The 230,686-nt window shown below is 55.0% G+C and carries 206 protein-coding genes, 1 tRNA gene, 1 pseudogene and 1 riboswitch (2 of these 209 running past the window's edge); of the genes and pseudogenes, 124 read left to right on the forward strand and 84 right to left on the reverse strand.

Going from position 1 to position 230,686, the window contains the following annotated elements; genetic code table 11:
• From NR302_RS01270 to pgi, 4 genes are all read right to left on the reverse strand, one after another.
• Positions 1-419: the 5' portion of a capsule biosynthesis GfcC family protein gene (locus tag NR302_RS01270; protein ID WP_258144343.1), read on the reverse strand. 319 nt of this gene lie to the left of the window's left edge; only the first 419 of its 738 coding nucleotides appear in the window; its start codon is at positions 417-419; its stop codon lies beyond the left edge, outside the window.
• The gene (locus tag NR302_RS01275; RefSeq protein WP_258144345.1) at positions 416-1,063 is read right to left on the reverse strand and encodes a YjbF family lipoprotein; all 648 of its coding nucleotides are present in this window, start codon (positions 1,061-1,063) and stop codon (positions 416-418) included. Before NR302_RS01275 ends, NR302_RS01270 begins: the two co-directional genes overlap by 4 nt.
• A gap of 73 nt (positions 1,064-1,136) precedes the next feature.
• Complete coding sequence (gene yjbE / locus NR302_RS01280) at positions 1,137-1,385, reverse strand: exopolysaccharide production protein YjbE (RefSeq protein WP_258144346.1); 249 nt, start codon at positions 1,383-1,385, stop codon at positions 1,137-1,139.
• 523 nt (positions 1,386-1,908) lie between these two features.
• Positions 1,909-3,555, reverse strand: coding sequence for a glucose-6-phosphate isomerase (pgi, locus tag NR302_RS01285; RefSeq protein ID WP_258144347.1), 1,647 nt, complete (start codon positions 3,553-3,555; stop codon positions 1,909-1,911).
• A gap of 89 nt (positions 3,556-3,644) precedes the next feature.
• Here pgi and NR302_RS01290 point away from each other — a divergent pair, with 89 nt between their 5' ends.
• From NR302_RS01290 to panS, 4 genes are all read left to right on the forward strand, one after another.
• Positions 3,645-3,779 carry a hypothetical protein gene (locus NR302_RS01290; protein ID WP_256698111.1) on the forward strand — a complete coding sequence of 45 codons (135 nt, stop codon included), beginning with the start codon at positions 3,645-3,647 and terminating at the stop codon, positions 3,777-3,779.
• Positions 3,780-3,928: 149 nt separating this feature from the next.
• A riboswitch (Lysine riboswitch) is annotated at positions 3,929-4,123 on the forward strand.
• A 112-nt stretch (positions 4,124-4,235) separates the two neighbouring features.
• The gene (lysC, locus tag NR302_RS01295) at positions 4,236-5,591 is read left to right on the forward strand and encodes a lysine-sensitive aspartokinase 3 (RefSeq protein WP_008109853.1); all 1,356 of its coding nucleotides are present in this window, start codon (positions 4,236-4,238) and stop codon (positions 5,589-5,591) included.
• A gap of 264 nt (positions 5,592-5,855) precedes the next feature.
• Entirely contained in the window at positions 5,856-6,548 is a 693-nt protein-coding gene (gene aqpZ, locus NR302_RS01300; RefSeq protein WP_008109855.1) for an aquaporin Z, read from the forward strand.
• A 174-nt stretch (positions 6,549-6,722) separates the two neighbouring features.
• Positions 6,723-7,646, forward strand: coding sequence for a ketopantoate/pantoate/pantothenate transporter PanS (panS, locus tag NR302_RS01305; RefSeq protein ID WP_008109856.1), 924 nt, complete (start codon positions 6,723-6,725; stop codon positions 7,644-7,646).
• A 63-nt stretch (positions 7,647-7,709) separates the two neighbouring features.
• Here the strand turns inward: panS and NR302_RS01310 are convergent, their stop codons facing one another.
• A complete protein-coding gene (locus NR302_RS01310) occupies positions 7,710-8,303 on the reverse strand; it encodes a YhgN family NAAT transporter (protein ID WP_008109858.1) in 594 nt (197 codons plus the stop codon).
• Between the two features lie 196 nt (positions 8,304-8,499).
• On the opposite strand from NR302_RS01310, the gene asd reads away from it, so the two are divergent.
• From asd to glgP, 6 genes are all read left to right on the forward strand, one after another.
• Positions 8,500-9,609 (forward strand): aspartate-semialdehyde dehydrogenase, encoded by a 1,110-nt coding sequence (asd, locus tag NR302_RS01315; RefSeq protein ID WP_258144349.1) that lies wholly within the window; start codon positions 8,500-8,502, stop codon positions 9,607-9,609.
• A 357-nt stretch (positions 9,610-9,966) separates the two neighbouring features.
• Complete coding sequence (gene glgB, locus NR302_RS01320; protein WP_258144350.1) at positions 9,967-12,153, forward strand: 1,4-alpha-glucan branching enzyme; 2,187 nt, start codon at positions 9,967-9,969, stop codon at positions 12,151-12,153.
• Positions 12,153-14,132: a glycogen debranching protein GlgX gene (gene glgX, locus NR302_RS01325; RefSeq protein ID WP_258144351.1), complete on the forward strand. Its 1,980-nt coding sequence runs from the start codon at positions 12,153-12,155 to the stop codon at positions 14,130-14,132. Before glgB ends, glgX begins: the two co-directional genes overlap by 1 nt.
• Positions 14,133-14,142: 10 nt before the next feature.
• Positions 14,143-15,438 (forward strand): glucose-1-phosphate adenylyltransferase, encoded by a 1,296-nt coding sequence (gene glgC / locus NR302_RS01330; RefSeq protein WP_008109866.1) that lies wholly within the window; start codon positions 14,143-14,145, stop codon positions 15,436-15,438.
• A gap of 65 nt (positions 15,439-15,503) precedes the next feature.
• The gene (gene glgA, locus NR302_RS01335) at positions 15,504-16,937 is read left to right on the forward strand and encodes a glycogen synthase GlgA (protein ID WP_008109867.1); all 1,434 of its coding nucleotides are present in this window, start codon (positions 15,504-15,506) and stop codon (positions 16,935-16,937) included.
• A 21-nt stretch (positions 16,938-16,958) separates the two neighbouring features.
• Complete coding sequence (gene glgP, locus NR302_RS01340) at positions 16,959-19,406, forward strand: glycogen phosphorylase (RefSeq protein WP_061718409.1); 2,448 nt, start codon at positions 16,959-16,961, stop codon at positions 19,404-19,406.
• A gap of 97 nt (positions 19,407-19,503) precedes the next feature.
• Here glgP and NR302_RS01345 read toward each other — a convergent pair whose 3' ends face one another.
• The gene (locus NR302_RS01345) at positions 19,504-20,061 is read right to left on the reverse strand and encodes a DcrB family lipoprotein (RefSeq protein ID WP_061718408.1); all 558 of its coding nucleotides are present in this window, start codon (positions 20,059-20,061) and stop codon (positions 19,504-19,506) included.
• Positions 20,062-20,177: 116 nt separating this feature from the next.
• Positions 20,178-20,843: a 7-cyano-7-deazaguanine/7-aminomethyl-7-deazaguanine transporter gene (locus NR302_RS01350; protein WP_008109874.1), complete on the reverse strand. Its 666-nt coding sequence runs from the start codon at positions 20,841-20,843 to the stop codon at positions 20,178-20,180.
• Positions 20,844-21,036: 193 nt separating this feature from the next.
• Between NR302_RS01350 and tusA the strand changes: the two genes are divergently transcribed.
• On the forward strand, positions 21,037-21,282 hold the full coding sequence (gene tusA / locus NR302_RS01355) for a sulfurtransferase TusA (RefSeq protein WP_036649974.1): 246 nt from the start codon (positions 21,037-21,039) through the stop codon (positions 21,280-21,282).
• On the opposite strand, the gene NR302_RS01360 is transcribed toward tusA, so the two are convergent.
• On the reverse strand, positions 21,279-23,555 hold the full coding sequence (locus tag NR302_RS01360) for a zinc/cadmium/mercury/lead-transporting ATPase (protein WP_258144353.1): 2,277 nt from the start codon (positions 23,553-23,555) through the stop codon (positions 21,279-21,281). The two genes, tusA and NR302_RS01360, sit on opposite strands and share 4 nt — an antisense overlap.
• 92 nt (positions 23,556-23,647) lie before the next feature.
• Positions 23,648-24,277 carry a lysoplasmalogenase gene (locus NR302_RS01365; RefSeq protein ID WP_154194833.1) on the reverse strand — a complete coding sequence of 210 codons (630 nt, stop codon included), beginning with the start codon at positions 24,275-24,277 and terminating at the stop codon, positions 23,648-23,650.
• Positions 24,278-24,441: 164 nt separating this feature from the next.
• Here NR302_RS01365 and NR302_RS01370 point away from each other — a divergent pair, with 164 nt between their 5' ends.
• The gene (locus NR302_RS01370; protein WP_061718406.1) at positions 24,442-24,798 is read left to right on the forward strand and encodes a DUF2500 domain-containing protein; all 357 of its coding nucleotides are present in this window, start codon (positions 24,442-24,444) and stop codon (positions 24,796-24,798) included.
• A 69-nt stretch (positions 24,799-24,867) separates the two neighbouring features.
• On the opposite strand, the gene NR302_RS01375 is transcribed toward NR302_RS01370, so the two are convergent.
• Together NR302_RS01375 and rsmD are read right to left on the reverse strand one after the other, a co-directional pair.
• Positions 24,868-25,137: a DUF1145 family protein gene (locus NR302_RS01375; protein ID WP_258144354.1), complete on the reverse strand. Its 270-nt coding sequence runs from the start codon at positions 25,135-25,137 to the stop codon at positions 24,868-24,870.
• Positions 25,127-25,723, reverse strand: coding sequence for a 16S rRNA (guanine(966)-N(2))-methyltransferase (gene rsmD / locus NR302_RS01380; RefSeq protein ID WP_008109884.1), 597 nt, complete (start codon positions 25,721-25,723; stop codon positions 25,127-25,129). The genes NR302_RS01375 and rsmD overlap by 11 nt, the downstream gene beginning before the upstream one ends.
• A 232-nt stretch (positions 25,724-25,955) precedes the next feature.
• Between rsmD and ftsY the strand changes: the two genes are divergently transcribed.
• The 4 genes from ftsY (at position 25,956) to rpoH (ending at position 30,145) form a co-directional block, all read left to right on the forward strand.
• On the forward strand, positions 25,956-27,401 hold the full coding sequence (ftsY, locus tag NR302_RS01385; RefSeq protein ID WP_258144355.1) for a signal recognition particle-docking protein FtsY: 1,446 nt from the start codon (positions 25,956-25,958) through the stop codon (positions 27,399-27,401).
• A gap of 5 nt (positions 27,402-27,406) precedes the next feature.
• Positions 27,407-28,075, forward strand: coding sequence for a cell division ATP-binding protein FtsE (gene ftsE, locus NR302_RS01390; RefSeq protein ID WP_008109888.1), 669 nt, complete (start codon positions 27,407-27,409; stop codon positions 28,073-28,075).
• A complete protein-coding gene (gene ftsX, locus NR302_RS01395) occupies positions 28,065-29,048 on the forward strand; it encodes a permease-like cell division protein FtsX (protein ID WP_008109891.1) in 984 nt (327 codons plus the stop codon). Before ftsE ends, ftsX begins: the two co-directional genes overlap by 11 nt.
• Before the next feature lie 239 nt (positions 29,049-29,287).
• The gene (rpoH, locus tag NR302_RS01400; RefSeq protein WP_008109892.1) at positions 29,288-30,145 is read left to right on the forward strand and encodes an RNA polymerase sigma factor RpoH; all 858 of its coding nucleotides are present in this window, start codon (positions 29,288-29,290) and stop codon (positions 30,143-30,145) included.
• A 110-nt stretch (positions 30,146-30,255) separates the two neighbouring features.
• On the opposite strand, the gene panM is transcribed toward rpoH, so the two are convergent.
• Positions 30,256-30,642: an aspartate 1-decarboxylase autocleavage activator PanM gene (gene panM, locus NR302_RS01405; protein ID WP_258144356.1), complete on the reverse strand. Its 387-nt coding sequence runs from the start codon at positions 30,640-30,642 to the stop codon at positions 30,256-30,258.
• 402 nt (positions 30,643-31,044) lie between these two features.
• Between panM and NR302_RS01410 the strand changes: the two genes are divergently transcribed.
• The 10 genes from NR302_RS01410 (at position 31,045) to ugpQ (ending at position 41,065) form a co-directional block, all read left to right on the forward strand.
• The gene (locus NR302_RS01410) at positions 31,045-32,172 is read left to right on the forward strand and encodes a branched-chain amino acid ABC transporter substrate-binding protein (protein ID WP_258144357.1); all 1,128 of its coding nucleotides are present in this window, start codon (positions 31,045-31,047) and stop codon (positions 32,170-32,172) included.
• Positions 32,173-32,238: 66 nt separating this feature from the next.
• Complete coding sequence (gene livH, locus NR302_RS01415) at positions 32,239-33,165, forward strand: high-affinity branched-chain amino acid ABC transporter permease LivH (protein ID WP_008109897.1); 927 nt, start codon at positions 32,239-32,241, stop codon at positions 33,163-33,165.
• Positions 33,162-34,433: a high-affinity branched-chain amino acid ABC transporter permease LivM gene (locus NR302_RS01420; protein WP_061718402.1), complete on the forward strand. Its 1,272-nt coding sequence runs from the start codon at positions 33,162-33,164 to the stop codon at positions 34,431-34,433. The genes livH and NR302_RS01420 overlap by 4 nt, the downstream gene beginning before the upstream one ends.
• Positions 34,430-35,197 (forward strand): high-affinity branched-chain amino acid ABC transporter ATP-binding protein LivG, encoded by a 768-nt coding sequence (gene livG, locus NR302_RS01425; RefSeq protein WP_008109900.1) that lies wholly within the window; start codon positions 34,430-34,432, stop codon positions 35,195-35,197. The genes NR302_RS01420 and livG overlap by 4 nt, the downstream gene beginning before the upstream one ends.
• A gap of 1 nt (position 35,198) precedes the next feature.
• Positions 35,199-35,912, forward strand: coding sequence for a high-affinity branched-chain amino acid ABC transporter ATP-binding protein LivF (gene livF, locus NR302_RS01430; protein WP_008109901.1), 714 nt, complete (start codon positions 35,199-35,201; stop codon positions 35,910-35,912).
• A gap of 230 nt (positions 35,913-36,142) precedes the next feature.
• On the forward strand, positions 36,143-37,459 hold the full coding sequence (gene ugpB, locus NR302_RS01435) for a sn-glycerol-3-phosphate ABC transporter substrate-binding protein UgpB (RefSeq protein WP_154154769.1): 1,317 nt from the start codon (positions 36,143-36,145) through the stop codon (positions 37,457-37,459).
• 62 nt (positions 37,460-37,521) lie between these two features.
• On the forward strand, positions 37,522-38,409 hold the full coding sequence (gene ugpA / locus NR302_RS01440) for a sn-glycerol-3-phosphate ABC transporter permease UgpA (protein ID WP_008109906.1): 888 nt from the start codon (positions 37,522-37,524) through the stop codon (positions 38,407-38,409).
• Positions 38,406-39,251, forward strand: a complete 846-nt coding sequence (ugpE, locus tag NR302_RS01445; RefSeq protein ID WP_008109907.1) for a sn-glycerol-3-phosphate ABC transporter permease UgpE — start codon at positions 38,406-38,408, stop codon at positions 39,249-39,251. Before ugpA ends, ugpE begins: the two co-directional genes overlap by 4 nt.
• Positions 39,252-40,325, forward strand: coding sequence for a sn-glycerol-3-phosphate import ATP-binding protein UgpC (locus tag NR302_RS01450; protein WP_008109908.1), 1,074 nt, complete (start codon positions 39,252-39,254; stop codon positions 40,323-40,325).
• The gene (gene ugpQ / locus NR302_RS01455; protein WP_154182462.1) at positions 40,322-41,065 is read left to right on the forward strand and encodes a glycerophosphodiester phosphodiesterase; all 744 of its coding nucleotides are present in this window, start codon (positions 40,322-40,324) and stop codon (positions 41,063-41,065) included. The genes NR302_RS01450 and ugpQ overlap by 4 nt, the downstream gene beginning before the upstream one ends.
• Here ugpQ and NR302_RS01460 read toward each other — a convergent pair.
• Entirely contained in the window at positions 41,062-41,340 is a 279-nt protein-coding gene (locus NR302_RS01460; RefSeq protein WP_008109910.1) for a DUF2756 domain-containing protein, read from the reverse strand. The genes ugpQ and NR302_RS01460 overlap by 4 nt on opposite strands.
• Before the next feature lie 329 nt (positions 41,341-41,669).
• Here NR302_RS01460 and ggt point away from each other — a divergent pair, with 329 nt between their 5' ends.
• Positions 41,670-43,421: a gamma-glutamyltransferase gene (gene ggt / locus NR302_RS01465; RefSeq protein ID WP_258144358.1), complete on the forward strand. Its 1,752-nt coding sequence runs from the start codon at positions 41,670-41,672 to the stop codon at positions 43,419-43,421.
• A gap of 80 nt (positions 43,422-43,501) precedes the next feature.
• On the opposite strand, the gene NR302_RS01470 is transcribed toward ggt, so the two are convergent.
• Both NR302_RS01470 and NR302_RS01475 read right to left on the reverse strand, forming a co-directional pair.
• Complete coding sequence (locus tag NR302_RS01470) at positions 43,502-43,993, reverse strand: GNAT family N-acetyltransferase (protein ID WP_258144359.1); 492 nt, start codon at positions 43,991-43,993, stop codon at positions 43,502-43,504.
• 228 nt (positions 43,994-44,221) lie between these two features.
• Positions 44,222-45,793, reverse strand: a complete 1,572-nt coding sequence (locus NR302_RS01475) for an AbgT family transporter (protein WP_258144360.1) — start codon at positions 45,791-45,793, stop codon at positions 44,222-44,224.
• Between the two features lie 242 nt (positions 45,794-46,035).
• Between NR302_RS01475 and gntR the strand changes: the two genes are divergently transcribed.
• From gntR to gntU, 3 genes are all read left to right on the forward strand, one after another.
• On the forward strand, positions 46,036-47,031 hold the full coding sequence (gene gntR, locus NR302_RS01480; protein WP_154194851.1) for a gluconate operon transcriptional repressor GntR: 996 nt from the start codon (positions 46,036-46,038) through the stop codon (positions 47,029-47,031).
• Positions 47,032-47,173: 142 nt separating this feature from the next.
• A complete protein-coding gene (gene gntK, locus NR302_RS01485) occupies positions 47,174-47,710 on the forward strand; it encodes a gluconokinase (protein ID WP_008109916.1) in 537 nt (178 codons plus the stop codon).
• Between the two features lie 2 nt (positions 47,711-47,712).
• Positions 47,713-49,053, forward strand: a complete 1,341-nt coding sequence (gntU, locus tag NR302_RS01490; protein ID WP_258144361.1) for a gluconate transporter — start codon at positions 47,713-47,715, stop codon at positions 49,051-49,053.
• A gap of 85 nt (positions 49,054-49,138) precedes the next feature.
• Here gntU and NR302_RS01495 read toward each other — a convergent pair whose 3' ends face one another.
• From NR302_RS01495 to NR302_RS01520, 6 genes are all read right to left on the reverse strand, one after another.
• Positions 49,139-50,764: a Na/Pi cotransporter family protein gene (locus tag NR302_RS01495; protein ID WP_008109921.1), complete on the reverse strand. Its 1,626-nt coding sequence runs from the start codon at positions 50,762-50,764 to the stop codon at positions 49,139-49,141.
• A 108-nt stretch (positions 50,765-50,872) separates the two neighbouring features.
• The gene (locus NR302_RS01500; RefSeq protein WP_258144362.1) at positions 50,873-51,865 is read right to left on the reverse strand and encodes an ABC transporter ATP-binding protein; all 993 of its coding nucleotides are present in this window, start codon (positions 51,863-51,865) and stop codon (positions 50,873-50,875) included.
• Positions 51,866-51,867: 2 nt separating this feature from the next.
• The gene (locus tag NR302_RS01505; RefSeq protein ID WP_179451819.1) at positions 51,868-52,653 is read right to left on the reverse strand and encodes an ABC transporter permease; all 786 of its coding nucleotides are present in this window, start codon (positions 52,651-52,653) and stop codon (positions 51,868-51,870) included.
• Positions 52,654-52,663: 10 nt separating this feature from the next.
• The gene (locus NR302_RS01510) at positions 52,664-53,509 is read right to left on the reverse strand and encodes an ABC transporter permease subunit (RefSeq protein ID WP_154182474.1); all 846 of its coding nucleotides are present in this window, start codon (positions 53,507-53,509) and stop codon (positions 52,664-52,666) included.
• Positions 53,509-54,318, reverse strand: a complete 810-nt coding sequence (locus NR302_RS01515; protein ID WP_154154744.1) for an alkaline phosphatase family protein — start codon at positions 54,316-54,318, stop codon at positions 53,509-53,511. The genes NR302_RS01510 and NR302_RS01515 overlap by 1 nt, the downstream gene beginning before the upstream one ends.
• A gap of 10 nt (positions 54,319-54,328) precedes the next feature.
• Positions 54,329-55,390: an ABC transporter substrate-binding protein gene (locus NR302_RS01520; RefSeq protein WP_008109931.1), complete on the reverse strand. Its 1,062-nt coding sequence runs from the start codon at positions 55,388-55,390 to the stop codon at positions 54,329-54,331.
• A 224-nt stretch (positions 55,391-55,614) separates the two neighbouring features.
• Between NR302_RS01520 and NR302_RS01525 the strand changes: the two genes are divergently transcribed.
• The 4 genes from NR302_RS01525 (at position 55,615) to ubiA (ending at position 58,295) form a co-directional block, all read left to right on the forward strand.
• Positions 55,615-56,313, forward strand: a complete 699-nt coding sequence (locus NR302_RS01525) for a UTRA domain-containing protein (RefSeq protein ID WP_008109933.1) — start codon at positions 55,615-55,617, stop codon at positions 56,311-56,313.
• 69 nt (positions 56,314-56,382) lie between these two features.
• Complete coding sequence (psiE, locus tag NR302_RS01530; protein ID WP_008109934.1) at positions 56,383-56,793, forward strand: phosphate-starvation-inducible protein PsiE; 411 nt, start codon at positions 56,383-56,385, stop codon at positions 56,791-56,793.
• Positions 56,794-56,885: 92 nt separating this feature from the next.
• On the forward strand, positions 56,886-57,404 hold the full coding sequence (ubiC, locus tag NR302_RS01535; RefSeq protein ID WP_061718382.1) for a chorismate lyase: 519 nt from the start codon (positions 56,886-56,888) through the stop codon (positions 57,402-57,404).
• A gap of 6 nt (positions 57,405-57,410) precedes the next feature.
• Positions 57,411-58,295, forward strand: a complete 885-nt coding sequence (gene ubiA / locus NR302_RS01540) for a 4-hydroxybenzoate octaprenyltransferase (RefSeq protein ID WP_008109936.1) — start codon at positions 57,411-57,413, stop codon at positions 58,293-58,295.
• Positions 58,296-58,764: 469 nt separating this feature from the next.
• Here the strand turns inward: ubiA and plsB are convergent, their stop codons facing one another.
• The gene (gene plsB, locus NR302_RS01545; RefSeq protein ID WP_258144363.1) at positions 58,765-61,188 is read right to left on the reverse strand and encodes a glycerol-3-phosphate 1-O-acyltransferase PlsB; all 2,424 of its coding nucleotides are present in this window, start codon (positions 61,186-61,188) and stop codon (positions 58,765-58,767) included.
• A 127-nt stretch (positions 61,189-61,315) separates the two neighbouring features.
• On the opposite strand from plsB, the gene NR302_RS01550 reads away from it, so the two are divergent.
• From NR302_RS01550 to NR302_RS01565, 4 genes are all read left to right on the forward strand, one after another.
• Complete coding sequence (locus tag NR302_RS01550) at positions 61,316-61,684, forward strand: diacylglycerol kinase (protein ID WP_154182481.1); 369 nt, start codon at positions 61,316-61,318, stop codon at positions 61,682-61,684.
• Positions 61,685-61,789: 105 nt separating this feature from the next.
• The gene (gene lexA, locus NR302_RS01555; RefSeq protein WP_008109941.1) at positions 61,790-62,404 is read left to right on the forward strand and encodes a transcriptional repressor LexA; all 615 of its coding nucleotides are present in this window, start codon (positions 61,790-61,792) and stop codon (positions 62,402-62,404) included.
• A 137-nt stretch (positions 62,405-62,541) separates the two neighbouring features.
• Entirely contained in the window at positions 62,542-63,864 is a 1,323-nt protein-coding gene (gene dinF / locus NR302_RS01560; RefSeq protein WP_258144364.1) for an MATE family efflux transporter DinF, read from the forward strand.
• Between the two features lie 164 nt (positions 63,865-64,028).
• On the forward strand, positions 64,029-64,241 hold the full coding sequence (locus NR302_RS01565; protein WP_008109944.1) for a CsbD family protein: 213 nt from the start codon (positions 64,029-64,031) through the stop codon (positions 64,239-64,241).
• Between the two features lie 75 nt (positions 64,242-64,316).
• Here the strand turns inward: NR302_RS01565 and zur are convergent, their stop codons facing one another.
• Positions 64,317-64,835: a zinc uptake transcriptional repressor Zur gene (zur, locus tag NR302_RS01570; protein ID WP_008109945.1), complete on the reverse strand. Its 519-nt coding sequence runs from the start codon at positions 64,833-64,835 to the stop codon at positions 64,317-64,319.
• 451 nt (positions 64,836-65,286) lie between these two features.
• On the opposite strand from zur, the gene traF reads away from it, so the two are divergent.
• From traF to pspG, 3 genes are all read left to right on the forward strand, one after another.
• Positions 65,287-66,537 (forward strand): conjugal transfer protein TraF, encoded by a 1,251-nt coding sequence (gene traF / locus NR302_RS01575; protein WP_258144365.1) that lies wholly within the window; start codon positions 65,287-65,289, stop codon positions 66,535-66,537.
• A 97-nt stretch (positions 66,538-66,634) separates the two neighbouring features.
• Positions 66,635-67,633 carry a tRNA dihydrouridine(20/20a) synthase DusA gene (gene dusA / locus NR302_RS01580; RefSeq protein ID WP_179451824.1) on the forward strand — a complete coding sequence of 333 codons (999 nt, stop codon included), beginning with the start codon at positions 66,635-66,637 and terminating at the stop codon, positions 67,631-67,633.
• Positions 67,634-67,889: 256 nt separating this feature from the next.
• Positions 67,890-68,123 (forward strand): envelope stress response protein PspG, encoded by a 234-nt coding sequence (pspG, locus tag NR302_RS01585; protein ID WP_154154880.1) that lies wholly within the window; start codon positions 67,890-67,892, stop codon positions 68,121-68,123.
• 194 nt (positions 68,124-68,317) lie between these two features.
• On the opposite strand, the gene NR302_RS01590 is transcribed toward pspG, so the two are convergent.
• Positions 68,318-69,301 (reverse strand): quinone oxidoreductase, encoded by a 984-nt coding sequence (locus NR302_RS01590; RefSeq protein ID WP_258144367.1) that lies wholly within the window; start codon positions 69,299-69,301, stop codon positions 68,318-68,320.
• A 73-nt stretch (positions 69,302-69,374) separates the two neighbouring features.
• Here NR302_RS01590 and dnaB point away from each other — a divergent pair, with 73 nt between their 5' ends.
• From dnaB to NR302_RS01625, 7 genes are all read left to right on the forward strand, one after another.
• Complete coding sequence (gene dnaB / locus NR302_RS01595) at positions 69,375-70,781, forward strand: replicative DNA helicase (RefSeq protein WP_036649986.1); 1,407 nt, start codon at positions 69,375-69,377, stop codon at positions 70,779-70,781.
• 128 nt (positions 70,782-70,909) lie between these two features.
• Positions 70,910-71,401: an Lrp/AsnC family transcriptional regulator gene (locus NR302_RS01600; RefSeq protein ID WP_008109951.1), complete on the forward strand. Its 492-nt coding sequence runs from the start codon at positions 70,910-70,912 to the stop codon at positions 71,399-71,401.
• Between the two features lie 228 nt (positions 71,402-71,629).
• Positions 71,630-72,244 carry a YitT family protein gene (locus tag NR302_RS01605; RefSeq protein ID WP_008109953.1) on the forward strand — a complete coding sequence of 205 codons (615 nt, stop codon included), beginning with the start codon at positions 71,630-71,632 and terminating at the stop codon, positions 72,242-72,244.
• Between the two features lie 48 nt (positions 72,245-72,292).
• A complete protein-coding gene (locus NR302_RS01610) occupies positions 72,293-73,486 on the forward strand; it encodes an amino acid aminotransferase (protein WP_258144368.1) in 1,194 nt (397 codons plus the stop codon).
• Between the two features lie 183 nt (positions 73,487-73,669).
• Positions 73,670-75,205 (forward strand): catalase, encoded by a 1,536-nt coding sequence (locus tag NR302_RS01615; RefSeq protein WP_258144369.1) that lies wholly within the window; start codon positions 73,670-73,672, stop codon positions 75,203-75,205.
• 108 nt (positions 75,206-75,313) lie between these two features.
• On the forward strand, positions 75,314-75,730 hold the full coding sequence (locus tag NR302_RS01620; protein ID WP_154154718.1) for a secondary thiamine-phosphate synthase enzyme YjbQ: 417 nt from the start codon (positions 75,314-75,316) through the stop codon (positions 75,728-75,730).
• Between the two features lie 3 nt (positions 75,731-75,733).
• On the forward strand, positions 75,734-76,084 hold the full coding sequence (locus NR302_RS01625) for an MmcQ/YjbR family DNA-binding protein (RefSeq protein WP_154154715.1): 351 nt from the start codon (positions 75,734-75,736) through the stop codon (positions 76,082-76,084).
• A gap of 6 nt (positions 76,085-76,090) precedes the next feature.
• On the opposite strand, the gene NR302_RS01630 is transcribed toward NR302_RS01625, so the two are convergent.
• Together NR302_RS01630 and uvrA are read right to left on the reverse strand one after the other, a co-directional pair.
• Positions 76,091-77,155, reverse strand: coding sequence for an NAD(P)-dependent alcohol dehydrogenase (locus tag NR302_RS01630; protein ID WP_061718370.1), 1,065 nt, complete (start codon positions 77,153-77,155; stop codon positions 76,091-76,093).
• A gap of 210 nt (positions 77,156-77,365) precedes the next feature.
• Positions 77,366-80,194: an excinuclease ABC subunit UvrA gene (gene uvrA / locus NR302_RS01635; RefSeq protein ID WP_008109963.1), complete on the reverse strand. Its 2,829-nt coding sequence runs from the start codon at positions 80,192-80,194 to the stop codon at positions 77,366-77,368.
• 222 nt (positions 80,195-80,416) lie between these two features.
• Here uvrA and ssb1 point away from each other — a divergent pair, with 222 nt between their 5' ends.
• A complete protein-coding gene (gene ssb1, locus NR302_RS01640; RefSeq protein ID WP_008109965.1) occupies positions 80,417-80,971 on the forward strand; it encodes a single-stranded DNA-binding protein SSB1 in 555 nt (184 codons plus the stop codon).
• A 72-nt stretch (positions 80,972-81,043) separates the two neighbouring features.
• Here ssb1 and NR302_RS01645 read toward each other — a convergent pair whose 3' ends face one another.
• From NR302_RS01645 to NR302_RS01655, 3 genes are all read right to left on the reverse strand, one after another.
• Positions 81,044-81,505, reverse strand: coding sequence for an RES family NAD+ phosphorylase (locus NR302_RS01645; RefSeq protein ID WP_256698156.1), 462 nt, complete (start codon positions 81,503-81,505; stop codon positions 81,044-81,046).
• Positions 81,502-81,945 carry an antitoxin Xre-like helix-turn-helix domain-containing protein gene (locus NR302_RS01650; protein WP_258144370.1) on the reverse strand — a complete coding sequence of 148 codons (444 nt, stop codon included), beginning with the start codon at positions 81,943-81,945 and terminating at the stop codon, positions 81,502-81,504. Before NR302_RS01650 ends, NR302_RS01645 begins: the two co-directional genes overlap by 4 nt.
• A gap of 72 nt (positions 81,946-82,017) precedes the next feature.
• On the reverse strand, positions 82,018-82,545 hold the full coding sequence (locus NR302_RS01655; RefSeq protein WP_258144371.1) for an isochorismatase family protein: 528 nt from the start codon (positions 82,543-82,545) through the stop codon (positions 82,018-82,020).
• Positions 82,546-82,668: 123 nt separating this feature from the next.
• Between NR302_RS01655 and NR302_RS01660 the strand changes: the two genes are divergently transcribed.
• Together NR302_RS01660 and NR302_RS01665 are read left to right on the forward strand one after the other, a co-directional pair.
• Complete coding sequence (locus NR302_RS01660; protein ID WP_258144373.1) at positions 82,669-83,499, forward strand: AraC family transcriptional regulator; 831 nt, start codon at positions 82,669-82,671, stop codon at positions 83,497-83,499.
• 72 nt (positions 83,500-83,571) lie between these two features.
• Positions 83,572-84,525 (forward strand): DMT family transporter, encoded by a 954-nt coding sequence (locus tag NR302_RS01665; protein WP_258144374.1) that lies wholly within the window; start codon positions 83,572-83,574, stop codon positions 84,523-84,525.
• A gap of 932 nt (positions 84,526-85,457) precedes the next feature.
• On the opposite strand, the gene NR302_RS01670 is transcribed toward NR302_RS01665, so the two are convergent.
• Entirely contained in the window at positions 85,458-85,853 is a 396-nt protein-coding gene (locus NR302_RS01670; RefSeq protein ID WP_008109970.1) for an IS3 family transposase, read from the reverse strand.
• A 526-nt stretch (positions 85,854-86,379) separates the two neighbouring features.
• On the opposite strand from NR302_RS01670, the gene NR302_RS01675 reads away from it, so the two are divergent.
• Both NR302_RS01675 and NR302_RS01680 read left to right on the forward strand, forming a co-directional pair.
• On the forward strand, positions 86,380-87,636 hold the full coding sequence (locus NR302_RS01675) for a polysaccharide biosynthesis C-terminal domain-containing protein (RefSeq protein WP_008109971.1): 1,257 nt from the start codon (positions 86,380-86,382) through the stop codon (positions 87,634-87,636).
• 8 nt (positions 87,637-87,644) lie between these two features.
• Positions 87,645-88,595, forward strand: a complete 951-nt coding sequence (locus NR302_RS01680; RefSeq protein WP_008109972.1) for an ATP-grasp fold amidoligase family protein — start codon at positions 87,645-87,647, stop codon at positions 88,593-88,595.
• Positions 88,596-88,651: 56 nt separating this feature from the next.
• Here the strand turns inward: NR302_RS01680 and NR302_RS01685 are convergent, their stop codons facing one another.
• The gene (locus NR302_RS01685; RefSeq protein ID WP_008109973.1) at positions 88,652-88,933 is read right to left on the reverse strand and encodes a YjcB family protein; all 282 of its coding nucleotides are present in this window, start codon (positions 88,931-88,933) and stop codon (positions 88,652-88,654) included.
• Positions 88,934-89,187: 254 nt separating this feature from the next.
• Positions 89,188-89,619 (reverse strand): superoxide response transcriptional regulator SoxS, encoded by a 432-nt coding sequence (soxS, locus tag NR302_RS01690; RefSeq protein ID WP_036649992.1) that lies wholly within the window; start codon positions 89,617-89,619, stop codon positions 89,188-89,190.
• Between the two features lie 98 nt (positions 89,620-89,717).
• On the opposite strand from soxS, the gene soxR reads away from it, so the two are divergent.
• From soxR to NR302_RS01710, 4 genes are all read left to right on the forward strand, one after another.
• Positions 89,718-90,194, forward strand: coding sequence for a redox-sensitive transcriptional activator SoxR (soxR, locus tag NR302_RS01695; protein ID WP_008109977.1), 477 nt, complete (start codon positions 89,718-89,720; stop codon positions 90,192-90,194).
• A 43-nt stretch (positions 90,195-90,237) separates the two neighbouring features.
• Positions 90,238-90,903 carry a glutathione S-transferase family protein gene (locus tag NR302_RS01700; protein WP_258144375.1) on the forward strand — a complete coding sequence of 222 codons (666 nt, stop codon included), beginning with the start codon at positions 90,238-90,240 and terminating at the stop codon, positions 90,901-90,903.
• Between the two features lie 258 nt (positions 90,904-91,161).
• Entirely contained in the window at positions 91,162-92,511 is a 1,350-nt protein-coding gene (locus NR302_RS01705; RefSeq protein ID WP_061718363.1) for an NCS2 family permease, read from the forward strand.
• Positions 92,512-92,650: 139 nt separating this feature from the next.
• Positions 92,651-94,300 carry a Na+/H+ antiporter gene (locus NR302_RS01710; protein ID WP_008109982.1) on the forward strand — a complete coding sequence of 550 codons (1,650 nt, stop codon included), beginning with the start codon at positions 92,651-92,653 and terminating at the stop codon, positions 94,298-94,300.
• 69 nt (positions 94,301-94,369) lie between these two features.
• Here the strand turns inward: NR302_RS01710 and NR302_RS01715 are convergent, their stop codons facing one another.
• Positions 94,370-95,272 (reverse strand): LysR family transcriptional regulator, encoded by a 903-nt coding sequence (locus NR302_RS01715; RefSeq protein WP_258144376.1) that lies wholly within the window; start codon positions 95,270-95,272, stop codon positions 94,370-94,372.
• A gap of 104 nt (positions 95,273-95,376) precedes the next feature.
• Here NR302_RS01715 and NR302_RS01720 point away from each other — a divergent pair, with 104 nt between their 5' ends.
• From NR302_RS01720 to NR302_RS01735, 4 genes are all read left to right on the forward strand, one after another.
• Positions 95,377-95,799 carry a CidA/LrgA family protein gene (locus NR302_RS01720; protein ID WP_008109984.1) on the forward strand — a complete coding sequence of 141 codons (423 nt, stop codon included), beginning with the start codon at positions 95,377-95,379 and terminating at the stop codon, positions 95,797-95,799.
• On the forward strand, positions 95,792-96,487 hold the full coding sequence (locus NR302_RS01725; protein ID WP_258144377.1) for an LrgB family protein: 696 nt from the start codon (positions 95,792-95,794) through the stop codon (positions 96,485-96,487). Before NR302_RS01720 ends, NR302_RS01725 begins: the two co-directional genes overlap by 8 nt.
• Before the next feature lie 86 nt (positions 96,488-96,573).
• Positions 96,574-97,119 carry a YfaZ family protein gene (locus NR302_RS01730; protein ID WP_258144378.1) on the forward strand — a complete coding sequence of 182 codons (546 nt, stop codon included), beginning with the start codon at positions 96,574-96,576 and terminating at the stop codon, positions 97,117-97,119.
• A gap of 137 nt (positions 97,120-97,256) precedes the next feature.
• Entirely contained in the window at positions 97,257-97,802 is a 546-nt protein-coding gene (locus NR302_RS01735; protein ID WP_008109987.1) for a YfaZ family outer membrane protein, read from the forward strand.
• Between the two features lie 76 nt (positions 97,803-97,878).
• Here NR302_RS01735 and actP read toward each other — a convergent pair whose 3' ends face one another.
• The 3 genes from actP to acs all read right to left on the reverse strand — a co-directional run bounded on the left by actP (position 97,879) and on the right by acs (position 101,956).
• Positions 97,879-99,531, reverse strand: a complete 1,653-nt coding sequence (gene actP, locus NR302_RS01740) for a cation/acetate symporter ActP (protein ID WP_008109988.1) — start codon at positions 99,529-99,531, stop codon at positions 97,879-97,881.
• Entirely contained in the window at positions 99,528-99,854 is a 327-nt protein-coding gene (locus tag NR302_RS01745) for a DUF485 domain-containing protein (RefSeq protein ID WP_008109989.1), read from the reverse strand. The genes actP and NR302_RS01745 overlap by 4 nt, the downstream gene beginning before the upstream one ends.
• A gap of 146 nt (positions 99,855-100,000) precedes the next feature.
• The gene (gene acs, locus NR302_RS01750; protein WP_258144379.1) at positions 100,001-101,956 is read right to left on the reverse strand and encodes an acetate--CoA ligase; all 1,956 of its coding nucleotides are present in this window, start codon (positions 101,954-101,956) and stop codon (positions 100,001-100,003) included.
• A gap of 581 nt (positions 101,957-102,537) precedes the next feature.
• Between acs and gltP the strand changes: the two genes are divergently transcribed.
• From gltP to NR302_RS01780, 6 genes are all read left to right on the forward strand, one after another.
• On the forward strand, positions 102,538-103,839 hold the full coding sequence (gene gltP / locus NR302_RS01755) for a glutamate/aspartate:proton symporter GltP (RefSeq protein WP_061718358.1): 1,302 nt from the start codon (positions 102,538-102,540) through the stop codon (positions 103,837-103,839).
• A 201-nt stretch (positions 103,840-104,040) separates the two neighbouring features.
• On the forward strand, positions 104,041-104,217 hold the full coding sequence (locus NR302_RS01760; protein WP_073980697.1) for a type II toxin-antitoxin system HicA family toxin: 177 nt from the start codon (positions 104,041-104,043) through the stop codon (positions 104,215-104,217).
• A 117-nt stretch (positions 104,218-104,334) separates the two neighbouring features.
• Entirely contained in the window at positions 104,335-104,739 is a 405-nt protein-coding gene (locus NR302_RS01765; RefSeq protein ID WP_154154690.1) for a type II toxin-antitoxin system HicB family antitoxin, read from the forward strand.
• 139 nt (positions 104,740-104,878) lie between these two features.
• Positions 104,879-105,790: an N-acetylmuramic acid 6-phosphate etherase gene (gene murQ, locus NR302_RS01770; RefSeq protein ID WP_154154687.1), complete on the forward strand. Its 912-nt coding sequence runs from the start codon at positions 104,879-104,881 to the stop codon at positions 105,788-105,790.
• Entirely contained in the window at positions 105,790-107,220 is a 1,431-nt protein-coding gene (gene murP, locus NR302_RS01775; protein ID WP_154154877.1) for a PTS N-acetylmuramic acid transporter subunit IIBC, read from the forward strand. Before murQ ends, murP begins: the two co-directional genes overlap by 1 nt.
• 532 nt (positions 107,221-107,752) lie before the next feature.
• Complete coding sequence (locus tag NR302_RS01780) at positions 107,753-113,821, forward strand: autotransporter outer membrane beta-barrel domain-containing protein (protein WP_258144380.1); 6,069 nt, start codon at positions 107,753-107,755, stop codon at positions 113,819-113,821.
• Between the two features lie 225 nt (positions 113,822-114,046).
• Here the strand turns inward: NR302_RS01780 and NR302_RS01785 are convergent, their stop codons facing one another.
• Entirely contained in the window at positions 114,047-118,621 is a 4,575-nt protein-coding gene (locus tag NR302_RS01785; protein WP_258144381.1) for an Ig-like domain-containing protein, read from the reverse strand.
• A 428-nt stretch (positions 118,622-119,049) separates the two neighbouring features.
• On the opposite strand from NR302_RS01785, the gene NR302_RS01790 reads away from it, so the two are divergent.
• On the forward strand, positions 119,050-120,594 hold the full coding sequence (locus NR302_RS01790; RefSeq protein WP_258144383.1) for a PAS domain-containing methyl-accepting chemotaxis protein: 1,545 nt from the start codon (positions 119,050-119,052) through the stop codon (positions 120,592-120,594).
• On the opposite strand, the gene NR302_RS01795 is transcribed toward NR302_RS01790, so the two are convergent.
• Positions 120,591-121,541, reverse strand: coding sequence for an AraC family transcriptional regulator (locus tag NR302_RS01795; protein ID WP_154154675.1), 951 nt, complete (start codon positions 121,539-121,541; stop codon positions 120,591-120,593). The two genes, NR302_RS01790 and NR302_RS01795, sit on opposite strands and share 4 nt — an antisense overlap.
• Before the next feature lie 103 nt (positions 121,542-121,644).
• Between NR302_RS01795 and NR302_RS01800 the strand changes: the two genes are divergently transcribed.
• The 4 genes from NR302_RS01800 (at position 121,645) to NR302_RS01815 (ending at position 126,375) form a co-directional block, all read left to right on the forward strand.
• A complete protein-coding gene (locus NR302_RS01800; protein ID WP_154193263.1) occupies positions 121,645-122,832 on the forward strand; it encodes an MFS transporter in 1,188 nt (395 codons plus the stop codon).
• A 302-nt stretch (positions 122,833-123,134) separates the two neighbouring features.
• On the forward strand, positions 123,135-123,344 hold the full coding sequence (locus tag NR302_RS01805; protein WP_008105630.1) for a DUF1471 domain-containing protein: 210 nt from the start codon (positions 123,135-123,137) through the stop codon (positions 123,342-123,344).
• 215 nt (positions 123,345-123,559) lie between these two features.
• Complete coding sequence (locus NR302_RS01810; protein WP_258144384.1) at positions 123,560-124,612, forward strand: YncE family protein; 1,053 nt, start codon at positions 123,560-123,562, stop codon at positions 124,610-124,612.
• A gap of 122 nt (positions 124,613-124,734) precedes the next feature.
• Positions 124,735-126,375, forward strand: a complete 1,641-nt coding sequence (locus tag NR302_RS01815) for a dihydroxyacetone kinase subunit DhaK (RefSeq protein ID WP_154154666.1) — start codon at positions 124,735-124,737, stop codon at positions 126,373-126,375.
• 73 nt (positions 126,376-126,448) lie between these two features.
• On the opposite strand, the gene sbmA is transcribed toward NR302_RS01815, so the two are convergent.
• Complete coding sequence (gene sbmA / locus NR302_RS01820) at positions 126,449-127,684, reverse strand: peptide antibiotic transporter SbmA (RefSeq protein WP_008105623.1); 1,236 nt, start codon at positions 127,682-127,684, stop codon at positions 126,449-126,451.
• A gap of 296 nt (positions 127,685-127,980) precedes the next feature.
• On the opposite strand from sbmA, the gene NR302_RS01825 reads away from it, so the two are divergent.
• The 3 genes from NR302_RS01825 to NR302_RS01835 are packed head-to-tail and all read left to right on the forward strand — an operon-like array spanning position 127,981 to position 131,833.
• Positions 127,981-128,715, forward strand: a complete 735-nt coding sequence (locus NR302_RS01825; RefSeq protein ID WP_258144385.1) for a gluconate 2-dehydrogenase subunit 3 family protein — start codon at positions 127,981-127,983, stop codon at positions 128,713-128,715.
• A 2-nt stretch (positions 128,716-128,717) separates the two neighbouring features.
• Positions 128,718-130,502 (forward strand): GMC family oxidoreductase, encoded by a 1,785-nt coding sequence (locus tag NR302_RS01830; protein WP_008105620.1) that lies wholly within the window; start codon positions 128,718-128,720, stop codon positions 130,500-130,502.
• A gap of 11 nt (positions 130,503-130,513) precedes the next feature.
• Positions 130,514-131,833 carry a cytochrome c gene (locus NR302_RS01835; RefSeq protein WP_258144386.1) on the forward strand — a complete coding sequence of 440 codons (1,320 nt, stop codon included), beginning with the start codon at positions 130,514-130,516 and terminating at the stop codon, positions 131,831-131,833.
• A 223-nt stretch (positions 131,834-132,056) separates the two neighbouring features.
• Here the strand turns inward: NR302_RS01835 and NR302_RS01840 are convergent, their stop codons facing one another.
• The 5 genes from NR302_RS01840 to NR302_RS01860 form a co-directional block, all read right to left on the reverse strand.
• A complete protein-coding gene (locus NR302_RS01840) occupies positions 132,057-132,740 on the reverse strand; it encodes a hypothetical protein (RefSeq protein ID WP_258144387.1) in 684 nt (227 codons plus the stop codon).
• Between the two features lie 191 nt (positions 132,741-132,931).
• Entirely contained in the window at positions 132,932-134,341 is a 1,410-nt protein-coding gene (locus NR302_RS01845) for an MFS transporter (RefSeq protein ID WP_258144388.1), read from the reverse strand.
• A 190-nt stretch (positions 134,342-134,531) separates the two neighbouring features.
• Positions 134,532-136,052, reverse strand: a complete 1,521-nt coding sequence (gene abgT, locus NR302_RS01850) for a p-aminobenzoyl-glutamate transporter (protein WP_154182518.1) — start codon at positions 136,050-136,052, stop codon at positions 134,532-134,534.
• A 166-nt stretch (positions 136,053-136,218) separates the two neighbouring features.
• On the reverse strand, positions 136,219-137,661 hold the full coding sequence (locus NR302_RS01855; RefSeq protein ID WP_258144390.1) for a M20 family metallopeptidase: 1,443 nt from the start codon (positions 137,659-137,661) through the stop codon (positions 136,219-136,221).
• Positions 137,658-138,971: an amidohydrolase gene (locus tag NR302_RS01860; RefSeq protein ID WP_258144391.1), complete on the reverse strand. Its 1,314-nt coding sequence runs from the start codon at positions 138,969-138,971 to the stop codon at positions 137,658-137,660. The genes NR302_RS01855 and NR302_RS01860 overlap by 4 nt, the downstream gene beginning before the upstream one ends.
• 113 nt (positions 138,972-139,084) lie before the next feature.
• Between NR302_RS01860 and NR302_RS01865 the strand changes: the two genes are divergently transcribed.
• Together NR302_RS01865 and yjdN are read left to right on the forward strand one after the other, a co-directional pair.
• Positions 139,085-139,987, forward strand: coding sequence for a LysR family transcriptional regulator (locus NR302_RS01865; RefSeq protein ID WP_258144392.1), 903 nt, complete (start codon positions 139,085-139,087; stop codon positions 139,985-139,987).
• Positions 139,988-140,065: 78 nt separating this feature from the next.
• Positions 140,066-140,497, forward strand: a complete 432-nt coding sequence (gene yjdN, locus NR302_RS01870) for a VOC family metalloprotein YjdN (protein ID WP_008105604.1) — start codon at positions 140,066-140,068, stop codon at positions 140,495-140,497.
• Between the two features lie 186 nt (positions 140,498-140,683).
• On the opposite strand, the gene NR302_RS01875 is transcribed toward yjdN, so the two are convergent.
• The 3 genes from NR302_RS01875 to NR302_RS01885 all read right to left on the reverse strand — a co-directional run bounded on the left by NR302_RS01875 (position 140,684) and on the right by NR302_RS01885 (position 143,900).
• Positions 140,684-141,550: a nucleoside-specific channel-forming protein Tsx gene (locus NR302_RS01875; protein WP_036620733.1), complete on the reverse strand. Its 867-nt coding sequence runs from the start codon at positions 141,548-141,550 to the stop codon at positions 140,684-140,686.
• Between the two features lie 335 nt (positions 141,551-141,885).
• A complete protein-coding gene (locus NR302_RS01880; protein WP_008105600.1) occupies positions 141,886-143,244 on the reverse strand; it encodes a HAMP domain-containing sensor histidine kinase in 1,359 nt (452 codons plus the stop codon).
• Entirely contained in the window at positions 143,241-143,900 is a 660-nt protein-coding gene (locus tag NR302_RS01885) for a response regulator transcription factor (RefSeq protein WP_008105599.1), read from the reverse strand. The genes NR302_RS01880 and NR302_RS01885 overlap by 4 nt, the downstream gene beginning before the upstream one ends.
• A gap of 165 nt (positions 143,901-144,065) precedes the next feature.
• Between NR302_RS01885 and NR302_RS01890 the strand changes: the two genes are divergently transcribed.
• From NR302_RS01890 to NR302_RS01900, 3 genes are all read left to right on the forward strand, one after another.
• Positions 144,066-144,431 (forward strand): helix-turn-helix domain-containing protein, encoded by a 366-nt coding sequence (locus tag NR302_RS01890; RefSeq protein WP_008105596.1) that lies wholly within the window; start codon positions 144,066-144,068, stop codon positions 144,429-144,431.
• A 107-nt stretch (positions 144,432-144,538) separates the two neighbouring features.
• The gene (locus NR302_RS01895; RefSeq protein WP_258144394.1) at positions 144,539-145,429 is read left to right on the forward strand and encodes a LysR family transcriptional regulator; all 891 of its coding nucleotides are present in this window, start codon (positions 144,539-144,541) and stop codon (positions 145,427-145,429) included.
• Positions 145,430-145,541: 112 nt separating this feature from the next.
• A complete protein-coding gene (locus NR302_RS01900) occupies positions 145,542-146,753 on the forward strand; it encodes an MFS transporter (protein ID WP_258144395.1) in 1,212 nt (403 codons plus the stop codon).
• 136 nt (positions 146,754-146,889) lie between these two features.
• Here NR302_RS01900 and NR302_RS01905 read toward each other — a convergent pair whose 3' ends face one another.
• Entirely contained in the window at positions 146,890-149,280 is a 2,391-nt protein-coding gene (locus tag NR302_RS01905; RefSeq protein ID WP_154182534.1) for a glucose/quinate/shikimate family membrane-bound PQQ-dependent dehydrogenase, read from the reverse strand.
• A gap of 284 nt (positions 149,281-149,564) precedes the next feature.
• Positions 149,565-150,164, reverse strand: a complete 600-nt coding sequence (locus NR302_RS01910; RefSeq protein ID WP_154154634.1) for a hypothetical protein — start codon at positions 150,162-150,164, stop codon at positions 149,565-149,567.
• Between the two features lie 409 nt (positions 150,165-150,573).
• On the opposite strand from NR302_RS01910, the gene NR302_RS01915 reads away from it, so the two are divergent.
• A complete protein-coding gene (locus NR302_RS01915) occupies positions 150,574-151,812 on the forward strand; it encodes an MFS transporter (protein WP_008105588.1) in 1,239 nt (412 codons plus the stop codon).
• Between the two features lie 116 nt (positions 151,813-151,928).
• Here the strand turns inward: NR302_RS01915 and NR302_RS01920 are convergent, their stop codons facing one another.
• Entirely contained in the window at positions 151,929-153,089 is a 1,161-nt protein-coding gene (locus tag NR302_RS01920) for a Gfo/Idh/MocA family protein (RefSeq protein WP_258144396.1), read from the reverse strand.
• A gap of 267 nt (positions 153,090-153,356) precedes the next feature.
• Between NR302_RS01920 and NR302_RS01925 the strand changes: the two genes are divergently transcribed.
• Together NR302_RS01925 and NR302_RS01930 are read left to right on the forward strand one after the other, a co-directional pair.
• The gene (locus NR302_RS01925; protein WP_258144397.1) at positions 153,357-154,235 is read left to right on the forward strand and encodes a BadF/BadG/BcrA/BcrD ATPase family protein; all 879 of its coding nucleotides are present in this window, start codon (positions 153,357-153,359) and stop codon (positions 154,233-154,235) included.
• A gap of 18 nt (positions 154,236-154,253) precedes the next feature.
• On the forward strand, positions 154,254-155,375 hold the full coding sequence (locus NR302_RS01930; RefSeq protein ID WP_258144399.1) for an ROK family transcriptional regulator: 1,122 nt from the start codon (positions 154,254-154,256) through the stop codon (positions 155,373-155,375).
• A 112-nt stretch (positions 155,376-155,487) separates the two neighbouring features.
• Here the strand turns inward: NR302_RS01930 and NR302_RS01935 are convergent, their stop codons facing one another.
• Both NR302_RS01935 and NR302_RS01940 read right to left on the reverse strand, forming a co-directional pair.
• A complete protein-coding gene (locus tag NR302_RS01935) occupies positions 155,488-156,579 on the reverse strand; it encodes an ABC transporter ATP-binding protein (protein ID WP_258144400.1) in 1,092 nt (363 codons plus the stop codon).
• A 13-nt stretch (positions 156,580-156,592) separates the two neighbouring features.
• Positions 156,593-157,192, reverse strand: coding sequence for a GNAT family N-acetyltransferase (locus tag NR302_RS01940; RefSeq protein ID WP_258144401.1), 600 nt, complete (start codon positions 157,190-157,192; stop codon positions 156,593-156,595).
• Positions 157,193-157,720: 528 nt separating this feature from the next.
• Between NR302_RS01940 and NR302_RS01945 the strand changes: the two genes are divergently transcribed.
• The 4 genes from NR302_RS01945 to NR302_RS01960 all read left to right on the forward strand — a co-directional run bounded on the left by NR302_RS01945 (position 157,721) and on the right by NR302_RS01960 (position 162,310).
• A complete protein-coding gene (locus NR302_RS01945; RefSeq protein ID WP_008105576.1) occupies positions 157,721-159,064 on the forward strand; it encodes an ABC transporter substrate-binding protein in 1,344 nt (447 codons plus the stop codon).
• Between the two features lie 59 nt (positions 159,065-159,123).
• Positions 159,124-159,996, forward strand: a complete 873-nt coding sequence (locus NR302_RS01950) for a carbohydrate ABC transporter permease (RefSeq protein ID WP_061718332.1) — start codon at positions 159,124-159,126, stop codon at positions 159,994-159,996.
• The gene (locus NR302_RS01955) at positions 159,996-160,811 is read left to right on the forward strand and encodes a carbohydrate ABC transporter permease (RefSeq protein WP_061723466.1); all 816 of its coding nucleotides are present in this window, start codon (positions 159,996-159,998) and stop codon (positions 160,809-160,811) included. Before NR302_RS01950 ends, NR302_RS01955 begins: the two co-directional genes overlap by 1 nt.
• A gap of 170 nt (positions 160,812-160,981) precedes the next feature.
• The gene (locus tag NR302_RS01960) at positions 160,982-162,310 is read left to right on the forward strand and encodes a glycoside hydrolase family 28 protein (RefSeq protein ID WP_258144402.1); all 1,329 of its coding nucleotides are present in this window, start codon (positions 160,982-160,984) and stop codon (positions 162,308-162,310) included.
• A 26-nt stretch (positions 162,311-162,336) separates the two neighbouring features.
• Here the strand turns inward: NR302_RS01960 and NR302_RS01965 are convergent, their stop codons facing one another.
• Positions 162,337-163,407, reverse strand: a complete 1,071-nt coding sequence (locus NR302_RS01965; RefSeq protein ID WP_154182548.1) for a tartrate dehydrogenase — start codon at positions 163,405-163,407, stop codon at positions 162,337-162,339.
• 85 nt (positions 163,408-163,492) lie between these two features.
• Here NR302_RS01965 and NR302_RS01970 point away from each other — a divergent pair, with 85 nt between their 5' ends.
• The 4 genes from NR302_RS01970 (at position 163,493) to NR302_RS01985 (ending at position 167,943) form a co-directional block, all read left to right on the forward strand.
• The gene (locus tag NR302_RS01970) at positions 163,493-164,398 is read left to right on the forward strand and encodes a LysR family transcriptional regulator (protein ID WP_179452016.1); all 906 of its coding nucleotides are present in this window, start codon (positions 163,493-163,495) and stop codon (positions 164,396-164,398) included.
• Positions 164,399-164,652: 254 nt separating this feature from the next.
• Positions 164,653-166,074, forward strand: coding sequence for a sodium:solute symporter family protein (locus tag NR302_RS01975; RefSeq protein ID WP_258144403.1), 1,422 nt, complete (start codon positions 164,653-164,655; stop codon positions 166,072-166,074).
• A gap of 1 nt (position 166,075) precedes the next feature.
• A complete protein-coding gene (locus tag NR302_RS01980; protein ID WP_258144404.1) occupies positions 166,076-167,263 on the forward strand; it encodes an exo-alpha-sialidase in 1,188 nt (395 codons plus the stop codon).
• A complete protein-coding gene (locus tag NR302_RS01985) occupies positions 167,260-167,943 on the forward strand; it encodes an SDR family NAD(P)-dependent oxidoreductase (protein WP_258144405.1) in 684 nt (227 codons plus the stop codon). The genes NR302_RS01980 and NR302_RS01985 overlap by 4 nt, the downstream gene beginning before the upstream one ends.
• A 47-nt stretch (positions 167,944-167,990) precedes the next feature.
• Here the strand turns inward: NR302_RS01985 and NR302_RS01990 are convergent, their stop codons facing one another.
• Positions 167,991-169,943 (reverse strand): sigma-54-dependent Fis family transcriptional regulator, encoded by a 1,953-nt coding sequence (locus NR302_RS01990; RefSeq protein ID WP_258144406.1) that lies wholly within the window; start codon positions 169,941-169,943, stop codon positions 167,991-167,993.
• Between the two features lie 197 nt (positions 169,944-170,140).
• Between NR302_RS01990 and NR302_RS01995 the strand changes: the two genes are divergently transcribed.
• From NR302_RS01995 to NR302_RS02015, 5 genes are all read left to right on the forward strand, one after another.
• The gene (locus NR302_RS01995) at positions 170,141-171,160 is read left to right on the forward strand and encodes a Gfo/Idh/MocA family oxidoreductase (RefSeq protein WP_258144407.1); all 1,020 of its coding nucleotides are present in this window, start codon (positions 170,141-170,143) and stop codon (positions 171,158-171,160) included.
• A complete protein-coding gene (locus NR302_RS02000) occupies positions 171,160-171,939 on the forward strand; it encodes a TIM barrel protein (protein WP_258144408.1) in 780 nt (259 codons plus the stop codon). Before NR302_RS01995 ends, NR302_RS02000 begins: the two co-directional genes overlap by 1 nt.
• An 85-nt stretch (positions 171,940-172,024) precedes the next feature.
• A complete protein-coding gene (locus tag NR302_RS02005) occupies positions 172,025-172,939 on the forward strand; it encodes a substrate-binding domain-containing protein (RefSeq protein ID WP_008105550.1) in 915 nt (304 codons plus the stop codon).
• 198 nt (positions 172,940-173,137) lie between these two features.
• On the forward strand, positions 173,138-174,106 hold the full coding sequence (locus NR302_RS02010) for a glycosyltransferase family 8 protein (protein WP_258144410.1): 969 nt from the start codon (positions 173,138-173,140) through the stop codon (positions 174,104-174,106).
• Positions 174,107-175,354, forward strand: a complete 1,248-nt coding sequence (locus NR302_RS02015; RefSeq protein WP_258144411.1) for an O-antigen ligase — start codon at positions 174,107-174,109, stop codon at positions 175,352-175,354. It begins immediately after the preceding gene.
• A 44-nt stretch (positions 175,355-175,398) separates the two neighbouring features.
• Here the strand turns inward: NR302_RS02015 and NR302_RS02020 are convergent, their stop codons facing one another.
• Positions 175,399-176,430 carry a glycosyltransferase family 2 protein gene (locus NR302_RS02020; RefSeq protein ID WP_258144412.1) on the reverse strand — a complete coding sequence of 344 codons (1,032 nt, stop codon included), beginning with the start codon at positions 176,428-176,430 and terminating at the stop codon, positions 175,399-175,401.
• A 136-nt stretch (positions 176,431-176,566) separates the two neighbouring features.
• On the opposite strand from NR302_RS02020, the gene NR302_RS02025 reads away from it, so the two are divergent.
• On the forward strand, positions 176,567-178,018 hold the full coding sequence (locus NR302_RS02025) for a methyl-accepting chemotaxis protein (protein WP_258144413.1): 1,452 nt from the start codon (positions 176,567-176,569) through the stop codon (positions 178,016-178,018).
• Between the two features lie 98 nt (positions 178,019-178,116).
• Here NR302_RS02025 and NR302_RS02030 read toward each other — a convergent pair whose 3' ends face one another.
• The 5 genes from NR302_RS02030 to NR302_RS02050 all read right to left on the reverse strand — a co-directional run bounded on the left by NR302_RS02030 (position 178,117) and on the right by NR302_RS02050 (position 182,424).
• Complete coding sequence (locus NR302_RS02030; protein WP_179451863.1) at positions 178,117-178,407, reverse strand: DUF1330 domain-containing protein; 291 nt, start codon at positions 178,405-178,407, stop codon at positions 178,117-178,119.
• Positions 178,407-179,288, reverse strand: coding sequence for a glutathione-dependent disulfide-bond oxidoreductase (gene yghU / locus NR302_RS02035; protein ID WP_008106935.1), 882 nt, complete (start codon positions 179,286-179,288; stop codon positions 178,407-178,409). Before yghU ends, NR302_RS02030 begins: the two co-directional genes overlap by 1 nt.
• Before the next feature lie 101 nt (positions 179,289-179,389).
• On the reverse strand, positions 179,390-180,409 hold the full coding sequence (locus NR302_RS02040; protein ID WP_154154584.1) for a LacI family DNA-binding transcriptional regulator: 1,020 nt from the start codon (positions 180,407-180,409) through the stop codon (positions 179,390-179,392).
• A gap of 79 nt (positions 180,410-180,488) precedes the next feature.
• Positions 180,489-181,370, reverse strand: coding sequence for a sugar phosphate isomerase/epimerase family protein (locus NR302_RS02045; RefSeq protein ID WP_007888450.1), 882 nt, complete (start codon positions 181,368-181,370; stop codon positions 180,489-180,491).
• A gap of 16 nt (positions 181,371-181,386) precedes the next feature.
• Positions 181,387-182,424 (reverse strand): Gfo/Idh/MocA family protein, encoded by a 1,038-nt coding sequence (locus NR302_RS02050; RefSeq protein WP_258144414.1) that lies wholly within the window; start codon positions 182,422-182,424, stop codon positions 181,387-181,389.
• A gap of 321 nt (positions 182,425-182,745) precedes the next feature.
• On the opposite strand from NR302_RS02050, the gene NR302_RS02055 reads away from it, so the two are divergent.
• From NR302_RS02055 to NR302_RS02065, 3 genes are all read left to right on the forward strand, one after another.
• On the forward strand, positions 182,746-183,774 hold the full coding sequence (locus tag NR302_RS02055) for a LacI family DNA-binding transcriptional regulator (protein WP_258144415.1): 1,029 nt from the start codon (positions 182,746-182,748) through the stop codon (positions 183,772-183,774).
• Between the two features lie 228 nt (positions 183,775-184,002).
• Positions 184,003-184,926: a sugar phosphate isomerase/epimerase gene (locus NR302_RS02060; protein ID WP_258144416.1), complete on the forward strand. Its 924-nt coding sequence runs from the start codon at positions 184,003-184,005 to the stop codon at positions 184,924-184,926.
• A 10-nt stretch (positions 184,927-184,936) separates the two neighbouring features.
• Entirely contained in the window at positions 184,937-186,106 is a 1,170-nt protein-coding gene (locus NR302_RS02065; RefSeq protein WP_258144417.1) for a Gfo/Idh/MocA family protein, read from the forward strand.
• A gap of 95 nt (positions 186,107-186,201) precedes the next feature.
• Here the strand turns inward: NR302_RS02065 and NR302_RS02070 are convergent, their stop codons facing one another.
• The 6 genes from NR302_RS02070 to nac all read right to left on the reverse strand — a co-directional run bounded on the left by NR302_RS02070 (position 186,202) and on the right by nac (position 190,742).
• Positions 186,202-186,939, reverse strand: coding sequence for an amino acid ABC transporter ATP-binding protein (locus NR302_RS02070; protein WP_008106948.1), 738 nt, complete (start codon positions 186,937-186,939; stop codon positions 186,202-186,204).
• Positions 186,940-186,948: 9 nt separating this feature from the next.
• A complete protein-coding gene (locus tag NR302_RS02075) occupies positions 186,949-187,704 on the reverse strand; it encodes an amino acid ABC transporter permease (protein WP_258144418.1) in 756 nt (251 codons plus the stop codon).
• A 5-nt stretch (positions 187,705-187,709) separates the two neighbouring features.
• Positions 187,710-188,405, reverse strand: coding sequence for an amino acid ABC transporter permease (locus NR302_RS02080; RefSeq protein ID WP_258144419.1), 696 nt, complete (start codon positions 188,403-188,405; stop codon positions 187,710-187,712).
• A gap of 22 nt (positions 188,406-188,427) precedes the next feature.
• Positions 188,428-189,180 carry an SDR family oxidoreductase gene (locus tag NR302_RS02085; RefSeq protein ID WP_258144420.1) on the reverse strand — a complete coding sequence of 251 codons (753 nt, stop codon included), beginning with the start codon at positions 189,178-189,180 and terminating at the stop codon, positions 188,428-188,430.
• Between the two features lie 112 nt (positions 189,181-189,292).
• The gene (locus NR302_RS02090) at positions 189,293-189,709 is read right to left on the reverse strand and encodes a biotin/lipoyl-containing protein (protein ID WP_258144421.1); all 417 of its coding nucleotides are present in this window, start codon (positions 189,707-189,709) and stop codon (positions 189,293-189,295) included.
• 109 nt (positions 189,710-189,818) lie between these two features.
• Positions 189,819-190,742 carry a nitrogen assimilation transcriptional regulator NAC gene (gene nac, locus NR302_RS02095; protein ID WP_049851333.1) on the reverse strand — a complete coding sequence of 308 codons (924 nt, stop codon included), beginning with the start codon at positions 190,740-190,742 and terminating at the stop codon, positions 189,819-189,821.
• A gap of 486 nt (positions 190,743-191,228) precedes the next feature.
• Here nac and NR302_RS02100 point away from each other — a divergent pair, with 486 nt between their 5' ends.
• Positions 191,229-192,431: a pyridoxal phosphate-dependent aminotransferase gene (locus NR302_RS02100; protein ID WP_258144422.1), complete on the forward strand. Its 1,203-nt coding sequence runs from the start codon at positions 191,229-191,231 to the stop codon at positions 192,429-192,431.
• Positions 192,432-192,859: 428 nt separating this feature from the next.
• Here NR302_RS02100 and NR302_RS02105 read toward each other — a convergent pair whose 3' ends face one another.
• Genes NR302_RS02105 through NR302_RS02120 form a run of 4 tightly spaced genes read right to left on the reverse strand, consistent with a single transcriptional unit; the run spans position 192,860 to position 196,186 of the window.
• Positions 192,860-193,630, reverse strand: a complete 771-nt coding sequence (locus NR302_RS02105) for a 5-oxoprolinase subunit PxpA (protein WP_258144423.1) — start codon at positions 193,628-193,630, stop codon at positions 192,860-192,862.
• A gap of 20 nt (positions 193,631-193,650) precedes the next feature.
• The gene (locus tag NR302_RS02110) at positions 193,651-194,637 is read right to left on the reverse strand and encodes a biotin-dependent carboxyltransferase family protein (protein ID WP_258144424.1); all 987 of its coding nucleotides are present in this window, start codon (positions 194,635-194,637) and stop codon (positions 193,651-193,653) included.
• The gene (pxpB, locus tag NR302_RS02115) at positions 194,634-195,344 is read right to left on the reverse strand and encodes a 5-oxoprolinase subunit PxpB (protein WP_258144426.1); all 711 of its coding nucleotides are present in this window, start codon (positions 195,342-195,344) and stop codon (positions 194,634-194,636) included. The genes NR302_RS02110 and pxpB overlap by 4 nt, the downstream gene beginning before the upstream one ends.
• Positions 195,345-195,346: 2 nt before the next feature.
• Entirely contained in the window at positions 195,347-196,186 is an 840-nt protein-coding gene (locus tag NR302_RS02120; protein WP_061718305.1) for a transporter substrate-binding domain-containing protein, read from the reverse strand.
• Positions 196,187-196,456: 270 nt separating this feature from the next.
• On the opposite strand from NR302_RS02120, the gene NR302_RS02125 reads away from it, so the two are divergent.
• The gene (locus NR302_RS02125; protein ID WP_258144427.1) at positions 196,457-197,377 is read left to right on the forward strand and encodes a DMT family transporter; all 921 of its coding nucleotides are present in this window, start codon (positions 196,457-196,459) and stop codon (positions 197,375-197,377) included.
• Between the two features lie 57 nt (positions 197,378-197,434).
• Here the strand turns inward: NR302_RS02125 and NR302_RS02130 are convergent, their stop codons facing one another.
• Positions 197,435-198,130: an RraA family protein gene (locus tag NR302_RS02130; protein WP_154154552.1), complete on the reverse strand. Its 696-nt coding sequence runs from the start codon at positions 198,128-198,130 to the stop codon at positions 197,435-197,437.
• A gap of 455 nt (positions 198,131-198,585) precedes the next feature.
• On the opposite strand from NR302_RS02130, the pseudogene NR302_RS02135 reads away from it, so the two are divergent.
• Both NR302_RS02135 and NR302_RS02140 read left to right on the forward strand, forming a co-directional pair.
• Positions 198,586-198,714 (forward strand): annotated as a pseudogene (locus NR302_RS02135) (diaminopimelate decarboxylase); the annotation flags it as partial.
• On the forward strand, positions 198,701-199,000 hold the full coding sequence (locus tag NR302_RS02140) for a helix-turn-helix domain-containing protein (protein ID WP_176970147.1): 300 nt from the start codon (positions 198,701-198,703) through the stop codon (positions 198,998-199,000). The pseudogene NR302_RS02135 and the gene NR302_RS02140, both read left to right, overlap by 14 nt.
• A gap of 283 nt (positions 199,001-199,283) precedes the next feature.
• Here NR302_RS02140 and NR302_RS02145 read toward each other — a convergent pair whose 3' ends face one another.
• A complete protein-coding gene (locus NR302_RS02145) occupies positions 199,284-199,910 on the reverse strand; it encodes a response regulator (RefSeq protein ID WP_258144429.1) in 627 nt (208 codons plus the stop codon).
• Positions 199,911-200,219: 309 nt separating this feature from the next.
• Entirely contained in the window at positions 200,220-200,846 is a 627-nt protein-coding gene (evgA, locus tag NR302_RS02150) for an acid-sensing system DNA-binding response regulator EvgA (protein ID WP_258144430.1), read from the reverse strand.
• A 259-nt stretch (positions 200,847-201,105) separates the two neighbouring features.
• Between evgA and NR302_RS02155 the strand changes: the two genes are divergently transcribed.
• The 12 genes from NR302_RS02155 (at position 201,106) to NR302_RS02210 (ending at position 213,929) form a co-directional block, all read left to right on the forward strand.
• A complete protein-coding gene (locus NR302_RS02155; RefSeq protein WP_258144431.1) occupies positions 201,106-201,624 on the forward strand; it encodes a fimbrial protein in 519 nt (172 codons plus the stop codon).
• Positions 201,625-201,930: 306 nt separating this feature from the next.
• The gene (locus NR302_RS02160; protein WP_374990634.1) at positions 201,931-204,459 is read left to right on the forward strand and encodes an outer membrane usher protein; all 2,529 of its coding nucleotides are present in this window, start codon (positions 201,931-201,933) and stop codon (positions 204,457-204,459) included.
• Positions 204,460-204,515: 56 nt separating this feature from the next.
• Entirely contained in the window at positions 204,516-205,259 is a 744-nt protein-coding gene (locus tag NR302_RS02165) for a fimbria/pilus periplasmic chaperone (RefSeq protein ID WP_374990635.1), read from the forward strand.
• 36 nt (positions 205,260-205,295) lie between these two features.
• A complete protein-coding gene (locus tag NR302_RS02170) occupies positions 205,296-205,844 on the forward strand; it encodes a fimbrial protein (RefSeq protein WP_258144432.1) in 549 nt (182 codons plus the stop codon).
• A 55-nt stretch (positions 205,845-205,899) separates the two neighbouring features.
• Positions 205,900-206,334, forward strand: coding sequence for a fimbrial protein (locus NR302_RS02175; RefSeq protein WP_258144433.1), 435 nt, complete (start codon positions 205,900-205,902; stop codon positions 206,332-206,334).
• Positions 206,335-206,344: 10 nt separating this feature from the next.
• The gene (locus NR302_RS02180) at positions 206,345-206,833 is read left to right on the forward strand and encodes a fimbrial protein (RefSeq protein WP_258144435.1); all 489 of its coding nucleotides are present in this window, start codon (positions 206,345-206,347) and stop codon (positions 206,831-206,833) included.
• Positions 206,830-207,363 carry a fimbrial protein gene (locus NR302_RS02185; protein WP_258144437.1) on the forward strand — a complete coding sequence of 178 codons (534 nt, stop codon included), beginning with the start codon at positions 206,830-206,832 and terminating at the stop codon, positions 207,361-207,363. The genes NR302_RS02180 and NR302_RS02185 overlap by 4 nt, the downstream gene beginning before the upstream one ends.
• An 8-nt stretch (positions 207,364-207,371) precedes the next feature.
• Positions 207,372-208,208, forward strand: coding sequence for a hypothetical protein (locus tag NR302_RS02190; protein ID WP_258144438.1), 837 nt, complete (start codon positions 207,372-207,374; stop codon positions 208,206-208,208).
• The gene (locus NR302_RS02195; protein ID WP_258144439.1) at positions 208,195-208,602 is read left to right on the forward strand and encodes a hypothetical protein; all 408 of its coding nucleotides are present in this window, start codon (positions 208,195-208,197) and stop codon (positions 208,600-208,602) included. The genes NR302_RS02190 and NR302_RS02195 overlap by 14 nt, the downstream gene beginning before the upstream one ends.
• Entirely contained in the window at positions 208,599-209,561 is a 963-nt protein-coding gene (locus NR302_RS02200) for an FKBP-type peptidyl-prolyl cis-trans isomerase N-terminal domain-containing protein (protein ID WP_258144440.1), read from the forward strand. Before NR302_RS02195 ends, NR302_RS02200 begins: the two co-directional genes overlap by 4 nt.
• A gap of 151 nt (positions 209,562-209,712) precedes the next feature.
• Complete coding sequence (locus NR302_RS02205; RefSeq protein WP_258144441.1) at positions 209,713-210,339, forward strand: response regulator transcription factor; 627 nt, start codon at positions 209,713-209,715, stop codon at positions 210,337-210,339.
• 2 nt (positions 210,340-210,341) lie between these two features.
• Positions 210,342-213,929: a response regulator gene (locus NR302_RS02210; RefSeq protein ID WP_258144442.1), complete on the forward strand. Its 3,588-nt coding sequence runs from the start codon at positions 210,342-210,344 to the stop codon at positions 213,927-213,929.
• Between the two features lie 41 nt (positions 213,930-213,970).
• Here NR302_RS02210 and NR302_RS02215 read toward each other — a convergent pair whose 3' ends face one another.
• The 6 genes from NR302_RS02215 to aspA all read right to left on the reverse strand — a co-directional run bounded on the left by NR302_RS02215 (position 213,971) and on the right by aspA (position 219,983).
• Positions 213,971-214,246 carry a hypothetical protein gene (locus NR302_RS02215; protein ID WP_258144443.1) on the reverse strand — a complete coding sequence of 92 codons (276 nt, stop codon included), beginning with the start codon at positions 214,244-214,246 and terminating at the stop codon, positions 213,971-213,973.
• A 268-nt stretch (positions 214,247-214,514) separates the two neighbouring features.
• A tRNA-Phe gene (locus NR302_RS02220) sits at positions 214,515-214,590 on the reverse strand.
• A gap of 108 nt (positions 214,591-214,698) precedes the next feature.
• Positions 214,699-215,277: a transcriptional regulator gene (locus tag NR302_RS02225; RefSeq protein WP_154154550.1), complete on the reverse strand. Its 579-nt coding sequence runs from the start codon at positions 215,275-215,277 to the stop codon at positions 214,699-214,701.
• A 66-nt stretch (positions 215,278-215,343) separates the two neighbouring features.
• A complete protein-coding gene (locus NR302_RS02230; RefSeq protein ID WP_258144444.1) occupies positions 215,344-217,044 on the reverse strand; it encodes a protein-disulfide reductase DsbD in 1,701 nt (566 codons plus the stop codon).
• A gap of 83 nt (positions 217,045-217,127) precedes the next feature.
• Entirely contained in the window at positions 217,128-218,429 is a 1,302-nt protein-coding gene (locus tag NR302_RS02235; RefSeq protein ID WP_154154544.1) for an anaerobic C4-dicarboxylate transporter, read from the reverse strand.
• Between the two features lie 117 nt (positions 218,430-218,546).
• Entirely contained in the window at positions 218,547-219,983 is a 1,437-nt protein-coding gene (gene aspA / locus NR302_RS02240; protein ID WP_008104424.1) for an aspartate ammonia-lyase, read from the reverse strand.
• A gap of 375 nt (positions 219,984-220,358) precedes the next feature.
• Here aspA and NR302_RS02245 point away from each other — a divergent pair, with 375 nt between their 5' ends.
• The 4 genes from NR302_RS02245 to NR302_RS02260 all read left to right on the forward strand — a co-directional run bounded on the left by NR302_RS02245 (position 220,359) and on the right by NR302_RS02260 (position 223,542).
• Positions 220,359-220,811, forward strand: coding sequence for an FxsA family protein (locus NR302_RS02245; RefSeq protein ID WP_179451878.1), 453 nt, complete (start codon positions 220,359-220,361; stop codon positions 220,809-220,811).
• Between the two features lie 193 nt (positions 220,812-221,004).
• Positions 221,005-221,298 (forward strand): co-chaperone GroES, encoded by a 294-nt coding sequence (locus NR302_RS02250; protein WP_008104420.1) that lies wholly within the window; start codon positions 221,005-221,007, stop codon positions 221,296-221,298.
• A 46-nt stretch (positions 221,299-221,344) separates the two neighbouring features.
• Positions 221,345-222,997 carry a chaperonin GroEL gene (groL, locus tag NR302_RS02255; RefSeq protein WP_256698241.1) on the forward strand — a complete coding sequence of 551 codons (1,653 nt, stop codon included), beginning with the start codon at positions 221,345-221,347 and terminating at the stop codon, positions 222,995-222,997.
• Between the two features lie 197 nt (positions 222,998-223,194).
• Positions 223,195-223,542 carry a DUF4156 domain-containing protein gene (locus tag NR302_RS02260; protein WP_008104416.1) on the forward strand — a complete coding sequence of 116 codons (348 nt, stop codon included), beginning with the start codon at positions 223,195-223,197 and terminating at the stop codon, positions 223,540-223,542.
• A 37-nt stretch (positions 223,543-223,579) separates the two neighbouring features.
• On the opposite strand, the gene epmB is transcribed toward NR302_RS02260, so the two are convergent.
• Complete coding sequence (gene epmB / locus NR302_RS02265; protein ID WP_258144445.1) at positions 223,580-224,608, reverse strand: EF-P beta-lysylation protein EpmB; 1,029 nt, start codon at positions 224,606-224,608, stop codon at positions 223,580-223,582.
• Positions 224,609-224,650: 42 nt separating this feature from the next.
• Here epmB and efp point away from each other — a divergent pair, with 42 nt between their 5' ends.
• A complete protein-coding gene (efp, locus tag NR302_RS02270) occupies positions 224,651-225,217 on the forward strand; it encodes an elongation factor P (RefSeq protein ID WP_008104410.1) in 567 nt (188 codons plus the stop codon).
• Positions 225,218-225,362: 145 nt separating this feature from the next.
• A complete protein-coding gene (locus NR302_RS02275) occupies positions 225,363-225,497 on the forward strand; it encodes an entericidin A/B family lipoprotein (RefSeq protein ID WP_008104408.1) in 135 nt (44 codons plus the stop codon).
• Positions 225,498-225,536: 39 nt separating this feature from the next.
• On the opposite strand, the gene NR302_RS02280 is transcribed toward NR302_RS02275, so the two are convergent.
• Complete coding sequence (locus NR302_RS02280) at positions 225,537-226,061, reverse strand: lipocalin family protein (RefSeq protein WP_154154535.1); 525 nt, start codon at positions 226,059-226,061, stop codon at positions 225,537-225,539.
• A gap of 136 nt (positions 226,062-226,197) precedes the next feature.
• Here NR302_RS02280 and epmA point away from each other — a divergent pair, with 136 nt between their 5' ends.
• Positions 226,198-227,175, forward strand: coding sequence for an elongation factor P--(R)-beta-lysine ligase (gene epmA / locus NR302_RS02285; protein WP_008104404.1), 978 nt, complete (start codon positions 226,198-226,200; stop codon positions 227,173-227,175).
• 23 nt (positions 227,176-227,198) lie between these two features.
• Here the strand turns inward: epmA and degS are convergent, their stop codons facing one another.
• The 3 genes from degS to zapG form a co-directional block, all read right to left on the reverse strand.
• Positions 227,199-228,278, reverse strand: a complete 1,080-nt coding sequence (gene degS / locus NR302_RS02290) for an outer membrane-stress sensor serine endopeptidase DegS (RefSeq protein ID WP_008104403.1) — start codon at positions 228,276-228,278, stop codon at positions 227,199-227,201.
• A gap of 86 nt (positions 228,279-228,364) precedes the next feature.
• Entirely contained in the window at positions 228,365-229,735 is a 1,371-nt protein-coding gene (gene degQ / locus NR302_RS02295) for a serine endoprotease DegQ (RefSeq protein WP_008104400.1), read from the reverse strand.
• Positions 229,736-229,839: 104 nt separating this feature from the next.
• On the reverse strand, positions 229,840-230,244 hold the full coding sequence (gene zapG, locus NR302_RS02300; RefSeq protein WP_008104398.1) for a Z-ring associated protein ZapG: 405 nt from the start codon (positions 230,242-230,244) through the stop codon (positions 229,840-229,842).
• A 190-nt stretch (positions 230,245-230,434) separates the two neighbouring features.
• Here zapG and zapE point away from each other — a divergent pair, with 190 nt between their 5' ends.
• Positions 230,435-230,686, forward strand: the 5' end (the start) of a protein-coding gene (gene zapE, locus NR302_RS02305) for a cell division protein ZapE (RefSeq protein ID WP_258144446.1). The gene runs 876 nt beyond the window's last position; only the first 252 of its 1,128 coding nucleotides appear in the window; the start codon lies at positions 230,435-230,437; its stop codon lies off the right edge, out of view.

A 230,686-nucleotide genomic window follows, 5' to 3' on the forward strand; every position in this document is an offset into this window, starting at 1 on the left:
GTGTAGAGGTCATAGGTGCCTTGCAGCGTGCGGTTGTCCTGTGGACGCAGGCGCACGGCGTCGGGATCGAGCGAGGTGAACTGGCGGCCTGTTACCTGCACTGCGCCAAGCTGGTGGATAACCGAGCCGATGGTTGCGGCCAGAGACTCGCCGCTGTCGGCTTGCCAGGCACGCAGATCGGCCAGCAGCTGTTTCTGCTGTTGCTGTGCTACGGCAGTTGCGCCGCGCTCGGCAATCACCGTGCCCGGCCACCAACTGCGCAGTTCAGGATGGGTGAGTAATTGACTGAGATTCTGCGCATCGTTGATTTGCAGAGTGTTTTTTCCCTGTAAATCGTGCACGGTGACTTGCGCCGCCGCCAGTGCGTGGCCAGCCGTGAGCAGCGTTAACGCTGCCAGCATTGGAGTTATTTTTTTCATGATTTCGCCGGCTTCAGAATAGTGGTTTCAACTGGGAAGGCATCGGCGGCCAGCATCTGGTTGGCCTGCAGCACCGTGCCATCGCGGTTATCGATCCAGAAGGTGTTCTGCCACTGCGCGCCCAGGCTTTCCATGCGCACGGTTTCATGCCAGACGCGGCACGGCACGCGTTCACCGGCGATATCCAGCACCGTATCGTCACCGCGCTCGAAACGTGAAACGGCGGTGGCGGCACGCACTTTGTCTTGCTCGCGCCACTGCACCACGCGCGTCCAGCTGGCACCGTTTTGCAGATGCAGCGCATCGGCGAGCGGATCCTGTGCCAGGTTGCTGACGTCAGCGAGGTTGCTCGGTAAACCCAGGGTTTTGATCAGGCGGCCATGCTGCATCACCAGCATCGCTTTATCCTGGGTGATCCACTTCTGTTGGCCGTTTTCGTTGTAACCGAGCACCACGAAGATGCGCGGACCTTCATTGATGCGGGCATAGAGGCTGGCGTAGGGCAGGTTAGCAACCTGTTCGTCGGTGACCGTGACATCATCCGGGCCGTTCACGGCCAGCATCACGGTTTGTTCGAGGCCTTTTTGCGTTTGTGTGCAGGCCTGCAACAACAGGCAAAGAAGTAGCAAAGAGAGTCGGCGCACTGTGTATCCCTGTCTAAATAAGCCAAGCAAAAAATAACCACACGGGTGTGTGGTTATGCTTAAAGGTGCTACATCAACGAGTGGTGCTCGTTGTGGTGGTTGTTGTTGTACCGGTATTTGCACCGTCACCGCCGCCAGAAGCAGCAATGCCGAGACCCACTAACGCACCGAGCGCGCCGATACCCACAGCGGTAGACGCGCCAGTTGAGATTGCTCCCGCCTGCGCGCCTGCTGCAGCACCAGCTTCTTCCGGCGCGGCAATCGCAGCGGAAGAAAAGGCAACGTAAAGTAAGGCTGCTCCGGCAACCATCAGTTTTTTCATAACAACGTTTCCTGCATTTATATGAATCAATGAATGTAGGATTTACCCAGATTTCGGGCGCGTTCAGTATAGGGCAACAAATTACCAGAGTTCAGCATGAGTAAAAGAGGGCAGAAACCAGGGACGTTTCTGGTGATAAATAAGGCGAATTGGCGTTAGCTGCTTTTTTTAAATGCCTTTTTTTGGGCTAATAGAATAAGTGAACGCCTGGGGATTTCCCGGCAGAATTTTTCACTTTTGCACTAATTATTGGTACGGAATGGGAATAATCGGAATTTGCTCAGAAGGGTTAAATAAAAATCATATATCTATCATATGGATAAACTTAATGTTGGGTTTAATTAGGTCCATTTTAAAGCGGAGTAAGCTGCGTCAGATTGAGGTGAATTACGAATTTCCTTACGCCATTTTAAGAATTTTCTAACCCTGTTTAATGCGGTAAATAATAATATTGCGAGTGAGATGACCTGGTTGACATAAAAAAGGCGGCAATTACGCCGCCTTCTGCAAATTAGCCGGGAAATTAACGCCAGGATTTATAGCGATTAATTAAGCCATTGGTGGAGCTATCGTGGCTGCTAATTTCAGCGTCATTTTCCAGCTCTGGCAGAATACGGTTTGCCAGCTGTTTACCCAACTCAACGCCCCATTGGTCAAAGGTGAAGATGTTGAGAATCGCGCCCTGAGTGAAGATCTTGTGCTCATACAGCGCAATCAGTGAACCGAGGCTGAACGGGGTGATTTCACGCAGCAGGATGGAGTTGGTTGGACGATTACCTTCGAACACCTTAAACGGCACGATGTGCGCGACAGATTCGGCAGATTTACCGGCATCGGTAAACTCTTTCTCTACTACATCGCGTGACTTACCAAATGCCAGCGCTTCGGTCTGCGCAAAGAAGTTCGACAGCAGCTTCGGATGGTGATCGGTCAGCACGTTGTGGCTCAGCGCCGGTGCGATGAAGTCGCATGGAATCAGTTTGGTGCCCTGATGAATCAGCTGGTAGAACGCGTGCTGGCCGTTGGTGCCTGGCTCACCCCAGATGATTGGGCCGGTCTGGTAATCCACCGGATTGCCTTCACGGTCAACGTATTTACCGTTGGATTCCATGTTGCCCTGCTGGAAGTAAGCAGCAAAGCGATGCATGTACTGGTCGTACGGCAGAATCGCTTCGGTTTCGGCACCAAAGAAGTTGTTGTACCAGATACCGATCAGCGCCAGCAGCACCGGCAGGTTCTGCTCGGCAGGCGTGTTGGCGAAGTGCTTATCCATCGCATGCGCGCCGCTCAACAGCTGCTCAAAGTTCTCAAAGCCGATGGAGAGAATGATCGACAAGCCGATCGCCGACCACAGTGAATAGCGGCCGCCAACCCAATCCCAGAACTCGAACATGTTGTCGGTATCGATACCGAATTCACCCACCGCTTTACCGTTGGTCGACAGCGCAGCGAAGTGTTTCGCCACGTGCTGCTGATCGCCGGCGGTTTTCAGGAACCAGTCACGCGCGCTGTGGGCGTTGGTCATGGTTTCTTGGGTGGTGAAGGTTTTTGATGCCACGAGGAACAGCGTGGTTTCCGGGCTGAGATCTTTCAGCGTTTCGGCGATGTGCGTGCCATCGACGTTAGAAACAAAGTGCATGTTGAGGTGGTTTTTGTACGGACGCAGCGCTTCGGTCACCATGAATGGGCCGAGGTCTGAACCACCAATACCAATGTTCACCACGTCGGTGATGGCTTTACCGGTATAGCCTTTCCAGTCGCCGCTGATGATGCGTTCAGAGAAGCCTTTCATCTTCGCCAGCACCGCGTTGACTTCCGGCATCACATCTTTGCCGTCCACCACAATTGGCGTGTTGCTGCGGTTACGCAGCGCAACGTGCAGTACTGCGCGCTCTTCGGTGCGGTTGATCTTCTCGCCAGAGAACATCGATTTGATGGCGCCTGCCAGATCGGTCTCTTTAGCCAGCGCCTGTAATTTTTCGAGGGTTTCCTCGGTGATGCGGTTTTTTGAGAAATCCACCAGCATCTGGTCATCGAAAGTGGCAGAGAATTTCGCAAAACGATCGGCATCTTGCGCAAACAGGTCGGCGATTTGCACCGATTTCATCTGTTCAAAATGCTGCTGCAGCGTTTTCCAGGCAGCGGTTTGTGTCGGATTGATATTTTTCATGGCAACACTCTAGTTGAAATAAGAACCGTCATTCCATCCGGGGCATCCTGCTGGCCCGGCATCCATAGCACTCTTGCACGGGGAAGAGTATGACCACAGTTACCAATGAAGGGAAAAAATTTGTGACCGTGGCCGCACTGTTTCAGGTAAATCCGGCAGCGATTGTCGGTGCTGCGCCAGGAGAATTCCCTGTGCCGCATCAGAAAAAAGCCGCTTTTGTCTGATTCGGACACTACTTTAGGCCGCGGTTGGCGGGCGCGTTTGTTCAACGATGCGTTTACCGAAGTGTAAAAGTGAGAAATCCTCAAAGTGCAGGGATGGACAGGGGGGAAAATAATCAGTAATTTATGCGCGCTACTTACACCTCCGGGTGTAAGCCAGAAGAGGCGCGTCGCCCAGGCAGTGTGTTTGAGGATCCGTATCCGCAGATAACACATCAGGGGGTGTGACGCCGAGGTGGGGCAACACGCGGGGTGTTGCACTGTCGGCTGCAGGGGCTGAATCCTCTGGGTTGTCACCAGAATCGTCCACAGTCGGACGGTTCGCAAGGTGAAGCGCTTTTGGTGACTTGTCTACTACTGATCTTGTCTGCCCAATTCTGCTCTTCTCTTGTGCCTAGGCTGCTACTATGTCTTCCGCCCCAAAACGGAAGAAAGATAACCTGACACGGGGTTCGTAATATGTCCCAAACTCTTATCGTGGCTAAATTTGGCGGCACCAGCGTTGCCGATTTTGATGCTATGAACCGCAGCGCAGATGTTGTGCTGTCGGATGCCAATACGCGTTTAGTGGTGCTCTCTGCCTCCGCTGGCGTCACCAATCTGCTGGTTTCCCTTGCTGAAGGCCAGGAACAAGCGCAGCGCGCTTACCTGCTGGATGAAATCCGCCGTATTCAATACGCCATCATCGATCGTCTGCAATCGCCGGATGTGATCCGCGAAGAGATTGATCGCATGCTTGAAAACATCACCATGCTGTCTGAAGCCACCTCGCTGGCGACCTCACATGCGCTGACTGACGAGCTGGTGAGCCACGGTGAGCTAATGTCGACGCTGCTGTTCGTGGAGATTCTGCGCGAGCGTCAGGTCAACAGCGAATGGTTTGACGTGCGTAAAGTGATGCGCACCAGCGATCGTTTTGGTCGTGCAGAACCGGAAGTGGCGACGCTGAAAGAGCTGGCCGCAACGCAGCTGCAGCCGCGTATTGCGGAAGCGCTGGTGGTGACGCAGGGCTTTATCGGTAGCGAAATCAAAGGCCGCACTACCACGCTCGGTCGGGGCGGCAGCGACTATACCGCTGCGCTGCTGGGCGAAGCGCTGCAGGCTGCACGTATCGATATCTGGACCGATGTGGCCGGTATCTACACCACCGATCCGCGCGTGGTGTCCACCGCTAAACGCATCGAAGAAATTACCTTTGAAGAAGCGGCGGAAATGGCGATCTTTGGTGCCAAAGTGCTGCATCCAGCAACTCTGCTGCCAGCCGTACGCAGCGATATCCCGGTATTTGTCGGTTCGAGCAAAGATCCGGCGGCGGGCGGTACGCGCGTCTGCAATGAAACCAAAAATCCACCGCTGTTCCGTGCGCTGGCGCTGCGTCGTAAGCAGACGCTGGTAACGTTGCACAGCCTGAATATGCTGCATGCACACGGCTTCCTTGCTGAGGTGTTTAACATCCTGGCGCGCCACAGCATCTCCGTCGATCTGGTGACCACCTCAGAAGTGAGTGTGGCGCTGACGCTGGACAGCACCGGTTCTACCACCACTGGCGACAGCTTGCTGACTCAGGCGCTGTTGACCGAGCTCTCTTCACTGTGCCGTGTTGAAGTGGAAGAGAACCTGGCGCTGGTGGCGATCATCGGCAACAACCTGTCAAAAGCCTGCGGCGTGGGTAAAGAAGTGTTCGGCGCACTTGAGCCGTTCAACCTGCGCATGATTTGCTACGGTGCCAGCAGTTATAACCTTTGCTTCCTGGTTCCAACCCCAGACGCGGAAGAAGTGGTACGCGCGCTGCACAAGAATCTTTTTGGTTCTTAAGGCAAATTTTTAGCGATATAAATCAAGCCGGACATGGTCCGGCTTTTTTATTTATTAATTTATCTAAACAATCATTTAAGCCTAGCGGCAACCTCTCTTCCGAGCCAGACATTTCTGAAGAAGCCCATTATAACCAGCGAGATACGTCTTGTTTTCGCTGGAATTGCCTATAAATCACACTAATCTCTCATTCAGTGGTTGCGCTTTAATCGCCAAAAACGATAATCCCGCCGCTAAAACATTAAATTATTTGAGGGAATAGATATGAAAAGACTAGTGGCTGAAACTCTCGGCACCTTTGTGCTGGTTTTGGGCGGTTGCGGTAGCGCGGTTTTGGCTGCGGCATTTCCACAATTGGGCATTGGCTTCGCTGGTGTCGCGCTGGCATTTGGTTTGACGGTGTTGGTGATGGCATTTGCCGTCGGCCACATTTCAGGTGGCCATTTTAACCCGGCGGTCACCATCGGCCTGACAGTTGGCGGACGTTTCCCGGCAGCGCAGGTTGTGCCTTACATCATCGCGCAGCTGGTTGGTGCGATTGCGGCGGCTGGCGTGCTGTATCTGATCGCCAGCGGTAAAGCCGGTTTCGATGCAGCGGCCAGCGGCTTCGCGTCGAACGGTTACGGTGAGCATTCGCCGGGCGGCTTTAGCCTGCAGGCGGGCATGATCTCTGAGCTGGTGCTGACCGCGGTGTTCCTGATTGTGATCATGGGCGCGACCGATAAACGTGCTCCGGCCGGTTTCGCGCCGATTGCTATCGGCCTGGCGCTGACGCTGATCCATCTGGTGAGCATTCCTGTGACCAACACCTCGGTTAACCCGGCGCGCAGTACCGGTGTGGCGATCTTCCAGGGTGGCTGGGCATTGGAACAGCTGTGGATGTTCTGGTTGTTACCGATTATCGGTGCCGCGATTGGTGGTGCGATCTACCGCTTTGTACTGGAAAAAGCAGAGTAACTTCGCCGTATTTCTGCGGATCGGCAGCAGCCGATCCGCATTTTCCTCCGCAAGCGACTTCCCGCCTTACGTCAAGATAATGAAATGTTATGATCCCGCGTCCGTCGCTGTGGTCGTTCCCTGCGCGACATTTCATCTGTGGCAATATAAAAAAATTCCTAAGGAAGTCTGGTTATGCTCGGCAAACTTACCCGCCTGTTCCCACTTTGGGCCGTGCTGCTCTCGGTCGCTGCTTATTATTCACCTACCACCTTTCTCGGCATTGGGCCGTGGGTGACCTATCTGCTGATGCTGATTATGTTCGGCATGGGCGTGACGCTAAATATCGATGATTTCAAACGTGTGCTGGTGCGTCCGGCGCCGGTGATCGCCGGTACCTTCCTGCACTATCTGGTGATGCCGCTGGCCGCGTGGGGTCTGGCAAAGCTATTCCAGATGCCACCTGATCTGGCAGCAGGCATGATTCTGGTCGGCAGCGTGGCGAGCGGTACCGCTTCTAACGTGATGATTTATCTGGCGAAGGGCGATGTAGCGTTGTCGGTGACCATCTCATCCGTGTCGGCGCTGGTGGGGGTTTTCGCCACGCCGCTGCTGACACGCTTCTACGTCGATACGCACATTCAGGTGGATGTGGTCGGCATGCTGCTCAGCATCGTGAAAATCGTGGTGATTCCGATTAGCCTCGGCCTGATTATCCATCACTCAATGAACAGCGTGGTGCGCCGCGTTGAGCCGTATCTGCCGGCGTTTTCGATGGTGTGTATTCTGCTGATCATCAGTGCGGTGGTAGCAGGCAGCCAGGGCTTTATCGGTTCTGTCGGCTTGATGGTGATTGTGGCGGTGATCCTGCACAACGCGATTGGTCTGCTGGGCGGTTATTGGGGTGGCAAGCTGTTTGGCTTCGATGAATCGACCTGCCGCACGCTGGCGCTGGAAGTGGGTATGCAGAACTCAGGTCTGGCGGCCACGCTGGGCAAACTCTACTTCTCGCCGTTGGCTGCACTGCCGGGCGCGCTGTTCTCGGTGTGGCACAACCTGTCAGGTTCGCTGCTGGCCGGTTACTGGTCGGGTAAACCGATCGACAAGAAGCAGAAGTAATTGCGGTTTCCGTAAACAGCGGTCGCCATGAATGGCGACCCTACAAAACGCACCTATCTGCTGTTACAACTTCAGATACGTACGAATCCCATCCAGAAACATCTGCGTCGCCAGCATAATCAAAATCAATCCCATCAGGCGCTCCAGCGCGTTAACGCCTTTGTCGCCCAGCAGGCGTAAAAACAGCCCCGACATCAGCAAAATCACCACCGTCACGCCCCACGCGATCAGCAGCGCGCCGACCAGATGCGTCATTTGGTTGGGATATTGATGCGACAACAGCATCAGCGTCGCCAGCAGTGACGGACCGGCCACCAGCGGGATCGCCAGCGGCACGAGAAATGGCTCTTCCCCGGCGGGTAAGCCGCTGGAGCTGCTCTCCTCCGAAGGGAAAATCATGCGAATGGCGATCAGGAACAGAATGATGCCGCCGGAGATCGACACGGTTTCGGTGCGCAGATTGAGAAACGCCAGAATGCGTTCACCGGCAAATAAAAACAGCAGCATCAGAATCAACGCGATCAGCATTTCACGCATCAGCACCACGCGGCGGCGTTTGGGTTCCAGATGCTTCAATACCGACATAAAGATCGGCAGGTTGCCCAGCGGGTCCATAATCAACAGCAGCAATATGGTCGCGGATATCATTTCAGTCATGTTGGGTTAGCCATTATTAGTTGTACTGCTGAAAAAGTTAACGCAATCGAATTAATTCACTTGCCAGAAGTGCTGCATTTTGTAGAGTTGACGGTCATAGGTAAACCTGATTATTACGCAGACTGGCACGATTATCCGGCCAGTCTTTTCCTCGCACCACACGGCCTCTTTCGAGAGCACCCGAGACGGACAGAAAATGAAGAATGTAGGTTTTATTGGTTGGCGTGGCATGGTCGGCTCAGTGCTGATGTCACGCATGAGCGAAGAACGTGATTTTGATGCCATCAATCCGGTCTTCTTCTCTACGTCACAGCTTGGTCAGGCGGCACCGACATTCGGCGGTAAGTCGACCGGTGCGTTGCAGGATGCTTTTGATATCGAGGCGCTGAAGGCGCTGGATATTATTATCACCTGCCAGGGCGGTGATTACACCAGTGAAGTCTATCCTAAGCTGCGTGAAAGCGGCTGGCAGGGTTACTGGATTGATGCGGCTTCCACGCTGCGCATGAAAGATGACGCCATCATCATTCTCGATCCGGTTAACCATAACGTGATTCGTCAGGGCCTCGACAATGGCATCAAAACCTTTGTTGGCGGTAACTGCACCGTCAGCCTGATGCTGATGTCGCTGGGCGGCCTGTTTGCCAACGATCTGGTTGAGTGGGCGTCGGTTGCCACTTATCAGGCGGCATCGGGCGGCGGCGCACGTCACATGCGTGAACTGCTGACACAAATGGGCATGCTGCACGATCACGTGGCGAAATCGCTGCAGGATCCGGCGTCGGCGATTCTGGATATCGAACGCAGCGTGACCGATTTCACCCGTTCTGGCACCTTACCAACCGACAACTTCGGCGTGCCGCTGGCGGGCAGCCTGATTCCGTGGATCGACAAGCAGCTGGATAACGGCCAAAGCCGCGAAGAGTGGAAAGGCCAGGCGGAAACCAACAAAATTCTGCGCACCAGCAATGTGATTCCGGTTGATGGCCTGTGCGTGCGCGTTGGTGCGCTGCGCTGCCACAGCCAGGCATTCACCCTGAAGCTGAAGAAAGATCTGCCGCTGAGCGAAATCGAACAGCTGCTGGCTTCACATAACGAGTGGGTAAAAGTGGTACCAAACGATCGCGAAATCACCATGCGCGAACTGACGCCAGCCGCCGTCACTGGCACCTTAACTACGCCAGTGGGCCGCCTGCGCAAACTGAACATGGGACCGGAATACCTTTCCGCCTTCACCGTGGGCGATCAGTTACTGTGGGGTGCAGCTGAACCGCTGCGTCGCATGCTGCGTCTGCTGATCGACTAAGCGCAGCGGCAAACCAGACAGGCCGGGGTTTCCCGGCCTTTTTTTAGTTATCCAGGCTGCAAAAATTCATCCAAATTGCGCCTGACAAGTGATCCGCTTCCCCTTTTTGCTCGCCCGATAAGAATTTTTCACGATCCTCCCTGGCTTCTGCCAGCCTCAAGCTATGATTTAACAGAGATGTGCCGGTTGTTAACTGTTTTCGTTTTTTCGAACTAAATGGTTGTTGTACACGGTGATGATCTTTCCCACGGACGGTTGTGTCCTCGCGGTGTACCTATGGCTCAATGAAAAGCAGCGCACCCGAGGCGATAATCCTGCCGACTCTGGTCGCCTGCGCAAAATCATAGGAAGAAAGTCATGTCAGAGCTTCCCGATCGCCAGGCGATCAATGCCCTTTTTGCCGGGAATTATGCCGATCCCTTTTCACTACTGGGAATGCACCAAACTGCCCAAGGCCTTGAAGTGCGTGCGCTACTGCCCGATGCCTCCGATGTTTGGGTAATTGAAACCAATACTGGACGCAAATGCGCCCAGCTAACCTGCATCGACTCACGCGGTTTCTTCTGTGGCGTGATTCCGCGCCGTAAAAATCTGTTTGGCTATCAGCTGGCGGTGAATTGGCATGGCCAGCAAAACCTGATTGACGATGCCTATCGCTTCGGCCCGCTGCTCGAGGAGATGGATGCATGGTTATTGGGCGAAGGCACCCATCTGCGTCCGTACGAAACCCTTGGCGCACATGGCACCACCATTGATGGCGTGCACGGCACGCGCTTTGCCGTTTGGGCGCCTAACGCGCGTCGCGTATCGGTGGTAGGCGAGTTCAACTTCTGGGATGGCCGACGTCATCCGATGCGTTTCCGCCGTGAACTCGGCGTCTGGGAACTGTTCGTGCCGGGCGCGGTGAATGGCCAGCTGTATAAGTTTGAAATCGTGGATAATTCCGGTCAGATGCGCATCAAAGCCGATCCCTTCGCCTTTGAAGCGCAAATGCGTCCACAAACCGCCTCGATGATCTGCGGGCTGCCGCCAAAAACCGAGATGCAGCCACGGCGCAAAGCCGCCAATGCCTTTGACCAACCGATTTCAATCTATGAAGTGCACCTCGGTTCATGGCGACGTCATACCGATAATAACTTCTGGCTCAGCTACAAAGAGCTGGCGGAGCAGCTCATTCCCTACGTCAAAGAGATGGGCTTCACCCACATCGAACTGATGCCGATTAACGAACATCCGTTTGACGGCAGTTGGGGCTATCAACCGCTCGGCATGTATGCGCCGACGCGCCGTTTCGGGACGCGCGATGAGTTCCGCCACTTTATTGCCGCCGCGCATGATGCCGGCATTAACGTGCTGCTCGATTGGGTGCCTGGCCACTTCCCAAGTGATGATTTCGGCCTGGCGAAGTTCGATGGCACTGAACTCTACGAACACAGCGATCCGCGCGAAGGTTTTCATCAGGACTGGAACACGCTGATCTACAACTTTGGTCGCCGTGAAGTCAGCAATTATCTCTCCGGCAACGCCTTGTACTGGATGGAGCGCTTTGGCATTGATGGGCTGCGCGTCGATGCGGTGGCGTCAATGATCTACCGCGACTACAGCCGCGCCGAAGGCGAATGGGTGCCAAACCACTTTGGTGGACGCGAAAACCTCGAAGCGATTTCCTTCCTGCGTCATACCAACCGCATTCTGGGTCGCGCCGCGCCCGGCAGCGTCACGGTGGCTGAAGAGTCTACCGATTATCCTGGCGTCACACGTCCTTCGGAAGATGGCGGCCTCGGTTTCTGGTTTAAATGGAATCTGGGCTGGATGCACGACACGCTGGATTACATGAAACTCGATCCGGTGCATCGTCGCTACCATCATCAGCTGATGACCTTCGGCATGCTCTACAACTACACCGAAAACTTTGTGCTGCCGCTTTCGCACGACGAAGTGGTGCACGGCAAGCGTTCGATCCTCGATCGCATGCCAGGCGATGCCTGGCAAAAGTTCGCCAACCTGCGCGCCTATTACGGCTGGATGTGGGGCTTCCCCGGTAAGAAGCTGCAGTTTATGGGCAACGAGTTTGCCCAGGGACGCGAGTGGAACCACGATGCCAGCCTCGACTGGCATTTGCTGGAAGGTGAGGATAACTGGCATAACGGCGTGCATCGTCTGGTGCGCGATCTCAACCACACCTATCGCCATTTTGCGCCGCTGCATCAGCTTGATTTTGATGGGCAAGGTTTTGAGTGGCTGGTGGTCGATGACCATGAAAATTCGGTATTTGTGTTTGTGCGCCGCGATCGCGAGGGCAATGAAATCATCGTGGTCAGCAACTTTACGCCGGTAGCGCGTCCGCACTATCGCTTTGGCGTCAATCAGCGTGGCGGCTGGCGCGAGATCATGAATACCGATCAGCACGATTATCACGGCAGTGACACGCGCAACCACGGCGTAGTGCACACCGATGAGATTGAAAGCCACGGTCGGCCGCAGTCGCTGAGTTTGACCTTACCGCCGCTGGCAACCCTTTGGCTGGTGCGGGAGAGCGACTGATGCTGGAGCAGGGGCAGCCGGAACCGTTAGGTGCGCACTATGATGGGCACGGCGTTAATTTCACGCTGTTCTCCCAGCATGCCGAACGCGTCGAACTCTGCCTGTTCGACGCGCACGGTGCTGAGCGCCGTTTCGCGCTGCCCGCGCGCAGCGGTGATATCTGGCACGGCTATTTCCCTGCGCTGAAGCCCGGCCAGCGTTATGGCTATCGCGTACACGGCCCGTGGGCACCGCAGCAGGGACATCGCTTCAATCCCGCCAAGCTTTTGGTCGATCCCTGTGCCAAGGCGGTAACGGATGAAGTGGCGGACGACGCGCGTTTCAACGGCGGCGAACGTGAGCCGGACGGTGTGGATAACGCTGCCATCGTGCCGAAATCGCTGGTGATCGCCGAAGATTTTGACTGGGAAGGCGATCGCACGCCGCGCACGCCGTGGGGCAATACGGTGATTTATGAAGCGCATGTGCGCGGCTTAACCCAGCAGCATCCGGAAATTCCGGAAAGGCTGCGTGGCACTTATGCGGCGCTGGGTCATCCTGCTATGGTGAAGTACCTGCGCCATCTCGGCATCACCGCGCTTGAGCTGTTGCCGATTGCTCAGTTCACCAGCGAGCCGCGCCTGCGCCGCTTAGGGTTGAGTAATTACTGGGGCTACAACCCGTTTGCCTTGTGGGCGGTGGATGCGCGTTACGCTTCGGGCGAAAACGGTTTATCGCCGCTGCAGGAGTTTCAGCATGCGGTCAAAGCGCTGCACGCGGCGGGCATCGAAGTGATTCTCGATGTGGTATTCAACCACACCGCCGAGCTGGAAGAGATCGGGCCAACGATTTCGCTGCGCGGCGTGGATAACGCCAGCTATTACTGGCTGGATGGCAACGGCGAATACCAAAACTGGACCGGCTGCGGCAACACGCTGAACCTCAGCCATCCGCAGGTGATGGCGTGGGCGCTGGAAGCACTGCGCTACTGGGTGCGCGTTTGCCATGTTGATGGTTTCCGCTTTGACCTCGCCAGCGTGTTGGGTCGCACGCCGGAATTTCATCAGGATGCGCCGCTGTTTGCCGCCATCAAAGCCTGTCCATTGCTGTCGCAGGTGAAGCTGATTGCCGAGCCGTGGGACATCGGTCCCGGCGGCTATCAGGTCGGCAACTTTCCGCCGGACTTCGCCGAGTGGAACGACCATTTTCGCGATGCGGCGCGCCGTTACTGGCTGCATGGTCAACTGAATAATGGCGATTTTGCCCGCCGTTTTGCCGCATCCAGCGACGTTTTCCAGCGTGAGGCGCGTCTGCCGCACGCCAGCATCAATCTGATCACCGCTCACGACGGCTTCACGCTGCGCGATGTGGTGAGCTTCAACAACAAACACAATCAGGCCAACGGCGAAGACAATCGCGACGGCAGCAGCAGCAACTTCAGCCATAACCACGGCAAAGAGGGACTGCAGGTCAATTTCGATATTGTTGAACGGCGGCGGCGTAGTGTTCATGGATTGCTGACCACGCTGCTGCTGGCGCAGGGCACGCCAATGTTGCTGGCGGGTGACGAACGCGGTCACAGCCAGCACGGTAACAACAACGCCTATTGCCAGGACAATCCGCTGACCTGGTTGAACTGGCAACAGGATGATTTTGGCCTGGTCGACTTCACTGCTGCGTTAATCCGCCTGCGCCAGCGCATTCCCGCGTTGACGCAGGATCGCTGGTGGCAGGAGGGCGATGGCAGCGTGCAGTGGTGCAATGCCAGCGGCACACCACTGGAAGCCGAGCAGTGGGAACAGGGGACGCACAGAATGCAGATCCTGCTCTCCGGCCGCTGGTTAATAACAATAAACGCCACGGAATCGGTGAGTGATATCGCCTTACCAGACGGAGAGTGGCGTGCCATTCCTCCTTTCGCCGGGGAAGATAACCCCATCCTGACAACTGTCTGGCACGGTCCCGCACACGGTGTGTGTGTGTTCCTAAAGCAATCATAAGGAGTCAGACATGGTGAAATTAGATAGAACAGATCATCTGATGCTGGCGCGCCAGCTCCCTACACAAACGGTTGCCCTGATCCTTGCTGGCGGGCGCGGTACGCGCCTGAAAGATCTCACCGCGAAACGCGCCAAACCTGCCGTGCACTTCGGTGGCAAGTTCCGCATCATCGACTTTGCGCTGTCCAACTGCATCAACTCGGGCATTCGGCGCATCGGCGTGATCACCCAATATCAGTCACATACGCTGGTGCAGCACATCCAGCGCGGCTGGTCGCTGTTCAACGAAGAGATGAACGAGTTTGTCGATCTGCTGCCGGCGCAGCAGCGTGCCGCTACCGAACACTGGTATCGCGGCACGGCCGATGCGGTGACGCAAAACCTCGACATTATTCGCCGCTACAACGCGCAGTACATCGTGATACTCGCCGGGGATCACATCTACAAAATGGATTACTCGCGCATGTTGCTGGATCACGTCGATCGCGGCGCGAAATGCACCATCGCCTGCTTGCCGGTGCCATTGGCTGAAGCCACGGCGTTTGGGGTGATGGCGGTGGATGCGGAAAACAACGTGGTCGATTTTGTCGAAAAACCGCCGAAGCCGCCGTCAATGCCGGGTGACGACAGCCGAGCGTTGGCCAGCATGGGCATTTACGTGTTCAACGCCGATTACCTATATCAGCTGCTGGAAGAGGATCTGCAAGTGGCCGACTCCAGCCACGATTTCGGCAAAGATCTGCTGCCGAAAATCGTCGCTAGCGGTGAGGCGTATGCGCACTCCTTCACGCTCTCCTGCGTGCAGGTTGACGAAAACGCCGAGCCGTACTGGCGCGACGTCGGGACGCTGGAAGCTTACTGGCGCGCCAATCTCGATTTGGCGTCGGTCACGCCCGAGCTGGATATGTACGATCACAGCTGGCCGATTCGCACCCACATGGAGCCGCTGCCGCCGGCGAAATTTGTTCAGGATCGATCCGGCAGCCACGGCATGACGATGAATTCGCTGGTTTCGGGCGGCTGCATCATCTCCGGTTCGGTGGTGGTGAATTCGGTGCTGTTCCCGCGCATTCGCATCAACTCGTTTTGCAACATTGATTCCGCAGTGCTGCTGCCTGATGTGGTGGTTGGCCGATCGTGTCGTCTGCGTCGCTGCGTGATCGATCGCGCCTGCGAGCTGCCAGAAGGCATGGTCATTGGCGAAAACCCCGATGAAGACAGCCGTCGTTTCTACCGTTCAGAAGAGGGCATCGTACTGGTGACGCGCGCCATGCTGGCCAAATTGGCTGGCGCAGCAGGGAACTAGGTCACGAACAAGCACACAGGCAATCGCCGCGGGGAACGCGAGCGGTCACATAATAGGGGTTCAGGATGCAGGTTTTACATGTCTGTTCAGAGCTTTTCCCGCTGTTGAAAACCGGCGGACTGGCTGATGTCGTCGGTGCATTACCACAGGCGCAAATAGCCGATGGTACGGATGCGCGGGTGTTGATTCCCGCCTATCCGGATCTGCGTAAAGGAATTCCTGATACTGAGGTCCTGGCGGAGTTGCAAACTTTTGCTGGGCCGGTACGCTTACTTTTTGGACATTTTAACGGCGTTGGTATTTATTTAATCGATGCGCCGGGATTGTATGAACGTCCCGGCAGCCCGTATCACGATACCTCGCAGTTTGCTTACGTGGATAACTATCTGCGTTTTGCGCTGCTGGGCTGGATGGGCGCCGAGATTGCCAGCGGGTTAGATACGGATTGGCAGCCAGACATCGTGCACGCGCATGACTGGCATGCAGGCTTAACCTGCGCCTATATCGCCGCGCGCGGTCGTCCGGCGAAAACGGTATTTACCGTGCATAACCTGGCGTATCAAGGGCTGTTTTCTGCGCGTCATCTGGATGAGATCCAGATTCCGCGCGCCTTCTTCGACATGCATGGACTGGAGTTCTTCGGGCAAATTTCCTACCTCAAGGCGGGCCTGTTTTATGCCGATCATATTACGGCGGTCAGCCCGACTTACGCGCTGGAGATCACCCGACCGGAATTTGGTTACGGCATGGAAGCGCTGCTCGAGCAGCGACTGCGTGAAGGGCGGCTGAGCGGGATTTTGAACGGCGTCGATCCGGGCATTTGGGACCCGGCGCACGATCTGCTGCTCACCGCGCGCTACGACAGCGAAACGCTGGAGAGCAAAGCGGAGAACAAGCGCCAGCTTCAGATTGCCATGGGCCTGAAGGTGGATGATAAAGCGCCGGTGTTCTGCGTTATCAGCCGTCTGACCAAACAGAAAGGTTTGGATCTGGTGCTGGAAGCGCTGCCGGGTTTGCTGGCGCAGGGCGGACAACTGGTGCTGCTCGGCCAGGGCGATGCCGAGTTGCAGCAAGGTTTCCTTGCGGCGGCGGCGGAGCATCCGGGCCGCGTTGGCGTGCAGATTGGTTATCACGAAGCCTTCTCGCATCGCATTGTCGGCGGCGCGGATGTGATTATGGTGCCGAGCCGTTTTGAGCCGTGCGGCTTAACTCAGCTGTACGGTTTGAAATATGGCACGCTGCCGCTGGTGCGCCGCACTGGCGGACTGGCGGATACGGTGCAAGACAGCTCGCTTGAGAACCTGGCGGATGGCGTCGCCAGCGGTTTCACTTTTGAAGACAGTAATGCCTGGTCGCTGCTGCGGGCGATTCGGCGCGCATTTGTTCTGTGGTCTCGTCCTGCACTCTGGCGCTACGTTCAGCGGCAGGCGATGGGGATGGATTTTAGTTGGCAGGTGGCAGCACAAGCCTACCGCGATCTTTATCAACGTTTGCTGTAATGAGAGATTGGGATACTTGATATGAATGCACCTTTCACCTATGCCTCACCCACGCTGACGGTTGATGCGCTGAAGCACTCAATCGCCTATAAGCTGATGTTTACTATTGGTAAAGATCCATCGATTGCGAATAAGCATGAGTGGCTTAACGCCGCTTTGCTGGCGGTGCGTGATCGCATGGTGGAACGCTGGTTGCGCTCCAGCCGCGCGCAGCTCTCGCAGGATGTGCGACAGGTTTATTATCTGTCGATGGAATTCCTGATGGGGCGCACGCTCGGCAACGCGTTGCTGGCGATGGGCATTTATGAGGATCTCAATCAGGCGCTGGAGGAGATGGGCCTCGACCTTAGCGAGCTGATGGAAGAGGAGAACGATCCAGGCCTCGGCAACGGCGGTTTGGGACGTTTAGCGGCCTGCTTCCTCGATTCGCTCGCCACGCTCGGTTTGCCGGGGCGCGGCTACGGCATCCGTTACGATTACGGCATGTTTAAGCAGAACATCGTTGATGGGCAACAGCGCGAATCGCCGGATTACTGGCTGGAATACGGCAATCCGTGGGAGTTTCAGCGCTTTAACACGCGCTACAAAGTGCGCTTCGGTGGCCGCTTGCAGCACGAAGGCGCGCGGGTACGCTGGGTGGAAACCGAGGAGATCGTGGCGATGGCTTACGATCAAATCATTCCCGGTTTTGATACCGATGCCACCAACACGCTGCGTCTGTGGGGCGCGCAGGCCAGTAACGAAATTAATCTCGGTAAGTTCAATCAGGGCGATTACTTTGCTGCGGTAGAAGATAAAAATCACTCGGAAAACGTGTCACGCGTGCTCTATCCCGATGACTCCACCTATTCGGGGCGCGAGCTGCGTCTGCGTCAGGAGTATTTCCTCGTCTCCTCGACGGTGCAGGATATTCTTAACCGTCACTGGCAGATGCATGAAACCTGGGACAATCTGCCAGACAAAATTGCCATCCACCTTAACGATACGCATCCGGTGCTGGCAATTCCGGAACTGATGCGTCTGCTGATCGACGAGCAGAAATTCAGCTGGGACGATGCCTTTGAAGTGACCTGTCAGGTGTTCTCCTACACCAACCACACGCTGATGACCGAAGCGCTGGAAACCTGGCCGGTGGATATGATCGGCAAGATCCTGCCGCGTCATCTCAGCATCATCTTTGAAATCAACGACTACTTCCTCAAAACTATCCAGGAATACTATCCAGATGATTGGGATTTGATGTCGCGTATCTCAATCATCGACGAAAACGATGGCCGCCGCATCCGCATGGCGTGGCTGGCGGTAGTGGTGAGCCACAAGGTAAACGGCGTGTCGGAGCTGCACTCCAACTTGATGGTGCAATCGCTGTTCGCTGACTTCGCGCGTCTGTTCCCTGGCCGTTTCTGCAATAAAACCAACGGCGTGACGCCACGTCGCTGGCTGGCGCTGGCCAATCCGGCGCTCTCCGACGTGCTGGATGAGGCGATTGGCCGCAACTGGCGAACCGATCTCGGCCAGCTCAACGAACTGTCCACGCAGGTCGATTATCCGGCCTTTATCGAACAGATCGCCGATGCCAAGTTCGCCAACAAGAAACGCCTGGCGGATTGGGTGGCGAAGAACATGGATATCGTGCTTGATCCGCATGCGCTGTTCGATGTGCAGATTAAGCGCATCCACGAATACAAACGTCAGCTGCTGAACGTGCTGCATGTGATTACGCGCTACAACCGCATCAAGGCCGATCCCAGCGCCGAATGGGTGCCGCGCGTCAATATCTTCGCCGGTAAAGCGGCATCGGCCTATTACGTGGCAAAACACATCATTCACCTGATCAACGATGTCGCCAATGTGATCAACAACGATCCGCAGGTGAAGAACAAGCTGAAGGTGGTGTTCATTCCGAACTATGGCGTGAGCCTGGCGCAGATCATCATTCCGGCGGCGGATCTCTCCGAGCAGATTTCAACGGCGGGAACTGAAGCGTCTGGCACCAGTAACATGAAGTTTGCGCTGAACGGCGCGTTAACTATCGGCACGCTGGATGGCGCAAACGTTGAGATGCTGGAGCATGTCGGCAAGGAGAATATCTTTATCTTCGGCAACACCACGCCGCAGGTCGAGAAGCTGCGCACCGACGGTTACAACCCGCGTAAGTATTACGAGGACGATCCCGAGCTGCATCAGGCGCTGACGCAAATTGCCAGCGGCGTGTTCAGCCCGCAGGAGCCAGGGCGCTACCGTAATCTGTTTGATGCGCTGGTGAACTTCGGCGATCACTATCAGCTGCTGGCGGATTACCGTAGCTATGTGGATACACAGGACAAGGTGGACAAGCTTTATCGTCAGCCGGATAAGTGGCAACGCAGCGCGGCGTTGAATATCGCCAATATGGGTTATTTCTCGTCGGACCGCACCATTCAAGAGTATGCGGATGAGATCTGGCACATTTCGCCAGTGAGACTGTAAGGCGGGGATTGCAAACCAGGTCGCCATGAATGGCGACCCTACGAAAACCGCATTGAGCCATTTGTAGGGTCGCCATTCATGGCGACCGTTTTAAGGCTTACTTCAATGTGATGCTTTTGACGATGCCATCAGCATCGCTCTGCGCTTGCTGCTGGTTATCCGCTGGCAAGGTAATCTGCAGCGTCAGCAGTTTGCCGTCCACTTTTGCCAGAATCACCGAAGACCATGAGGTCTGATTGTTGGCAGAAATCACTGTATCCAGCTGCTGTGCCGGCTGGTCTTTCAGCGTTACCGCTTTGTTAGACACCACCTGCAACTGTGGGTCGCGACCGCGCTGCTGCTGTTCCAGACGCTGTGCCAGCGCATCAAGCGCTTCGTTAGTTGGATCGCCCGCAATCACGATAATCGCGCGCTGACCGGTTTCGTCGGCATAGACGTGCATGTTGGTGGATTCAGAGCCGAGCTTGCCGCTCTTGTCAGACATGCCCGCAGGCAGTGAGAAGCTCAGTTTGCCGTCCATCAGGTTAACCGTCTGGGCCGACTGGCTGGCGCTCGCACCGTTGCTGTTTGCTGCCGCATCATCTTTCTTCTGGTCACATGCCGCCAGGCCGATAACCAACAGGCCAATACCCACATATTTCACTACGTTACGCATTCTTTTCCCTTTTACATGATTCCAGTCAGGCGTTATCAAAACGGAATCGGCGGTTAAAAGCAACCGCCGGAGTGTCAGGAAATCTTAGCGTGTGGTGGCGTTTCGTCTATATGCAATTAACCGAAATTGATCTGCTGCTGCGCGGAACGTTCGGCTAAGCGCTTCAGCATGGCATTCAACAGCACGCCGTAAGCTGGGAGGAAGAAGATCATGCAGATCAGCACTTTGAAGCTGTAATCCACCAGTGCGATTTCGACCCAATGTGCCGCCATAAACGGGTCTGGACTCTTGTAGAAGGCGATGAAAAAGAAGGCCAGCGTATCGCTGATATTACCGAGGAACATCGCTGCCGCTGGGGCAATCCACCACTGCGATAAACGGCGCAAACGGTTAAAAACGTGGACGTCGAGAATCTGTCCCAGCGCATAAGCCATAAAGCTGGCGCAGGCGATACGCGCAACAAACAGATTTACCTCTTCCAGTGATGCCCAACCTTGCCATTCGCCCTGATAGAACACGCAGGAAACGATGTAGGAGATCACCAGCGCAGGAATCATCACCGCCAGAATAATGCGACGAGCCAGCGGCGCGCCAAAGATGCGCACGGTCAGATCGGTAGCGAGGAAAATAAACGGAAAGCTAAACGCGCCCCATGTGGTGTGGAAGCCGAAGATGGAAACCGGCAGCTGTACCAGATAGTTACTGGACGTGATCACCAGCAGATGGAAAAGCGATAGCCAAAACAGCGCATGCATGCGCTGACGTGCAGAGAAGTTGATCATTGTAAGCCTTTTTAGTGATGGGGTGAGGGAACCCAGGTTCGCGCGTTGGCACGATGGTAAATAAAAAATCGGCGGCATCTTAACGCGTTGCGCAATTTATGCAATGGTTAATTTTAACGCAATCGTTATCGCCTTGCGTTGGCTCATTCGCGCGCTAGAATGAGCGCCCATCACTAACAACTGACAGAGAATCATGAGCGATCCCTTTTCTGCGCCAGACCATCAGCTTGATGCCCTTGGCCTGCGCTGCCCGGAGCCGGTAATGATGGTGCGTAAAACTGTGCGCAGCATGCAGGCCGGTGAAACCTTGCTGATCATTGCTGACGATCCCGCCACCACGCGCGATATCCCCGGTTTCTGCCGCTTTATGGAGCATGAGTTGCTGGCACAGCAGACCGAAAGCCTGCCGTACCAGTTTCTGATTAAAAAAGGCGCTTAACGCTGACGCAGCAAGCGCAGCGCGTTGGCAGTCACCAGTGCGGTGGCACCAGAATCCGCTAAGACCGCCAGCCACAAACCGGTGAAGCCGAGCAGCGTGGTGACCAGAAAAATCGCCTTTAATCCCAACGCCAGCGCCACGTTCTGACGAATGATGGCGCGCGTGCGCCGTGCCAGCACAATTGTGCGCGGTAGAATCGCCAGCTGGTTTTGCGTTAATGCCACATCCGCCGCTTCCAGCGCCACATCGGTGCCGCTGCCCATCGCAATGCCAATGGTGGCGGCTTTCATGGCGGGCGCATCGTTAATGCCATCACCAACCATCGCCAGTGATTGCTGTGCGCCCAGCGTTCTTATCGCTTCAACTTTATCAGCGGGTAGCAAACCCGCGCGATAATCGATGTTGAGTTCAGCCGCAATGGCGGCGGCCGCGCGTGGATTGTCGCCGGTCAGCATCACGATATTCACACCAAGCTGCTGCAGCTCAGCCAGCGCGCTGATCGCTTCGCTACGTAGCTGGTCCTGCAACGCTAACGCGCCCAGCACCTGCTGTTCTTGTAACAGCAGCACCACGGTTTGGCCCTGCGCTTCCAATTCAGCAATCTGCTGTTGCTGTGCGTCATCGAGATGGCCGACTTCGCGCGGCGCGAGCAGCTGATAGGTTACGCCTGCGATCGCGGCACGAATGCCGCTGCCGGCCAGCGTTTGCTGCTGTGCAGCGTGCGGAATGGTGAGCGCGCGACGTTCGGCTTCGCTGACAATCGCTCGCGCCAGCGGATGGGTGGAACCTTGTTCAACGGCGGCAGCGATACTCAGCAGATTGTCTTCCGCCATCCCGCCAAAGGGCTGGATGTGGCTGATCTGCGGTTTACCGGCGGTCAGCGTGCCGGTTTTGTCGAACGCCATCATACTCACGCGACTGAGACGCTCCAGCGCCGCGCCGCCTTTGATCAGCGCGCCCTGACGGGCGGCAGCGGCCAGGCCGGAGGTGATGGCGGCAGGCGTGGAGATCACCAGCGCACACGGGCAACCAATCAATAGCAGCGTTAGCCCTTTATAAATCCACGGCAACCATTCGCCAAAGCCGAGCAGCGGCGGCAGCACCATCACCAGCAGCGCCAGCAGCATTATGGCGGGCGTATAAATGCGGCTGAAGCGATCGATAAAACGCTCAACCGGCGCACGATGGGTTTCGGCTTCCTCAATCAGTTGCAGAATGCGGTCAATGGCACTTTGGCCGGGCTGGGAAATGACTTTCAACGTCACCAGACGATCAAGACTGGTGGCACCGGCCATGATCTGTTCGCCAGGCTCACGCGCCACCGGCAGCGATTCGCCAGTTAGCGCACTTTCATCAAAGCTGGCGCTGGCCTGCAGCAGTTCGCCATCGGCGGGTAAACGCCCGCCGGCCGCTACCTCAATCACATCGCCGGGTTGCAGCGCCTCAAGTGCGACCTGTTCGCGCACATTCCCGTTAATACGCGTTGCGGTATCCGGGCGCAGCGCCATCAACGCCGTCACGCCTTTGCGCGCGCGTGCCGCCGCGTAAGCTTCGAGGCGTTCTCCCAGTTGGAACAGCAGCAGCACCATCGCGGCTTCGGCGTGCGCACCAATCACCAGCGCACCGGCGGCGGCAATGGTCATCAACATCTCAATGCTGAACGGCGAACCGCTTCGCAGCAGTTTCCACGCGCTGCGGGCAATCGGTGCTAAACCAATCAACGTGGTGGCGATAAACAGGCGATCGCCCCAAAGCGGCGAAAACTGGCTCAGCAGCCAGCTGCTGAGCATCAGTGCGCCAAGCAGCAGCAAACCGGCGTTTTCCTGCCAGCGGCTTTCAGGTTGTGGAGGCGATGAGGAATCGCTGGCGCTCAGCGTGAAGCCAGCATTTTTCACCACTTGCTCGATGGTGGCGCGGATATCCTGGTCGGCATCGACTACCAGTTTTTCACTGGCAAAAATCACGCGAGCTTGTTGTACCTGCGGTACCCGTTGCACGGCAGTTTCAATTTTGCGCGCGCAGCTGGGGCAATCCATGCCCGCAATCTGCCAGCGGTATTGGTGTGAGGTGAGGGCGGGCCTGTCGCTTTCGGCGTCGCTTTCGCCGCCGGGCGATCCGCTGTCGCTGTCACAGTAGCCGCAATCGCTGTCTGGCGTGACGGGCTGCGCCGCGGAGATTTTTAATGTTGCGGGTTTTATGCTGCGAATTGAGCACAGCGGCTGCGGCTGACGGTGAGATTTGCCACAGCGGCAAGGGTGAGCATGTTGATGCATATAACCTCCGGAATCAGGGGCGGGCTGATGCCCGCGCCCTAATGCTACACTCTGGAGTGGACTCCAGAGTCAAGCGGAAGGTGAGGTTATCTTCAGTAGAGCCACAGTGAACGCGCAATCATGAAGTGACCGGCGAAGTAGCAGGCGGCAACGATGGCGCTATCGGCGCTGAAACGGCGGCGATAATGCGAGATAAACCAGACAATATTGGCTAATAGCAGTAACGCGGCACCAACCAGCAGCGAGAAGCTGAAGTCAGTTGGACGGAAGAAGTAGTTCTCCGCCGCCATCCAGTTCATCACCAGCGTCATGCCGATTAAGGTGCAGATCGGCCAGCGCAGATCTTCCAGCTTGGTCCACAGAATCCCGATAACAATCACACCAATAATCAGGAAGGTGAGAGGAATCGGCCAGAAGAAACTCATGGTCATGTGCGCGGCAAAACTGATGGTGTATAGCAGATGCGACAGGAAGAACGCGCCCAGCGCATAAAGCATTTGTTGACGCGGCAACAGCATTAACGCGTCACCCACCAGCGTGGCGACCAGACCGGCCAGAATCAAATAATCGGTGGTGTTGAAGGTTGGAGCTTGCCACGCCCAGGCAACGAGCAACAGCAAGGTGACAGGTTTAAATAGCCAGCGTTGCCATTGCGGACCGCGGTATGAAGCATCGACGTAGAGCCAGCCGGAAAAAAGTACGGCAAGGAAAGACCAAAGCATTTTTTCTCCCTTTTCTGGACGAAATGTCCGCCAGTTTGATGAATTTTCCCAAAATCACCCTCTCAGTGTAAGTTACCGCCGCCGAATGTGACAATCAGCCGACTCTGGTTGTATGCTTTGTCGTCTTTACCCGTTCCGAATTAACGCAAAGCACGAGATAAATCATGAGCAAACCACCGCTAATCTTTTTCATCGTACTGGCCATTATTGCCGTTTTGGCGACCCGTCAGTTTATTAAACAGCGCCGCGAAACGGCGGTGAACGATGCCTCGCCGGTGCGCTCGCTGAGCGTGGAAGTGAAAACTAAACGCGAATTTCCGTCGCCCAATCGCCGTTCACGCCAGCGCGAAGAGATTGTGGCGGAAGATATGAAGTATGAAGCCTGGTTCCATCCGCTGAACGGTGCCAGCGATATTAAAGTGACGGTGAACGCGAACGAGTATCACCAGATCGATAAGGGCGCGAAGGGCGAGTTGAAGATGAAGGGCACGCGTTTTGTAAGTTTTACCCCGAGCCCGTAGGGTCGCCATTCATGGCGACCTGGCCACAAACCGCACAATCATGGCGACCTGGTCACAAACCGCACGAAACTACATCTTCGGATAATGCTTTTTCTGCCACGCCAGCAGCTCAAACACGCCAAAGAAGAAGATCTTCGTCTGGGTTACGCCGCTCAGTTTCGGCGCGTCCTTCGGCTGGGTCGCGCGCAGCAACACCAGCTGCAGGCCGTGCATAATCACCATAAAGAACAGTGCCACGTGCACGAAATAGCGCAGCGGCGTTGGGAAAGGTTGCACCAGATTGAGCAGTAAAAAGGCCCAGACGCAAATCATCAGCAAACGTCCCAAATTAAGCCACATCGTGCGTCTCCTGTTGACGTTGATAAAGGCGATAAGCCACCTGACCGGCAATCTTCTCGCGGTACAAATCCCAATTCGCGGGTGCTACGGGCGTGCCGTTTTCCACTTCACTCTCGACATAAATCAGCGCTTCAGCCGCTAACCAGCCATTCTGCTCCAGCAGCGTCAACGTTTCCTGTAACAACCCTTTACGGAACGGCGGATCGACAAACACCACGTCAAACGGCTCGCCCGGCTGACTCAGCCACTGCAGCGTGTTGGTTTGCACCACCTTGGCCTGGGTGGCGCGCAGCGTTTGCAGGTTCTGTGACAGCTGTTGTGCCACTGAACGCTCCAGCTCCAGCAGCGTGGCTGAAGCCGCATAACGAGACAGCGCTTCCAGCCCTAACGCGCCGCTGCCGGCGAAACAATCGAGGCAGCGCGCTTCCTGGATATCCGGTGCCAGCCAGTTGAACAGGGTTTCACGTACGCGATCGGTGGTGGGGCGCAGACCTGCGCTATCCGGCACCGGTAATTTACGGCCGCGCCACTGACCGCCAATGATGCGGATCTGGCCAGCGCTGCTGCTGCGGGGGGATTTACTCATTTCGCTCACAACTCGTCATAATTTGTTGCGTAGTTTAACGGGCGTAGCGGGCAGAAGAAACGTTAAAAAAGGGTGCTGTGGTGCGCTGGCTGGAAAGTGTTAGACTACTGAGTTGGTATAGTGCGCGTAATTACCTGATTTTTACGCCGCTCACCCGCTTAAAATTGAATATTTTATCCCCTGGGAACAAGCGTGCTACCGGGAATAAGCCATCGAGGAGTAGGGTCACACAATGGCAAAAGAGAAAAAACGCGGCTTTTTTTCCTGGTTAGGCTTTGGCAAAGAAGAAGAGACGCAACAACCTGCTGAAGAGCAGCAGCAAACCACCGAGGTGGTGGCTGAGCCTGCCGTTGAAGAGAGTGCGCTCGATCGCGCCGAAGCGCAGGCTGTCGAAACCGTCGCCGTCACCGAGCAGGTGGCGGAACAGCAGCAGGTTGAACCGGAACTGATTGAAGAGCCGGTTATCGAGCCGCATGAACCTGAGCCGGTTACCGCAATCGTTGGAGAAGTGCTGCCGGAAGAGATAACGCCGCCGGATGTGGCACCAATCGAAGAAGAGCCGCAGCTGGAAGAGCTGGCGCTTGATGAGCCAGAACTGGATGAAGAAGCGCCTTTAACTGATGAAGAACTGGAAGCGCTGGCGTTAGCGGAAACCTATGCGGAAGATGCCGAGCTAGCCGAGGCTACGCAGGATACCGTGAGCGATCTGCCACTGGCTGCTGCGCCGATGATTGCGCAGGAGCAGGAGCGTCCTACCAAAGAGGGCTTTTTCGCCCGTCTGAAACGCAGCCTGGTCAAAACCCGTGAAAACCTCGGTTCGGGCTTTATCAGCCTGTTCCGCGGTAAGAAAATCGATGACGATCTGTTTGAAGAGCTGGAAGAGCAGCTGCTGATTGCCGACGTTGGCGTTGAAACCACGCGCCGCATCATCACCAATCTGACACAACAGGCCAATCGCAAGCAGTTGCGCGATGCCGAAGCGCTGTATGGCCTGCTGAAAGCTGAAATGTCCGGCATTTTGGAAAAAGTGGATCAGCCGCTGGAAGTGGGGGGCAAAACGCCCTTCGTCATTCTGATGGTTGGCGTCAACGGCGTGGGTAAAACAACCACCATCGGTAAGCTGGCGCGTCAGTATCAGGCGCAGGGCAAATCGGTGATGCTGGCAGCGGGTGATACCTTCCGTGCCGCAGCCGTTGAGCAGCTGCAGGTTTGGGGCCAGCGCAACAACATTCCTGTGGTGGCGCAGCATACCGGCGCAGATTCTGCCTCGGTGATTTTTGACGCCATTCAGGCCGCCAAGTCACGCAATGTGGATGTACTGATCGCCGATACCGCCGGTCGCCTGCAGAACAAATCGCACCTGATGGAAGAGCTGAAGAAAATTACCCGCGTGATGAAGAAGCTGGATGAAGATGCGCCGCATGAAGTGATGCTGACGCTCGACGCCAGCACCGGGCAAAACGCCATCAGCCAGGCCAAACTGTTCCATGAAGCGGTGGGCCTGACCGGCATCACCCTGACGAAACTGGATGGAACCGCGAAAGGCGGCGTGATCTTCTCGGTTGCCGATCAGTTCGGCATTCCGATTCGTTATATCGGTGTTGGGGAAGGCATCGAGGATTTACGGCCATTTAAGGCCGCAGACTTTATTGAGGCACTGTTTGCCCGAGAGGAATGATTGGGATGATTCGCTTTGAAGAGGTCAGTAAAGCTTACCTGGGAGGACGTCAGGCGCTGCAGGGAGTGGATTTCCATCTGCGTCCCGGCGAAATGGCGTTCCTGACCGGCCATTCCGGCGCGGGGAAAAGTACCTTACTGAAGCTGATTTGTGGCATTGAGCGCCCGAGCGCCGGGCAGATCTGGTTTAGCGGCCACGATATTTCGCGTCTGCGTCACAGCGAAGTGCCTTTCCTGCGACGTCAGATCGGCATGATTTTCCAGGATCACCATTTGTTGATGGATCGTTCGGTCTACGACAACGTAGCGATTCCGCTGATCATTTCCGGGGCCAGCGGCGAAGATATTCGTCGTCGTGTGTCAGCAGCGCTGGATAAAGTCGGCCTGCTCGACAAAGCGAAAAGCTATCCGATTCAGCTCTCTGGCGGTGAACAGCAGCGCGTCGGCATTGCCCGCGCGGTGGTGAACAAGCCTGCGGTGCTGCTGGCGGATGAACCCACCGGTAACCTCGACAACGCGCTGTCGGAAGACATCCTGCGCCTGTTCGAAGAGTTCAACCGCGTTGGCGTCACGGTGTTAATGGCAACGCACGATGTCGGGCTGATTGCACGCCGGAATTACCGCGTGATGACGCTTAATCAGGGACGTCTGCACGGAGGCCACGATGGTCAATAAACGCAACAAGCGCGCACCTGCGCCGAAAGCGAAGCAGCCTTCCAAAAGTAAGGCGCTAAAAGGCGGCTGGCAGGAGCAGTGGCGCTATGCGCTGCGTGGCACGCTGTCGGATATGTGGCGTCAGCCGCTGGCGACGCTGCTGACGGTAATGGTGATCGCTATTTCCCTGACGCTGCCGAGTGTGTGCTACATGGTATGGAAGAACGTCAGCCAGGCGGCGACGCAGTGGTATCCCGCGCCGCAGTTAACGGTTTATCTGGATAAAGCGCTGGATGATACCGCAGCGGAGAACGTCACCGCGCAGCTCAAGCAGCTCGATGGCGTGGATAACGTCAATTACCTGACCCGTGAAGAAGCGCTGAATGAGTTCCGCAACTGGTCTGGTTTTGGTGGTTCGATGGACATGCTGGAGCAGAATCCGCTGCCGGCGGTGGCTATCATCACGCCAAAACTCAATTTCCAGAATTCGGACACCATGGCGAATCTGCGCGATCGCGTTGCGAAAGTGCAGGGCGTTGATGAAGTGCGCATGGATGACAGCTGGTTCGCGCGTTTAGCGGCGTTAACCGGGCTGGTGGGGCAGATTGCCTCAATGATTGGCCTGCTGATGGTGGTCGCGGTGTTCCTGGTGATCGGTAACAGTGTGCGGCTCAGCATCTTTGCACGGCGCGATACCATTAACGTGCAGAAGCTGATTGGTGCTACCGACGGCTTTATCCTGCGTCCCTTCCTGTACGGCGGTGCGCTGTTAGGCTTTGGTGGCGCGGTGCTGTCGCTGCTGCTCTCCGAAGTGCTGGTGTTGCGCCTGCAATCGGTGGTGGCGCAAGTGGCAACGGTGTTCGGTACCACCTTTGTGCTTGAAGGTTTTTCCTGGGATGAAGGGCTGCTGCTACTGCTGATCGCCGCCATCATCGGCTGGATTGCCGCCTGGCTGGCAACGGTACAACATTTACGCCGTTTTACGCCGCAGTAACCAAAAGCAACGTTTTTTGATATACTCTTCCTCTGCTGCCGACGACCTGGGAGCAGAGGAATTCTCCTATTTCCCCCGCCGTCATCTGTGTGTAAAATATTCACTGCTATAATTGAACTTGTGGATAACTTTGTCGTCCAAGTAGCACAGATTGCTTCTGGTTTTCTCGTGACGTTGACATAATGTAGCGTCTGCGCAAAATACCGTGCAGCAAGTCCATTGAATTTGTGAGGGTTTGAATGACCAAAGAAATGCAAACTTTAGCGATTGCTCCTCTGGGTAACCTGGAATCTTACGTCCGGGCTGCCAACAACTGGCCGGTGCTGACGGCAGAAGAGGAAAAAGCATTGGCTGAGCGGCTGCATTACCAGGGCGATCTGGATGCAGCTAAGACGCTGATCCTGTCTCACCTGCGCTTTGTTGTTCATATTGCTCGTAACTACTCCGGTTACGGCTTGCCGCAGGCAGACCTGATTCAGGAAGGTAACATCGGCCTGATGAAGGCGGTGCGTCGCTTCAATCCTGAAGTCGGCGTGCGTCTGGTGTCGTTTGCCGTGCACTGGATTAAAGCAGAGATTCACGAATACGTGCTGCGTAACTGGCGTATTGTGAAAGTCGCGACCACCAAAGCTCAGCGTAAGCTGTTCTTTAACCTGCGTAAAAGCAAACAGCGTCTCGGTTGGTTCAACCAGGACGAAGTTGAAATGGTCGCACGCGAGCTGGGCGTGAGCAGCAAAGACGTGCTGGAAATGGAATCGCGCATGGCCGCGCAGGATATGACTTTCGACATGTCTTCAGATGATGAAGCAGGCGAAGGCAAATCAATGGCGCCAGTGCTGTATCTGCAGGATAAAACCTCTGACTTTGCCGATGGCATCGAAGAGGACAACTGGGATGCACATGCGGCTGACAAGCTGAGCGATGCGATGCTGAGCCTCGACGAGCGTAGTCAGGACATTATCCGTGCCCGCTGGCTGGACGATGACAACAAAACCACGCTGCAGGAGCTGGCCGACAAATACGGCGTCTCTGCAGAGCGCGTGCGTCAGTTGGAAAAGAACGCCATGAAGAAACTGCGTGTGGCGATTGAAGCCTGATAGCGATCGGGTGGAAAAATGGGGCGACTTTTAAGTCGCCCTTTTTATTGCCTGGTCGCCATGAATGGCGACCCTACGATAAACCGTGCTGCCGATCGCTCCAACATATGTCATTTCACCCAACCATCAGCCTGCGCACGAAAACCACATGCCTGCATAAACGCCGCGCGCACGCCCTGAACGGCGTCGCCGTCATCGGCAATCCACCAATGCGCTAACGCGCTGTTCTGCGCCATCGTCTCTTCCAGCAAGTATTGACCCACACCACGTCGACGTGTGACTTCACGCACGTTGAGATGGGTGATTTTCCCCTGCGTGCCGCTGATGGTCAGCTGCAGCGCCGCCAGTAATCTGTCGTTAAAACGCGCCGCATACAGACGCTGCGTGTCGCTGAGTTGCGCTTCCAGTTGCACAATATCGATTTCCGGCCAGACTTTAGCTAAATCGATCCGATCCTGAGCGGTTAACGATGCTAAGCGCTGGATTGTCAGCTTCATACCTAATACCTGTACTAGTGCAAAGGCGATAGTGTAGCGAATTTAGACAGTCAGAGCGCTGTCACTTTTTTCTGATGAAAATAGGTCAAATGCCAGCCAGTTTGCCAGGATTGTGGAGTAAGCCATCAACGATAGCCGAAAAAGCCAGCATAACGCGCTGGTATCCTGCTGAAAAATCGGCCATAACAACCAGACGATTCTGCTGATCCACTCAGCCAATTCTGAATATGTCAGTTGATTTACAGAAGAAAGTTCCTGTTTAATAACCTGAAAAATAAAGCCTTATTACCTATAAATGCCAGAAAAGCGCGCTAACCCATTATTGCAGAATGAGTTTTCCTCTTTGACTGGCAGAAAATAAACAATCACAACAAACACGACACAACAGATGGGGAAGTTCGCATGAAAATGAGTAAAGGACGCGCATTACTGGCGGGCTGCGTTGCCCTGGCGATGAGCCATGCGGCGCTGGCAAAAGACATCAAAATTGCCATTGTAGGCGCATCAACCGGTCCGGTCGCTCAGTACGGTGACATGCAGTTTACCGGTGCCGCGCAAGCGATTAAGGACATCAACGCCAAAGGCGGCGTTAACGGTGACAAACTGGTTGGCGTGGAATATGACGATGCCTGTGACCCGAAACAAGCGGTTGCGGTTGCCAACAAAGTGGTTAACGACGGCATTAAATACGTTATCGGCCACCTGTGCTCCTCCTCTACTCAGCCTGCTTCAGACATCTATAACGACGAAGGCGTGCTGATGATCACCCCAGCCGCGACCGCGCCAGAACTGACGGCGCGTGGCTATGCTGACGTGCTGCGTACTACCGGTCTGGATTCCGATCAGGGCCCAACGGCGGCGACCTACATCCTCGACCACATCAAACCAAAACGTATCGCTGTGGTGCATGACAAGCAGCAATATGGTCAGGGTCTGGCGGAATCCGTGCAGAAAACCTTGAAAGCTAAAGGCGGCAACGTAGTGCTGTTTGAAGGTATCACCGCCGGTGATAAAGACTTCTCCACGCTGATTGCGCGCCTGAAGAAAGAGAACGTCGATTTCGTTTACTACGGCGGTTACTACCCGGAGCTGGGTCAGATTCTGCGTCAGGCAAAATCCGCTGGCCTGAATGCCGGCTTCATGGGCCCGGAAGGCGTGGGCAACGCTTCTCTGTCTAACATCGCAGGTGATTCTTCTGAAGGCCTGTTTGTAACGCTGCCGAAGCGCTACGACCAGCTGCCAGAGAACAAAGCGATTGTTGATGCGATCAAAGCCAATACCGCGTCGAATCGCAAAGATCCTACTGGTCCGTTCGTCTGGACAACCTACGCGGCGATTCAGTCGCTGGTGGCTGGTATCGAGCGCAGCAAGAGCGATGAGCCCGATGCGATTGCTAAGAACCTGAAAGCAGGTGCTGCCGTTCCAACCGTGATGGGCAATCTGAACTGGGATGAAAAAGGCGATCTGAAAGGCTTCGAATTTGGTGTCTTCAAATGGCACAAAGACGGCTCTTCTACCGCAGTTAAGTAATCCCCCAAAATTCCCTTTCCCGCGCGCGGGAGAGGGAATTATTCAGCTCCAGAGCAGGTCCTCACTATGTCCGAGCAGTTTCTCTATTTCATTCAGCAGATGTTCAACGGGGTTACCCTCGGGAGCACCTACGCGCTGATCGCCATCGGTTACACCATGGTTTACGGCATTATCGGCATGATCAACTTCGCCCACGGCGAGGTGTACATGATCGGTAGCTATGTCTCCTTTATCGTGATTGCCGCCCTGATGATGATGGGCATCGATACCTCGTGGCTGATGATCGCCGCCGGTTTCGTGATGGCGGTGATCATCTCCAGCGCCTATGGCTGGAGCATCGAACGCGTGGCGTACAAGCCGGTGCGATCGTCCAAGCGCCTGATCGCGCTGATCTCAGCGATCGGTATGTCGATCTTCCTGCAGAACTACGTCAGCCTGACGCAAGGCTCGCGCGATCTCGCGCTGCCAAGCCTGATCACCGGTCAGTGGACGCTGGGCGAGAGCAACGGCTTTGCTGCTACGCTCTCCACCATGCAACTGGTGATTTGGGTGGTGACTTTCCTGTCGATGCTGGCGCTGACGCTGTTTATCCGTTATTCGCGCATGGGCCGCGCCTGCCGCGCCTGCGCAGAAGACCTGAAAATGGCCAGCCTGCTGGGCATCAACACCGACCGCGTTATCTCTCTCACCTTTATCATTGGTGCGGCGATGGCGGCGGTGGCGGGCGTATTGCTCGGTCAATTCTATGGCTCGATTAACCCGTTCATCGGCTTTATGGCCGGGATGAAAGCCTTCACCGCCGCAGTTTTGGGCGGCATCGGCAGCATTCCAGGCGCGATGATTGGTGGCCTGGTGCTGGGCATTGCGGAAGCGCTGACCTCGGCATATCTCTCGACAGAATATAAAGATGTGGTCTCCTTCGCGCTGCTGATTGTGGTGCTGCTGGTGATGCCAACCGGGATTCTTGGTCGTCCGGAGGTGGAGAAAGTATGAAACGCCTCGGTTTGGTCAACGCCGTGATCTCCACGGTGATGTTGCTGATTCTCGCCACCTTCTTTATGGGCGTGCGCCTCGATCTGGACGGCACCAAACTGGTGGTCGCCAACGCGGGCGCGGTGCGCTGGAACTGGATTTTCATTGGTTGTGCGGTGGTGTTTGTCTTCCAGCTGCTGCGTCCGCTGGTGCAGGGTAAATTCAAACGCAGCGGCAAAGGTTTTGTCCTGCCGGGTTTTGATGGATCGACGCCAAAGCAGAAGCTGTTGATGGCGCTGGTGATAGCCGCCGCCGTCATTTGGCCGTTTCTGGTCTCGCGCGGCAGCGTGGATATCGCCACGCTGACGCTGATCTACGTGATGCTCGGGCTCGGGCTGAACGTGGTGGTGGGTTTGTCAGGTCTGCTGGTGCTGGGCTACGGCGGTTTCTACGCCATCGGCGCGTACACCTTCGCGTTGCTGAATCACTATTACGGCTTTGGTTTCTGGGAAAGCCTGCCGCTGGCTGGTTTAGTCGCCGGTGCTTTTGGTTTGCTGCTCGGCTTCCCGGTGCTGCGCCTGCGCGGTGACTATCTGGCGATCGTCACGCTCGGTTTCGGTGAAATCGTGCGTATCCTGCTGCTGAACAACACCGCGATCACCGGCGGACCGAACGGCATTGCGCAGATTCCCAAGCCAAGCCTGTTTGGTCTGGAGTTTGGTCGTCGCGTCAGTGAAGGCGGCTGGAGCACTTTCCATGACTTCTTCGGCCTGAAATACGATCCCAGCGACCGCGTGATTTTCCTTTATCTGGTGGCGCTGCTGCTGGTGGTGCTGACGCTATTTGTTATCAACCGCTTGCTGCGTATGCCGTTAGGTCGTGCGTGGGAAGCGCTGCGTGAAGATGAGATCGCCTGCCGTTCGCTCGGCCTGAGCCCGACGCGCATCAAGCTGACTGCTTTCACCATCAGCGCCGTGTTCGCCGGCTTCGCTGGCACGCTGTTCGCGGCGCGTCAAGGCTTCGTCAGCCCGGAATCCTTCACCTTCGTCGAATCGGCCTTTGTGCTGGCGATTGTGGTGTTGGGCGGCATGGGCTCGCAGCTGGCGGTGATCCTCGCGGCGATTCTGCTGGTGGTATCGCGCGAGCTGATGCGTGATTTGAACGAGTACAGCATGCTGGTGCTCGGCGGTTTGATGGTGCTGATGATGATCTGGCGTCCACAAGGTCTGCTGCCGATGAAGCGTCCGCATCTGAAGTTGAAAAGCAGTAAACAAGGAGAGCAGGCATGAGTCAGCCTTTATTAGCCGTTGAAGGCCTGATGATGCGCTTCGGCGGCCTGTTAGCCGTCAACAATGTGGCGCTTGAGCTGCATCCACAGGAAATTGTTTCGCTGATCGGCCCGAACGGTGCCGGTAAAACCACGGTGTTCAACTGCCTGACCGGTTTCTACAAACCGACCGGCGGCACCATCAAACTGCGCGATCAGCAGCTGCAAGGTTTGCCAGGCCAGAAGATTGCGCGCATGGGCATCGTGCGGACTTTCCAGCACGTGCGTCTGTTCCGTGAAATGACGGTGATTGAAAACCTGCTGGTGGCTCAGCATCAGCATCTGAAAAGCGGCGTGTTCTCCGGCCTATTCAAAACCCCGGCTTTCCGTCGCGGTGAGAGCGAAGCGCTGGATCGCGCAGCAACCTGGCTGGACCGCATCGGTCTGCTGGATCTGGCGAACCGTCAGGCGGGTAACCTCGCGTATGGTCAGCAGCGTCGTCTGGAGATTGCGCGCTGCATGGTGACGCGCCCGGAAATCCTGATGCTGGATGAACCGGCGGCCGGTCTTAACCCGCGTGAAACGCACGAACTCGATGAGCTGATCGCCGAACTGCGCGGTGAGCACAAGGTTTCCGTGCTGCTGATTGAACACGATATGAAGCTGGTGATGGGCATTTCTGACCGCATTTACGTGGTGAATCAGGGAACGCCGCTGGCTAACGGCACGCCGGAACAGGTGCGTAACAATCCGGATGTGATCCGTGCTTATTTAGGTGAGGCGTAACATGGCAAACCCGATTTTAACTTTGCAGAATGTCAGCGCCCATTACGGTCCGATTCAGGCGCTGCACAACATTAATCTGCACATCAATCAGGGTGAAATCGTCACGCTGATTGGTGCCAACGGCGCGGGTAAAACCACGCTGCTCGGCACCTTGTGCGGCGAACCGCGCGCCACCAGCGGCAATATCACCTTTGATGGTAAAGAGATCACTGACTGGCAAACCGCGAAAATCATGCGTGAAGCGATTGCGATTGTGCCGGAAGGCCGTCGCGTGTTTTCGCGCATGACGGTGGAAGAGAACCTGGCGATGGGCGGCTTCTTCGCCACACGTCAGCAGTATCTGGAGCGTATCGATCGCGTTTATCAGCTGTTTTCTCGCCTGGCAGAACGTAAAGCGCAGCGCGCGGGCACCATGTCCGGCGGTGAGCAGCAGATGCTGGCGATTGGTCGCGCGTTGATGAGCCAGCCGCGTTTGCTGCTGCTGGATGAGCCGTCGCTGGGTTTGGCGCCAATTATCATTCAGCAGATCTTCGACACCATTGAGCAGTTGCGTAAAGAGGGCATGACCATCTTCCTCGTCGAGCAGAACGCCAACCAGGCGCTGAAGCTGGCGGATCGGGGTTATGTGCTCGAAAACGGTCATGTAGTGCTGGAGGATAGCGGCGAAGCGTTGCTTTCCAACGAAGCGGTTAGAAGCGCGTACCTCGGCGCGTAACCGGCGGTCGGCATGAATGCCGACCCTACAAAATCGCGTAGGGTCGCCATTTATGGCGACCTTTACCTTAGCAGCTCAATTGCCCCGTCCTAAACCCCAATCGAACAAAACCTATCTGTCACATCCCCGTCATAAACCTGTTATTAATCCGTCATTTCCCCGTGTCATGTTACGTCGCGAACTAAAAAATGCGCGAATTCGCGCGTACTTAACAGCACAGGAAAAACCTTATGTCCGCTTTTACGCTTCGTCCCCGCCTGATGAGTGTACTGCTCGGTCTGGCGCTCAGCGGTAATGCGCTGGCTGCAACTGAGATCCCTTTCTGGCACTCAATGGAAGGCGAGTTAGGCAAAGAAGTTGATTCTCTGGCACAACGTTTTAACCAGGCTCATCCCGATTACAAAATCGTTCCGACTTACAAAGGCAACTACGAGCAGAGCTTAGCGGCGGGCATCGCGGCGGTGCGCTCCGGTAAAGCGCCTGCGCTGCTGCAGGTGTATGAAGTCGGTACGGCGACCATGATGGCGTCAAAAGCTATCGTCCCGGTCAACCAGGTGTTTAAAGACGCTGGCGTGCAGATGGATCCGAAGCAGTTCGTGCCAGCCGTTGCCGGTTACTACAGCGACAGCAAAGGCCAGCTGATCTCTCAGCCGTTCAACAGCTCCACGCCGGTGCTGTACTACAACAAAGACGCGTTCAAGAAAGCCGGTTTGAACCCGGATCAGCCACCGAAAACCTGGCAGGAGCTGGCAAAAGATGCTGAAGCGCTGCGTAAAGCGGGCCTGACCTGTGGTTACGCCAGCGGCTGGCAGGGCTGGATTCAGATTGAAAACTTCAGCGCCTGGCATGCGCTGCCGGTCGCCACCAAAAACAACGGCTTTGACGGCACCGATGCGGTGCTGGAATTCAACAAGCCGGTACAGGTGCGCCACATCGAAATGCTGGAAGCGATGAACAAGAAGGGTGATTTCACCTACTTCGGTCGCAAAGATGAATCTACCGCCAAGTTCTATAACGGCGATTGCGGCATCACCACCGCGTCTTCCGGTTCGCTGGCAGACATCAAACACTACGCCAAATTCAACTTCGGCGTTGGCATGATGCCGTACGATGAAACCGTACCAAACGCACCGCAGAACGCCATCATTGGCGGCGCGAGCCTGTGGGTGATGAAAGGCAAAGACGCCAACACCTACAAAGGCGCGGCGGAGTTCATGAAGTTCCTCGCCCAGCCGGAAATCGCTGCTGAATGGCACCAGAAAACCGGTTATCTGCCGATCACCACCGCCGCGTACGAGCTGACCAAGCAACAGGGCTTCTATGACAAGAACCCAGGCGCAGACATCGCCACGCGTCAGATGCTGAACAAAGATCCGCTGCCGTTCACCAAAGGCATGCGTCTGGGCAACATGCCGCAGATTCGTACCATCGTGGACGAAGAGCTGGAAGGCGTGTGGACCGGCAAACAGGCGCCGCAAGCTGCGCTGGATAACGCTGTGAAACGCGGTAACGAACTGCTGCGCCGTTTTGAGCAGCAAGTGAAGTAACGCTGTTATCTCGGGGCCGGCGCCTGCGTTCGCCCCGATTTTCTTCTTTGATTGAGCCTGCTATGTCCTCATCGCGCCCGGTATTTCGCTCCCGTTTTCTGCCCTATTTGCTGCTGCTGCCGCAACTGGTGATAACGGCCATCTTCTTCTTGTGGCCAGCCGGTGAAGCCTTGTGGTATTCGCTGCAAAGCATTGATCCTTTTGGCATCTCCAGCACCTTCGTTGGGCTGGCGAACTTTAAACGCCTGTTCAGCGACGAATACTATCTGGCCTCCTTCTGGACCACCATTGAGTTCAGTGCGCTGGTGACGATTTGCGGCATGACCTTTTCCCTGCTGCTGGCGGCGCTGGTCGATTACGTTATTCGCCTGCGCAAGCTCTACCAAACCTTGCTGCTGCTGCCGTACGCGGTGGCGCCGGTGGTGGCGGCGGTGCTGTGGATGTTCCTGTTCAATCCGGGCCTCGGTTTGTTCAGCCATTTGCTGAACCAAATGGGCTACAACTGGAACTACGCGCAAAACAGCGGTCAGGCGATGTTCCTGATTGTATTGGCGTCGATCTGGCAGCAAATGAGCTACAACTTCCTGTTTTTCTTCGCCGCGCTGCAGTCGATTCCCAAATCGCTGGTGGAAGCGGCAGCGATCGATGGTGCCGGTCCGGTGCGTCGCTTCTTCAATTTGTCCCTGCCGCTGATCACGCCGGTGAGTTTTTTCCTGTTGGTGGTCAATCTGGTCTACGCCTTCTTCGATACCTTCCCGGTAATCGATGCCGCCACCGGCGGTGGTCCGGTGCAGGCCACCACCACGCTGATCTACAAAATTTATCGCGAAGGCTTCACCGGGCTGGATCTCTCTTCCTCCGCCGCGCAATCGGTGGTGCTGATGCTGCTGGTGATTGGCCTGACTATCCTGCAATTCCGCTTTGTCGAGCGTAAGGTGCAATACCAATGATTGAAAATCGACGCGGGCTGGACATCTTCAGCCATACCTTACTGGTGCTGGGCGTGCTGACCATTCTGTTCCCGCTCTACATCGCTTTTGTCGCGGCGACGCTGGATAACGAAGCGGTGTATCAGGTGCCAATGACGCTGCTGCCGGGCACGCATTTGTGGGAAAACATCTCGCGCATCTGGACGCACGGCGTGAATGGCAGCGGTCCGGCGTTTGGCATGATGATGCTCAACAGCCTGCTGATGGCGCTCGGCATCACCATCGGTAAAATCAGCGTCTCGATGCTCTCCGCCTTCGCGCTGGTGTGGTTCCGCTTCCCGCTGCGCTCGCTGTTTTTCTGGTTGATTTTCATCACCCTGATGCTGCCGGTAGAAGTGCGTATTTTCCCCACGGTGGAAGTGATCTCGACGCTGAATATGCTCGACAGCTACAGCGGCTTAACGCTGCCGCTGATGGCCTCGGCTACCGCCACTTTCCTGTTCCGTCAGTTCTTTATGTCGCTGCCGGACGAGCTAATTGAAGCGGCACGTATCGACGGTGCCAGCCCAATGCGCTTCTTCTGGGACATCGTGTTACCGCTGTCCAAAACCAATCTCGCCGCGCTCTTCGTGATCACCTTTATCTACGGCTGGAACCAATATCTGTGGCCGCTGCTGATCATCAACGATGCCAGCCTCAGCACCGCCGTCGCGGGAGTGAAAAGCATGATCAACAGCAGCGGCGGCCCGACGCAGTGGAATGAAGTGATGGCGGCAATGTTATTAACCCTGATTCCACCGGTGGTGGTGGTACTCGTGATGCAACGTGCGTTTGTGCGTGGCCTGGTAGAGAGTGATAAATAAATGGCAGGCGTAACCCTTCAGACCGTTACCAAATCGTATGACGGCAAAAATCAGATCATTCAGCCACTGAATATCACCATTAACGATGGCGAATTTATGGTGATGGTCGGCCCTTCCGGCTGCGGTAAATCGACGCTGCTGCGCATGGTGGCGGGCCTTGAGCGCGTATCGTCGGGCGATATCTATATCGACGACAAACGCGTCACCAACATGGAACCGAAAGATCGCGGCATCGCCATGGTATTCCAGAACTACGCGCTCTATCCGCATATGACGGTGGGCGAAAACATGGCGTATGGCCTGAAAATTCGCGGCATGGGCAAAGTGCAGATCGATCAACGCGTAATGGAAGCGGCACGCAGCCTCGAACTGGATCATCTGCTGCATCGCCGCCCGCGAGAGCTGTCGGGCGGACAGCGTCAGCGTGTGGCGATGGGGCGCGCTATCGTGCGTGAACCGGCGGTCTTCCTGTTTGATGAGCCGCTGTCGAATCTGGATGCGCGTTTGCGCGTGCAGATGCGCCTTGAGCTGCAACAGCTGCATCGCCGCCTGAAAACCACCAGCATTTACGTGACGCACGATCAGGTGGAAGCGATGACGCTGGCGCAGCGCGTAATGGTGATGAACAAAGGCGTGGTCGAGCAGGTGGGCACGCCGGTGGAAGTGTACGAGCGTCCGGCCAGCCAGTTTGTTGCCTCGTTTATCGGCGCGCCCGCCATGAATTTACTGCCGGGACAAATCAGCAGCGACGGCACGCGTTTCACGCTGGATGCGCTCAACAGCTTGCTGCTGGGCGAGAGCAAAGCCAAATGGGCCAATCGCCCGCTGACGCTCGGCATTCGTCCCGAGCACATCAAACTCAGCAGCCGCGACGCGGGCGGCATTCCGCTGGTGGTAGAGACGCTGGAGATGCTCGGCGCGGATAATCTGGCTCACGGCCGCATCGGTAATGCACGCATGGTGGTACGTTTGCCGCACAGCGAGCGCCCGCAGGCGGGCAGCACCTTGTGGCTGCATCTGCCGTCAGATGCGTTACACTTCTTCGATTCAACCTATGGAAAGCGTCTGGAATGAGTCAACATAACTGGCCTTATCCGCACATTGTCGCGCATCGCGGCGGCGGCAAACTGGCTCCGGAAAATACCCTCGCGGCGATTGATGTCGGCGCGCAGTACGGTCACACCATGATCGAATTTGATGCCAAGCTGTCGGAAGATAAGCAGATTTTCCTGCTGCACGACGACACGCTGGATCGCACCAGCAACGGTTGGGGCGTGGCGGGCGCGCTGTCGTGGCATAAGCTGTCACAGCTGGATGCCGGCGGCTGGTTTAGCCGCGATTACGAAGGCGAACCGCTGGCGCTGCTGAGTGAAGTGGCCGAACGTTGTCGCCAGCATCAGATGATGGCGAATATCGAGATCAAACCCACCACTGGCCAGGATGTGGAAACCGGCCGCAATGTGGCGCTGGCGGCACGCGAAATGTGGCAAGGACAAACCGCGCCGCTGCTCTCCTCGTTCTCTTACGCCGCGCTGGAAGCGGCAATGGAAGCGGTGCCGGAACTGCCACGCGGTTTGCTGCTGGATGAATGGCACGACGATTGGCAGGCGCTGACTTCGCGTCTGGATTGCGTGTCGATCCATCTGAACCACAAATTACTCGACGCCGAACGCACCGCGCAGCTAAAAGCGGCCGGTCTGCATATTCTGGTGTATACCGTGAACCAGCCCGCGCGGGCGCGCGAGCTGTTAGACTGGGGCGTCGATGCTATCTGCACCGATCGCATCGATATTATCGGTCCCGACTTCCGCTAGTTCTGCTGCTGATTCTGGCCCGGCTGCGACTGAATCACGCGCTGCTGGGCGCTATCCCGCTGTTCCTGCACCTTGCGCTGTACATCCTGACTTTGCTGCTGCTGACTCTGTAGCAACTTGAGCTTCTGCTGTTGCTGCTGACTCTGCATCTGCGACTGCATCCGCTGCTGGCTCGGGTTATAGCCGGGTTTGTTCGGGTCGTTGGTGCTGTTCAACGTATTTGCCATGCTGCTTAACGGCAGCAATGCTGCGATCACAATTAGCCATTTGTTCATGGTCTTCCTCCATTCATGCAGCCTGCTGTGTGCTGATGCTGCCAATGTGGCAACACGCGCTGCAGCCATAAGTTTATGCGATATCACAAACCTATGATCCAGGAGTGCGCCGAATTTAGCTTACTGCTACGCTTTTTACCGTGTTTGCAAACACTTGCATCAATAAATAACAAATGGATACCCAAAATAATTCAAGGCGCAGGAAGGCGGCAAACGAGAGAGTCCCGATGAGCTTACACAAGTAAGTGATTCGGGTGAACGAGAGCAGCCAACGCATCTGCACCTTGAAGTATGAAGGGTATAAATAACTTTAAAAGGGTGGTGGCAGGATGAGGATACAGGGCAACATGCGGCAGTTCGGCTGGGCATTATTGATGAGTTTTACCGTGGTGCAGGGCGCACAAGCCGCGCCCGCCAACGCGCCGCCGGTTTCGTATGGCGTTGATAGCGATACCTTTCACCCGGTAAAAGCCAAACATGGCATGGTGGCCTCGGTGGATGCGATGGCAACGGAAGTTGGCGTTGATATTCTCAAGCAGGGCGGTAACGCGGTGGATGCGGCTGTAGCGGTGGGTTTCGCGCTGGCGGTGACGCATCCGCAGGCCGGTAACCTCGGCGGCGGGGGCTTTATGCTGCTGCGTACCGCATCCGGACGCACCACCGCTATCGACTTCCGCGAAATGGCACCGGCGCGCGCCTCACGCGATATGTTTCTCGATAAGCAGGGCAATGCTGATAGTAAGTTGTCACTCACTTCTCACTTAGCCTCAGGCACGCCGGGCACCGTGGCCGGTTTTGCGCTGGCGGCACAGAAATACGGTACCTTGCCGCTGAGCAAATTACTGGCGCCCGCCATTAAACTGGCGCGCGACGGCATCGTGGTGAACGATGCGCTGGCCGACGATCTCGCCACCTACGGCAAAGAGACGCTGATCAATCACGACAACAGCCGCGCGATTTTCTACAAAGCCGACGGTAAGCCGTACCAGAAGGGCGAACGTCTGGTGCAGAAAAACCTCGCACATAGCCTGCAGCTGATTGCCCAGCAAGGTCCGGATGCGTTCTATAAGGGCAAGATCGCTGATGAAATTGCCGGTGAAATGGCGCAGCACGGCGGCCTGATCGGCAAGCCGGATCTGGCGGCTTATCGCGCGGTAGAACGCAAACCGGTGAGCGGCACCTATCGCGGCTACGAAGTGTTCTCCATGCCGCCGCCATCGTCCGGCGGGATTCACATCGTGCAGATCCTCAATATCCTGGAAAACTTCGACCTCGCGAAATTTGGCTTTGGCAGCGCCGATGCCATGCAGGTGATGGCGGAAGCGGAAAAATACGCGTATGCCGACCGTTCGGAATACCTGGGTGATCCTGACTTCGTTAAAGTGCCGCAGCAGGCGCTGACCAGCAAAGCCTACGCCAAAACCCTGGCGCAGCAGATTGACGTCAACAAAGCGCGTCCATCCAGCGAGATCAAACCAGGCAAACTGGCGCCGTATGAAAGCAATCAAACCACGCACTTCTCGGTGGTGGATAAAGATGGCAACGCGGTGGCGGTGACCTACACGCTGAATACCTACTTCGGCAGCGGCATTGTTGCCGGACAAAGCGGCATCTTGATGAACAATGAAATGGATGATTTCTCAGCCAAACCGGGCACGCCCAACGTCTACGGCTTAGTCGGCGGCGAGGCGAATGCGGTGCAACCGGCCAAACGTCCTCTATCATCGATGTCGCCCACGATCGTGGCAAAAGACGGTAAAACCTGGCTGGTGACCGGCAGCCCAGGCGGCAGCCGCATTATCACCACCGTGCTGCAAATGGTGGTGAACAGCATCGATTTTGGTATGAACGTTGCGGAAGCGACCAACGCACCGCGCTTCCATCATCAATGGTTGCCCGATCAGCTGCGCGTGGAAAAAGGCTTCAGCCCGGATACGCTGCGCCTGCTGGAAGCCAAAGGTCAGCATGTGAAAGTGATGCCGGCAATGGGCAGCACGCAGAGCATTATGATTGGGCCGGATGGCACGCGCTATGGCGCATCGGATCCGCGCTCGGTGGATGATTTGAGTGCAGGTTATTAATCATTAATGCGCAATAAATTGCGCCGCTACGGCATGTGCACGCATTTGTAGCGGCGCGATTTATCGCGCGCTTTCAAGGGCTATTTCAAGCGCGCCATATAGTGCGTATCCACCATTTCGCCGTCGCGCATCGCGTGTCGACGCGCGGTGCCTTCAATCTCAAAGCCAAACTGCTGATACAAGCCAAGCGCTTTGTGGTTATCGGCGAATACCGTCAGCTCAATGCGCGTCACCTGCAGCCAGTTGTCGCACAAATCAATCATCGCTGACATCAGCGCTTTACCGACGCCGCGCCGCTGAAAGGCAGAATCGACGCCCATGCCAAACGTCGCCGCATGGCGACGGCGCGCCACCGACAGCACTTCAAGAGTGAGTTGTCCGGCAATCTGATCGTCAATACACGCCACTAGCATCTGCACACCCGGACGCGGATTGCTGAGGCGCTCCTGCCACAGCGTCGGGGATTGAAACGGCAGATGTAGCGTGCTGGCCTGCGGTTCAGGCTGGCTGTACATGCGCGTTAAAGCGGCGGCATCTTCGGGAATGGCGTGACGAATGACGATCTGACTCATAGAGCGCTCCTTGTGCAAAATGGAATAAATCCCCTTTAACATCAAGGAATTCACATCGTTCGTCAACGCAAAATAATCCGCAAAAACACTTTACAGACGCGAATGATAATGATTATTATTGTCATGCGAGCTCGGAAACGTCTCCTGACAACCGGGTAAGCACGACATTGCTCACATTGCTTCCAAGTATTATTTAGCCAGCTCGGGTGCTGGCTTTTTTTTTGCCTTTTACAGGGTGTACCAGGTTGCTGCACCGGGCCCGACCGGCAGGTTGAAGACAAACACCCACAGTACAAACAGCAGCGTCCAGCCAATCATAAACACCACCGAATACGGCAACATCATCGCCACCAGCGTTCCGATGCCCATATCGCGACGATAGCGCGCCGCCACCGCCATAATCAGACCAAAGTAACTCATCATTGGCGTAATCACGTTGGTTACCGAATCACCAATGCGATAAGCCGCCTGAATCACTTCCGGCGCAAAGCCGACCAGCATTAACATCGGTACGAAAATCGGGGCGGTAACCGCCCATTGCGCCGAGGCGGAGCCAATCATCAGGTTGATAAAGCCGCAGATCATGATGAAGCAGACAAACAGCAGCGGCGCGCCCATATCCAGTGACGCCAGCAGCGTTGCACCTTTCACCGCCACCACGGTGCCGAAGTTGCTCCAGTTAAAGAACGCCACGAACTGTGCTGCAAAGAACACCAGCACGATGTACATGCCCATGCTGCTCATGCTGGCGGACATGGCATTGATCACGTCGCGATCGTTGCGCATATTGCCAATCATTCGGCCATACACCATGCCGGGAATGGCGAAGAAGACAAAGATAAACACCACAATGCCTTTCAGGAATGGCGAGCCCGCCAGCGTGCCGGTTTTTGGGTTGAGCAACACGCCATAGCCTGGAATCACGGTCAGAATCAGCAGCAGCGTAACGCCGAGTACCGCCCAACCCGCGCCTTTCAGCGCGCGACGTTCTTCTGCCGACAGCGCGCCCATATCGCCACGCACTGCCTCACCTTCGCTGTCCTGATACTTGCCCAGTTTGGGTTCGACGATGCTGTTGGTAATCCAGGTGCCAAGAATGGAAATAACGAAGGTACTGACAAACATGAAGTACCAGTTCACTTCCGGACCAACATGGTAGTTAGGATCGATAATCTGTGCGGCGCTTTGGGTAATGCCAGAAAGCAGCGGGTCAATGGTGCCGAGCAGTAAATTGGCGCTATAGCCACCGGAAACACCGGCAAACGCCGCCGCCAGGCCCGCTAATGGGTGACGGCCCAATGAGTGGAAAATCATCGCGGCTAACGGAATCAGCACCACATAGCCCAACTCAGAAGCGGTATTGGATACGATACCGGCGAAGACGATGGTGAAGGTGATGAGCTTTTTCGGTGCGTTAAACACCAGCGCGCGCATCGCCGCCGAGAGCAGCCCTGAATGCTCGGCAATCCCTACGCCGAGCAGGGCCACCAGCACGGTGCCGAGCGGCGCAAAGCCGGTGAAGTTGGTGACCAGATGGCTGACGATGCGTTGCAAACCATCGGCACTCATCAGGCTAACCACGTGAATCACACCATCCGGTGCACGGCCTGCCGCACCAACCGGGCGCGGATCGATCACGCTGACGCCGAATGCGGCGGCAATTGCGGAGGCGACGATGATGAATAATGCAAACAACGCGAAGAGCGTAATCGGATGCGGTAATAAGTTTCCTAGCCACTCAACGGTATTGAGAAAACGCTCAATCGGGCGTTTGGCTGGTGTAGAAGAATGGTCCGTCATAATGATCCTTGTTTTGTCATTTAGTCTAATGTGCAGGACTGCCGATGCTCTTTGTTCTCTTCCTGGTTAGCTACAAGACCATTCTCGGAAGTAACGAGAAGCCTGGTGCGCATGAATGTGCACCCTACAAAACCCCCGCCGTATAACCGTAAGGTCGCCATTAATGGCGACCGATTTCCCGCAAAACCTTAACCTGACAAAAAATGATAAACTCGGGTTATCTCTGATCTCAGGCGCATACGATGAAGAAGAAAAGACCGGTATTACAGGACGTTGCCGATCGCGTCGGCATCACAAAAATGACCGTCAGCCGCTACCTGCGCAACCCGGATCAGGTCTCGGTGGCGCTGCGCGATAAGATCGCCGTGGCGCTGGATGAGCTCGGTTACATCCCCAATCGCGCGCCCGATATGCTCTCTAACGCCACCAGCCGCGCTATCGGCGTGCTGCTACCTTCGCTGACTAACCAGGTTTTCGCCGACGTTTTGCGCGGGATCGAAGCCGTTACCGACGAAGCGGGTTATCAAACGCTGGTGGCGCACTTTGGCTATAACGCGCAGAAAGAGGAGTTGCAGCTGCGCTCGCTGCTCGGCTGGAACATCGATGGCGTGATCCTCACCGAACGCACCCATACGCCAGGCACGCTGCGCATGCTGGAAGTGGCGGGCATTCCGGTGATTGAGATGATGGATTCAGTAACGCCGTGCCTCGATATGGCGGTGGGCTTCGATAACGTCGAAGCCGCGCGCCAGATGACGCATGCTATTCTGAAAAAAGGCCATCGCCACACCGTCTATCTCGGCGCGCGCCTTGATGAACGTACCTTGCAGAAGCAGCAGGGCTACGAGAAGGCGATGCGCGAAGCGGGGCTCACGCCACACAGCGTGATGATGGAGGATGCGTCCTCGTTCAGCGCCGGCGCGCAACTGCTGTGCGAAGCGCAAAAGCGTTATCCCGAAACCGACAGCCTGTTTTGTACCAACGATGACCTGGCGGTGGGCGCGATGTTTGAGTGTCAGCGTCAGGGATTGCGCGTGCCGGAGCAGATGGCGATTGCCGGATTCCACGGCCACGACATCACGCAAGTGGTGAATCCGCGCCTCGCCACGGTGTTAACGCCGCGCGAGCGTATGGGACGCGAATCGGCAGCGATGCTGCTGGCGCGTATTGGCGGCGATCGCACGATGACACAACCGCTAGATGTTGGCTTTGAAATCTCCGAAGGTGACAGCATCTGATTTTGGCGATTTTTTGAGTCAGTTCACACTTTCGTGCTTTTCCGCCTGAGAAGGGTTGCCAGCCTTTCAGTGGGCTCTGACAATGGCAACTCGATTTGTTATCGGTAACATTGGGCAGAATTCACTGCCGGAGCGCAAAACAATGACTACGCCATCTCCATCGCACCACGTCTTTATCCTGATGGGCGTTTCCGGCAGCGGAAAATCTGCCGTCGCCAATCAGGTCTCTCATCAGTTAAACACTGCGTTCCTCGATGGGGATTTCCTCCATCCGCGCAGCAACATCATGAAAATGGCCGACGGTCATCCGCTGGACGACACAGATCGCCAGCCGTGGCTGCAGGCGCTGAATGATGCGGCATTTGCTATGCAGCGCACGCAGGAGATCTCCATCATCGTCTGTTCAGCGCTGAAAAAGTCCTATCGCGACATCCTGCGTCAGGGCAACGAGAACCTGAAATTTATCTATCTGCAGGGCGACTTCGAAACCATCGAATCCCGCCTGAAAGCGCGTAAAGGCCACTTCTTCAAACCGCAGATGCTGGTGACGCAGTTCGCCACGCTGCAGGAACCCGGCGCGGATGAGCCCGATGTACTGGTGGTTGATATCAATCATTCACTGGATGAGGTAGTTGCGGCCACGGTTGCGACCATTGAGGGTGCAATCAACAAGGGTTAGTCATGAGTACCGCAACGCTAGTGTTAACCGCAGCAGGCTCTGTCCTGCTGCTGCTGTTTTTGGTGATGAAAGCGCGTATGCACGCCTTTGTTGCCCTGATGTTAGTCTCTATTGGTGCCGGTCTGTTTTCTGGCATGCCGCTCGATAAAATCGCTGAAACCATGGAAAAAGGCATGGGCGGAACGCTCGGCTTTCTCGCCATTGTGGTGGCGTTGGGCGCGATGTTCGGCAAGATCCTGCATGAAACCGGCGCTGTTGATCAGATCGCCATCCGCATGTTGAAAACCTTTGGGGAAAGCCGTGCGCACTATGCGATGGGCGTTGCCGGGTTGATCTGTGCATTGCCGCTGTTCTTTGAAGTGGCGGTGGTGTTGCTGATCAGCATTGCGTTCGCCGTAGCGCGTCGCACTAAAGGCAATTTAGTGAAGCTGGTGATCCCGCTGTTTGCCGGCGTTGCGGCTTCTGCCGCGTTTCTGCTGCCGGGACCCGCACCGATGCTGCTGGCTGCGCAGATGCACGCCGATTTTGGCTGGATGATTCTGCTGGGCCTGTGCGCGGCGATTCCGGGCATGCTGATTGCCGGTCCGCTGTTTGGCAGCTTTATCGCGCGTCACGTTAGCTTTAGCGCGCCACCGGAAGATCATCAGCCGGAAGTGGAAGAGGGCAAACTGCCGTCGTTTGGCTTTAGCCTGGCGCTGATTCTGTTCCCGCTGCTGTTGGTGGGCCTGAAAACCATCGGTGCACGCTTCACCACGCCGGGCTCTAATCTGTATGAGTGGCTGGAGTTTATCGGCCATCCGTTCACCGCGATTCTGCTGGCCTGTCTGGTGGCGATTTATGGCCTGGCGTATCGTCAGGGCATGGATAAAGAGAAGGTGATGCAGGTGTGCGGCAGCGCGCTGCAACCGGCGGGCATTATTCTGCTGGTGATTGGTGCGGGCGGCGTGTTTAAGCAGGTGCTGGTGGATTCGGGCGTTGGCCCGGTGTTAGGACATGCGTTAACCGGCGCAGGCATGCCGATTGCTCTGGCGTGTTTCATCCTTTCTGGCGCAATTCGCGTGATTCAGGGTTCGGCCACCGTGGCGTGTTTAACTACCGTTGGTTTAGTGATGCCGGTGATTGAACCGCTCCACTACAGCGGCGCGCAGCTGGCTGCGCTGTCGATCTGTATCGGCGGCGGCTCGATCATTATCAGTCACGTGAATGATGCCGGTTTCTGGCTGTTTGGCCGCTTTACCGGCGCCACCGAAGCCGAAACGCTGAAGACATGGACGCTGATGGAAACCATTCTGGGCACCACCGGCGCGATTGTTGGCATGATTGCGTTTAGTTTGTTGTCGTGATGTAAAACCAGCGCAATAAATTGCGCCGCTACGGACCATTACGCGTATTTGTAGCGGCGCGATTTATCGCGCGATTCTGACCTTCTTAATCCTCTTCCCGCTCATCATCCGGCTGATCCAAAACCGTGTACGCCACGGCGCAGAACAGCGAATTCAAACGCTTCATATCGCCCAGCAATCCAAGATGCAGCGAGCTGGTTTCGATGCTTTGCACGTTCTGCAGATGCAAACGCTCAACATGCGCGTGCGAGAAACGGCGAATCAGGATGCGGAAGCGATGCTTGGAGCGGCGTAGGCGCTTAGCGCTGGTGACATCGTGCGACAGAAACACCGACAAACTCAGCCGCAGGTTATACAGCACCTGCTCCTGCAAGGTTTGCAACTCCTCTAATCCCTCCGCAGAGAAGGCACGGCGCGCGGTCAGCGACTTATCCGCCACGTCGGCACACATGCGTTCGATGATGTCGCCCGCCTGTTCCAGATTGAGCGCCATCTCAATGATCTCCGCCCAGCGGCGTGAATCATCCTCCGGCAAGTCCTCTTTTGGCATGCGCGCCAGATAGAGTTTGATCGCGGTGTAGAGCACATCAACATCATCATCCAGCCGCCGCACCGCGCGCTCTTCGCGCAGGTCGCCGTGCACCACTTTATTGAATGACTCAATCATCTGCTCGACCACATCGCCGATGCGCAGCGTCTCGCGTGAGGCATTAGCCAGCGCTAACGCGGGTGTATCGAGTGCGCTGCTGTCGAGGTGTTTGGGTTTCAGATGCGTTTCGTTTTCAGGATCATCGGCGATCATACGGCGGCACAGGCGCGCCATCGGATCGGCGAACGGCACCATGACTAAGCAGCGGATCAGGTTGTAAAACACGTGGAAGAAGATCACCAACTCTTCATCGTTGACCGGCATTTTATCCAGCACGTCGGCGACTACATTGACGAATGGCAAAATGGCGATACTGCCAATCAGCTTAAACAGCAGGCTGCCGAGCGCGACACGTTTGCCCGCCGCGTTAGAGCCGCTGGCGTTGATCATCGCCAGCAAACCGCTGCCGAGGTTGGCACCAATCACCAAACAGAGCGCCACTTTGAAGGAGATCACGCCGGTGGCGGTCAGCGTGGCGGTAATCAGTACCGCTGCGAGGCTGGAGTAGCTGATGATGGCGAACACCGCGCCAATCAGCGCATCGAGCATCACGTCGCCGGTCAGCGTTGAGAACAGCACCTGAACGCCCGCCGCCTGAGTGATCGGTTTGGCGGCCGCTACAATCAGCTGCAGCGCCAGCAGAATCAGTCCGAGCCCAATACTGGCGCGTCCCAGCTGCCCAACACGCGTTTGCTTGCGGCTGAGGAAAAACACCACGCCAAAGAAGATAAACAGCGGCGACAGCCATGACAGATCGAAGGTCAGGATACGCGCCATGATCGCGGTCCCGACATCCGCGCCCAATACCACTACCAGCGCGGGTGTAAGGCTTACCAGATTCTGGGCAACAAAGGAGGTAACCAGCAGCGTGGTGGCGTTACTGCTCTGCACCAGCGCCGTGACGCCAATGCCGGCAAGAAACGCCATCGGTTTTTTTTCGACGCTGCGGCTAAGTACGCGACGCAGATCGGCACCGTAAACGCGCATGATGCCGGTTCGCACAATGTGTGTGCCCCACACCAGCAGCGCAACGGCAGAGAGAAGATTAAGCAGAGTTAACACGTATAGAGGCTCCTCATCCGTCAGGCTCAAACAGCACCGATTGCCAGCCTGACGGTGAGCACAACCGGTAAAACCTTCGCCGCGTTGTGTCGCCTTTTTTCGTTTAAATTAAGCAACCTGGCGCAACGTCGACATCTCTAACTGTAGCCCAATCTGCATGCCAGCGGGATGCAAATCTGCCACGCTGCGGTTGAGTACATCAACTGAGAGCTCCACGTTTTGCGCGCGCACCCGATAGCGAATCACGTTACCAAGCAAGCTGTGGCTGAGGATGGTGGCGGGAATGCCAGCCTGCGGCGCGCATAGCTGGATCGACTCGGGGCGAATCGCTACCTGGCCACTGAAAGCCTGTCCGGTCAGCTGCGTTGCCTGTTCCGCGCTCAGCAGGTTGTAGTTGCCAATAAAGCCAGCAGCAAACAGATCGGCCGGTTGGGTATAGAGCATTTCCGCGTTGCCGTTCTGCACGATCTTGCCCCGGTTCATCAACACGATGCGATCGGACATGGTCAGCGCCTCTTCCTGATCGTGGGTGACAAACAGGGTGGTAAGTTTCAGCTCGCGCTGAATATTGCGGATTTGCTCGCGCAGATGGCGACGAATGCGCGCATCCAGCGCCGACAGCGGCTCATCCAGCAGCAGCAAGCGTGGACGCGTCACCAGCGAACGCGCCAGCGCCACGCGCTGACACTGTCCGCCAGAGAGCTGATGCGGATAACGCCGCGCGAACTCGGTGAGTTCCACCAGCGCCAGCACCTCCATCACGCGTTTTTGAATCTCGCCGCTCGCCAGTTTCTGCATCTTCAGGCCAAACGCCACGTTCTTCTCAACCGTCATATTGGGGAACAGCGCGTAACTCTGAAACACCATGCCGATAGTGCGCTTCTGCGGCGGCAGCGGCACGATATCCTGACCTTGCAGCAATACTTTGCCGGTATCGACTTCGGTCAATCCGGCGATGCAGCGCAGCAGCGTGGATTTGCCGCAGCCGCTGGGGCCGAGCAGCGTGACAAATTCGCCTTCTTCGGCGCTGAAATCGATGTTTTCAAAAATAGCGGTTGGGCCGTAGCTTTTATTCAGCTGGGTGACGCTCAAATAACTCATGGTCAGCCTCGTTCAGGATTGAGGGCATTCGCCAGCCAGGTGACCAGCAGGACGACGGCAAAATAGGAGATCACCAGCGCGCTGGTGAAGTGGCCGCTGCCGTTGCGCATGTTAAACAGATAAACCTGCAAGGTTTCATAGCGGGTACCGACCAGCATATTGGCGAAGACAAACTCGCCAATCAGAAAGGAGAAGGAGAGCAGCACCGCGATAAACACGCCTTTGCGCAGGTTCGGCAGCACTACAAACAGCGCTGCTTGCCAAGTGCTGGCGCCGAGCAGCTGAGCGGCATCAATCAGCTCTTTCAAATTGATGGCCTGCATATTGTTGGAGATGGCGCGATAGATAAACGGCAAGGCGATAGTGAAGTAGCAGCCGATCAAAATCCAGGGTGTGCCGGTCAGCATTAGCGGCGACGACGAATAGAGCTGCAGCAGGCCGACCGACGAAACTACCGGCGGCACGGCGAATGGCATCAGGATCAGCACGTTCATCACCGCATCCAGTTTCGGATAGTAGTAAGCGATCACAAACATGGCAGGCAGCACCAGCACCAGCGAGAACAGCAGCGCACCGAAGCAAACCAGCAGAGAATGGCCAAGTGCGGTTAGGAAACGTGGATCGCTCCATAGCGCTGTGAGCCACTTCAGTGTAAAGCCCTGCGGCAGGATGGTATCGCTCCAGCTGGTGGAGATGCCGTACAGCAGCGTCGCCAGCAGCGGCGCGGCTAAAATACACAGCAAAAGCCAGACAATCAGGCGATGGTAAATTTTTTCCGCGCGCGACAAGGTTGGCTCCTCAGGAAGGTTTGGCGTTGAGATAGCTGCGGCGCACCAGATACTGCTGCACCACGGTAATCAGCGCCATAATCAACACCAGCAGCATCGCCAGCGCGCCGCCAGTATTGGGGTCAAGTGAGATATCGCCAGATACCAGCGCAGCAATGCGCACCGGCACCACGTTAAAGTTGCCGGTGGTGAGCGCGTAAATGGTGGCGTACGCGCCGAGCGCGTTCGCCAGCAAAATCACGAAGGTTCCGAGCAGCGCCGGGAACAGAATCGGCAAACCGATGTGCCACCAATAGCGCCAGCGGCCTGCACCCAGCAGCGCGGCGGACTCTTGCCAATCCTGACGCAGGCCATCAAACGCCGGATAGAGCAGCAAAATGCCGAGCGGGATTTGGAACCAGGTGTAAACCAGCACCATGCCGTCACGCGAGAACAGTTTGAAGCCTTCCAGCACGCCGTAATGGCGCAGCAGCAGCGTCAGACAACCGTTCAAACCGAGCAGAATGACAAAGGCAAACGCCAGCGGCACGCCGGCGAAGTTGCTGGTCATGTTGGTAAATGACATCAAAAAGCGCTGAAAACGGCCGCTTCCAAGGCGATGCAGCGAATATCCGGCAACCAGCGAGATCAGCAGGCCGTAGATGCTCGACCAGATGGATATATCCAGCGACAGGCGAAATGCCTGCAAATAGAACGGCGAGGTGAGGATGTCGCTGTAATTATCGAAGCCCCAGCGCTCATTCATGTCGCTCCAGAAGCTGTTGATGGCAATCCACAACAGCGGCGCGAGCTGGAATGCCACCCAAAACAGCGCAAACGGCAGCAGCAATAGCGCAGCGAGCGTTTTGCCCTTCATTACTGCGGCTCCGCCAGTAACGCATGACAAACCGGTTTGTCATGTTCGACGCCGAGCAAGGTGCACACGATGCCGCACAGTTCGGTTTGCTGCGGCTGGAGATCCGGCTGCAGAGAGAAGCCTTTGCCAAACACGAACAGCGGCACCTGCGTCTCTTCCGGCAAAATGCCGCCGTGCGAGCGGTCATCGTTCATGCCATGATCGGCGGTAACAATCACCTGATATCCGGCCGCCAGCCAGCCCGGCATCCATTGCGACAGGTAACCATCTGCCATGCGCGCGCGGTTGCGATACTGCGGCGATGACAAGCTGTGCTTGTGTCCGGCATCGTCAATGTTCATCGGGTGAATCAGCAGGAAGTCAGGATCGTGCCGCAAACGCAGGCTTTCTGCGTCTTCGAACAGGTGGGAATCCGGATAACCGTCATCCCAGTAAAAGTGGCCATACTGAATCGGCAGATCGGGCGCGACCGTGTGGCGGTCGCGCGCCGCGTTGAACGGGGATTGGTTGTAGAGCTCACTCACCCAGTGATAGGCGGCCGCAGCGGTGGTGAGACCGGCGGCACGCGCGTAATGGAAGATGCTGCGCTGATTACTCAAGCGGCTGACGCCGTTATGAATAATGCCGCTGCGCACCGGTGGAATGCCGGTGAGAATGCATTCGTACAGCGGGCGCGACAGCGAAGGCAGTTCGCAGGTCAGCGTGTAATATTGGCCGTTGCCCTGCGCGCATTCGGCAAACAGATAGCCCATTGCGTGTTGCGCCACCTGATTACTCAGCCCATCCAACACCACCAGGATCGTTTTCATCCCTCGCTCCTTACTGCTTCATGTTGATGATGACGTTCTCTTGCCACAGACGCGGCAGCATTTTCGAGGTTTTATCCCACGCAGCCTGGTCTTTGATTGGACGAGCATTTTTATACTCAGACTGCGGCAGCAGCTTGGCCTGCACGTCGGCTGGCAGTTTCAGGTGCTCGGCACGAATCGGACGCGCATAGCCTTTCGCCAGGTTGATCTGACCTTCATCAGACAAGATGTATTCACGCGCCAGCTTGGCGGCGTTCGGATGTTTGGCGTATTTGTTGATAATGGTGCTGTAGCCAGACGTCACGGAACCATCAGATGGAATCACCACTTCGTAACGGTTTTTGTCGATCTGATCGCGGTAGTTCAGGCCGTTAAAGTCCCACACTACAGCCACCTGAATTTCGCCTTTCTCAATGTTGGCAATCACCGGATCGGTCACGCCAAGGCGGCCTTCTTTCGCCAGATCGCCGAAGAAGCTCAACGCCGGTTTCACATTCTTCTCGTCACCGCCCAACGCGTAGCTGGCCGCTAACACGCCGTTCGCTGCTTGAGCCGCAGTGCCGACGTCACCGATAGTGACCACATACTTACCTTTCTTCAGATCGGCCCAGCTATGCGGCACATCTTTAACCTGCTGCTTATCCACCAGGAACGCGATGGTGCCGGTATAAGCCAGCATCCAGTTGCCATCCTGATCTTTTGCCCAGCTAGGGATTTGATCCCAATGCGTTGGTTTATAGGGTTGCGCCACGCCTTTAGCCACGGCAATCGGACCGAAAGCCGCGCCCACATCACCGATATCGGCGCTGGCGTTCTCTTTCTCTGCATCAAATTTTGCCAGTTCCTGCGCCGAAGACATGTCGGTGTCGCTGTGCTTCAGACCATATTTGCTGTTGAGGTCACTCCAGGTATCTTTCCAGTTGGCCCAGCTATCTGGCATGCCGACGCTGTTAACCTGGCCTTCGGCGCGCGCGGCTTTTTCTAACGCGGCGAGGTCATTATCTGCGGCTTGCGCGGCAGGCAGCGCAAGCAGTACGGCACTGGCTACTACAGAGGCGATAAACGCTTTCATCTCGATTGCTCCCGGTATATGTTGTGGGACTTCTTGGTCTAGTCCAGCAAGAACCGAGCCAATGTAGCCCGAGTAGATGAAGGTTTTATGACCATGGTGGTGAAATGTGGTGTGGCGCGACGATCCACATGCGGTTACAGCGCGCTAAAGCGTGGGTTGTACTCTGTCACATTGTAGTCATCGAACTGTCATAGTGCAGATTTGCCCCAAAATGAGGCTGAAAAATGTTGTCGAAAACGGCGGATGTGATTGCGGCAGGGCTGCGGGAACGCATTGAAAACGGTGAATTTGCCAGCGGTCGTTTGCCTGCCGAACGCAGCTTAAGCGAACAATATTCCACCACGCGCATCACGCTGCGTGAGGCGCTGGGTTTGCTGGAAGCGCAGGGTATTATCTACCGGGAATTGCGTCGCGGCTGGTTTCTCGCACCGCCGCGGCTGGTCTATAACCCGTCACATCACAGCCATTTTCATGCCATGGCCGCTGAGCAAGGGCGCATTGCCAGCACCGAAGTGCTGGAGGCGCGGGAAGTACCGGCACAACTGGCGATCGCGCGTCATCTGCAACTGCTTGAAGGCGATAAGGTTTACCGCATTCGCCGCCTGCGTCGTATTGACGGTCGCGCCGTGTTGTATGTCGAGCATTACCTCAATCCCGCTTTTTTTCCGGGATTGCTGGACGAAGACCTGACGCGTTCACTGACCGATCTGTATGACCAGCGCTATGGCATTCGCTACGGCGGCGCGCGTTTTACCATTTTGCCGGGACCGCTGCCGGTGCGTGCCGCGCCCGCGCTCAACGTGGCGAGCGGTACGCCTGGCTTGTTGATTACCCGCATCAACCGCGATCAGCATAAGCGCGTGATTGATTGCGACTGTGAGTTCTGGCGCTACGACGCGCTGTGCGTGGATGTCGAAGTATAAATATTGTGATTTTGATCACACTACAGCATGATAGCGCCAGTGAGTAATTGAGAGCGAGAGGCGCAAAAAATGACAATAAAAACAGGGGTTGGGCAGTACATTTCCCTGGCACTGCAGTGGGTGCTGAATATTGGTTTGATCATCCTGGCCATTATTCTGGTGGTGTTTCTCGGTAAAGAAACCATCCATCTGGCCAATGTGCTGTTTAGCACTGGCGAGCAGACGTCGTCCTATCTGCTGATTGAAGGCATCGTTATCTATTTCCTCTACTTCGAATTTATCGCCTTGATTGTGAAGTACTTTCAGTCTGGCTATCACTTCCCGCTGCGCTACTTCATCTATATCGGCATCACGGCGATTATTCGCCTGATCATCGTCGACCATAAAAATCCGTTTGATACGCTCTACTATTCAGCGGCGATTTTGATTCTGGTGGTGACGCTGTGGCTGGCCAACAGTAACCGCCTGAAGCGCGAGTAATAAATCCTGTTTTTAGCGCGTGGCACAACCAGCAGTGCCACGCATTCTCCTCTGCGTTAAACTAGGGCAACTTTTTTTCCGGAGATGTCCTGATGTCGCATGACGCGCTGCGCCAGTTACGCGCATTGCACTGGCTGCCAGCCTCTTCCCCGCAGCTTTCTGCCCCGCTACTTGACTGGTTAATGGAAGAAGACTCCATGACGCGCCGCTTCGAGCAGCATTGTCAGCAAGTGACCGTAGAACTGATCCGCGAAGCGTTTATTGGCGCCGATGAGATAACGGATGAGGCGGAGTTTCTGCCCGCCGATCAGCGCTTTTGGCTGCGCGAAATAGTGCTGTGCGGTGATGGTGAACCCTGGCTGATTGGCCGCACGGTGGTGCCAGAAAGCACGCTGAATGGCCCCGAGCAGATGTTGCAACAGCTCGGTACGCGCCCGCTTGGCCGCTATTTGTTCTCATCATCTACTCTGAGCCGCGATTTTATCGATCCTGGTCAGGTTGGCGAGTTATGGGGACGCCGTTCTCGCCTGCGCTTGTCGGGCAAACCGCTACTGTTAACTGAACTGTTTTTACCGGCGTCGCCGCTCTATCGCGCGCTGGATCAAGGATAAACCACTGTGCAAAACACCTTACCCATGACCAAATGGCAGGCTTACTGCCGCCTGATGCGTATCGATAAACCCATCGGCACCGTGCTACTGCTGTGGCCAACTCTGTGGGCATTGTGGCTCTCCGGCATGGCGATTCCACCGCTGCCGGTGCTGCTGGTGTTTGTGCTCGGCGTTATCGTGATGCGTGCTGCAGGCTGCGTCATCAATGACTACGCTGACCGCAAAATCGATGGTCACGTTAAGCGCACGGCGTCACGTCCGCTGGCCAGCGGCGCGGTATCTGAGAAAGAGGCCAAGCTGCTGTTCGCCGGTCTCGGCTTGCTGGCGTTTATGCTGGTGCTGACCATGAACACCATGACCATTTTGCTATCATTTGGCGGCCTGGCGCTGGCGTGGGTTTATCCGTTTATGAAGCGCTACACGCATCTGCCGCAGGTGGTGCTCGGCGCGGCATTTGGCTGGGCGATTCCGATGGGATGGGCGGCAGTTAGTGAGTCCTTACCTTTGGTCTGCTGGTTGGTGTTCCTGGCGAATATCTGCTGGACGGTGGCCTACGACACGCAGTACGCGATGGTTGATCGTGATGACGATTTAAAGATTGGCGTAAAATCGACAGCGATTCTGTTTGGTCGTTACGACAAACTGATTATCGGTTTACTGCAGCTGGCTACGCTTGGCCTGATGGCGCTGGTGGGCATGATGCTCAATCTGAATGGCGCATTTTACTGGTCGCTGCTGCTGGCTGCTGGTTTGTTTGTGCATCAGCAGAAGCTGATTGCCCAGCGCGAGCGCGATCCCTGCTTCCAGGCGTTTCTGAATAACAATTATGTGGGTATGGTGCTGTTTCTCGGCATTCTGCTCAGCACCGTGCCGTTCGCGGATTTGCTGTAAACAAAAATGGCGCACCGAGGCGCAATACTGTTCAGTTAAGCGCAGAGCGACTTTCGTTCGCCATGTGCTGAGGCAGTTGCAGTAACTTCGTGCGGCGACCGAGCAGAGAGCGCCTGGCCGCGCCCTCTGCACTCCCGGGCCTTGCGCCAGCCCAGCTCGCCGCTGCGCGGTGCCTTCACTCGTTCACGATTCCTGACGGACCGGTGGCGATTCGCTCCTGCTCAGCGCCACCTCTCGCCGCATCCATGCGGCTCGCCCTGGAATCCCTCACTCGTTCAGCGAGTTGGGATGTCGCCTCAACACCCGCGCTGCACCATCAAGGCATAATTTTGACTCGCCATCGCTACAAGTCTCGTAGGGTCGCCATTCATGGCGACCAGAATTAGTCATCAGGCAGGAGGGATCGTGGGAGAATAGCGAGGACTTAGCGGGCGCACCGAAGTGCGCCTTTGTGTTTTCATGTCGCCTACTAATCGTGGGTGACCGCACTCTCAATCGTCAGACGGACATCGCTGGTTACCAGCTCCGCCAGCATCTGCCACATCATATGGCTGCGTTCCGCATCGGCATCGCCTTTGTCACTGATATAACCTTCATCACGCAGCGTAAGTACCAGCGCAGTGAACACCGCTTTATCAAAGAACTCTGGCGCGTTGATGCCGTGCAGCACAGAAAGACGCTGAGCCAGCGTGCGGCTCTCTTTCTCCAGCGTGCCACGGTTGATGGCCGGTTTCGCGCTGAGGATAGCGAAGGTAATCGCGAAGCGCTGTAGCGTCTCACGAATACCCGCCGCCAACAGTTGCAGCGAACGGTGACGTGCTGGCGTCATTTTCAGCTGACCATCCTGCAACGTAATCAGCCCCTGACGTGCCATCTCTGAACAGAGTGCGTTGAGCAGCGCAGGTAATTCCGCCTTGTCCCAGCGCAGGAACAGTTCGCTCTTCAGCATCGGATACACCAGGCTAACCTGGCGCAGCAGCTCAGCTTCGCTAATTTCACGGTGTTGCTGCACGATGGCGGCAATCAGCGACGGCATCACCAACATGTGATGGATGTTGTTGCGATAGTAGGTCATCAGCACCGCCTGCTCGCGCGGCAAAATGATGATGTCGCCAATACTGTCTTGCTCGGTCTCGAACTTGTTCATGCCCATCGCGTGATCAAGCAGCGCTTCGGCGCTCATATCGGGCACCGTGGCTTCCGGCGAATATGGCACGTTGCGTAGGAGTTGCGTATAGCACTCTAACTGCTCAATCAGCTGTTCGCGGGTCAGTGAACGTTGACGTGACGCCAGCAGCGCAGTCACGCACAGGTTCATGGCGTTTGCTGCACCGGCTTCGTTAATGCGCACCATCAGCTTAGCCGCAATGTCATTCACGGCCGGCGTCATCCACGCAGGACGTTGCGGTTCGATAGGATCAATCGCATCGCGCCATTCCGGCACGTTTTTGTTCAGGTAGTTCATCAACGGCAGCGGTTCGCCGAAGTTAACGTAGCCCTGACCCAGATTGCGCAGCTTACGCAAGCCGCGCACCATCTGCAGGAAGCTCTCTTTCTCTTTGGCAGCGCCACGCAGCTCTTTGGCGTACGTGCCCACTTCCATCACGTGCTCGTAGCCGATGTAAATCGGCACGAAGGTGATCGGGCGACTGCCGCCACGCAGCATCGCCTGCAGCGTCATCGACAGGGTGCCGGTTTTCGGGTCCAGCAAACGGCCAGTACGCGAACGTCCGCCTTCCACAAAGTATTCAACGGAGTAACCACGGCTAAATAGCTCGCCGAGATATTCACGGAACACGGTGGAGTAGAGTTTGTTGCCCTTAAAGGTGCGACGAATAAAGAACGCGCCCAAGCGACGGAAAATCGGGCCGGCAGGCCAGAAGTTCAGGTTGATACCCGCAGCAATGTGCGGTGGCACCAGGCCTTGATGATAAAGCACGTAGGAGAGCAGCAGATAATCCATGTGGCTGCGGTGGCAAGGCACATAGACAATCTCATGGCCATCCTGCGCCAGCTGACGCACGCGCTCACCGCCATGCACGTTGATGCCCTGATACAGGCGGCTCCACAGCCAGCCCATCACGCGGTCAGTGACTTTAATCGCTTCGTAAGAGAAGTTGGCCGCCACTTCTTCCATCATTTCGATGGCGTTCTGCTGGGCTTTCTCATGCGAAATCTTTTTGCTGCGCGCTTCATCTTCTACCGCTTTTTCAATCGCTTTGGACTGTAAAAGCTTGTTGAAGAGATCCTGACGTGCAGGCAGACGCGGGCCGACCGCAGCCAGACGTTGGCGAGCAAAGTGAATACGCGCCACGCGAGCCAGCTTCTGTGCAATCGACTTATCGGTACCGTGTTCGGTCGCCATCTGGCGTAGCGAAACGGTTTGCGAGAAGCGGACAAAGCTGTCGCGGCCGTGCCACAAAATGGCGAAGAACTTCTGCACACCATTCAGCACGCGCAGATGCGGCGTGGATTCACCGGATGTTTCACGTCCCGGCGCGCGACCAAACATCACCGCGACCGGCAGCATTTGCACGTCGAGTTGCGGGTTACTGCGGTGCAAATCCAGATAATCGTGGAACAGCTTCACCGATTCGGGATTGGCCACGAAATAGGGAATCACGCGAGGACCATCGTGAATAAACACGTGGCGCGGCAGCAGGGTGCCATCGATCTCCAGCGGAGCCAGCGGATCGGGCAGATCATGTTTCAGGCATTGAGCACGCAGCGTGAGCAAGTCAGCCTTTGAATCATAAGGCAAAACATACATCACCGGACGTGTCGGATCGATCCCGTGTTCAGAGACGGGATCGGTCGGAATGACCTTACTTTTTACCAAAATAGAGAGTGGTAAATTCAATAATTTGTAATAGAGTTTACGCCAACCTGACATAGACAACTTTAAGCCTCTTGTTAGCAAAGCGCGGCAAGCATACCAGAAAGCGCAGCGAAGGTCTGTGGCTCTGCCGCCTCATACTGCCCACACATTGACGTCAAAATAGATCAAGGGTTCCATAGACATGGCAAATAACGTCACCGGTTTAGTAAGAATAGTGAAAGCAGCCGGTTATTCCTGGCAGGGCCTGCGTGCCGCATGGCAGCACGAAGCCGCATTTCGGCAGGAAGCTGTCGCCGCGCTGGTGGCAATTCTCGTGGCCTGCTGGCTGGATGTAGATACCCTTTCCCGCATCTTGATGATTGGCTCGGTAGTGTTGGTTATCATCGTTGAGATCCTTAATAGCGCTATCGAGGCGGTGGTCGACCGCATCGGGCAGGAACAACATCCGCTCGCGGGCCGCGCCAAAGATATGGGATCGGCTGCCGTATTGCTGACTATCTTACTGGCTCTGTTCGTCTGGATCGCGCTGCTCTGGACGCATTTGAGATAGGGATTCCAGATTCATCAAACCGCTGATTTTTCCCTCTGTTACGGTTTTCATTTCGCGAATACCTGTATATACTCACAGCGACTGTATAAACAACCAGGGGGCGGGATGAAAGCGTTAACTGCACGGCAGCAACAGGTCTATGACCTGATTCGCGACCATATTAACCAGACGGGCATGCCGCCAACGCGTGCGGAAATTGCTGCGCAACTGGGTTTTCGCTCGCCCAATGCTGCTGAAGAGCATCTGAAAGCGCTGGCGCGTAAAGGCGTAATTGAAATTGTTTCCGGCGCATCGCGCGGGATTCGTTTGCTAATGGAAGAAGAACCGAGCGAAGGGCTGCCGCTGATTGGCCGCGTCGCTGCCGGTGAACCCCTGCTGGCGCAGGAACATATTGAAGCCCACTATCAGGTGGATGCTAATCTGTTCAAACCAAGTGCCGATTTCCTGCTGCGTGTAAGCGGTATGTCGATGAAAGATATCGGCATTATGGATGGCGATCTGTTAGCGGTGCATAAAACGCAGGAAGTGCGTAACGGCCAGGTTGTCGTGGCGCGCATTGATGATGAAGTCACTGTGAAACGCTGGAAAAAGCAGGGCGCGATTGTTCATCTGCTGCCGGAAAACACCGATTTCCAACCGATTGTTGTTGATACCCGTGAGCAGTCACTAACTGTTGAAGGTTTAGCTGTCGGGATTGTACGCAACGGCGAGTGGCTCTGATCAGTTTCTGATCCTCCCCAACTGCGGCGGTGTGAATTTTGCGCTGACCGCAGTCTGCTGTTTTACTTCTCTGTGACTCTTTCTGCGGCTCACGCTGGCGCCATTACGCTGATTACCGCACACAACGGAATGGGCTGATGCAGCTGTTTTCCTCTTCAGATAAAACACTCTGGCGGCTAGCGCTGCCGATGATCCTGTCAAATATCACCGTCCCGTTACTGGGCGTGGTGGATACCGCTGTTATTGGCCATCTCGATAGCCCGATTTATCTCGGTGGCGTTGCCGTGGGTACAACGGCAACCAGCTTCATCTTTATGCTTCTGCTGTTCCTGCGCATGAGCACCACCGGATTGACCGCTCAGGCATTTGGTGCCAATGACAAAACCGCGCTGGCGCGCGCCTTAACGCAACCGCTACTGATTGCGCTGGTTTTTGGCGTGCTGTTTATGGTGCTGCGAACGCCGGTAAGCAGCCTGGCGGCAGCCTTGATGGGCGGCAGCCCGGAAGTGCAGCAGCAGGCGAAAATCTTTATTGAGATTCGCTGGCTGAGTGCGCCCGCAACCTTAGCCAATTTGGTGATTCTTGGCTGGCTGCTGGGCGTGCAGTATGCGCGGGCACCGATGGTGTTACTGATCATCGGCAATCTGGTGAATATCCTGCTTGATCTGCTGTTCGTCCTCAAACTGCATTGGGGTGTGGCTGGCGCGGCGGCGGCTACCGCGCTGGCAGAATATGTCACGCTGGGCGTGGGTTTGTGGATGGTAGCGCGCGTGCTGAAAATGCGCGGTATCCACTTTACTCTGCTTAAAAGTAGCTGGCGCGGCGATGCGGCGCGGCTATTCCGCCTCAATCGCGACATTATGCTGCGTTCTTTAATGCTACAAATCTGCTTCGCGTCGCTCACTATCCTTGGCGCACGAATTGGCCCGGATGTGGTGGCGGTCAATGCGGTGCTGTTGATGTTCCTCACTTTTACCGCATACGCGCTGGATGGTTTTGCCTACGCGGTTGAAGCCTGTTCAGGTGAAGCTGTTGGGGCCAAAGATCGCAGTCGGCTGTTGCTGGTTTGGCATGCGGCTTGTCGTCAGGCTTGCTTTGTTGCAGCGATCTTTGCGCTGATTTATGCATTCACCGGTCCGCAGATTGTGGCGATGCTGACGTCACTGGAAGCGCTACGAGAGATGGCCGACAGATATCTGATTTGGCAGGTGATTCTGCCGCTGGTTGGCGTGTGGTGTTATCTGCTGGATGGGATGTTTATCGGCGCGACGCGCGGTCGTGAGATGCGTAACAGCATGGTGATGGCGGCAATCGGCTACGGTGTATCGCTGCTCACATTGCCGTGGCTCGGCAATCACGGTTTATGGCTGGCAGTGACGGTGTTCCTGGCGCTACGCGGACTGACGCTGTGGCTGATCTGGCGCGGTCACTGGCAACGTGATAGCTGGTTCAACGCCTGAATAAGCGAAGCGTAACCTACAGATTAATCTGTAATTCTCTGCAAACTGCGAAACGGCCACTACAATTACCTTATACGGCGCACATGAGTAGCGCGTTGTGTGGGTATATCGCCATATAGATAGGTGATGTATCTATCTCACTCAGGATGAAGTGGAGGATTGTTATGAACAAAGACGAAGCGAGCGGAAACTGGAAGCAGTTTAAAGGGAAATTTAAAGAGAAGTGGGGCAAGCTTACGGATGACGACATGACGGTGATCGAAGGTAAACGCGATCAGTTGGTCGGTAAAATCCAGGAGCGCTACGGTTATGCGAAAGACCAGGCCGAGCAAGAAGTTAAGGACTGGGAAAGCACCAATAAAGATTACCGCTGGTAATCGCCCCTTAATGAATATGCTCCTACCCGCCAATCATTTAGCGTAGTGATTGGCCCGGCACAAGGATGTGCCTCTCTATTTTCTTACCCGTTTTTTCCCCTCAACCTGATGGTCATGCTCGCAGCTTTCATGATGCGTGCAAGCCGCCACTTCTGCGCAGTTCTCACACAGGCCATGCGCCTCAATTACAGTATGACGCAGAGAAAATCCCGCCTGATCCGCTAACGAAGCAATGGTCTTTTCCACACCATGAGCATGTTTTTCAGTCACTGCCGCGCAACCGTCACACACCAACATCACTGAAGTATGTGCCGGCTCATCAAAATGATGACAAACCACATAACTGTTATTCGACTCAACGCGATGAATAAATCCCTGTTCCAGCAGGAAATCCAGCGCGCGATAAATGGTGGGCGGTTTAGCTTGCGGTTCACTGACACGCAGCTGATCCAGCAAATCGTAAGCGCTTATCGAACCATTCTGCTCTGCCATCAAGCGCAGCACTTCGGCGCGCTGAGTGGTGAGGCGCACGCCGCGATCAAGGCAAAGTGATTCAGCCTGGGTAAGAAGTTGTTCTGGCGTGAGGTTTGACATAAGCATTCTCCGGGTTGCAGGTGATGTTATTTTATCACACAAATTTTTACGCTGCTGTGATTGCTTATTTTACTTAAATTCCTACAGAAAATTCCCACCAATCAATCGATTACCCTTCCTGTTTTTCGATCAATTTTGTTGCAATCAACATTCCTGAAAAATGCGTACCGGCAGACAGCGCAACGGCTGCACGGATTTTGCTTTGCAACTCACTGGGTTAGCGTCTATGGTTCAAAAGGTCTTAAGTAATTTCTGGTATCAATTTACTCACTGTTAATTTTTCTGCATAAAAACACAGCGGAATGGTGCTTACGCATCCAATTCTGCGAATAGCAGTGCTATTTCCTTTTAATTCACAGCAATGAAGCGTTAGCCAGGGTTCAGAATAGCGGCTAACTAAACTTTCAGTCGGTGAGTGATTCAGCGACATTTCAAAGGTGATGGCAGGCTCATGGTGAAGACAATATTCAGGCACAAAAAAGTAGCTTATCTTGTTGGTTTGAATGCAGTATTTCTTTCTTCCTCAGCTCTGGCAGCAGGTACATGGTATGACGCGCGTAACGACGCAATGGGCGGTACCGGCGTAGCCTCTTCCACCTGGAGTTCCGCAGTGCTGGCTAACCCAGCATTGATGACCAAAGCGCAACCTGAAGATAACGTCAGCATCATTTTTCCTTCAGCCGGTGCACAGGTTACTGATAAAGACAAATTGATCGACCGCGTCGATGACATCACTGATACCGTTGATCGTTATCAGGACGTAATCGATAACCTGACCTTTGCCGATTACCTTAATGGTTACCCGCAGTTGAAGGCCGCAGCAGGTGATATGGCTAATCAGCTCAGCGATCTGCGCGGCAATAAAGCCAACGCAACGGCGGGCGTAGCCCTGGCCGTCACCGTTCCAAATGAAACCTTACCTTTTGCCTTTATCACTAAGGCGTACGGTACTGCGCACGTGCGCGCCAACGTAGCGGATAGCGATATTGCCTACCTGCGCGCTGTTGCCGATGGGTCGAGAATTCCTGTTCCAGGTGATGAAGATAACTTGCGCTCCAGCGCCAATGGGCTGGCGGCTTTGGTCACCGATTATGGTGTGTCAGTCGCGCATGAATTCTCGATTGCCGGCCATCCGGTTTCTGTCGGCGTGACGCCAAAGCTGCAGAAAACCTGGCTGTATAACTACACCGCGAGTATCTACAACTACGACAAGAGCGACATCAACAACAGCCGCTATCGCAGCAGCGATACCGGTTTCAACGTGGATGCTGGCGTTGCAACGGATTTCGGTGAGAACTGGACTTTCGGTGTGACCGGGCAAAACCTGATCTCGCGCGATATCGACACCAAAGAGGTGAACGGCTACCGCGATACTTACCAAATTCGTCCACTGGTTACTACCGGGCTTTCCTGGAATAACGGGCCGTTCACGCTGGCCGGTGATGTTGATCTGACTGAAACCAAGCGCTTCAAATCGGAAGACAGCAGCCAGTATGCTGGCGTAGGTGCGGAGTATCGTGTGCTGGATTGGCTGGCGCTGCGCGCCGGTTATCGTGCCGACCTGAAGTCGAACGATACTGACGTGTTCACCGCTGGTTTGGGTGTGTCACCGTTCAGCAATACCGTTCATCTCGATCTGGCCGGTTCTGTGGGTAAAGACAACACCGTGGGTGCGATGCTGCAGCTCGGATTTAACTTCTAATTCCCCGTCTGATAACGGGCGGCTGTGCCGCCCGTTTTGCTGTGATATGATTGCGCAGTTTCTCATCACTTAACTTACTGCGGATTTACTGCGTTTCATGACCGATACTTTCTCCTCGCAACGTTTTTCCATCGCCCCAATGCTCGACTGGACCGATCGTCACTGTCGTTATTTCCACCGTCAGCTGAGCGGCGACACGCTGCTATACACCGAAATGGTGACGACCGGCGCGATCATCCACGGTAAAGGCGACTATCTGGCTTACAGCGAGGAAGAGCATCCGCTGGCGCTGCAGCTGGGTGGTAGCGATCCCGCCGCGCTGGCGCAGTGCGCAAAGCTGGCAGAAGAGCGTGGCTACGATGAGATCAACCTCAACGTGGGTTGTCCGTCCGATCGCGTACAGAACGGCCGTTTTGGAGCTTGCCTGATGGGCGATGCGGCGCTGGTTGCCGACTGCATTAAAGCGATGCGCGATGTGGTGAGCATTCCGGTGACGGTTAAAACCCGTATCGGCATTGATGAGCAGGACAGCTACGAATTCCTGTGTGATTTTATTGGCACCGTGGCGCAACAGGGCGGCTGCGATACTTTTATTATCCACGCGCGCAAAGCCTGGCTTTCCGGTTTGAGTCCGAAAGAGAATCGCGAGATCCCGCCGCTCGATTATCCACGCGTCTATCAATTGAAGCGCGACTTCCCGGCGTTGACCATGGCGATTAATGGCGGCATCAAAACCCTGGAAGAAGCTAAACTGCATCTGCAGCATATGGATGGCGTGATGATGGGGCGCGAAGCCTATCAGAATCCGGGTATTCTGGCGCAGATTGATCGCGAACTGTTTGGCCGCGATACGCCGCGTGTCGATCCGGTGGCAGTGGTGCGCTCAATGTATCCGTACATTGAAGCTGAATTATCTAAAGGCATGTATCTCGGCCATGTTACACGTCATATGCTTGGCCTGTTCCAGGGTATTCCCGGTGCGCGCCAGTGGCGTCGTTACTTAAGTGAAAACGCCCATAAACCCGGTGCCGATGTGCGCGTGCTGGAAGCGGCGTTAGCGTTGGTAGCGGATAAGATCCCGCAGGAAGTGATGTAATCATCGTCAGGCAAGCCGGAGCGTTCCGGCTTTTGTAGGGTGCGCATTCATGCGCACATCAAGGCCAGCAGAATGGTTTTTTCTGCGCCATAAATTAGTTTTTTTCATCATCCTTTCAAGCCTTCACTCATCCCTTATCCAACATATTCAGACAGTTAGCCAAATTTATAAGTTGGCACGTATCTTGTAATGTTCCTGATGTTACTCACACAGGAGAGCCTTAGTGGAAATTCTATTTGTTATCGGCTTTTTTCTGATGCTGCTGTTCACCGGCGTTTCGCTGCTGGGCGTGATTGCGGCATTAGTGGTGGCAACCGCTTTGATGTTCTTTGGCGGATTGCTGGCAATTGTTATCAAAGTGTTGCCATGGCTGGTGCTGGCAGTGGCTGTTGTATGGCTTTATCGCGCATTTACCACGCCTTCAGGTGAGGCTAAATTGCGCAGGCTGAAAAGAAAAATCAGTGACTTAGATAGAAGGGATTGGCGCTAATTGCGGTGAGGATCACAGACTCGGAAATTGCTTAGAATAATTCCGCATTTAAACATATTTTTTACTTATGTTTTCTGTCAGGATGATTGGCGTTGTTTCAAACGAATTCATCGCCGCTGTCCCTACACCAGCGCGAACTATAAAAAAGAAAGAAAAAGGGGCTTCCTACGGGAAGCCCCGTTTGCATTTAGCGATCAGGGGATCAACAGGCTGGAACCCTGAGTTGCGCGGCTCTCCAGCACCTGATGCGCGCGCACCGCGTCACGCAAGGCAAATTTCTGCTGCTCGGGCACGTTAAGCTGAATTGCCCGGCTGGCGATCAATGAGAACAATTCATTGCTGGCGGCATCCAGTTCTTCGCGGTTAGTGATGTAGCCGAACAGCGAAGGGCGAGTGACGAACAGCGAGCCTTTCTTATTGAGAATGCCAAGATCAACGCCGGTTACCGGACCCGATGCATTACCAAAGCTGACCATTAATCCGTGGCGACGCAGGCTATCCAGCGAAGGTTCCCAGGTATCTTTTCCCACCGAGTCATACACTACGGCCACTTTCTCGCCGTTGGTCAATTCGCTGACGTGCTTCGCAATATCCTCTTCGCGATAGTTGATCGTCGCCCAGGCGCCGGCATCTTTGGCAATCTTCGCTTTCTCTGCTGAACCTACAGTGCCAATCAGATGTGCGCCGAGCGCTTTGGCCCATTGGCAGGCGATCAAACCCACGCCACCGGCTGCGGCATGGAACAGGAAGATTTCATCGGCTTTCACTTTATAGGTTTGGCGCAGCAGATACTGCACGGTTAAACCCTTGAGGAAAGAGGCCGCGCCTTGCTCAAACGAGATGCTATCCGGCAGGATCACCAGACGATCTTCCGCCACATTGTGCACTTCGCTATACGCACCGAGCGCGGCCTGGCAATAGACCACGCGGTCGCCCGCCTTAAAACGCGTCACCGCCGATCCGACGCGCTTCACCACGCCGGCCGCTTCGGTGCCTAAGCCGGAAGGGAAGCTGCTTTGCGGATACAAACCGCTGCGCACGTAGGTATCAATGTAGTTAATGCCAATCGCCTTGTTTTCCACCTGCACTTCGTGCTCGGCGGGATCGGCTAATTCGAAATCGACCCATTGCAGCACATCTGGGCCGCCGTGTTGGTTGAACTGAATACGCTTTGCCATTCTGACTCCTGTGATTGTTCATCCTGGGACGTTATACTTGCGCGTCCCTTTCACGATCGGTAATGCATTCACTATGGCAGGAAATAAACCCACCAACAAATCGAACGAACCCCGCGATCGGCAGCTGGAAGGCGTGAAAATGCCGCCGCATTCCATAGAAGCGGAGCAGTCGGTGCTCGGTGGGTTGATGCTGGATAATCAGCGCTGGGACAACGTTTCTGAACGCGTCGTCGCCAATGATTTCTTCAACCGCTCGCACCGTATGATCTTCACGGAAATGCAGCGTTTGCTGGAAGCTGGCCAGCCGATCGACCTGATTACACTCTCTGAATCGCTGGAAACGCTGGGCGAATTAGAGATGGCTGGCGGCTTCGCCTATCTTGCCGAGCTGGCTAAAAATACGCCAAGTGCGGCGAACATCGGTGCTTATGCCGATATCGTGCGCGAACGTGCGGTGGTGCGCGAGATGATCTCGGTGGCGAACCAAATCGCCGATGCCGGTTACGATCCGCAAGGACGGAGCAGTGAAGATCTGCTCGACTTCGCCGAATCCAACGTTTTCAAAATTGCTGAACAGCGCGCCAATAAAGATCAGGGCCCGCAGAACATCGAGCAGATCCTTGAAGCCACGGTTTCGCGTATTGAGTCGCTGGTCTCAACGCCGCACGACGGCGTTACCGGCGTCGATACCGGCTATCAGGATTTGAACAAAAAAACCGCCGGTTTACAGGGCTCGGATCTGATTATCGTCGCGGCGCGTCCTTCAATGGGCAAAACCACCTTCGCCATGAATTTGTGCGAAAACGCCGCGATGTTGCAGGACAAGCCGGTGCTGATTTTTAGTCTGGAAATGCCCAGCGAACAGTTGATGATGCGTATGCTGGCGTCGCTGTCGCGCGTGGATCAGACGCGTATTCGTACCGGTCAGTTGGAAGATGAAGATTGGGCGCGCATTTCCGCCACCATGGGGATTTTGCTCGAGAAGAAGAACATGTTTATTGATGACTCTTCTGGCCTGACGCCAACTGAAGTGCGTTCACGCGCGCGCCGCATTTTCCGCGAAAACGGCGGATTGAGCCTGATCATGATCGACTACCTGCAGCTGATGCGCGTGCCTGCGCTGTCCGACAACCGTACGCTGGAGATCGCCGAGATCTCGCGCTCGCTCAAAGCGCTGGCGAAAGAGCTGAATGTGCCGGTGGTGGCGCTGTCGCAGCTGAACCGCTCACTGGAACAACGTGCGGATAAGCGTCCGGTGAACTCGGATCTGCGTGAATCAGGCTCGATCGAGCAGGATGCCGACTTGATCATGTTCATCTATCGTGACGAGGTGTATCACGAAAACAGCGATCTTAAAGGCATCGCCGAGATCATCCTCGGTAAGCAGCGTAACGGCCCGATCGGTACGGTACGTTTGACCTTTAATGGCCAATGGTCGCGTTTTGATAACTACGCTGGCCCGCAATACGACGACGAATAACCCTTTCAACCCGGATGCATGCACGTTTTGTGCATGCATTTCACGTCATCAGAAAATAGTGTTGGACAACCCCGGCTTTAATCAGGTTATCTGTACCAAAGCGCCCCTTATTTCGCTGTGGAAACAGAATGACTCAGGTAGACGATCACGACCTTAAGATATTGACATTATTACAATCTAACGGACGCCTCACCAACCAGGAACTCAGTGATTTAGTCGGACTTTCGGCATCGCAATGTTCACGCCGCCGCATCAATCTTGAGCAGGCCAATCTCATTCTCGGCTATCACGCGCGCCTCTCGCCCGATGCGGTAGGCCTTGGCATGGTGGGATTGATTGAAGTGCGATTGAAAAATCATACGCCCGATTATGAAGAGAGTTTTCATCGCATGGTGGAAGAAGAAGCAGCCATCGTCGATGCCTTTAAAACCACTGGCGATGCAGATTATCTGCTGAAAGTGGCGGTGGCCGATCTGGCTTCTCTGAGCGCGCTAATCAGCCAGCTAGTGGCTGGTCATCAAAGCGTGGCGCATGTGAAAACGTCCGTGGTATTGAGCCGTTTAAAAGAGAACGGTTTGATGATGATCCCGCAGCACAAAACGCGCCAAAAAAGTGCGTGATGTGCTAATCTGGTGCAATTATTGCCTTAATAATGCAAAAAACGCGCACCAGAAAACAGATTTGTGCATGGGTTGATGGTTTGAGTCTCAATTGATGCACAAAAACCTGCAATAAAGCGCCTTAGTTATCAATTGGATAATCACTGGCACCCATCGGCGGCGCGCATACGTCGCCGATGTGGTGCGTTTTTTGCATTTGAACCGCATCATTTGCAATGAGATTAACCCATGGATAACGTTGTTCAACCCACCAAAGTTCCCCATTCGCTGATTGAAGATGCGCTGGCGATCGTGCTTGGTACGCTGATGGTCTCTTTCGGCGTCATCATGCTGAAACAGGCTGGCGCGCTCACCGGCAGTTCGGCGGGTATTGCCTTCTTAATCAGCTATTTGTCGCCGCTTTCCTTTGGTAGCGCCTTTTTCCTGATCAACCTGCCATTTTACTGGCTGGCCGTGCGCCGCATGGGCTGGGAATTTACCCTGAAAACCTTCTGCGCTGTTGGACTGGTGTCGCTGTTCACCCATCTGCATCCGCTGTTTGTGCATTTTTCTGCGCTAAATCCGTTTTATGCGACACTGTTCGGTAACGTGGTGATGGGCATTGGGTTTATAGTGTTGTTCCGTCACAAAGCCAGCCTCGGCGGCATCAATATTTTGGCGCTCTGGCTGCAGGACCGCATCGGTCTGCGTGCCGGAAAACTGCAAATGGCGGTTGATACCTGCGTGGTATTAGCGTCACTGTTTGTGGTGTCGTTACCGATGTTGTTTGCTTCAATCGCGGGCGCGGTGATCCTCAATCTCATCATCGCAATGAATCATCGTCCCGGCCGTTACATGGTTTGATGACGCATCTTTACCTCTTATTTCTGACCAATCATGGAGATCTGCACCGTGTTTCAAAACGTTGATGCCTATGCCGGCGATCCGATTCTGTCGTTGATGGAAACCTTCAAACAAGATCCGCGCGATAACAAAGTAAACCTGAGCATCGGTCTCTATTACAACGAAGCGGGCATCATTCCTCAGCTGCAGGCGGTTGCCGCAGCAGAAGAGCGCCTACAGGCGCAGCCGCATCAGGCATCGCTGTATCTGCCGATGGAAGGTCTGAACGCTTACCGTAACGCCATTGCACCATTACTGTTCGGTAAAGAACATCCGATGCTGCAAGCGGGCCGTATTGCATCCATCCAGACCTTAGGTGGCTCAGGTGCGCTGAAAGTCGGTGCTGATTTCCTCAAGCGTTACTTCCCTGCTTCAAACGTGTGGGTGAGCGATCCTACGTGGGAAAACCATATCGCGATCTTCAACGGTGCGGGCTTCGATGTAGAGACTTATCCTTGGTATGACGCAGAAACCAACGGCGTGAAGTTTGATGCGTTCATCGCCAAGCTGAAAACCTTGCCGAAACAATCCATCGTTCTGCTGCATCCGTGCTGCCACAACCCAACCGGCGCCGATCTGACCAACGCGCAGTGGGACGAGACTACCGAAGTGCTGAAAGCGCAGGAGCTGATTCCGTTCCTCGATATCGCTTATCAAGGCTTTGGTGCGGGCATGGAAGCGGATGCTTATGCGATTCGCGCCATTGCGGCTGCCGGCTTGCCAGCGCTGGTGAGCAACTCGTTCTCCAAGATCTTTTCGCTGTACGGCGAGCGTGTTGGCGGCTTGTCCATTGTCTGCGACAGCGCGGAAGAGTCTGCTCGTGTGCTGGGTCAGCTGAAAGCGACTGTGCGTCGCAACTATTCCAGCCCGCCAAACTTTGGTGCGCAGGTGGTTTCCTGCGTGCTGAACGACGAAGCGCTGCTGAATAACTGGCTGGCAGAAGTGGAAGCGATGCGTCTGCGCATTATCGAAATGCGCCAGGCGCTGGTGAATGTGTTGAGCACCAAGCTGCCGGGTCAAAACTTTGATTACCTGCTGAAACAGCGCGGTATGTTCAGCTACACCGGCCTGAGCGCGCAGCAGGTTGATCGTCTGCGCGATGAGTTCGGCGTCTACCTGATTGCCAGCGGCCGCATGTGCGTTGCCGGTCTGAACAGCCGTAACGTCAACCAGGTTGCTGAGGCGTTTGCCGCAGTAATGTAAACCATGATTTGATGATTAAAAAACCGTCGGCGCAAGCTGGCGGTTTTTTTTTAACTTATTTGTTAAGGATAATCGAGACTGGTCTTGTTAGGAGTTAACTCCTTGAATGTAAAGATTCTCCAGCCTAAAAAAGGCTGCGCGCGACATCATAATCGCGAATCTTATGCACAAGGAAGCATGCTCATGACCCTTAAAACCCGTTCTTACCTCATCAAACCTACAGCTATTGCACTTGCGTTAGCTTTCTCTGTTCCGGCTTATAGCACCGAACTCACGCGCGATAACGGCGCGCCGGTGGGTGATAACCAGAATTCACAAACCGCAGGCGAGCATGGTGCGGTGCTGCTGCAAGATGTACAGCTGATCCAAAAGCTGCAACGCTTTGACCGTGAACGCATTCCAGAGCGCGTGGTTCATGCACGCGGTACCGGCGCACACGGCGAGTTCCGCGCCAGCAAGGACATCAGTGACTTAACCATTGCCGAAGTGTTCAAACCGGGCAGCGTGACGCCGGTATTTGTGCGCTTCTCCTCCGTAGTGCACAGCAAACATTCTCCAGAAACGCTGCGCGATCCGCGCGGTTTTGCCACCAAGTTTTACACCAGCCAGGGCAACTGGGATTTAGTCGGCAATAACCTGCCGGTGTTCTTCATTCGCGACGCGATTAAATTCCCGGACATGGTGCACGCATTTAAGCCTGATCCACGTACCAACCTTGGCAACGACGCCCGCACTTTTGATTTCTTCTCACATGTACCAGAAGCCACGCACGGCCTGACCATGTTGTTCTCCAACATGGGTACGCCAGCAAACTATCGTCAGATGGATGGCAACAGCGTGCACGCCTATAAGTTTGTCAACGCAAAAGGCGAAGTGCACTATGTGAAATTCCACTGGAAAACCCTGCAGGGCGAGAAAAACCTCGATCCAGGCGAAGTGGCGGCAATTCAAAGCGGCACCTTCAGCCACATGACCGAGGATTTAGTGGCATCGATCAACAACAAAGCCTTCCCGAAATGGGATCTCTATATTCAAACCATTAAAGCCAGCGATCTGGATAAATTCGATTTCAACCCGCTGGACGCCACCAAAATCTGGCCGGGTATCGCTGAAGTGAAAGTGGGCCAGATGGAACTGAACCGCAACGTGGATAACTTCTTCCAGGAAACCGAGCAGGTAGCGATGGCGCCATCGAATCTGGTGCCGGGCATTGAGCCATCAGAAGACCGTCTGCTGCAGGGCCGTTTGTTCTCCTACGCCGATACCCAGATGCACCGCTTGGGCGCCAATGGCCTGACGCTGCCGGTCAACGCGCCGCGCGTGCCGGTGAGTAACGGGAATCAGGATGGCGCGATGAACAGCGGTAAAGCTGACGATCATGGCGTCAACTATCAGCCAAGCCGTATCTATCCGCGCGAAGAGCTGCAGAGCGCCCGTTACAGCCACAGCCCGCTGAGCGGCACTACGCAACAGGCGATGATCGCTAAAACGCAGAACTTTAAGCAGGCGGGCGATCTGTATCGTTCCTTTAACGACAAAGAGAAAACCGATCTGATCAATTCTCTGGGCGGCGCGCTGAAAGGTGTGGATGTGCAGAGCCGCGCCATTATGCTGTCGTACTTCTATAAGGCCGATAAAGAGTACGGCGAGCGTCTGGCTGCTATCACCAAAGATGATGTGGGCAGCATCAAAACCATGGCCGCTAAGCTGAGCGACTAACCTTCAGGCGGCAGACTTCACGCTCTGCCGCTTTTTCCTCTCTTCAGGGTTTACCTTTCGCCGACATGCTGCACACTTAAACGGTGTGATTACTTATAGGATTCTGGCATGTGGCATCAACAAACGCTTACGCTTGGCGCTAAAGCGCGCGGCTTTCATCTGATTACCGACGAGATTGTCGGCCAGCTTCACGGCTTATCCGATGTGCGCGTCGGCCAATTGCATCTCCTGCTGCAACACACATCGGCGTCGTTAACGCTGAATGAGAATTGCGATCCCACTGTGCGCAGCGATATGGAGCAGCATTTTTTACGCCATGTTCCGGAAAATGCGCCTTATCAGCACGACTACGAAGGGGCCGACGACATGCCCGCACACATCAAATCGTCGCTACTCGGCGTTTCGCTCCTGATTCCGGTCAACCGTGGTCGTCTGATGTTAGGCACATGGCAGGGAATCTGGTTGGGTGAACATCGGGTGCAGGGCGGTGCGCGGCGTATCGTGGCGACCTTACAAGGGGAATAAAACATGAACACATCGGATTTACTGACGTACTGCATGAGCAAGCCGGGCGCGGAACAAAGCTTTAAAGAGTGCTGGCAGGCGACGCAGATTAAAAGTGAAGGCGTGCTGTTTGCCATGCTTTATGAGGTAAAAGGGCGTCCGGCTTTGTCGCTGAAAGCAACGCCTGCACTAGCGGAATTATTACGTGAGGAGCATAACGATGTGTTTCCCAGCGAGTACTTAAACAAGTCGCACTGGAGCACGTTGTGGCTGGATGGTTCGCTGAAGGATTCGCAGATTTATTATCTGGTGGATGCTTCCTGGCAACAGGCTGACGCCACGCGTGAAGCGGGCGTCAACCATGATGACCACTGAGGCGAATTAAGCCGCAGATTCCTCGCGCAGGGTATTGATATCAATCACGAAGCGGTATTTCACGTCGCTTTTCAGCATACGTTCGTAGGCTTCGTTGATTTGATTCATCGCGATCAGTTCGATATCTGAAGTGATACCGTGCTCGCCGCAGAAATCCAGCATCTCCTGGGTTTCCGCGATGCCGCCAATCAGTGAACCGGCGATGCTACGACGTTTGAAGATCAGGTTGAAGACCTGCGGTGCCGGGTGATCGTGCTCCGGTGCGCCGACCAGCGTCATGTTGCCATCACGCTTCAGCAGGGCGATGAACGGGTTGAGATCGTGTTGCGCCGCAACGGTGTTCAGGATGAAGTCAAAGCTGTTGGTGTGCGCTGCCATTTGATCGGCATCTTTCGAAATCACCACTTCATCCGCGCCGAGGCGTTTACCATCTTCAATTTTTGACGGTGACGTGGTGAACAGCACCACATGTGCGCCCATCGCATGAGCCAGTTTCACGCCCATGTGACCAAGGCCGCCCAAACCAACGATACCGACTTTTTTACCCGGGCCAACATTCCAGTGGCGCAGCGGCGAGTAAGTGGTTATACCAGCACACAGCAGCGGCGCAACACCCGCCAGATCGAGATTCTCTGGAACGCGCAGCACGAAGCTTTCATCTACCACCATGCTGGTGGAGTAACCGCCGTAGGTGATGGCTTTGGTTTCGCGATCTTCGCCGTTGTAGGTGCCAACAAAGCCATTTTCGCAATACTGCTCCAGCCCTTCCTGACAGCTTGGACAGCTGCGGCAGGAATCAACCATACAACCAACGCCCACCAAATCACCCACTTTGTAGTTGTGAGTGTGCGCGCCAACGGCAGTGACGCGACCCACGATTTCATGACCCGGCACTACAGGGAAAATGGTGTTGCGCCATTCGTTGCGCGCGGTATGCAGGTCAGAGTGGCAGACGCCGCAGTACAACACTTCAATCTGCACATCATGAGCGCGCAGTTCGCGTGGCTTAAAGTCGAACGGGGCGAGTTTTGCTTTCGCGTCCTGTGCGGCATAGGCATGCGTAATATTCATGGTGTCTCCAGTAGGATGTGTCGTGAGTTTTATGCGGGATCCCGTAAGGGATAAAAGGCGCGTGAATCACGCCAAAAGGAACGCTGTAAGGATAGTCAGCAGGATGGAATGCGTATATGCCTGAAGTTGTCTGATTCTTGCCTGTTCCTGCATTTCGTTGCGGAATTCGGCAGAAAAAATCAGGCCCGCAATGGCGGGCCTGGGAGAAAATTACTTCTTCAACATTGGCTTAAGGAAACGTGCCGTGTGTGATTTTTCACACTCCGCCACCGTTTCTGGCGTACCGGACACCAGGATTTCACCCCCGCCGCTGCCGCCTTCCGGGCCAAGATCGACAATCCAGTCTGCGGTTTTCACCACGTCGAGGTTGTGCTCAATCACCACGATGGTGTTGCCCTGATCGCGTAGCTGATGCAGCACTTCCAGCAGTTGCTGAATATCCGCAAAGTGCAGACCGGTGGTCGGCTCATCAAGGATATAGAGCGTCTGGCCGGTGCCACGTTTAGACAGCTCACGCGCCAACTTAACGCGCTGCGCTTCACCGCCCGAGAGCGTGGTCGCCGACTGACCGAGGCGGATGTACGACAGGCCAACATCGATCAGCGTTTGCAGCTTACGCGCCAGCGCCGGCACCGCATCAAAGAACTCGCGTGCTTCTTCGATGGTCATATCCAGCACTTCGTGGATGCTCTTGCCTTTGTATTTGATCTCCAGCGTTTCGCGGTTATAGCGTTTGCCTTTGCACTGATCGCACGGCACGTAGATGTCCGGCAGAAAGTGCATTTCTACCTTGATCACGCCATCGCCCTGACAGGCTTCGCAGCGTCCGCCGCGCACGTTGAAGCTGAAGCGGCCCGGATTGTAGCCGCGTGAACGCGCTTCCGGTACACCGGCGAACAGCTCACGTACCGGCGTGAAAATGCCAGTGTAAGTCGCGGGATTCGAACGCGGCGTACGGCCAATCGGGCTTTGATCGATATCGATCACTTTATCGAAATGTTCCAGACCGGCGATCTCACGATACGGCGCGGCTTCGATGGTGGTCGCGCCATTGAGCTGGCGCTGCGCAATTGGGAACAACGTATCGTTGATCAGCGTTGATTTACCCGAGCCGGACACGCCAGTGATGCAGGTAAACAAGCCGACCGGAATCGTTAGCGTGACATCTTTGAGGTTGTTACCGCGCGCACCGGTCAGTTTCAGCACTTTAGCGGGATCGCCTTTGACGCGCTGTTTAGGGATCGCTATTTCACGTTTACCGCTGAGGAACTGGCCGGTCAGGGAATTTTCATTCGCCATGATCGCGTGCACATCGCCTTCGGCAACCACCTGACCACCGTGCACGCCAGCGCCCGGACCGATATCGATCACGTGGTCAGCGGCACGAATCGCATCTTCATCGTGCTCCACCACAATCACCGTGTTACCGAGATCGCGCAGGTGAATCAGCGTGCCGAGCAGGCGTTCGTTATCGCGCTGATGCAGGCCGATGGACGGTTCATCCAGCACGTACATCACGCCAACCAAACCGGCACCAATCTGGCTGGCCAGACGAATACGCTGCGCTTCACCGCCGGAGAGCGTTTCCGCCGAGCGTGACATCGATAGGTAATTCAGGCCGACGTTAACCAGGAAGCTCAGGCGATCGCCAATCTCCTTCAGGATTTTTTCTGCGATCTGCGCACGCTGACCACTCAGCTTCATGTTGGCGAAGAAATCCATCGCATGGCCGATGCTCATTTCTGAGATGGTCGGCAGGTTGGTGTCTTCGACAAAAACATGGCGCGCTTCACGACGCAGACGCGTGCCTTCACAGCTGGCACAGGCGCGGTTGCTGATAAATTTCGCCAGCTCTTCACGCACCGCGTTGGATTCCGTCTCTTTATAACGGCGCTCCATGTTGTGCAGCACGCCTTCAAACGGATGGCGGCGCACCGAAGTGTCACCGCGATCGTTGATGTATTTGAATTCGATATTCTCTTTGCCGGAACCGTACAGAATCACATTGCGCGCGTTGTCGCTCAGGCTGTTGAACGGAGCTTCGACATCGAATTGCAGATGCTCAGCCAGCGAGCGCAGCATCTGGAAGTAGTAGAAGTTACGGCGATCCCAGCCGCGAATGGCGCCGCCCGCCAGCGAGAGCTCGGGATTTTGCACCACACGATCGGGATCGAAATATTGCTGCACGCCCAGGCCATCACAGGTCGGGCAGGCGCCGGCCGGGTTGTTGAACGAGAACAGGCGCGGTTCAAGTTCGCGCATGCTGTAGCCACAAATTGGGCAGGCAAAGTTAGCAGAGAACAGCATCTCTTCGGCGCTGGTATCATCCATATCGGCGACGATCGCCGTGCCACCGCTCAGTTCCAGCGTGGTCTCGAAGGATTCGGCCAGACGCGTTGCCAGATCGTCGCGCACGCGGAAGCGGTCAATCACCACTTCAATGGTGTGTTTCTTCTGCAACTCCAGTTTAGGCGGATCCGACAGATCGCACACTTCACCATCGATACGCGCACGGATGTAGCCTTGCGCGGCGAGGTTTTCCAGCGTTTTGGTGTGTTCGCCTTTGCGATCTTTCACCACTGGCGCCAGCAGCATAAGACGACGGCCTTCTTCCTGCGACAGCACCTGATCAACCATCTGGCTCACGGTTTGCGCCGCCAGTGGAACGTCGTGATCCGGACAGCGCGGCTCACCCACGCGTGCAAACAGCAGGCGCAGATAGTCATGAATTTCAGTAATGGTGCCGACGGTGGAACGCGGGTTATGCGAAGTCGATTTCTGCTCAATGGAGATGGCGGGCGAAAGACCTTCAATATGGTCAACGTCCGGTTTCTCCATTAATGAAAGAAACTGGCGCGCATAGGCCGAAAGCGACTCGACATAGCGACGCTGGCCTTCCGCATACAGCGTATCAAACGCCAGCGAAGACTTACCGGAACCTGACAGACCGGTGACCACAATGAGCTTATCGCGAGGGATGATCAGGTTGATGTTCTTCAAATTATGGGTGCGAGCACCGCGGACTTCGATCTTATCCATTCACCTTTCCCGGATTGAACAACACTCGCCATGCCTTGCCAGCACGACCAGCAGAAACGGTCCATTATGGCACAAAAAATAAACTGAATAAATATCCAGTGTTTTTGCTATTCTGTCCGCCGATAAATTTTGGAATCCCGCTCTAAAGTGGGCACACGCCAATGTGACGTGATACAATTTTTCGCTTAGACTTTTAGCATCAACTCATCGGGAGACAGCAACATGGCCAGTCGTGGCGTAAACAAAGTGATTCTAGTCGGGAATCTGGGTCAGGATCCGGAAGTGCGCTACATGCCAAATGGTGGCGCGGTAGCCAACATTACGCTGGCCACGTCAGAGAGCTGGCGCGATAAGACAACCGGTGAAAACAAAGAGATCACTGAATGGCACCGCGTTGTGCTGTTCGGCAAGCTGGCAGAAGTCGCTGGCGAATACCTGCGTAAAGGTTCTCAGGTTTACATCGAAGGCCAGCTGCGTACCCGCAAATGGACCGATCAGGCCGGCCAGGAAAAATACACCACTGAAGTGGTAGTTAACGTTGGCGGCACCATGCAGATGCTGGGCGGACGTCAGCAGGGCGCGAACGCAGGCGGCGCACCTTCGGGCGGCCAGGGCGGCGGCAATAACAACGGTTGGGGCCAGCCACAGCAGCCACAACAGCAGCCGCAGGGCGGTGGTAACCAGTTCAGCGGCGGTGCGCAACAGCGTCCACAGCAGCAGAGCGCACCAGCCAACAACGAACCGCCAATGGATTTTGACGACGATATTCCGTTCTAAAAATACATTACGTAGTATTTGTTAAGAGCCCCGTAATGCGGGGCTTTTTGTTATTCAAAAGAGGATATTTTTTTATTTTATCAATCGTTTATCGAATGCAAACGGTAACTTATTTACGCTCGACAGATAACTCTCAAATACCGGATGCTCCGGGTTCAATATCGCATTATTTTCCATCGGAATAATGCTTGAAGGAATGATCAGCGCTGCACCTTCTCTCGATTGCAGCCAACCTGTGCCCAAATCCATAGTTGAAACTGGAGCCGGATCCTGGCGCCAGTCAGCAGGCAAAAAGTCTTCTGAAATGTAGGAGACTTCATCGTCAGGAATCTCGATGCTGAATAAAGTGTACTCATCCAAAATCGACTCGTTCGAAACGTGCACCAGCACTTCAAGCGCGGCAAGTGAAACCGAGGTCGCGACATAAATGGTTGGGTGGCCTTTGTGATTCCAGCGGCCACCATACTGTTTCGCACCGTTGCCGGTCCAGGCTTCAGAAGCGTATAGCGTTTTGGTTAGCCGATAGAAAATCACGAGAAGACACCATGCTCCAAACGGCCAATCAAATCGAGCACATCCAGTGCGCCGCTTTCAGTGGCTAGCAAGGTAATAGGTGCAATGTTGCCTAATCCTTTGACCGGCCGGCTTAACCATTGCGTAGCATCTTCTTTATTACCACCAAACAATTGAACGGCTGCATCGATCACTCGGACGAAGCGGGCTATGCGTTCGCTCTCATCGGGTGACAAGCTTTTACCTGCGCTTTTACGGCGGGCAATATTTCGCTCATTGATGCCAGTGACCTTCATAATTTCGGCTCTACTCATTGCCGACCAATGACGAATGTCATCAATCACCGCGACCGGCAAGCCCGCCTCAAGCATGCGAGTTAGCTCCAATCCGCGTGGGGGTAAGCCAGCAAAGCGCCAAAGTGCATTGTCATGTGATTTGCCATCAGGAATGTAGGCTCTCATAAGATTCTCCAAGTCTGACAAATGTCATACTCTATTATTGACACTTGTCAGAAGTTTTCAATAGCAGAACCTTTAATGCGGTCGCCATTCCCGCAATAACGCTTCCGTCTCACGCACCAGCACCGGATTGCCCGGCATAATCAAATCGGCCCACACTTCGTTGTGCTGATTGATCTGCTGCTGCGCGGAAACATACGTGCGGTCGGCGGTGGTATGCGCATCGGCGGCGACGGTGATGTGATAGCCGAGGCTGGCGCCGACTTTGATGGTGGTATCGACACAGTAATCGGTCGCGCAGCCGCAAATGACGAAGTTTTTAATGCCCAGTTGGTCGAGTTGGGCGGCAAGATCGGTTTGCCAGAAGCTATCGCAAGCGGTCTTATTGATGAAGATGGCGTTGGCTGGCTGCTGCAGCTCGGGCACAATCGCCCAACCAGCTGAATCAACTTCTAAACCTGGCCCAACGTGCTGGATGAAGATCACCTGATCGGCCGCAGCGATTAACTGATTGATACGTTCACAGCGTCCGGCACGATCAAAACGCGGCGTTGCCAGCACGCCATTTTGCATATCCACCACAACTACGACTCGATTCGCCATTTCACTCTCCTAAGTTTGAAGCCTCAGTGTGGATTGCCGACGCGCAGAGGTAAAGCAATTCACCTTTGCATTTCTCGCCACTGCCGCGCATGCTTATAAGCGCTTTTATTCCGGAGGTGTGTCGTGAAGGTGGTTCCTGAAATCTTTCCTTGTGAGCAAGATCGTGCGCAGTTTCAGCATTTCGCTGAGCTGCCGGGCATCGAGCTGTATCAGGCGCACATCTCCCGCTACGCTTTTGAACCCCATACCCATGAAGCCTTTGGCATCGGTACTATTGAGTCCGGTGCCCAGCGCTTTCGCTATCGCGGCGCCAACTACACCGCGCCACAGCATTCGTTAGTGATGATGAATCCCGACGAACTGCACACGGGTGAATCTGCCTGTGACGAAGGCTGGCGCTATCGCATGATCTATATCGATCCGCAGGAAATGGATCGTCTGACCGGCGATCGTGATTGGTGGTTCAACGATGCACTGCGCACCGATGCGCGTCTGGCACAGCCGTTTTCGCAACTGCTGGCGCAGATGTGGCAGGCGGAAACTACGCTGGAGCGCGAAAGCATTTTGCTCGAACTGCTGGAGTTAATGCGACCGCTGGCGCGTCAGGGACAGCAGCGACCTGCCGAAGGGGCGCATCGCTTTGATGCGGTGAGAGACTATTTGCGTGAAAACCTCGCCGAACCGGTGCGGCTTGAAGAACTTGCTGCGCTGGCATCACTGTCGCCGTGGCATTTCCTGCGCAGTTTCAAACAGCACTTCCACGTTACACCACATCAAATGCTGATGGCTTTTCGCCTGTTCGCCGCGAAACAGCAACTGGCGCGCGGCGACAGTGCGGCAACCGTTGCAGCATCGGTCGGCCTTACCGATCAGGCACATCTCACCCGCGCCTTCGCGCATCGCTACGGCATCACGCCGGGCCGCTATCAAAAACAAGTGTTCCCTTCACGCTAACCGCAATCTGCTACAAGCCTTTCGCCTCCGCCTGCGTCACACTGCAGCGGAATGCATATAAAGGAAGAGTTTATGTTTGCTGGAATACTGTTTGCGCTGGCAGCGGGATTGATGTGGGGATTGATCTTTGTGGGTCCGCTGCTGATACCGGATTATCCGGGCACTTTGCAATCGGCCGGACGCTACGTCGCCTTTGGATTGGTGGTGTTGCCGCTGGCCTGGCTGGATCGCCGTCGTTTGCGTCAGCTGGCGCGCAAAGATTGGATTGAAGCGCTGAAGCTGTCGCTGATTGGCAATTTACTCTATTACGCGTTTCTCGCCAGCGCGATTCAACGTACCGGCGCGCCCATTTCAACCATGATTATCGGCACCTTGCCGGTGGTGATTACCGTGACGGCTAATCTCTGTTATGGCCATCTTGAAGGGCGCTTGCCGTGGCGCAAACTGACGCCGGCTTTGCTGATTATTGCCGCAGGCCTGGCTTGCGTGAATGCCGCCGAACTTCAGACGCAAGGTCCCGATTTTGATTGGTCGCGCTATCTCACCGGTTTAGGGTTAGCGGTTCTGGCGGTGGCATGCTGGACATGGTATCCGCTGCGTAATGGTTTATGGTTACGCGCGCATCCCCAGCACAAGCCATCCAGCTGGGCGACAGCACAAGGTTTGGTGACGCTGCCGCAGGCGTTGGTGTTCTATCTATTGGTCTGCGTGCAGCTCCACTGGCAGCAACCTGCATTTGCGCTGCCCTTCGGGCCGCAGCCGCAACGCTTTCTATTATTAATGTTAGGTATCGGGCTGATCTGCTCATGGCTGGGCACACTTTGCTGGAATGCTGCCAGCCAGCGCGTGCCGACAGTGATAATGGGGCCGCTGATTGTGTTCGAAACCTTAGCCGGATTGCTGTGGACATTCCTGTGGCGACAAAGCTGGCCGCCGCTGTTAACTGCGGTCGGCATTGGCTGTTTGATTGTTGGCGTAATCTACGCGATGCGCATTAAACCCCAGCCGCATATCACTGCGGTATAACTCATCAATGAGCGCTGCTGAAAAATCATTTCGGCAGCGTACTCCGCTGTATTTTAAGAATTTGACTAGCTCCTCTTACACCTCAAATCCCGCTTTCTGACGCTGACCAGGCCGTCGATATAACTTTTCGGCTAATTTCAGCCGCTTTTTCAGTCCTGATTTGTCATAAACAGACATGCCGCTGCGTCCCGCGCGGCAGTGTTTGGCCGTATTAAGGCGCACTAAACCTTCATTAATCCTCGTTCTTCCTGGCTATAGCAGGCCCTAAAGCGGAAAAAACCGGCGCGTTAAGGCGGAAAAACATGCATCTAACCTACCGTTTATTGCCGTTTGGCACTGAAGATTGGCACTCGAAAGCCACTTTTTGCTTAAGGGAATAGGGCGTTGTTAAGAAAGATTCCATTAACCGTTGGCAAAAAACCATTAAGCGTAACGATGAATAGGGTGCAGTAATTTAACTTATCTCCCGCTTTTTGGCTGTTATTGTTTAGGCTAGATAACCTTTCTTATCAGGATTATTCCTGGCGGCATGATGAGAAATTATGGTCTACGCGCGTCAACCGAATGATGAAAGAATCCAGGAGTAGATCCAGTTAAAAACAGAGGTTATGTGTGAGCGGTTACACGGCGTTGTTCATTAATGCTTAACAGAATTGTCTGCATTCAGGGCTGATGATTAATGTTGGTAAAGTAATAATTGAAGCGCCAATCTCACCGAAATGAGATTGGACTTCGTTTGAATGGCTTGAATAGAGAGACTTTTGCTGATGTGAATCTATTTTACCGCAAAAAAGGAAGCAATTCCGCGATGGTATTCATCAGGAAAAATTGGAGCGAATTGTTATGTTGTGAACGCCGTATTAAATGATCTTCATATCTTCTGGTAAGAACAAATCTCAGCATTAAGTCAAATAACATCGGCCTTAATGGTGTTAGCGATTATCTGTTCCTGCAGGATAATGATAAACGCTGCGGCTAATATCCAGTAAACGGCAGCTACGACGGGTACCTATGTCGAATGTCGTTTGCAGAAAGTTAACCGCCTGACGCTTTTCATTCGTGGTAAAGAAGTTTTTCAATACGCTTTGCAGCATCTCTTTATCGGAACTCAGAGATTGCAGTTCACGCGTGAGGTTAAGAAGCTGATCTTCCAACTCCTTGATTTTGCGACCTTCCTCGGAAGAGAGCCCAGAAAACTTCTTCTTCCAGCTATAGAAAGTGGCCTCGGAAATGCCAAGCTCCTCACAAATCTCCCTGACTTTCACTCCCGTTTCAGAAGCTTTAATGGCATTTGTGATTTGCTCTTCGCTATATCGTGACTTTCTCATAAATGCTATTACCTTTCTTATCAATTAGTGGATGAGAATTACTGTATTAATATCTGGCACTGCAAAAACACTATTAATTCAGTATTAAAGTGCGCGATTTGAATTGCGAGGGTTAAATTAAGATATTTAGAAGAAATATCATCATGGGATAAATCTTATTTTATTCCGAATGGCATTGAACGCCTTCCTGGCTTTAGGTTTTTGATATAAATTCTCTCCATCCCAAATGCAGAAAAATACTACATTCATTGGAAAATCGGCATAAACCACTTGCAGAAATGTCAGGGTGTGCCAGTAAACCTTTGCTTAGAATTTAAGCTGAAATCGTTTACATCCACCGAGTTTCGCACCGGATATAATCGGAATTTTCCTGAATATAATTCCTAATTGCTGACGCGAGTCTCATTTTTCGGACCAGTTTGGTTTGAAGTTAATAAATTAAGTCAGGCCCACTGAGCGCTTGTTAATTCATTTCAAGGACGTTGTACCGAAAGTTGTTGTAGTTCGTAATACTAAGGATCAGTCAATGAAATTGAGCGTAATGTCTAATGCCGCCTGGATGATGTCTGAAAAGATCGTCTCCGTGTTCGGCGTCATATTTGTGACCTCCTACGTGGCAAAATCCTTTGGTCCAACCATCTTTGGCCAAATGGCGTTTTCGACCTCGCTATTTTCCATGGTGCAGACCGTGGCGATTTTCGGTACGGAAACCATCCTGTTTAAACGTATCAGTAAGAGTGCGCCGAAAGGGCTGCGCCTGATGACCGTAGCGCGCAACATGCGCATGGTTTTGCTGTTGCTGACATCGCTGCCCGTCTTGATTTGGGTCTGGTACAACATGCAGGAAAACTTCCTCGCTTTTGCACTGGCCTCGTTTATCTCTTCGGTTTTCGTGACGCAGGACACCTTCAGTGTCTATAACAATGCGCGCTTAGCGTCGCGACTGAATACCATCGCCAACTCAGTCGGTTTGCTGCTGGGCTTCAGCTTAAGTTTTGCCATTGCCTGGCTGCACCTCAATCCGCTGTGGCTGACCGTATCGATTGTCGCCGTCACGCTGGTGCCGTATGTGATTAAGCGTTTTAACTTTTACCGCGAAAATCAGGACGTGGCGCCGCCGCAGGATAAGCGCAACACCTATCTGCGCTATTTGCTGTACGCCGGATTACCGCTGGCCATCTCCAGCATCTTTATCTCGGTGCAGGTGAAAGCGGCACAGATGTTCCTGGCGGGCATCGCCTCGGCGCGCGATCTCGGGCTGTTCGCCGCCGCCAATACCATTTCGGCCTCCTGGATTTTTATCCCGGTCGCCATCATCACTTCTTGCTTTTCGGAAATCTTCCGCGAGCGTGGAGAAGCCGCCATCAAGCTGACAGCAAGGCTTAATGGTTATGTCATGGGTGTTTCATTGTTGTTGTTAGCGGTGATCGCGATGTACGGCGAAAAAATCATCATCGCTTTATATGGTCACGAGTACACACAGTCAGGAAGTCTCATTACGTTGTTGTCGTTAGCGACCTGCTTTTCGGCGATGGGGACCGTAGCGTATCGCTACATGGTCAAAGAAGGCGGGTTTAATTATCTGTTGAAGAAAATTGTTTGCCTGATGGTGATCAGCTTGCCGCTGTCGTGGTGGCTGATCCAAGGCTACGGCATCATGGGTGCCGCATGGAGCGTTTTCATCTCAGAATTGCTGTCTCTTACCGTAATGAATTACTTCTTCAAAAACGGCGTCATCCAAAAAATCCAGGTTTCCTCACTCAACTACAAAACCTACAAATGAGGTCAGATATGCTCAAGTTGAAAGATGAACTCAGAAGAAGCGTGCAGTACTTCATCAAGAAGATGCCCTGGGCATACCAGGATCGTATCTACTATTTTCATAAGTTCCGCAAACTGCCCAATTTGCGTGAGCCGAAAGTGTTTAACGAGAAGGTGCTGTACCGCAAATTCATCCATGGCGATTATCAGATGTATGGTCGTCTGTCGGACAAATATTCGGTGCGCGAATATATCGCCGAGAAAGTGGGCAGCGAATACCTGATCCCGCTGGTGTACGAGACCAGCGATCCCAGCTCTTTGCACACGTTGCCGAGCTGGAAAAATACCGTTATCAAGCCGAATCACGCCTCTAACATGGTAGAGATTTTGCTTGAAGAGCCGGATGCGCTGAAGAAGCAGCAGATTATTAGCGACTGCCATCGCTGGCTGAAAACCGATTTCGCTAACGAAGCGCGTGAGATTCACTATCGCTACATCAAGCCACGCATTCTGGTGGAGCAGTACATTGGCGATGGTAAATCGGCGCCGATTGACTACAAGTTCCACATGTTCAACAAGCGCGACGGCAGCTTTGAGTATGTGCTGCAGGTGATCTACAACCGCTGCAATCCGCTGTTGTCGATGAACTTTTACGTCAACAACCTCAACGAGGCGTATCACAAAATTCGTGATACCGGCCTGGACGTGACGCCACAAATGGCCTCGTTGCAGCACGCGTTGGCGTTGAGTAAAAAGCTGGCGAGTGATTTCGATTATGTGCGCGTGGATTGGTACATTGATAAAGAGCAGATCTACTTCGGCGAATTAACCTTTACGCCAGGCGCGGGTTTGGTGACCGGTCTGGATCGCGGGCTCAATCAGATGATGGGTGATATGTGGATTCAGGATCGTCGCGGTACGAAGATACCGGGCATCACGGTGACGGAAGTAACCATTCCGGCCGTATTGAAGAAAATTTAAGTATCACACAGCAAAATAAAAAACCCCGCTTCGGCGGGGTTTTTTATTGGCAGCGATTAAGGCATTGGCCAATCGGTTGGCGTCTGGCTCATCACTTCAATAAAGGCGTTTTTGGAGATTTCCATAAAGTTATGCAGATTCTCCATGCTCAGCGTGATACCAAGCAGGCCGGTAACAAACCAGCAAGACATGCCCACGCCGATGCCACCGCACAGCAGCGCCATCACGTGATGACTGTTCTGACGCAGTCGAATTTTCATGGTGCTGGCGAAGAACATCATTACCGCACTCAGGAGTTCCCAGCGCATAACAATCAAACTGGTGGTTAAGGTGGCCATCTGCAAAAACCTCTTAGAATCAGTGATATCCCCGACATTCAATCGACATCACTGGCGGCTAAGAAGGAAGGTCAGGGAAGTCCTTCAGGCCGTCTTACTGAATACAGGAAAGTGTGACTTGGCTCACATTATATCACTCGATTTTAAATTTTGAACAAAATTTATACCTGGTATGGTAGAAAGTTTTTTATCGAACTGGAGGGAAAAGCAGGCAGGAAAAGCGAGGTGCGCCCGCAAGGGGCGCGCAGAAAAGGTTAGCTAACCGGGCAGCACTCGCCGGTTGTACGCTGGGCAAAACTGGTCATGTTGTTGTCTGCACAGTCAAAACTGAGCAAGCGCGGACGCTGAATCATCGCCTGACGACGCATGGTGTGACGATAAGCGGTTGGCGTTTGTGAGAACTGACGGCGGAACACGCGCGAGAAAGTCTGCTGCGAGTCATAACCGTATTGCATCGCGATATCGAACACCGGACGCTGAGTTTGGCGCAGCGCTTCAGCGGCCAGCGTCAGGCGGCGTTCGCGAATATAGCCACCCAGCGTTTGTTTCGTGACGGCACGGAACATACGCTGCAGATGCCATTTTGAGTAACCTGATTTTGCCGCGACTTCATCAATAGACAGCGCTTTATCCAGATTCTGATCGATCCAGTTGGACAGCGAATGAATGATTTCCTGTTGCATCATAGCCTCATCCTTCTGATGTTTTTTGCCTGGTGAGAAATTCGAAGTTTTGCTGGGGTGCGAGTATAATTCCTCAAGTTAACTTGAGGTAAAGGCCCTAAATGAAAAAAGAACGCAATTACCCGAAGCCGGTTTTAACGCCGGGCGAAGTGGCGAAGCGCAGCGGCGTGGCGGTGTCGGCGCTGCACTTCTATGAGACCAAAGGATTGATTTTCAGCTCGCGCAACGGCGGCAATCAACGCCGCTACAGCCGCGACGTGCTGCGTCGCGTGGCCATCATCAAAATCGCGCAACGCATCGGTATTCCGCTGGCGACGGTGAGCGACAGCCTGACGCATGTGCCGGCCAATAAGCGCATGTCGACGCAGGAGTGGGACGCGCTGACGCAACACTGGCGTGAGGAGCTGGATAAACGCATCGAAACCCTGACGCGCTTGCGTAACGATCTGGATGGCTGCATTGGCTGCGGCTGTTTATCGATGCGCGATTGCCCGCTGCGCAATCCGGGTGACCGCCTGGGCGAGCAAGGTTCGGGCGCGGTGCTACTCGATCCGGAACAAGACGAGCAAAAACGTTAATCGACTATACTTGGCGGAACACTTTTACCGGCAAGGAAACCGTATGATCACCGTTCACCATCTGGAAAACTCCCGCTCGCATCGCGTGTTATGGCTACTGGAAGAGCTCGCGGTGCCTTACCAAATCAAACGCTATCAACGTGAAAACACTCTGCTGGCCCCCGATTCCTTAAAGAAAGTGCATCCGCTAGGGAAATCACCGGTGATTACCGACGGCAATCGCGTGATTGCCGAGTCAGGCGCGATTCTCGAATACCTGCAACTCAAATACGACAGCGAGCATCAGTTGGCGTTGAGTCATGAAGATGAACAGATTCAGGCGCGTTACTGGCTGCATTACGCGGAAGGATCGCTGATGCCGCTGCTGGTAATGAAGCTGGTGTTTGCGCAGTTTGGCAAAAAGCCGGTGCCGTGGCTGCTGCGTCCGGCTGGCATCGCATTGAGTAAAGGGATTCAGAAAGCCTGGCTGAACAAGCAGCTGGCATTGCACGGCAGCGTGATTGAAGAACATCTCACGCAGCATCCATTTTTTGCCGGTTCACGTTTTAGCATCGCCGACGTGCAGATGAGCTTCCCGCTGCTGGCACTGCAGTTACGTGGTTCGCTGCGCGATACGCCCGCCACCGCCCGCTGGCTGGAAACCATGCAGCAGCGCGCTGCCTGGCAACGAGCGATTCAGCAGGGTGGCGCGATTGAGTTAAGCCGCTAAGTTCTGCCAGGTCGCCATGAATGGCGACCCTACGGGGCGAAAGCCTGGATTTATCCTGTCATGCCCGCGATTAGTAGTTGAAAACCCCATGGCAAACGCCAGATAATCGTTTGCCTTTTTTCCTCGTCCCCTTTTACGGCCTGGAATACGCGGCGACGTAAACGTTTGCCTGGATTTTCATCATGAAAATCCGCCATCAGGGAACAGCAAACGTGCGCCGCGCGGCGACTCACATCACAAAAATATTGAGGAAGAATTATGTCTGGCGAATCGCGCCCGGCCAGTGGAAAACTGGACGCCTGGTTCAATATCTCTGCACGCGGCAGCAGCGTGCGTCAGGAAGTATTGGCGGGTCTGACAACGTTTCTGGCGATGGTGTATTCCGTCATCGTGGTGCCCGGCATGCTGGGCAAAGCGGGCTTCTCACCAACGGCGGTGTTCGTCGCTACCTGTTTAGTCGCTAGCTTTGGTTCGATTATCATGGGCTTGTGGGCCAACCTGCCAATGGCGATTGGTTGCGCCATCTCGCTGACCGCCTTCACCGCTTTCAGCCTGGTGCTTGGCCAGCACATTAGCGTGCCGGTGGCGCTTGGCGCAGTGTTCCTGATGGGCTTACTGTTCACGCTGATTTCGGTCACCGGCATCCGCGCATGGATTCTGCGTAATTTGCCGATGGGCGTTGCGCACGGAACCGGCGTCGGTATCGGCTTGTTCCTGCTGCTGATCGCCGCTGACGGCATTGGTTTGGTGGTGAAAAACCCGGCTGCAGGCTTGCCGGTGGCGCTGGGTCAGTTCGCTTCGTTCCCGGTGATCATGTCGCTGGTCGGCCTGGCAGCGATTTTCGGTCTGGAAAAACGCCGCGTGCCTGGCGGCATTCTGCTGACCATCATCACCATCTCGATTCTTGGCCTGATTTTCGATCCGGCAGTGACCTATCAAGGTCTATTCGCCATGCCAAGCCTGAAGGATGCCAACGGGCAATCGGCGATGTTTAGCCTTGATATCATGGGCGCGCTGCAACCTGTGGTGCTGCCAAGCGTGCTGGCGCTGGTGATGACCGCAGTCTTTGATGCCACCGGCACCATTCGCGCGGTAGCGGGTCAGGCGAATCTGCTGGATAAAGAGGGGCAGATCATCAACGGCGGTCGTGCGCTGACCACCGATTCTGTCAGCAGCCTGTTCGCTGGTCTGGTCGGCGCTTCGCCGGCTGCGGTTTACATCGAATCTGCGGCAGGAACGGCGGCGGGCGGTAAAACCGGTCTGACGGCGATTGTGGTGGGTTTGCTGTTCCTGGTGATTCTGTTTATGTCGCCGCTGGCCTATCTGGTTCCCGCTTACGCGACGGCACCAGCATTGATGTACGTTGGCCTGCTGATGCTGAGCAACGTGGCAAAAATCGACTTCAACGATTTCGTTGATGCGATGTCTGGCTTGCTGACCGCAGTGTTCATCGTGCTGACCTGCAACATCGTCACTGGCATCATGCTCGGCTTCGCTTCACTGGTGATTGGTCGTTTGTTTGCTGGCGAGTGGCGCAAGCTGAATGTTGGCACGGTGGTGATTGCTGTCGCGCTGGTGGCGTTCTATGCCGGTGGCTGGGCCATCTGACCTCAAAGTTGAATAATTCCAGGATTATTCGCTTTCTGCTCCACGCCGCACATCGGGTTGCCCCGCTGTGCGGCGTTTTGTTTTACACTTTCCCACGCAACAACATCGCTTTAATGAAATTGATTCGCCTAAGGAAAGCATGGAAATCTTCTTTACTATTCTCATCATGACGCTGGTGGTTTCACTCTCCAGCGTGGCGGCACGTATTCTGCCGTTTCAAATTCCCCTGCCGCTGGTACAAATTGCCGCCGGTGCACTGCTCGCATTTCCCGTCTTCGGCCTGCATGTCGATTTTGATCCGGAGCTGTTCCTCGTGCTGTTCATTCCGCCGCTGCTGTTCGCGGATGGCTGGAAAACGCCGATTAACGAGTTCCTGCATCACGGTCGCGAAATCATGGGGCTGGCGCTGGTTCTGGTGCTGATCACCGTGGTCGGGATTGGCTACCTGATTTACTGGCTGGTGCCGGGGATTCCGCTGATTCCCGCCTTTGCGCTGGCGGCGGTGCTGTCGCCAACCGATGCCGTGGCGCTGTCCGGCATTGTCGGTGAAGGGCGCATCCCGAAAAAAATCATGTCGATTGTGCAGGGTGAAGCCCTGATGAACGACGCATCAGGTCTGGTATCGCTGAAGTTTGCCGTCGCGGTGGCGATGGGCACCATGGTGTTTACGTGGGGCGGCGCCAGCGTCGAGTTTCTCAAAGTGGCGGTTGGCGGTTTGGTTGCCGGTGTGGCGATATGCTGGCTGTATGGCCGCTCGCTGCGTCTGCTGAGCCGTTGGAGCGGTGATGACCCGGCAACCCAAACCGTGCTGCTGCTGCTGTTACCGTTCGCCTCGTACCTGATTGCGGAACATCTTGGCGTGTCGGGCATCCTCGCCGCCGTCGCCGCCGGTATGACCATCACGCGTTCTGGCATTATCCGCCAGGCACCGCTGGCGATGCGTCTGCGTGCGAACAGCGTGTGGCAGATGCTGGAGTTCGTGTTCAACGGCATGGTGTTCCTGATGCTCGGCCTGCAATTGCCCGACATCCTTTCCACCTCGATTGCACAGGCCAATGCCGATCCTAACGTGGAACTGTGGATGCTGTTTACCGACGTTCTGTTGGTGTACGCCGCGCTGATGGTAGTGCGTTTCGGTTGGTTGTGGATCATGAAGCGCACCAGTATGCGTCTGCTGAAGAAGAAGCCGCTGGAGTTTACCAACTACTCGCTGCGTGAACTGCTGATTGCCTCTTTTGCCGGGGTACGCGGCGCCATCACGCTGGCCGGTGTGCTGTCGATTCCGCTGTTCCTCAGCAACGGCGATCCGTTCCCGGCGCGCTATGAATTGGTGTTCATCGCTACCGGCGTGATTTTGGTGTCGCTGCTGGTTGGTGTGGTGATCTTGCCGATTCTGCTGCGTGACGTTGAGAGCATCGATAAAGTCGGCCATCGTCGTGAGATTCAGTTTGCGCGTGCTGCGATGGCGGGCGTGGCGATTGAGAGCCTGCATAAAATGGAGCAGCGTCTCGAAACCGACACTGAAGAGAACATCGATCCGGAACTGCTGAAAGAAGTTAGCTTGCGGGTGATTGGTAATCTGCGTCGCCGCGCGGAGGGCAAAAACGATATCGAACAGGCGCAATTTGCCGAAAACCTCGAACGTCGCTTCCGCCTCAATGCGCTGCGTGCCGAGCGTGCCGAGGTTTATCATCTGCGCGCCACGCAGGAGATCTCCAACGAGACGATGCAGAAATTGCTGCACGATCTCGATCTGCTGGAAGCGCTGTTAATCGAGAAAGAGGAATAGCAGCCAGTCACACAAACGTAGGGTCGCCATTCATGGCGACCTATTTACATTAATGCGCTGTGGCCGTTTTCACACCGACAGCCGCGGCGCACTATCCGGCCAGTGCTCACGACAACACTCAATCCACGCCTCGGCGCTACGCGACAGATAACTGCCTTCGCGCCAAATCAGCCCTAAGCTCCACTGCAACTCCGATTCCAGCGGCAGCCACAGCAGCGATTGTTTATCCAGCCGCTGACAAATGGGCTCCGGCAGAATCGCCAATCCCATGCCCGCCTGCACCATCGCGGCGAGAAAATCCCACTGCGCGCTGCGCAGCGCAATAGTCGGCGTCAGTTTCTGGCGTTGGAACGCTTTGCGAATCTGGCGATTCAGCGCGAACTCTTCATTGAGGATCAGTAGCGGATGTTCGGCTAACTCCGCTAATCCAACTTTATGGTGATCGCGCCATTGTTCACTGCGCGGCAGCAGCACGCACAGCGGATGGTGCATCAACTCCAGCGTGTTGAGCGGCAGTTCTGACTCAATCGGCAGCGCGGTGAGGGCGATATCCAGCGCGCCACTCAGCACCGCTTGCTGCGCGGTTAAGCCGCCAAACTCGGATATTTTCAGCTGTACGCCCGGATAACGGCGGCGAAAGGCGGAGATCGATCCGGCCATCTGCATGCCGACCATCGGCGGAATCCCCAGCCGCAGCTCGCCGGTTTTCAACTGGTTGATATCACCCAACTGCGCCTCAAGCTGATGAAACTCCTGCAAAATCACCAATCCGCGCTGGTAAACCGCCTGGCCGCTATCAGTAAGATGCAGTTTGCGGCCTTCACGCAGCAGCAAGGTGCAGCCGAGCTCCTCTTCCAGCTGACGCAACATTTTGCTGATGGTCGGCTGCGTCACGAACAGCTTCTCTGCGGCGCGGGTGAAGCTTTGCTGACGCACCACTTCTGTGAAATAGCGCAGGGCGCGCACGTCCATAAACATTCCTTTTTGGCATAGTTTGAATGATTTTAATTCATTTCTTTCACAGTTTGCGGCGGATTTATACTGGGCACCTCAATTCTTCCTCAGGGTGCAAGGCAATGATGGCATTAAGTCCGCGCAGAACGGATCTCCTGCAACGTACATTTGTTCCGCTGCAGCTGGTGCTGTATGTCGGTTTGTTTATTTTCAGCGACAGACTGGTGAGCTGGCTGCATTTGCCGCTGCCGGCCAATGTGGTTGGCATGGTGCTGCTGCTGGTGTTAATCATGACGCGCATCGTGCCGCTGCGCTGGGTGAAAGCCGGTGCTAACTGGCTGCTGGCGGAAATGCTGCTGTTCTTTATTCCAGCGGTGGTGGCGGTGGTGAATTACAGCGATTTGCTGCGCAGTGAAGGCTGGCGCATTTGCGTGGTGATTGGCGTCAGTACCCTGCTGGTACTGGCTTCGACTTCACTGGTGGTCGATCGTTTATATCGCTTCGAACTGGCGCGCGCCGCCCGCAAGCAGGCCCATCATGAATGATCTGCTGATTAGCCTGCTGTGTCTGGCGTTTACGCTGCTGGTCTATTACCTCAATAAGATTCTCTATCGTCGCTGGCGCACGCTGTTGTTGATGCCGCTGGTCTTGACGCCGCTGGTGCTGGTGGCGCTGCTGCTGCTCACTCATGTCAGCTGGAAAAATTACATCGCTGAAAGTCACTGGCTGATTTGGTTGCTCGGTCCGGCCACGCTGGCGTTTGCCGTGCCGGTGTATGAGAACCTCGAAATCATCAAGCGTCACTGGTTGTCGCTGAGCGTGGGCGTGCTGACTGCCACGCTGGTGGCGGTATGCAGTTCGGTGTGGCTGGCGCGCTTGCTGACGCTGCCGGAAACCATCCAGCGCAGCCTGGCGGTACGCTCGATTACCACGCCGTTTGCGCTGGCAGCCGCGCAGCCAATTGGTGGCCAGCCGGATCTGGTGGCGCTGTTTGTGGTGATCACCGGCGTGTTCGGTATGGCGGTGGGCGATGTGCTGTTTCTGCGTATCGCCATCAAACAAGGCGTCGCCAAAGGCGCGGGATTTGGTGCGGCATCACACGGCGCAGGTACCGCGCGCGCTTACCAACTCGGCCAGCAGGAAGGCGTGGTGTCCAGCCTGGTGATGATGCTGTCAGGTGTCGTGACGGTGATTCTTGCGCCGCTGCTTAGCCATTTATTATGGACGGCGTAAAAGGTCCATTTTCGAGCCATGCCTTATTTAGGTTAGCAATCGCTTTGCTTATTGTTTGGGCACGCAAACAATGAAAGGAAGCGACGATGAAAAAACATGTTTTAGCATTGGGTCTGATGCTGGCCTCCACTGGGATCAATGCCGCAGAAGTTGGCATTAAAGGTGGCAGTGATTTCTTCTCTGCCGCCATCAACACTGAAAAAACCGCACCGGGCATGCAATATGGCGTGCAATACATCAACGGTGAGCATAAGTCACAGTTGGTTGAGGGTCATCTAGGATACGGTTTTGCGCTGGGTGCGTTGCAAATCGCGCCGCGCGTCGGTTTGTTCTGGGCCGATCTCGATAACGATAAATCCAATGCCAGAGGTGCTAATGCGGGCGTTCGCTTCATGGCGCCACTACCTATCGTGGAGCAAACCTGGCTGTACCTCGATTACAGCATGGCCCCGGATTTCGCCACGCGTCATGTGCACCACCTGTATCAGTTTGAGGCGGGGGTTCAGTATCAACCGGTTAACTGGCTGATTCTGCGTTCCGGTTACAGCTATCTGTCAACGTATGGAAAATATGGCCACAACGACCAGCGCTTAATCAACGGCTTGTTTGCTGGCGCTGCCGTCAGTTTCTAATCATCTAAACGGCCTTAACTGGCCGTTTTCCCCGCTGTAATCCATTTTTACGTAAAGCTTTCCAAATAATGTTGTCTCTCGTCGCCAGGCTGGTACCCTTGCCGCCGAATTAATTGTCCTTCATGGAGTGGAATCACATGTTAAAGCAACTTGTTACTGGAAGCGTATTGGGTCTGGCACTGCTGAGCAGCGGCGCGCAGGCAATTGAGGGCAGTGTTGACGTGGGTGAGCATAGCACCAACCTGAACCTTGGCCTCGGCACCACTTCACCGGGCCTGTTCCTGAAAGGCAACTGGCTGCGCAGCGATCACGATGGCAGCACTTACGGTGCGGGCCTCGGCTATAACATCGACGTGGGCGATTTCCGCATTGCTCCTACCGCGAAAGCGCTGTTCACCCATCCGGAAGATGGTCGTGATGGCTTCACCGTGGCAGTGGGTGGTGCAGCGCAATACAGCTTCAACAGCATGTGGGGCCTGTACGGCGAATATTACTATGCGCCAGAAGCCTTCTCCGATCGTCTGGATAGCTACCAGGAAGCCTCGGGCGGCCTGAGCTTTACGCCGATTTCACTGCTGAACCTGCGTGTGGGTTATCAGTACATCGAGCTGAACAACAAAGGCAGCCGCAAAGATAACGTACTGGTCGATGGCCCGTACGTTGGCGCGTCACTGCGTTTCTAATGAGGTAACCAGGTGCGCATCAATGCGCACCCTATCCGTAGGGTCGCCATTCATGGCGACCCTTTTAACATCCTCACTAATGCGATTTACCCTGCGAAATCCCAATCCCCGTCTGCGAGCGAATAAACTGCCCACGGAAGCGCGCACGTTCCTGCGCACCGCGTGCTGAATGGTCGGTAATCGAGAACAGCCAGATACCGATAAACGCCGCCAGCATCGAGAATAGCGCCGGATACTCATACGGATAAATCGGTTTCTCGTGCCCCAATACCTGCACCCAAATCGTCGGGCCAAGGATCATCAGCAGCACCGCAGTGATCAGTCCCAGCCAGCCGCCCACCATCGCGCCGCGCGTGGTCAGTTTCGACCAGTACATCGACAGCAAAATAATCGGGAAGTTACAGCTGGCCGCAATCGAGAACGCCAGGCCGACCATGAAGGCAATGTTCTGTTTCTCAAACAGAATCCCCAACGCAATCGCCACCACGCCCAACACCAGCACGGTGATCTTCGAGATGCGCAGTTCGTCGCGCTCCGTCGCCTTACCTTCGCGGATCACGCTGGCATAGAGATCGTGTGAAACCGCCGACGCGCCCGCCAGTGTCAAACCTGCCACCACCGCCAGAATGGTGGCGAAGGCCACTGCCGAGATAAAGCCGAGGAACAGGCTACCGCCGACCGCATTCGCCAGATGCACCGCCGCCATATTGGTGCCGCCGAGCAGCGCGCCGCTGGCGTCTTTGAAGGCTGGATTCGCTCCCACCAGCAAAATCGCGCCGAAGCCGATAATAAAGGTCAGGAAGTAGAAGTAGCCCATAAAGCCGGTAGCCCAGAACACGCTTTTACGTGCTTCACGCGCATCGGCCACGGTGAAGAAGCGCATCAGAATATGCGGCAAACCGGCGGTACCGAACATCAAACCGAGACCTAATGAGAGCGCCGAGATCGGATCTTTCACCAGCCCGCCAGGCTGCATGATCGCCGCGCCTTTCGGGTGCACCGCCATCGCTTCGGTGAACAGCGTATTGAAGCTAAAGCCAACGGCTTTCATCACCATAATCGCCATAAAGCTGGCGCCAAACAGCAGCAGCACCGCTTTAATGATCTGCACCCAGGTGGTCGCCAGCATGCCGCCGAACAGCACGTACAGCACCATCAAAATGCCGACCATCACCACCGCGATATGGTAATCGAGGCCAAACAGCAGCTGGATCAGCTTACCGGCACCGACCATCTGTGCGATCAGATAGAGCGCCACCACCACCAGCGAGCCGCAGGCCGACAGCGTTCGGATCGGTTTCTGCGCGAGGCGATAAGAAGCGACATCGGCAAAGGTATAGCGCCCGAGGTTACGCAACCGTTCGGCAATCAAAAACAGGATCATCGGCCAGCCGACGAGGAAGCCGAGCGAGTAGATCAGCCCGTCGTAACCCGAGGTGTAAACCAGAGCAGAAATACCGAGGAAAGAGGCGGCGGACATAAAGTCACCTGCGATGGCGAGGCCATTCTGGAAACCGGTGATATTGCCGCCTGCGGTGTAGTAATCGCTGCGTGAGCGGGTACGTTTGGAAGCCCAATACGTGATGCCAAGCGTCGCGGCGACAAACACCACGAACATGATGATGGCTTCATAGTTGGTGGCTTGCCGTTGTACCGCGCCGGTAATGGCATCGGCGGCAAACACGCTGGCCGGCACGATGGCTAAAAACACCGAAAGCAGGCGCTTCATGATTTCACCTCGCTCAGGATCTGTTTGGTCAGACGATCAAACTCGCCGTTGGCGCGCCACACGTAAACGCCGGTCAGCACGAATGACATCACGATTAAACCGACGCCAATCGGAATGCCGCGCGTGACGTTAGTGCCCGCGTGCAGCGGCGTACCGAGCCAGGCGGGCGCAAAGGCGATTAACAGAATAAAGCCGATGTAGAGCACCAGCATGATCACGCTGAGCAGCAGCGCAAACGCCTGGCGCTTGTGCACCAGCTCATGAAAGCGCGGATTATTCTCGACTTGTTGCCAGACTGCTTCCTGTTCAGGGGTTTCGTTCATCACATTTTCTCCAGAGGCAAGGCGGCCAGCATACTCACGATTAAATGATTTAACTGGCTGAATATTCTAGTTTTATAAGTTGTGCGAACTCAGAAATACGTGGCATATAAGGGCGGCCAAATGGTCGCCCCTACAACAGAAGCCGGTTACGGCATGGTGATGGACTGTTTCTCCTCCAGCAATTTCTCTACCACGCCCGGATCGGCCAGCGTAGAGGTATCGCCGAGATTGCTGGTATCGCCCGCAGCGATTTTGCGCAGAATGCGACGCATAATCTTGCCGGAGCGGGTTTTTGGCAGCGAGTCGGTCCAGTGCAGCACATCCGGCGTGGCAATCGGGCCAATCTCTTTACGCACCCAGTTACGCACTTCGGTATACAGCTCTGGCGACGGCTCTTCGCCGTGGTTGAGCGTGATATAAGCGTAGATCGCCTGGCCTTTGATGCTGTGCGGAATGCCCACCACCGCAGCTTCGGCAATCTTCGGATGCGACACCAGCGCCGATTCAATCTCGGCGGTGCCAAGACGGTGACCGGAAACGTTCAGCACATCATCGACGCGGCCGGTGATCCAGTAATAACCATCTTCATCACGGCGCGCGCCGTCACCGCTGAAGTAGCGATTTTTAAAGGTGGAGAAATAGGTTTGCTCGAAACGATCGTGATCGCCATAGAGCGTACGCGCCTGGCCTGGCCAGGAATCGACGATCACCAGGTTGCCTTCGGTCGCGCCCTCAAGCGGGTTGCCTTCGTTATCCACCAGCGCAGGCTGCACGCCGAAGAACGGTTTGGTGGCGGAACCGGCTTTCAGTTCGGTCGCACCGGGCAACGGCGTAATCATGAAGCCGCCGGTTTCGGTTTGCCACCAGGTATCGACGATTGGGCAACGGCTGTCGCCAATCTTCTTGTAATACCACTCCCACGCTTCCGGGTTGATCGGTTCGCCCACCGAACCCATGATGCGCAGGCTGCTGCGATCGGTGCCTTCAATCGCTTTATCACCTTCGGCCATCAGCGCGCGAATCGCGGTTGGCGCGGTATACAGCAGCGTGACCTTATGTTTATCCACCACTTCCGCCATGCGGCTCGGCTTCGGCCAGTTCGGCACGCCTTCAAACATCAGCGTGGTTGCGCCGCACGCCAGCGGACCGTAAATCAGATAGCTGTGACCGGTGATCCAGCCGACATCAGCCGTGCACCAGTAAACATCATCCGGATGATAATCAAACACATACTTGAAGGTGCTGGCGGCATACACCAGATAACCGCCGGTGGTGTGCAGCACGCCTTTCGGTTTGCCGGTAGAACCGGAGGTATAAAGGATAAACAGCGGATGTTCGGCATCAACGGCGACCGGTTGGTGCTGATCGCTGGCCTTCGCCACCAGATCGTGCCACCACAGATCGCGGCCTTCGCGCCAGCCGGTGTCTTTACCGGTGCGCTTAAACACCACCACATTTTTTACCGTAGTGACGTTCGGATTGTTCAGGGCATCATCGACGTTTTTCTTCAGCGGAATGCTGCGTCCGGCGCGTACGCCTTCATCGGCGGTGATGATCAGTTTGGCGTTGGAATCGACCACGCGCCCGGCGACCGCTTCCGGTGAGAAGCCACCGAAGATTACCGAGTGCACCGCGCCAATGCGCGCACAGGCCAGCATCGCCACGGCGGCTTCGGGCACCATCGGCATATAGACTGCTACCACGTCGCCTTTCTTCACGCCCAGGCTGCCGAGCACATTGGCAAAGCGGCAGACGTCCGCATGCAGTTCGCGGAAAGTAATGGTTTTGCTTTCGCTGGCGTCGTCGCCTTCCCAGATGATGGCGGGATGATCGCCACGCGTGGCCAAATGGCGATCGAGGCAGTTGGCGGCAAGGTTCAGCGTACCGTCTTCATACCAGCGGATTGAAATATTGCCGGGGGCAAAGGAGGTATTTTTCACTTTGCTGTAAGGCTTAATCCAGTCGAGGATTTTGCCTTGCTCACCCCAAAAGGTGTCGGGATCGTCAACCGATTGTTGATACAGCGCCGCATACTGATCGGCATTAATGAGAGCATTCGCTGCAATGGCAGCGGGTACGGGATGCTTGTGTATTTGGCTCATGGCTGACCTCCTTGAAGATGTTAATCATATGTCAATCAATGGTTAATTGAAGAGCGCGACAGGGCTTTGTTTCTGTTTTGTAGTCTGGATCACGACCTTTTATCACCGCCAAATGTCCCACGAACGCGGAGTCAAAACGCCGCGCGATCAGTCCGATCTTCTGCTTTAAGCCTAAGAGATTTCTGCTTCTTCTGTGCAAATAATCAGCAAACGCGCCGGGCCGCTTTTTGCGCAATATTGCATAGCTATGCTGAAACTTATCGAATTAACACTTTTCATAACAGCGAGTTATGGCTGTTAACCTTTGTCAGCATTTTATGCTACTAACCTGAATAAGATTTGCGCTATCACGCCGGGGGTTGCATTTACCGTAGTGAAAATGGTACTTATCTCGGCCCTGTTCAGCAGGTATCAACTCAGACTGCATCACTCCGCAGGCGCAAAATGCCTGCACAGCTGTAACCGACGTAGTCATAAATAACCCTCTATTTTATCGGGCTTTTGCTCACTTCCCTGTGTGACATTTCTCCTGCACCTTCGCAGCAGAGCAAAGGGGTTTTTAACTGAGGAAATAACGCGTTATGAAAGGTTTTAAGTTCACCCTTGCATGGCAAATCCTCGTCGCGCTGATTTTGGGCGTGATTGTGGGAACCGTGCTGCATAATCAGCCCGACGATCGTGAATGGTTAATCACTAACATTCTGACGCCAGCGGGTGACATCTTTATTCATCTGATCAAGATGATTGTGGTACCGATTGTTATCTCCTCACTGATTGTCGGCATTGCTGGCGTGGGTGATGCGAAAAAGCTCGGACGTATTGGTGTCAAAACCATTATCTATTTTGAAGTGATCACCACCATTGCCATTGTGGTCGGCATCACGCTGGCCAACGTATTCCAACCCGGCAGCGGCATTGATATGTCAACGCTGGCAACGGTGGACATCTCTAAATACGAAGCCACAACCGAAGCCGTTCAGGGCGCACCGCACGGTCTGGTCACCACCATTCTGTCGCTGATCCCGCAGAACATCTTCGCCTCGCTGGTGAAGGGCGACATGCTGCCGATTATCTTCTTCTCGGTGCTGTTTGGTATGGGCTTGTCGGCGCTGCCATCGGAACATCGCGATCCGCTGGTCACGGTATTCCGTTCTATTTCCGAAACCATGTTTAAAGTGACGCACATGATCATGCGTTATGCGCCAGTCGGCGTGTTTGCGTTGATTGCGGTCACCATTGCGAACTTCGGTTTTGCCTCGCTCTATCCGCTCGCCAAGCTGGTGCTGCTGGTGTACGTGGCGATTCTGTTCTTTGCTTTCGTGGTGCTCGGCACGGTGGCGCGCTTCTGTAAGCTGCGCATTACTACGCTGATGCGCATTCTGAAAGACGAGCTGATTCTTGCCTATTCCACTTCCAGCTCAGAAACCGTGCTGCCGCGCATCATGCAGAAGATGGAAGCCTACGGTGCGCCGAAAGCCATCACCAGCTTCGTGGTGCCAACCGGTTACTCGTTCAATCTCGACGGTTCAACGCTGTACCAGAGCATCGCGGCGATCTTTATCGCCCAGCTGTATGGCATCGACCTGTCGCTGACCGACGAGATCATTCTGGTGCTGACGCTGATGGTGACGTCGAAAGGCATCGCCGGCGTGCCGGGCGTTTCCTTCGTGGTGCTGCTGGCAACGCTGGGCAGCGTGGGCATTCCGCTGGAAGGTCTGGCGTTTATCGCCGGTGTGGATCGCATCATGGACATGGCGCGCACCGCGCTGAACGTGATCGGTAACGCGCTGGCAGTGCTGGTGATTGCGCGCTGGGAAGACCAGTTCGACACCAAACAAGCCGCCGCCTACGAGCAGCAGCTGCGCACACAAAGCGCCAGTTAATAACGTCGTAGGGTCGCCATTCATGGCGACCGCTACGCACTGAAACCCGCTTCGGCGGGTTTTTTTATGCCCGCTGCAGACAAGTCTTATAACTCTATATCTCAAATTTCTCTTAAATTTATACCCACTATAACCACTAAAACTTTTGTTCGGTGGTTATAGTGGGTATATTTATTAGGCTGGAGACATCAGGAGGTTGTATTGAGCAGCAGGGAGCTGATCAGGATGTTGTTGGAGCGAGGGTGGGTGTTAGATCGTGTTAAGGGAAGCCATCATATATTCGTACGAATGGACAAGCCTTACCATATTTCGCTCCCTCATCCTGAGAAAGACCTGGCAACTGGAACAGTACGTAAGCTACTTAAGCTAATGAACTAATTTTACGGGGGCCTGGCCCCCGATTTGGACGAATTAGCCATGCCAGTTGCAGCAGGCATGGCAATGCTTTCATGTTTTCAAAAGTCGTTTTTAAACATATTAAAGTGAGGGCTCAGCATGAGATTCCCCGTTTATCTTCATAAGACAGAAAGCAACACCTATTCTGGCTTTGTACCGGATGTTGTTGGATGTTTTTTTGCTGGCGAGACAGTGGATGATGCATTAACTGATGCTTCTGCTGCGATCGATGCGCATGTAGAGTCGTCGACTGATGCGGGTTACGAGGTGCCGGTGGCAACGAGCATTGAAACGCATATTGAGGATGAAAATTGTCAGGGTGGTTATTGGGCCTTTGTCGATATCGATCTCAGCCGCTATGAAGGCAAAGCGGTAAAACTCAACATCACCTTGCCACAGAATCTATTAACTAAAATCGATAGCTATGTCGATCATCATCGTGAATATGGTTCCAGAAGTGGATTTTTGGCCGCGCTAGCGCGCAAAGAGTTAGCAAACGCCTGAACCCATAAAAGACCCGCTTCGGCGGGTTTTTTTATGCCTGCTGCGGCAAAAAGCAAAAAAATCCCGCGCGGCAGAGGAATTAACAATTCTGTATGATATATAGTTTTACGAATAAATTATTCTCTCACCGGAGTGTCCCATGCAGATCGATCTCAGCCAGATGATCACCGAAGGTCGTAATCCCGCCAGTCAGAACATTGATGAGCTGTCTACCGAAGCCATGCTGCGGGTGATTAATGATGAAGACAAAAAAGTGGCGCTGGCGGTGGAAGCCATCGTGCCGCAGATTACGCAGGTGGTGGATGCCATCACCCAAGCCTTCAGCAAAGGCGGTCGCCTGATCTATTGCGGCGCGGGCACGTCGGGTCGTTTGGGGATTCTGGATGCCAGCGAATGTCCGCCGACCTTTGGCACGCCGCGCAGCCAGGTGGTTGGGCTGATTGCCGGTGGCCACACCGCGATTCTGCAGGCGGTGGAAAACGCCGAAGACAATGTTGAGCAAGGCGCGCAGGATCTGCGTGATATCGAGTTCAATGCTAACGATGTGCTGGTCGGAATTGCCGCCAGCGGCCGCACGCCATATGTGCTGGGCGCGCTGGCGTATGCGCGTCAGCAGGGCGCATTTACTGCGGCGTTAACCTGCAATCCCAACAGCCCGATGTCGCAGGCTGCGGATCTGGCGTTGACGCCGGTGGTGGGCCCGGAAGTGGTCACCGGTTCATCGCGCATGAAGGCCGGAACGGCGCAGAAGCTGGTGCTCAATATGCTCACCACCGGCGCGATGATTCGCAGCGGCAAGGTGTACGGCAATCTGATGGTCGATGTGGAAGCCACTAATCAGAAACTGGTGCAGCGCCAGGTGAACATCGTCAAACAAGCCACCGACTGTGACGATGCCACCGCGCAGCAGGCGCTGGCGGCGTGTAATGGGCATTGTAAAACCGCGATTGTCATGGTGCTGGCGGGATTAACTGCCGATGAAGCGAAATCGCTGCTGAGTCAGAATCAGGGCTTTATTCGCAACGCGTTACGTGACGCAGGAGCGCAATGATGGCGGCCATTACCGAAGGTCTGGTGCGCGATATTCTGCAGGCAGTGGGCGGCGCCAGCAACGTGCTGCAGTGCGGCAACTGCATGACGCGTCTGCGCCTGACGCTCAACGATGCCACGCAGGTGGATAGCGCCACACTCAAAACGCTGCCGGGCGTGCTGGGTGTGATCGACAGCGATGCGCAGCTGCAGATCGTGCTCGGGCCCGGCAAAGCACAAACCGCAGCGGAGAAAATGCAGGCGCTGCTCAATCAACAACCGCCAGGCGATCTGCAGGCCATCGCCAGCGCGCAAAAGCAGCAGATGAAGGCGAAACAGACCAGCGCGCTGCACCGTTTTCTCTCCTGCTTTGCCACCATCTTTACGCCGCTGATCCCCGGTTTTATCGGTGCCGGTTTATTGCTGGGTTTCGCCACGCTAATTGAACAGATCTTCCACCTCAATCAGCCGGGCGATCATGCGCGCTGGCTGCTGGATACCGTGGCGTACATGAAGGTGTTCGGCAAAGGGCTGTTTACCTTCCTGAGTATTTTGATCGGCTACAACGCGCAGAAAGCCTTTGGTGGGACCGGCGTCAACGGCGCCATTATCGCCTCGCTGTTTGTGCTCGGTTATGTGCCTGACGCCAAAGTTGGCTATTACAGCGGGATGCAGGATTTCTTCGGCATGGTGATCGATCCACGCGGCAATATTATAGGCGTGCTGCTGGCGGCGATATTTGGTGCCTGGATTGAGAAACAGCTGCGAAAAATCATTCCCGATAATCTCGATATGATCCTGACGTCGTTGCTGACGTTATTAATTACCGGCGCGGTGACATTCCTGGTGATTATGCCGATTGGCGGTGAACTGTTTAAAGGCATGTCATGGTTGTTTATTCATCTCAATAACAATCCATTTGGTTGCGCTATTTTGGCCGGACTGTTTTTGATTGCGGTGATGTTTGGCATTCATCAGGGCTTTATTCCGGTCTATTTCGCGCTGATGGAAACCCAGGGCTTTAACTCGCTCTTTCCCATTCTGGCGATGGCTGGCGCCGGGCAGGTTGGCGCCTCGCTGGCGTTATGGTGTAAAGCGGACAAACACTCGCAGCTGCGTAAACAGATCAAAGGCGCGATTGTGCCAGGTTTGCTCGGTGTCGGCGAACCGCTGATTTATGGCGTCACGCTGCCGCGTCTGAAGCCGTTTATTACCGCCTGCTTTGGCGGCGCGCTGGGCGGCTTCTTTATCGGGCTGGTGGCGTGGCTGGGATTGCCAGTGGGAATGAACACCGTGTTTGGCCCTTCCGGTTTAGTCACGCTGCCGCTAATGACTTCATCGCAGGGCATTTTTGCCGGGATGGCGGTGTATCTCGCCGGGTTGATTGTGGCGTGGATTGGCGGGTTTGCCTTTACCTGGTGGGGCGGCACCCGCGATGTGGATTTGAGTTGAGTGAAGTGCGTGCATCGACCAGGTCGCCATAAATGGCGACCCTACAAAACCAACTCCCTGTAAGGTCGCCATTTATGGCGACCTTACCTAAACGTGATTCCGATCACACTTTTAAACTCTCTCGTATCGCTTATCCTGGCACTATCCCGTTAATCCATTAAGTACCGTTTGTAAGTAAAGTGTCAGTTAAAAATAAAGGATTTATTAAGGAGATAGAAAGCTAGACCTAAAATTTAAAATGGACTTAATATATTTATAATATCCAACCTGCATCGCAATTAATTCCCCGAAATCACAATAGGTTACTCATAATTGCCTTTTGCATTGAGTAGTAAAAATGTCTATACCTAAAGCCAATTAATCTATAACAAAAAATCCATCCCTTTTTTCGCTGCACCGTATTTCTTCACACAGTTGTTCTCAAATTAGATTGCTACACGGGATTGGTATTAACCTGCCGTTTTATCCCCTCGCGATGAATTTAACGCTGTTGCAAAAACAGCGCGGACGCTGCACGCCCACTGGAGGAAGTATGAGGTTTAAATTAAATCCTATCGCATTAGGGATGTTGACGGCGCAATTGCTGATCTATCCAGCAATGCAAAGTCAGGCTGTTACGTTGGGGACTTACACACCAGAAAATAATGACAATCAAATAGGTAAAATTACCGTCAGCAGCGGCAATGAAACCCTCACCGGCAATCAGGCGTTCACGGCAGGAACAGATGGCGCAGTCACCACCACGCTCGGGCAAGTAGCAATCACCTCGGGATCGCAATATCTCAATCAGGATCGCCTTGATCCCGGCCCGCAAAACTTTGCTATCACTACGCCCGATGCGGCCACCGGCACCAACAGCACGTTCCAGGTTTATAACTCTGCGAGTCTTGTCGCATTAGCGCCCGTCACCAGCGCCACTAGCGTGCCGGATGTGCAAAACGTCAATAATGGCCAATATATCGACGCGCGCATTGCCGATGTCACCGGCGGTACGCTGAATGTGAATATCGGCCAGGCCAATGCGCTCAGCAGCGCCAGCACCAACAGCTGGACCATGGCAGCCAAGAAGACGCAGCTGTTTGATGTGAGCGGCACCGGCACGGTGAACTGGAACAGCAACAACCGCATCAGCTTCTTCGGAGCAACCGCCACGCCAGACGGCGCAGGATCGGCCACCAGCAGCTATCAGGTGCAAAATCTTGCCACTTATAACGGTGGTTTCAGCGTGCAGACGCTGGATGGCAAAAGCACCAGTTTTACCGTCACTAACGCCAGCCAACTGCAAAGCTACAATAACTGGCTGATCAGCCAGCTACAGGCAGGCAACCTCGATAAAACGCGCTATCTCACCGAATTCAACAAAGCCGTCACCTTCACCAATGCCAACATCGTCTACAACGTTAGCGCCACACCGCCAGATGAAGTCACGCAATCCATTGGCAATCGCATTGTGATTAATGCCAGTGGCGCGGGCGCGAAAGTGAATCTGGCGGCAGGTAAAACGCTGGAAGTGGTGGGCGCAACGGGTGGAGCGATTAAAGCCTCGAACGGCGCGCAAGCAGTGATTGATGGCAAGCTGGCGAGCCGAGGCAGCATCACCAATAACGGTACGGCGCTGGTGCTAACCGACAACAGCAGCGGGATTAACAACGGTGTGATTAACGGCGGATTCCTCAATCGTCAGGATGGCACCGGCATTGGCTCGACCGGCTACGGTGCCAACGGCGTAGCCGTGCAAACCGGCAGTACCTTCAATAACAACGGCATCCTCAATTTCGCCACCACCGGCAGCAATTCACAGTATGGCGTGGCCGGCATCAATCTTGGTGTGTCATCCACCGCCAATAACAGCGGCAATATCAACGTCGGCGTTAACGGTTCGAGTGCGCGCGGCACCGCATCCGGCGTGTTACTGACCGATGCCACATCCAGCTTTACCAATAACGCCAGCGGCAATATCTACATTGGTCGCGGCCCGCAGAACAGCCTGGGTGAGGCGACGGCGGATACCGCGATGAACCAGAGCGGGCTCACCAGCGGTATCGCCTTGGTCGCCAACGGCAACGCGGTAAACGATGGCAGCATTACCATCGGGACGAAAACGCAAAACGCAGCGGGGATGTCGGCGACGGGTGCTAATAACGCCACCATGATCAACAACGGCACCATCAATGTGAACGGTGCGGCCGCAACGATACCGCGCGAAAACGTCGGTATGCTGGTGAACAACAGCGCGGGCAACATCAATAACGCGGGCACCATCAATCTGAATGGCGTGAACGGCACCGGTCTGAAAGTGCTGGCCACCAATGGCAACACCGCCAGCGCCACCTCAACCGGCACCATTAACGTGGCGGGCGGCGCCGATCCGGCCAGCGGCACGCGCAACTATGGCGTGTGGGTGGAAGGGCAAGGAACGGGCACGGCGCAGGCCACCGTTGATGGACCGATTAACCTCAGCGGCAATGGCGCGATTGGCGTGCATGCGCGCGGGAACTCCACGGTAACTGTGGATCCGGCTGCCGTACCGACCTTTTCTAACGGCACCAACCAGATCGCCTTCTTCGCTTATGGCCCCAATGCGCTAATCAACGTGCTGGGCAATAATCCCTTTGATGTCACTACGCAGAACTCGACGCTGTTCCGCGTTGAGCAGGGCGCAGACTTTAACGGCAATGCCTTATCGCTCACTGCGTCGGGCGCCGGATCTACCGCCGTGCTCGGCAGCGGCGCAGGCACCGATGTTAACAGTGGTGCGGCGGTGATCAACGTCAGCGGCAGCGGCGCCAATGGCATCACGGTGGAAGGTGGCGCAAATGGCGTGATTAACGCGGCAACCACCATGAATCTCACCGGCAGCAATGCGATCGGTGCGATTGTTGACGGACAAAAACACGATATCTTCGGCAGAAACAGCGGCTCGCCTGTGACCAGCACCAGCCTCAATTCTGCGGCGTCTTTAAATGCTTCGCAGAGTGGATTGACCGGCTACGTGGCACGCAATCGCGCGCAGCTAACCAACACCGGCGATATCACCTTTACCGGCGCCAATTCCACCGGCATTCGCGTGGAAAGCGGCGCAACCGGCACCAACAGCGGCAATATCAATATCAACGATGGCGGCACCGGCATCGCGGTGAACAGCGGCAGCAGCACCTTTGCCACCACCGCCAACAACACCGGCACCATCAACGTTAACGGCGGCAGCACCACTAATCGCAGTCGCGGCGTCAGCGCCAGTGGGAATCGCGCGGTAGCGAACCTGAATGGTGGCACGTTGAATCTCAACGGCACCGGCGCGATCGGCGCGGAAGCGCTAAACGGCGCACTGGTGAATATCGCCGCCGGTTCAGCGCCGATATTCAACAACAGCGACCAGATCGCCTATCACGCGGCGGGCAGCGGATCGCGCATCAGCTCCGCCACCAACGCCTTAGATATCAACAGCAGCGGTTCAACCGGCTATCGCATTGATGATGGCGCGGCGCTAAGTTTCGCCTCTCCAACAACCATTACCTCCAGCGCTAGCAACAGCACCGGTGTGATTATCTCCGGCAGCGGCAGTAGCCTGAATAGCAGCAACGCCAACTTCACCGCCAGCGGCCAGGGCAGCACGGCAATCCGCGCAGAAGGCGGCGCGAACGCCACGCTGGATAGCGGCAGCAGCATCAATCTCAGCGGCAGCAACGCGGTTGGCGTGCTGGTGAATAATCTGCGTACCGATTTGAGTAATGCGCTGGATGGCAGCGCGGCGGCCACCCGCGTCACCAGCAACGGCAACGTCAGCGGCGCGGGTAACGGCGCAATTGGCTTTGACGTCACCAACGGCGCAGAACTGGTCAACAACGGCAATGTGAATCTTACCGGCAGCAACAACATCGGTATCCGTTCGCGCGCTGGCAGTACGCTGACCAACAACGGCGTGGTCAACGTGGCCAACGGCACCGGGCTGGATGTCTCCGGCAGCGGCAGCACGCTGGCGAAAGGCGGCACCATTAATGTCGATAACGGCACGGCGGGCGTGCGCATTAGCGATGGCGCGCAACTGGCTTTAACCGGCAGCGACACGGTGATCACCACGCGCGGCAATGCGCACGGCATTTTGCTGGATAGCGGCGCGACCGCACTCAGTGCCAGCGACGCCACGGTGAACGTGCTGGGCAGCGGCAACGGCATCGAAAACCGCGCCGAGTTGAGCAACGTCGGCCTGAGCAATCTCACCATTAACGTCGGCGACGGTAACGGTATTCGTACCGCCGTACCGTTCGATCCGGCTTCAACCGTGACCACCAACGTGAACGGCAGCGGCAGCGGCTTGAACATCGCCAATGCCGATGGTTCGACCACCAGCGGCGATCTGACATTAGGTTCGGGCTATCAGTTTAATGTTACCGGCGCGGGCGGCACCGGTATTCGCGCCAATACCACGGGCAATGTCACCACCGCCGCCAATGTGAATATCGATAATGCGGCGGGTGGATCGGCGCTGGTATCCAGCACCGCAGGCACCATCGTCAATACCGGCAACTTCACTTCTAACAGCCTGACGGCGCCGGTGGTGGATCTGCGCGGTGGCAAAACCATTTTCGAGAACCTCGGCAACATCATCACCGCCAATCCACAAACCGTGGCGGTGGCGGGCAGCAACGCCGATGACGAAATCCTGCTGACGGAAGGCGCGGTGCAGGGCGATATCAATCCAGGCGGCGGATCGGATCTGTTCCGCTGGACGGGCGGTACGCTCAACGGCAGCCTGACGATGGGCAACGACAACAACAACACCGCTGAAGTGAGTAATGTCGATCTCGGTACCACGTACCATCTCACCAGCGGCGCTGGCACCGGTAACACCTTAACCTTCAACCAGATCGATTCACGCGGCGGGAGCTTCAGCGCCGACGATCTCAGCAAAGGGGTCAACCTCGGCAGGGGCTGGAGCACCATCAACTTCGCTAACACTAAATGGACGCTAACCGATAACCTGCAGCTGGCGCACAGCACCATCAATGTTGATGCGGGATCAACGCTGTTCGCCGGCGATAACGTGCATCCAACGCTGTCGGGTGGAACGGCGGATTCGCTGGTGGTGAACAACGCCGGTACGCTGGATCTCACCAACGGCGCGGGGTCGCCGGGCAATACGCTGGATATCGCGGGCTCGCTGGCATCGAGCGGCGGCCAGCTCAATCTGGTCACCAACCTGAATGAGGGCGGTGCGCTGAGCAACCAGTTCACCGACCATCTCAACGTCACCGGCAATGCCAGCGGTACCACGCTGGTTAACGTGAAACTTGCCGATGCCAGCACCGGCGCACTCACCGATCTCAATCAAAACGGTGGCGTGGAAGGCAACGAAGGGATCTCGCTGGCGCAGGTCGGCGGCAATGCCAGCGCTAACAGCTTCGCGCTAAAAGATGGCTATCTCGGCGCCGGGCCGTGGCAATATCGGCTCTACACCTTTGCACCGGGCAGCAGCGATCCCAATCAACGTTTAGTCAGCGGCAGCGGCAATAACTATTGGGATTACCGTCTGGCGAACTACTACGTGTGTGAAGATAGCAACAGCTGCCAGCCGACCTTCGTCACCGATGCCTTTGGTACGCCGCAAAGCTACGATTCGCGTCCAGCGGTGGTGCCGCAAGTGCCTTCGTATGTGTCCGCGCCGGTCGGTTTAGCCTATTACACTGCAGCGATTATCGACGATCTGCATAAACGCCTCGGCGAACTGCGCCACGAGCAGACGCGTCCGGAAGGCAACGGCGGCGAGATGTTCCTGCGCTACATCGGCTCGAACCTGAAGTACAAGAGTGATAAGAGTTTCCGCGACTTCGGCTATGATTTTGACCTCGATTACAGCGCGGTGCAGGTGGGCGGCAATCTGCTGCGTCTGGATGGCGAGCAAGATAGCCTGCGCGGCGGTTTAGCCTATACGCGCGGTAATACGCGTATTCGTCCACATGCGGCCGACGGCTACAGCAGCACCACCTTCGACAGCGACAGCCTGGCGTTTTACGGCACTTGGCAACGTCAAAGCGGTTTCTATCTGGATGGTGTGCTGTCGTTTGACTGGCATCGCGGCGAAACCGATATTGCGCGCACGCAAGAGGTGGCGAAGCTGAAAGGTAATGGCTGGACGGCATCGCTGGAGAGCGGCTATCCGTTTGAGTTGGGCGATGGCTACAAACTGGAGCCGCAAGCGCAGCTGATGTACATGAAGCTGAATATGGACGACTTCACCGATAAAGACGGCAACAAGGTACGTTACGGCGATTACAACCAAACCATTGGTCGTTTGGGCGCGCGTCTTGATCGTACGTGGACCGACGACAGCAATCGTCAATACACGCCTTATCTGCGCGCCAACTACTACAAAGGTTGGGGCGGCACGGCGGATACGTCGGTATCTTCGGTGGATAATCCGGCGTTTGGCGCCATCTTCAGCAGCGGGCAGTTTGGTCAAATGTGGGAACTGGGCGCCGGCGGCACAGCGACCTTGCAGAAGGATGTGTCGCTGTATGCTGAGGCGGATTATCGCAAAGAGATCGAGGGCAACGGTGCCAAAGGCTGGCGCTATAACGTTGGCGTTAGGTGGCAGTTCTGATTCCAGGTGCGCATAAATGCGCACCCTACGAAAACCGAACTCTGCCTTCGTAGGGGCGCCATTTATGGCGACCGCCAAAATTCCAGGTGCGCATAAATGCGCGCCCTACGAAAACCGAACTCTGCCTTTGTAGGGGTGCCATTTATGGCGACCGCCAAATGACAGGCATAAAAAAACGGATGGCGCGAACCATCCATTTTGCTCTAACTCATGGCGTTTTAGGCGTTAGATTGCCTGATACTGCTCATCCTGCAATGCAATCGGTGCAACGGTGCTGGTGGCAATACCTGAAGTGGTGACAACAGACAGGTCGGCCTGAGTCAGATTCAGGTTAACCTGCTGTGCTTCCGCTTCAACGTTATTACCCAGCAGCGTATCTTCCGCATCGCTCAGCAGCTCTGCACCTGAAATATCGAACAGGCTGAACATCTCACTCTTCGTTTCAGCAACCGGACGCTCGCCAATGTGGAAGACGAATGGCTCGGATTCCACGCCGTTAACTTTGGCAAATACGCTGTATTGGCCATCATCAAAGCGAGTCTCCACTTCGATATACCACTTACCGCTGGCAGCAACACCGGTGAAGCCCAGAGAACGGCCATCCGTTGTCAGCAGTTCCACGACTGCTTCCGGCTCACCTGAACCGTAAATCACTACGCGATGATCCTGAATCGCTTCGCCATCGGAAGGCTGGCGAGTGTCGAAATCGAAGAATCGACCAGAAACAGCATCAATACTCGCGGCATCCGCTTCAACAGTGAACTTGCGAGCCAGCAAGCTATCCTGGTTTTCATTTTGGACAGAAATGCTGTGATCACCATTAGCCAGCTTCAGTGAGTAAGACCAGGTGCCATCTTGCGCGGTGCGCACGCTGCCAACCAACTCGCCGTTATCGTAGATTTCCAGCACGATATTCTGACCCGCAATGCCACGCAGCAGCGGCGTTGAATCTTTTGTCACCGCACCGTATGCAATCAGGTCTTCACCCGCGTTATCGTCGTAAACGTTGAAGTTGATGCCGATATTTTCAGGTGCAACCAGGCTGAAGATCAGCGTGCCGCCTTTGTTGCCCGCAACATCGGTGGCAACCACTTCGTGTCCGCCAGCCGCTAATGGTTCAGTGGTCTGGAAGCTCCAGCGACCGTACTCATTGGCAATAACGCTGCCTGCAACTTTGCCATCGATGGTGATGGTGACCAGCGTGCCGGCAACCGCTATGCCATTTAGTACTGGCGTGTTGTCATCGATGGAAGCGTTGTAGCCAAAGTTATCTATACCATTGAATTCGCTGATCCCACCCAGAACCCACGGAGTAACGACCTGTGCTGCCACAACATTAAAGGAGAATGCTTCGCTGGTATCATTAGCATTTGCACCAACAGTAATGGCATGCGCACCTAAGGAGAGATCTGATGCGGGTTTAAATGCCCATGCACCAAAGCTGTTTGCCAAAGTAGAACCGATTTCGATACCGTTATCATAGATACGGACCAGCGTATTAGCAGGTGCATTACCTACCAGGTTTGGTCGGTTGTCATCTGTAATACCGTTCGCTTTGACGATGCCTGGTCCGAAGAATTGATCCATTACCTGAGTAATATTGAACGGATTCTCAGGCTCAACGGGTACTTCAGGCTCAACTGGCACTTCAGGCTCAACTGGTACTTCAGGCTCAACTGGTACTTCAGGCTCAACGGGTACTTCAGGCTCAACGGGCACTTCAGGCTCAACGGGCACTTCAGGCTCAACCGGTACTTCTGGCTCTGGCTTAGTGATCACAAAGTCGAATTGCGCACTAGCGTTATCGTTGCCAACTTTCGCCACGATGCTGTGAGTGCCAACAGACAGTGGATCGGTTACGTTGAAAATCCAGCTGCCATCACGAACGCTGGTCACCACGGATCCAATCTCTTTGTCACCTTCGTACAGACGAATCAACACACCTTTAGGGCCGTATCCTGTGATCAGTGGCGTGGTATCCGCCGTTTCACGATCGCCGGTCTCTTCACCTGAGTTGCTGCCTACGAAGCTGATATCAACCGGAACGTTTACAACAATATTCCAGGCTTCAGTTTCTGTACCGTTACTGCTTTTCACCACAAAGCTGTGGTTGCCGTTGACCAGATACGCTGGGTTAACCGGAGTGAATTCCCAGTAACCGGTGGATGAAACGCGGCGCTCGCCGATTTTGATACCATTGTCGAAAATTTGTACCAGACTATTTGGCTCTGCAGTACCTGACAGTTTCGGTGTGTCGTCATCGGTGGTGCCATTTTTCTCAACATAGCCGCCCTTGCCAACGTTATCGAGGATGTACTCGATCTCTGGTGTTTGTGGCTTGGTGGCTTCTGGCGCAGAAATGGTGATAACGAACGGCGCACTGGCGGTGCCTTCGGCGGTTTTGAACACCAGATTGTAGCTACCCAGCGACAGCTCCGGCGTCAGAGTCCAGCTGCCCCACGCATCGGTCACGGTTGAGCCCAGAACCTCGTCGCCGTTGTACAAACGAATAACAACGTTAGCGCCTGCACGACCAAAGAAGCGTGGCGTAGTATCGATTGATGTTGCACCTGAACCAATCAGTTGGTTGTAGCCAGCTGAGTTATCAAACGCACCCGACACTTCAATTGGTTCTGCTGCTGCAGAAACAATGGTCACCGGGAATGGTTTGGTGGCAGAGCCTTCGCCCGCTTTGAACATCAGATTGTAGCTACCTGAAGTCAGCGTTGGTGTCAGGCTCCAGCTGCCGTAAGCGTCAGATTTCGTTGATCCAATTTCTTGCTCGCCGTTATACAGGCGAATCACCACGTTAGCACCGGCTTTGCCATAGAAGTAAGGCGTGGTGTCTTTGATGGTGGCGCCTGGCGCCAGGTTGCGGTTATAGCCGTTTGAGTCTTCTAACGCGGCATAAATTTCAATCGGCTGCGAATCGGCCGAGGTGATGTTCAGCGCGAACGCTTTGCTCACTGAACCTTCACCGGCTTTGAACACCAGATTGTAGCTACCTGCTGGCAACGTTGGTGTCAGGCTCCAGTTACCGTAAGCATCTGAGTAAGTTGAACCTACCTCTTTCTCGCCGTCGAACAGGCGGATCAGTACATTTGCACCGGCTTTACCGTTAAAGCGTGGGGTGGTGTCTTGCGTGCTATCGCCAGACTTGAGCGGCTTGTGGTAGTAGCGATCGCTGTCATCATAGACATGGGTGATTTCAATTGGCTGCGAATCGGCAGAAACGATGTTCAGCGCAAACGGTTTGCTGTCTGAACCTTCACCGGCCTTGAACACCAGGTTGTAGCTGCCTGCCGGCAGAGTAAGGTTCAGATACCAGTAGCCGCTTGCCGAGGCCAGGGTCGATCCAATTTCCTGATCGCCGTTAAACAGGCGAACGATGACGTTAGCACCGGCTTTGCCGCTGAAGCGTGGCGTGGTGTCCTGGGTGGAGTCACCAGATTTGAGATAGGTTTCGCTATACCGATTAAGGTCATCAACAACACTGAAAATTTCAATTGGCTGCGAATCGGCAGAAACGATGTTCAGCGCGAACGGTTTGCTCTCTGAACCTTCACCGGCCTTGAACACCAGGTTGTAGCTGCCTGCCGGCAGAGTAGGGTTCAGATACCAGAAGCCGCTTGCCGAGGAAAGGGTAGAGCCAATTTCCTGGTCACCATTAAACAGGCGAACGATAACATTCGCACCGGCTTTGCCGCTGAAACGTGGCGTAGTGTCCTGCGTGGTGTCCCCGGATTTAAGATAGATTTCACCGTAACGATTAATGTCATCAACGACGGTATAAATTTCGATTGGCTGCGAATCGGCAGAAACGATGTTCAGCGCGAACGGCTTGCTCTCTGACCCTTCACCGGCCTTGAATACCAGGTTGTAGCTGCCTGCAGGCAGAGTAGGGTTCAGATACCAGAAGCCGCTTGCCGAGGAAAGGGTAGACCCAATTTCCTGATCGCCATTAAACAGGCGAACGATGACGTTGCCACCGGCTTTGCCGCTGAAACGTGGCGTGGTGTCCTGCGTAGTGTCCCCGGATTTAAGATAGATTTCACCGTAACGATTGATGTCATCAACAACGGTATAAATTTCTATCTGCTGAGCGTCAGGCGTCACAACGTTCAGGATATAAGGCTCGCTTGACGTTTTACCCGATACAAAGGTCAGGCTATGCGCACCGCCGTCCAGCTTGGCAGTAAAGCTCCACTGGCCATTACCATTAGCTTGCACCGAGCCGATTTCCTTCTCACCATCAAAGATTTTGACGACGGAGTTTGGCGTGGCGCTGCCGGTGAAACGTGGCGTGGTGTCATTGGTAGTGCTGCCAGACTGCAGGTATTGGGCGTAGCCCGCACTGTCGTCAATGGCTTGCGCCACCAGAACAGGCTGTTCTGGCTGAGTAGCTACTGAAACATCATAGCTGGCTGAAACGGGGTTGCCCGCGCCAGCAACCTGCACGGTAAAGTGGTGTTCGCCCGAGGTAAATGCATCAGACGACCAAACCCACTTACCGGTTGGCGTGGCATTGATACGTGCAATCTCAACGCCGTTATCAAAAATGATAATTTGCTTGTTCGCTGTAGCTCGGCCTTCGAAAATCAACACGCCTTTTTCCGCATCGCCGCCAGATTCAATCGGGATCAGTTTGTTATTCTGTGGGGTGCGGATGGTATCGATGATCGCTTCGTTATACTTGATAGGCACAATCGGTGGTAATTGCGCCGCAGCAGTTGCGATGGAAGCAGTATTGGCGCTGGTTTGCGCTGTACGTGTTGCGTTTTGGTTTTTAGTGGTGCTCATATTTACAGTCCTATTGTCATACTGCGCTCATGGAAAAAACTGACGCAGTATTTAGAACTTCACGTAATAAAATGACGAGAAATGTCCCAATAAAGGTTAAGCGTTCTGTTAAAGCTGCTTTTTTGTTTTTTATTTATAAAATTCAATAAATTATGATTTATTAATTTTTTAAATTATTTGTTATATCTCTGCCTCTTAACGTCCCCGCATCGCCAGCATCCCTTGCACGACAAAACTGGAATCTGATTTACTCTAAATAAATTTTTATCGGTTTTTATTCCCGCAGGTTTTGTGAGCCATTCCTTATTGCCATGCACGACAAGACAAAAAACAGCCCGCCACGCTAAAGCCCAGCGCATGCGCTGCCGAAAAGGTAAAAAAGCATAATCGATTTTTTCTTTTCGCCTGCGTTTTGCAAGGACACACACATGCGTAACAACCAGCCCGTCACTCAGCGCGAATTCAGTTTTGATGATAACGCCACGCTGATGTCGACAACCGACTTAAATAGCTTCATTACCTACGCCAACGACGCCTTTATTGAAGTCAGCGGATTTAGCCCGGAAGAGGTGAATGGCCAGCCACATAACATGGTGCGCCATCCAGATATGCCGCCGGAAGCCTTTGCCGATATGTGGGCGACGCTCAAGCAGGGCGAACCGTGGACGGCGCTGGTGAAAAACCGTCGTAAGAATGGCGATCACTATTGGGTGCGCGCCAACGCCATTCCGGTGGTGCGTGAGGGCAAGGTGCAGGGCTTTATGTCGGTGCGCACCAAGCCGTCAGCGCAAGAGGTGCGTCAGACCGAAACGCTGTACCGCGATTTCCGTGAAGGCCGCGCCAAAGGGCGTCGCTTCCATAAAGGATTAATTGTCGGCACCGGCTGGCGTGCTCTTAGCTCGATCCTGAAAACGCTGCCGCTGCGCTGGCGTATTCGCTCTACCTTATTAACGCTGTTGCCGCTCTCAGTGCTGGGCGTTTGGCTACTTGGGTTGGCTCCGTTGGCGATAGGCAGCTTCGCCGGCGGCATGGCGGGCCTTTTGCTGGTGGCGAGTCTGTGGCTGGAGCAGCAAATTTCACGTCCAATGGAACGCATGTGCCGTCAGGCATTAAGCGTGGCGACCGGCGCCAGCCATAAAGTGGAACAGATTGATCGCGTCGATGAGATTGGCGTCACGCTGCGCGCCATCGGCCAGCTTGGGCTGATGTTCCGCTGGCTGGTTGATGATGTTAGCGGCCAGGCAATCAATGTACTGAGCGCCAGCGATGCCATCGCGCGCAGCAACGACGAATTGAGCCGCCGCACCGAACAAGCTGCCGCTAACGTGCAGCAAACCGCTGCCACCATGAATGAAATGACCGCCACGGTGAAGAGCAACACCGATACCGCCAAAGAGGTGAATGGCTTATCGGAAAATACCAGCCATGCGGCGATCAAAGGCGGCAAGGTGATGCAGGAGATGGTGGGGATGATGGCGGAAATCGCCGACAGCTCGAAGCGTATCGCCAATATCACCAGCGTGATTGACGGCATCGCCTTCCAGACCAATATTCTGGCGCTGAATGCGGCAGTGGAAGCGGCGCGCGCCGGCGAGCAGGGCAAAGGATTTGCGGTGGTGGCCGGTGAAGTGCGCAGCCTCGCACAGCGCAGCGCCAAAGCCGCCAGCGAAATCAAAAACCTGGTGGAAACCAGCGCCAGCCGCGTGCAGTCGGGCAGCGATCACGCCGATGCTGCCGGACATACCATGCAGGAGATTGTCGATCAGGTGCAGAATGTCACCGCGTTGATCGCGCAGATCAGCGGCGCGACTGCCGAGCAGGCCATCGCGCTAACGCAGGTCAGCACGGCGGTGGAAGATCTCGACGATATCACCCATCAAAACGCCGCACGCGTGGCGGAAAGCGCTGAAGCATCCGGGCGCATGAAGCATCAGGCCAATCGTCTGGTGGAAGCGATCAGCGTGTTCCGTTAACGCATTTCACGTTCGGCACGCAGCGCGCCGGGCGGCGTGCCAACAATGCGTTTGAATGCGCGGCTAAAAGCTGCCAGCGAACCGTAACCGAGGTGGAAGGCGACGCTTTCCACCGCTTCGCCTTCATGAACGATACGTTCCACCGCCAATCGCATACGCAGCTCGGTAAGATAGCGCAGCGGCGTCATGCCGGTTGCGCTCTGGAAACGGGCGGCAAACACCGAGCGCGAGCTGCCAGATTCCCGCGCCAGCCGTTCCACCGTCCAGTTTTCACCAGGTTCACGATGCATCGCCGCCATTGCCAGGCTGAGACGCGGATCGCGCAGCGCCTGCACCAATCCGCTGCCTTTGCCGCAGCCATTCTCCACCCAGCCACGTACAATCTGCGCCGCCACCACATCCGCCAGCCGCGACAGAATCCCGGCGAAACCGGCTTTGCGCTGCCGCGTTTCTCGCTCCATCGCATCGAGAATCGGCTGAATTTCCGGATACTGCGCCAGCAACGTACTCACCAGCATCACATCCGGCATGGTATGCACCAGCGGTTGCATGCCGCCGAGTTCAAACGCCATGCAGGCGCTAAACAGAATCACATCGCTGTCGTCCGGGCATACATCTACGCCGTCGCCGATAGCGCAGACGCTGTCGCAAATCGGGCGACTATTAAAGGTGGTGATCGGTACGCAGACCGCCGCTTCGTCGGAGATCAACGCATGTGGCTTACCGTGCGGGATCAGCAGCGCATCGCCCGCCTGCAGCGGATAGATCACGCCAGAGGCTGAACGGATCAGTAACGATCCGCGCCCAACAAAGTGCAGCTGCGCCTTGCCTGGCGCATCCTCATATTGCAGACCAAAAGGCGCGTGCAGCGCGATACGCTGGTATTTGACACCGTACAGGCGCATGCCCATTAGCAGTTCACTGGTCAGATCTTCATAGCGGCTCATACGAATCCAGACGAATAATCAAAAAACAAAGTTTCTGCATCATAGATCGTCTGATGATCAGTCACTATGCTTAACGCTAAATATTTTGTGATGGGGATCACAGATGAGCCTGGATACTGAAGTTATCGAAACACCAATAGAAGTGGATAAACCGGCGTGGGGCGCAGTGTTTGCCATGGCGTTTGGCGTGTTCGGCCTGATTACCGCAGAATTTCTGCCGGTAAGTTTGCTGACACCGATTGCCGACACGCTGCACATCAGCGAAGGGCAGGCGGGACAAACCGTTACCGTGACTGCGCTGGTGGCGCTGCTCACCAGTTTGGTGATTGGCAACGTGACGCGTCAGCTCGATCGTCGCGTGGTGATGCTGGCCTTTACGCTGCTGCTAATTGCCTCCGCGCTGCTGGTGGCCTTTGCCGAGAATTTGCCGATGATTCTGCTGGCCCGCGTGCTGCTGGGCGTGGCGATTGGCGGCTTCTGGACGCTCTCCACGGCGATTACCATGCGTCTGGTGCCGAGCGATCAGGTGCCGCGCGCGCTCTCCATCGTATTCAGCGGCATTTCGCTGGCGACCATTATTGCTGCGCCGCTCGGCAGCTATTTGGGCGGCATTATTGGCTGGCGTAACATCTTTATGCTGACCGCCGCGCTGGGCGTGCTGGCGCTTCTGTGGCAGTTCTTCACTTTGCCCGCGATGCCGCCCGTCAATAAAGCGCGCAGCGGTGGCGTGCTGGATCTGCTGCGTAAAAGCGTGATGCGCTGGGGCATGCTGGCGGTGATCATGATGTTCACCGGCCACTTCGCCTTCTTTACTTATCTGCGTCCGTTCCTCGAAGGCAGCGCGCAGCTTAACGTCAATCAGCTGTCGCTAGTGCTGCTGGCGTTTGGCGTGGCGAACTTCTTTGGTACTTCGCTGGCCGGTTATCTGGTGACGCGCAGCGTATCGCTGACGTTAACCGCGATGGCGCTGGTGATGAGCGTGACCGCGCTGCTGCTGGTGAGTTTCGGCGAGGTGTCTTGGCTGGTCGCGGCGGGCGTGGCGTTGTGGGGCCTGGCATTTGGTTCGATGCCAACCGGCTGGTCAACGTGGATTTCCCGCGCGGTGCCGGACGATGCGGAATCGGGCGGCGGTTTGCTGGTCGCTACCATTCAGCTGGCGATCACCGCCGGTGCCGCCGCCGGTGGCTGGATGTTCGATCTGCAAGGCGCTGGCGGCGTATTCCTCGCCAGCGGCGTGCTGATGCTCTTAGCCGCCATCACCATCTTCACCCGCGTCCGCCACCACGGTTAACCGTAGGGTCGCCATTCATGGCGACCTTGCCAACAACCGCACGAATCAAAAGGCCGCCATTTATGGCGACCTTTTTAATCATCGCACCATCACCTATCACAGCCATAAATCCTGCCTTTTGGTTAAATGTCAGATTTTTAACCCTTTGCACAAAGGTTAACCCAAACGTGCTTTTTACATTCAAAATATTCGAACAACAACGGCAAATCTCTCCGCTTTTTACTGATCAACTCTACGACTATTATGTATCTCAACAAGGCGATGACGCCTTACTCAATCAAAAGTACATTAAGGAATTGACCATGAAATCTATCAAAACTTTTGCTGCTGTTATCGCTCTGACCGTTCTGCCATTCGCTAGCTTTGCGCAAAGCATCACTGCAACCGCTTCAACGCTGGATGGTGCAGAAGCGCAAATCGCTGCTCAGGCGCACGAAGCTGGTGCTTCCTATAAAGTGACCGAAGCCAACTTCAACAACGGCGTGCACATGACTGCCGAACTGACCAAATAAGTTGCGTTAACGTTCTGTGCTGACAGGGTGCCTTCGGGCGCCCTGGCGGCGTTGGTAACCTGATAAAATCCTGTCACTTTCCCTTCGAAATGATTACTATTCTCAAAAAGTAGCATCCTTCGTCGGCTCGCCTCGGGCTGTCTTTTTAAATATTGGTTGTAATGTCGGGCTTTCACTTCACTGCCATCAGGCGGTGTTTTTGCTATGGAGAAGTTATGAAGGCGAATAAAAAATCATGGGCGCTGCGTCCACTGCTGCTGGCAACGGCGCTGTTCTCGACCTCTGCGGTGATGGCGGCAGAATCTCAGCCGCTGAATCAAGTGATCTCAAAAGGCGCTTACGAACTGGCATTCAGCAACAGCGATAACGCACTGTTTCTCGCGACCGCGCAGAGCACAACCGACAAAAAAGGCGGCACCGTTTATCGCCTCGATCCGCAGGATTTGGCGGTGAAGCAAACCATCAATACCGATCTGCCGACCTTTGGCGCGGCGATCAATCAGAAAACCAACACCCTTTACTTAGGTAACACGCGTGACGGTTCACTGACCGCAGTGGATGCCACCAGCGGTAAAGTGATCAACACGCTGGTGCTGGATGGCCGTCAGCGCAGCGAAACCGTACGTCCGCTGCAGCCGCGCCAGCTGGCCGTCGATCCGGCAACCGATCGCGTTTATATCACCGGCCTCGGTGAGCAGAGCGTGGTGTGGGTGGTGGATGGCAAAACCCTGAAACTGATCAGCACCGTGCCGAACACCGGTAAAATGGGCACCGGTTTGGCGATCGATTCTGCGGCGCAGAAACTGTATGTCACGAATTCCGACGGCGAACTGGTTACCATCAATACGCGCCTGAACGCGATTGAAAAGCGTCAGAAAATCGATGGCGATAAAGATCACTTCTTCCTGAATATTTCGCTGGATACTCAAGGCCATCGCGCCTTCCTCAGCGACTCAAAACAGTCGCAGGTGCTGGTGCTGGATACCCGCACGCAGCAGGTGATCCACAAGATCGATGTGCCAGAATCGCTGGCAGTGCTGTTCAATGCCGATCGTGATGAGCTGTACGTTACGCACCGCAAAGCGGGCGAAATCAGCATCATCGACGCCAGCAGCTACAAAGTGAAACGCACGGTGAAAGCGCCAGGCCTGCCAAACAGCCTGGCGGTTTCCGCGGATGGTAAAACCCTGTTTGTCAGCATCAAACAGCCGGGTTCACGCAAAGAGCCACCCAAAAATCCCGATAGCGTTTTGCGCATCGAACTCTGATCGGTAGTTTTCTGAAACTGAGAGGCGGCTTATGCCGCCTTTTGCATTTCTGCCATCTGCGCCGTTTTTATCGCCGCACATACGCTACCTTGTAGAGCAACAACACCAATGGAGAGGATGCAATGAGCCAGTTTTTTATGCATGAGAAAAATGATCTGGTTAACGAAGCTATCGAAGGGGTTTTGCTGAGCACGCCGTGGCACAACCTCAGTCGCCTCGATCTCGGTGATGAGATTCGCGTGGTGGTGCGCTCGGACTGGGATAAAAGCAAAGTGGCGCTGATCTCCGGCGGCGGTTCCGGGCATGAACCGGCGCATGCCGGCTTTGTCGGCAAAGGCATGCTGACGGCAGCGGTGTGCGGTGACATCTTCGCGTCGCCGAGTGTCGATGCGGTGCTGAACGCCATCGTTAACGTCACCGGCGATGCCGGATGCCTGCTGATTGTGAAGAACTATACCGGCGATCGCCTCAACTTTGGTTTGGCGGCGGAGAAAGCTAAAAACCTCGGCTACAAAGTTGAGCTGGTGATGGTGCAGGATGATATCGCGCTGCCGGAAAACCCGCAGCCGCGTGGTATTGCTGGCACCGTGCTGGTGCACAAAATCGCGGGCTTTGCGGCAGAGCAGGGACAATCGCTGGATGAGGTTAAAGCGCTGGCACAGCGCGCGATTGATGCCACATCGTCCATCGGTTTAGCTTTCGCCACTTGCCATGTGCCGGGAGAAAAACGTGATGAACGCGTCGAGCCTGGACATAGCGAGCTTGGCATGGGCATTCACGGCGAGCCGGGTGTTATCACGCTGGATACGCAAGACAGCCGCAACATCACCAGCATCATGACCGATAAACTGGCGCAGACGCTGCCGGACGGCAAACAGGCGCTGCTGCTGATCAACAATCTCGGTGGTTTCTCGCAGCTGGAGCTGGCGCTGCTGACGCGTGAAGTGTTGCAGTCGCCGCTGGCGGCACGCATCACCCATCTGTTGGGTCCGGCAACGCTGGTCAGTGCGCTGGATATGAAGGGTTTCTCACTGACGCTGCTGGCGCTGGAAGAGCCGTTTTTGGAAGCATTAAACGCGCCGGTTCAGGTGCTGGGTTGGGTGCCAGTGTATGACTTTGCGCCGATCAGTCTGCAACGTGCTGAGAAGATCGGCAGCGTGCTGGATTTTGATGCCTCTGAGAATGCTGAGGTGGCGAAGATTGTCGCAAGCGTCACGCAGACGCTGATCGATCTGGAAAGTGAACTGAATGCGCTGGATGCCAAAGTGGGCGATGGCGATACCGGTTCAACCTTTGCTGCCGGGGCGAAGAAAATTCAGCGCGGTTTACAGGAAAAACAGCTGCCGCTGGATGAACTGCCAACTTTGCTGGCGCTGATTGGCGAGCAACTGGCCACGGTGATGGGCGGATCGAGTGGCGTGTTGATGTCGATTCTGTTCACCAGCGCCGGTCAGCAGCTGGAAGAGGGCAGCGCGCTGCCGCAGGCGCTGATGCACGGGCTGGAACGCATGAAGCATTATGGCGGCGCACAGCCGGGCCATCGCACTTTAGTGGATGCGTTGCAACCGGCGCTGGAAGCGTTAGTGGCGGGCGAGTCGCTGGCTGTTGCTGCACAAGCGGCGCAGAAAGGTGCCGACGCCACCGCGAAGATGCAGAGCGCCAAAGCGGGGCGTTCCGCGTATCTGAATCAGCAGAGTTTGGATGGGGTGAAAGATCCGGGCGCGTATGCGATTGAGAAGGTGTTTGCGGTGTTGGCGGGTTGATGTAGCAAGGTCGCCATGAATGGCGACCCTACGTACGGTGCGCATTTATGCGCACCGTTTCAAAGACCGCAGCTTACTCCGCGGCTTCGCGCATCATCTCTTCGTGCGGAATATCCTGCAAAATCTGCTCGAAACTGCGCAGACGTTTGTAGATCGACATCAGCGTAATCAGCGTTGACCACGAAGTGATCAAATACTGGAACGACGAACGCACCTGATCAAACACGTTGGTGATCTGGTTCAACAGGCCGAGTGTAATGGTGCCCGCCACAATCGACGGAAACAGCACAAACAGCCCGAACACGTTATCCACCTGCAGATACATAATGCGCGTGATGTTGAAGTACAAATAGTGGAAATAGAGGCGGAAATAGTTCTGACGCACGCGGCTAAACAACTCATGCACCGTCGGCGGTGAAGCGCGTTCAGGATCGTCTTCGCCGTACACCAGCTCTTTACGATAGGCCGCTTCCACCCGTTGATTACGGAACTCCAGCCCCGGCAGTTTAATCCCCACCAACGCCAGCAGCGCGGTACCAAACAGCGACCACAGCAGCGCGGCAATCACCAATGCATACGGAATGCTGCCAAGAATTGGCACCTCTTTGACATGGTGCGACAGCGTGACCAGCACCGGCAGAAACGCCACCAGCGTCATAATCGCCTGAATAAAGTTGATGCCCCAATCCTGCAACGTGCCGGCGAAGCGCATGGTGTCTTCCTGCACACGCTGTGCCGCACCCTCAACCAGACGCAGACGCTGCCAGTTGTGCATGTAGTAATTGTTCATCGCGGTACGCCAGCGGAACACCCAATGGCTGACGAAGAAGGAGTTCATCACGCCAATCACCACCGCGATCAGCGCGATACCGAGAAACGCCAACACTTGCACATAGAACTGGTGGATGGCGACGGAACCGGCTTTGGTCAGCGCCTGTTGAATCATGTCGTAGAACGGGCCGTACCAGGCGTTGACGCCCACGCCAACTTGCACACCAAACCAGGTGACAAAGATGATCAGAATCGATCCCCACACCGACCAGCGCTGCCACGGATGGTTATCAATCACACGCCAGGTGAGCGCGAAGATGCCGGCAACAATCCAGTAATAGGCGTAAAACCACAGTTGGCTGATGTGAATAAAACGGCTGGCATTAGTTGGCAAAGGTTCGTGCATCGCCGCCTGGAGCGCAGGCCAGCGTGCCGGGAAATCACTGAAAAAGCCGAACCAGGCAAAAATTGCTACTAAACTCCAAATCGCAGCTGAGCTGAAAAACAGCGTTGGCCGCGGAAAAAAGGACTTAAACATAGGCACTCCGCTGTTGTGTGTACTCTTTTATACCGCTTCAGACCTCTATCTGTCTGTTGTCGGTTGTATCTGACGATGACAGCTTCGCCGCTGCGATGTAAAGCGACAGCGGCAATTGTTAAGTAATTAGTGCGAATTTGTTTCTAAGAACTAAATTATCCACAGCAATGGTGTTACAATATTTGCGCTGTTACCGGTAACAGTGCTGCTGTATCCCTTAAGCTATCAATAAAAAAACAATACAACGCAACTACTTAACTTTCATGCCGCATTATATGTGGTACTGAGGCAATGTCATGTCAGAACAAAAAAATGGTCACACTCGCAGGGATTTTCTGCTGAGAACCATCACCCTGGCGCCGGCAATAGCGGTGGGCAGTACGGCGATGGGCGCACTGGTGGCACCGATGGCCGCTGGGGCAGCAGAACAAAACGCATCACCACAACAGGCGCGTAGCTACCAGCCAACCTGGTTCACCGCCGAAGAGTTTGCCTTTATCACCGCGGCCGTGGCGCGCCTGATCCCCAACGATGAACGCGGTCCTGGCGCACTTGAAGCTGGCGTGCCGGAGTTTATCGATCGTCAAATGAACACGCCGTATGCCACCGGTAACAACTGGTACATGCAAGGCCCGTTCAATCCCGATCTGCCAAAAGAGTTGGGTTATCAGCTGCCGCTGGTGCCGCAGCAGATCTACCGTCTCGGCCTCGCCGATGCCGATGGCTGGAGCAAAAAGCAGCATGGCAAAGTGTTTGCCGAGCTGACGGGCGAACAGCAGGACGCGCTGCTCACCGCGTTTGAAAGCGGCACGGCCGAGTTCCCGCAGTTGCCGGCGAAAACCTTCTTCTCCTTCCTGCTGCAAAACACCCGCGAGGGTTATTTCAGCGATCCCATCCACGGCGGCAATCAGGGCATGGTGGGCTGGAAGCTGATTGGCTTCCCAGGCGCGCGCGCTGACTTTATGGATTGGGTGGAGCGCGGTGAACGTTATCCGTTCCCGTCAGTGGATATTCGCGGGGAGAGGACGTAAGCGTGGCAAATGAATTGAAAAAAGTGGATGCGGTCGTCGTCGGTTTCGGCTGGGCGGGCGCCATCATGGCGAAAGAGCTGACCGAAGCGGGCCTGAATGTGGTGGCGCTGGAGCGCGGTCCGCATCGCGATACCTATCCGGATGGATCTTATCCGCAGTCGATTGACGAACTGACCTATAACATCCGCAAAAAGCTGTTCCAGGATCTATCGAAAAGCACCGTGACCATTCGTCACGATGCCTCGCAAACCGCCGTACCTTATCGCCAGCTGGCGGCATTTCTGCCCGGTACCGGCACCGGCGGCGCGGGTTTGCACTGGTCAGGCGTGCACTTCCGCGTTGACCCGGTTGAGCTGAACCTGCGCAGCCATTACGAGCAGCGTTACGGTAAAAACTTCATCCCGGAAGGCATGACGATTCAGGATTTCGGCGTCAACTATGACGAGCTGGAACCCTTCTTCGATCAGGCCGAGAAAGTGTTCGGTACCTCGGGCAGCGCCTGGTCGATCAAAGGCAAGCTGCTGGGCAAAGAGAAGGGCGGCAATCCATACGCGCCAGATCGTTCCAGCGACTTTCCGCTGCCGGCGCAGAAGCGCACTTACTCGGCGCAGTTGTTCGCGCAAGCGGCGGAATCAGTGGGTTATCACCCTTATGATATGCCGTCGGCCAACACCTCAGGCCCGTACACCAACACTTACGGCGCACAGATGGGGCCGTGCAACTTCTGCGGTTTCTGCAGCGGTTACGCCTGCTACATGTATTCCAAAGCCTCGCCGAACGTCAACATCCTGCCCGCGCTGCGCCAGGAACCGAAGTTCGAGCTGCGCAACAACTCCTACGTGCTGCGCGTTAATCTGACCGACGATAAAAAACGCGCCACCGGCGTGACCTATCTGGATGGTCAGGGCCGCGAAGTGGTGCAGCCTGCGGATCTGGTAATCCTGTCGGCGTTCCAGTTCCACAACGTGCACTTGATGCTGCTTTCCGGCATCGGCAAGCCGTATAACCCGATTTCCAACGAAGGTGTGGTCGGCCGTAACTTTGCCTATCAGAACATCTCGACGCTGAAAGCGCTGTTCGACAAGAACACCACCACCAACCCGTTTATCGGTGCCGGTGGCGCAGGTGTGGCAGTGGATGATTTCAACGCCGACAACTTTGATCACGGTCCGCACGGCTTTGTGGGCGGTTCGCCATTCTGGGTCAATCAGGCCGGTACCAAGCCGATTTCCGGTTTGCCGACGCCGAAAGGCACGCCAAACTGGGGCAGCCAGTGGAAATCGGCGGTCGCGGATACCTACAACCATCACATCTCGATGGATGCGCACGGCGCGCACCAGTCTTATCGCGCCAACTATCTCGATCTCGATCCGAACTACAAAGATGCCTACGGCCAGCCGCTGCTGCGTATGACCTTTGACTGGCAGGATAACGACATCAAGATGGCGCAGTTCATGATCGGCAAAATGCGCAAAATTACCGAAGCGATGAACCCGAAAATGATCATCGGCGGCGCGAAAGGGCCGGGCTCGCACTTCGATACCACCGTGTATCAAACCACGCACATGAGCGGCGGCGCGATCATGGGTGAAGATCCGAAAACCAGCGCGGTGAACCGTTATCTGCAGAGCTGGGATGTGTCGAACGTGTTTGTGCCAGGCGCTTCGGCGTTCCCACAGGGACTCGGCTATAACCCAACGGGCATGGTCGCAGCGTTGACCTATTGGTCAGCCAAAGCGATTCGTGAACAGTATCTGAAAAACCCCGGCCCGCTGGTACAGGCATAAGGAACACGGCGATGATCAAAAGCATTTTAGCCCTGTTTCTGGGCACGATGACGTTCGCCGCAGTGGCGGACGAGGCAGGTTCGGACGCGTTGGTGAAGCGCGGTGAGTATCTGGCGCGCGCGGGCGACTGCGTGGCCTGTCACAGCACCGAAGGCGGTAAACCCTTTGCCGGTGGACTGCCGATGGCGACGCCGATCGGCACCATTTACTCCACCAACATCACGCCGGACAAAGCCAACGGGATTGGTGAGTACAGCTATGACGACTTCCAGAAAGCAGTGCGTCACGGCGTAGCGAAAAACGGCGACACGCTCTATCCAGCGATGCCGTATCCGTCTTACGCGGTGGTCAGCGATGACGACATGAAGGCGCTCTACGCCTACTTCATGCACGGCGTGCAGCCGGTGGCGCAGGCGAACACAGAGAGCGACATTCCGTGGCCGCTGTCGATGCGTTGGCCGTTAGCCATCTGGCGCGGCATGTTTGCGCCGGACGTGAAAGCGTTCCAGCCGGCGGCACAGGAAGATCCGCAACTGGCACGCGGTCGCTATCTGGTGGAAGGTCTCGGCCACTGTGGTGCTTGCCATACGCCGCGTAGCATCACCATGCAGGAAAAAGCGCTCAACAACGGCGAAGGCAACAACTATCTTGCTGGCAGCAGCGCGCCGGTTGATGGCTGGACCGCCAGCAACCTTCGTGGCGACAACCGCGATGGTTTAGGCCGCTGGAGCGAAGAGGATCTCAAGCAGTTCCTGCGCTTTGGCCGCAACGATCACACCGCCGTGTTTGGTGGCATGACCGATGTGGTGCAGCACAGCCTGCAGTATCTGAGCGATGACGATATCAGCGCGATTGCTAAATATCTGAAATCCCTCGGCGCGAAAGATCCAAATCAGGCGGTGTTTAAGCAGGATGATGCGGTGTCTCAGGCGTTGTGGAAAGGTGACGACAGCCAGCCAGGCGCATCGACTTATGTCGATAGCTGCGCGGCGTGCCACAAAACCGACGGCAGCGGCTATCAGCGCTTCTACCCCGCGCTGCGCGGCAATCCGGTGGTGATGGCAGACGATCCAACCTCGCTGATTCATATCGTATTGGTTGGCGGCACTTTACCTGGCGTGCAAGGCGCACCCACGGCGATCACCATGCCGGCGTTCGGCTGGCGCCTGAACGATCAGCAGGTAGCGGACGTGGTGAACTTTATCCGTGGCAGCTGGGGCAATGGCGTGAAGTCGAGCGTTTCTGCGAAGGATGTGGCGGCGCTGCGTAAAGATGAAGCCGTGCAGCCGAAGCAGGGTAATGCGGATATTAAGGTGTTGGAAGGGCAGTAGTTAGTAGGAGGCCCAGGTGGCCTCCTTTTTGATTACCATTTCTTTTTAATAATATAAAAGTCAATGACAAGGACAATTAAAGTGAAAATACTCGTTGCTCCCCATTCATATCCGGGGAAAAAATGATGAATCAATACGCAAAATGAAATTATTAATGTAATAGGTATCCATACCGTTAAAACGCTCCAGGCAAAGTCGCGTAAAAATTTCTTAGTAAATATCATCATGAAGACCTCAGTAATTCTTTAAGATCTTTAATGGTGTTATTAAGGTTGGAAGAGGGAAAGCTAACGCGTTTAAATACTGGTTCAATTAGAAAGTACATCATCTCAAGTCCCTCATGGCGTAAAATAGCATAATATCTAGTATCCATGATTAATAACCGATCAGCAGACTCGGAAGCTTCCTGTATTACGCCATATGCACCTAGTAATGTTGATGCTGTAAGGGATGTTTTAAATGTTATCACCTGGAACATACTGAATCCGCGACTTATCGTACGGGATATTGCGTAAGCTAAAGATCTGTTTGTTAACTGAGATGCGGAAATTTTATTTCCTGTGTAGGTTAGAGCTCTAATTATCTTTGCAATATCTTGTTCTGAAAAATAACTCATGCGATGTTCAATGTAGAGTTGAACCATATCAAGGATCAGATCATGGCGTTTTATGAATTGATAAACACCTAACATAAAACGAACATCTTCATCTTTTAGTTTTGAGCAAACGTTTTGATAATTATCGAAAATACAAGACGAGTACCAAGTAAGTCGTATTGCTCCATCTTGAATTCTCCCTAATTGCTTATCAACGTCTTTACCGACACCGTTAAATGCTTTGTCTAGCTTAAGAGCCAGTGTTTTCTCTGCGGATAAACTATCCACTATAACTTGATTGTAGTTTTGCATATTCCTTTTCTCATTCCTGCTCCATGACAATAACCACAATATATATATTGTTTATGGGTGTTACTATCACAATATGATTATTTGATGGACAAGAAGGAGTAGGTGTGGTTTTTTGCTCGGTCGGCATGAATGCCGACCCTACAAAACCGCACCGCACATGTAGGGTGCGCATTCATGCGCACCTGCAATCTTTAAATATTCTCCAAATCCATCCCACGGGTTTTCGGCCCGTAAATTCCCACCGACAGCATCACCATCAGCATGCTCAGCACGATAAAGGCGATCACACCCTGGCTGCCGGCATACTGCAAAATAATGCCAATCAAAATACTGCTAAACACCGTCGACAGGCGGCTAAACGAGTAGCAGAAACCCACCGCGCGGGCGCGAATGTGCGTTGGGAAAATCTCGGTCTGATAAGCGTGATAGCTAAAGGTCAGCCACGCGTTGCTGTAGGTGATCAGGAAGCCGCAGATGATCATCAGCACCGGATTGGTCATAAACGCAAACAGCGTGCCGAACACCACCGTCATCAGCGATGAAAACACGATCTGCCATTTATTCTCGAGCTTGTCGGCGTAGCGACTGCAAATCAGCGAGCCGAGCGGGTAGGCCAGCGTAATGAAAAACGCATAAAGCAAGCTGTGCGTGACGGTCGCGCCTTTGCCCGACAGCAGCGCGGGCAGCCAGTTGCCGAAGCCAAAGAAACCAATCGCCTGGAAGAAGTTCATCACCACCAGCATCAGTGTGCGCTTGCGATACGCCGGTGCCCAAATCTCACTGAAACGCCCTTTTTTTGGTAATTGTGCCGCAGCATCGCTGCTGGAAAAGTCTTCGCCCGGCGCGATGCCACAGCGCTTTTCCATCGCGCTCAACACCTGATGCGCTTCCTGATGCCGTCCTTGTTGCGCCAGCCAGCGCGCGGATTCCGGCAGGTTTTTACGAATCAGCCAGATCACCAGCGAGCAGACCGCACCGGCAATCACCACCCAGCGCCAGCCTTCAAGGTTGAGAATGGTTTGCGGCACCAGCCACCACGACATCAGCGCCACCGCCGGTACCGACAGGAACTGGATAAAGAAGGAGAAGGCGAATGCGCGGCTGCGCAGATGCGCCGGTACCCATTCGGAAAGATAGGTATCGATGGTCACCAGCTCAACGCCAAGGCCAATGCCAACGAGGAAGCGGAACAGGATGATCATCTCCGCGCTTTGCTGGAACGCCATCAGCAGCGAAAACGCGCCGTACCACGCCAGCGCGCACATAAAGGTCAGGCGGCGGCCAAAACGGTCGGCGTAGGGCGCAAGCAAACTCGCGCCGACAAACAGGCCAAGGAAAGTCGCGGAGGCAAATGCCGCCTGGTCGGCGACGCCGAACACGCCGGCAGAACCGGTATGAAACACGCCCGCCGCCACCAGGCCGGAGCTGATGTAGCCGGTTTCAAACAGATCGTAGAGTTCAAAGAAGCCGCCGAGCGCCAGTAGCGTGATAAAGCGCCACAGACCGGCGGAAGAGGGCAGCGCATCAATGCGCCCGGCTAAGGTGCGGCGATCCGCGCTCATGTGATCGTTCGCCATCCCTGTCGACGTGATTGTTGTCATTGTTGTGTAAACCTCGGTGTTTGCAGAACCCGCTGACGGCTGAGATTGGTTTTAAAAATAATTAACCGTTAGCAAGCGAAGGAATAGCAGGATAATAAATTCGCTGAGAGTTGCCGAGAGGCAGGACGGTGACATTTTGGCAACATACGTTGCAGTTCACAGAAAAGTAGTCGCCATCCGTGGCGCAGGCTTAGTGCAGGCTCGGATAGACGCCCGGACCGATCGGTAAACCGAGTGCGTACCACGCCAGCAGCAGCACAATCCAGGTGGTGAAGAACACCAGCGGATAGGGGAAGATCAGCACGTAATAGGTGCCCAGCTGTGCATCTTTTTGATAGCGCTGCAGGAAGCCAAGGAACAGCGGCAGGAACGGCGACATCGGTGCCAGCGGCAACACCGCAGAATCGGCGATGCGGAAAATCATCTGCGCAAACGCCGGATGGAAGCCCAGCAGCATAAACATCGGCACAAACACCGGCGCCAGAATTGACCAGATGGCCGAGCCACTGGCGATAAACATGCACAGAAACGCCGACAGGAACATCAAGCCCATAAACGCCGGTGCGCCGCTGATGCCCGCGCTCTCCAGCACATCGGTCAGGCCGATGGCCATGAACTTGCCCATGTTGCTCCAGTTGAAGAAGGCAACGAACTGCGACAGCGGAAACACCATCACAATAAAGCCCGCCATGCTCTTCATCGGATCCACCAGCAGCTGCGGGATATCATCCGCGCGGCGGATCTGCTTCGTCACCGCGCCATAGGCAATCGCCACCACAAAGAAAAACAGGATGATGATCGGCACAATGCCCTGAATAAACGGCGACGGAATAATGCCGCCGGTTTTGGGATTGCGCAGCGGCGCGTGTTCCGGCACCACCAGCAGCGCCATCAGCGCGATAAACACCAGCGCGGCGATACCGGCGGCTTTCAGGCCGCGATTCTCCAGCGCGGTGAGGGGCGGCAGGCGATCGTTGTTGCCGCCGTTCCACGCGGGCAGGCGCGGCTCGACAAACTTGTCGGTCAGCAGCGCACCGGCGATGGTCAGCACAATCACCGAGCTGGCCATAAAGTACCAGTTGTCGATCACGCTAACGTGTACGGTATCGCTCACCGCTTTGGCGGCTTCGGTGCTGATGCCAGAAAGCAGCACATCGGTGGTGACAATCAGCAGGTTGGCGGTAAAACCCGATGCCACGCCGGCAATCGCCGCCATCAATCCCGCCACCGGATGACGTCCCACCGCGAGGAAGATCAGCGCGCCGAGCGGCGGCATCACAACCAGCGCGGCATCGGACGAGATGTGGCTGAAGAAGGCGATAAACAGCACCATGTAGCTGGCGTAGCGACGGCTCACGCGCGAAGCCATCTTCACCATCAGCGACTGCAGCAGGCCGACTTTTTCCGCCAGGCCCGCACCAATCACCAGCGCCAGAATCGATCCCAACGGCGTGAAGCCGCTGAAGTTTTTGATGATGTTGGGCAGGATCCACTGAATCCCGGCAACGCTCAGCAGGTTGTTCACCCGCACCAGCTCGCCGTTGGCCGGGTTTTTCACCGCCACGTCGAGGCTGCTGAGTATGGCGGTGGCGACCATCAGCACCACAATCAAATAGACGAACAGTAAGAATGGATTCGGCACTTTGTTGCCGACGCGTTCAATCCAGCTAAACAGCTTTCCGGGGCTGCGGTTCTCCGTGGTGGCTTCCATTGCAGGTCCTCATCTCGTCTTGTTATGTTTGCATGCCCGCTGGGGGCTATATTTTTTTATGTTTGGTATTTCTGAGGTCGCCATGAATGGCGACCCTACGACGGTGTTTCATTCCGGTTGGTTCGTAGGGTGCGCATTTATGCGCACCGTGTTACGAATCGCATAATCATTTCAACTTCGACGGTGTGACATCCGCTGGAATCGGGCAGACGTAAGGCTGCTCGCGGCGCACGCGCTGGAACTCATCGCGGCAGCGTGCCAGCGCCTCGTCATCCTGTAACAAAGTCAGCGCGGTGGCGGCCATCACTTTGGCGGCCAGACACATGCCTTTGTGCGCAATGGACGTGCGGCCCTGCGCCACCAGTTGCCAGGTGTGCAGCGGCGTGCCGAAGGCGAAACAGGGCGCAAAACACTGCGCGGTGGGCGTCACCCAACTCACATCGCCGACGTCGGTTGAGCCGTAAAGGATCTCGCGCGTTACCGCATAAGGCGCCACTTCATCCATCAAAATCTTGTCGCCCAGCGCTTCGGTCCAGGCGACGCCCGCTTCACCGCCGGTGCGCGCCGCATTGAGACGCGCGTTGCGCAGATCGTCTTTGCTTAGCGTGGATCGAATCTCGGCGGCAAACGCCTGCTCCGCTTCACTGTAGTCAGGCAAACCAAACTGATGCAAATAACGCTCCATCACGCTTTCCAGCGCGCGATTCGGCACGTAATTGGAGCAGGCTTTATCGAAGCGCACCGTCATCTGCGTGTCGGTCATCAGGGCCGCGCCTTTGGCGATATTAATGACGCGCTGATAGATATCCTGCGCCTGATCGAGCTGCGGCGCGCGAATCAGATACAGCACTTCGGCGTCGGCTTGCACCACATTGGGGGAGACGCCGCCGGCATTGGTCACCGCGTAGTGCAGACGCGCTTCCTGCACGATGTGCTCGCGCAGGAAATTGGCGCCGGTGTTCATCAACGTCACCGCATCCAGCGCGCTGCGTCCTAAATGCGGTGAGTTGGCCGCGTGCGCCGCTACGCCTTTAAAGCGGAAGGCGGCCTGAATATTCGCCAGCGTGCTGAGGTTAAACATGCCGCTGAAACCTTCGGGATGCCAGGTCACTGCCGCGTCGACATCGTCGAACAAGCCTTCGCGCACCATAAATGTTTTGCCGGAGCCGCCTTCTTCGCCCGGACAGCCGTAGAAGCGCAGCGTGCCGCGCTGGCCGTGTTTGGCCCACCAGGCTTTGATGGCGAAAGCGGCAGCCAAACCGGCGGTGCCGAGCAGATTGTGGCCGCAGCCGTGGCCGTTGCCGTTTTCCACCAGCGGCTGCGGCGTGGCGCAACCCGATTGCTGGCTTAAACCGGCCAGCGCATCGAACTCGCCGAGAATGGCGATCACCGGTTTGCCGCTGCCAATGCTGGCGATAAACGCGGTGTCGATGTTGCCGACGCCGCGCTCAACGCTAAAACCTTCCCTCTCCAGCGCATCGGCCAGCAGCGCGGAAGATTGGGTTTCTTCAAAGCGAGTTTCCGGTACGTCCCAGATGGCATCGCTGAGGGCGGTAAAACGCGGCTGGTTTTGGTTGATGTAGTGATCGATAAATTCGCTATGGCTCATCGCTGGCCTCCAAACTGTGCTTGATTAAGTGCCAGCGTCGCCAGCGTCTGCACTGCAGTCGCCATGATCGCTTCGTCGAAATCGAACTTCGCGTTGTGATGGCCCGCCGCCAGATCGCAACCGAAAATTACGTAGGAGGATTGGCCGCCGCGCTGCTGCACGCGCTCCAGCATGTAAGTGGCATCTTCGGAGCCCGCCGCCTGCTGTTTGGTATCGATCACTGAGTTGAAAATGCCCAGCGCCTCGGCCTGCTGGTGGATGAATTCCACCCACGGCGGGCTCGGCGTGCAGCTACGCGCGCCGCCCATCAGCTTGACGTCATATTCGACGCCGTACATCGCCGCCGCACCGGTAATCACGCGCAGCGCCTGCTGATAAATATCGTCGTTAACCTGATTGCTGACGCCGCGCGTTTCCACCTTCATCAACGCACAGTCGGGTACCACGTTGCGTCCGGTTCCTGCTTGCAATACGCCAACGTTAACGCGCGCCACGCCGCCGCTGTGCTGCGGCAGATTGTGTAGCGCCAGCGTGGCCTGCGCCGCCGCCAGCAGGGCGTTGCGGCCCTCTTCCGGTTTGCCGCCGGCGTGCGCGCCGACGCCGGTGAAATTGACGTCGAGTTTGGTGGTGGCGAGGAAGCTGTCGCTGCCACAGACGATTTCTCCGGCCGGTACGCCGGTGCCGAGATGAATGGCAGTGAACAGATCAACATCATCCACCACGCCCGCCGCCACCATTGCTTTCGCCCCGCGCACGCCTTCTTCGGCAGGCTGGAAAATGAGTTTGATGGTGCCGCTCAGCTGCGCTTTCATCTCCATTAATACGCCCGCCAGCGCCAGGCCGATGGTGGTGTGGCCGTCGTGACCGCAGGCGTGCATCATGCCGGGATTGCAGGAGGCAAAGCCTTCGCGCGTTGGCAGATGATCGGCGGCGCGGCTTTCGTTCTGATCGAGCGCATCCATATCCACGCGGAAACCCATCACCGGGCCGGGACGACCGGTTTCCAGCGTGGCGACCACGCCACAAAATCCGCCGGAGAAGTGCTTAATCCACTGCGGTAGCGCGCCTTGCTCCAGCGCGCGCGCTTCCTGTTGCGCCAGCACCTCATCAGAGGGCAATCCCATGCGCGAGTCGGCATCGATCACCTCGCGGCCCAGCTTGAGTTGATAACCAAGACGATGCAGCTCTTCAGCCACCAACGTGGCGGTGCGAAACTCCAGCCAGCCCGATTCGGCAAAGTGGTGCAGATCGCGTCGCCAGGCCTGCATCTGCGGGATGCGCGCGTTGACGAGGTCAGAAAGGGTTTTCATCGGCATTTCCTTTGTGTTGGTTTTTTATGCATTCATCCGAATCTACACATTGGTTTTGCCGCGCATAAGATGCGAATATCTTGCTACTGATAAACAACGGTTATCATCAAACTATGTCTGCCAATCTTAAACTTCATCAGCTGCGCGCGTTTGTTGACGTGGCGCGTCAGGGCAGCATCCGCGCCGCCAGTCGCTTGTCCGGACTTTCACAGCCTGCACTGACCAAAGCGATTCAGGAACTGGAGTTGGCGCTGGGCGCGCGTCTGTTCGAGCGGCGACAGCAGGGCGTTACGCTGACCGATATCGGTGATAACTTTTTTAAGCACGCCAGCCTGGTTCTGGAAGAGCTGCGGGTGGCGCAGGAAGATATTCAGCAGCGGCTGGGATTAGCGGGCGGGCGCGTCAATATCGGCGTGGGCGGCAGTATTGCGCGCACCGTTATGCCGCAGGTAATCAATCAGTTTCATCGCGAGTATCCGCTGGTTAAGGTGCGAATTGTTGAAGGTCAGCTGGTTTCGATGGTGCATGAACTGCGCCAGGGCGAACTGGATTTCACCATCAATACCTATGATAAAAATCATCTCGATCAGGAATTGGTGTTTGAACGGCTGATGGAGCGTGATTATCAGGTGGTGATGCGCAAAGGGCATCCGATGGCGCACGCGCGCACGCTGGCCGAGCTGCAGCATTGCGACTGGACCATGCCGACGCCGCAAGGGAGCTATTATCGGCTGCTGCACGATCTGTTTGGCGAGCGCGGCATGGCGCCAAAAATCGTCGTCACCTGCGAGACCTTTATGGCCTGCACCAGCCTGGTGGCGCAGAGCGATTTCGTCAGCATTATTTCGCGCGATGTGATTGAAGACCCGACGCACGGCGGCCAGCTGATTTCCCTCGAACTCGACGAACCCTTACCGAAAGCCACTTTCTATCTTATCCAGCGTAAAGACACCGCGCTAACGCCGATGAGCGCTTATATGGCGCAGCTGTTTCGGCGCTACTGTCAGCAAAGGTAAGAGTGCGGCCTGGCTCGCAACTGTATAAATAATGCGCACTACACTTGCAGTGGACGTTCCCTTTATGGAGTACAGACCATGCAAGTTACCCCGTATGTGTTTTACAGCGGTCGCTGCGAAGAGGCGATTGCCTTCTACCTCGACGCCACCGATGGCGAGCTGCTTTTCAAGATGACTTATGGCGATATGCCGGATGAAACGCCGGTTGAGGACGAAGGTTGTATCTCTGGCGTGAGCTTTTCGCCGGAGCAGATTATGCATGCCCATCTGCGCATCGGGCAGGGCGAGATTATGATGAGCGACGGCGCACCGCAGGCGGCGTATGGCGGTTTTGCCGTGAGTTTATCTACGCCGGATGAGGCGCAAGGCAAGCGTTGGTTTGAGGCGTTGTCAGCGGGCGGTGAAGTGACGAAAAGCTGGGCACCGACGTTCTGGGCCAATGGCTTTGGCATGTTGACCGATAAGTTCGGCGTGCCGTGGATGGTGAATGCGTATAAGCCGCAGATTTAGGTGAGTGCGGTGTTCAGCCAGGTGCGCATTAATGCGTTGGCTTTCATCATCGTCATTAAAACGGTGCGCATTAATGCGCACCCTACGTGTAGGGTCGCCATTCATGGCGACCGTTTCACCAACCGCACCCATCTCATGGCGACCTTCTTACCGGCCGCACCATTTAATGGCGACCGCTTCACGCGATTAGAAGTTGTAACCCACCACCAAATAATAACCCCAACCGGTCGATTTCACTTCAAACGGACCGTTACCGAAGTTCAGCTCCTGGCCGTCAGCCCACTGGCCGCCGTTGTGGAAATAACGCGCCACGGTTGAAACATGCCAGTGATCGTAGTTCAGCGACAGAATGTGGCTCGATGCAATCGAGTTGCTGGTGCGTGAACGATCGGACTCATCACGCAGATCTGAACCCCAGTCGAAGTTGGTGAAGCCGATGTAGCTCAGCTTGCCGCCCCACAGGTCGGTAATCGGCACAAAGTATTTCACCTTGAAGCGATAACCATCCCAGCTGTTTTCGTTCGCCGCACCGTAGTTTTCCCACTGGTATTTCGCGTAAACGTTCAGCGACAGGCCGATATCGCTGTGCGTATCGATGTCGGTGCCAAGACCCATGTACCAGGTGTTCTGACGGTTATCGCTGTTGCGACCCATGTCATAGATGTAGTTGTTGGCGAAGTACCACTCTTTAAACGGACCAAAAGAGAGGTCGGTGCCGGTCAGCTTATCGATAGAGAAACGTGGCTCAATTTCCATGAACATCGGCGAACCGTGGTCGAACACGCCGTTTGCGTTGCTGTTGCCCACGCCGAAGAAGTTGGTCAAATCGAGGTAGCCATAGAAATCGAACCAATCCTTTTTAGCAAAGGCTTCGTATTCCAGATACACGTCGTTGTTGAACTGTGGTCCAAAACGGGTGTGGTAGCTGCCCACCACGTTCACGCTCTGATGCCACCAGTCAGAAACGTACTGCGGATCGCTGTCTGCCGCTTGTGCCGCACCAGTCCAGCTGCTGGCCAATAAGGCCCCTGCTATCAACGCTTTATATTTCATTATTGTTAACCACATGCTTTTGATCGCCGGGCCGTCGCCGCGATCGGGTGAAATTGATCCCAGGGGATGGGCAGTGAGTTGTCGTATCCGGTCTGTGTCGCCAGATTTTCAAGCTTGCGTAATGTGCCTGTAACAGAGGCATAGAAAATAGATTTTGGTCACGTTTGTCAAAAAGTGTTGCAGTTTGATTCACTGGAAATGTGATCGTTATCACATAAAGACCGTGAGGCGAACGGAACCCCGCAACCGTTTACGTGTCGCGTTCGTCGGGAAAAAGGTGTTGAGGGGATGGTGCGATAGGTTGCAAGGTCGCCATGAATGGCGACCCTACGGGGTTATGGGAGGGTAACGCGCACCTGCAGGCCGGCAATCTGGCCCTGCTGATCGTGGCGGTTCGACAGCGCAACCTGCATCTGATGCTTTTGCGCCACGCTGCGCACAATCGATAAGCCTAAGCCGCTGCCTTGCGCCTGCACATCTGGTGAACGGGTGAAGCGATCAAAGGCGCGTTCGATAAAGGATTCCGCCATGCCGGGCCCGTTATCGACGATATCCACCACGGTGTGATTGCCGACGCGATGCAGCAGCACATCGACCAAACTGCCTTCCGGCGTGTGCAGCATCGCATTGCCGATCAGGTTATCGAACAGGCTACGCAGATCGGAGCGGCTGGCGTGCAGGCGATAATGCGTGGTGCCGTTAAAGCCGATATCAATGCCGCGCTTATCTGCCACTACCATCAGCTGCTCAATGCTCTCTTTCAACAGGTCGTCCAGCTCGATGCTTTCTACCGTGGCGACCACCGATTGATCTTCCTGACGTGAGATATTCAGCAGCTGCGTCACCAGATGGCGCGTGCGCGTTACGCCCGCTTCCAGCTGATCGAACTGGCGGCTGGCTTCACCGGGTTGAATATGTTGCCGCAGATTCTCCAGCTGCAAAGTCACGGCGGTAACCGGCGTTCGCAGCTCATGCGCCGCATCTTCGAGGAACTGACGCTGCGATGACCATGCCGCGCGCAGTCTATCCAGCAAAGCGTTGTAAGCTGCCACCAGCGGCAGCACTTCATCCGGCAAGCCATCAGGTGAAACGCTATGCGGATGCAGGGTTTCCTGGGCTGCGATATGGCGCGACGCCACGCGTAAATCGCGCGTTATCGCCCGCACCACCAGCCATATCACAATCAGTGAGAGCGGCATCATCAGCACCAACGGAATGATGGCGGAGAGCGCCCGCTTGACCATGATACTTTTCATGTAGCCGATATTATGCAGCACCTGAATATTGCCGATTTCACTGCCCAGCTCGCCGGGCCGCGTGTAAACACGCCATTCACAGTCGTCGCCACAGTCACCGACTTTCAAATCGGTCCAGCCTTTTTTCAGCTGCAACGGCGCATGCAGGCCCGGCCACGAGCTGGCGCGCAGATGGTTGCTCTCGTCCCACAGCTGAACGATATAGGTGCTTTTGAGTTTCTCTTCATGCATCACCATCGGCATCAGTGCGGGCATGCGTTGGCTGCTGGCCCAGGCATCGGCGATCTTGGCGAGCTGATCGTCTTTCATGGTGCCCATCATGTCGCCGTAGCAGTGATAGAAATACCAGGTGACGCCGCCAATCATCGCCAGATGCAGAATCACCAGCGTGGCGAGCAGTTTGTTACGCAGCGAGCGCATAAAGGTGAAAGGTTTCATATTGCCGGTACCCGCCAGCCAAGTCCGCGTACGTTGCGGATCACTTCGTTATCCAGTTTGCGACGCATACCGTGAATCAGTACATCCACCGCATTGCTGCTGACCTCTTCGCCCCAGCCGTAAATACGGTTTTCTAACTGTTCGCGCGACAGGATGGCGCCGGGCCGCTCCAGCAAGGCGTAGAGCAGGGCATATTCGCGTGCGGTGAGCTGTTCGCGCTGGCCTTTGTACAGCACTTCGCGCGTCATGATGTCGATCTGCACATCGCCGCTGCCGAGCAGAGAATCTGCCGCACCGTGACGACGGCGGGTAATGGCGCGCATACGTGCCAGCACTTCTTGCAGATCAAAGGGTTTCAGCAAATAGTCATCCGCGCCGCTGTCCAATCCCTGAATGCGCTGCTGCACGGTATCGCGGGCGGTGAGCACCAGCACCGGCGTCATGTCGCCGCGCGTGCGCGCTCGACGCAGCACTTGCAGGCCATCTTCACGCGGCAAACCAAGATCCAGTAACACGCAGGTATAGCCGCCCTCGGCCCAGGCATTGCTGGCATAGACGCCGTCGCGTACCCAATCCACCGACCAACCTGCCGCTTCCAGCGCTTGCTGCAGATTCGCGCCAATCATTTCGTCATCTTCTACCAGCAGCACACGCATGATGCCCTCCAACTTAACTGAACGCAGTGTAGCGACAGATAATTAGGCCAGAATTATACCCGTTTTCCCGCTTGCTAATTCTGCGCTAATTTTCTGCTAATTAAGGGATAAATTTAACGCGCTATTGTGGCTGCACTGGACATATTGCCAACGCAGGAGAATCCCATGAATCAGCGCGAATTTATCCGTAGTTTGCTGGACTGGATAGAGAATAACTTAGGGCACGATCTTCATCTGGATGAAGTAGCACGCCGCTCGGGATACTCCCGCTGGCATCTGCAACGTCTGTTCCGTCAGCACACCGGTTTTTCGCTGGCCGAGTACATTCGCCAGCGCCGCTTAACCGAATCTGCATTGACGCTGATTAACAGCGATGAGGCGATTTTGCAGGTGGCGATGAGTTACGGCTTCGATACGCAGCAGGCTTATACTCGCACCTTCAAAAACTACTTCATGGTTACGCCAGGGCAACTGCGCCGCCAGCGTCGCGTCGAGCCAGATCGCTTATTGTTCCCATTGGCGGTCGCGTAGGGTCGCCATTTATGGCGACCGTTTCACCAACCGCACAAACCCAATGGCGACCGGGCTCGGGGATGTGTTGTAATCTGCTGTTCTCACTCTCTTAACTGCCAGAGAACATGGATAACAGCGACAATCTCTCCGCCATGATGCTGTTTGCACGCGTAGTGGAACGACAAAGCTTTAGCGAAGCCGCACGCACCTTAGGCTTTTCCAAATCCCACGTCAGCCGCGAAGTGGCGCGACTGGAAGTGCGACTCGGCATCAAGCTGCTGCAGCGCACCACGCGCAAAGTGGTGCTGACCGAGCTCGGCCAGGCTTACTATCCGTTCTGTGTGCGCATGCTGGAAGAGATGCATCGCGCCGACGCCTTTGTGCAGCAGGTACATCAACTTCCTGCAGGCAACGTGCGCTTGCAGGCGCCAATCACCTACGGTTGCCAATGCGTGGTGCCAACGCTGAATGACTTTATTCGCCGCCATATTCATATCAATGTCGATCTCGAACTCACCACCAGCGATGACCCGCAACCCAGCGCCGACGTAGCGATTGTGATTCGCGCGCGTGCGCCCGACGCGGCCAATTATCGTGAGCTCGCCAGCATTGATTGGGGCTTGTACGCCACGCCGGATTATCTGGCGGCGCATGCGCCCATCGATCATCCCGACCGCCTGACGCGTCACGATCTGCTGCTGTTTCACGGTCCGGCGCACACCGCCGCGCTGCCGTTCCGCCGTGATAAACAGCGGCTGGCGCTGGATGTGCATAGCCGTTTCCGCGCTAACAACAGCATGGCGCTGCTCAATGCGGCGCTGGCGGGCACCGGCATCGCCTATCTGCCCGCTTATATGACGCAGGATGCCTTAGCGCGCGGCGAAATCCAGCAGGTGCTGCCGGAATGGCAAATGGATCGCCTGCACAGCTATCTGCTGCTGAAAGAGCAGCCGCAACCCTCTTCGCCGGTAACCTTGCTGTGCGATGCATTAATTAATGCGCTCAGCACAGCGTAATTGTTGTTATCTGGCAACAATGTTGCGCCGCCTGGCAATTATCATCACAACCCTGTTTTCTCTGATTGCTCGCTGTTAGCCTGCTAAAAAAGCAAAAAACAGGGATATCACCATGCAGCAACCTCCACTCGCGTTAGCGCCCGAACAGCAACACTGGAAGCGAAATTTATTTGTCTGCGTGCTGGGTTCGTTCAGCACCATCGTGGCGATGACGCTACTGTTGCCGTTTCTGCCGCTCTACGTACAGCAACTCGGCGTGCAGGAACCGGCGGCGATTGCGCGCTGGTCGGGTGCAGCCTACGGCGCCACCTTCCTCAGCGCCGCCCTGACCGCGCCGCTGTGGGGCAAACTGGCCGATCGCTATGGCCGCAAACTGATGCTGATCCGCGCCAGCCTCGGCATGGCGATTGCGATGTCGCTGATTGGCATGGCCACCGCGCCGTGGCAGTTGGTGGCGCTGCGCTTACTGGCAGGTTTGCTCGGCGGTTATGCCTCGGGATCGACCATTCTGGTGGCGGCGCAAACGCCAAAAGAGCAAACCGGCTGGGCGCTCGGCGTGTTGTCGTCTGGCATCATGGCGGGCAACGTGGTGGGGCCGCTGCTGGGCGGCGTGTTGCCGCCGCTGATTGGCATTCGTCACACCTTCTGGCTGACCGGCGCGGTGATTTTCCTCGCTTTCCTCGCCACTACTTTTCTGCTGAAAGAGGTGCCGCGTTCCACCGGCAAGAAAACCGTGCAAAGCAATGCAGCCGATGAGGCACCGCCGAATCTGCCGGTGGTACGACTGATGTGGCTGTCGGGCATGCTGCTGATTTTCGCCAATATGTCGATTGAGCCGATCATCACGCTGTATATCGGTCAGTTTGTTAGTGGCGATCACGCAATCACCGTCACCGCCGGATTGGTGATGGCCGCCGCCGCGCTCGGCAGCATTCTCTCCGCGCCGCGTCTGGGACGGCTGGCCGATCGCGTTGGGCATGGTCGCGTGCTGGTTTACGGATTGATAGCCTGCGCGTTGCTGCTGATCCCGCAGGCGTTTATCAGCGAAGCGTGGCAATTGGTGGTGCTGCGTTTTCTGATGGGCATGGCGCTGGGTGGATTGATGCCGTGCGTCACGGCGCTGATTCGTCATAGCGTGCCGCAGTCGCAGGTGGGTAAGATGTTGGGTTATTCCACTTCGGCGCAGTATGTCGGCCAGGTTTCAGGTCCGCTGTTTGGCGGCTTTATTGGCGGCGCGTTTGGCATGCGTCCAGTGTTTCTGGCGACCTGCGTGATTATGGCGCTGTGCGCGCTGTTAAACGCCCGCGTGCTGCGTAACCGCTAACTCGTAGGGTCGCCATTTATGGCGACCTTCATGATGGGCGCACCGCAAGTTTGTGCGGTTTTTGCAAAGGTCGCCATAAATGGCGACCCTACGAAAAAGCGGGCCTAAGCCCGCTTTGTTACCTCAATGCGAAAACTTACTTCGCATCTGGCAGTGCATAAGCAATCACATAGTCGCCCAACTTGGTACCAAACGAACCGTGACCACCTGCTGCGATAACAACGTACTGCTTGCCATCCACTTCATAGGTCATCGGCGTTGCCTGGCCGCCCGCTGGCAGACGTGCCTGCCACAGCATTTCACCGGTATTGGTGTCGAAGGCACGCAGATAGTTATCTGCGGTAGCACCAATGAAGAACACGTTACCTGCGGTGGTGATTGGGCCGCCCAGCATTGGCATACCCATTTTGAACGGCAGTGGAACTGGCGCGCTATCGCGAACCGTACCAATGCGTTTTTTCCACACGGTTTCGTTGGTCTTCAGATCAACTGCGGAGACATAGCCCCACGCCGGTTGTTTACACGGCAGACCAAACGGTGACAGGAACGGATTCAGCTCCACGCCGTACGGTACGCCGTACTGTGGCTGGATGCCGGTTTCAGTACCTGAACCACCTTTGTCGTCAGCCGGTGGCTCGATCGGGTTGCCCGGACCGCGCGGAACCAGCTTGGAAACAAACGGCAGCGCCATTGGGTTAGCAATCGCAATCTGACGATGTGGATCCACCGCGATACCGCCCCATTCGAACATGCCAAGGTTGCCTGGGAAGACCAGCGTACCTTGCTCAGACGGCGGGGTGAACGGACCTTCATAGCGCAGACGCTTGAAGATCACGCGGCACACCAGCTGGTCGTACATGGTCGCGCCCCACATGTCCTTGTCCGTCAGATTCTGTTTCGGACGGAAGGTCAGTTCGGAGTACGGCTGAGTTGGTGAAACGTGGTCACCTTTAGCGGCGCCCTGTGGAACCGGGGTTTCCGGCGCAGGGACAACCGGCTCGCCGGTGCGACGATCCAGTACAAAGATGTTACCGGTTTTCGCCGGTGCATAAATTACCGGTACGGTTTTGCCATCTTTGGTGGTGATATCGGCCAGCGTCGGCTGCGACGGCAGGTCCATATCCCACAGATCGTGATGCACGGTCTGATACGACCACACCAGCTTACCGGTGGTGGCGTTCAGTGCCAGTACGCTACTCGCATAACGTTCCTGCTCTGCTGTGCGGTTGCCACCCCAGATATCCGGCGTTGACACACCCATTGGCAGGTAAACGATATCCAGTTTCGGATCGTACACCGCCGGTGCCCATGAGTTCGGTGAATTCATGGTGAAGGTGTGCTCATCCTGTGGAATCGCGTTTGGATCTTTCGCGCCCGGATCGAACACCCACAACAGTTTACCGGTGTTGACGTCGAAGCCACGGATGGCGCCAGACGGCTCACGGGTTGAGTAGTTATCGGTGACCGCACCCGCAACCACGATAGTGGTGTCGGTGATGACCGGCGGTGACGTCGGCTCGTACTGACCTGGGGTCAATACTGGCTGCTTGTGCTGCAGATCCAGTTCACCGTTGTTGCCAAAGGCAGCACAACGTTCACCGGTTTCTGCATCCAGCGCGAACATGCGGCCATCATTTACCGGCAGGTAAATACGGCGTGAGCACAGCGCAGGTTGGGTATTGGCCGCATCAGCTGCAGCAGGGACTTCGTGGTAAGAAACGCCACGGCAGGTCACGTGCTGGAAAGTTGGATTCGGCTTCAGGCCCGGATCAAATTTCCACTTCTGCTTACCGGTTTTAGCATCCAGCGCAAACAGAATCTGGTGCGGTGAGCACAGATACAGGGTGTCGCGGATTTTGATTGGCGTGACTTCATCGGTGATTTCGCCCGGATCGTTTGGCGTCTTCAAATCGCCGGTCTGGAACTGCCAGGCAACCTGCAGCTCTTTAACGTTACCGGTGTTGATCTGCTTCAGCGGCGAGAAGCGGGTGCCTTGCTGGTCACGTGCATACGCAGGCCAGTCAGCATCATCGATTTTGCTCAGCGGCTGTGCCTGCGGAGCATTTGAGGCCGCCGCTGGAATTTCACCGTTCAGCTCTTGTGGATCGTGGAACACTGCCCACGCCAGCACCAGCACGCTGGCAAGCAGCGCCACTGACAACAGCGCCAGAGCGCCTTTGCCGGCATTATTCAGACCGCGATACACAAACGGCAGAATCAGCCAGATGCCGAAGATCACCAGCACATCGGTACGCGGTGCCAGCGCCCAGAAGTCGAAACCGACTTCCCACACGCCCCACACCAGCGTTGCCAACAGCAGCAATGCGTACAGCAGTAATGCTGAGCCGCTACGGCGCCACAGCAGAATAGCGGTGATCAACATGACCACACCGCCAATAACGTAGTACCAGGAACCACCAATGGCGGCTAACCAAACGCCACCAACCAGCATAAACGCGCCCGTCAGCAGTGCAAACAGCACTGTGAGAAAACGGATTACGCCAAAAGATGAGGAAGCTTTCCCCATAATATTGACCTCTTTCTTTGCCATTAAAAACTAAAAAGGAAACAACGCGTTGGGTTGCTTCCCGACATAGAGTACGAAATAACGAAACGGTTCGAACGACGCTTTCCGTGCGGCGAGATGTTCCCTTTGCGTTAAATTTTATCTTAAAAACGTTAAAGGGTTTGATATTTTTAGTGCTTTGCACTCGTGGGGAGGAAGTAGTGCGACATTTTATGGGGGAATAAAGGTGTTATGTCCGGTTAGATCGGGCCATAACACCTAAGAACAACACTTTGTGTAAACGTTTACCCTTCGAGCAGCATGCTGCTGGTACGTTGCTGTTGCCAGCCACTCAAATTAAGTTGCGCATAGTGTTCAGCAGGCAGCGTTAACTGCTGGGTACGTAATATTACCTCCGCTTCTCTTTCGCGACAGGACTCCAGCAGAAAAGGAAAGCTGAACTTGAGGTAATTATCGTTAAAAAACTCATCGGTCAGCACAATACCGCGAAAAGGAAAGGTGGATATATTCTTCCAGCAGGTGCCGGGCGGAGCCAAATCATATAGCCAAAATGAGAAACGCTCTGCGGCCTGGCGTAATGCACTATCTTGCTGAACTAAATCGGCATAATTGATCGCCAGTTGTACATTCTCATTCTGCAGGCAGGAATAATTATCCGGTGCCTGTAAAAAGCGCAGAAGGTTATTTCCCGTTAACGGGATGATTATTAATTCGGGTGCATCCGGCAACTGGTTATGCAGCGAAATTATGTTGCATCCATTAAGTGTTGTCGTGCTTTCCTGTTCGCAATGCATAAAAGGTGCTGAATAACACACGCCAGCTAGCGCACCGTCGAAACGGCGAATGCGCTCAGTAACATAAGGATTATAAGATCTGTTTTCCATTTATCTCTGTGAATAAATTAATTGGATGGAACGTCTTAATTATTATAAGAACGGGCGTCTGGTGAAATCTTAATCGCGACAATATAAACCCTTTACTTAATAAAGTTGAGCTTTTTTAATTGTCTCTGATAGAGAGATATTAAGTGAAGCGGTTGCGATAATTCACACTCATCTTATCAGTGATGATATTTTCACGTTATAACCATCAGCCGGCTAATATTAAGAGCGCTATGCTTAGCTAAATTTTGGATAAGCTTCTGTTTTTAAACAGCACGGCTAGCCATTGCCTGGCTCAACAAGATGCCGCACTCTGTGGCCTGAAAAAATAAAGCGGAAGCCATGATGTGGCTTTTCACCAGGTTGGTGCAACGACGCTAACCGATGTAATGATTTAGGATGGGATAAAACTATGGGCTCTACAGTATCCGCAGCAGAGGATTCGTTGCTGCGGCACAGGTCGTTTGTCGCCTTTTGGCTGGCGCGCACCTGTTCATCGTTTGGTTTTCAAATGTTCTCGGTCGCGGTCAGCTGGCAAATCTACGCGCTGACCCACAGCGCGATGGCGCTTGGCATGATCGGTCTGATGCAATTTCTACCTTCCGTGTTGCTGGCACTGCCCGCCGGACATCTGGCGGATCAGCTCGACCGTCGCCGCATCGTGTTGCTCGGGCAATGCATTGAGTGGCTGGCGCTGCTGGGGCTGGTTGCGCTCACGCTGATGAACTGGGCGGGCAAGATTGAGATTTGGGGATTGGTGTTCCTAATCTCTGTCGCTAAGGCGCTCGAGTGGCCAGCGATTACCTCGATGCTGCCCGCGCTGGTGCCGCCGCCGATTCTGGCCCGCGCCATGGCTGCCAGTTCGGTGGGCGGACAGGCGGCGGTGATTATCGGGCCAACGCTCGGCGGCTTCCTTTATGTTGCGGGTCCGGATGTGGTGTATGGCGTCTCGGCGCTGTTCTATCTGTTCTCCATCGTGCTGGTGAGCCGACTGCGCTATGAGCGGCCGCCACAGGCGCGCTTGCCGATGAATCTGCCGAACCTGTTTGCGGGCGTACGCTTTATCCGCGATCGCAAAGATGTGCTTGGCGTGATTTCACTCGATCTGTTTGCGGTGCTGTTGGGCGGTGCGACTGCGCTGTTGCCGATCTTCGCGCAAGATATCCTGCATACCGGGCCGTGGGGATTGGGCATCCTGCGCGGTGCGCCATCGGTCGGCGCGCTGCTGGTTGGCGTGTGGCTGAGTCGTCACAAGCTGGAAAAGAACGTCGGCATGATCATGTTCGGTTCGGTGGCGGGTTTTGGTGTGGCGACGCTGGTGTTCGCGCTCTCCACCCAGCTGTGGCTGTCGGTGATCGCGCTGGCAGCGCTGGGCGGATTCGATATGGTCAGCATGGTGATTCGCGGCGCGCTGGTGCAGCTGGATACGCCGGATGACATGCGCGGCCGCGTCAATGCGGTCAACGCTATCTTCATTAATACCTCGAATCAGCTCGGCGAGTTTGAGTCAGGTTTATTGGCGGCGTGGATGGGCGCGGTACCCGCAGCGGCGATTGGCGGCATCGGCACGCTGATCGTGGTGGGCGTGTGGATGACGATTTTCCCGCATCTGCGTAAGCGTCAGAAGCTGGAAAACGAAACCGTGGTTTGATGGGTTGGTCGTCATGACTTCGTTCGTCCATTTTGACGGTCGCCATGAATGGCGACCCTACGGCGTAGGGTGCGCATTTATGCGCACCGTTTCACAACCCGCACGATCCCCCAACATCACACGTTAATTGCTTTCCCCAGACTGGCGTCAAAGATTTTCCAGCTCTCCGTCATATCCACCACGGTTTTCGATTTACGCGCTTCATCGATTTTTATCGCGGTGAGGCCCGCTTCCAGCGCATCCACCACGGAAACCTTCAGCGGCGTTCCTTGCGTAATGTGTTTCACAATCTCTTCTGCCATCAGCGCATCGGCGCCGTAATGGCCGTCATAAGCGTTGCCGTCATACTCGGTATCCACTTCGCGCTCACCGGTGCGGGCGTTGTGCACGCGGAAATAGTTACGCACAAAATCACCTTCGGCCATGCCGTCGGTGCCCATCACGCAGAAGCGGCGGAACTCATCCGGCACATTAAGGTTGGCGTGGAAGGCGAGGGTGGCGCCACCGGCATACTCAATCAGCGCGGTTTGGTAATCGACGATATCGGCATCGCCGTCAAACACCGCATCGGTGCTTGACCAGCCGCTCGGCTTAACGTGATACACCTCAGACTGCGGCGTTACCGCACCTTTAGGCGCATGCTGCGGCGTGAAGTTTTTGCGTCCGCCAAAGCTGGCAACGCGCACCGGACGCTCGCCGACCAAACCCTGATAGAGATCGATATCGTGGCAGCATTTTTCCAGAATGTACGGGCCAGCGTACTTCTCCAGACGACGCCAGTCGCGCTGGAAGAACGCACCGTGATACGGCTTGATATGTTCGGTGGCTTCAATTGAGGTAATTTCGCCGAGGCGATTTTCATCGCGCGCGGTGAGCAGGTCGCGATAGAGCGGCGAGTAGCGCAGCACCAAACCGACCAGAATGCGCTCGTGACCATATTGCTGCACCAGCTGTGCCATCGCCATAGTCTGCTCTTCGTTGATCACCACCGGTTTCTCGGTGAACACCGTGTAGCCCGCCGCTAAGCCCTGACGAATATGTTCAAGGTGCATAAAGTTCGGCGAACCCACCAGCAGCAGATCAAAGCCGCCGTGTTGCAGCAGCGCATCCACGCTGTCAAACGCGGTGCCCGCATCGATGCCAAAGCTGTGCAGATTCGGTAATCCTGCCGGAGCGGGGTCGACATAACCCACTACGGAAAACGCTGTGTCGGCTTTGTTGAACTCTTTCACCACATGGGAAAGACGAAAGCCCAGACCAATAATGCCCACTTTCATGTTGTACCCCTGAAGCCCGTTGCCTGTAAGCCGCCCGACCTGTCAGGCTGCTGATAATCTGACCGCTAACTTATTACGACAGAAAAACTAATGTCAATCCGTGTGGCGGATCTCAATTGGTGAAAAATTGTTATTTATATGATTTATATATATTTTAATTAACTATACGGATTGCCTATTTATTTGTTATTGCGATTTAAGTTTTTTTCCCCTATCTTTCGCACATCTATAAGCGTCATACCGTTTCGGGCTGGCAGGAGGAAGCGCGTGCAATCACTAATGCTGGGTATTGATGGCGGTGGTACGCACTGTCGCGGACGCCTGACCGACAGCGCCGGACGGCTGCTGGCGGAAGCCAAAGGAGGTCCTGCTAACGTCTGGTCGCAGTTTGATACCGCCATTGTGGCCATTGAACAGGTCATCGACGATCTGTTTACGCAGGCGAATTTACCCGCTGAAGCGCGCGACCGCACGGTGATCGTCGCCGGGCTGGCGGGCGCGAATGTCGCCTCGGTACAAACCCGTCTCGCTAGCTGGCAGCCACGCTGTCAGGCGCGCTATCTATTTACCGATGTCGAAATCGCCTGTGCCGGTGCACACGCCGGTGCGCCGGGCGCGGTGTTTATTATTGGCACCGGCAGCCAGGGCGCGGCCTGGGATGGCGCGCACTTCACGCTGCTCGGCGGCTGGGGTTTTGCCCTGTCGGATGCCGGTTCGGGCGCGATTCTCGGCCAACGCGCGCTGCGGCTGGCGCTGCTGGCGCACGAAGAGATTGTGCCCGCCTCGGCGTTAACGCAACGCATCATGGCAAGCTATCAAAATAGCCCGGAACAACTGCTGATCTGGTCGAAACAGGCGACACCCGCCGATTGGGGCCGCGTGGTGCCTGAAGTCTTTGCTGCCGCGCAGCAGGGCGATGTGCACGGCACAGCGCTGGTGCAGCAATGCGCCGCGGATATCGTGCAGATGGTACAGCCGCTGCTGGCGCGCAGCCACGGTAAACTGGCCTTGATGGGCGGATTAGCCGAACCCATTCAGGCGTGGATGCCGGCGGATATCGCTGCGCTGCTGGTGCCGCCGCAGGGCGATGCGCTGAGCGGTGCGCTTCGCCTCGCCACGCAGTTCAGTCTGACACTTCCCGCTTAACTTCAGATAAAGAGGCTCATGAGCGCTCCCAACGTAACCGCGCGCATTCTGCGGCTGATTGTCGAAAATGCGCCTATTAGTCAATCCGATCTCAAAGTGCGCAGCGGCCTGAGCATGTCGACGGTATCGCAAGCCACCAATCGTCTGCTGACCGGCGGCATCGTGCAGGAGTTGGGGCTGCGCCGTGTTTCAATGGGGCGACCCAAAACGCTGCTTGGCCTCAATCCAGATCACGCCAGCGTGGTGGGGATTCAGCTCAACGCCGAACGCAATCTGATGGTGCTGACCGATCTCAGCGGCAACATCATCGGCGAGCAGCAGATTCCTTCTGGCGCGATGACACCCAAGCAACTCGGCGATGCGCTGGCGAAGTTTTTGCGCGGCGTTGAAGGCAAAAAGGTTGGGGCGATTGGTCTGGCGCTGTCGGGTTTGGTTGATGCCAGCAACGGCGTTTGCGTGCTGTCACGCGCGCTGGGCTGGGATAACGTGCCGATTGCCCGTCTGCTGGAAGAGCGTTTCTCGCTGCCGGTATTTATTGAAAATGATGCTAACGCGCTGGCGATGGCGGCGCTGGTGTTTGGTCAGCTTGGTCACGCGCAGTCGGCGGTGATTGCTACCTTCGGCAAAGGCATCGGCGCGGGGATTCTGCTCGATCGCCAGCTCTATCGCGGTCGTCACGGCAAAGCGGGTGAGATTGGCGTTTCGCTGCTGGGCGATGGTACTGAGCGTTTGCTGGAGGATGTGGCATCGTCGCAGGCGATTCTGCAGCGCGTGGCGGCCACCACCAAAGACGAGGTACCGCACACGTTGCGCGATCTCGATGTGCGTCCAACGCCAGAGGTGCTGAGCGCGCTGGCCGATGCCGGGCAGCATTTGGGGATGTCGCTGGCGAACCTGTCGGTGGCTTACGATCCGGACGTGGTGTATCTGGCGATGGAGCCGCAAATGGCCTCGCGCATTTTGCTTGATCATATTACGCAGAGTTTCCAGACCTACCGTTTGAAGCTGACGCCGCATATGACGCCGCTGCAGTTCCTCACCGAATCCAATCGCATGTGGGCGCAGGGCGCCGCCGGGTTCGCGGTGAATAAGTTGCTGGATTTACTGGCCGCGCAGGCCGATGAGGATATCGCGTCGTGATTTTGTGCGCGCGTTGAGACGGTCGCCATAAATGGCGACCCTACAATTATTCTGCGGGATTTTCGTAGGGTCGCCATTTATGGCGACCGTCATCACCAACGCACCGCACCCCTCAACGTAACCGCAAACCCTGCTCATCAAACAGCAAACAATGCTCGGCGCGCAGCTGGTAACTCATCCTCTCGCCAATCGCGTGTTCCGCCACGTTACGCTCCTCAATCACCAGCAGCTTCTCTTCGCCGATATCGAGATAGAGATAATTGGTGTGTCCCAGCATCTCGCTAAACGACAATTCGCCGCTGAAACTCACGGCATCATCGTTGCTGCTCACCGGCTGGAAATGCTCCGGGCGCACGCCCAGCGTGATTTTCTGCCCTTCGCGGCACGGCGCGGCGATCGGCAGCGTAAGCTGATTAATGCCCAGCGCGGGCACACGTAACTGCACCGCGCCCGGCGCGATCGCCGCCACTTCGGCATTGAGGAAATTCATCTTCGGCGAGCCAATAAATCCGGCGACAAACAGGTTGTCGGGATCGCGATACAGCGCCATGGGTGCGCCAACCTGCTCAATGCGGCCCTGACGCAGCACCACAATGCGATCCGCCAGCGTCATCGCTTCCAGCTGATCGTGCGTCACGTAGATCATGGTGTTGCCCAGCGAGGTATGCAGGCGAGCAATCTCAATGCGCATCTGCAAACGCAGCTCAGCATCGAGATTCGACAGCGGCTCATCAAACAGGAATATACGTGGATGGCGGATAATCGCGCGGCCAATTGCCACGCGCTGCCGCTGTCCGCCGGACAATGCACGCGGTAAACGATCAAGAAATTCAGTCAGATGCAGACGCGCCGCCGTCTTTTGTATCGCCTGTTCAATTTCCGCTTTCGGGCGCTTCATCACCTCCAGCGGATAGGCCAGGTTGCCGCGCACCGTCATGTTCGGGTAGAGCGCATAAGACTGAAACACCATGGCGATGCCACGCTCGGTGGCGTGCTGATCGGTCATGTCGGCACCTTCAATCACCAACTTACCGTCGGTAATTTCCTCCAGCCCTGCAATCATGCGCAGCAGCGTGGATTTTCCGCAGCCGGAAGGGCCGACAAACACCACGAATTCGCCGCTGTTAATGGTGAGATCGATGCCGTGAATTACGTTCACATTCTCGTAGGACTTCTTAACGTTTTGCAGATGCAGGCTAGTCATGCGATGCCTCGAATCAGAGAAGTTGGCCCATATAAATGGCGTTGCTGCGCATAATCGGCGTGAAGCCGAGGCGCTGATAGAAACCGCATACCTGCTCGTTTTGCAGGCTGACGCCAAGGTAAACGCCCGGCACGCCAGCAGCACGCAGATCGTGCAGCAGTTGTTCAATCAGCTTGCGCCCCCAGCCGCCTTGCTGTGCGGCAGGCAGCAGATTGATGTGCAGATGCGCAGGCCACTGCGTCACCAGCTGATCCGCCGCCGCATCGGGCTGATGAATCGCTTCCAGCACTTTGCTGTCGAGCGCAGCCTGCGGCGCGTAATCGCGATACTGCTGTTGCAGCTGTGGCCACCAATCGCTATTCAGCTTTGCTTCGAAGGCGCGCGTATCGGGCGCGGCAACCGCGTAGCCGACTACCTCGCCGTGCTGTTCCAGCACATAAGCAAATTCGGGCGCAAAGCGCGCGTAGGGAATGACAAAACGCAGGCCGGGCAGCGCGGGATCGGAGTAGAGCGCGCTGGCATCGGTGCCGGCATTGGCGGTCTCTAAGCAGATGCGCGACAAGGCGGGGAAATCAGCCTCGCTGGCGCGATGAATAACACCTTCAGCCGTCATGGTGGAGCCTCTGTGGTCAGGAGATGAACAGATTTTACGGTAAAGAAAGCCGACTTAGTTTTCAAGGTGTAATAATTGCGCTGGCGCACAAAGCTGATGCGAACTATAACCACAAAGCATGACGGAACGCCTGACAAACTCACGCAACACGCCTGTTCACACGCCAGATCACGACACATTGCCATTGGCTCACGCAGCGTAATGATAATAACTATAGGATTTTCATATGCTCTATCAGTGAGTTAAAGCGCTTCGTTTGCCTGAGTGATTTATACTGATGCTCAGGCTTTAATCTTCAACGCCGTCTGGTTTGCGCACTGAATCGCAGCATCCTCTGCTGTTCCAGTGGCTTTTCTTCTTACTCTTTGCACTGTATCACAGAGCAAAAATTCCGCAGTGGCGATGTTTGACTTTCTTTTGTGCATAAAGTAAGTATGAGTTATGTGCGTTATCGCTGCTGAATCAACCTGCCGGGAATCGCAGGTGTCGAGATGAAGGGATGCCAGTCATCTGTTGGAGAAACCGAGCATGATGTGTGATTCAACCAATCGTCCTTCCCGTTTGCAAAGCTCACTGCGCACCGTGTCGCGTCTGGTCTCCGCCGGGATTTTGCTCGGTGCGACCATGGCAGCCGCGCAGGCCGTCACCCTGAATGAGTGGGATATTTACAACTATCCGCAACAGACCGAAGCGGTGGATGAAGCGGTAAAAGCGTTCCAGCAAAAGAATCCGGGCATTGTGATTCAGCGTTCGGTGCACTCCTTTGAAGACACGCGCATTCCGCTCAAGCTGGCGTTGACCGCCGGTGACGGGCCGCAGATTGCACAGGTGAATCAGGGCGGCGGCGATATGGGCTCGCTGGTGAAAGACAAGCTGCTGTGGCCGCTGGATGATTACGCCAAAACCTATGGCTGGACCACGCGTTTCCCGGATTCGATCCTGAAACGTAACCGCTGGTCAGATAAACAAGATTTCGGCAGCGGCAAACTCTACGGCGTGGCGAGCCTCGGCGAGATGGTGGGTTTGTACTACAACAAAGCGCTGCTGGATAAAGCTGGTGTCGCGGTGCCTAAAACCTTGCCGGAACTTGAGCAGGCGATGGAGAAACTCAAAGCCGCCGGCACGCCGCCGATGATGCTCGGTCTGCTCGACGGCAACATGGGCCAGCAGCTGCTCAGCACCTTGTGGGAAGCGCAGATTGAGAGCAGCGACCGGAAAAAACTCGACGATCTGATTTACGACGTGGGCGGCACCTTTAAAGACGACAAGCTGGTGAAAGCCGCCAATCTGATGAAAGGCTGGAACGACAAAGGTTATCTGTTCCCCGGCTTCCAGGGCATTGGGCACGATGATGCTGCGACCCTGTTCCAGAATGGTCAGGCGGCGTTCCTGGTAAGTGGAACCTGGTATCTCGGCCAGTTTAAGGACAACAAAGATCTGCACTTCGCCGCGATGCCTGCGGGCGAGGGCGTGCAGCATCCGCTGATGGTGGGCGGCACCGATTTGGCATTCTCTATCACCAGCACCGCTAAAGACAAAGCGCAGCAGGACGCAGCGGCGAAATTCATCGATTACATCGTCTCGGATGAGATGGCGAACCGCTGGCTGAAAGTGGGCTTCCTGCCGGCTGGCACCAGCAAAAATGCGCAGATTCCAGCGGATAATCCGCTGCTGGCGGAAGCGTATCAGGTGTGGGTAACGCTGAATGACAACGATGGTCTCGGCCATTATCTCGATTGGGCCACACCAACCATGAACGCTGAACTGAATCAGAATGTGCAGCTGCTGTTGGCGGGGCGTCAAACTGCCGATCAGATGGTGATCAACTTCGATAACAACTATCAACGTTACCTGAAAACCCTCAAGCACTGATGACGTACGGCCCGGCGTAAGTGGCCGGGCCGCGAACAGGCCCGCAAGCGAGTACGGTTATGCTGAATAAATCTGCCTGGCGCAATGCGCTCTATCTTCTGCCCGCGGTGCTGGTGTATGCGGTGTTTCTGCTGCTGCCGCTGCTGGCCTCGTTAGGGATCAGCTTTACTGAATGGGACGGCACCTCGTGGCCGATTTTCATCGGCATGGGCAACTATCTGCGCATGTTCCAGGATCCAGTGTTCTGGGTGGCGCTCGGCAATAACGCCTTGCTGATGCTGTTCTACACGCTGTTTCCAATTGGCGTTGGGCTGCTGCTGTGCAGCTTCCTGTATGAGACGCGCAATAACAAAGAGCGCAGCGTGCTGCGTATCCTCTTCTTCCTGCCGTACATCATGCCGATGGCGGTGCTGGGCGTGGTGTGGCGCTGGCTGTATAACCCGGCGTTTGGTCCGATCGATCAGTTCTTGCGTGCCGTCGGTTTGCCGCAGCTGGCGAAGTCGTGGCTGGGCGATTTTACCTGGGCGCTGCCCGCCGTGGGCTTTGTTGCCACCTGGTACTTCTTCGGTTTCTGCTTAGTGCTGTTTATGGCGGGCTTGCAGCGCATGGATCCCTCACTGCTGGAAGCGGCCGATCTCGATGGCTCATCACGCCGCCAGAAATTTATGCGCATCACGCTGCCGTCGCTGCGTCCCGAACTGCGTATCGCGCTGTTGCTAACGGTGATCGCCAGCCTCAAAGCTTTCGATCTGGTTTACGTGATGACGCAGGGTGGACCGGGCACGTCCACCATGGTGACCAACATCTTTATGTATAAGCAGGGCTTTGATCTGCACTACTTCGGCTATGCCTCCGCCGTGGCGGTGTTCAGTATGCTGATTGTGTTGATGATCAACGGTTTAATTCATCTTTGTTTACGGGAGCGTCACTGATGCGCGGCACGCCAACTGTCTCACGCGCGCTGATCTGGATTGTCGCGCTGATGACCATTCTGCCGTTTTTAATGGCGCTGATGACCTCGTTCAAAACCCAGATGGAGCTGTTTCAGGGCGTGTTCACCTTGCCTTCATCAATCAATTTTAAAAATTACATCACCGCGTGGCAGCAGGGACATTTCAACGTCTACTTCATGAACTCGGTGCTGGTGGTGATTCCGGTGGTGATCTGCAGCATCCTGCTTGGCATTTTGGCGGGATTCGGTTTTGCCTGGCTGAAGATCCCCGGTAAAACGGTGGTTGCCGCGCTGCTGGGCCTTGGCATGGTGCTGCCGAGTGAAGCCTTTATTATTCCGCTCTATCACGAGCTGCGCTGGATGGGCCTTACCAATACCTATCTGGCGCTGATTCTGCCGCAAATCGCTTTGTCGCTGCCGTTTACCACGCTGATGATCGCCACCGCATTGCAGCAGGTGCCGCGCGAGCTGGTGGAAGCGGCGGTGATGGATGGTGCGTCGCGCCGTAAAATTCTTTGGGGTTTATTGGTGCCGGCGATTTGGCCGACGCTGTCCACACTGGCGCTGCTGCTGTTTATCTGGACGTGGAACGAGTTCCTTATCCCGCTGATTCTGGTGAACAAAGACGAGCTGCGCACCTTGCCGATCGGCATGATGTTTTTCCAGAACAAAAATACCATCGATATTCCGGTGCTGATGGCGGGCGCGATGATTGTCATCCTGCCGCTGGTGGCGGTGTTCCTGGTGTTCCAGCGCAAATTTATCAGCGGCGTCACCGAAGGCGCCGTTAAGTAGGGTCGCCATTTATGGCGACCTTTGTGATGAACGCACGATATGTAACGCCATTTATGGCGACCTTCGTGATGAACGCACGATACATAACGGCACTTATTGTCCACCAGCAAAAGGTTTTGGTCATGCGGCGCGTGCTGCAATAGCGCATCGCCGCTATTCAGGAGAACCGCATGCACGTTTCACTGGCTGATTTCTATCCCATCGCCGATGGCGAAACGCTGGATACTTACTGCTTCCAGCGCGCTTTAAATCATCTGGCATCGCGCGGCGGCGGCACTTTGTCGGTGCCGCCCGGTCGCTATCATCTCGGCACGCTGACGCTGGGTTCCAACATCAATCTGCATCTCGAAGCGGGCGCCACGCTGCTCGCCAGTTCCCGCGTTGAGGATTATCAGCAGCAGCTGGCGCAGAGCCAGGCTGAACTGTCACAGCATGTGCTGATCTACGCCGCCGGACAGCGCAATATTCGCATCAGTGGCAAAGGGGTGATCGACGGTAACGGCGATGCCTGGTTTGCCGCAGAAAAGGACGATCAGGGATATCGCCTGCCGCGTCCGCAGCGCCCGCGCATCGTGGTATTTGAGGATTGCGAGCAGGTGACGCTGGAAGATTTCACCATTATCCAGGCGCCAATGTGGACGGTTCATCTGGTGAGTTGCCGCCATGTGCACGTCGATCATCTCACTATCGATAACAGCATGAGCATGCCAAACACCGATGCGCTGGATATCGACAGCTGTGAAGCGGTGTTTGTCAGCAATAGCTACCTGAGCGCGGCTGATGACGCCATCTGCATCAAAACTACACACAAACCCGCGCATCTGCGGCGTGCCGCGCGACAAATCATGGTCAGCAACTGCCTGCTGCGTTCTTACAGCTGCGCGTTCAAAATCGGTACCGAAACTTTCGACGACGTGGAAGACGTCACCGTCTCCGGCTGCACCATCTTTGATTCCAACCGCGCGATTGGCTTGCTGTCGCGCGATGGCGGCCAGTTCCGCCGTTTGCTATTCAGCAATATCACGCTGGCCTGCCGCCATGCGCCGCCGTGCCATTGGGGTAAAGCCGATGCGCTGTTTGTTTCGGTGCGGGCGCGCGATCCGGCGATAGTGCCGGGCAGCATTGAGCAGCTGCAATTCAGCAACGTCAGCGGTGTGATGGAAGGGGCAATTAACCTGCATGCGGAACAGCCGGGACAGATTCGTGATGTGATGCTGGCGAATGTGCAGCTGCGGCAAGTGGTGGCGACAGGCGCGGATCAAGGGCATTACGATGTGCGCCCGCCGTGTAACCCGGAATCGCCAACCGGCATGGGTCTCGATAATGCGTACAAACTGGATAGCGCATCGGGCTTAGCGTACGGCGTTGCCGCCTATCCGAATGGCTTGCCGGGCGTGTTTGCACGCGGCGTGGAGAACCTGCAGTTGCATAACGTGGTGATTGCGCGCCCGCAACCGTTGCCGCACGGCTGGCATGCGGAAACGGTGCAGATTTCGTAGGGTGCGCATTTATGCGCACCTGGATGTTACAGCGCCTGCGCGATGGCCGCGCCCAGCTCCTCGGTTGATGCGCTGCCGCCGAGGTCGCGCGTCAGGCTGTTGCCCGCTGCCAGCGTGCGCTCAATGGCATCCAGCACCGCCGCGCCCGCTTCAGCGTAACCAAGATGCTCCAGCATCATTGCGCCACACCAAATCTGGCCAATCGGGTTGGCCACGCCTTTACCGGCGATATCTGGCGCCGATCCATGCACCGGCTCAAACAGGCTTGGGAATTTGCCTTCCGGATTGATGTTGGCCGAAGGCGCAATGCCGATGGTGCCGGTACAAGCCGGGCCGAGATCCGACAGGATGTCGCCAAACAGGTTGCTGGCGACCACCACATCGAACCAATCCGGATGCAGCACAAAGTTGGCAGTAAGAATATCGATATGATATTTATCGACTTTCACTTCAGGATAGCTCGGTGCCATCGCTTCCACGCGGCTGTCCCAATACGGCATGGTAATGGCGATGCCGTTGGATTTAGTCGCCGACGTGAGGTGTTTTTTCGGGCGCTTCTGCGCCAGATCGTAGGCAAATTTCAGGATGCGATCGACGCCAACGCGCGTCATCACCGTTTCCTGAATCACCACTTCACGATCGGTGCCGGGGAACATGGTGCCGCCCACCGACGAGTATTCGCCCTCGGTATTTTCACGCACCACGTAGAAATCGATATCGCCCGGTTGACGATTGGCCAGCGGCGCTTTAACGCCCGGCATCAGACGCACCGGGCGCAGATTGACGTACTGATCAAACTCGCGACGGAATTGCAGCAGCGATCCCCACAGCGACACGTGATCCGGCACCACATCCGGCCAGCCCACCGCGCCAAAGTAGATGGCATCGAACTGGCTGAGCGTGGCGAACCAGTCATCGGGCAGCATTTTGCCGTGCTGCTGCCAATACTCGGCGCTGGCGAAATCAAACCATTGCCACTCCAGCGCAATATCAAATTTCTTTGCCGCTGCATCCATCACGCGGATGCCTTCAGGCATCACTTCTTTGCCAATGCCATCGCCAGGGATGACGGCGATTTTATAGGTTTTGCCGCTCATAGGGTTTCTCGCAGGTTGCTGTTGATGTTCTGTACGCAGTATAACCATGCATCTGTAGGAAATAATTAGCCTGAGCGATAAGCCAATGTTGAATAAAAGTAGAGAATCGCGCACCTCAACCGACGATCTGGCGTTCTTCGTGCGCGTGGCGGCGCTGGACAGCTTAACCGCCGCCGCACGCGAACTTGGCTTATCGCTTCCGGCGGTGAGTAAGCGCCTGAGCCAGCTGGAGCAGCGCTTAGGCGTGCAGCTGCTCAAGCGCACCACGCGGCGGCTGGAACTGACGGCGGAGGGCAAACGCTATCTGGAGGGTGCGCGTCCGCTACTGGATCAGCTGGCGGAGCTGGAGGAATCGGTGAGCAGCCAAACCTCGGTGCTGCGCGGCTCGCTCAACATCAACGCCTCTTTCGGCTTTGGACGGCGTCACGTCGCACCTTGCGTGTCGCGCTTTGCCGCGCTGCATCCCGAATTGGCGATGAGTTTGCAGCTCAGCAGCCAGCCGCTCAATTTTCTCGATGCGCGCGTGGACATCGACATCCGCGTCGGTGAGCCGCCCGATGCGCGACTGATTGCGCGTAAGCTGCGCACCAATCCGCGCGTGCTGTGCTGCTCACCCGCGTACGCCGCGCGCCACGGCATGCCAGCAAGCATCGCCGCGCTGGCCCAGCACAACTGCATTTTACTGCGCCAGTTCGACAGTGATTTCGCGCTGTGGCGCTTGGGTGATGGCACACAGCAGCTGACGCAAAAGGTGCGCGGCAGCTTAATCACCAACGATGGCGAAGTGGCAATGCAAATGGCGTTAGATGGGCATGGCATTCTGCTGCGTTCGTGGTGGGATGCGCAGCACAGCATCAAACGCGGTGAACTGCTGCATGTGCTGCCAGAGTGGAGCGCCGCTGATGGCGACATTTTTGCCGTCTGGCAGCCGCAGCGTCAGCTGCCGGTACGCATCAGCGCGTTTGTCGATTTCCTGCAAACGGAGTTGTAATTAATAAGTCCATTTTGATTATTTATAATCATCATTGATGATTTGTGAGCAGCATCAAACAAATTCAGCCCTGTTTATCCTATAAATTGCCTCCATTATGCGTAAATTCATTCTTGTTTGAGCGAAATGAATCATAAGCGTAAGTGGGGTGGCGAAGTGCATAGACACGCGTTAATAACAACATCGGCCACCTCATCAACGGAACGCGTGAAGCCCAGCGCGTTCCACGACCCTACGTTATCGATGAGGCTGAAATGAAACAATTCTCTACAGAAGGGATGGTGATTATCGTCGGGATTGTCATTGCGTACATCCTGTTCACCACCTGGCTCACCTGGCGCCTGCGCAGTAAAAACAGCGGTGACTTTATGGCCGGATCCAATGTGATGCCGGCTTTTGTGGTGGGCGTGATGCTGATGTCGGAATACATCGGTGCAAAATCCACCATCGGTACGGCTCAGGCGGCCTTTGAGGATGGCTTTGCCGCGTCATGGTCGGTGATTGGTGCCGCCATTGGTTTCCCGCTGTTTGGTTTTCTGCTGGTCAAACGCATCTACAACACCGGCAAAATCACCATCTCTGCGGCGATCGCTGAACGTTATGGCAACTCCACCAAAAACATCATCTCGCTGATCATGATTTATGCATTGCTGCTGGTTAACGTCGGTAACTACGTTAGCGGTGCGGCGGCGATCTCCACGGTACTCAACCTCGATCTCACCACCGCAGCGGTGATCACCGCGATCGTCAGTACGTTCTACTTTATGTTCGGCGGCATGAAAGGCATCGCCTGGGTCACGCTGCTGCACAGTGGAATGAAATATATCGGTATTCTGATCATTCTCGGCGTGGCGCTGCACATGACCGGCGGCGTTAGCCCGATGATCAAAGAGATGCCGCATTTCTACTGGACGTGGGATGGCAACGTCGGCGGCAGCACCATCTTCGCCTGGATGATTGGTACCATCGGTTCGATCTTCTGTACGCAGTTTGTGATTCAGGCGATTGCCTCAACCAAAAGTGCCGAGTCCGCCAAACGTGCGACCTGGGTGGCGTTCTTCTTCTGCATGCCGATTGCCATTGCCATCGCGCTGATTGGCGTGGCGGCGAAATACCTGCATCCCGATATCAAAAGTCTTTATGCGTTGCCGGTGTTTCTGCAGGACATGAGCCCGTGGCTGGCGGGGATTGTCACCACCTCATTAGTGGCGTCGATCTTTGTCAGTGTCAGCACCGTAGCGCTGGCGATTGCCTCGCTGGTGGTGAAAGATTTCTACGTGCCCTATCGCAATCCGACGCCGGAGCGCGAGTTCCGCATGACGCGCTGGCTGTCGCTGCTGATCGGTTTCCTGCCGCTGATTTTCGTGCTGTTCGTGCCGGAAGTGTTGAAGCTCTCGTTCTTCACTCGCGCCATTCGTCTGTCGATTTCAGTGGTGGCGATCATCGCCTTCTATTTGCCGTTCTTTAAAAGCACGCGCGGCGCTAATGCTGGGCTGATTGGTGCCTGCGTCATGACCTCGGTGTGGTATCTGCTCGGCGATCCTTTTGGTATCAACAACATGTATGTGGCGCTGGTCACGCCTGCGGTGATCATGGTGATTGACCGCCTGATCCCTTCGAGCCAAACCGATGAGAAAAAAGCCCCGAAATCTTCAATGCAAAACAGTGGAGCCTGAAATGAGTGATTTAATCCTTACCGTTGAACGCAGCGGTAACCTCTCTTCGCACGCGCAGGATGCGCAACAGCTCACGGCGATGCTGCCTTCGGTCTGCCCGCAGAACCACGCGGCGAATTTGCTGCCGCTGCCCAATGGCGACCTGCTGTGCGTATGGTTTGGTGGCACGCAGGAGGGGATCGCCGATATTTCGGTGTGGTGCTCGCGGCTGGAAAACGGCAGCACGCAGTGGAGCGAGGCGCAAAAGCTGTCGGACGATCCCACGCGATCCGAGCAGAATCCGGTGCTGTTCCTCGATCCCGAACAGGTTCTTTGGCTGCTGTGGACGGCGCAGAAATCCGGCAATCAGGACACCGCGATTGTGCGCTACCGTCAGTCACGTGATTTCGGTCGCAGCTGGGGCGCCATCGACACCTTGCTCGATCAGCCTGGCACCTTTATTCGCCAGCCGATTGTGGTGCTGCCAAATGGTAACTGGCTGCTGCCGGTGTTTTATTGCCGAACTCAGCCAGGCGTGAAATGGGTGGGTAACGATGATATCAGCGCGGTGAAAATCTCCAGCGATAAAGGCCAAAGCTGGCGCGATGTGGCGGTGCCAGAAAGCTTGGGCTGCGTGCATATGAACATTACGCTGCTGCAGGATGGCAGCTTGCTGGCGCTGTATCGCAGCCGCTGGGCCGATTTTATCTATCAAAGCCGTTCGACCGATGGCGGCGAAAGCTGGAGTGCGCCGCTGGCGACTGAACTGCCAAACAACAATTCGTCGATTCAGGTCACGACATTGCGCAACGGCCATCTGGCGCTGGTGTTTAATGCCATGAGCGCCAAAGATGCCAGCGAGCGCCGCTTATCGCTGTATGACGAAATCGAAGATGAAGAGGATGACGGCGATGTGGCGGTGGCGGCCGAGCCGGTGGTGCACAGCGGACACACCGCATTTTGGGGCGCACCCCGCGCGCCAATGACGTTGGCGATTTCCGCCGATGGCGGCAAAAGCTGGCCATGGCAGCGCAATCTCGACGAGGGCGACGGCTACTGCATGACCAATAATTCGCAGCAAAAACTCAACCGCGAGTTCTCTTATCCGAGCATCAAGCAGAGTGAGGATGGCGCGCTGCATGTGGCTTACACTTATTTTCGTCAGGCGATTAAATACGTGCGCGTCGATGAAAGCTGGGTGAAAGGATGAGCAGGCCGCGACACGCGCTGGTGACGGGCGCCAGCTCTGGCATTGGCGCGGCCATCGCTGACCATCTGTTGCAGCAAGGTTGGCAGGTGACCGGTTTTAGCCGCACACCGGTGCAGAAAGATCATCCGGCGTTCACCTCGGTCAGCGTGGATTTGCTGGATGCCAATCTGCTCAAACAGGCGCTACTGGCGCTGCCAAAGGTGGATGCGCTGGTGCACGCCGCAGGCATGATGGCGGCTGCGCCGCTCGGTGAGCTGGATGAGGAGCAGAGCACGCGTTTGTGGTACTTGCACGTGCAGGTGGCGCAGATCATGGCGAATGCTTTGCAGCCGCAGATGGCGCAGGGCGATCGTATCCTTTTGATTGGCAGCCGCACGTCACGTGGCGCGGCGAATCGCAGCCAGTACGTGAGCACCAAAGCGGCAATGGTGGGCATGGCGCGCAGCTGGGCGGCGGAACTGGCACCCAAAGGCATCACGGTGAATGTGATTGCGCCGGGCGCGACGGAGACGCCCATGCTGCTGCAGCCCGGCCGCGCCAGTTCACCGCCAACGCTGCCGCCGATGGGGCGCTATATTAAGCCAGAGGAAGTAGCGGCGCTGGCGGGATTTGTGCTGTCGCCCGCCGCTGATGCGATTACCGGGCAGGAGTTGGTGATTTGTGGTGGGGCGTCGTTGTAAGTTGTGCGGTTGAAAACCAGGTCGCCATGAATGGCGACCCTACATAATCAGCGTCGCAATTCCGCCACATCCACCTGCCACTGATTTAGCTTGTTATACAGCGCGGTGCGTGAAATTCCCAGCAGCTGCGCGGACTGGCGCAGGTTGCCTTTCTGCTCGCGCACCACCTGCATCACATGCTGGCGCTCATTCTCCTGCAGCGAGCTCAATTCGCTGGCGACAGGCGCGTTACGCTGCACCATCTCTTCCGGCAGATCGTGGCGATCAATCTCCAGCCCTTCACACAAATTCACCATGCGCTCGACCAGATTCTCCAGCTCGCGCACGTTGCCGGGCCAGTGCCACGCCTGTAAACAGCTCATTGCCTCGGCGGAGAGCTGCGGCGCGATGCGCTTTAATCGGGTGCAGAGCGCCTGAATAAAGGTATTCACCAGGCCGGGAATATCCTCCTGACGCTCGCGCAGCGGCGGAATCTCTAGCGAAATTACATTCAGGCGATAGTAGAGATCGCGGCGGAACGCGCCTTTCTCCACCGCATCCAGCAGATTGCAGTGGGTGGCGGCGATGATACGCACGTTAACCTTGATGGGATGCGCCGCGCCGATTCTCACCACTTCGCCTTCCTGCAGCACACGCAGCAGGCTGGTTTGCGCCTCGAGCGGCATCTCGCCAATCTCATCGAGGAACAAGGTGCCGCCATCCGCCAGCTCAAATTTGCCCGCTGAGCCGCCGCGCCGCGATCCGGTAAAAGCGCCATCGACATAGCCAAACAGTTCGCTCTGCACCAAATCACGCGGCAGCGCGCCGCAGTTGAGCGCGATAAAGGCTTCCTGCTGGCGCGGGCTGGCGTTGTGAATCGCCTGCGCGAACAGCTCTTTGCCTGTGCCGCTTTCGCCGGTTAATAACACGGTGCTGTCGCTGCGGCTGCTGGCGCGCGCTTTCTGAATCGCTTGCAGCACGCGCGGTGCGTGCCCGCGAATCATCTCAAAGGTGTAACTGGCGCCCACGCCCATCACGCGGCGCGTAATGGCGCGGATACGCTGGTTCTCGCGCAGCGACAGCACGCGGCCGCCGTCGGGCGCGGGCATCAGCGAAATCAGGCAGGAAAGGGGATTCACGCCATCTGGCATGAATTGCAGCTCGCGGTCATTGCAGAACGGCATGGTGAGCAGCGATCCGCCTTGTGGTTGCAGCAGCACGTCGATCGGCCCGGCGTTGGGATCGAGGCCGCTAAAGATCTGGCGGGCATAGCGATTCAGCGTTTTGATGCGGCCGTGGCGATCGCAGACGATCACGCCTTCGTTCAGGGTTTCGAGGATCGACTGCTGCTCGGCCAGCAAACGGCGCAGCATCAATTGCTGACCGACCGCTTCCGCTGCCGCCTGCACCGTGCCGAGCGTGTGCGCATTGAAGTTGTCGGGCGTGGCGGTCAATGTGAGTACGCCCAGCAACTGGCCGCTGGCATCACGCACCGGCGCGGCGGCGCATTGGCGATGGCGTTTGCGCAGATCCAGCTTCCAGTTCTCGCCGCTCAATACATACACCAGCCGCTGCTCAATCAGGCAGCGTGCGGTGCAGTTGGTGCCGAGTACCTCTTCGCGCAGGATGCTGCCGACCGGCGTCAGATCCGCGCCGCAGAAATGCAGCGTCACGCCTTGCGCATCGGTCAGATTGATGTGGCCATCCGGGTTATACGCCAGCAGGTTCTCCATGATGCTGCGCGCTGCGAGGATCAGCTCGGCGTTGTGCTCAAGGATCGCCGCCAGTTCCGCTGCGGGCGGCGAGACATAGGCGAAGGTGGCGGGATCGATCGCGCGCTGCTGTGATCGCCGCCACGACTGCAAAATGCTGTGCCGCATCCAGCCGGGCTGTTCGCCGCGTTCGAAGCTGTGCCAGCCCTGCCACAACAACGTGTCCCATTCGCCCACCTCGGCGCTGTCCGGCAAGCTGAAGATCGGATCGCTTTCATCTTTAAACGGCAAACGCTCACTGGCACGCATGTGACACTCCTGACCAAGATGGAATGTCCATTTTATTGACATGTGAAGTTGACATGTAAATTTTGTTGCCAGATTGTGAGCTATATCTGTGTTATGCCTCACATAAAGCGGCGGATTGCAGTTGGCATCGCCTTTGCACTACAGATTGCACATCCCTACGCTCGAATGAGCACATCCAAAATAAAAAGGAATAGGTCATGACATTTCATCTTAAGCCAGTACGCGTCGGCCTGATTGGCGCCGGACGCATGGGCAGCTTCCACGCGGAAAACCTGGCCTGGCGCGTGCCGGGAGCGATCCTGGCGGCGGTGGCCGATCCGCAACCGGGCGCGGCCGAAGCGCTGACCAACAAGCTGGGCGTCGCCAAAGCCTACAGCGATCTGCATGCGCTGCTACAGGATCCTGATATCGAGGCGGTGGCGATTGCCGCGCCGGCGCGTACGCACGCCGAATGGGTGATCGCAGCCGCCAAGGCCGGCAAGCATGTGTTCTGCGAGAAGCCGATGGCGGTGACGCTGGATGAGGCGGATCGCGCGATTGCCGCTGCGAAAGCAGCTGGCGTGGTGTTGCAGGTTGGTTTTAACCGCCGCTTTGATTCAGGTTTTGCGGCAGCGATCGCCGCGGTGAAAGCGGGTGAGAATGGCACCACGCAGCTGAGCCGATCGCTGACGCGCGATCCCGGCCTGCACGATCCTTCGCGCATCCCGCAGTGGACGATCTTCCTCGAAACGCTGATTCACGATTTCGACACGCTGCTGCACTTCAACCCTGGCGCGAAGCCGGTGGAAGTCTATGCGCTGGCCGATGCGCTGGTGCGCCCGGATTTCAAAGACAAAGGCTTGCTCGACACTTCGGTGGTCACCATTCGCTTTGATAACGGCGCGATTGCCACCGCTGAAGCCAACTTCCAGGCGGTATATGGCTACGACGTGCGCGGCGAAGTGTTCGGCAGCAAAGGCATGTTGCAGGCGGGCCACATCAACGTTAACAACTGCGTGCGCTATCACCAGGATGGCATCGCGATTGAAACCTCACGCATGGATTCAGATCTGCTGCGTGAAGCCTATGTGGCGGAGATGGCGGAATTTGCCCGCTGCATTCGCAGTGGCGAAACGCCGCGCGCTACCGGTGAAGATGCGCGTAACGCGCTGGAGATCGCGCTGGCCTGTATCGACTCGGTGCAGCAGCAGCAGCCGATCAAATTGGGAGGTCGCTAATGGCCGGTTATCAGCTGTCGGTATGTGCCGAAATGGTGTTTCTCGATCTGCCTTTTGTCGAGCGCGTGAAACGCATTCATGAACTGGGCTTTGGCGTCGAAATCTGGGGCTGGGCCAACAAAGATATCGATGCGCTGGCGGCAACCGGCGCGCGTTTCACCTCGATGACCGGCTACCTCAGCGGCAATCTGACCGACGATGACGAGATTCAGCAGCTGCTGCAAAGTGCCGAAGCATCGCTGGCGGTGGCCGAGCGGCTCAACTGTCCGGCGTTAAACCTGCACGGCACCGGATTGGATGACAAAGGTTTGCCGGTCAAACCGGTTGAAGTAGTGACCGGCGCGATGTGGCTGAAAGCCGCCGATACGCTGCGCAAGGTGGCGCAGCTGGGCGAGCGCGCCGGACGCGTCTTCACGCTGGAGAACCTTAACTTGCCGGTTGATCATCCCGGCACGCCGTTTGCGCTGGCCGCCGATACGCTGGAGCTGGTGGAAGCGGTTAATAGTCCAGCGCTGAAGATGAACCTCGACCTGTATCACGCGCAGATCGGCGAAGGCAATTTGATCGAATTGATTCGCCGCTGTGGTTCGGCGATTGGTGAGATTCAGGTGGCCGATGTGCCGGGCCGTCAGCAGCCGGGCACCGGCGAGATTAACTATCGCGCCATCGCCCGCGCGCTGCACGATGTCGGCTATCAGGGCACTGTGGCGCTGGAAGGCTGGGCCAGCGGCGAAAGTGTTGCCGCGCTGCAGCAGTTCCGCGATCACTTCACGCTTTAACTGTTCCACCGCCGGGTATTTGCCTGTTGCCCGGCGTTAACTCTATGAAATAAATAATAATATCTCAACCCTACAGGACTAACCCATGAACATCAGAAATGTGATGCTGTGCCTCTGCGCATTGCTGCTCAGCCTGAGCGCGAGCGCTAAAACCTTCACCGTCGGCGTGGCGCTGGCGAACTTCGATCTCAACTTCGTTTCGATTCTGCGCACCCAGATGCAGGAGGAACTGAAAGCCAATCAGCTCAATAGCCAGTTTGTCGATGCCAAAGGCGATGTGGCGCTGCAGGTGCAGCAAGTGGATGATTTTGTGAATCAGGGCGTCGATGCCATCATCCTCAATCCGGTCGATACCCAAGGCGTATTGCCGATGATTACCGCAGCGAAAAACGCCGGCATTCCGCTGATCTTCGTCAATCGTAAACCGGAAGTGAAGCTGCCCACCGACATGGCGTATGTCGGTTCTGACTCGGCGTTGGGCGGCGAAATGCAGATGGAAGCGCTGGCGAAGAAGATGAATTACAAAGGTAACGTAGCGATTTTGATGGGCGCGCTGTCGAACGAAGAAGCGCGCGAACGCACCCGCGCGGTGGAAGCGGTGATCGCCAAATATAAAGATATGAAGGTGATTGAGAAGCAGAGCGCGAAATGGCAGCGCAACGAAGCGGTGGATGTGGTGTCGAGCTGGCTGCTGAACCAGCGTCCGATTGACGCTATCGCGGCGAATAATGATGAGATGGCGATTGGTGCCATCATGGCGCTCAATCAGGCGAAGAATGAGAAGATTTTGGTCGCCGGTATCGACGGCACGCCGGATGGTCAGCAGTTCGTGAAGAACGGCAAAATGACGCTGACCATTTTCCAGGATGCAAAAGGGCAGGCGACCGGCGCGGTGCAGGTGACTAAAGCGCTGCTGGAGAAGCAGAAAGTGCAGGAGTTTAACTGGATTCCGTATCAAACCATTACGCCTGAGAACTACGCGCAGTTCGCCGCGAAATAACCTTTTTAGCTGACGAAAACTCTCCTGCTTGCAGGAGAGTTTTACGCTGGAAACCAGATTTATTCCCCCTCCACTTCGCTTTATTTGCCTAACCCTGACTGATAAACTCCGGCTGCAACCAGAATCGCTTCTGGTTAATAATTGCTCAGGCATGATGCATTGACAGAACGCACGCGTTCACCCGGAGAAAAGTGCAGGATGGATAAAGACATTCTCAAGACCATTAATTCTCAGCACCTTTTCCCCGCGCAAAGCGACCGGCATATCTTTTTTGGTGTTGATGGTAAATTCATCGCCCACTCGTTGATTACCATCATGTCGATAATCAAGCATGCCGATGATGCGCGTTATCACTTTCATCTTATCTCTTCGGAAATCTCCGCAATTGATACGGCGCGTCTGGAAAAAATATTCGCCGGACAGTCACATGGATTAACGCTGCATCATATTCAGGACAGTCTGTTTAGTGCTTTCCCCACTACAGAGCTGTTCACGCGCGCGACCTATTATCGTTTTCTCGCTCCGCTTATATTGCCTCATGCCGATAAACTGCTTTATCTCGATGCGGATATGGTTTGTCTGAATCCTCTCGACGAATTATGGCAAATTGCCATGCCATCCGAAGTGATTGCCCTGGTTGTTGGTGAGATTGCAGCACTGCAAGCGCAGTTGGCTGAAAATGTTGGCCTGCGTGGAAAACGCTACTTTAATGCTGGCATGATGCTGATTGATGTTCAAAAGTGGAACCGAGAGCAGGTGAGTGAACGCGCTTTTAATTTGCTCAGCGAAAAGGGAAAACAGTTCCAGTATCTTGATCAGGATGCGTTAAATACGCTGCTTGAAGATCGTGTGATATTTACGGAAGCTCGCTTTAATACCATTAACATGCTCTCACACGATGATAACGGTTATACGCAGGATGTGCCGCATAATACCTGCTTATTGCATTACGCTGGTGCTGATAAACCCTGGCAACAGTGGAATCAACAACACGTTGGCCATTACTATCGCGATCTTTATCAGATTTCACCGTTAGCCGATGTTCCTTTCGAAGCACCTAAAAACGCGCAGCAAGCGAAGAGAATGTATAAATATTTGTTCCGTAGCCATCAACGGTCGTCGGCACTCTATTGGCGCATTAAGTATTTTAAAATGAGGTATTTTTGAGTGCAGACCTTACGTTTAAAACCGCTGTTAACCGAAAACAATGTTTATCAGCTTTGCTTTCTATTACTGACAATGGCGTTTGCTTTTTCGTTAGTGATTCCAGCTTATCCAAAGAAAACCTTTTATCTGGTCGGTTATTTAACGCTGTTTTTTCTGCTTGCTCAGGGAATAAAAAGAAAGTTCGTACTGGATAAGAGTGCTTTAATCGTCGCGATTCCCATTTTGCTCTTGGGCTTAGTCAGGGTGATTTGGTCGCGTATTTATGCCGATGCGTATTTCAGTGATGTGGTGGATAACTATTTTCAGGGCGGTAAGCTCTTCATTATCTCCGCTTTTGTCAGCTATTTTTTCATTGCGTGGCGTCATTGTCTGTCAGAGAAAGTCTTGCGCATTAGCGTGTGCCTGTTGATTTTTGGTTTACTGCTGACGCTTGGTGCCGCTTTTTATGAGCACGCTCAGACACAGCAACGTATTAGATTACTCACAGATTCAGCGGGAACCGTTTCGTACCTGATCACGGCATTGGCTTTAACTGCACTGTTTATTGTCAATAAGGTGATCGTTCGCCGTCTTAATCAAATTCTGCTGTTCACGGCTATCTTTGTGGTGAATATGCTGCTGATGTTCCTCACTGAATCTCGTGCGGCGGTATTGGTGTTGCCTGTTTTATACCTGCTATGTTTCTATCTGGTTCATCGCTGGGCGGGAAAATATTCACTGGTGATTCTAGTGCTACTCATTGCTGGTGGCCTGTTCTTGATGCCAAGCTCTATTATGCATCGCCTGGACAACATCCAGAACGAGATCGACAGTTATCAAAAAAATAATGACACCTCGATTGGTGCACGTTTCTCGATCTGGAAAAGTGGCTATCACAGCGTTTCCTGGTCGCTGCTGGGGCAAAGTCCGGATGACAGAACGGATAAAGCACGCGCTTATATTAAAGCCAATGAACGTGCTAATCCTGAAGCCTATAAAAATGTCATGTATCACTTGCATGATGACTTATTAGAAACGCTTTCGCTGCAAGGGATCGCCGGTGCCGTTTCACTGATTATTTTTTATGTTGGGTCGATTATGGTGGCTATACGTCGTCGGGCATTGGATGTCGCGCTGCTACCTGTTTCCATTTTTATTTTCGGTTTGACCGATACCGTATGGATACAAAGCAGTTCGGTGTTTATTCTGATGGCCTCGATTATTATGAGTTATGCGCTGATGCAGCGTAAACCCATAACCAATAAATAGACTTTGTAGGGTCGCCATTTATGGCGACCGCTTTCCTCAACGCCTCAAGCCATTCCCCGCAACTTCATCTTAAGAAACTTTTTCTTCAGGCTAAATCTGACTTTACTGTCCATCATAAATGAAGCGAAAGGCACGTTTTCTATCGCCTGCTTTACCACGCCTTTTTCATGCTCATCGCTGATTAACGGATAAAACTTATGTGCCAGATTGATCCAATGGCAAGCGAGCAGGTTGCGGTATGTTTCACCCAACACCGCATCCATCTGTTGTGTAGCTTTGATTAGCATTGATATTTTTTCGGCATCCAGCGCGCTGGAGAGGCTTTTCTCTCGTTTGAAATAGAGATAAGGCCCGAACTTAGCCAAAAATATTTTCTCACTGGCTTTCAGGATCGAGGGAAATAAATACGCATCCTCGTAGCAGCTGAAGTCAGGAAAGCGGTTATCTACCAACAACGATCGTCTAATAAACTGGCCAATAAAATGCGCCTGAATATCGCGATGGATAAGGAATTTTTCAATCACCAGATGTTGCGACAAGGCGGTAACCTGCAAACCTTTCCACTTATGTGGTTTGGTCTTCTTTTCATAAACCTCATTCAACGGTGCCAGCAGAATATCGGGTTGTTGTGCCTGTAAAAACTGCACGATGTCAGTAAAGGAGTTCTGCAGAAGCTGATCGTCACCATCCAACATAGTGACATAGTGGCCGCTGCATTTGCTGACGCCAAAATTTCTTACCTTGCCGATGTTACGGAACATCACGTCGAAGATTTTCACCTGGCTGAATGAGGCGGCAAAAGTGTGCAGCAACTCACTGGTGTTATCTGTGGATGCGTCATTCACCAAAACAATCTCGACCGCATCCTCAATGCCAGAGCAGGCCTTTTTAAGGCTGTTTAACGTCTCAACAATGTACTTTTCGCAATTGTGAGCCGTGACCAGTACGCTGAGAGTGCAGGGTGAATCCATAGGTAGCATCTGTCCGTTAATGTTCTGAGAGCATTCATTGCTAACAAGTCTATCGCTTTCTACGCCGAAGGGAATGAAATTGTGTTGCACGGCTTCGGTGATCATCCTCACAACTCCACACATCATTAATTACCGTAACTAAACTTTTACCCCGATCCGCCGATATTTTTTCCACTGAGTCCGTGCGCTTTGCCCCACGATTTTGGGGCTCTACGATCAACTTCTGGTGTGGAAAAATGTCATGATCGCAACGCCCTTGTCAGGCCCGGCGGCTTCGCCGGTGGAAATGGTTTCGCTCAAACGTATCGCCCAGCGCGCGGATAGCCTGGCGGTGATCCTTAGTTGGGCGCTGTTGCCGATTGCACTTGGCGTTGGCTGGCTCAATGACAGCGTGCTGGTGGCGTTGATTGCTGGCCTGGTGCTGGCGCTGCTGGCGACGTTTTTCGGCACCGCGTTGCGCGGCACTCTCACGTCGCGGCTGGTGTTATCCACGTTGTTAATCGGCTGGGCGGGCTTGCTGATTCAGGTAGGCGGCGGCGAAACTGAATACCACTTCTCGGTGTTTGTGCTGATGTCGGCGCTGCTGGCGTGGCGTGATGTGCGCCCGTTATTAATGGGCGCTGCTGCTGCGGCCACGCATCATGTGTTATTCAATTATCTGCAGGAAAATGATCTGTTCGGCGTGGTGGTGTTCCATCATCCGGGCTGGGACATGGTGTTTTTCCACGCGCTGTTTGTGGTGGTGCAAGCAGCGATGCTGCTGGTGATTGCGCGCCAGATGGCTGCGGATGCGCGCTCCGCCAGCGAAGTGGCGCAACTGGCGGCCCACATCAATCAGCAAGCCGGTTATCTCACGCTGAGTGCCGATACCCAGCAGAGTGAAACGCCGTTCGCGCGCACCTTCAGTACTACGCTTGGCACCATGCACGGCACCTTGCATCAGGTTAGCGACGGCGTAGGCCTGTTGCTGGCGGAGTCCGATAGCATTCTTGAACGCAACGCCGCGCTCTCAACGCGTACCGATGAACAGGCGCAGGCGCTGGAAGTGGCAGCCAGCGCGATGACGGAAATCAGCATCGCCGCCAGCTTAACCCGCGACAAAGCGCAGAGCGCACGCGAACTGGCGAGTGAAACCCGCGCGGTGGCGACGCGTGGCGAAGAGAACATTCAGTCGGCGATTCGCTCGATGGAGAAAATCAGCGAAGAGTCGAGAAGGGTGAAGATCATTCTGGAGCTGATCGACGGCATTGCGTTTCAGACCAACATTTTGTCGCTGAACGCCTCGGTAGAAGCGGCGCGCGCCGGTAACCAGGGACGCGGTTTTGCCGTGGTCGCCAGCGAAGTGCGCAACCTGGCGATGCGCAGCGAAAGTGCGGCGCGCGAAATCCGTCAGCTGATGGATGCCAGTTCAACCAGCACCGAGCACGGCACCGTGCAGGTAGAGCATGCGGCACAAACCATGCGCGAGATTCATAGCAGTATTAGTGGGTTATCGCAGCTGGTAACGGAACTGTCGGAGATGAGTGAGCAGCAGAATTTGAGCATTGAGCAGATTCAGCAGAGCATCAATAGCATCGATCATAGCGTGCATCATAATGTGCAGCACGTGGCGGAAACGTTGCAAGTGGCGCAGCAACAACAGCAGCAGGCCAATGCGTTGAAGCAGGCGATTTCGTTGTTTAGGTTGGGGTAAGTGCGGCCATTAAGAAGGTCGCCATGAATGGCGACCCTACGTCGGAATTTGTAGGGTCGCCATTTATGGCGACCTGGTTAATCACCGCGCGGACGCGCTTACGCGACGCCGTTCACCAGCAACACGCGGTACTTCGCGCCTTTCAGGCGATGCGCCTTGGCTTCCTGATACGCCGGGCTGAAATACCAGCCTTTCGCCGCCTCAGCATCCGGGAACTCCAGCACCACCACGCCTTCCGCTTCCGGGCCTTCCAGCGTTTCCAGCGCGCCATAAAACGCCAGCGGGGTGATCGGGTGATCGCCGCGCGCCTGGCCGGCTTTCTCGGAGTACTTCGCCAGCTCGTCTTTGTCTAAGGTTTCGTCCTTAATAAACACCACATATGCAGCCATTACTTCTCTCCTCGCGCCTGGCGTTTGTCTTCAGTGTTGTTATCGAAATCGGCGGCATCATGGCGCTCCAGCAGCTGATCCTGCGGCTCGGCACCAAAGGCGCGATTCACTTTCCGGCCACGAATCACCGCCGGACGCTCGGCAATCTCTTTCGCCCAGCGCACCACATTTTTGTACGACTGCGCATCAAGGAATTCGCTGCCGCCATATTGGTTGTTCAGCACCAGATTGCCGTACCACGGCCAGGTAGCGATATCGGCGATGGTGTATTCATCACCGGCGAGGAAACGATTGTCGGCCAACTGGCGATCCAGCACGTCCAGCTGACGTTTGGCTTCCAGCGTAAAGCGGTTGATGGCGTACTCGATTTTTTCTGGCGCGTAGTGATAGAAGTGACCAAAGCCGCCGCCGAGATACGGCGCAGAACCTTGCAGCCAGAACAGCCAGTTCAGGGTTTCGGTGCGGCCCGCCAGCGAGGTCGGCAGGAAGTGGCCAAACTTCTCAGCCAGATAAAGCAGGATGTTGCCGGATTCGAACACGCGCTGCGGTGGCGTGACGGAATGATCGCTCAGCGCCGGGATTTTCGAGTTCGGGTTTACATCGACAAATCCGCTGGAGAACTGATCGCCATCGCCGATACGGATCAGCCAGGCATCGTACTCAGCGTCTTTGGCACCGACCGCCAGCAACTCTTCCAACAGGATGGTGATTTTCTGGCCGTTTGGCGTGCCGAGCGAATAAAGCTGCAGCGGATGTTTGCCGACCGGCAGGGCTTTCTCGTGCGTCGGCCCGGCGGTTGGACGGTTGGTTTTCGCGCCGTTACCTTTGGCTTCCGGGTCCCAGGTCCAGACTTTCGCGGGCTGATACTGATGTTCCGACATAGTGGTTTCGCCTTGTTGTGTTTGTATTTTTGCTGCTACTGAGTGTAGCAGCGCGTGATACAGGCGATTTAACCGCGCTGGCGGTGCGACGCAAAGTCCGATTATGTAAAGTTCTCTTGCGTAAACAGCATAAAGTCCACTTTGCCGGGCTGATAGGTGTCGGGAATCTCGCCCTCTTCCAGATGTCGCAGCATCAGCGTTAAGGCCAGCTGGGCATGGCGCAGGGTGTTTTGATCGAGGGTTAAGGTCAGCACGCGATCCTGCAACAGCCGACGTGTGGTGCTGTACAACTCGTGCGTGACGTACAGCACTTTGCCGTCGAGCCGATGCCGCGCCAGCGCTTCGTGCACCTGGGTGTTGCCAATGCCGGTGTTATACAACCCGACGATCGGTGTGGGTGCGGCCAGCGTTTTTTCTAACAGGCGGCTGATGCGTTCGCGTTCATCCTGACCGGCAAGAATCTCGCGCAGGCGCAGCTGCGGAAAGCGTTCGGCCAGCACCGCCTGAAACCCCTCAATGCGCAGGCGATGCGCTGCGTAATCGGCGCGTCCGCTCATCAACACCACTTCACCCGGCTGCGACAGCATGCTGCCGAGCATCAAACCGGCGGTGCGTCCGGCTTTGTATTGATCGATGCCGACGTGACACAGCCGCGCGGCATCGGGCAGATCGGCGACCAGGGTGATCACCGGCACGCCACGCGCTTTACAGGCGGCGAGCGCATCGTAGATCAGCGGGTTTTCATGGGCGAAAACGATCAGCGCGTCCATCTTTTTACTGCTGGCGGTGATGTGTGCGGCAAGTTTTTCCGGCGCGTTTTCCGGAATCAGCGTGCGATGCAGGCGCAGGCGACGATAACCGAGTTCGTCGGCGAGTTTGGCGAAGTCTTGCGCTAATTGCTGGAAGAAGAAGGAGGCGTTACCGCTGAGCAGCACTTCGATCTGCCACGGATGGCGATGCTCCTCGGGCAGAATGCGTTTCAAACCGGCATCACGTGCTGCCTGTAGGATTTTTTTGCTCATGGCGGGTGATACGCCGCCGCGATCGTTGAGTACCCGGTCAACCGTGGCGACACCAACGCCCAGTTGTTTTGCCAGCTCGGCCAGCGTCACTGCTTTCATGTTGCGTGCATTCCATCAGAGCGGGCCCTCATCCTAACCTTCTCCCGCCAGCGGGAGAAGGGACCGATCGAGCACTTAACTAACCCAGCAGCTCACGCTCAATCAGCTCACGGGTTTCCACCGCCTGATACTTCATCTTTTCCGGATAGCCAAACAGCGCCGCCGAGATAATCGACTCGCCGCCGACCTTAAAGGTGCGGTTGGCAAAATTCATCTCGCGCAGCGCTTCAAACAGCGCATCGAAATTCACTTCGCCTTCACCGACCGCCACGTGCTGGTGGATAGTGGCATCCACGCCTGGCGGGTTGACGATATAGCGGCAGTGTTTGGTGTGGTTCATGGTATCGGCGATCAGCATATGCGACAGATCGTCGCCCGCGTAATGCAGCATGTTCTTCACATCGCCCACGCCTTTGTCGTAATAGAAGGTGTGCGGTGCGCTGTAGATGTACTTCACGTTTTCGCTGCGGAATGACTTCACAATGTCAGCGGTTTCGTTGCTCTGCTCGCAGAAATCCCACGGATGCGCCTGAATTTCGACGCGGATGCCTTCACGTTCGATAATCGGCAGCAGCTCTTCCATCGAGCGATAGAACATCTCTTCACAAATTTCTGGCTCGTTGGGATTGCCCGACAGCTCGGTGTTGATCACCTGCACGCCCATTTCGACGGCGATCTCGATCATGCGTTTCCAGTTCTTCACCGCCGCCTGACGACGCAGTTCATCCGGGCCAGACCAGCGATAAACGGTGATAAACGAGGAGATTTCCAGCCCGGTGGCATTCAGCGCATTTTTGTATTCGCGCATGATTTCACGGCTGGCTTTCGGATGTTTATAGAACGGGTTGATCTGCGGATGCGGCGACTGCTCGATGTACTTGTAGCCCCATTCTGCCACCTGATGCACCATGCGCGTGATGCCGAGATCCCTGATTACATCCACATCAAAAGCGATTTTCATTGTTTTCTCCTGAGCGTTAAGCGGTGCGCTCTTCATTAAAGACCACACCGATCTGCTGCCGCACTGCATCCATCGCGTTCAAGGTCGCCAGCGAGGTGGCAAGCGGACGCACAGGTGAGTCGGTCAGGCCCTGATGAATACACCAGGCGGTATGTTCGATTTCATGACTGAGCTGAATATAGCGATTAGCCGGTTCTTCCCAGCGCAGCGTGTGGCGGCCATCGCTGGAGGTCAGACGGAAGTTACCCGGCGCGTAAAACTGGCCGTCTAGATAAAGCGTGGCATCACGACCGGCGATTACGGCGGTGCCAGGCGTGTTGCTGAACAGCGTGGTATTGAGCACCGAATGCATGCCGTTGGCGTGGGTCAGCAGCATCGACGCCTGTCCGTTGACGCCACCCGGCGCGGGCTGGCCCACGGCGGTAATGCTAGCGGGTGCACCGCCGACCAAAACACTCAATCCCAGCAGATAGCTGCCGAGATCCAGCATGGTGCCGCCTGCCAGGTCCGCATTGAAAATGCGGTGATCTTCTGTGAAGTACTCGCCATGATCGGCCAGCAGCGTGTGAAGATCACCCAATGCGCCATCGGCTAACAGCTGGCGAATCACATCGTATTTCGGCGCAAAGTCGCACCACATCGCTTCAACGCACAGGCGCTGCTGCTGTTGTGCTGCCTGTTGCAGCTGCAAAGCTTGCTGCGCGTTGAGCGCCAGCGGTTTTTCAATCAGCACATGTTTGCCAGCCTGCAAGGTACGCAGACCGTCGCTGAAGTGATGATTATGCGGCGTGGCGATATACACCACATCGACATCGTTGCGGCTGAGCAACGTATCAATACCTTCCACCGCATGCGGGATTTCCCATTTAGTGGCAAAGGCTTGCGCTTTATCGAGGCTGCGCGAGGAGACCGCCACCAGCTGCTGCTGCGTATGGTGGCGCAGCGCGTTGGCAAAGTGATCGGCAATCCAGCCGGGCCCAACAATGCCCCAGCGCAGCGCAGGAATTTGATGGGCAGGATGACGACGCGGGACAGGTAAAGTGGTAGGGAACATGGTATCTCCGTTTATTCGACCTTTTTAAGGCAGATCGCGTTAAATGTAGGAAGAGCCAACCGCAGTCTCTACTCTTTTTCTGATGCGAAACCATCAGCCTAAACCGCCTTTAATGCGCCAATAAATATCAAACATTTATTCTGAATGGTATGGAAATGAAATGGGTTGTTTCGTTTTTGCGAGGACGATCAAAATACTGAGAGATTCTCTATCACTCAATGCCGTTTAATGATGATTTCTGCGTTTGAGGATTGGTGATTTATAGCGGGTTAGGGCATTATTTTTGATAATTTATTATCATTTTTAATCTGGAAATAGCGCATGAGTAAAATCACTATGACCGCGATTGCCGCTGCCGCCGGTGTTGGCGTGGCGACCGTCGATCGCGTATTAAACCGTCGTGCGCCGGTGCGCGCCGCCACCGAACAGAAGGTGCTGGAAGCGGCCAATCGCCTCGGCTATCGCATCGGCAATGTGCCGCTGCTGAGCGGCATCTCGCCCGCCTTAAGCGTAACGCTGCGCATGGGCTTTATCCTGCTGTCAAAATCCTACTCGTTCTATCATTCCCTCACTGATGCGCTGCGCCAGCATACGCAGCCGTTTCATCCGGCAGGCTGCGAACCGCTGTTTACCTGGCACGACATTGATGATGTGGAAGCGGTGGTGGCCTCGCTGTATGCGCTGGCCGATCAGGTAGATGCCATTGGTTTAGTCGCGCTGGACCACCCGCTGATTCGCCATGCGATAGAAAACATATCGCGTCAGGGCGTGCGGGTTTATGCGTTGTTTTCCAACTTTTCACCGTGCGGCCACGCCGGTTATGTCGGTCTCGATAATCAGAAAGCCGGGCGCACTGCCGCGTGGATTGCCACGCATCTGCTGCATCAGCCGGGCTCGGTCGGCGTGCTGGTGGGCGACCATCGCTTTATCTGCCAGGAGAGTAATGAGATCAGTTTCCGCTCCTATCTGCGCGAACAGGATAGCGCACGGCGTGTGCTGGAGCCGCTGAAGACCAATGAATCGATTGATGGCGGCTACCGTTCCACGCGTCAGTTACTGGAAGAACATGCCGATTTGGCGCTGATCTTCGCGCCGTGCGGCGGCATTGAGGGCGTGATTCACGCGTTGCGCCAGCAGCCGCAGCGCAAGGTGGCGTTGATTTGTCATGGTCCGGTGAAAGAGGGCGAGCTGGCGCTGATTGATGGCACCATCACGGTGATGATCCGCAATCGCATCGACGAAATGGCCATGCGTTTGGCGCAGATGGTGCAGCAGCATCATGCGGAGCCGGGCGATCATTTCACCCAGATCATCCTGCCGTTCGATATCGTCACGCGTGAAAACCTGTAATACATTACAAAAAGGTCGCCATAAATGGCGACCCTACAAGGTTTGGTGCGGTTTTGTAGGGGCGCCATTTATGGCGACCAAACGGTGTCAATGCTGGAATTGATAGATAATCTATCATCATTGTGATAATAAATAACTTGATCGCTATCAAAAAATGAATATTTCATGGTTGTTTGTGATGAAATATTTATTTGATACTTGCGCTATCCACTACCGCAAGGAACGATCATGACTATTCATATTGCTAACGCGCCCTGTAGCTGGGGCGTTGATGACCCGAAAAATCCTTTCCTGCCGCCGTGGCAGAAAGTCCTGAGTGAAGCGTCACAGGCCGGTTATAAAAGCATTGAGCTGGGCCCGTGGACCTATCTGCCGGTTGAACCTGCCGAACTGCGCCAGCAGCTGGAAGCGCATGATCTGTCGCTGGTGGCGGGCACCATTTTTGATGATTTGGTGAGTGAAGCCAATTTCCCGGCGATGGTTGAGTTGACGCACAACATCTGCCGCAACTTGTCGCTGGTGCCGACCGCCACCAAAACCCATGCGGACAACAAACCTGCGCCTTATCTGGTCATTATCGACTTCGGCAATCCAGAACGCGCCAAATACGCCGGTCAATCCGACAAGGCGCCGCGCCTGCCAGATGAAGATTGGCAGCGCATGATGCAACACATCACCACGCTGAGTCAGATTGCCTGGAACGAATATGGCGTGCGCGCGGTGATCCATCCGCATGCCGGCGGCTGCATTGAGTTCGCTGACGAGCTGCAACAGCTGGTGGAAGACATCCCGCACGAGGTAGCCGGTTTGTGCCTCGACACCGGCCACCTTTACTACTCCGGCATGGATCCGATTCCTTACCTCAGCCGCTATTGGGATCGCATCGATTATCTGCACTTCAAAGACGTTAACGACGCGGTGTGGCGCGACGTGATTGCGCGCGGCGTCGATTTCTTTGCTGCCTGCGCAGAAGGCGTAATGTGCCCGATTGGCAAAGGGGCGATTGATTATCCTGCGGTACGCGCCTTCCTGGCAGAGCGCAATTATCAGGGCTGGATCACCGTCGAGCAGGAGCGCGATCCGCGTGATGCCGACACCAGCCTGCGTGACGTCACCGCCAGCCTGCACTATTTGCAATCGGTCGGATTCTGAGGAGAACAGCATGATTAACGGCATTAAAGCTCTGGATCGCTCGCTGCGCTGGGGCATGGTCGGCGGCGGCGGCACCAGCCAGATTGGGTATATTCACCGTTCGGCGGCCACACGTGACAACAACTTCACGCTGCTGGCGGGCGCCTTTGATATCAACGCCGAGCGCGGCCGCGCCTTTGGCACCTCGCTGGGTATTGACGCCGAGCGCTGCTATGCGGATTACGAAACGATGTTTGCGGCAGAAGCGGCGCGTCCGGACGGCATTGAAGCGGTGTCGATCGCTACGCCTAACAATACGCACTTCACCATCTGCCGCGCCGCGCTCAATGCGGGTTTGCATGTGGTGTGCGAAAAGCCACTGTGTTTCACCGCCGCCGAAGCCGATGAGCTGGAACAGCTGTGCGCCGAGAAGAAGAAAATCATCGGCGTGACCTACGGTTATGCTGGCCATCAGCTGATTCATCAGGCGCGCGAGATGATTGCGGAAGGTTTGCTGGGCGAGATCCGCATCATCAACATGCAGTTCGCGCATGGCTTCCATAACGAAGCGGTTGAATTGCAGAACGAAAGCACCAAGTGGCGCGTCGATCCGCGTTTCGTCGGGCCGAGCTATGTGCTGGGCGATTTGGCGACGCATCCGCTGTTTATCGCTGAAACCATGGTGCCGCATCTGCAGGTGAAACGCCTACTGTGCAGCCGCCAGAGTTTTGTCAAAACCCGTGCGCCGCTGGAGGATAACGCCTTCGTGATGATGGAGTACGACAACGGCGCGGTTGGCACCATGTGGGCATCAGCGGTGAACTGTGGTTCGATGCACGGCCAGAAAGTGCGGGTGATCGGCGAGAAAGCCAGCCTTGAGTGGTGGGACGAACAGCCGAATCAGCTGCGCTATGAAGTGCAGGGCGAGCCGGTGCAGATTCTTGAGCGCGGCATGGGTTATCTGCATCAAAGCGCGCTGGCGGACGACCGTATTGGCGGCGGGCATCCGGAAGGATTGTTTGAAGCCTGGTCCAATCTTTATCGCCGTTTTGCGCTGGCAATGGATGCCACCGATCGTGGCGATCTGGCGTTCCTCAAGGACTTTTGGTATCCCGGCGCGCATGCCGGTTTGATGGGCGTACGTTGGGTGGAACAGTGCGTGAAATCCGCCGATGCGGGTGCGGTGTGGGTGGATTGTTGAGATTGGTGCGGTGGTTGGCAAGGTCGCCATGAATGGCGACCCTACAGAGGATTGGCGCGTTTTTCGTAGGGTCGCCATTTATGGCGACCTGAAATTCAGTGTGAACGCAAATCGCTGAGAAAGCGCTGCGCGCGCGGGTGCTGCGGTTGGGTGAAGAACTGTTCCGGCTGTGATTTCTCCAGAATCTGTCCCTGATCCATAAACCAGATGGTATCCGCCACTTCACGGGCAAAGTTCATCTCGTGGGTGACGCACATCATCGTCATTCCTTCCTGCGCCAGACCGCGCATCACCGATAACACTTCGCCAACCATCTCTGGATCGAGCGCCGAAGTCGGTTCATCGAACAGCATCACCGGCGGCTTCATCGCCAGCGCTCGGGCAATCGCCACGCGCTGCTGCTGGCCGCCAGACAACTGCGCCGGATAGGCATCGGCTTTATGCGCTAAGCCGACGCGCTCCAGCAATTCACCGGCCTGACGACGTGCCTCGCTGCGCTTCACGCCCAGCACTTTCATCGGCGACATCATGATGTTCTCGGCCACCGACACATGCGGGAACAGGTTGAAGCTCTGAAACACAAAGCCGATGCGCGTGCGCAGTTGATTGAGGCGCGTGCTGCTGCCGTGAATATCGGTGCCATCAAACACGATCTGGCCGTCATCGATGGGTTCCAGGCGGTTAACGGTGCGGATCAGCGTCGATTTTCCCGAACCGGACGGGCCGCACACTACCACCACTTCACCGGGATTAATCTCGGCGCTCAGGTTGGTCAGCGCCTGATACGCGCCGTACCATTTGTTGACCTGATTAAACATGATCATCGGTCCCATGCGGTTTCCTTATTGCGAAGAGGTTTTAGTCAGCATCACCGCGGGCGCCACGCTGGACGTTGGTAGCGGCGGTTGACGACGTTTCTGCGCAATGTGCGCTTCGAGTTTATTGGCCAGCCAGGTAAGGCTGAAGCAGATGAGGTAATAGCTCAGCGCCACAATGGCGAACACCTGGAACGGTTTGGTCAGCAGCTGATTGCTCACCTGATTGGCAGCAAAAGTCAGCTCCGGCACGTTGATCACGTAGCCGAGCGTACTGTCTTTGATGATCGACACCAGTTGGCTAACCAGGCTGGGTAAGGTATTGAACAGCGCCTGCGGCAGAATCACCAGACGCAGGGTTTTCAGGTGGCTCATGCCCAACGCGCGCGAGGCTTCGTATTGGCCGTGCGGCAACGCCTGAATGCCGCCGCGCACGATCTCCGCAATATAGGCACTTTCATAGATCACCAGCGTACACAGCATGGTGGCGAAGCCGCTGATGTTGTGGCCAATCAGCAGCGGCACACAGAAGTAAGTCCAGAACACCACCATCATCAGCGGGATGCCGCGCAGCAGGTAAACCCAGCCGGTGGCGGGCCAGCTCAGCCAGCGCCATGGCGACAGACGCGCCAGGCCTAGCAGCACACCAATCGGAAACGCCAGCAGCACCGCCAGCACCGAGATCAACAGCGTACAGAGCACGCCGCCAATCGGACCGTTCGGGTATTGGCCCATCAACAGCAGCATGCCGTTGTCATGCAAAATGGTGAAAATCTCAAACATCGCCATTACCTCGCATAGACGCGCTGGAAGCGGCGGGCCAGCAGTGCGCCAAGGCCCATCAGCAGTAGGGAGAAGAACAGATAGCCCACGGTCGCCACGATGTAGGATTCGAAGGTACGGAACGTTTGGTTCTCAATATCGCGCGTCACATAGGTCAGATCCGCCACGCCAATCACCATCGCCAGGCTGGTGTTTTTAAACAGCAGCACCGTGTGGTTGATCACCGCGGGCAGCGCGTTGCGAATGCCCTGCGGCAGAATCACGCCGCGCATGGCGCGCACGTAGCTCATGCCGAGTGCGCGCGCGGCTTCGTTCTGGCCGTCGGGAATGGCGCGCAGGCCGCTGCGGATATCTTCGGAGAAGTACGCCGCCTGGCACAGGCCCAGCGCGGTGAGGGAGAACAGGAACTCGGCGTTGTAGTTGTTGATCCACATTTGCAGCGCTTCCGGCAGCAGCGTGGGAATGGCGAAGTACCACATCATCAACTGGATCAGCGTCGGCACGTTGCGGTGATAAGAGACATAGGCTTTGACCAGCCCGACCGCGATGCGGTTTTCAGTCAGGCGGATCACCACCAAAATCAGCGCCAGCACCATTGCCAGCAGCCAGGCACCCAACGCCAGTTCAAGGGTGATCACCGTTCCGTCAACGATCATCTGGCCGTATTGGCCGGTTATCACACTGCTGAAATCGAGAGCCATTTTGTTACCTCATGGTCGCATATTACGCGCTGTGGTCGCCCGGTCGCATGGTGGAAAGACCGCCCGGCACCTGCAGCGTTGGGGTGATTTCGATATTGCCGATATTCACCGCCAGCGGTGCCGCGAGCGCGAAGGCGACGCAGTCGGCGATATCTTTGGCCTGCGGCAGTTCAAAGCCATCAATGAAGCGGCGGCGCGCCTCTTCGTGATCGCCTGACACGTTGCCGAAGATATCGGTGGCGACGCGGCCCGGACAGATTTCGGTGATGCGCACGCGCGCGCCGTAGCAATCGACGCGCAGCTGGCGCGAAAGGGCATGCACACCGGCTTTAGTGGCGTGATATACCGAGTTGCCGTTGAAGTTGTAGATGGCAGCAATCGAGGTGATGTTGAAGACGTGGCCGCGATCGCGTTTCACCATGCCCGGCACCAGCAAGCGGCACAGATGCAGCACCGCGCGCAGATTGACGTCGACCTGGGTTTCAATCACGTTCTCGTCGGCATCAAGGATCGATCCCGGATGCGACAGGCCCGCGTTGTTGACCAGAATGTCGATTTCGAGATTTTTGCACAGCGCGGTCAGCGCGTTGACGTCGCTGACATCCACCGCATGCGGAATACAGCCGGTACGATCGGCCAGCGCCGCCAGCTGCTCTTTACGGCGCGCCACCGCGTGCACGGTGATGCCCTCTTTGCACAAGCGCTCAACGATCGCTTCGCCCATTCCCGCGGATGCGCCGGTTACCAGCGCGGTTTTGTAATCTGAAAATGGCATCTGCCTCTCCTCGTTATGGCGTCTTTTGACTGTATGCAGTTATGCCGCAAGGGCATAAGACATAAAAATTTTGAGGCAATAAGCGCCCCTTATAACCCTGTTCGCTCACCATTTATGGCGACCGAAACGTCAACACGTCCTCGTCATACTCCACCGCAGACAAATGCTCAGCCACGAACGACTGCACCGTGCCACTATCCGGACTGATCACCGGCACATACAGCGGCCCAACCTGCACCAGCGCCACCACCTCACCGGCGACGATCTGCTGGCCGGGCGCGACAAAATCCTGCTGGCTATGCGGATGGCGGCGCAGCAGCGTGCCGGGCATCGGGGCGCCGATGCGTTGCGTGATGGAGGAGATTTCAGTGGCGGGAACTATTGCAGGCGCGGGCGCGGCTGGCGTGGCGGCGAAGGTCAACCGCACCGACCAGTGCTTGCCATCGAGCGCCAGGCTGTTTAGCCCGGAGGATTGCATCTTGCGCGCCAGCGCGCGCAGCGTCGGCAGCGGTATTGCGGTTTTATCCATGGAATTCCCGTCAAAGCGAAACACGCCCGCCACAGCGGGCAAAATCGTAATCTAGCGCGTTCGCAATACGGGCAGTAAGAGGGTTTCGCTTTGCGGCAATAAGCGGGACTTATCCCACTAAGGTCAGTGGATGGTTCTCAACGTTGCGGCGCGACATCAGCGACAGCAGGATCGATTTCACCGCTTCAGCCGGCTGTGACAGCGGCAGATGATCCGACATGCAGAACGACAGCGATACCTGCACATCTGGATCGACGATCTTCGCCATCCACGCATCGCCGCTTTTCAGCATCGCGCGCGCAGCAGATTCCGGCATGATGGTGGTGCCAAGTCCGGCGCTCAGGGCGGCATTCAGCGTGGTTTGTGACTCGATCTCGCATTTCACGCGGTACTGCAGATTGTTGTGTACGAAGGCATCGTCGAGCACTTTGCGCATGATGTTGTAAACGCGCGGCAGGAACAGATCGTATTGCGCCACCTGCGCCAGCGGGATCTCTTTCACCGGTTGCGCGAGGCTGAACGGGCAGACGAAGTAGAGATCCTCTTTCATCAGCGGCATAAAGCGCAGGCCGTGAATGGTGCGGTGATCGTAAATCACTGCCATATCCATGCGGCCATTCATGATCAGTTCGCTCAGCGTGGTGCCGAAGTTCTCATTGAAGTAGAGCACGATGCCGGGATGCTGTTGCTGCACTTCCATCATCAGCGGTAACGCGAGGTTTTGTGCGGCAGTGCCCGGCGCTAAGCCCACTGAGACGCTGCCGCTCAGCGAGGCGCCAACCAGCTCAATGGCGCTTTGTGCCTGCTCGCACTGGCGCAAAATCGCCTGCGCGTGGGAATAGAGCGTTTTACCGGCTTCGGTCGGCGTCACGCCGCGCTTGGTACGAATGAGCAGTTGCTGATTCACTTCCCCTTCCAGCGTAGCCAGCTGCTGGCTCAGCGCGGGCTGGGCAATATGCAAAATATCGGCGGCCTGGGTCAGGCTGCCCACATCAACAATTTTAACAAAGTACTTAAGGCGACGAAGATTCATGAACGCTTCCTCCAACAGAACGCATAGCGGGTATCAAGCAAACTTGATGCCAAAATAAGCTTTCGTGAGTGAACTCAGACAGGAGGGTAGAGCCACAGTGCCTCCTAAGGCCGATGCTGAGTTGGACAGTTGCCGAGACGGCGAGGGTAAAACAGCGACCTTTGCACTGGTATGGTGCGATTCACTCATTAGATTTGGCGATGATGGGAGTGAGTAAACGGGCATTGCGCGCTGTTAACCGGCACTCAAAGTAACACTCTATTAACATTGCGTCAGGCGCTGGCGCGTGACCTGCCGCGCATTTCCACATCAGGCTCGCCACCTTTATGGCGAAAGTGTGCGGTCGGTTCAGTCATCGCTTTGTGTTATATCACCACAACAAAGCACTATTAACCGCCGCTTCGGGCAAAAACCTATCCTCTGGTACACGTCGTGTTTGCAGCTTGCTGCAAGCCGTTCATGCTGACACTGAGCCAGGATTAACCCATGCCCGAGATAGCCGATCGATTAAAGAATGTCACCGTTTCTGCCTCCGTTGCTATGACCCAAAAGGCCCGCGATCTCGCCGCGCAGGGCATTGATGTGGTAGCGCTTTCCACCGGTGAACCCGATTTCCCCACGCCACCTCACGCAATTGAAGCCGCTTACGCCGCCGCGCGCGCCGGAGATACGCGCTATCCGCCTACCGACGGCACGCCAGCACTGCGCAAGGCGATCCAGCTGAAGTTCAAACGCGATAATCAGCTCGATTACGACGTCAGCCAGATCCTCACCGCCGGCGGCGCTAAGCAGATCATCTTTAACGCGATACTCGCGACCATTAATCCGGGCGATGAAGTGGTGATCCCGACGCCATCGTGGATCAGCTATGCCGATATCGTCAAATTCGCCGGTGGCGTGCCGGTGGCGCTGCCGTGTGCGCAGGAGAACGGCTTCAAGCCGCTGCCTGCCGATTTAGATGCTGCCATCACCGACAAAACCAAATGGCTGCTGCTCAACTATCCGAGCAATCCCACCGGTTCGGTGGCGACCAAAGCGGAGCTGCACGCGCTGGGCGAGGTGCTGTTGCGCCATCCGCAGGTGTGGATCATGACCGACGATATCTACGAGCACCTGATTTATGACGATGTGCGCTTTTATACGCTGGCGCAGGTTGAGCCGCGCCTGGTTGACCGCGTGCTGACGGTGAATGGCGTATCGAAAGCCTATTCCATGACCGGCTGGCGTTTGGGCTTTTGCGGCGGCCCGTCGCCGTTGATCAAAGCGATGAGCAACGTGAATACGCAGAACAGCGGCGGCGTTTGCACCTTAACCCAGGCAGCGGCGGTGGCGGTGCTGGAAGGTCCGCAGGATCTGCTGCAGGAGCGCGCGCACATCTATCGTCAACGCCGAGATTACGTGCTGGAACGCCTGACGTCGATTGACGGCTTGCGCTGCCACAAACCGCAGGGCGCGTTTTATCTGTTTGTGAATATCGCGGGTTACATTGGCAAAACCAGTGCCGGTGGTCGGTTGATCACTAATGATGCCGATTTTGTGCTGGCGCTGATTGAGGAGCAGCACGTGGTGACAGTGCAGGGCGCAGCGTACGGGATGAGCCCGTTTATCCGGTTGTCGTATGCCACGAGCATGGAGCGGTTAGAGACGGGATGCGATCGTATTGCGGCGTTTTGTGGTGGTTGTGTTTGATGTCCAGGTCGCCATAAATGGCGTAATGCCGATCAGTTAAGCGCAGAGCGACTTTCGTTCGCCATGTGCTAAGCAGTTGCAGCACCCTGGTGCGGCGACCGAGCAGAGGGCGTCCTGGCCACGCCCTCTGCACTCCCGGGCCCTGCGCCAGCCCAACCCGCCGCTGCGCGGTACCTTCACTCATTCACGATTCCTGACGGACCGGCGGCGATTCGCTCCTGCTCAACGCCACCTCTCGCCGCATCCATGCGGCTCGCCCTGGAATCCCTCATTCGCTCAGCGATTTGGGATGTCGCCTCAACACCCGCGCTGCAGTAGCAATGCAATTTTCCGACTCACAATCGCGACTAATTCCGTAGGGTCGCCATTCATGGCGACCTGGTGCGCATGAATGCGCACCCTACGAAAAACCCGTTCGGGTACTGTCATTATTGCGCGATAACCTCTGCGGCTGGAGCGACCTGATGGCCGCAGGCTTCGATTTCGCTGCGCACAATGGTGGCGAGCGCCAGTGAACCTGGCGTGTCGCTGTGAACCAGAATCGAGCGCGCTCGCACTGCAATCTCTTCACCTTCAATCGTCGTCACCGTGCCGTGCTGCAAAAACTGTCGCACGCGGGCGCGCAAGGCGGCTTCCTCTTTGATCACCGCACCCTTAATGCCGCGTGGAACTAAGCGGCCTTGTGCGTCATAGGCGCGGTCCGCCAGAAACAGCGTTAGCGTCTTCAGGCCAGCCGCGTGCGCGGCGGTTTCGATGATGGTATCGGGCTGGGCGAAGATGATCAGATCGCTATTGATGCGCGCTACTAATTCCATCACCTGTTGCGCCAGCGCGGCATCGCGGTTGACGATGTTGCCCATCGCGGCGTGGAAACTGAAGTGGGAAACGTAGGTGCCTTCCGCGCGGGCAATCGCCGTGAGCGCGCCGAGCTGATAGGCCACTTGCTGGCAAATCTCTTCGGCGCTAAACGGCAGTTCGCGGCGGCCAAACCCCTGACGATCCGGTAAACCGGGATGCGCGCCAATCCCCACGCCGTGTGCCTTCGCCAGCCGCACCATGTTGCTCATGATCGCCGGATCGCCGGCGTGGAAACCGCAGGCGATATTGGCCGATGACACCACTTTCATAAGCGCGGCGTCATCGCACAGCTGGTAAACGCCGAAGCCTTCGCCCATATCGGAATTCACATCAATCTTCATGCCTGGTTTCCTTGTGCGGATTAAACGGTAAGCGCTTTACGCAGTGGCTGGCAGCTGAGGCGCAGACGGCTTAGCCAGCGCGTGACTTCCTGTTCGATGGCGATCGCTTCGTGCACATCACTCTGGATCAGCTGGATCGACTGGCCCGGCAGCACTTGTCCCAGCCGCCACAGATCCTGCTCGATCACGCCCGCGATCTTCGGATAGCCGCCGGCGGTATTGGCATCACTCAGCTGGATGATCGGTTCGCCGCCCGGCGGCACCTGCACAATGCCGGGGATCAGCCCGTAAGATCGCATTTCAACGGTTTCTGACGGGAAGATCGGATCGCCTGAAAGCCGATAGCCGGTGCGATTGCTTTGATTCGATACCTGCCACGACTGCTGCCAGAAACGCGCGGCATCGGCGGCAAACAGCGGGTATTCACCGGAGGGAATGGCGCGCAGCTGAATTTCACCGGCGCTGTTGCAGGGAAAACAGTCGTGTAATGCGCTGTCTGGCGGTTCGATGCCGATGCCGCTGTGGGGAAGTGCCGGGCTGCGACTTTCGCCGATCGCCAGCCGATCGCCACGCTGCAGCGGACGTCCTTCAACGCCGCCGAAGCCGCCGCGCAGCGCGGTACTGCGCGAGCCGAGCACCAGCGGCACATCGATGCCGCCCGCAATACACACATAGCCACGCGCGCCGCTGCGCGGATAACGCAGCTCCAGCACTTGCCCGGCGCGTACGCTGCAGCCCCACCACGGCGGCAGCGGCGTGCCATCCAGCGTGGCGCGGCAATCGGCACCGGTCACCGCGATGCTGCTGTTTTGCAGAAAACGTACGCGGAACGGGAACAGCTGCACTTCAATCGCCGCTGCATTTTCGTCGTTGCCGAGCAGGAGATTACCGGCACGCAGCGCCAGCGGATCCATTGCGCCGCTCACCGACACGCCCATGTGGCGATAATTGAAGCGACCTAAGTCCTGCACCGTGTTCAGCGCACCGCTCTGTTCGATCTCAATCACAGCTCTATCCTCTGCGGCAGAAAACGGATGCGATCGCCCGGTGCCATCAGCGCGGGCGATGCGGCCAGCGGATCAAACACTGCTAGCTCGGCAAAACCAATCGCGTTCCAGCCGTTCGGACCGGTTAGCGCCGAGACGCCCGCCTGCGCGCCGCCGATGGTGACGGTGCCTTTCAGCATGCTGAGCGACGGCACTTTCTTGCGTGGCGTTGCGAGTAGCGGATCCAACCCATGCAGATAACCGAAGCCCGGCGCGCTGCCCAGCGCAAACACCGTGTATTCACTTTGATGATGCAGGCGCACCACTTCGCGCGGGCTTAAGCCGGTATGGCGGCATACCGCCTCAAGATCGGTGGCGTGTTCACCGCCATAATGCACTGGGATTTCAATCAGTTTGCCCTGCGGACTGATCGCCTGCGCCTGATCCCAGGCAGCATGTAGCTGCATGCGCACGGCGGTTTCATCGGCTGGGATTTGGCGGAACAGCACCAGCAGATTGGTGACGCCGGGGATCAGCGCTTCAATTGCTTCATCGGCATGCAGCAGGCGCGCCAGCGACCAGATGCGCCGCTGCGCCGGGAGATCGAAACCGCCCGGCGCTTCCACCAACCACGCGCGTGCGCCAATGGTGGAGAGCTTAATATTAGAGGAGCAAGCCAGCGCGGGGGCGCTGGCGGGCTGAAGAGCAGAGTGCGACTTCACGGGCATGGTTATTCCAGCGGTTCAAATTTCAGACTGGAGAGCGGCTGTACGCGCTCTTCGCGCACCATTTTGTATTCGGTGTTAGGCCCAATCCACGTATCCCAGATTTTGTCGATGGTGCCGTCATCGTCCATCGCCTTCAGGCTGCTGTTGACGCTGGCCAGCAGCGCCGGTTCATCACGCTTCATGCCAACACCAATCGGCTCCAGCGCCATCGGCTCTTTGATCATCGCCAGATTGATGCCGTCTTTTTTCGCCTGCGAAATGGTTTTGATGCCGGTCATGGTGTTGGTGACGAAGCCGACTGATTTGTTCTGCTCCAGCGCGAGGAACGCGGAGGCTGAATCCTGGAAGGTCACCGCTTTGCCACCTTTGATGTGGATCGACTGCTCAGAAGTGGTGCCTTTGGTGGCGCTGATGCGTTTGCCCTGGAAATAGCTCAGCGGCTTGTCGGCCAGAGGTGCTTTCACCAGCAGCATCTCTTTGGCGACGTAATAGGGATCGCTGAACTGAATCTGGTTGCCGCGAGTTTTGGTGTAGGCAAGGTTAGCGATCAGCACGTCGGCGCGACCGGTGGCAATCACCGCGATACGCGCTTCCACCGAGGTGGGCACCAGCGTCAGTTTGACGTTCATCTGCTTCGCCAGTGCGTTGCACAGATCGATATCCATGCCCGCCAGCTGGCGCGTTTTCGGATCCGGGGAAGAGAAGGGCGGCACGTCCGAATAGACCGCGCACTTCAGCTCGCCGCTGGATTTGATGTTCGCCATCATGTCTGCATGAGCAGCCGAAATAGCCAGCAGCGGCAGCAGTGCCAGCCCGATGGTGGTACGTCTTTTCATGGTCATGTGAACTTCCTCAATGATGAATACCACGGCGTCACCGGGACGGAGCGCCTGATTTCTCGCTTTTCTGGACTATAACGGCTTTGTTTTCAGACGAAAAAGAGGGAAACCCTGTCGTGCAATAGCAAAAAAATATGGCTAAGTGGCGCATAAGTTCTTTCTATTCGGGCAGAGCAAAAAAGTGTTATCCAGCGCACACTTTTCTCGCCAGGCTGGTCGCATGTCCTCTCGGCAGTCCCGCCGATTGCATGTGGTAGAGAGAAGTGAAAAAGCATGAATGCCCGATTAGGCGTGTTATTGAAGATAGTGGCCGCGCTGTGCGCCACCTTGATGCTGGCGTGTGTGAAGGGGCTAAACGGTGCCATTCCCACCGGCGAAGTGATTTTTTTCCGCAGTTTTATCGCGCTGTTTCCGCTGCTGATTTGGCTGAAAATGCAGGGCAACGTGCTGGAAAATCTCAAGACGCGTAATCTGTTTGGTCACTTTATACGTGGCTTCTCCGGCACCGGCGGCATGTATTTTAACTATCTGGCGCTGGTGTATATCTCACTCGCTGATGCGACCGCGCTCAGCTATGCCGCGCCGCTGTTTACCGTGATCATGGCGGCGATGCTGTTGAAAGAGCGGGTGCGGGTTTCGCGCTGGATCGCGGTGGTAGTGGGATTATCCGGCATTTTGATCATGCTCTCATCAAGCCTGAGCGCCAGCGGTGCGCTGTTTTCTCAAGGTGCCAGCAACGCGTCGGCGAGCCTTGGCGTGGCATTTGCGTTGATTGCGGCGCTGTGTTCCGCGACCTCTAACGTACAAATCCGCTTCCTCAACGGCATCGAAAAGCCGGGCGCGATTGTGTTCTATTTCTCTGTAATGACGACCCTTATTGGCCTGGCGACGGCGCTGTTTGGCTGGAGCAAACCCAGCGCCATACAGCTGTTATTGCTGGTGGGCTGCGGCCTGTTTGGCGGGCTGGCACAGATTCTGGTCACGCTTAGCCTGCGTTACGCCGATGCCTCACTGCTGGCACCGTTCGATTACACCACGCTGGTGTGGTCGATGCTGATTGGCTATCTGTTCCTGCACAGCCTGCCGGGCAGCACCACCTTGCTGGGCGCATCGATTGTGGCGCTGGCCGGGATTTTTGCGGTGTGGCGTGAGAATCGGCAGCGTAAGCTGGCAATGGTGAATAGTACGCCGTAGGGTTGCCATTTATGGCGACCTGGTGCGCATAAATGCGCACCCTATGACGGCGAAAGATTAGCGGAACACATCATCAATGATTTCAACCTGCTTGGTGCGCAGCGTCTCGTCCAGCCAGCTGCGTTCCAGCGCGCCGGTTTTCGCCAGTTCGAAGTTGTGTTCATCAACAATGAGATACGCCTGCGCTGCTTCGAGAATGCGTGCGGCATCCTGGCGAGGAATCACAATCACGCCATCCGCATCGCCCAGTACGATATCGCCCGGCGAGACGTGAATTTTACCGCAGGCAATCGGCACGTTGATCTCGCCGGGACCGTCCTTGAACGGGCCACCCGGCGTGTGACCGGCGGCGTAGATGGGGAAATCCATGCGTGACAAGCCTTCGATATCGCGGACCGGGCCGTCCAACACAATGCCTTCCATACCGCGCTGTTTGGCATAGGTCGCCATCACTTCACCCATTAGCGACTGGCTGCGATCGCCTTCGTTCGACAGAATAATCACATCGTTTCGGCCCGCCATATCCAGCGCTTTGTGCAGCATCAGGTTGTCACCGGAACGCGCCTTAACTGTCACCGCCAGGCCACACATGATCGTCTGGCGCGGCGCGGTTTTCAGGCTGATCTCCGCCGACAAGGCGGGCAAGCGGCTCATGCAATCCGCTACCACCGCCGCCGGTAAACGGCGAAAAGCTTCCAGCAGCGGTTCGGCATCGGCGGGACGGCGTAAATAGATTCGGTTTCCTGCGCTCATGGTTATTTTCCTGTAGGGAGTGATTTAATTAATCGAATCGTGTTTCTGAGTAAATAATTAAACATGGAAGTAAGACGTTTTATTTTTCTTTTTAATGGGTCATTACTTCAATGATTAGGGCGTTCAGCTAACAAGCTGAATCAGCGGGTGATTACTGGTATGAGATTAAGCTTACGCGATTGCGCTGGTGTTACGTATGGGATGTTACGGCTAACGGAGGCAGGATCACGAATTAATATTTTTGGTTGGTTTAAATCACTGATAATTAATTTTATTGGATTTTATTATGGGGGGATAGATTAAAAGTATTAGCTGAGTCGTTAATTTATTTTCAGAAGCGTCTCTCAAATCTAAGACGTTCAGTACATCGGCAAGCAGAAATCATGATGCAAATCATCTCTCAAAATATAACCTGCAGTTTATCTTTGCGTTCCAGGCCAACAGCGCATACTCCGAAGGCTATCGTGCTGTGTGCGGGGGATAAAACCGGTGTTAATCAGAAGCGCTTCTACCAATCGATGATCAAACTGGCTGATAAAGAGTACAAGCAGCATCTGGAGGAATTAACCAATGCCAAAACTTGAAGAGCTGATCGCACAGCGTTCTCCTGAGTCCCAGGAGCGCATTAAAAATAAGGCAGACCAAAAAATTCTGGAGATCCGCCTGCGTCAGTTGCGTGAGGAGCTGGAACTTTCACAGGTGCAGCTGGCTGAAAAAATGGGTATCTCGCAGCCTGCTATCGCCGCGATTGAAGCGCGAGGTGACGAGATAAAACTTTCCAGCCTGAAAAAGTATGTCGAGGCGTTAGGCGGTAAGTTGAGTCTCAATGTTGAACTTCCCACCGGAGATGGTCGGATATTTCAGATTTGATGTGGAGGAGGATGTCCGTGATAAACCGGCATCTTTTTCCGAACGCAGAAAAGCAAAAACTAGCCATCAGTTGTGTAACTGGCTAGTTAAGCTTAAATCGGTCGCCATGAATGGCGACCCTACGATTATTTTCCTGATTTTCGTAGGGTGCGCATTCATGTGCACCTGCATACATAGGCAATTTATTACTTAGGTTAATGGCATTAACCATAAGCTGGTTTGGATAAAGTTAAATATAAACAAGCAAGATATATTTAACTCTCCTGGAGAGCGCCTTTCAGCTTTAATCTAAATTGTGTTTCTTAGCGAAGTCGTAAAGCTCCTTCACTGACTCACACTGGAGTTTTTCCATCACGCGCGTTTTATAAGTGCTCACGGTTTTATTACTGATATGCATTTTGTCGGCGATGTGATTGTTTTTTAATCCTTCGATGATCAGCTGAAAAACACGGAACTCCTGCGGTGAAAGCGCATCTATTTTCTTCTGCTGTTCTAAGCACTCATCACTTTTCTTCACTCTTTTGATCGCAGGGAAATAGCTATAACCATTTTCGCCAGCGCGAATAGCGGAAACGATCTCGGTTAGGCTCTTTTGCTTGCTGACAAAACCGTTGGCACCGGCTTGTGCGGCTAAAGGCGAGTAGTATTCAGCATTCTTACCGGAGATCATGATGATGATACCTTCAAACTCTTTGCGTCTAAGCGTACCAATCACTTCAATGCCGTCTTTAGCGGGAATGTCGGCATCAATAATCAGAATATCAGGATGATGGTGTTCAACGATTTTCTGTGCGTCAATGCCATCACTGGATTCCGCAATCACATCATAGTTATTTTCTTCGAGAAGAACTTTTACCGCTAATCTAACTAATGGATGATCGTCAACGACGACAGCACGAGATCTCAACACAAGTATGCCCTTAAAGGATGAACTGGAATGGGCGCGAAATTAGCAGGTATTTTTTAGGATTACTTTACGATAACACCGATGCTGCGTAGGAACATTCCTACGATTCAGTTAACGCAATCTCAAATTGAGTGCTAGAAAAACAAATAACTCATTGTTGTTAAGGATCTATTTTCTGTCCTGTAAGCATAAGACTTTATTTTTAATATCATCATTTAGAAATTGATACAGATCAATGAGCATGTTTTAAATTTTGATAAAAGGAGAATGAAATTGCAGGCGGGATTAGTTGAAGAACAGATCATGAATGGATCAATCAATATTGTTTCTCTTCGCGAACTCGTACAGCTCCTTAGTGGTAGAACAGCCCAACTTCTCCATTAACCGCGTTTTGTAGGTGCTTACCGTTTTGCCACTTAAATGTAATTTCTTTGCGATATCTGCGTTATGTAACCCTTCAACTAAGTGCTGAAAAACCCGAAACTCCTGTGCCGACAGCGTTTCAATCTTGTTTTTTTCCTCTGTTTTATCACCGCTGGCTGCGCGTGATTTTTTCATAGGAAAATAACTGTAGCCATCCATCCCTGCATTTATGGCAGAGAGTATCTCCGGAAGATTATTCTTTTTACTCACGAAACCATTCGCGCCTGCATCAGCGCAGAGTCGGGCATAAACATCAGCGTTTTTACCGGAGATCATAATGATAATCCCTGCGTAATCTCGTCGGCGTAATGCTTTAACCACCTCAATGCCATCCACCGCTGGAATATCGACATCAATAACCATGATGTCGGGTTGGTGTAACTCAACCAGTTTCTGCGCTTCAAGGCCATTATCGGATTCAGCCAGCACCGAGAAGCCGTTTTCAGTGAGTAATACCCGAACCGCCATTCTGACTAAAGGATGATCGTCTACCACGATCGCCCGGTTTAACGCCATATGCCCTCCACTAAAATAAGCTTACTCAGAAATAACTTAGCACAGATTAGATTATTCCGTCCTACATGAGAGTCTTCTATGCCGGAGAAAATTCCCACTTTTTCTGGCGATTTACTCCCATATTTTCCTTTGTTTCAGATCATTAATATCTCTCTCGCTGACACGATATAACGACTGTAACAGCGAATAACCCCGGCAGCAGTACCGCCGCAAGAACCGAATCATCGGATAAAAAGACGTCTACAAAGGATTAAAAAAAATGAAACTCAACAAAATCGTTATTGCTGCCTCTTTAGCTTTGGGTATGGCTTCTGTTGCTCACGCAGCAGGTCAGGGCGATGGCACCATTACTTTCAATGGTTCAATCATTGATGCGCCTTGCTCAATCAACCCAAACAGCGTTAACCAGACCATCAACCTGGGCCAGATCTCTAATGCAGCACTGGAAAACGGCGGTACTTCTGCACCACGTAACTTCCAGATCGATCTGGAAAACTGCGCGCTGACCACTGCTAAAACCGTGACCACTACCTTCACCGGTGCGGCAGGTGCTTCAGGTCGTCTGGGCATCACCGGTACTGCAAGCGGCGCAAGCATCGCGCTGACTGACGGTGCTGGTAAGCCAATCGTGCTGGGTACTGCAACCGCTGCGCAGACTCTGCAGAACGGTAACAACACACTGAACTTCTCTGCTTACCTGCAGGGTGATGGTGCAACTGCCACTATCGTCCCAGGTGACTTCCAGAGCGTGACTGACTTCACCCTGGCTTACCTGTAATAAATAAGATGGCATGGGCCCATCTCATGCCATCTATTTTTTTACAGAAGAGTGAGTTTTAAGAGACATATTTATTTTAGCTATTGCTAACACCAGAGATAACCGTTCAATTAAAAAAACGATTTTCTCTTTAATACAGGCGAGTCGTTATGTGCGCCTGCCATTTTCGCTGTTATCAATACCAAGAAAAGTCTTAATGTCTTGCCGCTATTGAAAGAAAAATAAATATAAATTTGAAAGCTAATCTCACTGATCATCAGATGCTCATTCATGGAATTACCGTAAAAACGGCAAAGGTTTATAAAAATGAAGGCTGTTAATTCTTTGGAAGTGCCTGTGTCGCGTCCGCATCTGCTGGGTATGATCATTTGTGGCATATTATTTGGTGCTACACCTGCAAGTTACGCCGAGGAAATTGAATTCAACACCGATATTCTGGATGTCAATGACAAGAAGAATATTGATTTGTCGCAGTTCTCGCGTGGAGGATTTATTCTTCCCGGTAACTACGACATGAAAGTCTATGTTAATAAGCTAGAATTACCCGAGCAAACCATTTCATTTGTCGCACCAGAGAACGATCCTAAAGGCAGCGAAGCCTGTATTTCACCTGAGTTAGCCAAACAGCTAGGTTTTAAAGACGACGTCCTGGCGAAATTAAAGTGGATTCACGATGGCCAATGTCTGGATATCAGTGCCTTAACGGGCATGGAAACCCGTGGGGATTTGGGCACATCTGCGCTGTACATCAGTATTCCACAGGCGTATCTCGAATACGCCAGCGAGAACTGGGATCCGCCTTCACGCTGGGATAACGGGATTCCCGGTATTTTGCTTGATTATAACGTTGGCATTCAGGCTCAGAAGCAGCAGCACGGCGATCAAAGTGTGGATGTCAGCGGTAATGGCACTGTGGGCGCGAACGCTGGAGCGTGGCGTTTGCGTGCCGACTGGCAAACGCGTTCGGAGAAAGAGCCGGGTGCGACCATGCCATCACGCCAGCGCTTTGACTGGAGCCGCTACTACGCGTATCGCGCCCTTCCACGTTTGGGTGCCAAGCTATCGGTCGGGGAAAACTATCTTAACTCCGATATCTTCGACAGCTTCCGCTTTGCCGGTGCCAGCTTAATGTCTGATGAAAGCCAGCTGCCACCGAATCTACGTGGCTATGCGCCAGAAGTGGTCGGTATCGCGCGCACCAACGCACGCGTAGTAATTAGTCAGCAAGGCCGCGTGTTGCAGGAAACCCAAGTCGCGGTCGGTCCGTTCCGTATTCAGGACATCAGCAATGCGGTGTCGGGTCAGTTGGATGTGCGCGTCGAAGAGCAGGATGGCAGCGTACAGAACTTTACCGTTGATACGGCGAGCATTCCCTATCTGACGCGTCCAGGCTCGGTGCGCTACAAACTGGCAGCCGGTAAGCCTGCTGATTATGAACACCATTTAACCGGGCCCAACTTTGCTACCGGGGAAATATCCTGGGGCGTGAATAACGGTTGGTCGTTATATGGCGGTGGGGTTATTGGCGGAAATTATAATGCCGTTGCTATCGGTCTGGGCCGTGACTTATTAAAATTGGGTGCTTTGTCATTTGACGTCACCCAATCGCGCGCAAACCTACCCAATCAACCAAATACCTTATCGGGTGGTTCATATCGTCTAAGCTATTCGAAAAACTTTGAGCAATACGACAGCCAAATTACTTTTGCCGGTTATCGCTTCTCTGAACGCGACTATATGAGCATGAGTGAATATCTCAGCGCCTTAGAATATGGCAGCCGCAATACGACCGGAAATAGCAAAGAACTTTATACCATAACCTTTAATAAACAGTTCCGCGATTTACGCTTAAGCAGCTATTTAAACTATAGCCACGAAACCTATTGGAATCGGCCGGACAACGATCGATATAGCATCAACTTTTCACGCTACTTTGATGCGGGGAAATTTAAAAACATTAGCCTGTCGCTTTCGGCCTACCGCAATATTTTTTACGGCATGAAAGATGATGGCATGTATTTGTCGCTATCGCTACCGTGGGGAAATACCGGTTACGCCAGTTACAACGGTTCGGTGGCAAAAAACAATACCACCAACAGCGTGGGTTATTACGATCGAATCAACGATCGCGACAGTTATCAAATTAGCGCCGGTGTCAGTAACACTGGTGGCACTAGCAGTGGCAGCTTCTCCCATCGTGGCGATCTGGCGCAACTGAATACCAACGCCAGCTATCAAGCCGGGCGTTATTCGGCGGCAGGTGTGAACTTTCAGGGAGGCGCAACCGCCACGCTGGAAGGGGCGGCGCTGCACCGTTCAAACGGCGTGGGCAACACTCGCTTGTTGGTGGATACCGATGGTGTTGCTGATGTACCGGTAATGGCTAGCGGAGCCTCTATTCGCACTAACCACTTTGGTAAGGCGGTGATTACCGACGTGAACAGCTATTACCGCAACAACGCGGCGATTGATGTGAATGATATGCCGCGTAATGCCGAAGCCACGCGCTCGGTGGTACAGGCGACCTTAACCGAAGGCGCAATTGGTTATCGCAAATTTGCGGTGATCGCTGGAGAAAAAGCCATGGCGATTCTGCGGCTGGCCGATGGTTCTTACCCGCCGTTTGGTGCAGTGGTGAAGAACCTTAAGCAGCAGAGCGTGGGCATTGTGAACGATGACGGCAACGTCTACTTAAGCGGCATTGTGCCGGGTGAAAAGATGACGGTGAACTGGGGCGATAAACAGCAGTGCACCATTGAACTGCCGGCGTCATTCCAGCCGAGTGATGAGTTCGCCAATCTATTGTTGCCGTGCGAAACGGTAAACCAGGACTAATTCGTGTTGCGAGGACTTCGCGGTTCTCGCGCTCCCAATCTAAGAGAGACTTAACCATGTCACTGAAAATGAAAACCACCGTGCTCAGCAGCTTGCTGCTTAGCGTTATGACGTTGCAGTCGGCGCAGGCCGCCATCGCGCTGGATCGTACTCGCGTTATTTATGACAGTTCGCAAAAGTCGGTCAGCCTGAATGTCACCAATGAGAATAAAAAGCTGCCGTATTTGGCGCAAGGCTGGATTGAAGATGCCGAAGGCAAAAAGATCACCAGCCCGCTCACCGTGCTGCCGCCAGTGCAGCGTATTGAACCCGGTGCCAAAAGCCAGGTGAAAGTGCAGGGCTTACCGGCGGTGTCCACTCTGCCTCAAGACCGTGAATCGCTATTCTATTTCAACCTGCGCGAGATTCCACCGAAGAGCGACCAGCCAAACACGCTGCAAATCGCCTTGCAGACGCGCATCAAGTTGTTCTATCGCCCGGCGGCATTGCAGCGTGATGCTCAAGCCGCGCCGTGGCAGGAGCAACTGACCTTGACGCGCGAAGGCGACAAGTACCGCATCAGCAACCCGACGCCGTACTACGTCACCATCGTGGAAGGCGGAGCCAGCCTGAAAAGCAAACCGATCAAAGATTTCGGCCCAATGATGCTGGCACCAAAAAGTCAGGAAGTGATTGCTGCATCTGCTTCTGCAATTGGTAATGCGCCGGTGCTGACCTACATCAATGACTACGGCGGTCGTCCACAACTGCAGTTCACCTGCAGCGGCAACAGCTGCAAAGCGGCATCAGTTAAGCAGTAATTCACTAACGCATTTGCGGGACAGGGAGGCAAAAAAATGAAAAAAACCAAAACCACCGTGGCGCATTGTGCCGTGCTGTTCGCCCTTTTTGCGACCGGGACCATTGATGCCTCGCTGCCCAGCGCGCTCAACGATTCGCTATGGTCTGAAAGCAACAGCGTGGGATCGTTGATGGAGAGCAGCTGTTATCTGGAGATGAACTCGGCGTGGCAAAGTGTGAATTTAAATGCCAGCGGCGTGTCTCGCGTGCTGTATGCCACCGAGCAAGGTGCGCCGGTGCCATTTGGCATCACGCTGCGTGATTGCTTCCGCAACAGCAGTCAACCTTATGCCTCGCTGAGCCTGGTCGCGACGTTGGATCACGACAGCCCGCAACTGGTTAAGGTAAACGGTGCATCCGGTTTGGGACTGCGTTTGCGTGATGCTAACGGCATGGTGGTGAATATGCACAATCACGCCACACCGTTGAATTTTATTCCTGGTCAAAACAGCCTTAACTTTACCGTGACTCCGGAGCGTACCAATGCGGCGCTGGGTTATGGCCTTTATAACGCGCAAATGGATTTCAGGTTGAATTATGAATAAGAGACATAAAATTTACGTGAGTTTTCTCTGCGTCCTATTTCTAATGATAAATCTGATGCTCTCTTATCAGGCGCAAGCGTTAAATATTACGGTTACAGCTAAAGTTGTGGTGCCGCCGTGTGTCGTCAACAATGGAAATGTAATTAGTGTTGATTTTGGCGATGCAATATTAATACCCCAGATCAATGGTCAAAATTATCGTACTACTATTCCTTACACTATCCAGTGTGATGTTTCTGCACCTGATGCATTAAAATTGCAGATTAGAGGCAGTGGTGCGACGTTCAATTCTGATGCGCTGGAAACCAGCCAGAGCGGATTAGGGATTGTTTTTTATCAAGATGGCCAGCCTTTGGCGCTCAATGACAAGCTTGATGTAAGTTATTCAGCATTACCTACATTTGAGGCTGCACCCGTGAAGGAAATGGGCACCAAGCTGCTGGGCGGTGCATTTACCGCTGGAGCGACATTGGCAATCTATTATAATTAATGAGGCAACTGTGAAGTATAAAATTCAAACGGTGTTGCTAATTTTGAGTGCTTTAATCATGCACCGCTCAGCATATTCAGTTGAAAACTTACTATTTAAGGGAAGTTTGATTGATATGGCTGAATGCACGATAAATAACGATCAGCGTATTGACATCGACTTTGGTCCACGACTAGGTATTAGTCAAATCGATGGAGTAAATTATCGCCAGGCTATTAATTACCAGATTAATTGCCTACCCGGAACTACAACACCCGATATGGCTATTAATATCACCGCAAATGCCATGACGAATGATAATACTGCTATTCAAACGGATAAAACAGGGCTTGGTATTCGCCTATTACAAAATGGCATGCCAATGAACTTAAATCAGGCTTTGGTGTTTACTTCCGGTAATCCACCGGTATTGGAAGCAGTTCCTGTAACTTCAGATGCAAACCTGTTAACTGAAGGTGCATTCCTGGCGGTCGCGACTATTCAGGTAGAATATCAATGAAGAAAGCGAATCTTATTCTGTTACACATGCTATTCACCATTACTGTGGTTATGACTCATCATGCCAGGGCGACTGATATGCAGTTCAGCGGTGCATTGGTTGCAGAGCCTTGCGTCATTGCGCCTGGTAAAGAGAATATTGATTTATATTTTGGCACGCTTGCTGATAAGTATCTTTATCATAATTTTCGCTCACCGAATAAGTCATTCTCGATTGAATTAACCGGCTGTACACCTAATGTCGGCCAATCTGTTGCAGTGACTTTTACGGGAATTGAAAATGCTGAACTCACCGGTCTGCTGGCTATTGATCCTGGCAGTGCAGCCAGCGGCATCGCCATTGGCATGGAAACAGCCAATGGTTTGCCGTTAAAAATTAATTCTCTTAGCAATAAAATGCGTTTAGTGAACGGTAATAATGATATTTCATTGCGAGCCTATGTTCAGGCTGAAAAATCCGCTTTAAAGAATAAAAAAATAGGCTTAGGCACTTTCAATGCAACAGCAAGCTTTACTCTGACTTACGACTGAGAAATAAGATGAGAAAAATTCTATCTGTAATTGCACTCCTGAGTGTAATGATCTTCGGCGCACATGCTGGGCCTTATCCTGTGGTTGCTACCATGTCGACTCAGATATTTCCTCCTGATGGTGCAGTATATACTTATACATGGGCAGTGATTGATATACCGTCAGCTGACCAACCGGCTCCTGCTAACTGGTCATATGTTTTTGGACATAAGCATTACAGCCTTAACCCGAATACTCCGGTCAAAGCTAGCTTTCCTGATCAACCGACGAGCTATAGGGAATGTATTAATCAACAATGTATAGGACGCGTCAGAACAGGTGAAACATTAAGCCAAACGGCTATGCGTATTTCGGATAATGGTAAAGCTCTGGTTTCTGGAGCACTATCTCACGCCGGGAGAAATGTTGATGAATGTGTCGGATTTTTTTTTGTAAGCCGAGGCAGCGATCCATTAAATACACTCTGGAGTAACGTAATCTTTCCTGGCGGAAGTTGTATAATCGTACCTCCAGGGAAAGATTTTTGTGAGATAAATACACCCTCTATTACGCTCAACCACGGTACATTATCGGTGACCGATGCCAACGGTTCAGAAGCTACAGAATGGATTAATATGCGTTGTACTGTTGCTACAAAAGTCACCTTACGGCTTGCTTCTGATATTGACTATATTCCGATGCAAAACAACGCGCGTGCACACATAAAAATAAATGGCAAAAGTGTTGGTGGTCAATATGATTTTCCCGCAGGTGATACTCAGCTTGAGATAAAAAGCGTGTTAGAGAATATCACTCAGGATGGTGATTATACGGGTTTCACTGTAATGGTTATTGAACCTGCATAATGGAGTTTTTATTTCTAAAATGAAAATTATTCTAATACTAGTGGCAGGAGCGTTACTCACCGCTTGCCAACATAAAACTCAACCTGCCGAAATTGTTGATGCCGCTCTTCAGCCAGCCGAAATACAGAAGCAGGAAAATAGTCGCCTTGAAAATTGTCACAGCGAACTTGAATCACTCAAAACCATTAACAGTGAAAAATACACGCAGAGCAAAAAGCAATTTGATCAACTGATGCAGGGCACCGCGCAATATGCCGGTATTCGCAGCAATGTGAAATCCTCGACGCAGGAAACGGTGGATGCGCTATACCGCTATCGCGTTAACTTGCTGTGTACGGAAATCAGTAACACTTTGCTGAACAGTCTGGTGACATCTGAGCGGACGCCAGGATGATGACGCTAAATCGTTGCCGATGGATTGGCTACTTTGTCGCGACTGTCGCGGGCTCAACCTGCCTTCAGGGGTTTGCTGCCAACAATGGCGAGGTGCCGGCAATCCTGCATTTTGCTGAGAAATATCACGGCGAAAATGTGCCCGCCGCTGCGCCTGCTGCAATGCCGAAACTGGCCCACAGCAACGAGCGGGAGAAACTCACTCAGCAGATTGCGCAGCTAAAGCAGCAGCTCAGCGATCAATCGAAGAAGATGAGTGCCTTACAAGCGCGGGTTGCAGAGCCGTTCGACGACAGCGCACTTAACGATGCGCGGAAGCGGCAGGATTATGCAGCGGGCGTTTCGTTGGGCGAAGAGATCAATCAGCTGCAGGCAGAACATGCGCGCTGGGGCATCGAAAGCGATAAAAAAATGCTGCTGGCCGGTATCAGCGATTCCCTGGAAAAACGCGTGCGCCTGCCGCAAGAGAAGTTGGTTGAATCGTTGAAAGAGGTTAATCAGCAAATCGAGCAAAAGCGCAGCGCGGCGATGCAAACAGAGCAAAACAAAACCGACGCGTTTCTGACGGAATTCAAACAACGCATGGGCGCTGAGAAGCTAGAGAGTGGCATCTGGCAGCATATTGAACATGTCGGAGATGACGCGATTGCCGATAACGACATCGTCGATGTGGTGATACGCGAAACGCTGGCTGATGGTGAAGTGGTGCAGGATATGGAACTGCATAACAAAGTGTTGTCTCAGCCACGCCAGGCTTTTCCCGCTATTTTCCGTGATGCGCTGAGCCAACTGCGCAATCATGGCTCGATGACCATCGTGGTGCCGCCTGAGTTGGCTTACGGCGATGCCGGTTATCCGCCGTTAGTGCCGCCCGGCGCCACCATGATTTATCACCTGCGCATTGCCGATGCGCACGCTGCATCAGAACAAAACAATAACGCCGCAGATAAAAATCTGTAATCACAGAGCGCAATTGTCATCGCATTGATATGCAACACCGGGAAAACGCATATTCATCACGCGAAACGCTGAACTTGTCGATATCGATCTACTTCATTCCGGTGTTTCATTTTTATGAGTCAGGCCGCGCACAGCGGAGAAGGGTAATAACATGGCAACTGTAATCATCATTGACGATCATCCCATGATTCGGCTGGCGACCAAATTATTGGTGGAACAAGACGGGCATCGCGTGATTGCCAATGCCAATAATGCGCTGGAAGGCGTGCAGCGTATTTTGGCGCTGCATCCAGAAATGGTGGTGCTGGATATTGATTTACCGCCGTTTGATGGCATCGAAGTGGTCAAGCGGGTTCGTGGTGCTGATTATTGCGGCAAGATACTGATGATGACCGGCAAGCAGGATATCAAGTTGGTCAAGCGCAGCATTGATGCCGGCGCAAATGGTTTCGTTTATAAGTCGAATGATTATCAGGAATTGAGTGCAGCGGTGCAGGCGGTGGACTGCGGATACAGCTACTTCCCGATGCTCGACGCCATTGCACGGGCGACATTAATTGATGAGGAGCAGGCCGATGAAATGCTGTCGCTGCTAACCCGCCGGGAAAGGCAGATCATTATGTGCTTAGCCAAAGGGATGAGAAACAAAGATATCGCCTACTTTTTGAATATCAGCCATAAAACCGTTAGCGCTCACAAAGTGAATCTGATGCAGAAGCTCGGCTTGACAAATGAAATGAAAATTGCTGAATTCATTGTTCGACACAATCTGGGCTGATTATGCGCTACCTTCTGATTTTGCTGCTGTTAATTGCCACGTCCAGCTGGAGCGATTCAACGCCGCCACAGCGAATGCAGATCCAAAGCATATTAGAGTTCGCGCCGATTGATATTCCGTTATCGCAGACGGAATGGAATAAGTTACGCAAGCAGCGTGAGCTGCGAGTGGGCGTTTGGTCGATAGAAATACCACCTTTCAATACTTATCCTGATATGGGCGTATTCGCGGGAATTAATGCGGATTATCTGCACCTGATTAGCACCAATCTCAATTTACGACCACGCGTATATCATTATAAAAATCAGCAGCAAGCGCTTGCGGCGCTGAGTGCGGGACGCATTGATGCACTTTTTTATACTGCGGGTGAGAAAACCCCAGATAATAGTGACTTTATTGATACCGTCAGCTTTGTGCCCAATCAACCCGCATTAGTTAGCAAAGTCAGTAATATTTTGTCCGGGATTGACAGGACCAGGCCAATGAGATTGGCGGTGGCAGAAAATTATCTTGATGACGCTGATATTAAAACGTTGTTACCGCTCGCGACTATCACGCGATATTTCAACGATCAGGTGGCGCTCTCATCCGTGGTTTCGGGAGACAACGATGTTTATCTTGGAAATCTCACCACCGCGAATTACCTCATCGAAAGAACCTACAGCAACGATTTGGTGATTAATGATGTATTCTCTGCGAAAGATCGCGGAACCCGATTGATTTTGCGTAAAAGTTCATCCGAGTTGTACAGCGCGATTAATAAATTTATCAACAGCATGCGACCTTCGCCCAAACAATTGATTCTTAATAATTGGGTCGCTGGAATCGATTATCTCACTTACCGTTCACCCATCGAGTTCACCGAGCGCGAGCAAGCCTGGATGGCATCTCATAAAAATGTCAGAGTGCTTTACGACCCGTTCTATGCGCCTTACACCTTTTACGACAATACCGGTAAAGTTAACGGTATCTCCATCGATCTGTTGCGCCAGGTGCACTTTCTTACCGGTTTGAATTTTATCCCGGTGAGTGGAACCGATCACGACGATTTTGAAGATGTATTAAAGGATAAAAGAGGGGACTTAGTTGCTGGATTAACGATCAATAATAATCGGCGTGATAATATCTTATTCAGCCGCACGTATATGCAATCGCCTTGGGTATTAGTGGTGCCTAATAAATCTGATGCTGATACGAAGCTAACCGCAGGTATGCGTGTGGCGGTGCCCTATTATAATCCGATGCTAAATTATATCCGTAAGAACTTCCCGGACGTTAAAATTGTCATCACCAATAATGCCGGCATTTCCTTGCAAATGGTCGCCGACGGCAAGGTTGATGCTTCTTTGAATGATTATGGTAATGCCAATTACATGGTCAGTCGTTTCTTCACCAGCCAATTAAAAATTGGCGAGCGTTTAACGACCGAACCGGCGGTTATCTCATTTGGCGTGGGGCACGATGAGCCTGAACTGCTGAGCATTTTAAATAAAGTGCTCGACCACATTCCTGCACGCAATGTTTCCCTTATCGTCAACAAATGGCAGCAGGGCACGGATGTTAAGCTGAATACCTGGACGCTTTATAATCGTCAGTTTTACTGGTTAATCGGCTTATCGGTACTACTGATTGCGCTGGGGATGGCAAGGCTGTTTTCCATGCGCCGCGATATGGTAAAGAGAAAACGTACTCAGGAAAAAATGGCCGAGGAATTGGCGTTCCGGGAAACGCTGTTAAATGGATCGCCATCGCCGGTTTATGTGATTAACGCGGATGGCGCCACGCTTAATCAGAATCGGGCCTTCATTGAGTTCTTCTCCGCCGAGAAAAGCCAGTTCCAGGCACTTCCCTTGTACGATCAGCGCCATCCACTCTCTTCGATGTCGTCAGTAATTCTTCCTCTGCTCAAGGAGCCGGTGCAGACACCGCAAGTCAATTTCACTCATCAGGCGGTGCTTAATGACGGTATCAACGATCATGTGATTAAACATTGGGCTACCGCCTATGCTGACGCCAATGGCAATACCGCTGGCTTGATTTGCGGTTGGGAAGATGTAACCGATACCGATAAATTGCTGCGTGATCTCTCGGAAGCCAAAGATCGGGCGGAGAAATCCAGCAAAGCGAAAACCTCCTTCCTTGCCACCATGAGTCATGAAATTCGCACGCCTATCAGCGCCATCATTGGTTTGCTGGAACTGACGGTGATTGATCAGCAGCATAAATCGAAAGACGATCCGATCATGCTGGCGTGGGAATCGGCGCAATCCTTGCTGGGCTTGATCGGCGATATCCTCGATATGGCAAAAATTGAGTCCGGCCAGCTTGAGCTGGAACCCAAATGGGTCGACCTTAATCAGCTGGTTACGCCCACCGTGCCGGTGTTTAACGGTTTAGCGCGGGTGAAAAATCTCACCTTAAACGTGAGAAGCCAGGGAGAAAGTGATTATGAGGTATATATCGATCCGCTGCGCTTTAAGCAGGTTCTGTATAACTTCCTGAGTAATGCTTTGAAGTTTACCGATGAAGGCGGCGTTTCTGTGGTGATCGATACCCGCCTAGGCGCTGACGGCCGCATTCACCTTGAATTGACGATTAGCGATACCGGTGCTGGAATCAGTCCGGAGGATCAGAAAAAGCTGTTCCAGCCTTATATGCAATTAAGTGAAGGCCGCAAGCAAGCCGGCTCTGGTTTGGGGCTGTTTATCGCTGCCGAGTTGATTCAGCAGATGTCAGGCAAAGTGGATATGCTGAGCGCGCCAGGTAAAGGCACCTCGGTGATTATCGCCCTCGATTTGCCCGCCCGACCTTATCACGCGCCGGTGCTGCCACAGCTGGCGCAGGACGAGGGTGAATTCTCACAGTATTTGTCGATTCTGATTGTTGATGACCACGCAACCAACCGTATGCTGCTGAAAACCCAGCTGCAACGTCTGGAACATCGCATTGATGAGGCGGCTGACGGCGAGGAAGCGTTAGCACTGTGGCGAGATAATCACTATGACCTGATTATCACTGACTGCAATATGCCGGGTATTGATGGTCTTGAGCTGACGCGCATCATTCGCCAGCAAGATGCCGACCAGCTTATTTTTGGTCTGACGGCCAATGCGCAATCAGAAGAGAGAGAGCGGTGTCTTGCTGCGGGCATGAATGAGTGTCTTTTCAAACCGTTGCGCCTTAAACCGCTTGAGAAAGTACTGAATAATATCGTGCCACGCCAGCGGGATAATGCACTCGAAGCGATTATCGATATGGAAGAGCTTAAGGTTCTTACCAATAACAATCACGAACTCATCGTGTCGATTTTAAAGCTGGCAATTCAGGGTAGCGCTGAAGACAGAAAAATGCTGGAGACGCTTTTCAGGCAAAGAGAAAACAAGGATTTGGCGCGCGCGCTGCATCGGGTGGCGGGCTCTTTGCAAGTTATCGGCTTAAGACGCGGTGAGATGCTGGCGGTGGAAATTGAAGAGCAATGCTTATCCCCTGAAACCGATTTGGCAGAGTTAAGCGAACCGTTTGAGCAATTAATGCAGGTGATGGAAGAGTTTGAACAATTAGCGCAGGCCTTTATCAGTCTCAAGCAATGAGGAGTGGCCGGACATATCCGTTGCGCGGCCGTTTCTCAGTATTAGAGATAATCGAATTTCACAATCTTCGCGTTATGAACCGATTCAATACTGACTTGTGCGCTGTGGTCGGGTAACGATTGCTGAGCCTGACTTAGGTTAATCTGACGGATGTTGGTCTGCGACGCTTGATTACAACTGACGTTGAGTTGGCTGTTAATGGATGCCGTGCTGCAAGGGGCAACGACAATCGAGCCATTGAAGGTTATGACGCCGCTGGTTGCGGCTACGGCTGGAAACATCCACATGCTGACCAATACGATTATCAATTTCTTCATCAATAAATCCTCCAGGTGACGTTTTACCTATCGGCAATAAGCCTTAAACCTTGAGTATGGTCTTAAAGTTGTCTGGCACTGGATTGAGATCGAGAGTTTGAGGGATTTAACCGGCTGATTTGAATCTGGGGAAGGTTGAGCAACGAAAAAAGGGTACTAGCGTTAACCAGTACCCTTTCTGGAAGGCTTGGTGCTTCAATGTTGCTTTGAACACCACCTTCTCTAAACACCCGTCAGAACTCTTCATTCTAACCAGCGTTTCAATATATGGTGCCCGGACGCGGAATCGAACCACGGACACGGGGATTTTCAATCCCCTGCTCTACCGACTGAGCTATCCGGGCAACGGGGCGCATTAAACCCTAATGGCTTATCGTCGTCAACGGCTTTCGTCAAAAAAGCGTAGCAATCGTGATTGATTGCTTGCTTTTCAGACAAGATGGATAAAAAGGCTACGCCAGCGCTCCATTTTTGCGGCACAGCGCGATGCCGAGTACATCTTCCGCCAGGCGGCGCGCCGTCGCCACATCCTGCACGTTGCGTTTCACCAGCAGCTTGCTCAGGCAACCTTCCAGAATCAGCTCCATCTGATCGGCCACCATGGTGGGATTATCCAGCGCTAAATCGACCAGAATTTCATGGGTAAATTGCCAGGAACTGCGCTTTTGCTGTTCGGCTAGCTGATGCACCGGCTGATCGGGTTGCGGATAGAAGCTGCAGGCGGCGATAAACAGGCAGCCGGGAAAGCGGCCTTTGCTGACGTGTTCACTCAGCACTTCGTAGCGGGCTAACAGCTTTTGTTCGGCGCTGAGATGTTCATTGAGCTGCACCTGACGACGCCAGCTATCAATCTGCTGGCCGTGATAGCGCAGTGCGTCGTACAGCAAGGCATCACGATCGGGCCAGAAACGCGTTAGCTGTTCCGATTCAAGACCGGTTTCGCCAGCCAGTTGGGACAGGGAAGTGGTGGCGGCCAGGCCGCTCTGTTCGAGCACATTCAACGCATGCTCGAGTATTTGTTCACGTTGCAAGTGACTCTCCTCTGGAATGCGGGCCCGCTCGCGGACGAGCGGGCAGTGTTCTGCTGACAGTGTCGTTTAACGTGACAAATTCTGCAAATGCGCACGGAAATCGGCGGCGTTGAGGAAGCCGGTGACGCGCGAATCAGGGATCTCTTTGCCTTGCGCGTCGAAGAACAGAATGGTCGGCAAACCTAAAACCTGCAGATGCTGCAACAGCGCGTTGTCCTGCGCGTTATTGGCGGTGACATTGGCTTGCAGCAGTTGCACCTGACTTAATGCGTTACGCACACCTTCATCGCTGAAGGTGTATTTCTCGAACTCTTTGCAGGCCACGCACCAGTCGGCATACAAATCGACCATAGTGATGCGGCCTTGCGCCTGCTGCAGCGCACTATCGAGCTGCTCGCTGCTATTGATGGTTTGGAACGGCAGATGCGCCACGGCTTGCGCGCTGTTGCTGCTGCCAAACGCCCAATCTTGTAACGGGCGAGCACTGACCAGCGCGGCGGCGAGCATGATGATCTGCAGCACACGCCATTTACCGCTGGCGCGCAGGCTGAGGCTGAATGCCCAGGCAAAAAACGCCACGCCGAGCAGGCTCCACAAGCGTAAGCCCCACAGATCGCCGATCACGCGTTCCAGCAGAAATACCGGCAGTGCCAGAATCACAAAGCCAAAACCTTCTTTGACGGTTTGCATCCATGGCCCGCTTTTCGGCAGCAGCTTGTTGCCAAACATGGTCACGGCAATCAGCGGCAGGCCCATGCCGAAGGCATACAGCCACAGCGTGCCAGCACCGGCCCACAGATTACCGCTCTGCGCGATATACAGCAGAATGGCGCTGAGTGGTGCGGTGGTGCAGGGCGAGCAGATCAATCCCGCCAGTGCGCCCATCATAAATACGCCGGGCAGCGATCCACCTTGCTGGCGATTGCTCCACAGCGTCAGGCGCGTTTGCAGGCTGGCAGGCAATTGCAGCGAGAACAGGCCAAACATCGACAGCGCCAGCACGATAAACAGCGCCGACAAGCCCATTAACACGTAAGGATGCTGTAGCGCCGCCTGGAAGCGTAATCCCGCCGCGGCGACCACCATGCCGAGCACGGTGTAGGTCAGCGCCATACCTTGCACATACACCATCGCCAGCGCGAACAGTCGCCCCATCGAATAGCGGCGCGGGCCACCTAAAATGATGCTGGAGATCAGCGGATACATCGGCAATACGCACGGCGTGAAAGCGACGCCAATACCAATCAGCAGCGCCCACAGCGGTGAAAACGGCAGCGGCGTGCTGTTTTTGGCGGGCTGCGCGCTGACTGCGGGCGCATCCTGATTGGCGGCAACCGCGCTCAGCGGTACGGCACGGGTTTCAGGCGGATAGCAGAAGCCGGCGGCGGCGCAGCCTTGATAGGTGACGGTGACGGTCGCGCCGGCATCGGCCTGGCGCAGCGTGATCGGCAGTTGTAGATCCTGCGGGTAGATTTCACTTTTGCCGTAGAACTCATCTTCGTGCGGCTGGCCCGGCGGCAACGTCAGCGGGGCAATCTGCGCTTTTTGCGGCGTAACGTGGATTTGCTGGCGATAGAGATAGTAGCCATCCTTCACTTTCCAACTGAGCGTCAGCTGATTGCCTTGCTGCGAGAAATCGAAGCCAAACGCCTGATCAACCGGCACAAAGCGGCTGTTGTTGTTCGGGGAGAAAAGTGAGGCTTGTGCCGAAAGGCAGAAAACCAGCGCCAGGCAAAAGCCGGCAAGGCGAAAGAGTCGTGCAGCCATAGCGAATGAATGAGCTCCGGTGGCGAATAGGTCGCGATAATAGCACGACCGCTTCGCCACGAGGTGTTCAGGATGTAACGGCGCTACAGAATCAGGCTGCCAAACAGGAAGCCGAACGCCACCGAGAAGGCAATCGCCAACACGCCGGGAATAATAAAGGAGTGGTTAAACACAAATTTGCCGATACGGGTTGAACCGGTGTCATCCATTTCGACGGCGGCCAGCAGCGTAGGATAGGTCGGCAGCACGAACAGCGCGGAAACCGCTGCAAAGGAGGCGACGGCGGCCAGCGGCGAGACGCCCAGCATCAACGCGGCAGGCATTAACGCTTTGGTGGTGGCGGCCTGCGAATAGAGCAGCGTGGCGGCGAAGAACAGCACCAGCGCCAGCATCCACGGATAACCTTGCAGCATGTCGCCGGCTAACGCCTGGATATCGTTAAGGTGCGCTTTGACAAAGGTATCGCCCAGCCACGCCACGCCCATCACGCAGATACAGGCGCTCATGCCTGATTTAAAAGTGCTGGCGCTGAGGATTTCACCGGTATCGACTTTGCAGGTCAGGCAAATCAGCGTGGCAACGGTCAACATAAACACCACAATGGCTTCGTTGCGCGGCAGCACTGGATTGGTGATGAGGCCAACGCTGTCGCTAATTGCGGTGGCGTAGAGCACCACGGCGGCGATGCCGATCAGGAACAGGAAGACAGCACGCTTCGCGCCTGGTTTGATGTCATAAACCTGCTCACCGCGCAGTTTCACTTCTCCTTTTGCCAGGCGCGCCTGGTAAACCTCATCATCCTTAAGTTCTTTGCCGAGGAAACTAGTGATGATGGCGGCGCAGAAGATTGCTGCCATGGTAGAGGGAATCGCAACGCCCAACAGCGCCAGATAACTTACGCCGCGCGGTTCAAGAATGGAGGCGAAAAACACCACCGCCGCAGAAAGCGGCGACGCGGTGATGGCAATCTGCGAGGCGACAACCGCAATCGACAGCGGACGAGAAGGGCGTACGCCTTGCTCTTTCGCCACTTCAGCAATCACCGGCAAGGTGGAGAACGCGGTGTGGCCGGTACCGGCCAGCAGCGTCATGACATAGGTGACCAGCGGCGCAAGGAAGGTGACATAGCGCGGATGACGGCGCAGCAGGCGTTCGGCCAATCCCACCAGATAGTCTAGACCGCCAGCAATCTGCATCGCGGCAATCGCGGCAATCACCGCCATGATAATTTCGATCACATCGAAGGGAATCGCGCCGGGCTTTAAGCCGCAAATCAGCGTCAACGCCAGCACACCTAAACCGCCCGCGAAACCGATGCCGATGCCGCCAAGACGCGCACCGAGCCAGATCGCCAGCAGGACAATAACTAACTCCACTACTACCATTCGTTCCGCTCCCTGAGCCGTGGATCAATTTCGACTCTTAAAGTTGTAGCCGCCAAAATGAAAAAAGCACGCCGCATTGTATACGGGCGTGCTTTTGGCAACTTGATCCGGAACGGATTACTGTTCGTTTTCGTCGGTGTAGCGTTTGGCTTTATATACCGGATGCATCAGGTTCTGAATGGAGAAAATATCGTCCAGTTCGGTTTCCGTCAGCAGGCCGCGCTCCAGCACCACTTCACGTACGCTCTTGCCGGTTTCGGCACAAATCTTACCGACGATGTCGCCGTTGTGATGGCCGATGTACGGGTTGAGGTAAGTGACGATACCAATCGAGTTGAACACGTAAGCTTCACACACCGCTTTGTTAGCGGTGATGCCGTTAACGCATTTTTCCAGCAGGTTGAAGCAGGCGTTCGTCAGGATGCTGATCGATTCGAACAACGCCTGGCCAATTACCGGCTCCATCACGTTGAGCTGCAGCTGACCGGCTTCAGAGGCCATGGTGACGGTGATGTCATTGCCGATCACTTTGAAGCACACCTGATTCACCACTTCTGGCACCACCGGATTCACTTTGGCCGGCATGATTGATGAACCGGCCTGCAGTTCTGGCAGGTTAATCTCATTCAGGCCGGCGCGCGGACCGGAAGAGAGCAGGCGCAGGTCATTACAGATTTTCGACAGTTTCACCGCCAGACGTTTCAGCGCCGAATGCACCATCACGTATGCGCCGCAGTCGGACGTGGCTTCAATCAGATCTTCTGCAGGAACCACCGGCAGATTACTCACTTCCGCCAGACGCTGCACCGCCAGCTGCTGGTAGCCATCAGGCGTGTTGAGACGGGTACCGATGGCGGTAGCGCCAAGGTTCACTTCCAGCAGCAGTTCAGCGGTACGCAGAATGCTGCGGGTCTCTTCATTCAGCAGCACGTTAAACGCGTGGAACTCCTGGCCGAGCGTCATCGGCACCGCATCCTGCAGCTGGGTACGGCCCATTTTCAGGATGTTTTCGAACTCAACCGCTTTGCGCTGGAAACCTTCGCTTAACTGGTTGATGCCGTCGAGCAGTTTCAGGATCGAAGCGTACACCGCGATACGGAAACCGGTTGGATAAGCGTCGTTGGTGGACTGACACTTGTTCACGTGATCGTTGGGATTGAGGTACTGATATTCACCTTTCTGATGGCCCATCAGCTCCAGACCGATGTTGGCCAGCACTTCATTGGTGTTCATGTTGACCGAGGTGCCCGCGCCGCCCTGATAGACGTCAACCGGGAACTGATCCATGCATTTACCGTTATTCAGCACTTCATCACAGGCCTGAATAATGGTGTTGGCGATATTACGGGGAATGGTCTGCAACTCTTTGTTGGCGAGCGCGGCTGCTTTCTTCACCATCACCATACCGCGGACAAACTCCGGTATGTCGCTGATTTTACTATTACTAATATAGAAGTTTTCAATCGCACGCAGAGTATGAACACCGTAGTAAGCGTCTGCCGGAACTTCGCGCATGCCTAACAGGTCTTCTTCGATACGAATGTTGTTCGCCATGATTACCTTCTTATTATTGCTGCCTGGTTACTGCCGGGCGTCCGGATGGACGGGCGGAAATTAACGCGCAGGTGAAGCGATTATATTGTCGTGGAATGTCAGCGCCGACATATTATCCATCTTCGCGCTGACGGGCACGATCATATTCTGATGTTACAGAATTGTTTGTGCACAGATCACTTTACGGGCTTTTACAGGCCCAGCGGTAATAACGATATGTGATGTACTTCGCAATTTTAAGTCAGTGGGAAAAAAATGGCAGGATCGGTTGAAAATGCCGGTGCAAATGCCCATCTCTATCAATACGGTCCTACAGACCATCCCTTTCTGCTGCCTGGCAATTTGCGGGGTAGCTCCAACTCACAGGAGAATTCGGTGCGCTGGTTACCGTTAGTGATTTTTTTTGTTTTGGCCTGGATTGAGATCTCAATCTTCATTCAGGTCGCGCATGCGCTGGGCGTGCTGCTCACCATGCTGCTGGTGATCTTCACCTCGTGTATTGGTGTGTCGCTGGTGAAAAATCAGGGCATGAAGAACTTCCGGCTGATGCAGGAGAAGCTGGCGCGTAACGAAAGCCCGGCGGCTGAGATGACCAAAAGCGTTTCGCTGATCATCTCCGGCTTCCTGCTGCTGTTGCCCGGTTTCTTCACCGACTTCCTCGGTTTACTGCTGCTGTTGCCGCCGGTGCAGAAGCATCTGACCTTGAAGCTGATGCCGCATCTGCGCATGTGGCGTGGACCGGGCGCCGGTCCGGATGCCGGTTTCACCGTGGACGGTGAATACGAGCGTAAAGATCAGGACCGAATTGGTCACGATAAGGACCAATAAATTCATCAAGGCGGCGCAAGCCGCCTTTTTGCTGCATTTTTCGCCATCTGTTGCAGAAACGAAAATATTTATATTTTTTGCCCTTGAAAGCCCACTTATTGCCCCTATCTCTTCCAGCACGAGGCCGGAAGCCATGCAGTCCGGTTCAACCCCAAAAAATGAATGATTGGACTTCTCAAAGGAGAGCTATCAAATGAAAATTCGTCCATTGCACGATCGCGTCATCGTCAAGCGTAAAGAAGTTGAAGCTAAATCAGCGGGCGGCATCGTGCTGACCGGTTCAGCTGCCGGTAAATCTACCCGCGGTGAAGTCCTGGCTGTTGGCAAAGGCCGCATCCTGGAAAACGGTGAAGTTAAGCCACTGGACGTAAAAGTGGGTGATCTGGTGATTTTCAGCGAAGGCTACGGTGCTAAAACCGAGAAAATCGACAACGAAGAAGTTCTGATCATCTCCGAAAGCGACATCCTTGCAGTAGTTGAAGCGTAATTTACGCGTAATTCACTGAACGAAACGAATTTAAGGGATATTTGAAATGGCAGCTAAAGACGTAAAATTCGGTAATGACGCACGCGTGAAAATGCTGCGTGGCGTAAACGTACTGGCAGATGCAGTAAAAGTTACCCTGGGCCCGAAAGGCCGTAACGTGGTTCTGGATAAATCTTTTGGTGCACCGACCATCACTAAAGATGGCGTTTCTGTTGCGCGTGAAATCGAGCTGGAAGACAAGTTCGAAAACATGGGCGCACAGATGGTGAAAGAAGTTGCCTCTAAAGCGAACGACGCAGCAGGCGACGGCACCACCACCGCAACCGTACTGGCTCAGGCAATCATCACCGAAGGCCTGAAAGCTGTGGCTGCGGGCATGAACCCGATGGATCTGAAGCGCGGTATCGATAAAGCAGTTATCGCTGCCGTTGAAGAACTGAAAACCCTGTCTGTACCTTGCCAGGATTCACGCGCTATCGCACAGGTTGGCACCATCTCTGCTAACTCCGACGAAACCGTTGGTACTCTGATCGCTGACGCGATGGACAAAGTGGGCAAAGAAGGCGTTATCACCGTTGAAGAAGGCACCGGCCTGCAAGACGAGCTGGACGTGGTTGAAGGTATGCAGTTTGATCGCGGCTACCTGTCTCCGTACTTCATCAACAAGCCAGAAACAGGCGCAGTTGAGCTGGAAACCCCGTTCATCCTGCTGGCTGACAAGAAAATCTCTAACATCCGCGAAATGCTGCCAGTGCTGGAAGCCGTTGCTAAAGCCGGTAAGCCACTGCTGATCATTGCAGAAGACGTGGAAGGTGAAGCACTGGCAACGCTGGTGGTGAACACCATGCGCGGTATCGTGAAAGTGGCTGCGGTTAAAGCACCTGGCTTCGGCGACCGTCGTAAAGCCATGCTGCAGGATATCGCTATCTTGACCGGCGGTACCGTGATCTCTGAAGAGATCGGTATGGAGCTGGAAAAAGCAACTCTGGAAGATCTGGGTCAGGCTAAGCGCGTTGTCATCAACAAAGACACCACCACCATCATTGATGGCGTGGGCGATCAAGGCGCTATCTCTGGCCGCGTTACTCAGATTCGTCAGCAGATTGAAGAAGCGACCTCTGATTACGACAAAGAGAAACTGCAGGAGCGCGTAGCGAAACTGGCAGGCGGCGTAGCCGTTCTGAAAGTAGGCGCAGCAACTGAAGTTGAAATGAAAGAGAAAAAAGCACGCGTTGAAGATGCTCTGCACGCGACCCGTGCTGCAGTAGAAGAAGGCGTGGTTGCTGGTGGTGGTGTGGCGCTGGTTCGCGTTGCAGCGAAAATCGCCGCATCTGGCCTGAAAGGCGATAACGAAGATCAGAACGTGGGTATCAAAGTTGCGCTGCGCGCAATGGAAGCGCCACTGCGTCAGATCGTTTCTAACGCCGGCGAAGAGCCTTCAGTTGTTGCTAACAACGTGAAAGCGGGCGACGGTAACTACGGTTACAACGCGCAGACCGAAGAGTACGGCAACATGATCGACTTCGGTATCCTGGACCCAACCAAAGTGACCCGTTCTGCGCTGCAGTACGCTTCATCTGTTGCAGGCCTGATGATCACCACCGAAGCGATGGTGACCGATCTGCCTAAAAACGATGCACCTGATTTAGGTGGCGCTGGCGGTATGGGTGGCATGGGCGGAATGGGCGGCATGATGTAATTGCCCCTGACTGCTTAAGTCATCTGGAAAACCCCCGATCGGAAACGGTCGGGGGTTTTTCTTTTGCTGGGGAACAAGGTATAAGTAAGGGCGCAATACTTCGGCTTTACGGGTTTAGGGCAATGAATGTTCAGAAAAAAAGTGCGCTTTTCTGCTACGCTGCCGCCCGACACTGATGATAATAAATGGGGATTACAATGCGGATTAACCTCTTGCTCGGTCTGGCAGTCGGAACTTTACTGCTGGCGGGCTGTAGCAGCTCCAATCAACTGAGTGCTGGCGGCGAACGTGTGACCTTCGTCGACCAACAACCCGCGAGTCAATGTCAGCTGCTGGGAACGCTTACCGGCTCCCAGAGCAACTGGCTGAGCGGTTCAGGCGGTGAAGGCAGTTCACTGCGTGGCGCAGCTAACGACCTGCGTAACCGCGCGGCTGAAATGGGCGGCAACGTGATTTATGGTGCCACCAGCCCGACGCAGAATTTGCTGTCAGCTTTCGCGCCGCTCGATAGCAAAATGACCGGCCAGGTGTATAAGTGCCCATAAGTTGCAGTCGTAAAAAAAGCCGCTGATGCGGCTTTTTTTATTCCTGACGCAGCTGTAAATCCAGCGGCGTTTTGCTTGGCTCGCCGCCAATCTCGCGCGCCAGTTTTGGCACCATATAACCGGACACCATCGCCAGCAGCTGGCGCACTAGCACGCGCGCTTCTTTATCGGAAACAAAGAAGTGCGCCGCGCCTTGCACCTTATCCAGCACGTGCAGGTAGTAGGGCAGAATGCCGGCATCAAACAGCGCATTACTGAGATCCGCCAGCGTCTGCGCATCATCATTCACATCACGCAGCAACACGCTCTGATTAAGCAGCGTAACGCCCGCACGCTTCAGCATCTGCATGCCGTAACGCAGCTCATCATCAATTTCCTGCGCGTGGTTGATATGGCTCACCATCAACACCTGCAGACGCGTGTCGGCCAGAATCTGACACAAGCCTTCAGTGATGCGCGCCGGGATCACCACCGGCAAGCGGGTGTGAATACGCAGGCGTTTGAGGTGCGGGATTTTTTCCAGCGCGTCCACCAGCCATGCCAGCTCATGATCTTTCGCCATCAGCGGATCGCCGCCGGAGAAGATAATCTCATCCAGTTCCGGATGCGTGGCGATGTAATCAATCGCCGCTTGCCAGTTGCGCTTGTTGCCCTGGTTATCCTGATAGGGAAAATGACGGCGGAAACAGTAGCGGCAGTTGACCGCACAGCCGCCTTTTACCAGCAGCAGCGCACGGTTTCTATACTTATGCAGTAAACCCGGCACCACGCTGCTTTGTTCATCCAGCGGATCGGTGCTATAACCTGGCGCATCAATAAATTCCTGACGGCTGGTGAGCACTTGTAGCAGCAGCGGGTCCGTTGCATCGCCTTTTTTCATGCGTGCGATGAAGGCGCGCGGTACGCGCAGGGCGAAAAGCTTGCGTGCATCAGCGCCTGCAGCCAGATCAGCATGCTGATCAAGAGATAAAAGTTGCAGTAATTCAGCAGGTTCGGTGACAACATCAGCTAGTTGCTGCAACCAATCTTCTCTGACGGGGGGATTTAGGGTTACAATGTGTGCCATTTTTTTGGCTATTTACCAGTTCAATATTTACAGAGGGCCTTTATGGCGACTTATCTTAGCAACGATTTCCGTCCCGGTCTTAAAATCATGTTCGAAGGCGAGCCATATGCCATCGAAGCCAGTGAGTTCGTTAAGCCGGGTAAAGGCCAGGCATTTGCGCGCGTAAAAATGCGTCGTCTGCTGACCGGTTCTCGCGTTGAGAAGACCTTCAAATCTACTGACTCTGCCGAAGGCGCAGACGTTCGTGATATGACGCTGCAATACTCTTACAACGACGGCGACTTCTTCTACTTCATGCACCCGGAATCTTTCGAGCAGTATCAGATCGAATCTAAAGTGCTGGATGACGTGACCAAGTGGCTGCAGGACAATGCAGATTGTATCGTTACCCTGTGGAACGATAAAGCGATCGCTGTTCAGCCACCGAACTTCATCGAAGCTGAAGTTATCGAAACCGATCCAGGCCTGAAGGGTGATACCGCAGGTACTGGCGGTAAGCCAGCTACGCTGTCGACTGGCGCGGTAATCAAAGTGCCACTGTTCGTACAGATTGGCGAAGTGGTAAAAGTGGATACCCGCTCTGGCGAATACGTTTCTCGCGTAAAATAATCGTCAAATCAGGCGCATCATCGATGCGCCTTTTTTCTCTCTGTGTGTTTCCCTTCTCTTTTTTCATCCGCCCAATCCGCAGTTTTACAGATCAAGACTATGCTTTAAGAGCTGTACTTTTACTGCAACCAAAAAGGATATGGCTATGTTAAAGAAAAGTATTGTCGCGATTTTTTCCGTGCTGGTGCTCTCATCCGTTCTGACCGCTTGTAACACCACGCGTGGTGTTGGCGAAGATGTTCAGGCGGGCGGCAAAGCGATTCAGCGCAGCGCACAGTAAGATATTCCGGTGTGAAAGCGACTTTCGCACCGGTTCTCTCTATTTCTGCTCCACCCAAATCAGTTCATCCACCGGGAATCCGGCACTTCTGGCCTGTTCAACCAAACGTTGTTTAACGCTTTCATCCAGTTGCGGCGTACGCGACAGAATCCACAAGTAGCTACGATTCGGCCCGCACACCAGCGCATAGCGATAGTCAGGATCCAAGGCAATCACGTTGTAACCGCCATAGAACGGGCCAAAGAATGACACTTTAAGCGAGGCGCGCTGTTTATCGCCGGTGAAGTAGGCTTTGCCCACGCTCTCCTGCCAGCGCTGTTTCTGCTGATTGTAGCCACGATTGATCACCTTTAAGCCGCCATCGTCGCGCGGACTATAATTGGCAGTAACCTGTTGTAATCCGCGCTCAAAGCGGTGATCGAGGCGGGCGATCTCATACCATTGGCCGAGATAGCGCTGACTGTCGAAACCTTCTACCACCGTGACGCCTTTGGGCGGCGCGGTTGAGCAGGCAACCGACAGAAAGGCGCTCAGGCTGGCGAGCAGGGTTTTCCATGGGGACATTGTGGGATTCCTTTACGATTTTAATGGGTTAAGTATAGCTGCCCGATACCAAATTGCTGCCTGCGCCCGCTGTCGTTGTTTGCTATCGGCAATGCGGGTAGACTTCCACCCCTTATCTGTATGAGGAGTCATCAACATGAGCGAAACGGCAAGCTGGCAGCCGAGCGCATCCATTGCCAATTTGTTGAAACGCGCCGCTATCATCGCGGAAATACGTCGTTTCTTTGCCGATCGCGGCGTGCTGGAGGTCGATACCCCGGCGATGAGCCAGGCGACCATCACTGACATCCATCTGGTACCGTTCCAGACGCGTTTTGTTGGGCCAGGCGCAGCCGAAGGGCGCGATTTGTGGCTGATGACCAGTCCGGAATATCACATGAAGCGCCTGCTGGCGGCCGGAAGCGGCCCGATTTACCAGATGGGCCGCAGCTTCCGTAACGAGGAAGCCGGACGTCACCACAATCCCGAGTTCACCATGCTGGAGTGGTATCGTCCGCACTACGATATGTACCGCCTGATGAATGAAGTGGACGATTTGATGCAGCAGGTGCTGGAGTGCGATAGCGCGGAATCGCTGTCGTATCAGCAGGCATTTATCCGTCATCTGGAAGTGGATCCGCTGTCAGCCGATAAAGCGCAACTGCGCGAAGTGGCGGAGAAGCTGGGCGAGGGCGAGCTGGCGAATCGTGAAGAAGACCGCGATACGCTGCTGCAATTGCTGTTTATGCTGGGCGTTGAACCGAAGATTGGTAACGATAAGCCGTGCTTCGTCTACCACTTCCCTGCAACACAGGCTGCGCTGGCGGAGATCAGTACTGAAGATCACCGCGTCGCCGAGCGTTTCGAGGTCTATTACAAAGGGATTGAGCTGGCGAACGGTTTCCGTGAGTTAACCGATAGCCGTGAGCAGCGTCAGCGTTTTGAGCAGGACAATCGTCGTCGTGCTGCGCGTGGCCTGCCGCAACATCCTATCGATACCAATCTGCTGGATGCGCTGGCGCATGGTATGCCTGCTTGTTCTGGCGTGGCGTTGGGCGTAGATCGTTTGATTATGCTGGCGCTGAAAGCCAGCTCGCTGAGCGAAGTGATCGCCTTTCCGGTCGATCGCAGCTAAATCATCAGGGCGCACAAGCGCCCTTATGGCGTGGTGGTGGCGGGCGCGGTCACTTCCGGGAATTCCTGAATCGTCACCGGCAAGGTCATTTTCTTTTCATTGCGCAAAATCTGCACGTCAATCACCGAACCCGGACGAATTTCTGCCACCTGATCCATGGTTTCCTGCGCTGAGAGCGCCGGTTTGCCATTCACTTCCAGCAGCACGTCATTAGCCTGAATGCCGGCGCTATCCGCGGGCCCGCCCGGCGTGACGTCGCTAACGATAATGCCCTGTACGCGATCGAGATTATTGCCCTGGCCATGCAGCGGCGGCAGTTCGCGTCCTGTAATGCCGATATAGCCGCGAATCACCCGGCCATCACGAATCAGCTTATCCATGATTTTGCTCGCCAGCGCGGTAGGAATGGCGAAACCAATCCCTTCCGGCGTTTCGCCATCGCTGCTTTTATCAAACGTCAGGGTATTAATGCCCATCAGTTCGCCCAGCGAGTTAATCAATGCGCCGCCCGAGTTGCCCTGATTGATTGAGGCATCGGTCTGCAGGAAATTTTGTCGTCCGGATGAGCTCAGGCCCACGCGTCCGGTGGCGCTGATAATGCCTTGCGTCACGGTTTGGCCGAGGTTGTACGGGTTGCCGATCGCCATGACGACGTCGCCGATGTGCGCGATACGTTTGGCGTTGATGGGGATAACCGGCAAGTTGGAGGCGCTGATTTTCAACACTGCTAAATCGGTCATGGCATCGGAACCCACTAAGGTGGCTTCGAAGAAGCGTCCATCCTGCAGCGCGACGATGATCTGATCGGCGTTATTAATCACATGTTTATTCGTGAGGATGTAGCCTTTGCCGTTCATGATCACGCCGGAGCCGAGCGTGGTGATGCCGCGATTATTGTTACCGTGGGCGCTGCGGTTATAGACGTTGACGACTGCGGGCACGGCGCGTCGCACACCCTGATTAAAACTAACGGGTGCTTCATCGTCGCTATTGTCATGTTCAAAGGTGATGTTGCTGCCCATACGCAGCGCAGGGATCGCGACAAGCAGTAAGCCAGCCACGATCAGGCCCATCACCACAGAACGCAAAAGTTTAAGAAACATGGTGTTATTTCAAGCCAGGTGAGATCGCAGGGCAGAATAGCATGAGAAGGGCGGACAAACACCTGCTTGTCCGCCTGATGCGAGGATTATCGCAGAAGCAGGTAAATACTCTCTTCGCCGCGCACCACGTTCAGTGCCAGCACCGGTGGTTTGCCTTCCAGCACTTTGCGCATTTCGGCAATAGAAGCGACGCGATTGCGGTTCACGCCGATGATCACATCATCTTTCTGCAAACCGACTTGCTCCGCTGGTGTGCCTTTTTCGATGGCATCGACTTTCACGCCTTTATCACCGGTTTTGGTCGCGCCGTCGCTCAGCGTTGCGCCTTGCAGTGCCGGAGACATCAACTGTGCGCTGGCGGTGGTTTGCGCACTCTGTTCCAGTGTAACGGTAACGTTGACCGGTTTGCCTTCACGCAGCAGGCCGATTTTCACGTCCTGGCCCGGCGGCGTGGTTCCGACTTTCACGCGCAGCTCGGCAAAGCTGGTGATCGGCTTATCATTGATCGAGGTAATGATATCGCCGGCTTTGATGCCCGCTTTCTCGGCGGCTGACTTCGGCAGTACTTCTGAAACAAAGGCACCGCGCTGCGCATCAACGTTAAACGCTTTGGCGATATCGGCGGTCATTTCCGTGCCTTTGATGCCGAGCTGACCGCGCTTCACTTCGCCGAACTGAATCAGCTGCTGCGCCAGATTCATCGCCATGTTGGCGGGAATGGCGAAGCCAATGCCGATGTTGCCGCCGCTTGAGGCCAGAATCGCGGTGTTGATACCAATCAACTCGCCATTCAGGTTCACCAGCGCACCGCCGGAGTTACCGCGGTTAATCGCGGCATCGGTCTGAATGAAGTTTTCCAGACCTTCCAGATTCAGGCCGCTACGACCCAGCGCGGAGATAATGCCCGATGTGGCCGTTTGACCCAGACCAAACGGATTTCCGATGGCCACGGCAAAATCACCCACTTTGAGCGAATCGGAATCGGCGATTTTTATCTGCGTGAGATTTTTCGCGCCTTCAACCTGAATCAAGGCGATGTCGGTTTGTTCATCGTGACCAATTAACTTGGCGTCATATTCGTTGCCGTCACCCAACTGCACGCTAATTTTATCGGCGTTGCTGACCACATGGTTGTTGGTGAGGATGTAGCCTTTAGCGGCATCGATGATCACGCCAGAACCCAGTCCTTCAAAGGGCTGCGGCTGAGATTGGCCCGGTGCCTGACCAAAAAAGCGCTTCAGCGGTTCAGGAATCTCCTGCGCCTGCTGGCCGCTGTCGGTACCTTCAACACGCACGCTCACTACTGCGGGCAGAACTTTTTCCAGCATCGGTGCCAGGCTTGGCAATGCTTGTCCCTGAATCTGGGCGGGAAGAGTCGCCAGCGCACTCGGCGCCGCAGCCAAACTCATCCCGATACCCAAGGCTAATGCGCTTAACAGACGTGCTTGTTTTTTCATTGCTACAACGCTCTCGCTGCGAAAGGGATAAAAGAAGTGTGACAGTAGTTTGTGGTTTGTGTTCGAAAACAAAAAGGGCACAGCCAAGCTGTGCCCCAAAAGGATTAATTACGCGGTGCGCGGTCGCTGCCACGTAACAGGCCGGATGCGCCTTCAGAGTAATCGCGCGGCATCTGTACCGGCGCCTGATCGTTATCCGCTTCGGCTTCCGTTAGCTGGTAGGCAAACGGGTTTTTCTCGCCTGGCAGGTTTGGCAGCAGGTCGTTAGATCCTTTCGCCATGTGCTGATACAGCTGGCGATAATCATGCGCCATGTTGTCCAGCAGCTCGGCGCTGCGGGCGAAGTGGTTAGTGAGCTCCTCGCGGTAATCCGCCAGCTCCGACTTCGTTTTTTCCAGTTCATACTGCATGCTACGCTGCTCGCGCAGCTTCTTGTTGCCAAAACGCATGACGACAGCGCCGACAATAATGCCAATCACTAAACCAATCAGCCCGTATTCCCAGGTCATAATGACTCCCGTGTAATTTCCGTTGTTTCGTAGGGCATTGCTTCTGTTGCAACATCAACTTCAATAGCAGCCACTATACCCAATAATCTATTGGAAGTGGAACTATCGGGCTGCATCGCTTAGTGTAGAGCGGCCTAATTTTCGTCAACCGACCCGTGAATCGGACTTTTTCAGGGATTCTGAGAGAACCATGCAAACCTCATCTCCGCTTGCACGCTACGAGCAGGCGCTGTCGCAGGGCGAATTTCGCCCGGATGACGTACAACGAGAAGCGATTACCCGCTTAGATACCATCCAGCAAGGATTGATTGCCCGCCAGCAACAGGTTGAACCGGCTGCCAAAGGTCTGTTTGGCCGCTTGTCTAAGATGATCAACCAAGAGAAAAGCACCCGCGAAGCGCCCGTACGCGGCCTTTATATGTGGGGCGGTGTGGGACGCGGT

This window comes from Pantoea sp. SOD02, assembly GCF_024707505.1.
GTDB lineage: Bacteria > Pseudomonadota > Gammaproteobacteria > Enterobacterales > Enterobacteriaceae > Pantoea > Pantoea symbiotica.

What these genes read in the sequence shown, in the direction of transcription:
- yjbE (WP_258144346.1), bottom strand. Translation starts at nt 1,385, where the DNA reads ATGAAAAAACTGATGGTTGCCGGAGCAGCCTTACTTTACGTTGCCTTT.
- pgi (WP_258144347.1), bottom strand. Translation starts at nt 3,555, where the DNA reads ATGAAAAATATCAATCCGACACAAACCGCTGCCTGGAAAACGCTGCAG.
- NR302_RS01290 (WP_256698111.1), top strand. Translation starts at nt 3,645, where the DNA reads ATGACCACAGTTACCAATGAAGGGAAAAAATTTGTGACCGTGGCCGCA.
- lysC (WP_008109853.1), top strand. Translation starts at nt 4,236, where the DNA reads ATGTCCCAAACTCTTATCGTGGCTAAATTTGGCGGCACCAGCGTTGCC.
- aqpZ (WP_008109855.1), top strand. Translation starts at nt 5,856, where the DNA reads ATGAAAAGACTAGTGGCTGAAACTCTCGGCACCTTTGTGCTGGTTTTG.
- panS (WP_008109856.1), top strand. Translation starts at nt 6,723, where the DNA reads ATGCTCGGCAAACTTACCCGCCTGTTCCCACTTTGGGCCGTGCTGCTC.
- NR302_RS01310 (WP_008109858.1), bottom strand. Translation starts at nt 8,303, where the DNA reads ATGACTGAAATGATATCCGCGACCATATTGCTGCTGTTGATTATGGAC.
- asd (WP_258144349.1), top strand. Translation starts at nt 8,500, where the DNA reads ATGAAGAATGTAGGTTTTATTGGTTGGCGTGGCATGGTCGGCTCAGTG.
- glgB (WP_258144350.1), top strand. Translation starts at nt 9,967, where the DNA reads ATGTCAGAGCTTCCCGATCGCCAGGCGATCAATGCCCTTTTTGCCGGG.
- glgX (WP_258144351.1), top strand. Translation starts at nt 12,153, where the DNA reads ATGCTGGAGCAGGGGCAGCCGGAACCGTTAGGTGCGCACTATGATGGG.
- glgC (WP_008109866.1), top strand. Translation starts at nt 14,143, where the DNA reads ATGGTGAAATTAGATAGAACAGATCATCTGATGCTGGCGCGCCAGCTC.
- glgA (WP_008109867.1), top strand. Translation starts at nt 15,504, where the DNA reads ATGCAGGTTTTACATGTCTGTTCAGAGCTTTTCCCGCTGTTGAAAACC.
- glgP (WP_061718409.1), top strand. Translation starts at nt 16,959, where the DNA reads ATGAATGCACCTTTCACCTATGCCTCACCCACGCTGACGGTTGATGCG.
- NR302_RS01345 (WP_061718408.1), bottom strand. Translation starts at nt 20,061, where the DNA reads ATGCGTAACGTAGTGAAATATGTGGGTATTGGCCTGTTGGTTATCGGC.
- NR302_RS01350 (WP_008109874.1), bottom strand. Translation starts at nt 20,843, where the DNA reads ATGATCAACTTCTCTGCACGTCAGCGCATGCATGCGCTGTTTTGGCTA.
- tusA (WP_036649974.1), top strand. Translation starts at nt 21,037, where the DNA reads ATGAGCGATCCCTTTTCTGCGCCAGACCATCAGCTTGATGCCCTTGGC.
- NR302_RS01360 (WP_258144353.1), bottom strand. Translation starts at nt 23,555, where the DNA reads ATGCATCAACATGCTCACCCTTGCCGCTGTGGCAAATCTCACCGTCAG.
- NR302_RS01365 (WP_154194833.1), bottom strand. Translation starts at nt 24,277, where the DNA reads ATGCTTTGGTCTTTCCTTGCCGTACTTTTTTCCGGCTGGCTCTACGTC.
- NR302_RS01370 (WP_061718406.1), top strand. Translation starts at nt 24,442, where the DNA reads ATGAGCAAACCACCGCTAATCTTTTTCATCGTACTGGCCATTATTGCC.
- NR302_RS01375 (WP_258144354.1), bottom strand. Translation starts at nt 25,137, where the DNA reads ATGTGGCTTAATTTGGGACGTTTGCTGATGATTTGCGTCTGGGCCTTT.
- rsmD (WP_008109884.1), bottom strand. Translation starts at nt 25,723, where the DNA reads ATGAGTAAATCCCCCCGCAGCAGCAGCGCTGGCCAGATCCGCATCATT.
- ftsY (WP_258144355.1), top strand. Translation starts at nt 25,956, where the DNA reads ATGGCAAAAGAGAAAAAACGCGGCTTTTTTTCCTGGTTAGGCTTTGGC.
- ftsE (WP_008109888.1), top strand. Translation starts at nt 27,407, where the DNA reads ATGATTCGCTTTGAAGAGGTCAGTAAAGCTTACCTGGGAGGACGTCAG.
- ftsX (WP_008109891.1), top strand. Translation starts at nt 28,065, where the DNA reads ATGGTCAATAAACGCAACAAGCGCGCACCTGCGCCGAAAGCGAAGCAG.
- rpoH (WP_008109892.1), top strand. Translation starts at nt 29,288, where the DNA reads ATGACCAAAGAAATGCAAACTTTAGCGATTGCTCCTCTGGGTAACCTG.
- panM (WP_258144356.1), bottom strand. Translation starts at nt 30,642, where the DNA reads ATGAAGCTGACAATCCAGCGCTTAGCATCGTTAACCGCTCAGGATCGG.
- NR302_RS01410 (WP_258144357.1), top strand. Translation starts at nt 31,045, where the DNA reads ATGAAAATGAGTAAAGGACGCGCATTACTGGCGGGCTGCGTTGCCCTG.
- livH (WP_008109897.1), top strand. Translation starts at nt 32,239, where the DNA reads ATGTCCGAGCAGTTTCTCTATTTCATTCAGCAGATGTTCAACGGGGTT.
- NR302_RS01420 (WP_061718402.1), top strand. Translation starts at nt 33,162, where the DNA reads ATGAAACGCCTCGGTTTGGTCAACGCCGTGATCTCCACGGTGATGTTG.
- livG (WP_008109900.1), top strand. Translation starts at nt 34,430, where the DNA reads ATGAGTCAGCCTTTATTAGCCGTTGAAGGCCTGATGATGCGCTTCGGC.
- livF (WP_008109901.1), top strand. Translation starts at nt 35,199, where the DNA reads ATGGCAAACCCGATTTTAACTTTGCAGAATGTCAGCGCCCATTACGGT.
- ugpB (WP_154154769.1), top strand. Translation starts at nt 36,143, where the DNA reads ATGTCCGCTTTTACGCTTCGTCCCCGCCTGATGAGTGTACTGCTCGGT.
- ugpA (WP_008109906.1), top strand. Translation starts at nt 37,522, where the DNA reads ATGTCCTCATCGCGCCCGGTATTTCGCTCCCGTTTTCTGCCCTATTTG.
- ugpE (WP_008109907.1), top strand. Translation starts at nt 38,406, where the DNA reads ATGATTGAAAATCGACGCGGGCTGGACATCTTCAGCCATACCTTACTG.
- NR302_RS01450 (WP_008109908.1), top strand. Translation starts at nt 39,252, where the DNA reads ATGGCAGGCGTAACCCTTCAGACCGTTACCAAATCGTATGACGGCAAA.
- ugpQ (WP_154182462.1), top strand. Translation starts at nt 40,322, where the DNA reads ATGAGTCAACATAACTGGCCTTATCCGCACATTGTCGCGCATCGCGGC.
- NR302_RS01460 (WP_008109910.1), bottom strand. Translation starts at nt 41,340, where the DNA reads ATGAACAAATGGCTAATTGTGATCGCAGCATTGCTGCCGTTAAGCAGC.
- ggt (WP_258144358.1), top strand. Translation starts at nt 41,670, where the DNA reads ATGAGGATACAGGGCAACATGCGGCAGTTCGGCTGGGCATTATTGATG.
- NR302_RS01470 (WP_258144359.1), bottom strand. Translation starts at nt 43,993, where the DNA reads ATGAGTCAGATCGTCATTCGTCACGCCATTCCCGAAGATGCCGCCGCT.
- NR302_RS01475 (WP_258144360.1), bottom strand. Translation starts at nt 45,793, where the DNA reads ATGACGGACCATTCTTCTACACCAGCCAAACGCCCGATTGAGCGTTTT.
- gntR (WP_154194851.1), top strand. Translation starts at nt 46,036, where the DNA reads ATGAAGAAGAAAAGACCGGTATTACAGGACGTTGCCGATCGCGTCGGC.
- gntK (WP_008109916.1), top strand. Translation starts at nt 47,174, where the DNA reads ATGACTACGCCATCTCCATCGCACCACGTCTTTATCCTGATGGGCGTT.
- gntU (WP_258144361.1), top strand. Translation starts at nt 47,713, where the DNA reads ATGAGTACCGCAACGCTAGTGTTAACCGCAGCAGGCTCTGTCCTGCTG.
- NR302_RS01500 (WP_258144362.1), bottom strand. Translation starts at nt 51,865, where the DNA reads ATGAGTTATTTGAGCGTCACCCAGCTGAATAAAAGCTACGGCCCAACC.
- NR302_RS01510 (WP_154182474.1), bottom strand. Translation starts at nt 53,509, where the DNA reads ATGAAGGGCAAAACGCTCGCTGCGCTATTGCTGCTGCCGTTTGCGCTG.
- NR302_RS01515 (WP_154154744.1), bottom strand. Translation starts at nt 54,318, where the DNA reads ATGAAAACGATCCTGGTGGTGTTGGATGGGCTGAGTAATCAGGTGGCG.
- NR302_RS01520 (WP_008109931.1), bottom strand. Translation starts at nt 55,390, where the DNA reads ATGAAAGCGTTTATCGCCTCTGTAGTAGCCAGTGCCGTACTGCTTGCG.
- NR302_RS01525 (WP_008109933.1), top strand. Translation starts at nt 55,615, where the DNA reads ATGTTGTCGAAAACGGCGGATGTGATTGCGGCAGGGCTGCGGGAACGC.
- psiE (WP_008109934.1), top strand. Translation starts at nt 56,383, where the DNA reads ATGACAATAAAAACAGGGGTTGGGCAGTACATTTCCCTGGCACTGCAG.
- ubiC (WP_061718382.1), top strand. Translation starts at nt 56,886, where the DNA reads ATGTCGCATGACGCGCTGCGCCAGTTACGCGCATTGCACTGGCTGCCA.
- plsB (WP_258144363.1), bottom strand. Translation starts at nt 61,188, where the DNA reads ATGTCAGGTTGGCGTAAACTCTATTACAAATTATTGAATTTACCACTC.
- NR302_RS01550 (WP_154182481.1), top strand. Translation starts at nt 61,316, where the DNA reads ATGGCAAATAACGTCACCGGTTTAGTAAGAATAGTGAAAGCAGCCGGT.
- lexA (WP_008109941.1), top strand. Translation starts at nt 61,790, where the DNA reads ATGAAAGCGTTAACTGCACGGCAGCAACAGGTCTATGACCTGATTCGC.
- dinF (WP_258144364.1), top strand. Translation starts at nt 62,542, where the DNA reads ATGCAGCTGTTTTCCTCTTCAGATAAAACACTCTGGCGGCTAGCGCTG.
- NR302_RS01565 (WP_008109944.1), top strand. Translation starts at nt 64,029, where the DNA reads ATGAACAAAGACGAAGCGAGCGGAAACTGGAAGCAGTTTAAAGGGAAA.
- zur (WP_008109945.1), bottom strand. Translation starts at nt 64,835, where the DNA reads ATGTCAAACCTCACGCCAGAACAACTTCTTACCCAGGCTGAATCACTT.
- traF (WP_258144365.1), top strand. Translation starts at nt 65,287, where the DNA reads ATGGTGAAGACAATATTCAGGCACAAAAAAGTAGCTTATCTTGTTGGT.
- dusA (WP_179451824.1), top strand. Translation starts at nt 66,635, where the DNA reads ATGACCGATACTTTCTCCTCGCAACGTTTTTCCATCGCCCCAATGCTC.
- pspG (WP_154154880.1), top strand. Translation starts at nt 67,890, where the DNA reads ATGCTGCTGTTCACCGGCGTTTCGCTGCTGGGCGTGATTGCGGCATTA.
- NR302_RS01590 (WP_258144367.1), bottom strand. Translation starts at nt 69,301, where the DNA reads ATGGCAAAGCGTATTCAGTTCAACCAACACGGCGGCCCAGATGTGCTG.
- dnaB (WP_036649986.1), top strand. Translation starts at nt 69,375, where the DNA reads ATGGCAGGAAATAAACCCACCAACAAATCGAACGAACCCCGCGATCGG.
- NR302_RS01600 (WP_008109951.1), top strand. Translation starts at nt 70,910, where the DNA reads ATGACTCAGGTAGACGATCACGACCTTAAGATATTGACATTATTACAA.
- NR302_RS01605 (WP_008109953.1), top strand. Translation starts at nt 71,630, where the DNA reads ATGGATAACGTTGTTCAACCCACCAAAGTTCCCCATTCGCTGATTGAA.
- NR302_RS01615 (WP_258144369.1), top strand. Translation starts at nt 73,670, where the DNA reads ATGACCCTTAAAACCCGTTCTTACCTCATCAAACCTACAGCTATTGCA.
- NR302_RS01620 (WP_154154718.1), top strand. Translation starts at nt 75,314, where the DNA reads ATGTGGCATCAACAAACGCTTACGCTTGGCGCTAAAGCGCGCGGCTTT.
- NR302_RS01625 (WP_154154715.1), top strand. Translation starts at nt 75,734, where the DNA reads ATGAACACATCGGATTTACTGACGTACTGCATGAGCAAGCCGGGCGCG.
- NR302_RS01630 (WP_061718370.1), bottom strand. Translation starts at nt 77,155, where the DNA reads ATGAATATTACGCATGCCTATGCCGCACAGGACGCGAAAGCAAAACTC.
- uvrA (WP_008109963.1), bottom strand. Translation starts at nt 80,194, where the DNA reads ATGGATAAGATCGAAGTCCGCGGTGCTCGCACCCATAATTTGAAGAAC.
- ssb1 (WP_008109965.1), top strand. Translation starts at nt 80,417, where the DNA reads ATGGCCAGTCGTGGCGTAAACAAAGTGATTCTAGTCGGGAATCTGGGT.
- NR302_RS01650 (WP_258144370.1), bottom strand. Translation starts at nt 81,945, where the DNA reads ATGAGAGCCTACATTCCTGATGGCAAATCACATGACAATGCACTTTGG.
- NR302_RS01655 (WP_258144371.1), bottom strand. Translation starts at nt 82,545, where the DNA reads ATGGCGAATCGAGTCGTAGTTGTGGTGGATATGCAAAATGGCGTGCTG.
- NR302_RS01665 (WP_258144374.1), top strand. Translation starts at nt 83,572, where the DNA reads ATGTTTGCTGGAATACTGTTTGCGCTGGCAGCGGGATTGATGTGGGGA.
- NR302_RS01670 (WP_008109970.1), bottom strand. Translation starts at nt 85,853, where the DNA reads ATGAGAAAGTCACGATATAGCGAAGAGCAAATCACAAATGCCATTAAA.
- NR302_RS01675 (WP_008109971.1), top strand. Translation starts at nt 86,380, where the DNA reads ATGAAATTGAGCGTAATGTCTAATGCCGCCTGGATGATGTCTGAAAAG.
- NR302_RS01680 (WP_008109972.1), top strand. Translation starts at nt 87,645, where the DNA reads ATGCTCAAGTTGAAAGATGAACTCAGAAGAAGCGTGCAGTACTTCATC.
- NR302_RS01685 (WP_008109973.1), bottom strand. Translation starts at nt 88,933, where the DNA reads ATGGCCACCTTAACCACCAGTTTGATTGTTATGCGCTGGGAACTCCTG.
- soxS (WP_036649992.1), bottom strand. Translation starts at nt 89,619, where the DNA reads ATGATGCAACAGGAAATCATTCATTCGCTGTCCAACTGGATCGATCAG.
- soxR (WP_008109977.1), top strand. Translation starts at nt 89,718, where the DNA reads ATGAAAAAAGAACGCAATTACCCGAAGCCGGTTTTAACGCCGGGCGAA.
- NR302_RS01700 (WP_258144375.1), top strand. Translation starts at nt 90,238, where the DNA reads ATGATCACCGTTCACCATCTGGAAAACTCCCGCTCGCATCGCGTGTTA.
- NR302_RS01705 (WP_061718363.1), top strand. Translation starts at nt 91,162, where the DNA reads ATGTCTGGCGAATCGCGCCCGGCCAGTGGAAAACTGGACGCCTGGTTC.
- NR302_RS01710 (WP_008109982.1), top strand. Translation starts at nt 92,651, where the DNA reads ATGGAAATCTTCTTTACTATTCTCATCATGACGCTGGTGGTTTCACTC.
- NR302_RS01715 (WP_258144376.1), bottom strand. Translation starts at nt 95,272, where the DNA reads ATGGACGTGCGCGCCCTGCGCTATTTCACAGAAGTGGTGCGTCAGCAA.
- NR302_RS01720 (WP_008109984.1), top strand. Translation starts at nt 95,377, where the DNA reads ATGATGGCATTAAGTCCGCGCAGAACGGATCTCCTGCAACGTACATTT.
- NR302_RS01725 (WP_258144377.1), top strand. Translation starts at nt 95,792, where the DNA reads ATGAATGATCTGCTGATTAGCCTGCTGTGTCTGGCGTTTACGCTGCTG.
- NR302_RS01730 (WP_258144378.1), top strand. Translation starts at nt 96,574, where the DNA reads ATGAAAAAACATGTTTTAGCATTGGGTCTGATGCTGGCCTCCACTGGG.
- NR302_RS01735 (WP_008109987.1), top strand. Translation starts at nt 97,257, where the DNA reads ATGTTAAAGCAACTTGTTACTGGAAGCGTATTGGGTCTGGCACTGCTG.
- actP (WP_008109988.1), bottom strand. Translation starts at nt 99,531, where the DNA reads ATGAAGCGCCTGCTTTCGGTGTTTTTAGCCATCGTGCCGGCCAGCGTG.
- NR302_RS01745 (WP_008109989.1), bottom strand. Translation starts at nt 99,854, where the DNA reads ATGAACGAAACCCCTGAACAGGAAGCAGTCTGGCAACAAGTCGAGAAT.
- acs (WP_258144379.1), bottom strand. Translation starts at nt 101,956, where the DNA reads ATGAGCCAAATACACAAGCATCCCGTACCCGCTGCCATTGCAGCGAAT.
- gltP (WP_061718358.1), top strand. Translation starts at nt 102,538, where the DNA reads ATGAAAGGTTTTAAGTTCACCCTTGCATGGCAAATCCTCGTCGCGCTG.
- NR302_RS01765 (WP_154154690.1), top strand. Translation starts at nt 104,335, where the DNA reads ATGAGATTCCCCGTTTATCTTCATAAGACAGAAAGCAACACCTATTCT.
- murQ (WP_154154687.1), top strand. Translation starts at nt 104,879, where the DNA reads ATGCAGATCGATCTCAGCCAGATGATCACCGAAGGTCGTAATCCCGCC.
- murP (WP_154154877.1), top strand. Translation starts at nt 105,790, where the DNA reads ATGGCGGCCATTACCGAAGGTCTGGTGCGCGATATTCTGCAGGCAGTG.
- NR302_RS01780 (WP_258144380.1), top strand. Translation starts at nt 107,753, where the DNA reads ATGAGGTTTAAATTAAATCCTATCGCATTAGGGATGTTGACGGCGCAA.
- NR302_RS01785 (WP_258144381.1), bottom strand. Translation starts at nt 118,621, where the DNA reads ATGAGCACCACTAAAAACCAAAACGCAACACGTACAGCGCAAACCAGC.
- NR302_RS01790 (WP_258144383.1), top strand. Translation starts at nt 119,050, where the DNA reads ATGCGTAACAACCAGCCCGTCACTCAGCGCGAATTCAGTTTTGATGAT.
- NR302_RS01795 (WP_154154675.1), bottom strand. Translation starts at nt 121,541, where the DNA reads ATGAGCCGCTATGAAGATCTGACCAGTGAACTGCTAATGGGCATGCGC.
- NR302_RS01800 (WP_154193263.1), top strand. Translation starts at nt 121,645, where the DNA reads ATGAGCCTGGATACTGAAGTTATCGAAACACCAATAGAAGTGGATAAA.
- NR302_RS01805 (WP_008105630.1), top strand. Translation starts at nt 123,135, where the DNA reads ATGAAATCTATCAAAACTTTTGCTGCTGTTATCGCTCTGACCGTTCTG.
- NR302_RS01810 (WP_258144384.1), top strand. Translation starts at nt 123,560, where the DNA reads ATGAAGGCGAATAAAAAATCATGGGCGCTGCGTCCACTGCTGCTGGCA.
- NR302_RS01815 (WP_154154666.1), top strand. Translation starts at nt 124,735, where the DNA reads ATGAGCCAGTTTTTTATGCATGAGAAAAATGATCTGGTTAACGAAGCT.
- sbmA (WP_008105623.1), bottom strand. Translation starts at nt 127,684, where the DNA reads ATGTTTAAGTCCTTTTTTCCGCGGCCAACGCTGTTTTTCAGCTCAGCT.
- NR302_RS01825 (WP_258144385.1), top strand. Translation starts at nt 127,981, where the DNA reads ATGTCAGAACAAAAAAATGGTCACACTCGCAGGGATTTTCTGCTGAGA.
- NR302_RS01835 (WP_258144386.1), top strand. Translation starts at nt 130,514, where the DNA reads ATGATCAAAAGCATTTTAGCCCTGTTTCTGGGCACGATGACGTTCGCC.
- NR302_RS01840 (WP_258144387.1), bottom strand. Translation starts at nt 132,740, where the DNA reads ATGCAAAACTACAATCAAGTTATAGTGGATAGTTTATCCGCAGAGAAA.
- NR302_RS01845 (WP_258144388.1), bottom strand. Translation starts at nt 134,341, where the DNA reads ATGACAACAATCACGTCGACAGGGATGGCGAACGATCACATGAGCGCG.
- abgT (WP_154182518.1), bottom strand. Translation starts at nt 136,052, where the DNA reads ATGGAAGCCACCACGGAGAACCGCAGCCCCGGAAAGCTGTTTAGCTGG.
- NR302_RS01855 (WP_258144390.1), bottom strand. Translation starts at nt 137,661, where the DNA reads ATGAGCCATAGCGAATTTATCGATCACTACATCAACCAAAACCAGCCG.
- NR302_RS01860 (WP_258144391.1), bottom strand. Translation starts at nt 138,971, where the DNA reads ATGAAAACCCTTTCTGACCTCGTCAACGCGCGCATCCCGCAGATGCAG.
- NR302_RS01865 (WP_258144392.1), top strand. Translation starts at nt 139,085, where the DNA reads ATGTCTGCCAATCTTAAACTTCATCAGCTGCGCGCGTTTGTTGACGTG.
- yjdN (WP_008105604.1), top strand. Translation starts at nt 140,066, where the DNA reads ATGCAAGTTACCCCGTATGTGTTTTACAGCGGTCGCTGCGAAGAGGCG.
- NR302_RS01875 (WP_036620733.1), bottom strand. Translation starts at nt 141,550, where the DNA reads ATGAAATATAAAGCGTTGATAGCAGGGGCCTTATTGGCCAGCAGCTGG.
- NR302_RS01880 (WP_008105600.1), bottom strand. Translation starts at nt 143,244, where the DNA reads ATGAAACCTTTCACCTTTATGCGCTCGCTGCGTAACAAACTGCTCGCC.
- NR302_RS01885 (WP_008105599.1), bottom strand. Translation starts at nt 143,900, where the DNA reads ATGCGTGTGCTGCTGGTAGAAGATGACGAAATGATTGGCGCGAATCTG.
- NR302_RS01890 (WP_008105596.1), top strand. Translation starts at nt 144,066, where the DNA reads ATGAATCAGCGCGAATTTATCCGTAGTTTGCTGGACTGGATAGAGAAT.
- NR302_RS01895 (WP_258144394.1), top strand. Translation starts at nt 144,539, where the DNA reads ATGGATAACAGCGACAATCTCTCCGCCATGATGCTGTTTGCACGCGTA.
- NR302_RS01900 (WP_258144395.1), top strand. Translation starts at nt 145,542, where the DNA reads ATGCAGCAACCTCCACTCGCGTTAGCGCCCGAACAGCAACACTGGAAG.
- NR302_RS01905 (WP_154182534.1), bottom strand. Translation starts at nt 149,280, where the DNA reads ATGGGGAAAGCTTCCTCATCTTTTGGCGTAATCCGTTTTCTCACAGTG.
- NR302_RS01910 (WP_154154634.1), bottom strand. Translation starts at nt 150,164, where the DNA reads ATGGAAAACAGATCTTATAATCCTTATGTTACTGAGCGCATTCGCCGT.
- NR302_RS01915 (WP_008105588.1), top strand. Translation starts at nt 150,574, where the DNA reads ATGGGCTCTACAGTATCCGCAGCAGAGGATTCGTTGCTGCGGCACAGG.
- NR302_RS01920 (WP_258144396.1), bottom strand. Translation starts at nt 153,089, where the DNA reads ATGAAAGTGGGCATTATTGGTCTGGGCTTTCGTCTTTCCCATGTGGTG.
- NR302_RS01930 (WP_258144399.1), top strand. Translation starts at nt 154,254, where the DNA reads ATGAGCGCTCCCAACGTAACCGCGCGCATTCTGCGGCTGATTGTCGAA.
- NR302_RS01935 (WP_258144400.1), bottom strand. Translation starts at nt 156,579, where the DNA reads ATGACTAGCCTGCATCTGCAAAACGTTAAGAAGTCCTACGAGAATGTG.
- NR302_RS01940 (WP_258144401.1), bottom strand. Translation starts at nt 157,192, where the DNA reads ATGACGGCTGAAGGTGTTATTCATCGCGCCAGCGAGGCTGATTTCCCC.
- NR302_RS01945 (WP_008105576.1), top strand. Translation starts at nt 157,721, where the DNA reads ATGATGTGTGATTCAACCAATCGTCCTTCCCGTTTGCAAAGCTCACTG.
- NR302_RS01950 (WP_061718332.1), top strand. Translation starts at nt 159,124, where the DNA reads ATGCTGAATAAATCTGCCTGGCGCAATGCGCTCTATCTTCTGCCCGCG.
- NR302_RS01955 (WP_061723466.1), top strand. Translation starts at nt 159,996, where the DNA reads ATGCGCGGCACGCCAACTGTCTCACGCGCGCTGATCTGGATTGTCGCG.
- NR302_RS01960 (WP_258144402.1), top strand. Translation starts at nt 160,982, where the DNA reads ATGCACGTTTCACTGGCTGATTTCTATCCCATCGCCGATGGCGAAACG.
- NR302_RS01965 (WP_154182548.1), bottom strand. Translation starts at nt 163,407, where the DNA reads ATGAGCGGCAAAACCTATAAAATCGCCGTCATCCCTGGCGATGGCATT.
- NR302_RS01970 (WP_179452016.1), top strand. Translation starts at nt 163,493, where the DNA reads ATGTTGAATAAAAGTAGAGAATCGCGCACCTCAACCGACGATCTGGCG.
- NR302_RS01975 (WP_258144403.1), top strand. Translation starts at nt 164,653, where the DNA reads ATGAAACAATTCTCTACAGAAGGGATGGTGATTATCGTCGGGATTGTC.
- NR302_RS01980 (WP_258144404.1), top strand. Translation starts at nt 166,076, where the DNA reads ATGAGTGATTTAATCCTTACCGTTGAACGCAGCGGTAACCTCTCTTCG.
- NR302_RS01985 (WP_258144405.1), top strand. Translation starts at nt 167,260, where the DNA reads ATGAGCAGGCCGCGACACGCGCTGGTGACGGGCGCCAGCTCTGGCATT.
- NR302_RS01990 (WP_258144406.1), bottom strand. Translation starts at nt 169,943, where the DNA reads ATGCGTGCCAGTGAGCGTTTGCCGTTTAAAGATGAAAGCGATCCGATC.
- NR302_RS01995 (WP_258144407.1), top strand. Translation starts at nt 170,141, where the DNA reads ATGACATTTCATCTTAAGCCAGTACGCGTCGGCCTGATTGGCGCCGGA.
- NR302_RS02000 (WP_258144408.1), top strand. Translation starts at nt 171,160, where the DNA reads ATGGCCGGTTATCAGCTGTCGGTATGTGCCGAAATGGTGTTTCTCGAT.
- NR302_RS02005 (WP_008105550.1), top strand. Translation starts at nt 172,025, where the DNA reads ATGAACATCAGAAATGTGATGCTGTGCCTCTGCGCATTGCTGCTCAGC.
- NR302_RS02010 (WP_258144410.1), top strand. Translation starts at nt 173,138, where the DNA reads ATGGATAAAGACATTCTCAAGACCATTAATTCTCAGCACCTTTTCCCC.
- NR302_RS02020 (WP_258144412.1), bottom strand. Translation starts at nt 176,430, where the DNA reads ATGATCACCGAAGCCGTGCAACACAATTTCATTCCCTTCGGCGTAGAA.
- NR302_RS02025 (WP_258144413.1), top strand. Translation starts at nt 176,567, where the DNA reads ATGATCGCAACGCCCTTGTCAGGCCCGGCGGCTTCGCCGGTGGAAATG.
- NR302_RS02030 (WP_179451863.1), bottom strand. Translation starts at nt 178,407, where the DNA reads ATGGCTGCATATGTGGTGTTTATTAAGGACGAAACCTTAGACAAAGAC.
- yghU (WP_008106935.1), bottom strand. Translation starts at nt 179,288, where the DNA reads ATGTCGGAACATCAGTATCAGCCCGCGAAAGTCTGGACCTGGGACCCG.
- NR302_RS02040 (WP_154154584.1), bottom strand. Translation starts at nt 180,409, where the DNA reads ATGAAAGCAGTGACGCTGGCCGAGCTGGCAAAACAACTGGGCGTTGGT.
- NR302_RS02045 (WP_007888450.1), bottom strand. Translation starts at nt 181,370, where the DNA reads ATGAAAATCGCTTTTGATGTGGATGTAATCAGGGATCTCGGCATCACG.
- NR302_RS02050 (WP_258144414.1), bottom strand. Translation starts at nt 182,424, where the DNA reads ATGTTCCCTACCACTTTACCTGTCCCGCGTCGTCATCCTGCCCATCAA.
- NR302_RS02055 (WP_258144415.1), top strand. Translation starts at nt 182,746, where the DNA reads ATGAGTAAAATCACTATGACCGCGATTGCCGCTGCCGCCGGTGTTGGC.
- NR302_RS02060 (WP_258144416.1), top strand. Translation starts at nt 184,003, where the DNA reads ATGACTATTCATATTGCTAACGCGCCCTGTAGCTGGGGCGTTGATGAC.
- NR302_RS02065 (WP_258144417.1), top strand. Translation starts at nt 184,937, where the DNA reads ATGATTAACGGCATTAAAGCTCTGGATCGCTCGCTGCGCTGGGGCATG.
- NR302_RS02070 (WP_008106948.1), bottom strand. Translation starts at nt 186,939, where the DNA reads ATGGGACCGATGATCATGTTTAATCAGGTCAACAAATGGTACGGCGCG.
- NR302_RS02075 (WP_258144418.1), bottom strand. Translation starts at nt 187,704, where the DNA reads ATGTTTGAGATTTTCACCATTTTGCATGACAACGGCATGCTGCTGTTG.
- NR302_RS02080 (WP_258144419.1), bottom strand. Translation starts at nt 188,405, where the DNA reads ATGGCTCTCGATTTCAGCAGTGTGATAACCGGCCAATACGGCCAGATG.
- NR302_RS02085 (WP_258144420.1), bottom strand. Translation starts at nt 189,180, where the DNA reads ATGCCATTTTCAGATTACAAAACCGCGCTGGTAACCGGCGCATCCGCG.
- NR302_RS02090 (WP_258144421.1), bottom strand. Translation starts at nt 189,709, where the DNA reads ATGGATAAAACCGCAATACCGCTGCCGACGCTGCGCGCGCTGGCGCGC.
- nac (WP_049851333.1), bottom strand. Translation starts at nt 190,742, where the DNA reads ATGAATCTTCGTCGCCTTAAGTACTTTGTTAAAATTGTTGATGTGGGC.
- NR302_RS02100 (WP_258144422.1), top strand. Translation starts at nt 191,229, where the DNA reads ATGCCCGAGATAGCCGATCGATTAAAGAATGTCACCGTTTCTGCCTCC.
- NR302_RS02105 (WP_258144423.1), bottom strand. Translation starts at nt 193,630, where the DNA reads ATGAAGATTGATGTGAATTCCGATATGGGCGAAGGCTTCGGCGTTTAC.
- pxpB (WP_258144426.1), bottom strand. Translation starts at nt 195,344, where the DNA reads ATGCCCGTGAAGTCGCACTCTGCTCTTCAGCCCGCCAGCGCCCCCGCG.
- NR302_RS02120 (WP_061718305.1), bottom strand. Translation starts at nt 196,186, where the DNA reads ATGACCATGAAAAGACGTACCACCATCGGGCTGGCACTGCTGCCGCTG.
- NR302_RS02125 (WP_258144427.1), top strand. Translation starts at nt 196,457, where the DNA reads ATGAATGCCCGATTAGGCGTGTTATTGAAGATAGTGGCCGCGCTGTGC.
- NR302_RS02130 (WP_154154552.1), bottom strand. Translation starts at nt 198,130, where the DNA reads ATGAGCGCAGGAAACCGAATCTATTTACGCCGTCCCGCCGATGCCGAA.
- NR302_RS02140 (WP_176970147.1), top strand. Translation starts at nt 198,701, where the DNA reads ATGCCAAAACTTGAAGAGCTGATCGCACAGCGTTCTCCTGAGTCCCAG.
- evgA (WP_258144430.1), bottom strand. Translation starts at nt 200,846, where the DNA reads ATGGCGTTAAACCGGGCGATCGTGGTAGACGATCATCCTTTAGTCAGA.
- NR302_RS02155 (WP_258144431.1), top strand. Translation starts at nt 201,106, where the DNA reads ATGAAACTCAACAAAATCGTTATTGCTGCCTCTTTAGCTTTGGGTATG.
- NR302_RS02160 (WP_374990634.1), top strand. Translation starts at nt 201,931, where the DNA reads ATGAAGGCTGTTAATTCTTTGGAAGTGCCTGTGTCGCGTCCGCATCTG.
- NR302_RS02165 (WP_374990635.1), top strand. Translation starts at nt 204,516, where the DNA reads ATGTCACTGAAAATGAAAACCACCGTGCTCAGCAGCTTGCTGCTTAGC.
- NR302_RS02170 (WP_258144432.1), top strand. Translation starts at nt 205,296, where the DNA reads ATGAAAAAAACCAAAACCACCGTGGCGCATTGTGCCGTGCTGTTCGCC.
- NR302_RS02175 (WP_258144433.1), top strand. Translation starts at nt 205,900, where the DNA reads ATGCTCTCTTATCAGGCGCAAGCGTTAAATATTACGGTTACAGCTAAA.
- NR302_RS02185 (WP_258144437.1), top strand. Translation starts at nt 206,830, where the DNA reads ATGAAGAAAGCGAATCTTATTCTGTTACACATGCTATTCACCATTACT.
- NR302_RS02190 (WP_258144438.1), top strand. Translation starts at nt 207,372, where the DNA reads ATGAGAAAAATTCTATCTGTAATTGCACTCCTGAGTGTAATGATCTTC.
- NR302_RS02200 (WP_258144440.1), top strand. Translation starts at nt 208,599, where the DNA reads ATGATGACGCTAAATCGTTGCCGATGGATTGGCTACTTTGTCGCGACT.
- NR302_RS02205 (WP_258144441.1), top strand. Translation starts at nt 209,713, where the DNA reads ATGGCAACTGTAATCATCATTGACGATCATCCCATGATTCGGCTGGCG.
- NR302_RS02210 (WP_258144442.1), top strand. Translation starts at nt 210,342, where the DNA reads ATGCGCTACCTTCTGATTTTGCTGCTGTTAATTGCCACGTCCAGCTGG.
- NR302_RS02215 (WP_258144443.1), bottom strand. Translation starts at nt 214,246, where the DNA reads ATGAAGAAATTGATAATCGTATTGGTCAGCATGTGGATGTTTCCAGCC.
- NR302_RS02230 (WP_258144444.1), bottom strand. Translation starts at nt 217,044, where the DNA reads ATGGCTGCACGACTCTTTCGCCTTGCCGGCTTTTGCCTGGCGCTGGTT.
- NR302_RS02235 (WP_154154544.1), bottom strand. Translation starts at nt 218,429, where the DNA reads ATGGTAGTAGTGGAGTTAGTTATTGTCCTGCTGGCGATCTGGCTCGGT.
- aspA (WP_008104424.1), bottom strand. Translation starts at nt 219,983, where the DNA reads ATGGCGAACAACATTCGTATCGAAGAAGACCTGTTAGGCATGCGCGAA.
- NR302_RS02250 (WP_008104420.1), top strand. Translation starts at nt 221,005, where the DNA reads ATGAAAATTCGTCCATTGCACGATCGCGTCATCGTCAAGCGTAAAGAA.
- groL (WP_256698241.1), top strand. Translation starts at nt 221,345, where the DNA reads ATGGCAGCTAAAGACGTAAAATTCGGTAATGACGCACGCGTGAAAATG.
- NR302_RS02260 (WP_008104416.1), top strand. Translation starts at nt 223,195, where the DNA reads ATGCGGATTAACCTCTTGCTCGGTCTGGCAGTCGGAACTTTACTGCTG.
- epmB (WP_258144445.1), bottom strand. Translation starts at nt 224,608, where the DNA reads ATGGCACACATTGTAACCCTAAATCCCCCCGTCAGAGAAGATTGGTTG.
- efp (WP_008104410.1), top strand. Translation starts at nt 224,651, where the DNA reads ATGGCGACTTATCTTAGCAACGATTTCCGTCCCGGTCTTAAAATCATG.
- NR302_RS02275 (WP_008104408.1), top strand. Translation starts at nt 225,363, where the DNA reads ATGTTAAAGAAAAGTATTGTCGCGATTTTTTCCGTGCTGGTGCTCTCA.
- NR302_RS02280 (WP_154154535.1), bottom strand. Translation starts at nt 226,061, where the DNA reads ATGTCCCCATGGAAAACCCTGCTCGCCAGCCTGAGCGCCTTTCTGTCG.
- epmA (WP_008104404.1), top strand. Translation starts at nt 226,198, where the DNA reads ATGAGCGAAACGGCAAGCTGGCAGCCGAGCGCATCCATTGCCAATTTG.
- degS (WP_008104403.1), bottom strand. Translation starts at nt 228,278, where the DNA reads ATGTTTCTTAAACTTTTGCGTTCTGTGGTGATGGGCCTGATCGTGGCT.
- degQ (WP_008104400.1), bottom strand. Translation starts at nt 229,735, where the DNA reads ATGAAAAAACAAGCACGTCTGTTAAGCGCATTAGCCTTGGGTATCGGG.
- zapG (WP_008104398.1), bottom strand. Translation starts at nt 230,244, where the DNA reads ATGACCTGGGAATACGGGCTGATTGGTTTAGTGATTGGCATTATTGTC.